This is a genomic window from Blastomonas sp. 34TW, assembly GCF_059803595.1.
The window spans coordinates 1-230,149 of record NZ_JAPFGW010000003.1 but is presented as its reverse complement, the minus strand read 5'-3'; the positions used below and the strand labels follow the sequence as shown (position 1 = coordinate 230,149).

The window sequence follows — 230,149 nt, the reverse complement described above, 5'->3', positions numbered from 1 at the left end:
CACGATTTCTCGCTCGGTCGGCTGACGCTGGCACAGGGCCGGGTCGCCAGCAAGACGGCGGCGGAACTGACGCAAATCCGCCTGCTCGGCCAGAATGGCGCGATCGCGGAGCTGGGCGCGGTGCTCGGCGTCGTCCGGGGTCGCGCGCCGATCCTGATCGAGATCAAGACCGAAAGCGGCCATGTCGCGCCGCTGTGCCTCGCGGTACGCCGCGCGCTGGAAGGCTATGGCGGCAAGGCGGCGGTGATGAGCTTCGATCCTGCCGTCAGCGCCTGGTTCCGGCGCCAGGCCAAGCACATCACTCGTGGCCTGGTCATCACCGAGGAGGAGGCGCGCGGCTGGAAGGGCAATCTTCGCCGCCATCGCGACCTTTGGGCCGCCAAGCCCGATTTCCTCGCCTATGACATTCGCGACCTGCCGAGCAGCTTCGCCGCGAGCCAGCGCGCGCGCGGCCTGCCGCTGCTGACCTGGACGGTGCGCACCGACGAGCAGCATGCCTTGGCCGCCGAACACGCTGACGCGCCGATCTACGAGCGCGGCCAGCCCCAGCCCCAAATCCAGCCATGAGCGAGCGCGCGATCACCGCCGAGGTCGGTCGCAGCATCGCCGCGCTGGATGCAGGCCAATGGGACGCGCTTGCGGGGCCCGACAACCCATTCGTGTCCCACGCGTTCCTCAGCCTGCTCGAGCAATCGGGCAGTGTCGGGCGCGGGACCGGCTGGAACCCTGCGCCGATCACGATCAAGGGCGAGGACGGCAGGCTGGTCGCCGCGCTGCCCGCCTATCTGAAAAGCCACAGCCAGGGCGAATATGTGTTCGACCATAGCTGGGCGCATGCCTGGGAAAATGCGGGCGGGCATTATTATCCCAAGCTGCAGATTTCGGTGCCGTTCACGCCCGCAACCGGTCCGCGCCTGCTGCTCGCGGACCCCGAATGGGCGCCTGCCATCCTGAGCGCGGCGGAAAATCTCGCCGACCAGAACGGCCTGTCGTCGGTCCACGCGACCTTTATCGAGCCTGCGCAGCTGCCGCTGTTCGAAAAGGCGGGCTGGCTGTTGCGTTCGGACACGCAATTCCACTGGCACGACCAGGACTATGGCGATTTCGAGGGCTTTTTGGAATCGCTCACCTCGCGCAAGCGGAAGGATCTGCGCAAGGAGCGCAGCAAGGCGCAGGACGGGGTGGAGATCGTCCACCTGACCGGCGATGCGATCACCGAGGCGCACTGGGATGCGTTCTGGATCTTTTACCAGGATACCGGCGCGCGCAAATGGGGCCATCCGTACCTCACCCGCGAGGCGTTCAGCCTGATGGGCCGGAATATGGCCGACCGCATCCTCTTGATCCTCGCCCAGGTCGAGGGCCACCCGATCGCGGGTGCGCTCAATTTCATCGGCAGCGACACGCTGTACGGCCGCTATTGGGGCTGCACCGTCGACAAGCCGTTCCTGCATTTCGAGCTCTGCTATTATCAGGCGATCGACGCGGCGCTGGCGCGGGGGCTGAAGCGGGTCGAGGCGGGCGCACAGGGAGGGCACAAGATGGCGCGCGGCTATGCGCCCGAACTCACCTGGTCGGCGCACTATATCCCCGATCCGGGCTTCCGCCGCGCGGTCGCCGATTTCTTGCAACGCGAGCGCGCGGCGGTCGCTGCCGACCGCGAAATGCTCACCGAGATGCTGCCCTTCCGCAAGGGCGAGCGACAGGCTTGACGCAGGCGGAAACCGGGCGCACCATCGGGCGCAACAGTCCGTTCAAATCCTTGTTCTTCCTGCAGAAAGCCTGACCTCATGCGCACGATCCGTCTTGCCGCCCTGTTGCTCGCTTGCGCCAGCCCCGCCCCGCTGCTGGCGCAGAATGCGCCCGATACGCGGCTAACCGGGCAGGACCTGTTCTCGCTCGAGGCTGCGGCCGATCCGCAGATTTCGCCCGATGGCAGCAGGACCGCCTTCGTTCGCCGCGCCAATGACGTGATGAGCGACAAGGCGGTCTCGTCGATCTGGCTGATCGACAATATGAGCGGCGAGATGACCCCGCTCGCCGCCGGACCCGGCAGCCACAGCCAGCCGCGCTGGTCGCCCGACGGCAAGCGCCTCGCCTATGTCTCGACGGCGGAAGGCGGCGCGCCGCAGCTCTATGTCCGCTGGGTCGGCACGGGTCAGTCGGTGAGGATCACCGGCCTTCCCGAGAGCCCCGGCAATATCGCCTGGTCGCCCGATGGCAGCCAGATCGCGTACACGATGTTCGTGCCCGCCGAGGGGCTGAAGCTTGGCAAGGCGCCCGAAAAGCCCGAGGGTGCGACCTGGGCCGCGCCGCTCGAGACCTATGACCTGCTGACCTATCGCGCCGATGGTGCGGGCTATCTCAAGCCCGGTTTCGACAAGATCTTCGTCGTGCCCGCGACCGGCGGCGCACCCCGCCAGCTGAGCTTTGGCGACTATCATGACGGCGGCGGCCTCACCTGGAGCAAGGACGGCCAGACGCTCTATTTCAGCGGCAACCGCTCCCCCAATTGGGAAAACGACCCCCAGGACGCCGAGATCTATGCGCTCGACATCGCCAGCGGCAGCATCAGCGCGCTGACCGACCGCGACGGGCCGGATGCCTCGCCCGTCGTCTCGCCCGATGGCAGCAGGATCGCCTATCTCGGTTTCGACGACAAGCTGCTCGGCTATCACAACACCCAGGCCTATGTGATGAACCGCGACGGCAGCGCCAAACGGGCGGTTGCCCCGTCGCTCGACCGGAGCATCGACAGCATCGTCTGGGCCCCCGACGGCCAGGCGCTGATCGCGCAGTATGACGATCATGGTGAGACGCTGGTCGCGCGCATCGGCCTCGACGGATCGGTACGCGAGATCGTGCGCGGCCTTACTGGCTCTTCGCTCGACCGGCCCTATTCGGGCGGATCGTTCAGCGTCGCGAAGAACGGCGCGATCGCCTATTCGGGGGGCAACGCGACCAGGCCTGCCGATGTCATGCTGGCGAACGGGGGCAGGACGCGGATGCTCACCCGGCTCAACCAGTCCCTGATGGCATCGAAGCGGCTGGGCGAGGTGCGCAAGATGACCGTCGCCTCGTCGTTCGATGGCCGCGAGATCGAAGGCTGGCTGACGCTGCCGCCGGGCTATGCAGCGGGGCAGCGCGTGCCGCTGGTGCTGGAAATCCATGGCGGGCCGTTTGCGGCCTATGGCCCCCATTTCTCGACCGACAACCAGCTGTATGCCGCTGCGGGTTATGCGGTACTCTCGGTCAATCCGCGCGGATCGACCAGCTATGGCGCAGAGTTCGCCAACCTCATCCACCATGCCTATCCGGGCAACGACTATGACGATCTGATCTCGATGGTCGACAAGGCGATAGCCGATGGCGTGGCCGATCCCGACCAGCTGTTCGTCACCGGCGGATCGGGCGGCGGCGTGCTGACCAGCTGGATCGTCGGCAAGACGACGCGGTTCAGGGCAGCGGCCACCCAGAAGCCGGTGATCAACTGGACCAGCCAGGCGCTGACCGCAGATGGCCCGGCCTTTTTTGCGAAATACTGGTTCGGCAAGCTGCCCTGGGAAGATCAGGCGAGCTATTGGGCGCGCTCGCCGCTGTCGCTGGTCGCCAATGTGAAGACGCCGACGCTGGTGGTCGTCGGCAGCGAGGATTATCGCACCCCGGTGAGCGAGTCAGAGCAATATTATACCGCGCTCAAGCTGGTCGGCGTGCCGACGGCGCTGGTCAAGGTGCCGGGTGCCAGCCATGGCGGAATCGCAGCGAGGCCGTCGCAAAGCGCGGCCAAGGCTTCGGCGATCATCGCCTGGTTCGAACGCTACCGCAAGGCAGCGCGCTAGACCCTGTTCGCTTTTGATCGAGTCAAAAGCTGGGTCTAACTTTCTGTTTTACCGTGATTTCCGAGCCGTGAAATGTTCCATTTCACTCGAAATCACTCTAGGCCTTCAGGCGGCGCGCGCTGCGATTTGCTGGAGCCAGGCGCGGGCTTCGCGCTGGGCTTCGGCGATCTGCCGTGCGGTCATTTCTTCCGATATCTCGGCGCGGCACAGCTGGCTTTCCTCATGCCCCTTCACGGCGGCGAGGTTGAACCATTTGTGCGCCTCGATCAGGTCGACATTGACGCCGTGCCCGCCGGTGGAGAACGCCACGCCCAGTTCAAAATAGGCGTTGATGTCGCCGCGCGCGGCCGCCGCGAGCTTACTCTCGATCAAAAAGGTCGCAGACTTCAGACTGTTTGCCATCTCACATGCCCCTCTATTGCATGGCCGGTTTTTCCGACGCGGCAAGATTGGGAAACCATGGTGAAGAAATGGTTAATTCGGCAGATACCATGCCAAAAGTTTTACAATCATCGCGGGGCTACCGGCATATTGTCGATCAAACGCGTGCGTCCGATGCGCGCTGCGACCAGCAGACGGCCGGGCCTGTTCGCCTCGTCCAAGGGCTCCAGCGTCACGGAATCGGCCAGTGTGACATAATCGACCGAGGCGAATCCGGCAGACAGCAGGGCCTGCTCGATGCCCTCGAGCGCGACCTTGACGGGCCCTCCCGCCTCGATCACCGCGATGCCCGCCTGCATTGCGCGCGGCAGCATCGCCGCGGCGGCGCGTTCCTCGCCGCTGAGATAGGCGTTGCGCGAGGACAGCGCGAGGCCATCGGCATCGCGCACCGTCGGCACGCCGATGATGTCGAGTCCGAAATTGAGGTCGCGCGCCATCGCGCGGATGACCGCAAGCTGCTGATAATCCTTCTCGCCGAACAGCGCCATGTCGGGTTGGACCTGGTTGAACAGCTTGGCAACCACGGTTGCGACACCATCGAAATGGCCGGGCCGGGCCGCGCCGCACAGGCCATCGCTGACCCCGGCCACGCTGATATTGGTTGCGAAGCCTGCGGGATAGACCTGCTCGACATCGGGCGCCCACAGGATCGCGACGCCCGCCTCGCTCAGCATGGCGGCATCGCTGTCCTCCTGGCGCGGATAGGCATCGAGATCCTCGTTGGCACCGAACTGCTTGGGATTGACGAAGATCGACACCACGACATGGTCGGCGCGCTGCTTGGCTTCCTTCACCAGCTGCATATGCCCGGCGTGCAGCGCCCCCATGGTGGGCACCAGCGCGACATGCCCGCCCTGCCCCCTGAGCAGCGATACCGCCGACCGCAGCCTGTCAACCCGACGTAAGATTTGCACCTTGGTAAAGCCTCCGATAGGGAACGCGGCAACATCGCCGGGCACATGGCCCAAGCGATTCACACTGCAGCACTGGCACAATCATGGGCCTGCTGGAAGGGGCTGGAAAGACCATGGACATGATGACGCGCAAGGCGTCTCCGCATCATATCGTGTTTGCCAATGAAAAGGGCGGCACCGGCAAATCGACCAGCGCGGTGCACGTCGCCGTCGCCTTGTCGTATCTGGGCTTTCGCGTCAGCGCGATCGACCTCGACCCTCGCCAGCGCACGCTGCACCGCTATCTGGAAAACCGCGTCCAGACCCAGCAGCGCCGCGGCATCGAGCTGCCCACGCCGAAGTTCGAGGTGTTCAAGGACGATAATCAGGCGCGGCTCGAACAGATGGTCGAAGCGCTGAGCGGCGATTGCGATTTCCTGGTCTATGACACGCCGGGCCGCGACGACAAGTTCGCGCGCTTCGTCGCCACCCGTGCCGACACTTTGGTCACCCCGCTCAACGACAGCTTCGTCGATTTCGACCTGATCGGCCAGGTCGATCCCGAGAATTTCAAGGTCCGGCGCCTCAGCTTCTATGCCGAACTGATCTGGGAGGCGCGCAAGGCGCGCGCCAAGACTGACGGGATCGAGATCGACTGGGTGGTCCTGCGCAACCGCACCCAGCAGACCGATGCGCGCAACAAGCGCAGGCTCGATGCCGCGCTCGCCGAGCTCTCCAAGCGCGTCGGCTTCCGCTATGTCCAGGGCCTGTCCGAGCGCGTGGTCTATCGCGAACTCTTCCCCTCGGGCCTCACCCTGCTCGACAAGGGCCATCTGGCGGATCTCGGGACCAGCCACATCATCGCGCGGCAGGAATTGCGCGAGATGGTTTCCGCGCTCAACCTGCCGGGCGTGGGCAGCCGCTCGCCCGAGCGCCAGCCACAACTGATCTGATCAGGGCTTTTTCATAAGCTTCAGCGTCATCGCGGTCATCGCCTCGGCGGCGGTCGCGATGACGGTATCGGCCTCGGGCGCCCAGAACGGGCTGTGCAGCGAGGGCATTTCGATGCCTTCCTTCTTCGCCTTGGTATATTCGGGCAAAGGCACGCCGCCGACCCAGAAGATCATGCTCTTGATATTGTCGGGATCGGCCCGGTAGAAGCGGCTGAAATCTTCGCCGCCCATTGATGGCGCGACCTGCGCGACGCGCTGCTCGCCGAACCGGCCTTTGAGGAACGTGCCGATCTCGGTGGTGAATTCGGGGCTGTTATAGACTGCGGGCGTGAACGTATCGGCAAGCTTGACCTCGGGCATGCGATCTTCCGGCACGCCCGCAGCGATCGCCTCTCCCTTCGCGATCCGCTTGATCCCGTCGAGGATCTTCGCGCGGGTCTCGTCCGAATAGCTGCGCACGGTGAGCAGCAGCGTCGCCTCGTCCGAGATGATATTGTGCTTGGCGCCTGCCTGGAAGCTGCCGACGGTGACCACGGCGGCATCCTGCGGATCGAGCTCGCGGCTGATCAGCGTCTGCAGCGTGGTGACGATGCGCGCGGCGAGCACGATCGGGTCCCTGGTCGATTGCGGATAGGCGCCGTGCCCGCCCAGACCCTTCACCTTGATATCGACGCTGTCGACATTCGCGAGCGCAAAGCCCGGGGTATAGCCGATGAACCCGGCCGGGGCCTGGGCGGCATCGTGAAAGCCCAGCACATATTGCGGCTTGGGAAAGCGCGTGAACAGCCCATCGTTCAGCATCGCCACCGCGCCCGAGCCGATTTCCTCCGCCGGCTGCAGGATCATCACCAGCGTGCCCGACCATTCGGCCTTGCGCTTGACCAGCTGCCGCGCGGTGGCGACCCAGCCGGTCATGTGCGTGTCGTGGCCGCAGGCGTGCATCACGCCGGTCTCGATCCCCGCCGGGCTCATCGCGCGCACCTTGCTGGCGAACGGAAGGCCGGTCTGTTCGACCACCGGCAGCCCGTCCATATCAGCGCGCAGCATCACCACCGGGCCGGGGCCGTTCTTCATCACCGCCACCACGCCGGTCTTGCCGACGCCCTCGGTCACCTCGAAGCCCAGCCTGCGCGCCTCGGCCGCGAGCTTCTTGGCGGTGCGCACTTCCTGGAAGCTCAGTTCCGGATTGGCGTGCAGGTCGCGGTACAGGTCCATCAGCCCCGGCATGTCGGCAGCGATATCGGCACGGATCGTGTCCTGCGCAGCGAGCGGCGTGGCTGCTGCCAGCGCTAAGGCGGATGCGGCAAAAGCGCGCGCGAGAAACTTGGCGACCGGCATGAGTGTCTCCCCAGACATGTGTTGGAGGTCAGGCTAACGCCTTGATGCGGTTACGCCAATCGGTTTCCGCCCGTCATTCCCGCGAACGCGGGAATCCTGCTTTTGCATAAACACGGAAATGGAAAGCGGGACCCCCGCCTGCGCGGGGGGTGACGATGGCGGCAGCCCTTATTTCATCGGTCGCAGGTCGATAATGTCCATCGTCGATTCGTAATAGGGCCGCGGAAAGACGATCCGCCAGCGGTCCTTGTCGATCCGCTCGACCGTGCCCGCCAGATCGCGCTCCTGGTCCCGGCCATAGGGCACAAGCCCGGCATCGTCGCCGAGCATCAGTGACCCCAGGAACACGCCGCTGCGCTTCGTGTCAGCATGGATATAGCCGACCGGGCGCTGCGATCCGGTGAGCTTGACGAACTGCCTCTTGTCGCCAGAGCCATAGATGGCGCAGACGAAATCGGGATAGGCGATGAACGCCAGATACTGCCCGCCCAGCTTGTGCGTCGCGCATCGGTATTTGCCCTCGGGCGGCAGCGGATCGACAAGGCGCTTGTCGGGATCGTAGAGCAGCGGGTTCTTCGCCAGTTCACCGGCATATTCGGACGCGCGCACCTCTTTCAGCGCGGCGGCAAAGGTCGCATCGCGCTGCTTCAGTCGCGCGGCGTCGGCGGGGGTGGCGACATCCTGCCAGCGCTCGGCGATCGCCGCGCCGCTTGCCGACAGCAGCGCCATTGCCGCCAGCGCCTTCGAACCAAATTGCATCGAGCCTCTCCCGCTTTGCTATTTGTGCGGCGCAAGGTCGAACGCGGCGGTCTTTCCGTCCAGAATGTTCTGCGCCAGGATGTCGCCCTTCTGCATCGTCGCGCGCACCGCGTCTATGCCCTGCTGCCAGTGCACTTCCATCGTCGCGCGCGAGAATTCGAAATCGCGCATCCCGCTCTCCCATTTCTGCACCTTGTAGATCAGGTGGACGATGTTGACCGCATTGTCGGTCACCAGAGCGCGCACGCGCTGCACATCGGGTTGCGAGCACATGTCCGACGGCAGCATCGCCAGCACGTTGCGCAGCGCGGCATGCTCCTTGCGCAGCTTGAGATAATAGTCGGTCACCTGGCGGGTGCGGCTTGAATAGCGGATGTCCTTCTCGCGGCTCATCACATCGGCGAACTTGGTCGGCACCTCGCCCTTGGCGGGGAAGAGATCGACTTGGAACGCAAGCATGTCGCTGGTCTGGTTCTCGAGCACATAGGCCAGCGGCGTGTTGCTGACCAAACCGCCGTCCCAGTAATATTTGCCGTTGATCTCGATCGGCGGAAAGCCGGGCGGCAGCGCGCCGGAGGCCAGGATATGCCGCGCATCGATGGTCTGCGGACCTTGCGGATCGCGCGTGTCGAAGTAATAGAAATTGCCCGATTCCACGTTCACCGCGCCGACCGAGAAGCGCACCGGGCCGTTGTTGAGCCGGTCCCAGTCGACGAAGCGATCGAGCGTCTTGGCCATCTCGCTGGTATCGTACATGCTGACCGCGGCCGGCGTGCCCGGCCAGGCCATTGGCGCAGGGATCAGGTGCGGGCGGAAGAAGCCCGGTACGCCGACCGTGGCGGCCGCAGCGGCGCCGGCAAAATGGTTGATCTCGCGCAGCGCGTCGCTGTCGCCCCAGACGAAATTCGGAGAGCCCGAGGTCACCAGTTCCCAGAATTCGCGCAGCCGCTCGCACGCGACATGCGGCTCGTTGCCCGCGATGATCGCCGAGTTGATCGCGCCGATCGAGATGCCCGCAACCCAGTCGATCCGCACATTCTGGCGGACCAGCTCGCTGAACACGCCCGCCTGATACGAGCCGAGCGCCCCGCCGCCCTGCAGCAGCAAGGCAACCGTCGGCGGCAACGGCACTGCGGCCGATTGCAGGTCCATCTGTTCGAGCGATGCGGGCATTCCAGTTTCTCCAGGGCATGGGGCAGCGCAATTATGCCGCACTGCACAATAGACCAGTTCGCGAAAAAATCGATGGTGCTAAATCGCACCTTCCGGTGTTACTGTTCGAAGCCAAGCCGCAAAAGGGAACAGCGCCGGACATGAAGCTCGACGATTATCGCACCAGCGACAATATTTCCGACCAGCGCGGCAGCGGTGGCGGAGGCGGCGGTTTCAACCTGCCGATCGGCGGCGGCAAGATGGGGATCGGCACGGTCATCATTCTGGGCATCGCGGCCCTGGTCTTTGGCATCAATCCGATGGACCTGATGCAGGGCGGGGGCATGACCGGTGGCGCGCCGGTGCAGACGCAAGCGGGCGGCCAGAATGCCGCGCAGAGCTGTGCGGTCGATGAAAAGAGCAAGTTCAGCTGCCAGGTGCTCGCCAGCACCGAGGACACCTGGGGCGCGATCTTCCGCGAACAGGGGCAGCAATATCAGCCCGCCACGCTGACCTTCTATGACCGCAACGGCCGCTCGGGCTGCGGCGCGGCGCAGAGTGCGATGGGGCCGTTCTACTGCCCGGCGGACAATGGCATCTATCTCGACACCAGCTTTTTCGACGAACTCGCCACGCGCTTCCAGGCGGCGGGCGATTTCGCCCAGGCCTATGTCATCGCGCACGAGGTTGGCCATCACATCCAGACGATCACCGGCCGCTCGAACGAGGTCCGTCGCGCGCAACAGGCTGCGAGCGAGGCCGAAGGTAACGAGCTGCAGGTGCGCATGGAGCTGGAGGCGGACTGCTATGCCGGGGTCTGGGCCGCGCGCAACCGCGAGCGGATCGAGCCCGGCGATATCGAGGAAGGGCTGACCGCCGCCAACGCGATCGGCGACGACACGCTGCAAAAGGCGGCAGGGCGCAGGCCGGTTCCGGAAAGCTTTACGCACGGCACCTCGGCGCAGCGCATGGCCTGGCTCAAGAAGGGGCTTTCCACCGGTGATCCGGCGCAGTGCGACACGTTCAGCGCGGCCCGCCTCTGACAAGGGGCGCAGCCTTTTGCCCGGATGGTGCGTATGCGCTTGCAACAGGTGCCCTGAACGGGTGCCGAACCACAGGGGAAGACATATGCGCCGTTCGATGATCGCTTTCGCCACTCTGGCCGTGATGGCCTCATCCCTGCCCGCCGCGGCCCAGAACCAGGCCGCCGAACGGCCCAAGACGACCGAAAAGATGGCCGAGGATGTCGTCACCCAGCCCGTGCAGGATGTCGGCATCGACAAGAAGGATATTCCGGAAAACCTGCTGCGCATCCAGGACAAGCCCTATTCGCTGGTCGGCATCAAGACCTGCGCGCAGATTCGCAGCGCCATCGGCGACATGGACGCGGTGCTGGGCGAGGATCTCGACGTGCCGTATGAGGCCAGCCGTGACGAAAAGCGAAAGGCGACTGCCGGACGCGTCGGCGGCACGATCATAAATTCGATCATCCCGTTTCGCGGCGTGATCCGCGAGATTTCGGGCGCGGCGGCGCAGGAGCGGCGGTATAACGCGGCGGTCTATGCGGGCGTCGTGCGCCGCAGCTTTTTGAAGGGCGTCGGTCTGCAGCGCGGCTGCAAATATCCATCCGCGCCGGAACCGAACGCAGTGAAGTGACTTGTTTCAAAATCCTCACCCTTTAGGGGAGGTGGCTCGCCGCAGGCGAGACGGAGGGGAAGCGTCCAGGCGGTCGCCCGGAGCCAGGTGCAATCCGGCTGCCCCTCCACCGCTTCGCGGTCCCCCTCCCCGTCCCGGGGAGGATTTTGAAGGGGCACGACATGCGACGTTTTCCGGTGCGGCGACTGAGCGATTGCCACACGGTCGATGATTTTCGCGAGCTGGCGCGCAAGAAGCTGCCTTATCCGGTATTCCATTATATCGACGGCGCGGCCGATGACGAGGTGACGCGGGGCCGCAACACCCAGGCCTATGAGGACTGCGATCTCGTCCCCAATGTGCTCGCGGGCGTCGCCGATATCGACATGTCGACGACGCTGATGGGCCGCAGGATCGACATGCCGCTGTTCCTCTCCCCCACCGCGCTCCAGCGCCTGTTCCACTGGCGCGGCGAGAAGGCGGTCGGCGCGGCGGCTGAGAAATTCGGCACGTTCTTCGGCATTTCCTCGCTCGCTACCGTCAGCCTCGCGGAGATCGGCGAGAGCATTTCCAGCCCCAAGCTGTTCCAGCTCTATGTCCACAAGGACAAGGGGCTCAACGCCGCGCTGATCCAGGCAGCGAAGGATGCGAAGTTCGACGCGCTGGCGCTGACGGTCGATACCATCGTCTCGGGCAAGCGCGAACGCTGCCTGCACACCGGCTTCACCTCGCCGCCGCGCCTGACTCCCTCCTCCGCGATCAGCTTCGCGACGCATCCGGGCTGGACGCTCAACTATCTGGGGCGCGAACGCTTTTCGCTGCCCAATCTCGAAAGCCATGTCGCCGCCGGCACCAATGCCGCGATTTCGGTCGCAGACTATTTCAACACCATGCTCGACCAGAACATGGACTGGGCAATGGCCGAGCAGATCCGCAGCCAATGGGGCGGACCCTTCTGCCTCAAGGGCGTGATGAGCGTCGAGGATGCCCGCCGCGCGGTCAATATCGGCGCTACCGCGATCATGGTCTCGAACCATGGCGGACGACAGCTCGACGGCAGCCGCGCGCCATTCGATCAATTGGCCGAGATCGTCGATGCGGTCGGCGACCGGATCGAGGTGATCTGCGATGGCGGCATCACGCGCGGCACGCATGTGCTGAAGGCGTTGAGCGTCGGGGCGAAGGCCTGTTCGGGCGGGCGGCTGTATCTCTATGCGCTCGCCGCCGGCGGCCAGCGCGGGGTGGAGCGGACGCTCGCCAATCTCAGCGCCGAGATCGAGCGCGGCATGAAGCTGATGGGCGTTACCCGGCTCGACCAGCTCGGTCGCGGCAACCTGCGCTGGCGGTGACTATTTGGGGCGGCCGACCTCGCCGGTCGCGCTGATCACGATCCGGTCGCTATTGGCCCCGCGCGCCAGCACCACCGTCACGGGCGTATTGGGCAGGCCGGTCGAATCGAACCAGAAGCGCGCGCGGCCCTGCTCTGCTTTGTCCTTCTCTCCCTCGACAGCCGCCTGCTCGATCCGCGCGATTGTCCCCGGCTTCCAGTCCTGATTGGGCAAGGTGCGCGCATTGAGCGGCACCCATGCGCGGTCCTGGCGCGCATCGAAGCCATAGCCAGAGGGCGCAATCCACACCGCGATCGGGCGCGCGCTCACCACCGCCTCGTCGCGCGCCGCCGCGACGCGTGCGGCAAAGCGGTCGGCGTCCTCGGACAGCGCCGCGCTGTCGCCGGGCAGCGCCAGCACGACGGCTCCCGCGACCAGGCCGATGATGAACAGCACCACCATGAGTTCGATCAGGGTGAAGCCCTGCTCACCCTCACCCTTCCCACGCCGCTCCGCGTCGCGGGCCCCTTCCCTCTCCCGGCGGGAGAGGGAGGGAGGCGCGAAGCGCCGGAAGGGTGAGGGTGACAACGCAATCAACCCCTCGCCGTCATTCCCGCGAAAGCGGGAATCCCGCTTTGCTAGGCCAGATAGCGATAAAAGCGGGACCCCCGCCTGCGCGGGGGTGACGAAGGAAAAAGGCGGCGAATCATCCACGGGTGAGTTTCTGGTTCCGAAGCGCCCTCAAGCCCCATCGGCCTTGATGTCCGCATTCTCCGCCTCGCCGCCCGGTGCGCCATCGGCGCCCAGCGAATAGAGGTCGAACGCACCGGTCGTGCCGGGGCTGACATATTGATACGGGCGGCCCCAGGGGTCCTGCGGCAGCTTCTTGATATAGCCGCCGCTGCGATAGCGGCCCGGCTGGGCGAGCGTCGGCGGCGCGGTGACCAGCGCGTTCAGCCCCTCGGCCGTGCCCGGATAGGCCAGATTGTCGAGCCGGTACATTTCGAGCGCCTGGGACAGCGTGGCAATGTCGCTGCGCGCCTTTTCCGTCATCGCCTTGTCCTGGCTGGGCAGCACGTTGATGACGACGATGGTAGCCAACAGGCCGATGATGAAGATCACCACCATCAGCTCGACCAGCGTGAAGCCGTTGGCGCGTCTGCGGCTCTTGTGGCTCAGACGCTTCAACAGCAGGGATCGGATATTCAACATGGGGTCTTCCTCTAGAGTCCGGTCAGGTTCTGAAGCTGCAATATCGGCAGCAGGATCGACAGGATGATCAGCGCGACCGCCCCGCCCATCACCACGATGATCGCGGGTTCCAGCAGCGCCATCGCGGTGGTCGTGAAATTGCGGAACTCGCGCTCCAGATAATCGGCGGCGCGTTCCAGCATGATGTCGAGCTGTCCCGCGCTCTCGCCGCTGGCGACAAGATACACGAGCAGCGGCGGAAATGTCCCGGCATTCCTGAGCGCGGCAGACAGCGATCCGCCCGAACGGATTGCCTCCACCGCCTCTTCCAGCGCCTCGCGCAATACGCTGTTGCGCACGGTGCGGGTGGTGAGCTTCATCCCCTCGAGCAGCGGCAACCGGCTCTGCACCATGGTTGCGAGCGTCCGTGCGAGCCTAGCCGCGTTCATGTCGCGGATCAGGCGGCCGATGAAAGGTAGTTTCAGCAGCAGCGTATCGACGCGATATTTGAACGCGGGCAGTTTCATCGCGCGCCAGAAGGCGAGGCCCGCCAGGAGCATCGCCGCCAGAATGGCCCACCACCAATCGGCGAGAAACGCGGAAATGCCGATGACGATGCGCGTGATCAGCGGCAGCTGGGTCTGCGCATTGTCGAACTGCTCGACCACGCGCGGCACCACCGAGATCATCAGGCCCGCGACCACGCCCAGCGCGACCAGCGTCAGGATGATCGGATAGGCGAGCGCGGAGATAAGCTTGCCGCGCACCTCGGCCTGCTGTTCGAGCAGCATCGCCAGCCGTTCGGTAATGACGGGCAGCGAGCCCGAGCTTTCGCCCGCGCTGATCATGGCGCGATAGAGCGGCGGAAAGCTGCGCGGCTCGCGCGCCATCGCCTCGGCGAGCGACTGGCCCTCCATCACCCCGCCATGCACGTTGGTGAGCACCGCGCGCGCGTTCGCTTTCTCGGTCTGGCGGCTGATCGTCCGCAGCGCCTCTTCGAGCGGGCTGACCGACATCAGCGAGGACATCTGCCGGGTGAACAGCGTCAGCTGCTTGGGACTGAGCCGCGCAGTCGCATCGCGCGACAGCAACGGCTTGCGCGGCGGTGCAGGGCTGACCGTGACGATATGGAAGGATTTGCGGATAAGCGCGGCGCGCGCCTGTGCGTCGGAGGCGGCGGAAATGCGCCCTTCCCGCTCGCGCCCGGCGGCATCGATCACCCGATAGGCAAAGTCAGCCATCGATCGTTTCAGGCGCGACCGCCGGTGGCTCGGCCTCGCGCCGCGAGATGCGGATCGCCTCTTCCGCCGTGGTCTGGCCGGTGCGCACCAGTTCGCGCGCGGCCGAGCCGAGGTTCGGCGCATTCAGGAACGCGTGCCGCGCGATGATCGCCTCGTCGCCATTGTCGTTGATCAGGCGGCGGATGGTCTCGTCCACCCGCACCGCCTCAAACACGCCGATGCGTCCGGCAAAGCCTGTATGGTTGCAGGCATCGCAGCCAACCGGCCGATAGACCACGGTGCCCTTGTCGAAGCCGAGCAGCGAGGCGAGCGAGCCATCGGCCTGGACCGGCTCGCGGCATTCGGGGCACAGCCGCCGCACCAGCCGCTGCGCCACCACCGCGCGAAGCGTCGAGGCGAGCAGGAACGGCTCGATCTTCATGTCGCGCATGCGGGTGATCGCGCCGATCGCGTCATTGGTGTGAACGGTCGAAAGCACCAGATGCCCGGTCAATGAGGCCTGGACCGCGATTTCCGCGGTCTCGTGATCGCGGATTTCGCCGATCATCACCACATCGGGGTCCTGGCGCAGGATCGCGCGCAGGCCCGCGGCGAAGGTCAGCCCGACCTTGGCATTGACCTGGGTCTGGCCAACGCCCTCGATCGCATATTCGACCGGGTCCTCGACCGTCAGCATGTTGCGCGAACCGTCATTGAGCTGCTTGAGGCAGGAATAGAGCGTGGTCGTCTTGCCCGATCCGGTCGGGCCCGTGACCAGGATGATGCCATTGGGTTCGGCCAGCGCCTCGGCCAGGATCTTGTGCGTGCGCGGGCTCATGCCCAGCAGCCCCAGATCCATGTTCGCATTTTCCTTGTCGAGCAGGCGCAGCACCACGCGCTCGCCCGCGCGGCTGGGCAGCGTCGAGACGCGCACGTCGAGCAGCTTGCCGCCGATGGTGAGGCCGATGCGCCCGTCCTGCGGCACGCGGCGCTCGGCAATGTCGAGCCGCGCCATCACCTTGATGCGGCTGACGATCACCGGCGCGACATTGGGCGGCATGCGCAGCTTTTCCTGCAACACGCCATCCATGCGCATGCGGATGACGAGGCCGGTCTCGTACGGCTCGATATGGATGTCCGACACGCCCTGGCGCGCGGCCTCGGCGATCACGCCGTTGATCAGGCGGATCGCGGGCGCATCGTCGGCGCTGTCGAGCAGGTCTTCGGCGCTGGGCAGATCGGCCGCCAGCAGTTCGAGATCTCCGCCATCGATGTTGAGCGAGCTCGCCATCGCTGCAGCATTGCCGTCGACCGCATAATGATCGGACAGATAGCGTTCGAACTGCGCTACCGGCGCCAGCTCGACATCGAACGGCATCGCGAGATAGCGCCGCACCTCAAGCAGCGCGACCGGGTCCGCACCCTCGCGTAGCGCGACTTTCAGCCGCCCATCGATCTCGCCCAGCATCACCACGCCATTGTCGCGCGCAAAGCCATAGGGAATGTCGAGCATCACCCGGGTCAGCGTACGTTCGACAGCGGCTGGCTGCTCGGCATCAACGGCGGTGTCGGCGGCTTCGTCCGGCGCATCGCCCTTGCGGATGATCATGGCTGGCCTCCGGTTGGCGGGAGTTCCTGCTGCTGCTGTTGCTGGGCTGGCTGGCTGGGCGGCAGCGTCGTGCTGTCGATCGGCGCGGTGCCGGGCATGGCGCGCGGCGCGATCACCTGATCGTTCGGCCCGGCGGGCGGCGCAACCGGCACGTTGGCACCCAGATATTCGAGCACGATCTTGTCGAGCGAGGACTCGGCCTTGGGGTCGAACTCGATCTGCGCGGCGCGGACATAATTGTAGCGGCGCGCGGCGATCGCCTGCGCGTCGGCAGCGGTGCGCAAGATGGTCGGGCGGATGAACACCATCAGGTTGGTCTTGGTCCGCTGCTTGCCGCGCGACTTGAACAGCTCGCCCAGGATGGGAATATCGCCGAGCAGCGGAATCTTCTGGAGCGTGCGCCGCTCGTTGTCGTCGAGCAGCCCGCCCAGCGCGATGATCTCGCGGTCCTTGACCGTGACCGTGGTCTTGACCTCGCGCTTGTTGATGATGAGCTCGTTGAAATCGTCGCTGACGGGGCCCACGATCGAGCTGACCTCCTGGCGGATGTCGAGCTTGACCTGGTTGCCCGCATTGATCTGCGGCTTCACCTCAAGTTCGATGCCGACATTCTGGCGCTGGATGGTGCGGAAGGCATTGTCGAAATTGTTCGACAGCGCCTCGCCGGTGCTGATCGGGATTTCCTGGCCGAACAGGATCGATCCCTTCACATTGTCGTTCACCGTCAGCGACGGCGTCGACAGGATGTTCGATTCGCTGTCTTCCTGCACTGCGTTGATGATCGCGCCCAGCACGCGGTTGCTGCCGATATCGGCGGCAAAGCCCGAATAGCCGCCGCGTGCGCCCAATATGCTCTGCGCCGCGTTCTGGCGCAGCAGGTTGCCCACAGCGCTGTTGTTGCTGGTGGTGACGGTGTTGCCGTTGATGACGGTGGTCGTCTCGTCGAGCTCGTCGGCGAGCAGGCCGCCCGCGATATCGAGAATATTGGGCGAGACGTTGCTGAACGGCGTGACGAGGAAAGGAATGTCCTTGCCGCCGATCAGGAACTGCACGCCGAGTTCGCGCGCCACCCGGTCCGAAATCTCGACGATGATCGCCTCGACCAGCACCTGTTCCTGGCGGATGTCGAGCTGGCGTACGAGTTCGGCGAGCGAGCGCTGGACATCGACCGGCGCGGAGATGATCACGGCGTTCGCGCCCTCATAGCGCGTGATGATCGCCTGTCCGCGCCCGTTGGATAGCGCGACAGCGCCGCCCACTGCGGCTGCGGGAGCAGGGGCTGCGCCGTTGGCGGACGGAGCCGCCGCCGGGGTCGCCGACATCGGCGTCACCGCGCCGCCGCCCTGCGCGCCGACCATCATCTGCAGCACGGGCACCAGCTGCTCGGCATCGGCATAATCGAGCCAGATCACGCGGATTTCGCTGCCGTTCGCCGCGCGCGCGTCGAGCTCCTTGGCGATCGCGGTCAGCCGCGCGACCGTCGGCGCATCGCCGCGCAGCGCGACCGAATTGCTCGAATCCACCGCAACGACCGACACCAGCGGCGCACCGCCGCCGCCTTCCGCGCCGCCGCCGGGTGCAGGTGCGAGCTGCTGCAGCGTCATCGCGATCTCGCGCGCGCCCGCATGACTCAAGGTGATGACCTGCGTGGTCGCATTGTCACGGTCGATCTGGCCGATCAGCGCGCGGATGCGTCGAATATTGTCGGCATAATCGGCCACGACCAGGCTGTTGCCGCTGCGATTGGCGGTAATCGATCCCTCGCGGCTTACCAGCGGGCGCAGCGTTTCGACCGCGGTGGTCGCGTCGATCGCGCGCAGGCGGAACACCTCGGTGACGAACTCGTTCTGCGCGCCGCGGCTGCCGACCCGGCCCGGCGCGGACGCCGCGCCATCGGTCGGCTGGATGCGATAGGCACCGTTCGCGGTCGGCACCGCGATCAGACCGTTGGCGCGCAGGGTGGAGAGGAACACCTCGAAATACTCGCTGCGGCTCAGCGGCCTATCGGTCACCACCGATACCTTGCCCTGCACCCTGCCATCGATGATGAAAGTGCGACCGGTGACCTGCGCTGCATCCTCGATGAACGCGCGGACATCGGCATCGCGCACGTTCAGGCTGTGCTGCGCCGCTGCGGGCTGGGCGAATACGAGGGCGACGCCCAGCGCGAAAAGGGAGATGTGTTTTTTCATTTTTCCGGGATGATGATCGCGATGGGAAGGGTTTCGGTGCCGCGCTCGACCTGCAGCGAAAGCCGAGCGCCGGGCTTTAGCTGAGCGGTCAGCGCGGCGGCATCGGCGGCGGAACTGACCTTGCGGCCGTTGATCTCGACGACGATGTCGCCGGCGCGAAAGCCCGCCTGGGCAAAGACCGCGCCATCGCCCTTGGGGGTCACAGCGAAGCCTGTGGGGCGGCCATTTTCCATGCGCGGGGCAAAGCCGATGCCGCCGGTGATCGCGTCTGCATTGAGCGGGCCGGGCGCCTGGACGGTCGGCGGCGGCGTGGCACCGGCGGCTGGGGCTGCGGTCATCGGCGCATCGCCCACAGTTTCGGCAGGCACCGACTGGTCGAGGAACAGGCTTTCGCGCGTCCCGCCGCGTTCGAGCACGACATGGTCGAACAGCACCTGCACCAGCTTGACCCCGGGCGAGACCTCCTCGCCCACCGCATAGCTGCGCTGCACCCCGTCCGAGCCCGCGATGATCGCAGAGCCACCGCCCGACGCCTCGTTCATCCTGAGGCCGTAGAGCGTGAGGTCGAGCGAGGTGACGGCGGCACTGGCCTCCCCGCCCCCGGCAGCGGCGCGATCGAAACCGTCGAAGCTGGCGAAAAGCGCGGCACGCGCGGCGGGTGACATGACATTGGCGGTGCGCGCCTGCCAGTCACCCAGCGGTGCGATGGGCGTGACAATGGTCCAGACGAGCCGGGCAACCTGGATGATGAGCGCCAGAACGAGCAGCGCGCGCAGCCAGCCATAAAGACCCTGCGGGAAAAACCTTGCCCAGCCGCTCTGCTGCCCCTGAAACCGTGCGAGACGGAAACGGGATAGCGAAGCACTGAGGCCGGTCTGCGCGCCATTCTGGGCCGCTGATGCCACGAATCACTCCCCGCTTCAGGCCGATCCCCATGGCCTCGCGATGCTGCTAGGCGCAGCCCGTGACGGTTGGATTACCAGTTTGTGACAGATATTTGAAGGTGATGCTGCGCAGCCCGATGGGCGCGAACGAAAAAGGGGAGCCGGTGCGGTGCCCGGCTCCCCCTTTCATGTTCTGATGGGCGGACGCCCGCGTGATCAGAATTCCAGCGAAGCGCTGATCTGGAAGCCGCGGCCGATCTCATAGGCGTTGTTGAGGATCAGCGAGCGGTTGAGCTGCTGGAACTCGACATAGTCGGTGCTCAGCAGGTTGCGCGCCTCGAACTTCAGCTCGCCCGTCCGGTTGAACAGCTTGAAGCCTTCGCGCCAGACGAAGTCCAGCCGCGGGCCGGTATATTCGACAAAGTCAGGCTGGCCGGCCGGACCGCGATTGGTCACGCGGTTGCTGTTCCACGACAGCAGAATGGTCTGCTGCGACAGCCGTTCGCCGGTGCTTTCCATGCCGAACTGGATGTTGGCGATATGGTCCGACTGGCCGGTCAACGCAAAGCCGCCGGTGCGGAAGATGGTCGAAGCCGCCACCATCGCGCCGCTCAGCGGGTCGGCGATCATGTCCTGCGCGGTCACCTTCACGTCCGAATTGGTATAGGTATAGTTGGCTGCGATCAGCATCCGGCGCTCTTCAAAGAACGTGCCGCCCAGATCGATCAGGTCGAAGAACTTCACCAGTTCGATTTCCGCACCATAAAGCGTCGCCTTGGGTGCATTGGCGAAGGTGGTGAAGAAGTTGTCGCCCTGACGGAAGCCCAGGTTTTCGATCGGGTCCTTGATGTCCTTGTAGAAGATCGCGGCGGTCAGGCGCTGGTCACGTTCGAAATACCATTCGAAGCGCGATTCCAGGTTGATCAGGCGGCTGTTCTTCAGGAACGGGTTGCCGAAGAACGTGCGGTCGAATTCGAGGTCGAGATATTGCTGCGGCGCGAGTTCGCGGAATTGCGGGCGGGCAATGGTCTTCGACGCCGCGAAACGCAGCTGCATGTTCTCGGCCAGGTTCCAGGTCAGCGTCGCGGCCGGCAGCCAGTCGTCCTTCTTGATGCTGGTGGGCACCAGATTGGCGCTGCCCAGACCGAACAGGTCGATCGGCTGAACGAACTGGTCGCCGTCCTCATAGCGGACACCCGCCTGCAGGCGCAGGCTGTCGGCCAGCTCTGCCTCGAACTGCAGATAGCCGGCATGGACTTCCAGCCCGGCGTCATAGGCCGCCGCACCGTTCGAACCCGAGGTTTCGAACAGGCGCACGTCGAAGGTGTAGACGTTGAAGTCCGACAGCAGGAAATCGGGACGCTGCTGCGACACGGCAAAGGGCAGCGGGCCCTGGCCGCTCAGGAAGCGGAAGTCGCGGCGGATCGACGTGCGATCGTTCTTGTAATAGGCATAGCCCGCCGTGAAGGTGATCGGCACGCCGATATCGGTCTCATAGGCCAGATCGACATTCGCGCCGTAGACATTGTCATCGAGATCGCTGAACGCGATGCGTGCGCCCTCGCCCGCCGACTGCAGGTCGTTGACGAAATCGTTCGCGGCGGCGCTGAACGTATAGTCGAAGGTCCGCTCGTACGGCGCTTCGCGCTGCGAATTGGCATAGCTGCCGCGGAAGTTCAGGCGGAAGTCGTCGAACTTCATCTCGCCGACAAACTGGGTGTTGATCAGCTGGCGTTCGAACCAGGTGGTACGGCTGCGATTGATCAGGCGCGTATCGGTGATGCGCGCATCGATGCCTTCGCGGATCGAGGCGTCCTTCACCGTGTCGCGGATGAACACGTTGGTCCATTTGAACTTGTGCTCGCCCACGTCTGCCGTGACACCGAACAGCCCGTTGACCACGATGCGGTTTTCGGTCGTCAGATAGTTGAAGTTGATGTCCGGCAGCAGCGCGTCGACACCATTTTGCGGCACGATGCCCTGCGAAATCTGCTGCACGCCGCCGCGCGTACGCCAGGTGTTGTTGATGCCGGCCGCACCGACAATGCCGATATTGACGTCACCGACCAGAAAGTTCGTCGCGCCGCTGAGCTGGCCCGAGAAATTGACTGGAATGTTGTTGTTGCGCTGAATGAGCGAGGTGTTGGCATTGGCCAGGCTGGCGGTCAGGTCCCGCACCTGGGCTGCCGTGAAATTGGCGCCGGCGGTGATCGGGTTGCCCGAGGCGAAGGCATCGCGCAGGTTGCGCGGCAGCGTGCGCGCGCCATTGTCGAAGCCGGTAAAATCGGTCGACGAACCGAAATAGGTATAGCCGACCTCGCCGGTGGTGATCGTGTCGCCGCCGGTGCTGAACTCGATCTTGAAAAACGGGTCGCGCGGCACCGACTTGGTGGTGAGGTTGATCGCGCCGCCACCGAACTCGCCGGGATAATCGACCGAATAGCTCTTCTGGATAGTGGTCGAGGCGATGACGCTGGTCGGGAAGATGTCGAGCGGCACCGTGCGGCGCAGCGGATCGGGCGAGGTCAGCGGCGATCCGTTCATCAGCGCGAGCGAATAGCGCTCGCCCAGGCCGCGGACGAACACGAAGCGGCCACCGACGACGCTGAGACCGGTCACGCGCTGCAGCGACCCGGCAATATCGCCATCGGCGGTGCGCGCGATATCGGCTTCGCTCAGCACCGACACCACTTCGGGCGTCGATTTGATCACATTGGGGATGAAGACACCGCGCACCACGATTTCGCTGTTGCCGCCGGCACCCGGACCCGAAATCTCGATATCGTCTTCGGCCGGCACGTCTTCGGCCGGGGCATCGGCAGCGGGGGCGGCGGGAGCATCGGCCTGGGGCGCGGGCGCCTCCTGGGCAAAGGCCGCCGGCGAAACCAGCGCCGAGCTGACCATCAGCAATGCAGCGAATGAAAGCGGCGTGAACTTCGCCATATGTCCCTCCAGAAATTCAAAAAAGGGGCGGCGGCGTGGTGTCGCCGCCGCCCCGTAACCGGTCAGCGGATCGCTATCAGGTGGTCGGAATGCTCGGCACAGCGGTGCAAGCCGGGGTCGAGCTGTAGAGGCCGCAGGTCCAGCCCTGGAAGCGCGTGTCAGCCGCATCGCGCACCGCACCGATATAGGTGACGGCGGTGTAGAAGCTGTTGATCGCGGTCACGTTGAACACCGGACGCGCGGTTTCGTTCGCGCCGTTGATGAAGATGCCCGACAGCGTCGAGGTGCCGTTGGTGGTGTTGTTGGTGCCACCGGTGAACAGCGCCTGGATCGCCGCGACGGTGACGTTGCCATCGTCGGTAAAGGCGTTGGGGCAGCTGAGGAACACCGATTCGAAGCGCGGCGGACCAGCTTCGTCGCCTGCGCCCGCGGTGCCGGTTGGCTGCACGGTCACGGCCGAGTCGACATCGAGACACCAGCCGGGACCGGTAATGACGCTGTTGAACGCGGCAAAGTCCATGCCGCCACGCAGCAGGATCGCGGCTTCGTCAGCCGTGGTCTGGGTCGATACGAAGGTCGCGTTCGACATCGACCAGGCGGTGCGCGGCTCGGCCTGCTCGTTGCCGTTCGAATCGCCTTCGATCACGTGGTTGGCGCTGGCGGTCTGGATGCCGAGCAGGAACTGGTTGAAGCCCTTGTAGCCGAGGTCCATGTCGAACGTGTCGTCGTCATTGCCCAGCCCGACCAGGTTGCGGCCGTTGACGCGTCCGCCGAACCATTCGATGCCGTCGTCCGAGCTGTTATAGACCTGCACGTTCTGGAAGAAGGTGCCCGAGCCGACGCCTGCCAGCGTGATGCCGTTGAGCTCGTTGCCCGGCTGGACCTCGAAGCCCGAATAGCGGACCTGGAAGAAGGCGATGCGGCCGCTATTGTCGGTCGGCACCGCGCCGCCATAGTTGGCGTTGGTACCTTCCACCACACCCGAGCAATCGGTGCGGGTGCCGCCGGGGTTGGTCGGCGAACCGGTGGCGCAGTCGGACAGCGGCGCACGGCCGAGGATCACGACACCGCCCCACAGGCCCTTGGAATTGGCCGTTGCGGTTCCGGTGATGTTGTCACGCGCGGTGAAGATGATCGGACGATCGGCGGTGCCTTCGGCGAACAGCTGCGAGCCGCGATTGACCAGCAGGAAGTCGGCGCCCGACGAACCGAAGAAGGTCACGCCCGGCTCGATGGTCAGAATGGCGGGGGTGCCGGTGCTGGCGGTGGGGCCAACATCGATGCCGACCTGGACGCGGCCCGATAGCGAATAGATGGTGCCGGCGCGACGCGGGATCACCAGGTTGGTGGTGATGGTGCCCGAAAGCTGGCAGTTGCGGACGACCGCGCCGCCGCCGGTGGTGATGGTGCCGACATTGGCGGTGCCATTGGGGCAGTCGGCAGCCGGGCCGGTGGGGGTCGGCGTCGGGGTCGGCGTCGGAGTCGGAGCCGGGGCAGGTGCCGGAGCGGGGGCGGGAACGACGATGGTGCCTTCGCCGGGCGAGGCGACATCATCAGCACCGCAGGCCGAAACCGCGAGCGCGGCCACCGAAACCATCAGGACCGAACGAACACGTGCATTAAGCATCTTGGAATCTCCGCAAATCAGGACAGCGATCGCTGTCAGCCTTTTGAGGAACGAGCGGAGATGAGCTGATTCCACCCCCTGGAACACCGTTCGGGGCGGCAGATAGGCAGCCATGATGACCCGGCGGGGCCATTTCCATGACAGAGCAGCGACAGGAATATGACTCTTTGGAGTCTTATGTGAAAATTGTGCGACAAACGCCGCGCCCGAGTGACAAAACTCTTGGTTTTCGGCGCGTTAGGCCAATGGCCTGAGCGGCGGACAGGGCATTGCAAACAATTGCCGCGCGCACGGGCGGCGTGCAGATGAAGCGATTATGCGTGCCTTGCGTGGCCAATGTGTCACATTGGCTCATCCACAAGACAAGACCCGACCGGATTGTCTCCGGCCGGGTCGGTTCTGTCAGCCCCTGATGGGCGGAGCGCGATCAGCGGCTGGCATAGCCCTGGTCGAGACGACGCAGCGCGTGCCGTGCAGCGACGCGGCTGTCCATCACCCGCCCATCGGACAGGATCACGTCGAACGAGCGCTCGGCATCGATCGCGGCCTGATAATGGCTGCGCGCCTGGGCGAGATCGCCCATCTTGGCATAGGCCAGACCCATGTTGATCAGCCGGGCGGGATCGCGCCGGGCGGAAGGAGAAACCTGTTGCTCGGCCGCCTGCATCTGTTCGAGCGCGACCGGATAATTGCCCTTGAGCAGCGCGGCATAGCCGAGCGAGCCGCTCTCATAGCCGATTTCGTTCGCCGCCGCCCGGTTCTGCACAGGCTGGGCAATCGCCGGAGCAGCCATACCGAGGGCGGCCAGCGCCGCGAATGTGATAACTTTGGTGTTCATGTCAGCATATCCTTTCCGTGTGTGACGAGTGAAATGCTACGCTTATGTGACACCCATGGCAATATGAATGTCACATAAATTACTCCTTAATGTCATATTTCTGTAATTTTCACGGACTGGACGATTGTCACACGCCCGCAATGTCCCTTGACCAAAAGGCGCCCGCGCTGTCCGATGGACGCAAACACAACACGAGAGGGGCCTGCCCATGACCATGACGATCGATCGCCGACTGCTGCTCAAGGCCGGAACCTTCGGGCTTGCGGCGCTTTCGCTGCCCGGCGCAGCGCTCGCCTTTGCATCGGCCCGCGGCTTCACCCATGGCGTGGCGAGCGGCGAGCCCTCCGCCGATTCGGTGCTGCTGTGGACGCGCTATGTCGCAGACAATGACGCGCGCCTCACCGCCGAGCTCTCCGCGACGTCTGATTTTGCGAAGGTTGTCGGCGGCGGATCGGTGACGGCCAGCGGCGCGCGCGATCATATCGCCAAGATCACGGTGCGCGGCCTCAAGCCCGGCAGCTGGTATTATTACCGCTTCGTGGCCGCAGACGGATCCAAGTCGCCCGTGGGCCGCACGCGCACCTTGCCGAAGGGCGAAACGCAGGCGTTCAATCTTGGCGTCTTTTCCTGCTCCAACCTGCCCTTCGGCTGGTTCAACGCCTATGGCCATGCGGCTGCGCGCAAGGATATCGACCTCGCGCTGCACCTGGGCGATTATATCTACGAATATGGCCCGGACGTGTACCCGACGCGCACGCAGGCGCTGGCCGGTCGTCTGGTCCAGCCCGATCACGAGATGATCACGCTCGCCGACTATCGCCTGCGCTATGCCAGCTACAGGCTCGATCCCGATCTGCAGGCGCTGCACCAGAGCGTGCCGATGATCGCAATGTGGGACGATCACGAGATTGCCAACGACGCCTGGAAGGGTGGCGCGCAGAACCATCAGGACGGGGTCGAGGGCGACTATGCCACCCGCCGCCGCATTGCCGAGCAGGTCTATCGCGAATGGATGCCGGTGGCCGACCTCAGCCCCGCCGATACGCTGTGGACCAGCTATCAGATCGGCAATCTCGCGACGATCATCCGCACCGAAAGCCGCCTGTCGGGCCGCGACAAGCCCGCCGAGCTGGCCGAGGCCTTTGCCGGTGGCGGCGATCTGGCCAAGGCGCTGGCGAAATTCCGCGACGAGACCTGGATGGACCCGAGCCGCCACATGCTGGGCGACGACCAGGCGCGCTGGCTGGGCGAGCAGTTCAAGGCATCGAAGGCATCGGGCACGCGCTGGCAGGTCTGGGCGCAGCAATGCGTGATGGGGTCGATGAAGCTGCCGATGGAAACCGCCGATTGGGTGCCAAAGGATGCGCCCGAGATCGTGCGCACCCGCTCGGCCGCCGGCCTCGCCGCGAGCAAGGCGGGGCTGCCGTTCAACATGGACGCCTGGGACGGCTATCCGGTCCAGCGCGAGGCGCTGCTCAAGTCGGCCCAGGCCGCGGATGCCGATCTGGTCGTGCTGTCGGGCGACAGCCACAACGCCTGGGGCTTCGATCTGGCCGCCGATGGCAAGCCGGCGGGCGTCGAATTCGCCGGCCATTCGGTCAGCTCGCCGGGCTTCGAGACCTATGCGCCGACGGTATCGCCCAAGGATGTCGCGGGCGCACTCATCCGCGGCAACCCGCAGCTCAAATGGGCCGATACCAGCAGCCGCGGCTACATGACCGTGAACCTGACCCAGGATCGTGCGACGTCGAACTGGCATGCGATGCGCACCATCCGCGAACATACGCTTGACCTTGCCGGAACCGAAAGCCGCAGCGTGCTGCCGGGCCGCAAGGTCCTGGCCGAGCCCGGCTGGTCGCGCTGGAGCCCTGCGGACGCCACGCTGTCGGTCTGATCGTCCAAGCCGTTTGTCGACGACAAACGACCGCCTGCCGAAAAGCTTTGCAGCCCCTGGGGGGTCAGATTACGTTTGAAACCATCATCGCCTCCCGCACGCTGCGGGTCGATGGCAAGCGCCCGTATGTCCGGGCCTTCAGACACCATCCGGGGAGCTAAAATGGTCAAGAATTTCCTGCTTGCGTCCGCTGCGCTGGTCGCACTCGCGGCGGCACCCGCCCAGGCGCATGAGCACGATGCCCAGCCGGGCGATATCGATACGCTGATCGAGGCCGAAGCCGCGGGCGATACCGCCAGCGGCGGCACCACCGATGCGGAAGGCATCACCACCACCGCGCGCGATTTCTGGGGCACCTGGGGCGTCGACACGACGCTGATGAACCCCGCGGTCAAGCCGGGCGACGATTTCTACGCCTATGTCAACGGCAAGTGGCTCGACACGTTCGAGATCCCGGCCGACCGCGCGCGCTATGGTGCCTTCACCCTGCTCGCCGAAAAGTCCGAGCAGCGCGTGCGCAAGATCATCGACGAGCTCGCGGCGACCAAGCCCGCGATCGACACCGGAGCCGGCAAGGTCGCCGCGTTCTACAACGCCTATCTCGATACCGCCGCGATCGATGCTGCCGGCCTTGCCCCTGCCCAGCCCTATCTCGACAAGATCAAGGCGGTGAAGACCCGCGAGGATCTGGCCAAGCTGTTCGGCACGCCCGGCTTCCGCAGCCCGGTGGCCGGTTTCGTCGACATCGATTCCAAGCAGACCGACAAGTATATCTTCCAGGTCACCCAGGCGGGCCTCGGCATGCCCGACCGCGACTATTATCTCGTCGACAGCGAGGCGAACCTCAAGGTCCGCGCCGCCTATATGCAGTATCTGACCTTCCTGCTCGGCAAGGCAGGCTATGCCGACCCGGCCAAGGCGGCGCAGATGGTCTATGACCTCGAAAAGGCGATCGCGACCGAGCATTGGGACCGCGCCATCGGCCGCAACCGCAACATCACCTATAACAAGCTGAGCAAGGCCGAAATGCTCGCGCTGGGCAACGGCTTCCCGGTCGAGACCTTCATCAAGACCGTGGGTGTCGATGGACAGCAGGAATATGTCGTGCGCCAGCTCAGCCCGACCGCCGAAGAAATCGCGACGGAGAAGCTGACCCCCGAACAGGTGGCGAAGCTGGGCAGCGGCATTCCCGGCCTGTTCAAGCTCGCCAACACCGCGCCGATCGAGGCCTGGCAGGCCTGGCTGGCAGCCGGCTTCCTTTCGAACGCTGCCAGCGTGCTGCCTTCGGACATCGATGCCGCCAATTTCGCGTTCTACGGCACCGTGCTCGGCGGCCAGAAGCAGCAGCGCGAGCGCTGGCAGCGCGGCGTCGCCGCGGTCGAGGGATCGATGGGCGAGATCGTCGGCAAGATCTATGCGGACCGCTATTTCCCGGCGGAAAACAAGGCCGCGATGGACGAGCTGGTCGGCAACCTCCGCAAGGCGATGGCCGCCAATCTCAACGACATCAAGTGGATGGGCGAGGCGACCAAGGTCGAGGCGCGGCAGAAGCTCGCCAAGTTCACCCCCAAGATCGGCTATACCGAAAAGTTCGAAACCTATGACACGCTGACGATCATGCCGGGCAAGGCGCTCGACAATGCGATCGCGGCGGGCACCTGGGCCTATCGAGACAATCTGTCCAAGCTCGGCAAGCCGATCGACAAGACCGAATGGTTCATGCTGCCGCAGACGGTGAACGCCTATTATTCGCCGCCGCGCAACGAGATCGTCTTCCCCGCGGCGATCCTGCAGCCGCCCTTCTTCAACCTGTCGGCGGACCCGGCGGTGAATTACGGCGCGATTGGCGGTGTCATTGGCCATGAAATGGGCCATGGCTTTGACGACCAGGGTTCCAAGTCTGATGGCGACGGCGTGCTGCGCGATTGGTGGACGCCCGAAGATCAGGCCAATTTCAAGAAGCTGACCAGCGCGCTCGTCGCCCAGTACAGCGCGCTTTGCCCGCTCGACGATGGCAAGACCTGCGTCAACGGCGCGCTGACGCTCGGCGAGAATATCGGCGATGTCGGCGGGCTCTCGATGGCCTATCGCGCATACAAGATCCACCTCAACGGCAAGGAAGACAAGGTGATCGACGGGCTGACCGGCGACCAGCGATTCTTCATGGCCTGGGCGCAAGTATGGCGGAACAAGTCGCGCGACGAATATCTGCGCCAGCAGCTCAACACCGATCCGCACTCGCCGCCCAACTATCGCGCCAACGGCACCGTTCGCAATTTCGACGAATGGTACAAGGCGTTCAACGTCAAGCCAGGTGACGCGCTCTACCTGCCGCCGGAACAGCGCATCCGCATCTGGTAAGCGCGTTGGTCTGACACAAGAAAGGCCCGCTGTCATTGCCGTGACAGCGGGCCTTTTTCGTTGGAATTTATGGCAATCAGTGCGTGCGCAACTTGCCGAAATGCGTATCGAGCAGCGCCTGCATCTTGTCCGAGGCGTCGCGGATCGCGCTCTCGACCTGCCCCGCATTGCCCTTGACCGTCACCGGTTTGCCGCCCTCTGGCCGCGCCTCGAGCGTGCAGACGATATCGTCGCTGCCGCCCTTGGGGCCGTTCACGTCGGCGAGATGGACCTCGACGCGCGACAGGCGACCCGAAAAGCGGTTCAGCCGCGACTGGATGATTTCTTCGGCCTGGGCCGCCAGCGCTTCATCGCCGGTAATGCGATTGTCGGTGTTGAACTGGATATGCATGGATCAGCGGACCTTTCTGGAACGTTCGAGAACCGGGCGATGGCCTTCGGCGTCGAGAGCGCCCATCGGCGGGTCGTGATCGCTTGGGCCGTCGATGCGGCCCTGATGTGCGGTATCGGTCTGGCGATCCAGATATTCCGGATCGTCGCGCTGCGCATCCTGCTCTTTCAGCTTGAGCGCCTTCTCCGCCAGGCGCACCTGATCGGGCGCGGGCGAGGTATTTTCGTTTGTATCGGTCATGCAGGATTTACGCGGGAGATGGGCGCACGTTCCTGCTTTTCACGCCCAATTCTCATGCTCGCTGCAGGAGCGAGAGGGAGTGTCAGAAATATCTCCTCCCCCTTGATGGGGGAGGCTGCGGAGACTTGGCTGCTTGCAGCCTATGTCGCAGCGGTGGGGGTGATGGTGCGTTTAAATGATTGGGTTCGATGGCTCATTGGCTGCCTGATCCGGCGCGATCACCCCCACCCCACCCTCCCCCATCAAGGAGGAGGGCTTTGGGAAGCGATCGCCAACGAAGCTCAGCGCATCGCGGTCTCGACCGGCCTTGCTTTGACCTGCGGGTTGCTTACCCGCCAGACGATGCCCGAGACGTCATCGGTGACCAGCAGCGCGCCCTTGCTGTCGATTGTGACATCGGTCGGGCGGCCCTTGGCATCGCCGCTCTTGGTCAGGAAGCCCGAGAGTATGTTGACCGGCAACCCGCTGATGACCTTGCCCTTGGCATCGCGCGTGACTGCGGGGCGACCGTTCTCTCCGAACGGAACGAACACCACCTTGTAGCCCGAGGCGGGCTTGCGGTTCCACGATCCGTGCAACGCAACGAACGCGCCATTGGCAAAGCCGGTACCCAGGGCCGCCTTGCTCGCAAAGGTCAGGCCCAGCGGCGCGACATGCGTGCCGAGCGCGTAATCGGGACGCCGGGTATATTCGCGCAGCTCGGGACGGCGCGGCTCGACGCGGAAATCCTCGTAACCACCCCAGTAATTCCACGGCCAGCCAAAATGCATGCCGGCTTCCACCTTGGTGAGGTAGTCAGGGACGAGGTCCGATCCCAGCATGTCGCGTTCGTTGACCACCGTCCAAAGCGCGTCCGAATTGGGCTCCCACGCCATGCCGACCGGGTTGCGCAGACCGACCGCAAAGTCGCGCTTCTTGCCGGTCGCGAGGTCGAGTTCGATGATCCGCGCGCGGCCCTTCTCGACCTCGAGCCCCTTTTCGGCGACGTTCGACGCTGAGCCGATCGCCACATAGAGCTTGGTGCCATCTTCATTGGCGATTAGGTTGCGCGTCCAGTGGTTGTTGGGCTTCTGCGCGGGCAGGCTCAGCACCTTGCGCCCCTTGGCGGTGATCTTCGTCTGCCCTTCGGAATAGGGAAAGGCCATGACTGCGTCGGTGTTCGCGACATAGAGCGTGTCGCCGATCAGCACCATGCCATAAGGCGAGTTCAGTCCTTCGAGAAACGGCGTCTTGGTCTCGGCCTTGCCGTCGCCATCGCTGTCGCGCAGCAGCGAGATGCGGTTGGCCGATTTGACGCCCGCGCCCGCCTTGTTCATCAGCAGGCGCATCACCATGCCTTCGATGCCGGGATTTTCGCGCGGCGGGCTGTTGGTTTCGGCGACCAGCACATCGCCATTGGGCAGCACCAGCATCGATCGCGGATGATCGAGCCCATCGGCAAAACGCGCCACCTGCAGCCCTTCGGCCGCCTTGGGGGCTTCGTTCGGGCCCCAGGGCTTCACATCGGCAACGTTGATCGTCGGGAAGATTTCCTTGCGCGGCGCGGTGATTTCCGGCGACGGGCCGCTGACCTCGGCGATATCGAGCTGCGCCTTGTCACCGCTCAGGAAATACCAGCCGGCACCCCCGACAACCGCTGTCGTGAGGCCCAGAAAAATGAGGATGTTGCGCGTCTTGGTTTTCATGGCCCCAAATTAGGGCGCAGCCCCAGCGGGCGCAAGCGGCATCACCCGGTATAATCGGGCAGTGAGTGGAACGCGCTCTTCAGGGCATCGCTCCACTGGTCGGCGATCAGGTTGTAATAGGGATCGCTCGCCTGAATGCGCCGGTTGCGCCCGGCAAAGCTGTTGGCGGCATAGATCTGCAGATCGAGCGGCAGCGCCACCGACAGGTTTGCCTTGATCGTCGAATCGAACGACACCATCAGCAGCTTGATCGCGTCATGAAACGACATGTCGCGATCATAAGCGCGCACCAGAATGGGGCGCCCGTATTTGGTCTCGCCGATCTGGAAGAAGGGCGTGTCGTCGCCCGCCTCGATGAAATTGCCCTCGGGGTAGATCATGAACAGCTTGGGCTCCATGCCGTTGATCTGGCCGCCCACGATGATCGAGGCACTGAACGTGGAAGACGCGCTTTCTCCCGCAATCGCGCGCGTCCGCGCAATCTCGTCGCGCAACGTCTCGCCGATGATCCGCGCGACCTGGAACATGGTCGGCGCTTCCATGATCGAAGGCTTGCGCTCGGCTGGAGCCTTGGTCCGTTCCTCGAGCACGCTGATCACACCCTGAGTGGTCGCAAGATTGCCCGCCGTCATCAGTGTTATGTAGCGATCGCCCGGCTTTTCCCAGGTGAACATCTTCTTGAACGTGCTGATATTGTCGACGCCCGAGTTCGTCCGGGTGTCCGACATGAACACCAGCCCCTTGTCCAGGCGCATCCCGACGCAATATGTCATAGGAGCGTCCTCCCCCTTCATTCGCATGACGCGCATAAGGCGTTAAGCGCAACAATCGGTCAAGCGGCAATGGGCTTTGTGGAAAAGTCGGGTTGCGCTGCCCGCTGCGCCATCAACACCGTCATTCCCGCGAACGCGGGAATCCCGCTTCTGTTGCCTTGCCGATGAAAATAGCAGGACCTCCGCCTTCGCGGGGGTGATGGGCCAAGCACAGTAGTGGTTCTACTGCTGGACCTGCTGCACCTGCAGCGTCACCGTCATCGCCTCGTTGCCGCGCCCGAAGGTAATGCCCGCGATCGGCGCGGCCTCGCGATAATCGAGCCCGGTCGCGACGCGGACATAACGCTCGTCGGGCGAATAGCCGTTGGAGACATCGAACCCGACCCAGCCGAGGCCATGCGCATGAACCTCTGCCCAGCCGTGCCCGGCATCCTGATCGACCCGGTCGTTCATCAGCAGATAGCCGCTGACATAGCGCGCCGGATAGCCCAGCATGCGCGCGAGCGTGATGAACAGATGCGCATGGTCCTGGCACACGCCGTGCCCGGCGTTCAGCGCCTCTTCCGCAGTCGTGGTAACGCCGGTCTGCCCGACCTGATAGGCCACCGCACCGCGCACCAGTGCCGACAGCGCGTGTAGCCGCGGCGCATCGCCGCTGCTGGTGCCGGGGTCCTCGAACTGGCGCAGCAGCTTGCGGATCGCGGGGCCCGGCCTGGTGAACGGGGTCTCCCGCTTGAAATACCAGAGCGGCGCCGAGCCGATATGCTGGCCGACCATCCCGGCATGATCGCTGGTCTCGACCTCGCCCTCGCACTGGATGATGATCTCATGCTGGTCGGGATCGAAGCTGAACAGCTCGACATGGTTGTTGTGGTGATCGTAGAATTCGACCTGCTTGGTGCCGCCATCGACATTGGTCGTCCAGCGGATCACCTTCTGCCCGTGCGAATCCTTGGGGATCATGCGCAGCCGCTGCAACGCATAGGGCATCGGCGTGTCGTAATGATAGCTTGTCCGATGGACGATGTGCAGCCGCATGAGTGACCCGTAACCCCTGTAAAATTCCGCCCCGCCTCAATGATAGAAGCGGAATTCCTGCTCGATCTGCGCCGAGATGCTGTTGTTGCGCTTGATGAAATCCTGGATGAACTGGTGCAGCCCATTATCGACGATCATGTCGATATTGGTGTTGGCCAGTTCCTGGCTGAGCCCTGCGGCCTGGTGGAAGCTGTCGCCTGCCCCGCCATATTCGCGCGCGATCGCTTCGAGCGCGCTCGCCATCCGGCTGGCACAGAAGGACAGCGAGCGCGGCATCACCTGGTCGAGGATCATGAACTGCGCGATGTTGCGCGGGTTCGTCTCGCCAGGGTTCAGCCAGCGGAACGCCCGATAGGCCGAGACCGAGCGCAGGATCGTCTCCCATTGCACATTGTCGAGGCTCGACCCGACATAGGACAGCGACGGCAGCAGCACGTAATATTTGACGTCGAGGATGCGTGCGGTGCTGTCCGCACGCTCGACGAACGTGCCCAATTGCGCGAAGAAATAGATGTCGTTGCGCATCATCGTGCCGCTCTGCGCACCGCGCACCTGCGCACTCTGCTGGCGGATGAGGCTGAGCACATCGGGCAGCTCGTTATCCGAAATCTGGGTGCGCAGCGCCTCTTTCAGCGTCATCCAGCATTCGTTGGTCGCCTCCCACACCTCACGGGTCAGCGCGGTGCGCACCAGCCGGGCGTTGTTGCGCGCCGCCTCGATCACCGACAGCACGCTCGACGGATTGGTCTTGTCGCGCAACAGGAAGTTGATGACGCTCGAGCCATCGACCTTGTCGTAACGCTGGGCATAGGCCTGACGCACGCCGGCCGTGGTCAGCACCGAGGCCCATTCGTCCTCGGCGGCTTCCGATCGCGTCAATGCGATGCGGAAACCGGCGTCGACCAGCCGCGCGATATTCTCGCTGCGCTCGAGATAGCGCTGCATCCAGAACAGGCCGCCTGCGGTCTTGCCCAGCATCAGCGCGCCTCCTTGATCTTGGCACCGGCGGTCATTCGTCGAGCACCCAGCTGTCCTTGGTGCCGCCGCCCTGGCTCGAATTGACCACCAGCGATCCTTTCTTGAGCGCGACGCGCGTCAGCCCGCCGGGCGTGATGTCGATGCCATTGGGCGAGACGAGCACGAAGGGCCTCAGGTCCACATGGCGCGGGGCGAGCCCCTGGCGCGTCATGATCGGCACGGTCGATAGCGAGAGCGTCGGCTGCGCGATATAATTACCAGGCCGCGCCTTGAGTTTTGCACGGAAGGCAGCGATTTCCTTGCGGCTCGCCGCCGGTCCGACCAGCATGCCGTAGCCGCCCGATCCGTGGACTTCTTTGACCACCAGTTCGTGCAGATGCTCCATCACATAGGCGAGCGAATCCGTTTCCGAGCAGCGCCAGGTCGGCACGTTCTCGAGGATCGCCTTTTCGCCGGTATAGAATTCGACGATTTCGGGCATGTAGCTGTAGATCGCCTTGTCGTCCGAAATCCCGGTGCCGGGCGCATTGGCGATGGTGATGCCGCCTGCACGGTACACGTCCATGATGCCCGGAACGCCGAGCGCGGAATCGGGGCGGAAGGTGAGCGGATCGAGAAAATCGTCATCGACGCGGCGATAGAGCACATCGATCGCGCGATAACCCTGCGTCGTGCGCATCGCCACCCGGCCATCGACCACGCGCAGGTCATGCCCCTCGACCAGTTCCGCCCCCATCTGGTCGGCGAGGAAGCTGTGCTCGAAATAGGCGCTGTTGTGGATGCCGGGCGTGAGCACCGCGATCTCGGGCGGGCCGTTGCATGCGCGTGGCGCGCTGGCGGCGAGCGAGCGGCGCAGCTTGCGCGGATAGTCCGACACCTCGCGCACCCGCACCTTGCGGAACAGCTCCGGGAACATGTGCAGCATCGTCTCGCGATTTTCGAGCATGTACGATACGCCCGACGGGGTGCGTGCATTGTCCTCGAGCACATAGAACTGGTCGGGCCCGGTGCGGACGATATCGACGCCAATGATATGCGTGTAGATGCCGCCGGGCGGGTCCATGCCGATCATCTGCGGCAGAAACGCCTCGTTCTTCGCGATCAGCTCGACCGGGATACGGCCCGCGCGCAGGATTTCCTGGCGGTGATAGATATCGTGCAGGAACGCGTTGATCGCGCGCACGCGCTGCTCGATGCCGCGGCTGAGGCGCGCCCATTCGCGGCCCGAGATGATGCGCGGCACGATGTCGAACGGGATCAGCCGTTCGCTCGCCTCTTCCTCGCCATAAACCGCGAAGGTGATGCCGGTGCGGCGGAAGAAATTCTCCGCATCGCGCGCCTTGGTGCGGAGGCGGGATGCATCCTGGGCGCCATACCATTCGCAAAATTCGCTATAGGGAGCGCGCACCGAACCATCGGGCAGCAGCATCTCGTCAAAGTGCGGTTTATCCCCTGTCATTGACATAAGATGTGACAGCTATTGTGCAGTGCCGCAAGACAGGAAATGCGCCGCCATCGCGGTCATCCTTTCAGTCGATTTCGTGGCTTGCGATCCTTGTCTTGGCCCCGCTTCTGGTGTGTATTCGCTCAAGGACGCTGGAAAGGGACACGGCATTGAGAAACTGGACGGGGCTGGCACTGGCCGGCGTTTTGCTGATCGCGGGTTGCGGATCGCCCGGAACGAGGAGCGAGGAAGAAGCCGTCGCGATCCCCGAGGCGCGGCCCGATGCGGTGAACGATCGCTTCGCCCGACTGGCGCTGACCTGCGTGCACAAGGAATACCCCAACAAGATTTCGCACGTGATGAACGACGACGGCGACGCGAAGCCGCCGCGCGAGCTGACGCCCGCCTTTTACGGCTGTTTCGACTGGCATTCGTCGGTGCACGGCCACTGGCTGCTGGTGCGCATCCTCAAGACCGATTCCAAGTCGCCGATGAAGCCCGCGATCCTCGCCGCGCTGGATCGCAGCTTCACCACGGAGAATATCGCGGCCGAGCTCAAATATATCGAGGGCGAGGGCCGCAAGGGCTTCGAGCGGCCCTATGGCACTGCCTGGTTCCTGCAGCTGGTCGCCGAGCTCGACGAGAGCGAGGACCCGAAGCTCAAGGCCTGGCGCGAGACGCTGCGCCCGCTCGAGCAGAAGATCGTCGGCGAGACCGAGGCTTGGCTGCCCAAGCTCGCCTATCCGATCCGGCTGGGCACGCATAACCAGAGCGCCTTTGCCTTCGGCCTGATGCTCGATTATGCGCGGCGGGTGAAGAACGATGCGTTCGAGAAGCAACTCGTCGCAAAGTCGCTCGAGTTCCACCGCAGCGACGTCAATTGCCCGCTCGCCTATGAACCTTCAGGCGAGGACTTCCTCTCCCCCTGTCTGATGGAGGCCGACCTGATGCGCCGCGTGATGCCGCAGGCCGAATATGCCGCGTGGCTGGCCAAGTTCCTGCCGCAGATCCCGACGGACGGCTCGACCGGCTGGCTCACGCCCGGCGAGGTGCGTGATCCCACCGACGGCAAGCTGGTCCATCTCGACGGCGTCAACCTCTCGCGCGCCTGGGCGATGGAGGGGATCGCTAGCGCGCTGCCGAAGGATGACCCGCGCGTGCCTGCGCTGCTCGCGACCGCGAAGCTGCATGCCGATAGCGGGCTCAAGGCCGTGAGCGACAAGAATTACGAAGGCAGCCACTGGCTGGGCAGCTTCGCGACGTATCTGACGACGAAGCGGGGGATCGCGGGGAGTTAGGTAAAGGCGCCACGCACCCAACCCCGCTCAGCCTGAGCCTTTCGAAGGCCCCGCGCGTCCCATTCCCGCAACACGGCCGTTCTCCGGCGAAAGCCGGAGTCCAAGGGCGGGCTAGCACTGCGCGCGTCCTGGATTCCGGCTTTCGCCGGAAAGCAATATGGCAATATCGCGAGCCTCCGCGCGAGGCCTTCGACAGGCTCAGGCTGAGCGGACGGGGTTTGGAAGGCTTATGACATAGCTCCCCCCCCCCCGTGCTGGCACCCCTCCCGCAAGCGGCAGGGAGAGGTTTGTCACCCCACCGTCAGCACCAGTTGCCCGTCGCCGTCGGTGACGTGCACGGTCGAGCCGTCGGGCACCTCGCCGCGCAGCAGCTTGTCGGCGAGCGCGTCCTGCAGATAGCGCTGGATCGCCCGCTTGAGCGGCCGCGCGCCATAGACCGGATCGTACCCCACCCGGCCGAGCCACTTGCGCGCGCTGTCGGTCAGGTCGATCGTGATCTTGCGGTCCTTGAGCAGCTTCGCCACCCGCGCAACCTGGATGTCGACGATCGGCGCCATATGCTCCTCGCCCAGACGATGGAACAGGATGATCTCGTCGAGCCGGTTGAGGAATTCGGGGCGGAAATGCCCGCGCACCACTTCCATCACCTGCGGCTCGACATCCTTGACCTTCTGGTCCTCGGTCATGCCCGCGAGATACTGGCTGCCCAAGTTCGAGGTGAGGATGATCAGCGTGTTCGAGAAATCGACCGTGCGGCCCTGGCCATCGGTCAGCCGGCCGTCGTCGAGCACCTGCAGCAGCACGTTGAACACATCGGGATGCGCCTTTTCGACCTCGTCGAACAGCACGACCTGATAGGGCCGCCGCCGCACCGCCTCGGTCAGCACGCCGCCTTCCTCATAGCCGACATAGCCCGGAGGCGCGCCGATCAGCCGTGCGACCGCGTGCTTCTCCATGAACTCGCTCATGTCGATGCGCACCATCGCATTGTCGTCGTCGAACAGGAAGCCCGCCAGCGCGCGCGTCAGTTCGGTCTTGCCGACACCCGTGGGGCCGAGGAACAGGAAGCTGCCGAGCGGACGGTTGGGGTCCTGCAACCCTGCGCGCGAGCGCCGAACCGCCTTGGACACCGCTTCGACCGCCGCCTGCTGGCCGATCACGCGCTTGCCGATATGCTCTTCCATGGCGAGCAGCTTCTCGCGCTCGCCCGCGAGCATCCGATCGACCGGAATGCCGGTCCATTTGCTCACCACGGCAGCGATATCGTCCTCGGTCACTTCCTCGCGCAGCATCGCACCCGCCGTCTGGCTCTGTGCCTCGGCCAGCTTGCGCTCGAGTTCGGGAATGCGGCCATAGGACAGCTCGCCTGCCCGCGCGAGATCGCCATTGCGCTGCGCCTGTTCGAGCTCGATGCGCAGAGCGTCGAGCTCTTCCTTGAGCTTCGCCTCGGCATGGATCTTGTCCTTCTCGCCCTGCCAGCGCGTGGTCAGCTCGGCCGATTGCTGTTCCAGCTCGGCCAGGTCCTTCTGCAGCGTGGCGAGGCGATCCTTCGACGCGGCATCGCTTTCCTTGCCCAGCGCCGAAGCCTCGATCTTGAGCTGGATGATCCGCCGGTCGAGCGCCTCGATTTCCTCGGGCTTGCTCTCCACTTCCATGCGGATGCGGCTCGCGGCCTCGTCCATCAGGTCGATCGCCTTGTCGGGCAGGAAGCGGTCCGAGATATAGCGGTTGGAGAGCGTGGCCGCCGCCACCAGCGCATTGTCGGTGATGCGCACGCCATGGTGCAGTTCGTATTTTTCCTTGAGGCCGCGCAGGATCGAGATCGTGTCCTCGACATTGGGCTCGCCGACGAACACCGGCTGGAATCGCCGCTGGAGCGCGGGGTCCTTTTCGACATGCTTCTGATATTCGTCGAGCGTCGTCGCGCCGATGCAGTGCAGTTCGCCGCGCGCCAATGCGGGCTTGAGCAAGTTCGAGGCGTCCATCGCGCCCTCGCCCTTGCCGGCACCGACCAGCGTGTGCATCTCGTCGATGAACAGGATGATCTCGCCCTCGGCGCCCTTGACCTCGTCGAGCACGGCCTTGAGCCGTTCCTCGAACTCGCCGCGATATTTTGCGCCCGCGATCAGCGCGCCCATGTCGAGCGCCATCAGGCGGCGGTCCTTGAGGCTGTCGGGCACGTCGCCATTGGCGATGCGCAGCGCGAGGCCTTCGGCGATCGCGGTCTTGCCGACGCCGGGTTCGCCGATCAGCACAGGATTGTTCTTGGTGCGGCGCGCGAGAATCTGCACGGTGCGGCGGATTTCCTCGTCGCGGCCGATCACCGGGTCGAGCTTGCCCTCGCGCGCGACTGCGGTCAGATCGCGAGCGTATTTCTTCATCGCCTCATAGCTTTCCTCGGCGCTCGCCGAGGTCGCGGTGCGGCCGCCGCGCAGATCATTGATCGCGGTGTTGAGCGCTTCGGGCGTCACGCCCGCCTTGGCCAGCACGTCACCCGCCTTGGTGCCCTTGGCGAGCGCAATGGCGAGCAGCAGCCGCTCGACGGTGACAAAGCTGTCGCCCGCCTTGCTGGCAACCTGTTCGGCGCTGTCGAGCAGGCGCACCGCGTCATTGTCCAGACCCGGCGTCTGTTGCGCGCCACCACCCGAGACGGCAGGCACCTTGGCGAGCAGGGCATCGACCTCCTGCACCGCAGCAGGGGCGTTGCCGCCCGCACGCGCAATCAGGCCCGCGGCCATGCCTTCGGAGTCTTCGAGCAGCGCCTTGAGGATATGCTCCGGGCTGATCCGCTGATGGCTCATCCGAATGGCAACAGTCTGCGCCGATTGCAGGAAGCCTTTGGCGCGGTCGGTAAATTTCTCGAGGTTCATGGGAGTTTCTCCACCCTATCTAGCCCTTGCCACAGACACATAGTGTTGCATCTTTGCAACGCAAGGGGAGCGGTTGCAGAATTTGCGAGAGGGTCGCGTTCAGCCCCGGCCCACGCGCGCCAGCAGCTGCAGCGCGCGCGACAGATGCGGGCGGTCGAGCATGCCGCCCTTGTAGCCGATCGTCCCAGCGCCGGGATGGGCCGCGAACAGGTCGACGATCGCCTGCGCTTCAGCCAGCTCCTCCTCGCTGGGGGTGAAGGCGGAATTGATGACATCGACCTGCGCCGGATGGATCGCGAGCATGCCCGCAAAGCCGTCGCGGCGCACCTTTTCGGCGCGTGCCTTCAGACCATCCAGATCGCGGAAATCGCCCTGGATCGTCTCGATCGCGGCAACCCCTGCAGCGGCTGCGCCGAGCAGGCAAAGGCTGCGCGCGAGCTCATAGGTAAAGCCATAGCTTCCATCGGCATTGCGATTGCTGGCCGCGCCGATCGAATCGGCCAGATCCTCCGCGCCCCAGCTCATCGCGACGAGCCGCGCGGCCCCCTTGTAGTCGCCGGTGGTGAACATCGCCTCGGCCGTTTCGGTGACCAGCGCGATCACCGGGGTCGATCCCTGTTCGATCCCGTTCGCCACCTCGAGCGCAGAGAGATAATGGTCGAGAAGCTCGACATCGTGCCGACCGCGCGCCTTGGGCAGCATGATGCCACCGGGCCGCGCGGGCATGATCGCGGCAAGATCCTGCAGCGTCCAGGGTCCGTCGAGTGGGTTGACCCGCACCCATAGCCGCTCGAGCCCATCGCTTCGGCTGGCCAGCTGGTCACGCACCAGGCTGCGCGCCATCGGCTTGTTTTCGGCCGAGACGGCATCTTCCAGATCGAACAGCGCGATATCGGCGGCACTCTCTGCCGCCTTGGCCATCTTCTTCTCGCTGTCGCCAGGGGCAAACAGCCATGACCGCATCGGAAGGTGGAGCATTTCGGTCATCGCCTCGGGTCCGTTGTAACTTGCGCTTTTTTGACACCTTTACCGCGGCGCTGACCAAGCGCAATCGCCCAGCGAACCCGGACAAGGCTCGCGAGGCGCGGGCAAAGGTTAAAGACCCGATTTCACGCGATAATTGCGCGCATAGCAGTGAATTCTTCGTCGATCGCTCGGCAGGTTTCGTAGCCCGACGCGCAATATTCGATCCGAAATGGAAGCAAAAAATACCCCTGTTACGGGTCCACCCCCTAAAAACCGGGGTGGTAAGCAATTGAAGATGCTGCAAGAACTCTCGTCACAGAGCCAACGCCGCCCATCGGTCAGAAGGATCGATCGGATGAGGCGATAACAAGGCCAACGGGCGCGCGCGCAACAACAGGGATATGCACGTGAAATCGTTAGCGAGAGAGACCAGCCCCCGCCCCGCCACCACGTGGCACCGTCCCATCCGCCCGGAAGGCGTGCAGAACGATGCTCCTCGCACGGCGCAGAACGATGGTGATCGCCGCACCCGGCTGGTGATGCGCGAACAGCAATCGGCACGCCTGCGGAGCAGCTGCTTTCCTGAGCTCAAGCTGCGCAACCCGCTCTGGGACATGCTGGTCGCGCTGCTGGCCGCCAAGCGCAACGGCAATCAGCTCTCGATGAGCGACCTGTGCCTGATGAGCGATGCTCCGGAAAGCACCGCGCTGCGGCTGATTCACCAGCTGCGCGAAAAGGGCTATGCCGATATGGTGCCCGACCGTTCGGATCGTCGGCGCACCCGCGTGACGCTGACCAGCCTGGGTGAAGCTCAATTCGATCAGTATCTTGACCGGTTCGAGCTGGCCTGATCGGCGCTTCTTGCGTTTTACCTCGATTTAAGGGTTTCTGTTTAGGGCTGAGGTGCAAAGGACGCACCCACCATGTCATTCGGCAAAAAAGGACTGACAGGACCTACCTTCGACGCAGCGCCGCAGGGTGATGCGAACCTACCGCAACGCGAGCCGCGTGTGCATCGGTTGATGAAGGTCACGCTGTTCCACGAACGGTTCGGCAGCGCCGATGGGGTGATCCGCGACATTTCGAGCGGTGGCCTGGGCGGCCGGTGCGCCGCGCCTCTGGAGCCCGGCGATGTGGTCGAGATCGACCGGCCGGGCCTGGGGCGGTTCGAAGCGGAGGTGCGCTGGGTACGCAACGGCCAGTTCGGCGCGCAGCTGACATCCGACCTCAGGATCGACACCAAGGAGGTGCAGAGCCTGTCCTTCAACAATTCCAATTGGGACACGAAGGTCAACAAGCCGCTGGAGAATCACGTGTTCACACGGTTCAAGCCGATGCAGAACACCTATCGCCCAACCATCTCACTGGCGCGCCGCGACAAATAGGCACCGCAGCCCCGGCGGCGATGGCCCTGCCCCGGCCTTTCGGCCTGCAGGCAGGGCAATATAAGGTCAATCGAACTTCAGGCTCTTGACGGTCTTCACTCCGGCAAGCTGGCACAGCTTCCACAGCACCGGCTCCTCGACCGCGCCGTCGAGCGACAGCAGCAGCACCGCCTCGCCACCCGCGCGCGCTTCGCGGCGACCGAGGTGGAAGGTCGCGATGTTGACATTGGCCTCACCCAGCGTCGATCCCAGACGACCGATGAAACCCGGCTCGTCGCGGTTGACGATGTAGAGCATATGCCCGGCGAGATCGGCTTCGATCTTGATGCCGTAGATCTCGACCAGACGCGGCGTCGCGTTGCCGAACAGCGTACCCGCGACCGAGCGCTCGCCATCCGCCGTCGCGACCGAAACGCGCACCAGCGTGTGATAATCGCCCTCGCGGTCATGCCGCACCTCGCGCACGTCAAGCCCACGATCCTTGGCGAGGAACGGCGCATTGACCATGTTCACCGCGTCGCTGAACGCGCTCATGAAGCCCGCCAGCACCGCAGCGGTGATCGGCTTCATGTCGAGCTCGGCCGCCGCACCCTCGACCTCGATCGCGATGCTCTTGACGCGGTCGCTCTCGAGCTGGCCGACCAGACGACCCAGATTGGTCGCCAGCGCCATATAGGGGCGCAGCTTCGGCGCCTGCTCGGCCGAGAGGCTGGGCATGTTGAGCGCGTTGGTCACGCCACCCTTGACCAGATAGTCGGCCATCTGTTCGGCGACCTGGATCGCGACATTGACCTGCGCCTCGCTGGTCGAAGCGCCCAGATGCGGCGTTGCGACGAAGTTCGGCGTGTTGAACAGCGGATGCTCGTGCGCCGGCTCGGTCGCGAACACGTCGAGCGCCGCGCCTGCGACATGCCCCGAATCGAGCGCGTCCTTGAGCGCCGCCTCATCGATCAGCCCGCCGCGCGCGCAGTTGATGATGCGCACGCCCTTCTTGGTCTTGGCCAGCGCTTCCTTGCTCAGGATGTTGCGCGTCTGGTCGGTCAGCGGGGTGTGCAGCGTGATGAAATCGGCCCGCGCCAGCAGGTCGTCGAGCGTCACCTTCTCGATGCCCAGTTCCACCGCGCGCTCGGGCGTAAGGAAGGGATCGAATGCGATGACCTTCATCTTCAGGCCCAGCGCCCGGTCGGCCACGATCGAGCCGATATTGCCCGCGCCGATCAGGCCCAGTGTCTTGGCGGTCAGTTCGACACCCATGAAGCGGTTCTTTTCCCACTTGCCGGCCTGGGTCGAGGCATCGGCCTCGGGCAGCTGGCGGGCAAGCGCGAACATCAGCGCGATGGCATGTTCGGCAGTGGTGATCGAGTTGCCGAACGGCGTGTTCATCACGACCACGCCCTTGGCCGAGGCAGCGGGGATGTCGACATTGTCGACGCCGATTCCGGCGCGGCCGACGACCTTGAGGTTGGTCGCGGCATCCAGGATTGCCTTGGTCACCTTGGTCGAGGAGCGGATGGCGAGACCATCATACTGGCCGATGATTGCGGCCAGCTCTTCGGGGGTCTGGCCGGTGATCACATCGACCTCGCAACCGCGCTCGCGGAAGATCTGCGCGGCCTTGGGGTCCATCTTGTCGGAAATAAGCACTTTGGGCATTTTATGTCTCCCTCTCCCCTTCAGGGGAGAGGGCCGGGGAGAGGGGAACGGCCTCTGGTCCCGGCCCTATTGTTGAGTGAAATGAAGCGGGTAAGCCCCTCTCCCTTCGCCGCTGCGCGGCTCTTCCCTCTCCCCTAAAGGAGAGAGGGCGGGTGGGTGTTACTTGGAAGTGAGTTCCGAATAGGCCCAGTCGAGCCAGGAGCCGAGCGCCTCGATATCGGCGGTCTCGACCGTCGCACCGCACCAGATGCGCAGGCCCGGAGGGGCATCGCGATAGCCCGCGATGTCGAAGGCCGCGCCTTCCTTTTCGAGCAGTCCGGCAAAGGCCTTGATAAAGGCCTCGTCCGCGCCCTCGACCGTGAGGCAGACGCTCGTGGTTGATCGTGTGGCGGGATCGGGCGCGAGATGGCCGAGCCACGGACGCGCCTCAACGATGGCGTCGAGCGCCGCTGCATTGGCGTTGGAACGCGCGATCATCGCATCGGCACCGCCCAGCGACTTGCCCCATTCGAGCGCGAAGATCGCATCTTCCACCGCCAGCATCGACGGGGTGTTGATCGTCTCGCCCTTGAACACGCCTTCGGCGAGCTTGCCCTTGCTCATCAGGCGGAACACCTTGGGCAGCGGCCATGCGGGGGTATAGGTCTCGAGCCGCTCGACCGCACGCGGGCCGAGGATCAGCACGCCATGCGCGCCTTCGCCGCCCAGCACCTTCTGCCAGGAGAAGGTGGCGACATCGATCTTGTCCCAGGGCAGGTCATAGGCAAACACCGCGCTGGTGGCGTCGGCAAAGCTCAGGCCTTCGCGGTCGGCCGCGATCCAGTCGCCATTGGGGACGCGCGCGCCCGAGGTGGTGCCGTTCCAGGTGAACAGCACGTCGTGCGACCAGTCGACCGCGTTCAGATCGGGGATCTGGCCGTAATCGGCGCGCAGGATGACGGGATCGAGCTTGAGCTGCTTGGCGGCATCGGTCACCCAGCCTTCGCCGAAGCTTTCCCAGGCAAGCGCGGTGACGGGGCGAGCGCCCAGCATCGTCCACATCGCCATTTCGAAGGCGCCGGTGTCCGATCCGGGCACGATGCCGATCCGGTGGGTGTCGGGGAGCTTCAGAAGCTCGCGCATCAGGTCGATGCAATATTGCAGCCGCGCCTTGCCGATCTTCGACCGGTGCGAACGTCCCAGCGATTCGGTGGAAAGTTGTGCTGCCGACCAGCCCGGCGGCTTTGCGCAGGGGCCCGAGGAAAAATACGGGCGGGCAGGCAGGGTGGCAGGTTTCTTGGCGAGCACAGCGCCCGCACCAACGGTATCAGTCATGTCAGTCTCTCCTTGCAGAGAGCACGCGCGGCGTTGGGACCGCGTGGCCCGTCGACGGCCCTAGGGGCGAATTGCACATAAAGCAATCACCAAATGCCGAACGGGTCCAGATTCGCGCCGCCCTGCGCAACAAATGCACAGGGCGGCGACGAATCACTTCTTGAAAATGACCTTGCCGCGCTGCGAGACGAGCAGCTTTTCCATGGTCACCGGGTGGAAATAGGCCTCGACATTCTGGCCCTCGGGGGTCACGCCATAGACCTCGTAGCAGCCGCCATCGACCTTCGACTTCTTGACCGTCCAGCCGTCCTTCTTGAGCTTGGCTTCCAGATCGGCGCGGCTCTTCCAGCCCGTCTGCGGGCCGGCGTCACACTTCATCTTGCCGGTGGCAAAGGCATCCGGAGCAGCGGAAAACTGCATCGCGGTGGCGGCGGCGACGGCCAGCATGGCCTGTGCGAATTTCATCAGACGTCCCTCTTCTCTCAAGCGTTCAAGCGGTTAAAGCCCCAATGCTCCTGCCTGTGTGCCACGGCGCGCTGAACGCCGCTTGAACATAAGCATGACCCGTGCGGTTTCCAGAATCAGCAGCGGAACAAAATGCACGACCATCCCCATATATTCGCCGTCAACGTACACCCAGTGCAGCGCGATCAGCAAGGCAGCAGGGTAGACCAGCCGCTGCAGCCGCTTCCAGTTCGCGCGCATCGCCCGTTGCGAGGCGTTGTTGCTGGTCACCCCCATGGCGACGAAGATGGCGAGCGCCGCATAGCCGGTCCAGATGCTGAAGATCAGTGCCTCTTCCGCGATCATGCCCCAGTCGCCCATGTCATAGAGATAGAAGGCCAGGTGCAGCACGCCATAAAGGCACGCCGCCACGCCCAGTGCGCGGCGCCGTGCGAGCAGCCAGTCGAGCCAGCGCCTGCGCCCGAAGATCGCGCGCAGCGGCGAGATCATCATCGCGATGATCATGAATCGGACCGAAAACTCGCCGCTCGGGTGGATCAGATCGAATGCGGTCACCGGATCGCGCAGGAAGCCGATGGACATGCCAATCGCGGGAATCGCCAGCAACACCCAGAAAAACCCATGCACGTTGATCAATCGCAACATCGTGTCCGCACCCATCCTCAAAGCGCACCGCTTCGTCCCGGCCAGCGCTAGTCCTGCCGCAAGGTCCGCGCAATGCCGCGCTTTCGTTCCCTATCGCAGCGTTAACCATTTTCGGAACAACAGGGTTAAATTTCATTGAGTAGGATCAACGCCATGGAACGAGGCGTTCATCAAGGTCCCTCCCTGGCCGCTGGTGGCCCGCTGCCCCTGGGCGGCGGCGACAGTGCGCAGATGAACGCTGGCGAAGGCGCGGGCCTGCACAGGAGTGCACGGTCCGCGCCGCGTCGCCTCGATCCCCGTTTCACCGCCATGATCGAATCGCCCGAGCTGCAGCGCATGGCGCTGGTCGCGGCGCTTTCGGTATTGATCGCGGGCTGCTCGATGCTGCCCGAAGGACGCGGCCTGTCGCGGGCGCCCGTTTCCGCTCCCGCACGAAGCCAGCAGGCGATGCGCCCTGCACTCCCCGCTCCGCCGCTGGCCGACACGCGCCAGTGCATCAGCCAGCTCAGCCAGGCCAAGGTCCGCTTCACACCGGTGCCCGACCAGACCTTCGGCGCGGGCTGCTCGCAGCTCGGCAGCGTTCGCCTTTCGGCGATCAGCCTGATGGAAGCCGGGCGCGGGCGCAGCGAGCTGGCGATCAGCAATATCGGCCCGGTGCGCTGCGAACTGGCGCAGCGCTTTGCCGGATGGGCGCAATATGGCATTGCCCGCGCCGCCGAGCAGATGCTGGGCAGCCCGCTCGTCAAGATCGAGACCATGGGCAGCTATTCCTGCCGCAACATCGCCGGCTCGCTCAAGCTCTCGCAGCACGCCCATGCCAATGCCATCGACATTGCCGGGTTCGTGCTGGCCGATGGCCGCCGCATCTCGGTCAAGGACGGGTGGAACGGCAGCAACCAGGAGCGCGCGTTCCTGCGCACCATCCATGCCAGCGCCTGCAAGCGCTTCGGAACGGTGCTCGGACCCGAATACAATGCCGCGCACCGCGATCACCTGCATGTCGACATGAGCGGCCAAGGCTATTGCCGATAAGGCGATCGCCCCTTAATTGCGGGCGATGACCAAGAAAGACCTGACCGAGCCGCGCTTTCGCCGCGCCGCCGAAGACGCCAAGACCGCCGAACGCGCGGTTCACGACACCCCCCAGACCCAGGACCCGGCCTACCGGCTGGCCTTTGGCGACACCGAATTCCTGTTGCGCCAGGAATTGCGCCCGGTGCGCTTCCAGCTGGAACTGCTCAAGCCCGAGATGCTGCTCGAAGAGGCCGGAATCGGCTCCACGCTGGTGATCTATGGCTCCGCGCGCATCCCCGCGCCCGACAAGACCGAAGGCATGGTCGAGGCCGCGCGCAGCCCCGAGGAAAAGAAGGTTGCCGAACGGCTGGTCGCCAAGGCGAAATATTATGACGAGGCGCGCAAGCTTGCGCAGCTGGCCAGCGAATGCGGCGTGGTCGAAGACGGCAAGCGCCAGTTCGTCGTCTGCTCGGGCGGCGGCCCCTCGATCATGGAAGCCGCGAACCGCGGCGCGGCCGACGTCGGCATGGATTCGGTCGGGCTCAACATCGTGCTGCCGCACGAACAGGCGCCCAACCGCTATGTCACCCCGCACCTGTCGTTCCAGTTCCATTATTTCGCGCTGCGCAAGATGCACTTCCTGCTCCGTGCCCGCGCGGTCGCCGTCTTCCCCGGCGGCTTCGGCACGTTCGACGAATTCTTCGAACTGCTGACGCTGATCCAGACCGGCAAGATGGCGCCGATCCCCATCATGCTGTTCGGCAAGGACTTCTGGAACCGCGTCGTCAATTTCGAGGCGCTGGCGGAGGAAGGCGTGATCTCGCCGGGCAATCTCGACCTGTTCAGCTTTGTCGAGACGGCAGACGAGGCCTGGACGAAGATCCGGACCTTCTACGACCTGCCCTGCAGCTGAGCGGTTACTGACCCAGTTCGACGCTGCGCTTGGCCGCCGCTGCCATGGCCTCGGCCACCAGCCGGTCGAGCGCGGCGTCGGCATCGAACACGTTGAGCGCAGCGCGCGTCGTGCCGCCGGGGCTGGCAACGCGTTCGGCGAGCTCGGCAGGGCTTTCGTCGGAACGGTGCGCCAGCTCGGCCGAGCCGCGTACCATCGCCATCGCGAAGCGCGCGGCCTGATCGGCGGGCATGCCGAGACCTTCCGCGGCCTTGCCCAGCGCGTCGATGAAGCGGAACAGATAGGCCGGGCCCGAACCACTCAATGCGGTGACAAGGTGCATCTGCGCCTCCTCGGCCAGCCATTCGGCGGAGCCCAGCATGCCAAACAAGGATTCAAGCCGGGCGCGGTCGTCATCGCCCAGCCCGTCGGCGTAGAGCGCGGTGACCGACTGGCCGATGCTGACCGCCATGTTCGGCATGATCCGCGCGATCGCGCGTGCATTCGGGATAGCAGAGCGCAGACCTGTGCATTCAACCCCCGCGAGCATCGAGACGACCAGCGCCCGTGACAGGTCGACCCTGGCGAGCAGCGGCGCGACATCGCCCAGCATCTGCGGCTTGATTCCCAGCAGCAGCCAGTCGGGCGCGGAAATGCTGGCATCGATCTCGGTCAGGTGGCGGACACCGGCGGGCAGGTCGCGTGGGCTAGGATCGACCACAGTAACGCTCGCGGGATCGAGCCCTTGTGCAAACCAGCCGCGCAGCATCGCGCCGGCCATGTTGCCCGAGCCGATCACGAGCAGCGATTGGGGGAATGGCCGAACCAAACCAACCTCCGTTTGTCCCGAGCGAAGTCGAGGGACGTTATCGTGAACGTTTGCGCGCACGTCCCTAGACTTCGCTCGGGAACGCGGAGGGGTTGTTCCTAGCGGAAGCGGATCAAGCCTCGCCCTGGGTATCGATCAGCGCCGCCGCCAGCGCTTCCTGCGGGCTCTTATCGCCCCAGAGGATGAACTGGAACACGGGATAGAAGCGGTCGCACTCGTCGATCGCTGCCTCCACCGCTAGCTGCGCCTGGTCGAGCCCCAGCATCGCATCGCTCCCCAGCATCATGCCGTTGCGATAGAGCACGACGCCGCTGTTCGACCAGATGTCGAAATGGCCGAGCCACAGCTGCTCGTTGATCAGCGCCAGCGCCTCGCAGATCACCGCGAACTTGTCGTCGGGAACGCGGATGTCGGGCATGGCGAGCAGTTGCAGCACATTGTCCTCGTGCCGCCAGATCGCGCGCAGCTGATAGCTGGTCCAGCTGCCCTTGACCTCGGTCAGCAACTCGTCCTCGCCCACCATCTCGCACGGCCAGCCGCGCGCTTCGAACAGCGCGGCCAGCATGTCGACCGGCGCGGCTTCCTCCCGATCCAGGTCAAGCTGCTGTTCGTTCATGAAATTCCTTTCGCGCCCCATGGCACATGTTCCAAGATGACCCGATGCCCGGTTGCACGCAATGGGCGGACGATCGACCACCGTCCGCCTTGTCTCGAAGTCTGTTCAAAAACTGTGGATAAGCAGGGGTAATGTCGCCTTACTCGGCCCCGCCTGCAGCCTTGGCCGAAAGGGCCGCTTCCAGCGCCGCAACGCGCGCCTTGAGGCTCTCCGACTCCTCGCGCGCCTTGGCGGCCATTTCCTTGACCGCCTCGAATTCCTCGCGGCTGACGAAATCGAGGCCCGCAATCCACTCGCGGGTGCGTTCGCGCGCGCTCTCGCCCGCCTCGCGGCTCATGCCCGCGACGGTGCCGGCCAGGCCGTTGATGAACTTGGCGAAATCGCCGCCGAATTCGGACTTGTTCTGCATGTCTCACTCCTTGGGGAAAGACGCGTCCCGCGTCCCAATATCAGTTTATCATGGGCTTCCCACGGTAATAGCATGTGGGGACCGTGCCCGCCAATCGCAACCACGCGTTACTGGCTCGGCGGGGCGAGCTGGATGCGCTGCGCATCGCGCGGCACCACCAGCTGTTCGGCATTCGGGTTAAGTTCGTCGATCTGCTTGTTGAGCACCGAGGCAAAGCATAGCCAGGCGAGATAGGGCACCATCAGCCATGCGGCGAGCGGACGGATGCGCCCGAACACGATCGTCGTGGCAAAGGCGGCGACGAACACCGCAACCAGCAGGTAGAAGGCGCCCGACACCTGGTGCATGCGGAAGAAATAGATCGGCCAGGCGAGGTTGAGCGCCAGCTGGACGAAGAACAGCAGCACGGCGAGGCCGCGCAGCCGCGCGCCGCGTGCGGTCACCACCACGGTCAGCGCAAGGCCCATCATGACGTACAGGATCGACCAGGCGATGCCGAACGCCGCGCCGGGCGGCTGCGCCTCGGGCTTTACCAGCGCCTGGAACCAGCGATTCTCCTCACCCGATCCGGAAAAATTGCTGACTCCGAAGCCGAGCAGAACGACCAGTGGCACGAACAGCAGCGCCCAGCGCACAAAGGCGAGGCGGAGCTGCATGGGAGAGGCAATTTCATTCATCGAGGCGGATTCTCCTGCCCGCAAAAAGGGCTTGACCCTTCGCATATCGGATTCGTTTGGCGCACGCCAGCGCGGTTTACCAAGGTTTTCCGTGCCGTTGCGGGTCAGCAGCTGCGCCCCTTCTGCGCCGCGACGAGGAATTCGATATTGCCGCTCGGGCCCGTAATCGGGCTTTGTGTCAGCCCGGTGACAGGCCAGTCGATGCTCTCCAGCCAGCGCATCACCCGGTCGCACACCGCCGCGTGCAGCGCTGGATCGCGCACCACCCCGCCTTTGCCGATTTGGTCCTTGCCAACCTCGAACTGCGGCTTGATCAGCGCCGCCAGCCACGCGCCCGGCTTTGCGAAGCCCATCGGCACCGGCAGCACCTTGTCGAGCGCGATGAAGCTCGCGTCGCACACCACGATATCGATCGGCCGGGTGATATGCGTATCGGTGAGGATGCGCGCGCTGGTCTGTTCGTGCACCGTGACCCGGTCGTCCTGGCGCAGCTTCCAGGCGAGCTGGTTGGTGCCGCTGTCCACCGCGAACACATGCGCCGCGCCGCGCGTCAGCAGCACATCGGTAAAGCCGCCGGTCGACGATCCGACATCGATCGCGGTCATGCCGGTGACATCGATGCCAAAATGGTCAAGCGCGTGCGCGAGCTTGATGCCGCCGCGCGACACCCAGGGATGATCACGCCCGCGCACCTCGATCGCGGCATCGCTCATCACCGTCTCGCCCGCCTTGGCGACCTTGCGCTCGCCTGCGAACACCAGCCCCGCCAGGATCAGCGCCTGCGCGCGCGAGCGGCTCTCGGCGAGCCCCCGATCGACCAGCAACTGGTCGATCCGCGTCTTGCGCGGCTTGTCGGACGATGGGCGGGGGGTCTGCTCTGCCATGGGGCCGGTTCTTAACCGCGCACACGGCGTTTTGCGAGCGCGAGATGATTACCCGGAAAAAATTGAATTACAAGACTTGCGATGGCTCCGGCGATGATTCACATAAGGGGTGCAAGGAATACAGATCGTCAGAAACCCCAGTAAAACCGGGTTTTTGCGAATGGCCCTTCACTTGGTTTCAACATAGCGAAAGGAGGTGATCCGATGTCTCATGGTTCAGCAAGAGGGTCGGTCAAGTCCATTCGGAGTGTTCGCGGCTGATAGCCATCTGCCCTTTGGTCAGGGCAGGCGCTTTCATCAAGCGCGACATACATTCCGAAGGCGGCACTTCCGGCCGCTGACCATGTGATGGGCCGCGCAGGGAGCCATGACTCCCGGCGGCCCCTCTCATATTTTCATGAAGCCCTGTGCGTTGAAGCGACATGCTCCGCCGGGGTTTTGTTTTTCCCCGAATCGATGGCCCAGAGCGGCACACACAATTGCTCTCTCCCCTTCAGGGGAGAGATGCGAAGGCTTATCGGCTGTGCCGATTAGCCGTAGCTGAGAGGGGCCTGCGTAGAGCACTCCCCCCTCCCAACCCTCCCCCTTGAAGGGGAGAGGGCTTAACCGCCGTTCGCTTCTCCGCGTGAACAGATGTTTCGCGAAGACATGGAGGGGAACGCTTCCCGCCCGCCACATCACCCGATCCCCTGCGAAGGCAGGGGCCCATCTCCTGAAGGTTGCGATCAAGTACGAGGGCAGGAGATGGATGCCTGCCTGCCTGCGCAGGCAAACGGAAAATCAACAGGTCCTCCCGCTCAGCCTGGACAGTGGGCACAACCCGCGACCGTTAATGGCCCCTTGCCCACGGTGGCCATATAGCGGGGCCTGTGACAGGCTCAGGCTGAGCGACGTTGGTGGCAATTTTGGGAGCGCTTTTAAAAAAAAAATCCGCCCCACTGGGAACGACGCCATTGCGGATGGGCACATCGCGTGTATGCCTACGCAAGAAATTGGAGCACCAAGGAAGTGCGGACCGTGAGCATTCTGAGATCAATTTCGCATTTGATTGAGAGAGAGATGAAGTTTTGGGGACGGCCGGTAATATCTATGCTTATCGGCTTAACCCCAATCATTCTCCTGGAACCTGTTTTTGAAGGACCGCCTTCGGCTGCGCCAGCCCCATATCTATATCTGGCACTGGGACTTACAGCCATTTTTGAGGCATTCGTCTTTTGGCTTTCAATAAAATTTGAAATTCAGAAATGGCGCGACCTACGAGCGCTCGATAAGGCTGAGCGGTCGGCAAAGAACAAGCGCTAAGCCTTCACGGCTTGCAAATTACCGCAACAACTCAATTCCCGAAAGCCTGCCAAATCTCTCCTGTTGCCACAGATCGAACTTACCTAAAGTCCTTTCTTACGGCAGACATGACCAACAGCCGCAGAAAACTGCGACCTCCGGCTATTATTCCAATTTGGCCAACGGTCCGGCGATCACCCACGGACTCTTGCACCCTCAGCCCAGCTTCTGCGCCACCAGCGCCTTCAAATCCGCCGAAGACCGTGCGCCGAAGTGGGAGATGATCTCGGCGGCGGCGATGGCGCCCATGCGCAGCGACGTCTCGACATCGCGGCCCTGCGCCTGTCCGGCGAGGAAACCGGCGGCGAACAGGTCGCCCGCGCCGGTGGTGTCGACGACCTTGTCGATCGGCTCGGCGGCGACGGCATAGCGCTGGCCCTCGTGGATCGCGATCGCGCCCTTTTCGCTGCGGGTGACGACCAGCGTCGGCAGCTTGGCCGAGACGGTGGCGACCGCCGCCTCGAAATCGTCGACCTCAGCGAGCGAGCAGATTTCGGCCTCGTTCGAGAACAGGATGTCGATCTGGCCGTTGCCCAGCAGATCGAGGAAATCGGCGCGGTGGCGGTCGATCACGAAGGCGTCGGACAGGGTGAAGGCGACCTTGCGGCCTGCCGAACGGGCGGCGTCGATCGCGGCGCGCATCGCGGCGCGGGGCTCTTCGGGGTCCCAGAGATAGCCTTCGAGATACAGCACCGCCGCTTCCTGGATCATCGCGGCGTCAAGCGCGCTCGCGGGCAGGAACTGCGAGGCACCGAGGAAGGTGTTCATCGTGCGCTGGCCGTCGGGCGTCACCAGGATCAGGCAGCGCGCGGTCGGCACGTCGCTTCCGGCGCGCACGGGCGTCGCGTAATCGATGCCGAGCGCGCGCACGTCATGCGCGAAGACTTCGCCGAGCTGATCGTCGGCGACCAGGCCGATGAACGCACACTTGCAACCCATCGCCGCCATGCCGGCCAGCGTGTTCGCCGCCGAACCGCCGCTGATTTCCTGAGCCGGGCCCATCGCCGCATAGAGCGAGGTCGCACGGTCGGCGTCGATCAGCATCATGCCACCCTTGGTCAGGCCTTCCTTTGCCAGCAGCGCATCATCGGCGGGGGCCATCACGTCGACTATGGCATTGCCGATGGCGAGGACGTCGAAACGGGGGCTGGTCATGAAGGCTGTGCTTTCGATCTGGCGGAAAAACGGTTGCCGCGCGCCTATCGACTTGAAGCCAGCGGTTCAAGCCCGAATGCGGCGCGATTGACCGGGGGCGGGAATTGTCCGACACCGGCCATGATGCTGAACGCGTTTTTCAAGAGCCTGGGCCAGCTAGGCGACCGCGCGATCCTGGGCGCGCTGTTCTGGACGATTCTGTGTGCGGTGCTGATCTTCGTCGCTACCGGATGGGCGCTATGGCAGGGCCTCGCCTGGGTGATGGCGGAATATGGCGGGCCATTGTCCGGCTATGCCGCATGGACCGGCGTACTGGCGGCGGTGGCGACGATCATCGCCTTCTGGTTCTGGTGGCGCGTCGTGGCGATCGCGGTGCTGCAACTGTTCGCCGACCGCATCGTCATCGCGGTGGAGCGCAGGCATTACCCGCAAGCCGCCGCCAGCGCGCGCGACCTGCCGATCGGCCCTTCGATCGCGATGGCCTTACGCAGCCTCGGCCGCGCTCTGCTGTACAATGCGATCGCGCTGCCTTTTGCGCTCATCCTGCTGTTCACCGGAGTCGGCGCGCCGATGCTGTTCCTGGGCGTGAACGCGGTGCTGGTGGGGCGCGATCTCGACGAGATGGTGGCCGCGCGGCACCCGCATCTGGCGCAAGAGCGCGCATCCCGGACCAGCCGTTTCGTGCTTGGGCTGATTGCCAACCTGCTGCTGCTCGTACCCTTGGTCAATCTGCTCGCGCCGATTATAGCCGCCGCGATGGCCACGCACCTCTTTCACCAGCGCGCGGCCGGGGGGAAGGTCTGATGCGTTATCCTGTCGTGCTGGCGCTCAGCGTCGGGCTGGCCGCCTGTGCCGCGCCACAAAAGGCGGTTGCACCGGTGCGTCCCACGCTCCCGGCGCGCAGCACGACCTTGCCGACCAAGGGGCTGGAGGCGGTGCTGGGCAAGGGGCAGCGCGATCTCGAGCGGATGTTCGGCACGCCCCGGCTCGACGTGCGCGAATTCGATGCGCGCAAGCTGCAATTCGTCGGCAATGCATGCGTGCTCGACGTGTTTCTCTATCCTGAAGGATCGGGCGGAACGCAGGTCGCGACCTATGTCGATGCGCGGCGCAAGGACGGCCAGTCGGTCGATCGCGCGGCGTGCGTGGACGCCTTGCGCAAATAGGCTATTCGGCGGGTTCCGACTGGGCAGCCGCTGGCGCTTCGGCTTCGGCGTCCTCGGCAGGCGCGTCCTTCACCGCCTTGCGATCGGTGAACCAGATCGCGAGGATGCTGAGCTCGTAGAGCAGGACCAGCGGGATCGCGAGCATCAGCTGCGAGACGACATCGGGTGGGGTCAGCACCGCCGCGACGATGAACGCGGCGACGATCATGTAGCGGCGCAGGCTGATCAGCTGTGCACGGCTGACGATGCCGGCGCGGTTGAGCAGCATCAGCAGCACCGGCAGCAGGAAGCTGATCCCGAAGGCGAGGATGAACTGCATGACCAGCGACAGATACGCATCGGTGCTGGGCAGCGCTTCGATCGAAAGTCCGCCCGCCTGTCCCTGGAATTTCAGGAAGAAATGGAAGGCCGTCGGCATCACGACATAATAGGCGAGCGCCGCGCCAGCGGTGAACAGCACTGGCGTCGCGAACAGGAAGGGCAGCAGCGCACGCTTTTCCTGCCGGTAGAGCCCGGGCGCGACGAACGCCCAGAGCTGGTTCATGATCACCGGGAACGACAGGCAGAACGCCGCGAAGATCGCCACTTTCACCTGCACGAAAAATGCCTCGTACAGTTTGGTATAGACGAGCTTGCCGCCGCCATCGCCAAAGGCTTCTTTCAGCGGCACGACGAGGAACGAGAAGATGTGCTCGGAAAAATAGAAGCAGATGCCAAACGAGACCAGCAGCGCGATGACGCAGCGGACCAGCCGCTGGCGCAGCTCGATCAGATGATCGAGCAAGGGCGCGCGCGAGGCGTCGATATCGTCATCGGTGGCGCTCACCTTTCGCCCTCGGTCACCGGTGTGGCAGGCGCAGGGATGGCCACAGGGGTTTCGGGCAGCGGTTCCATCGCCGGGGCCGGTTCGGATGCGGGCGCCGAAACCGGAGCCGCAGCGGGATTGGCGGCGGCATATTCGCGCATGATGCGCTCGTTGTCCGCCTTCCACTTCTTTTCCATTTCCTCGAGTTCGACCTCGCGCACCATCGCGTCGATGCCACTGCGGAAATGGCGCGCCATGCCCTTGGCCTTGCCGATCACCTGCCCCACCTTGTAGAGCGCGCGCGGCAAGTCCTTCGGGCCGATCACCACGATCGCCACGATGACAATCATCAGCAATTCGGTCGATCCGATGTCCATCATGACATGGTCACGCCTTCATGCGGGCCGGTGCGTCGGGTCGGCCCCAAAATCAACCAGGCTTGCGCTCTTCGGTCGTGGTCGTTGCCGTACCGTCGATGGTGCGCGCCGGAGTCGCCTCTATCTGCGCGACGGGGCGCTTGGGCTGAACCGGCTCGTCCTCGTCATCGGCCATGCCCTTCTTGAAGCTCTTGATGCCCTTGGCAACGTCACCCATGATCGAGGAAATGCGTCCGCCGCCAAACAGCAGGACGATGATGATCAGCACGATAACCCAGTGCATCAGGGAGAAGGATCCCATGGCAAATCTCCTGAAGGCCTCGGCGGCTATCTAGTCCCCCTCGCCCGGCTTTTCCAGCAATGAATCGGTTTCATCCGACGAATGGTCATCGCCTTCCTCGCCGTCGTCGGTGGCCAGCGCGCCTTCCAGCGCCAGATCGACCGGATCGAGCAGCCCGGCGGCCTTGAGGTCTTCCAGCCCCGGCAGATCGCGGCGGCTGGCGAGGCCGAAATGGGTGAGGAACGCAGGCGTCGTGGCGTAGATGAGCGGCCGTCCCGGCACCTCGCGGCGTCCGGCAGGGGCGACCCAGCCCTCTTCCATCAGCACGTCGAGCGTGCCCTTGCTGACCTGCACGCCGCGAATCGCCTCGATCTCGGCGCGGCTGACCGGCTCGTGATAGGCGATGATCGCCAGCGTCTCGGTCGCGGCGCGCGACAATTTGCGCGTCTGTTCGGTCTCGCGCCGCAGCAGCCAGGCGAGATCGGGCGCGGTCTGGAAATGCCAGCGCCCGCCGCGCTCCACCAGTTCGACCCCGCGGCCCGAATAGTCGCTGGCAAGCCGCTCGAGCGCGCCCGCAATATCGGCCTCCTCGCCGATCTGCGCGCGCAATTGCTCCGCCGTCTGCGGTTCGGTCGCCGCGAACAGCGCTGCTTCCACTGCCCGCACGATGGGATCGGGCGCGGTCATCCCGCCCGGCGCACCTGCAGCGGCGCGAAGGCCTCTTCCTGCGCCAGCTCGACCCGCCCCTGCCGCGCCAGTTCGAGCAATGCGAGAAAGGTCGAGGCCTTGGCCGAGCGCTTGAGCTGCGGATCGGCGGTCTCGGGCAGGAAGGCGCTGAGTTCGGTCCAGTCGAGCGCGGTGCCGAGCATGAAGGAGAGACGTGCCAGCGCATCTTCCAGCGTCATCACCTTGCGCGACTTGACCATGTGCACCACCGGCTCGCTGCGCTGCTTGACGCGGCCATAAGCGGCGAGCAGGTCGAATAGCGAGCAATCGTGGCGGGTGCGGGTAAGCAGCCGCAAGCCCTCGGCCTGGCCATGCACAACGACATCGCGCCCCAGCCTGTCGCGCCCCAGCAGCCGCGCCGCCGCCTCGCGCATCGCCGAGAGCCGCTGGAGCCTGAGTTGCAGCCGCAGCGCCAGCTCTTCGGGCGAAGGTTCCACCTCGGGATCGCCGGGCAGCAGCAGCGCGGATTTGAGATAGGCGAGCCAGGCCGCCATGACGAGATAATCGGCGGCCAGTTCCAGCTTCAGGCTGGTCGCGCTCTCGATAAAACCGAGATACTGGTTGGTGAGTTCGAGGATCGAGATCTGGCGCAGATCGACCTTCTGCCGCCGCGCGAGATCGAGCAGCAGGTCGAGTGGGCCTTCCCAGCCGTCGACATCGATCAGCAGCGCCTCGGCCGCCGCGGTGGCTGGGGGCACGGGTTCGCGAAAGAAGATATATTCGCCATCCGCCGGAGCGAGCGCCGATGGCGGCGCACCGGTGATGAGATCGGTCTCGTTCACGCCGTCGCCAGCAGCGCGTCGCGCTTGGCGATCAGCTCGGCCTGGTGCGACCAGTCGGTGACCGGGTTGATCGCCGCCCTGGCCCAGTCGAGCCGCGCGCGCGATGCCTCCGAAATGTCGGGCAGCGCGTTCACGATGCCGATCATCTCGTCCATCCGCGCCCAGCAGTTGAGCGCGATATCGCAGCCCGCGTCGATCGCGCGCGCCGCGCGGTCGGGCACCTCGCCCGCAAGCGCCTTCATGTCGAGATCGTCGCTCAGCAGCAGCCCGTCAAAGCCGATGCGCTTGCGGATGATGTTCTCGATGATCCACTCGGAATGCGTGGCGCACCGCTCCTTGTCCCAGGCCTCGAACAGGATATGGCCGGTCATGCCGATCTCGGCCTGGTTGAGCGCATGGAACGGGGCGATGTCCTGCTCGAGTTCGTCCTCGCTCGCGGTGACGCGCGGCAGTTCCATATGGCTGTCGACCATCGCGCGGCCGTGCCCCGGCATGTGCTTGATCGTGCCCAGCACGCCGCCGCGCTTCAGCCCGTCGAGCACCGCGCGGCCGAGTGCAGCCACGCGCAGCGGTTCCTGGCCCAGCGCGCGGTCGCCGATCGCGGGCGTGCCACCGGGAATCGCGACATCGAGCAGCGGCAGGCAGTCGACGGTGATGCCGACCTCGGCCAGATCGAGCGCCAGCGCCTCGGCATTGGCCCGCGCCGCCTCGATCGCGCTTGCCGGTGCAATGTCATAAAGCTTGTCGAAGGCACCGCCCGGCGGAAAGGCGAGCCATTCGGGCGGCTTCATGCGGGAGACGCGCCCGCCTTCCTGGTCGATCAGAATCGGCAGCCGGTCATCGCCGTGCAGATCGCGCAAACTATCGGTCAGCGCGCGGACCTGCGCGCGCGTGTCGATATTGCGCCCGAACAGGATATAGCCCGCAGGCTGGCTGTCCTTGAAAAAGGCGGCTTCGTCAGGCGACAGGCTGTGGCCGGCAAGGCCGAAGATAACGGGCTTCATGTGCCCCGGTTTACGACCGGACCGCTCGGGAAATCAACGCACGACGAGGCAGTTTTGCCCAGCTTTCTTCAGCTGGTCGCAAACCTGGTTCGCACTGGCGGGGGTGTCGAGCACCACGCTCAGCCGGAACACGGTGCCGCCATCGACCGTCGCCTGGACGATGCGCCGGTTGAGACCCGAGAGCACCTCGTGCCGCTGGGTCAGCTTGCCCCATCCGTCGAGCGCGCTCGCCTCGTCGGTATAGGCACCCAGTTGCACCAGCGCGCTGCCCGCAGGCGGCGGCGCGCCAGCCGCATCGGCCAGCTGGCCGGTCGGCTGCTCTCCCTGGCTGACCGCGAAACTCGAATCGCCCGTGCCTTCGACCTTCTGTTCCTGACTGTCCTTGGGGCGCACCTTGTAGTCGCCCTCGGGCGCGGCGATCAGGCTGCCATCGCCTTCGGGCGCGCTGCCCGATCCGCCCAGCCAGTAGACCGCCGCGAGCACGATCGACAGCCCGACCAGGCCCATCAGGACAAATCCGAGAATCCGGGCGCCATTGCCGTCGTTCGACGGCACGTCATCGACCGATTCCAGCCAGGGCAGCCGATCGTCGTCAGCATCCAGCCCCAATGGCTGGTCCCTCAGCTCGCCATCCATGCCATCATCCAGCCGGTTGCTCATCGATCCGCCCCATATTCGCACAAGTGCCTGGCCTCGGCGGGCGCGGCATCACATCTGCGTCGCCGCCTCCACCGCCATCAGACCCAGGCCGTTGGCGATGACTTGCCCGATATTCGCCGCCATGAAAAGCCTTGCGCCACTGGTCGCAGGATCATGCGCCAGAACGATACGCTTGTCGGTGCGATCATTGCCCAGATTGAAGAACGCATGGAAGGCCGCTGCCAGATCGCCGAGATAGAAGGCGATGCGGTGCGGCTCGCGGTTGAGCGCTGCAGCTTCGACGATGCGCGGGAATTGTGCGGCGAGCGCGACCAGCGCCTGCTCTTCGGTGCCCAGGCTTTCGAGATGATCGGCGGAGGGCGCAAGCCCCTCGCCTGCGGCCTTGCGCAGGATCGAATGGATGCGCGCATGTGCGTACTGCACATAGAAGACCGGATTGTCCTTCGAGGCCTCGACCACCTTTTCGAAGTCGAATTCCATCTGCGCATCGGCCTTGCGGGTCAGCATGGTGAAGCGCACGACATCCTTGCCGACCTCGTTTACGACATCGGCGAGGGTCACGAAATTGCCTGCGCGCTTGGACATCTTGAGCGGCTCGCCGCCGCGCATCAGCTTGACCATCTGGACGAGCTTCACATCGAAGCGCGCCGCATTGTCGGTCAGCGCCGCGACCGCCGCCTTGATCCGCTTGACCGTGCCGGCATGATCCGCGCCCCAGATGTCGATCAGCTCGTCGGCATCCTGCAGCTTCTGGAAATGATAAGCGAGGTCCGCGCCGAAATAGGTCCAGCTCCCGTTCGACTTGCGGATCGGGCGATCCTGATCGTCGCCGAACGCGGTCGAGCGGAACAGCGGCAGCTCGACCGGCTCCCAGTCCTCGGCCACCTTGCCCTTGGGCGCTTCGAGCACGCCGTCATAGACCAGGCCCTTGTCGCGCAGCACGGCTTCCGCGGCCTCGGGCTTGCCCGCCGCCTGCAGATCGGCTTCGGACGCGAACACGTCGTGATGGATGCCGAGCAGCGCGAGATCGGCGCGGATCATGTCCATCATCGCGGCGACCGCGCGCTTGCGGAAAGGCACGAGCCATTCGCTCTCGGGCGCATTGGCCTGCACATCACCGAGCTCGGCGGCGAGTTCCTTGGCCAGCGGCACCAGATAGTCGCCCGGATACAGGCCTTCGGGCATCTCGCCGCTTTCTAGCCCCAGCGCCTCGCGATAGCGCCAATGCACCGAGCGCGCGAGTACATCGACCTGGCCGCCGGCATCATTGATATAATATTCGCGGATCACCTTGTGGCCCGAATATTCGAGCAGGGTTGCGAGCGCGTCGCCGACCACCGCGCCGCGGCAATGCCCCATATGCATCGGACCCGTCGGGTTCGCCGAGACATATTCGACATTCACCGTCTTGCCCGCGCCGAGCTGCGAACGGCCATAATCCACACCCAGCGCCGCAATGGCATTGAGTTCGTCCGCCCAGACCGAGGGCGCAAGGCGCAGGTTGAGGAAGCCGGGCCCCGCGATCTCGACCCCGGTCACCGCCTCGATCTTGCGCAGCTCCGCCGCCAGCGCCTCGGCCAGCGCACGCGGATTGGTGCCCGCGGGTTTGGCGAGCACCATCGCGGCGTTGGTGGCAAGGTCGCCATGCGCCGCATCGCGCGGCGGCTCGACGGTCACGGCTGAGCGATTCAGCCCCGCGGGGAGCGTACCGGCGGCTTCCAGCGCGTCGAGCGCTTCATGCAGATGCTGGGTGAAACGGGTGTAGAGTGTCATGGTGTTGGCCTTGTCATCCAAACTCCTCGCCCCTTCAGGGGAGAGGACAACGAGACTTGGCCTGCTTGCAGGCCTAGTCACAGTCGGAGAGGGGCAAGAGCGAACCGCCAACGCGGCTCCCCTCTCCAACACGGCCTAGGTCAGCAAGCTGACAAGGCCATGTATCCTCTCCCCTGAAGGAGAGAGGACTGCGTGAACTTCATCGGGTCGCGTTATATTGCAGCTGTTCCTGGGTCAGCTGAAAGCCGATCAGCAGTTCGAAACTGGTGCGCTGCAACGCGGTGCGCACCTCGGGGATCGACAGCGGATCGATCGCCGCATCGGGGTCGCCCGACTTGCGGCGGCGGGTGATGCGTTCGCGAATATCCTCGGGCAGCGTCGCTGCCGCCTTGTTGATATAGCCCGCACCGCTCGCCTGGGCCTGCGCGCGATATTCGCCATCGGCGAAATTGAGCGTCACCGAACCCAGCCTTTTGGCGACCACGGTGTTGCCGCCGCGCATGATGGTCGAGAAATAGGGCAGCGTCACCGTCCGTGCGCCCCGGTTGTCGCTGCGCCGCGCCAGCACGTCGAACGTGGCGGTCGCATAGATTTCCGCGCCGGTCTCGTCACAGGCGGGGCGCACATTGGTGATGGTGGCCACGACATCGATCGCAGCGGCATCGCGGCTGCTCGGCGGATTGAACACGGTTACGTCGCCGGTATGTTCAGGGATCGCGGTATTGGGGCAGGCCGATAGCGAGGACGTCACGCCCACGCCCGTATCCACCACCAGCTGGTTCTTTTCGGCGCAGCCCGCAAGACCGAGCAGCGCAAGCCCCGCCCCCATGATGGCGGTCGACGGTTTGATGGGCAGATTGGGCATATGCAAACAGAAATCCTTCGAGGCCACAGTGCATCGCTCCTTATCTGCCGACGCCGCCCGGCGCAACGGCCAGATTTGGCGCATCTGCCCGGCGCAATATGGGCAGGCTTGCCGGGACAGGCTTCCCACCAGCCCCCGCTTCGCCTAAGAGTCCTGACGAACTACGAAAGCCTTTCTGAACATGAGCGAAACCGCCAAGCCTCCGCTTCTCGTCAAGATCGCATCGCCGCGCGGCTTTTGCGCAGGGGTTGATCGCGCCATCGAGATCGTGGAACTGTCGCTGCACAAATATGGCGCGCCGGTCTATGTCCGGCACGAGATCGTGCACAACAAGTTCGTCGTCGACAGCCTGAAGGCCAAGGGCGCAGTGTTTGTCGAGGAACTGGACGAGGTGCCCGATGGCGTGCCCGTCGTCTTTTCCGCGCACGGCGTGCCCAAGGCGGTGCCGCACAAGGCGGCCGAGCGCGGGCTCAACTATCTCGACGCGACCTGCCCGCTGGTCTCCAAGGTCCACCGTCAGGCCGAGCGCCAGGTCGAGGCAGGACGCCACATCATCTTTGTCGGCCACAAGGGCCATCCCGAGGTGGTCGGCACCTTCGGCCAGGTCGAGCCGGGCCACATGACCCTGGTCGAAACGGTCGAGGATGTCGCCAAGCTGGCATTCGAGGATGACACCAAATTGTCCTTCCTCACCCAGACCACGCTGTCGGTCGACGATACGGCCGAGATCATCGCCGCGCTGAAGGAGCGCTATCCGGCGATCAAGGGCCCCAAGGCAGAGGACATCTGCTACGCCACCAGCAACCGCCAGGCTGCGGTCAAGGTGATGGCCGATGATTGCGATCTGGTGCTGGTGATCGGCGCGCCGAACAGCTCCAACTCGCTGCGTCTGGTCGAGGTTGCCGAGCGCGAAGGCACCCGCGCCAAGCTGATCCAGCGCGCGGTCGAGATCGAACTGCGCTGGTTCGAGGGCGTCAAGACGCTGGGTCTCACCGCCGGGGCGAGCGCACCGGAAATCCTGGTGCGCGAGGTCGTGGACATGCTGGGCCGCCATTTCGACGTCTCCGAAGAGCGGGTCAAGACGGTGGACGAGCGCATCACCTTCAAGCTGCCGCGCGCGCTGGCCAGTGAGGCCGATGCTGCCTGATGGCTGTCTATACGCATGTCAGCGCCGAGATGATGGCGCGGTTTCTGGACGACTATGACACCGGCGAGCTGATCAGCTTCAAGGGCATTGCCGAGGGCGTCGAGAACAGCAATTTCCTGGTCGAGACGCGCGGTGGCAAGGATGGCCACCGCTTCATCCTGACGCTTTACGAAAAGCGCGTCGCGCCGGAGGACCTGCCGTTCTTCATGGCATTGCTCGACCATCTGGCCGCGCGCGGCTGCCGCGTGCCGCGCGCGATTGCCGATCGGAGCGGCGTGCAGATCCGCGAGCTTGCCGGACGGCCCGCCTGCCTGATCGAGTTTCTCGAAGGCATATCGCTGACCGCCCCCAGCCCGGCCCAGGCATATGCAGCGGGCGAGGCGCTGGCGAAGATGCACCATGCGGTCGCGGACTTCCGCGGCGCGCGGGCCAACAGCATGGGGCTTGCCAGTTGGCACGATCTGGCAGGCAGATGTGCAGGGCAGTGGCAGCAGATCGATCCGGCGCTGGAGGGCCTGGTGGAGAGCGAGCTGGCCTTTCTCTCCACACATTGGCCGCATGACCTGCCGCAATCGGTGATCCACGCCGATCTGTTCCCCGACAATGTGCTGATGCTGGGCGATCGTGTTTCCGGGCTGATCGATTTCTATTTCTCGTGCCGCGATGCGCGCGCCTATGACCTTGCAGTGACGCACAGCGCCTGGTGCTTCTCGCCCGATGGCCGCAGCTTCGATTCGGCCGTATCGGATGCGCTCTTGCAGGGATATCACGCCAATCTGACGCTGAATCCCGAGGAAATACAGGCGCTTCCCATATTGGCACGCGGATCGGCGCTCCGCTTCACGCTGAGCCGCGCTTATGACTGGATTAATACGCCGCCCGATGCTTTGGTGACGCGCAAGGATCCGATGGCCTTTGCCCGGCGGCTGACATTCTATGCGGACCCGGCGCATGCGGGGCTGTTCGGCTGACCGGTCCATCGGTCTGGGGCATGGATAGAGCAGAGATGAAGACGGTCGAGATTTACACTGATGGCGCGTGCAAGGGCAATCCCGGCCCCGGCGGCTGGGGCGCGATCATCCGCTATGGACGCCACGAAAAGGAACTGTCGGGCGGCGAGCGCGACACGACCAACAACCGCATGGAGATGATGGCGGCGATCCGCGCGCTCGATACGCTTATCGAGCCCTGCCATGTGCTGCTCTATACCGACAGCAGCTATGTGAAGGACGGCATCACCAAATGGGTCGATGGCTGGAAGCGCAACGGCTGGCAGACCGCCTCGAAAAAGCCGGTGCGCAACGCCGATCTGTGGCACGAACTGATCGGCGCAGTTGCCCGCCACACGGTCGAATGGCACTGGGTCAAGGGCCATGCCGGCCATCCCGAAAACGAGCGCGCCGACCGTCTGGCGAGCGACGCTGCCGAAGCGATCATGCGCGGCTGAAGCGCGCTCTCAGCGCCCGAATTCGGGCCTGCCGATCGCGCGACCGTAAAGCGCAGCATAGCGTTCCAGCATCAGGCGCTCGTCGAACTCGGCCTCGGCTTTCGCGCGATTGGCGTTGCCGAGCGCGGTGCGCAGCGCCGGGTCTTCGGCCAGGCGTCGCAGGTTGTCGATCAGCCCCGCTTCGCTACCCGGCTCGCCGAGCAGCATCGCATTGTCGGGCGCGACCATATGCGCGACATCGCCGACCATGGGCGCGGCCACCGGCAGCCCCGCCGCCATGGCCTCCATCACCGAGATCGGCTGTTGCTCGCTGTCTGACGATAGCGCGAAGATATCGAACAAGCCGACATAGCGCGCGGGGTTCTTGAGGAAACCCGGCATCAGCAGCCGGTCGGCTATACCCAGGCGCGCCGCCTCCGCCTCGATCGCGCCGCGCTCGGGTCCCTCGCCGACGATCACCAGCCGCACCGGCCGATCGAGCGCGGCGACCGCGCGAACCAGCCGCGGCAGGTTCTTGACCGCGCGCAGCCCCGCCAATGTGCCGATCACGATCTCGCCATCGCGGCGCTGGAAGCCGGGGATCGCGCCCTTTTGCGGGCGTTTGGCATAGGCTGAGACATCGATGCCGTTGGAGATGCGACGCACCCGGCTGTCGGGCTGCTTCCACACCTTGAGCGCAATCTGCTCCAGCGTGTGCGAAGGCACGACCAGCGCATCAGTGCGCGCCAAGGCCACCATGCGGAACCAGTTGCGCTTGAGCTTGAGCTTGACCGCCTCGTCCTGGTTGAACCCGTCCTCATGGTGGATGACCGGGGGCAGCGGCGTGATCGAGTTGAAGATGGTGCGCGCCATCACGCCGTCCATCGCGCCCCAGTTATAGCTCAGGATCAGGTCGAAATTGGCGAAATAGTCGGCGAACTTGCGGTAGCGCGCGAGGTTCGGCTTGCCCGCCAGCGACGGCGCGTTGTTCGGAAAATCGGCACGGATGCCGGGCGCGATCGCCGCGCGCGCGCCGAGCGCATCGGGCACGGCAGTGAGGATCGTGTGCTGCGCTGCCTGGCCGAAATGGTTCATCAGGCGCACCGCCCGCGCCTCCTTGCCGCCAAGGTCGAAGGTGCTGTGCAGGTGCAGGATGCGCGCGGGCCGCGTGTTCGACTTCATGGTTTCAGGGCTATAGCCGGTCAGGCCTGGGTCGCAAGCGCCGCCGCATCGACTTTTGCCAGCATCCGGTCGATCGCCTGCGCCACCTCGGGCTCTTCAAGCGAAGGCGCATGGCCCTTGTTGGCGATCGTGAGCAGTTCGCCATGCGGCAGCATGGTCAGCATCCGCTCGGCCGTGGCTTGCGCGAACACATCGGACAATGCGCCGCGCACGATCAGCACTTGCGCCGGAGCGAGCCCTGTCAACGCGGGCCACAGATCGACCCCCGCCTCGCCGCCGGGCACCGCGAAGGGTTCGGCGATCTTCATGTCATAATCGTAGACGATGCGCCCGCCGGGACCGATCTTCATCGTCTTCTTGGCCATGTCGAGCCATTCGCTGACGCCATAGCCGGGGAAGACCGAACCTTGACCTTCGGACAAGGCTCGTGCGGCATGCATCCAGGTAGGGAAGGATCGGCCCTGCCCGACATAGTCGCGGATGCGCGCCAGCCCCTCGGCCTCGAGCTGCGGCCCGACATCGTTCAAGAGCGCGCCGACCACCCGGCCCGGCCGGGTCGAGGCGAGCAGCATGGTGATGAGCCCGCCGAGCGACGTGCCAAAGGCGACGAAGCGCTCGATCGCCTGCTCGCGCAGCAGCGCCTCCATGTCCTGGACATAGGTGAGCGGCACATAGCTCATCGGATCCTTGGCATAGGCGCTGTCGCCGCGCCCGCGCAGATCGACGCAGATCACGCGCCACTGGCCCGCCAGCCGCTCGGCGACCTTCTCGAAATCGCGCGCATTGCGGGTCAGGCCTGGAATGCAGATGATCGGCGGGCGATGCGCATGCTCGGGCGCTGCCGGATAATTGCGGAAATGCAGCCGCAAACCGTCGTTCGACCACCAGAACCCGTCGCTATAGCCCTGACTGTCGCTGGCCATGGTTGCATGCGCTCCCTTCACCCCCCACTATCGCCCGATGACAGCCGATCCGCAAGCCACATCGCCCTATCCGCAAGCCTACCGCGCCGACCCCGCCATCCTGACGATCGCCGATGCGATCGCGCATCCGGTCAAGGCGGCGAACTTCCCTGAAGCCACGCTCCGCTTCCGCAATGATCGGCACGCCGCAACCGTGGGGCTGGACAAGCTCGACGACAAGCGCTGGTTGCATCATTTCGGGCGCTTCAACCCGATGCCGGGCAACCTGCCTCAGCCGCTGGCGCTGGCCTATCACGGGCACCAGTTCCGCGTGTACAATCCGCAGATCGGCGACGGGCGCGGCTTCCTGTTCGCGCAGATGCGCGACGGCAAGGACCGGCTACTCGACCTCGGCACCAAGGGTTCGGGCCAGACCCCCTTCAGCCGCGATGGCGATGGGCGGCTGACGCTGAAAGGCGCGGTACGCGAGATCCTGGCGACCGAGATGCTCGAAGCGCTCGGCGTTAACACCAGCAAGACCTTCTCGGTCATCGAGACCGGCGAGAGCCTGTGGCGCGGCGACGAGCCTTCGCCTACGCGCTCGGCGGTGCTGGTTCGGCTCAGCCACAGCCATATCCGCTTCGGCACCTTCCAGCGCATCGCCTATGAGGATGACGAGGCGAAGATGCGCCGCGTCGTGCGCTATGTCCTCGATACGCTCTATGGCGGCCAGACGGAGGAGAACGAGGCGGCGCTGCTGCTGAACCTCGCGGTCGAGCGGATGGCCGATCTGGCGGCGAGCTATATGGTCGCAGGGTTCGTGCACGGGGTGCTCAACACCGACAATATGAACATCACCGGCGAGAGCTTCGATTACGGCCCATGGCGGTTCGCGCCCAAATGGGACCCGGGCTTTACTGCCGCCTATTTCGACCATTCGGGCCTCTATGCCTTTGCCCGCCAGCCCGAGGCGATTCACTGGAATCTCGGCCAGCTGGCGGTCGCGCTGCGGCTGATCAGCGAGGCTCCGCCGCTGATCGCCGCGCTCGAACGGTTCGGACCGCTCTATCAGCAGGCGCTGGCGCGGCGCTTCTGCTGGCGGCTGGGCGTCGTGCCGCAAGGAGTGGAGCAGGACCGCGTGCTGATCGCCGCCGCCGAAGCGCTGATGCTGAAAGGCGGCGTCGGCATTGACGATTTCTTCTTTGCCTGGATGGGCGATGCGGCGCCCAAATGCCCGGCGGCGCTGAACGGCGAGCCGGGCGAGACCTTGTGGGCGGATTTCGGCGCGGTGAAGGCGGGCTATGCCCCGACGCGCGACCGGTCGCACCCTTATTGGCAGGGCGATGCGCCGCAATCGATGCTCATCGATGAAGTTGAGGGCATCTGGGCGGCCATTGCCGAACGCGATGATTGGGAACCGCTATACGCCAAGGTCGAGGCGGTGCGCGCAATGGGTGAGGCTTTGGGGGGCTGACACGGGGGTTCTTCAAACGTCATCCTGAACTTGTTTCAGGATCCATCGCGCCGCAAAAGCCGAAGCCGCGTGACGAAAGATGGACCCTGAAACGAGCCTGTCCTGAGCGAAGTCGAAGGGTTCAGAGTGACGGGATGAGGTTACAGCTGCGCCTTCACCCCAACCACACCGTCGCCGCGTGGATCGTCAAACCCACCAGCCCGCCGACCAGCGTCCCGTTGATGCGGATGAACTGCAGGTCCTTGCCGACCGCATTCTCGACCCGCCCGGTAATCGTCTGCGCGTCCCAGCGGCGCACCGTTTCCGACACCAGCCGCACGATCTGGTCGCCATAGCGGTTGGCGATGCCCACCAGCGTCCTGCGGGCGAAGCGGTTGATCTGCGTCTGCATGCGCGCATCGTTGATCAGCGATTCGCCGATCTGCTTCAGACCATCGCCGAACTGGCCCGAAAGCGCATTGTCGGGATCGCGTGCAGCGCGGAGCAGCGCGGCGCGGCTGCGCTCCCACAGCCCGTCGAGCCAGCGGGCCATCGCCGGGTTGGCGAGCATCTCGGCCTTGATGCCACGCACCTTGTCCTGCATCTCGGGGTCGTGGAGCAGGCGATAGGCGAGCGTCTCCAGCCCCTCCTCCACCTTGTGGCGCAGCGGATGGTCGACATCCTCCGCCATGTCGAACAGCAGGTTGTGCAGGCCATCGATGATGCCGGTGGCAAGCCGCTCGTCGAGCCCGGTCCAGCGCATGATCGAATTGGCGCGCGATCGCACCATGTCCTTGAGCAGCTCCTCGTTGGCGAAAAGCGTGCGCTGGGTCCATTTGACGATGCCGTCCATCAGCGGCAGGTGGCGGTTGTCGGCGATCGCGGCGCTGAGAATCTGACCGAGCAGCGGCGCGACGTCGAGCTTTTCGAGCTGGACCTTGAGCGCTTCCTTGGCGTTTCCGCCGAGCCGGTCCTGGTCGAGCGATTCGAGCACATCGGCGACCATGTTCGATGCGCCGAGCCGCAGCCGCCCCTCGCCCCCGGTGGGCTGCACCAGAAAGCGCCCCGCCGCTGCGGCGACATTCATGCCGCGCATCCGCCGCGCGACCACCAGAGGCGTCAGGAAGTTGCTGCGCAGGAACTGCGCCATCGTGTCGCCGATCCGGTCCTTGTTGCGCGGGATGATCGCGGTGTGCGGGATCGGCAGGCCCAGCGGATGGCGGAACAGCGCGGTGACCGCGAACCAGTCGGCCAGTCCGCCAACCATCGCCGCTTCGGCAAAGGCGCGCACATAGCCCCAGCGGTCATCGACATGCCCCTCGGCCCAGTGCGTCGCGAGGAACACGCCCGCCATCACCACCAGCATGCCGGTAGCAATGGCCCGCATGCGCCAGGCCGGATCGGTCTGGCGAAGCGCAGGCACTGGCTGCATTCTCAGATCCGGACCACTCACTCGGCCGGCTGGACCTCTGGCGTGTCGTGGCGGTTATCGCCCGGCTTGTAGGTGAGCAGCCGGTTGCGCAGCCACGGCCCGACGCGCTTTTCGACGCCATCGGCCAGGCTGAAGCCTGCCGGCACGATCACCAGCGTCAGCAGCGTCGAGACGATCAATCCGCCGATCACCACCGTACCCATCGGGGCACGCCATGCACCGTCGCCCGAGAGCGACAGCGCAGTCGGGATCATGCCGAACACCATCGCGACCGTGGTCATGATGATCGGCTGCGCGCGCTTGTGCCCGGCATCCATGATAGCCTCGTGCTTGGGCACGCCCCGATGCATTTCCTCGATCGCGAAGTCGATCAGCAGGATCGAATTCTTCGACACGATGCCGAGCAGCATCAGCACCCCGATGAGCACCGGCATCGACACCGGCTGCCCGACAACCCAGACCAGGAATATTCCACCCAGCGGCGCAAGCGCCAGAGAGCCCATGTTGACCAGCGGCGACATCAGCCGCTTGTAGAGCAGCACCAGCACCGCAAAAACGAGCAGCACGCCCGAGACCAGAGCGATGATGAAGTTGAGGATCAGTTCCGCCTGCCATTCCTGCTCGCCAAAGGGCTTGTTGCTTACCCCGGTCGGCAGGTTCTTCATGATCGGCAGGTTGTTGATCTTCTCCATTGCCTGGCTGGTCACGACGCCCTGGGCAAGATCTGCGCCGACGAACACGCGGCGCTCCTGATTGTAGCGCTGGATCGTGGTCGGGCCCGAACCGAACGAGATGTCGGCGACACGGCTGAGCGGCACGGACCCGCCAGCAGCGGTCTGCACCGGCAGGTTCTGTATGGTCTCGAAATCGTAGCGCGATTCCTTTGGCAGGACGACGCGGATCTGGATCTGACGATCAGACAGCGAGAATTTCGCTGCATTCTGCTCGATCTCGCCCAGCGTCGCAATCCGGATGGCCTGACTGAGTGCGGCCGTGGTGATGCCCAGCTGCGCCGCCAGGTCGGCGCGCGGCTTCACGATGATTTCAGGCCTGCGCATGTCGGCGTTGACACGCGGTCCGGTTACCTCTTTCAGCCCTTTCATCTGTTCGACAAGCGTAGCTGCCGCGCTATCCAGCTTGTCGGGGTCAGAGCCAGTAAGCATGATCGAGATATCACGATTGGTGCCGCCACCACCCGATTGCGATGCGAAGGTCACCCGCGCGTCGGGAATGGCCTGAAGCGTCGGGGCCAGATCTCGTTCGAACTCAAACGACTTCTTCTTGCGATCCTTCTTGAGCGTGACGAAGATGGTGCCATTGCCCTCGCGAATGCGGATCAGTGCGCGCTCGACTTCGGGCTGCTTGTACATGATCGCGGCGACCTTGTCGGCCACCACCTCGGTCTGCTCCAGCGTCGTGCCGGGCACCATCTCAATCTGGATACGGCTGTTATCCTCGTTGATCGTCGGCTGGAACTGAGCCGGCGTAATCATGAAGAGGACAACGGTGAGCACAAAGGCAAGCATGCCGATTCCCATCATCCAGACGCGATGATCAAGGAACAACGCGACCAGCTTGCGGCCTAGGCTGGGATTGGGTCCCCTAAAGGCCTTGGCCCGGCTCTGGTCGAGCGAGAAGCCCAGAACCTTCATGTACATGTCCATCAGGCGGCCCTCGCCGTGCGAGGCGTGGCCCTTCGCTTCCAGAAAATAGGCCGCGATCATCGGCGTGATCATGCGCGCGACAGCAAGGCTCATCAGCACCGAAACGACGATGGTGAAGCCGAAATTCTTGAAGAACTGGCCCGAAATACCAGGCATCAGGCCCACGGGCAGGAACACTGCGACGATACAGAACGATGTCGCGACCACCGCCAGGCCGATCTCGTCCGCCGCGTCGATCGATGCCTGATAGGCCGATTTGCCCATGCGCATGTGCCGGACGATATTCTCGATCTCCACGATCGCGTCGTCGACGAGCACGCCCGCGACCAGGCCGAGCGCGAGCAGCGACAGGAAATTCAGGTTGAAGCCGAGCAGATCCATGAACCAGAATGTTGGGATCGCCGATAGCGGAATGGCAATCGCCGAAATGATCGTCGCACGCCAGTCGCGCAGGAAGAAAAACACCACGACCACCGCCAGCACCGCGCCTTCGACCATCGCCGAGATCGAGCTTTCGTACTGACCCTCGGTGTATTCGACACTGGTGCCGAGCGGGATGAACTCGATTCCAGGATTCTCCTTCTTGAGCTCGTCCATCGCCTTGAGAGCTTCGTAATAGACGGTCACGTCCGAAGCTCCCTTGGACCGCGTCATGGCAAAGTTCACGACCTCCTTGTCGCGCACCTTGCTGATCGAGGTCGGCTCGCCATAGCCGTCAGTGACGGTCGCGATATCGGTGAGCTTTACGGTGCGCCCGTTGCCGAGCGGCACCTGGGTCTGCGACAAGTCGAAAGCAGTATCGGCATTGCCGAGCACGCGGAGCGACTGCTTGGTGCCACCAATATCTGCACGGCCACCGGCAGCATCGATATTGATCTGGCGCAGCGCGTTGTTGACCTGCGAGGCCGTAACACCCAGCGACTGCATCTTCTGCGGGTCCAGCACCACGCGGATTTCTCGGTTGACCCCGCCAAAGCGGTCGATTTCGGCCATCCCGTCGATCGCGAGCAATCGCTTGGTCACCGTATCATCGACGAACCAGCTCAGCTGCTCGATCGTCATGTCGTCGGCTTCGACCGCATAATAGGCGATTGGCTCGCCAGTAGCGTCGACCTTGGTCACCGATGGCTCCAGAATGCCCTCGGGCAAACTGCCGCGGATCTGGTCGACCGAATTTTTGACCTCGTTCACCGCTTCGATGACATCCGTGCCGATCTCGAATTCGACAAAGGTGCTCGACGAGCCTTCGCTGGCGGTCGAGCTGATATTCTTAACACCATTGATCGACCGAACGGCGGATTCGATACGCTGGGTGATCTGGTTCTCGATCTCGGTCGGGGCTGCGCCGGGCTGCGAGATGACGACCTGCACCGCCGGGAAGTCAATGTCCGGATTGTTCACCACATCCATGCGCATGAAGCTGAGGATGCCGGCGAACAGCAGGCCGGTGAAGAAGACGAGCGGGATGATCGGATTGCGGATCGACCAGGCCGACATGTTCCGGAAGTTCATCGCTTTTTCCTCGTCCCGCCGGGCGCTGCGCCCGGTCCAGCTACGTTATCCCAATACGGCCAGATGCAGGCCCCATGCAACCCGTGCGGCCCGGCAGGAACGCCACCGGGCAGCCCCTCTCGACCAACGCACGCACCCTTTCGACAACCGGCAGCGGCAAGGGCCGCGCGCCGTACCCGCCAGGTCAGCCGCGCTTGCCCTGCATCTGCGGGCGCACCGTCTCGCCGGGATTGAGGAAGCCGCCTGCATAGAGCACGACGCGTTCCTTGCCGCTGATGCCCGTCGCGATCGCGATGCCGCGCGGCGTCACGGTGCCGGTGGTCACGTTGCGCCGCTCGACCTTGTTGTCCTTGTTCACGACATAGACATAGCTGCCCTTGTCGTCGCTGAGCACGGCGGATTCAGGCAGCACGGGGGCCTGGCTCGATCCGCTGATCACCGCAGCGCTGGCAAAACCGCCCGGACGCAGCGCCTTGTCATAGCCGAGCGCGATGCGCGCAATGCCCTGACGTGAGGTCTCGTTGATGATCGGCGCGACTTGCCAAACCCGGCCGCTGAAGGTCCGGTCGGTGCCGACCGGGCGCACATCGGCGCGCACGCCGACGCTGAGCGCGGCAAGATCGGCCTCGCCCATCTGCGCGCGCAGCTCCATCTCGCCGCCAGCAGCCATGCGGAACAGAACGCCGCTGCCGCCGCCGACCACCTGACCGGGTTCGACATTGCGCTCGAGCACCAGGCCCGATTCGGGCGCGCGGATGCTCAGGCGGCCATTGCGCGCCTGCGCCTCGCGCAGCTGAGCCTTGGCCACCTCGACGCGCGCCACCGCAGCATCGCGCGTCGCGCGTCGGCGATCAACATCGGCCTTGGAGATGAATCCGCGACCCACCAGCTGCAGCGCACGGTCGAGCTCGTTCTGCGCGAGCACCGCATCGGCCTGGCTGACCTCGATCTGCGCCGCCAGCGAGCGGGCCTGCTGGGTCTGGACATCCTGATCGATGACCGCGAGCACTTGGCCCGTGCGCACCCAGTCGCCCGGCTGCACCAGCACGCGGATCACCTGGCCGCCTTCGCCTGCGATGCCGATCGGCATTTCACGCCGTGCAGCCAGCGTTCCTGTGGCGTTGATGACGCGCTCGACCGATCCCGATCCGGGAACGATCACGGTCACTGCCGGTGCCTGCGATTCGCTCTCGCCCGCGCCGGCCTTCGCGCCCTCGCCTGCAGCCGTCTCGGGCTTGCCGCCGAAGAAATACACCCCCGCCGCCACCAACAAGGCGAGGACAACTATGGCAACGATGATGTTGCGACGCCGCCCCGAACGGGCCTCGACGTCACCTTCCGATCCATAAAGATCTTCGCTGCGTGCGGTGATGGTGTCGCCGCCAAAGCTGCTTTCGTAATTCATTGCCCGATCCGTCCAAACCTCGTGGCTCTCCGCAACAGTCCGCATCGATCGACGCGCGACCGATCTTGCGATCTGCGGAGACCATGCCCCCCGGAAACGCCCATGCGCTCGGGAAACGTCATGGCACTGTGTTATCCAATTAAGTCACCACGCGCAAGCCATAATGCTGCGCTGCACGCGGCGCGCTTTAGAACCTGTCAGGCAAGATGGCAATTGTTGGAGGTTAATGCGCGCAGCAAAAAGGGCACCGGAGCCATGCACCGGTACCCTTTGTGGATGGATAAGCCCCGCTTTGCGGGCGGTGGGCTGTTAGCGTGCGCGACCGCGCTGCACCAGGTTGACGATCGCCAGCAGGACGACCGCACCCAGGAACGAGGTCAGCAGGGTCAGCGGATCAAATGCGTCCGCGCGCAGGCTGCCGCCGCCGATCAGTCCGCCGAACAGGAACCGGCCGAGCACCGAACCGATACAGCCGACCACGACGTTCCAGAAAATGCCCATCTGCGCGTCGCGGTTCATTACCTTGCTGGCGAGCCAGCCCATGATGCCGCCCATGATCAGCGCCAGAATCAAACCCATGTCTTCCTCCTGTTTTGTCCCGATGCCGCGGCCCGGGAAAAACGGGGTCGGTCATCCTGGCTGGGTTACGGCAGAGCGACGGAACGGTTCCCCGCCACGACGAACGAATGCCGGGAACAGCAAGGATTTTACAGGCTGAGCGGATGGGGCAGATCGAGTGCAATGCCGTTCACCCGGGCCACCTCGAGCGCCCAGACATGCACCTTGTCGATCTCGTCGCCATAGGCGCGGCGGGCAAAATCCTGCTCGGCCGCGCGATCTTCGGCGCTGAATGCCTGGCCGAACTTGGAATGGCTGGTGAGCGCTGAGTTGGCGAGCATCGCCTGTTCCAGCGCAGGGGAGAGTTCGAGGCCGAAATGGCGTGTCAGCGCCCTGAGATGCTCGGGCTTGGCAGCGGTCAGCGTTTCGCTGTCGAGCGTCGCCACCCGCGCGGGGCCCAGCGCGCGCGCAATCTGCCCGAACTGGCGATGCTGCACGAGCCAGCCGACCGCCGCGACCTGCAGATCGCTCTGACGGAAGAAATCCGCCGGGCCGAAGCCCAATTCGACCCCACCCTCGCGCAACTGGCCCTCGAGCAGCTCGCGCGCCCAGAGGCGGCACCAGAGCCCCTTGCGCGCGACCGAGGCGAGGAACACCGGGAGCGGCGCGTACAGCAGCAGCGCACGGCTTTCAGGGCGAAGCGCCATCGCCGCCTGGATCAGCGGGTTGAAGATGTTCGACGGCTTGACCACCACCGCTTCGCCGGGGCCGAACGGGCGCTGCAGCAGCGCAAGCGACGCATCGAGCACGGCGGCGACCTGGCGCCGGTCGGCCCCGCGCCAGCGCCAACCCATCATGTCGTTGCAGAGCATCGGCTCGGAGAGGCCCATGGCAAGGCCCGGCACGTCGAGCGCACGCACCAGCATGGTCGACGCGCAAAAGGCCGAGTGGAAGATGAAATGGAGCGGTGCACGATCGGCGCCGGCAGCAAGCACCTGCTGACGCGGCACAGGAATGATCCGGTCGGCCTCGCCAAGATACTCGTCGGTGAGGAAGGTGGCCTTGCGGTGCTGCTCGCGCGGGACATGGCGAAACTGGAACGCGTCCTGCGCCGCGTCATAGCGATGCGCATGCCAAAGGGAATCGCGCACCAGAGCGGCCTTGTCGCCGGAGAAATCGGGGCCGGTATCGGTCATCGCGGCGATCCTTGCCAATCCCCCGGCAGCGTGGCAAGCAGGACGTGGTCGGGGGACTAGCAACATATGGCAGTAACTGCACAAAATGATCCGGTAGCGTTGAACAGCGCCGGGATGGCGGCTTTGCGCGAGGGACGCTTTGCCGAGGCTGCGCGCGCCTTCGAGGCAGCGACGCGGGCCGATCCGGCCGCTACCGCCTTGTGGCGCAATCTGGCGACGGCCCGCCGATCGCTTGGCGACGACCAGGGGGAGCTTGCCGCACTCGACGCCGCGCTCGACATCGATCGGCGTGATTTCATGGCGTGGCTGCGCAAGGCCGAGGCGCATCAGCGAACCGGCGACGACGCCAATGCGCTGGCAGCCTGGCAGGCTGTGCTTCAGCTTGCCGCGCATCTGGACCCGTTGCCCGATGCGCTGGTGCCCGTGCTGCAGGCGGGCCGGGATTTCTGCGCTGCCTGCACGAGCCGCATCGAATATCAGGTCATGGATGCGCTCGGCGACTTTCAGGCGCGCATGCCGACAACCGCCGGACGCCGGGCGCGTGCCTTTGTCGACGCCGCGATGGGCAAGCGCAAGATCTACACCAACGAATGCAACGGCCTGTGCTATCCTTTCTTGCCTGCGGACGAGTTTTTCGAGGAAGCGCATTTCCCCTGGTTTGCACAGGTCGAGGCCAGGACAGACGCCATTCGTGCGGAAATGCTGGCGCTTCTCGCCGATCCCGGCGATGCGCTGCGCCCCTATGTGCGGATGGAAAAGGGCGCGCCGCAGAGCAAATGGTCACCGCTCGACCAGTCGCTTGCCTGGGGCGCCTGCTTCCTGTGGGAATATGGCAAGCCCAATGCCGCCGTGCTGGAGCGCTGTCCCGCCACCGCGCAGGCGCTTAGCGGAATCCCGCAGAGCATCATCCCCGGCCGCGCGCCGACCGCCTTTTTTTCGATCCTCAAACCGCGCACCCGCATTCCGCCGCATACCGGCGTCACCAACACCCGCGCGATCGTCCACCTGCCGCTGATCGTTCCCGATAGTTGCGGCTTTCGGGTGGGCGGCGAAACGCGCGAATGGAAGGTCGGCACGGCCTTCGCGTTTGACGATACCATCGAGCACGAAGCGTGGAACGACAGCGACGAGATGCGCGCCGTCCTGATCTTCGATGTGTGGAACCCGCATCTCACGCCCGAGGAGCAGGAAGTGATCGCAGGCTATTTCGCTGCAGCCGATGCAACCGGTTTCAATACCAATCTGGATTAACCTTGCTGCGCGCGCACAAATTTGCGGTTTTTTTCAATATCCGTTGATGATACGGTCTGGGCATGAAAGCATGCTGGCGGCCTTGCCCTCGGCTGCGTTGAACATCAACCTGCGCTCGCCCCCAGCGGCTTTTGCGCCAATCGACGGATGACACAGCATGAAGAAGACTGCGATGATTCTGGCTGCCGCCGCCTCGTGCCTCAGCATGCCGCTCACTGCGGTCAGCGTGTACGCCAAGCAGCCGACGAACAAGGAAGACCCGCAGTCGGATGACAACAAGATCCGTTGTCGCAAGATCGAGTCGACCGGTTCACTGATCAAGAAGAGCAAGGTCTGCAAGACCGTGGCGGAATGGCGCATGATCAGCACGAAGGGCAACCAGAACGTGCGCGACTTGGTCGAATCGGGCCAGATCTGCGCTGGCGGGCCTTGCGTTGGCGGCAACTGACACGCAAATTCTTGCCCCGCATTGCTGACCTCGGCGGGTCGGGCCTGACCCGATGATCCCGCGCGAACTCATCGCCACGGCTCAGGTGCCGGGAGGAGACGAGCCGCTGCGTCTGATCCGCAGGGGCAGCGAATATTCGATCATGCTCGGCGCGAACGAGTTGATGAACAGTCGGCTCAGCGGCTCCGAGGAGGCGATGAGCACGCTCGCCGCTGCACGAATCGCCGGGGTGGCCGCGCCGCGCGTGCTGATCGGCGGGCTTGGCATGGGATTTACTTTGCGCACCGCCCTGCGGGCGTTCGGCACCCGCGCATCGATCGAGGTGGCAGAGCTGGTCCCCGAGATCGTCGACTGGGCACGCGGGCCGATGGCGCATCTGCACGCAGGCACGCTCGACGAGCCGCGCGTCAGCATTCATATCGGTGATGTCGGCGCTCTGATCCGCAACAGCGCTGGGCGCCTCGATGCCATCCTGCTCGATGTCGACAACGGCCCGGACGGGCTGTCGCGCGAAGGCAACGATGCGCTCTATACCGCACAAGGGCTGCAACACGCTCGGGCTGCGCTGAGGCCCGGCGGCGTGCTGGCGGTGTGGTCGAGCGGCCCCGATCCGCGCTTCACCTCAAGCTTGCGCAAGGCCGGCTTTGCGGTGGAGGAGGAAATTGTCCGGGCACGGCGGACCGGCGGCGGCGCGCGGCACACGATCTGGCTGGCGCAGCGCCGCTGACCCGGCTCACAGGTCGGGCGTATGCCGCTCGTCGCTTCGCTCGCCGGGGCGCGGTTCCAGTCCGTAGCGCTTGACCAGGTCCCAGACATGATCGGGGATCATCGATTTCATCCGCGCCGGGGCCGATCGGCGCAAGTGCAGCACGGTCTCGATCGCCTTCATCTCGACCCTTGCACGCGCGAATTCCGCCCCGCGCGGCCCGATGCGCGGCATCAGCCAGCCAAAGATCCCGCGCAGCACCTTGGGCATGCGGCGCAGCGGCAGGCCGCCCGCGGCGCGCTCGGTATTCGCCAGAAAGCCCTTGACCGGCCCGGCGCGATTGCCCGCGCTGGTAATATCGCGGGTGCGCAGTTCCTGTCCCAGCAGCTCGACCAGTTCCTCGCCGCGCTCATTGCGCACCACCAGCCATTGCTTGCCGCCGCCTGCCATATAGCCGATCGTGATATCGGCCAGGACGTTGGTATAGTCGACACAGGTACGGCAGGTCAGCGGGAAGAAGTCCGAAGGCAGATCGGCAATCGGCAGCTGCAGGAAGGGCACTTCGCGCACGCTGCCATCGTCGAAGCGCAGTTCGACATGATAGTCGGAGCGGAACTCGAGATAGCAGATGCTCTCCGGCGCATCCGACAGCAGCTTCAGGAACAGGTGGAAATTCTCGGTCGTGGTGTTGTCGGCGCACGGTGTTCCGATCACGTAGATCCGCTCGAAACCCAGCTCGGCCTCGAGCGCACGCAGCGCGTGCACCTGGCAGGGAATGCCGATGAGCGCGATCCGCTTGTGTCCTGCCGCGCGCGCCGGTTCGAGCAGCGCCAGCAGCGGCGCATAGCCCATGCGCATCCCGCGCACCCCGGCCATGTCCTCTGCCCGGGTGATCAGGACCGGATTGGGCCGCCAGCGATCCTCGGGATGCGGCCCGATCGCCAGCACGGCATCGACCGCGCCGGTTTCCAGCAACCGCTCGCCCAGTCGGGACACGATTCCAGTCCATTGCGCCCCGGGCGACGGCGTGATCAGTTCGCCCGCGACCATGCGACGAAAGGGGCCGAAGAACAGCTCATCGGGCCGCCCGGGATCGCGCGTGCGACCATGCACCTGGCGCTCGAGCGCTTCGTAGTCCGGCTTGAGAAACTGGCAGACACGGCCGCAGGCCTTGGGATCGCTGCTGCGCGAAATGCCGCAATCGGTGCACAGACGGCGCGGGGCCGCAGGCGCGAATCCTTGCAGTTCGGCAAAGCGTATGTCGGTTTCCCCCTGGGCCATTACGTGGCTTCTTACCCCCCTTTTGCCCATCACGACACAATTTTCCCGTTATTGTACAGGCTGTAACGGCAACATTCGGGGCAACTTCCCACACGGTGAATTTGCCGCTAAGTTCAAGCCCATGCGAAAGGCGGAAAACATGCAGTGGTCCAGTAGCGAGCAGCAGGGATGCGTGGTTGCCAGCCCCGATGGCCGCGTGGATGAGGCAACGGCCGAGGCGTTTACCGAACATCTGGCCGCCAGCGTGACCATGGCCGCCGATTCGCCGGGCAAGAAGCTGATCGTCGATTTTGCTGGGCTCGATTACATGTCGTCGCGCGGTCTGCGCGCGCTGACGCTCGCCAAGCGCCAGGCCGACGCGGCCGGCGTCGCGATGGCGCTGGCGCGCCCTAACGCGGTGATGCGCGAAATTCTGGCGATCAGCCGGTACGACAAGCTGTTCGCGGTCTCGGACAGCATCGAGGCCGCAATCTAGCACGCCGGCGACACGGGGACGCCGCGCAACAAGCAGGGGGGATGCGATGCTGGTCCGTTTCTGGGGAACACGGGGCTCCTTGCCCGTCGCCGCCACCGCATCGATCGTGCAGGACAAGGTCGCCCACGCGCTGCTCGCCGCATCGGACCGCAGCTTTGCCGATATCGAGGAAGCGCGCCGCTTTGCCCAGGGCGAGCTGGATTTCGCCATCAGCGGGACATTCGGCGGGGCCACCACCTGTGTGGAGATCGAGGCGGGCGATCCTGCGAATGGCGACCCCTACATCATCTGCGACATGGGCAGCGGGCTGCGCGGCTTCGGTCTCGATGCGATGCGTCGCTGCGCTGCCGGTCATGCGCGGGTCTATCACTTCTTCATGTCGCACCTGCATTGGGACCATATCATGGGCTTCCCGTTCTTCGTGCCGGCGTTCGACCCCAATGCGCATATCGTCATCCATGCCGGGCACGAGGATGCCGAAGAGGCGCTGCGCCGCCAGCAGGAGGAAATCTCCTTCCCGGTCAAGTTCGACTGGCTGCGCGCTAAAATCGAGTTCCGCACGCTCAAGGTGGGCGAGACCTATCAGATCGGCGCGGTGCAGGTGGAGCTAATGGAGCAGCACCATTCGCACAGCAGCTTCGGTTATCGCTTCACCGATGCCGAGGGCAAGGTGGCGGTGTTCAGCACTGACAGCGAGCACAAGCTCGACCGGATGGAGGGCGAGGCCGATGTCGAACAGTTCTTCCGTGCGGCGGACCTGGTCATCTGCGACACGATGTATTCGCTCGCCGACAGCGTTTCGATGAAGGAAGACTGGGGCCATTCCAGCAACATCGTCGCGATCGACCTGTGCCATGGCGCGCGGGCGAAGCGGCTGGCGCTGTTCCACCACGAACCGGTCTATTCGGACGCCGATATCGCGCGCATGCACGCCGAGAGCGTGCGCTACGAGGAGCTGACCCGCGAGCACGATCCGCTGGAGGTGCTCTGCGCCTATGATGGCCTCGAAGTCCAGCTCTAGCGCGGTTCGGATCAGCAATCCTCCGCGCAGCCTGTGGCTCGCGGCGCTGGTCGGATTCGTACTGGCCGCCCTGCTCAGCCTCGCACTGGGCGCGCGCGAGCAGAATATCGTGTTCGATGGCTGGCAGCGCATGGCCCCGCGCGACCTTTCCGAAAGTCAGGTCCGCATTGTCGCGATCGGCGATGAAAGCCTGGAGGTGATCGGCAGCTGGCCCTGGCCGCGCCGCGTGCTGGCAACGATGACCCGGCGCATCGCGCAGGGTGGCGCAGCAGCGATCGGCTTCGACATCCTGTTCGTCGAGCCCGACGCGGTCAGCCCGACGCGCTTTTCGCGGCTCTATGCGCCCGACGACCCGGCGATCAAGGCGTGGATGGACGGCCTGGACAGCATGGACAGCGACTTTGCCGACGCGATCAGCGCCGCGCCGGTGGTTCTGGGCCGCGCAGGCGTGAGGCTCGGCGGGGTCGACCCGGCGGGCCTTACCCAATGGGCGACGATCAGCGGGTCCCCGCCACCTGCCCTGCCCCGCTATCCGCTGGTGCAGAGGAATCTCGAGGCGCTGGAGGCGCGCGCACCGGGCTTCGGCCTGCTCAACGGCGCGCCCGATGGCGATGGCGTGGTGCGCAGCGTGCCGCTGGTCATGAAGACCGGCGAAGCGCTGGCGCCCGGGCTGGCGCTGGAAATGATGCGTGTCGCCATCGAGCAGCGCACCGGCACCGATCCCGAGATCACGCTGACGCCCGGCAATGTGACGATCGGCCAGCGCCGCATACCGGTGGACGATTCCGGGCGGATGCGGCTGCATTTCGCCGAAATTCCCGAGGCGCATGTCTATTCCGCGATCGAGATCATGTCGGAGGAATTCGACCTGTCGCAGCTCGACGACAAGATCGTCGTCGTCTCGCTGACCGCAGAGGGCACGCAGGACATCGTCGCAACGCCCTTGGGATCGGAGATGTTCGGCGTGCTGGTCCAGGCCCAGGCGGCCGATACGATCAACCGCGGCGGCTGGCTGGTGCGACCGTCGGCCAGCAAGGCGGCCGAATGGGGTGTCGGCGTCGGGCTCGCCATCATCCTGCTGCTGCTCGCCACCGGCCAGGCCCCGGCGCGCAGCCGCTGGCTGGTGCTGCTGGGTGCGGCGGCAAGCCTGCCGCTGGCGAGCTGGCTGCTATTCCGCTTTGGCGACCTGCTGTTCGATCCGATCCGCCCCTTGCTGCTCGGCAGCGGCAGCGCGCTTGCGGTGTTCGCGGCGCTGTTCAACGAGGCACGGCGCGAGCGCGCGGCGCTGCGCGATGCGCAGAACCGCAGCGAGGGCGAGCTGGACGCGGCCCGCTCGATCCAGCTCGGCATGCTGCCCGATCGCGCCGCGCTGGCAAGGCTCGACCCGCGCATCGATATCGCCGCGCAGCTCGAGGCGGCCAAGTCGGTCGGCGGCGATTTCTACGACATCATCCGGCTCGATCACGACCGTATCGTCATCCTGATCGCCGATGTCACCGGCAAGGGCGTGCCCGCCGCGCTGTTCATGGCGCTGTCCAAGGCCTTGTCGCGCAGCGTGATGCTGCGCGCGCCCGGCGAGCTTGCCGATGCCGCCGCGCAGCTCAACGAGGAGCTGATGCGCGACAGCGGCGATGCGCTCGGCCTCACCATGCTGCTGGGGATCATCGACCTTTCGACCGGGCGCGCCGAGTTCGTCAATGCGGGCCATGACAATCCGCTGCGCATCACCACCGACGGGCAGGTGATCGAGGAGGCGATGGAGGGCGGCCCGCCCTTCTGCATCATGGACTATCCCTGGCCCGCCGAGGAAATCGTGCTGCAGCCCGGCGAGGCCCTGGTGCTGATCACCGATGGCGTGACCGAGGCGCAGAACCGGCAGGATGAGCTGTTCGGCAATGATCGCACCCGCGCTGCGCTGCTTGCCGACCAGAGCAGCGCCACCGCGATGGTCGCGAGCCTGCGCGGCGCGGTGCGCAGCTTCGAGGACGGCGCGGATGCGAGCGACGACCTGACCGTGGTTGCCTTCCGCTATCTGGGTGCTAATCCCGCCTGATCACCGGCAGGAGGCCCCGATGTCCGATACCGCACGTCCCCGGCGCAGCGCGCTCTACATGCCCGCATCGAACCAGCGGGCCCTCGCCAAGGCGCGCAGTCTTCCTGCCGATGTCATCATCCTCGACCTCGAGGATGCGGTCGCCCCCGAGGCCAAGGAGGACGCGCGGGCAGCGGCAATTGCCGCGGCAGCAGAGGGCGGGTTCGGCCATCGCGAGCTGATTATCCGCATCAACGCGCTCGATACGCCCTGGGGGCAGGATGACCTTGCCGCCATAGCAAAGGGGGATATCGACGGCGTGCTGGTGCCCAAGGTGATGCGCCCCGCCGACATCACTGCGTGCAATGCCGCGCTCGCCGAGGCACCCTCGCGCCTCAAGCTCTGGGCGATGATCGAGACCTGCGCGGTGGTGCCGCATCTCGATGCGCTGGCGGCGCTCGGAGGGTCGACCCGGCTGGCGGCCTTCGTGATGGGGGTGAACGATCTCGCCAAGGAGATGCGCGCGCGGTTGACGCCCGAACGCACGCCCTTCCTGCCGATCCTGACGCTCGCGGTGGCAGCGGCGCGCGCGCATGGCGTCGCGATCCTTGATGGCGTGTGCAACGAGTTTCGCGACCTCGCCGTGTTCGAGGCCGAGGCGCGCCAGGGGCTAATGTTCGGCTTCGACGGCAAGACGCTGATCCATCCCGATCAGGTTGCGCCGTGCAATGCGGTCTTCTCCCCCGGCGAGGAGGAACTGGCCTGGGCGCAGGCCGTCATCGCTGCGTTCGCCTTGCCCGAAAATGCCGGCAAGGGCGCGATCCGGGTCGAGGGGAAAATGGCCGAGCTGCTTCATCTGGAACAGGCGCGGCAGCTGGTGGCGATCGCGGAGCGGGTTGCCGCCTTGGGCTAATCAGCCCGCGCGGTTCTTGCGGCGCAAATCGCCCTTGCAGCGTTCGGAACAGGTCTTCACATTGTCCCAGTCGCGGGCCCATTTCTTGCGCCAGGCAAAGGGCCGCCCACAGGCTTCGCAGACCTTCTCGGGCAGGGTCGACTTGGTATAGCGCTTGTCCGGCATGGGCGGCGATATGGGCGTGGGCGGGGGCGTGCGCCAGAGGCAGCGCAAAAATCGCATGCCCCATCTTGCCGGGCCGCCGGTGCGCGCTATCGTGGCGCCCATGCGCACCTTTGCCCTGGCTCTTGCCGCCCTCACCCCCATCGCTGCCCATGCCCAGACGGAGCCCCCGCGCATCGCGCGCCTGGCGGTTCAGGTCGAGGAGAAATCGATCCCCGAGCTGGCCGCGATGCTGCGGACCGGCGCGGTCAGCAGCGAGATACTGGTCCGGGCCTATATGGATCGAATTGCAACGCTGGACCGCCAGGGACCGATGCTCAACAGCGTAATCGCTGTCATGCCCGGCGCGATCGAGGACGCCCGCACCCTCGACGCCGAGCGCAAGGCCGGAAAACTGCGCGGCCCGCTGCATGGCATTCCAGTGCTGATCAAGGACAATATCGAGGCGAAGGGCCCCATCCCCACCACCGCCGGATCGACCGCGCTGCTCGCCAATGTCACCGACCGCGATGCGCCGCTGGTCGAACGGCTGCGCGCCGCCGGGGCGATCATCCTGGGCAAGACCAACCTGTCGCAATGGGCCAATATCCGCTCGAACGATTCGGTCAGCGGCTGGTCGAGCGTCGGCGGGCTGGTGAAAAACCCCTATGCGCTCGACCGCAACGCCTGCGGCTCGTCCTCGGGCAGCGGCGCGGCTGCGGCGGCAAGCCTTGCGGCGGCGACGATCGGGACCGAGACCGACGGGTCGATCATCTGCCCCTCGTCCATCAATGGCCTGGTCGGGTTCAAGCCAACGCTCGGCCTGGTCTCGCGCACGCACGTGATCCCGATCAGCCATAGCCAGGATACGGCGGGTCCGATGGCGCGCTCGGTCACCGACGCGGCGCTGCTGCTGACGGCGCTGGCCGGGACCGACCCAGCCGATCCGGCGACTGCAGAGGCCGACAAGCGCAAGACCGATTATGCGGCGGGGCTGTCGCCCGATTATCTCAAGGGCGTGCGCATCGGCGTGCTGATGGACCGGCGCGGCGGCAACGCAAAGGTTCAGGCGGCCTTTGCCGGGGCGCTCGAGAGGCTGAAAGCCGCCGGTGCCGAACTGGTCGAGATCGCGGACCGCCGCACCGGGCTCGAAGGGTTGGGCGAGGCCGAGTTCAAGGTGCTGATGGTCGAATTGAAGGCCGACCTGAACGCCTATCTAGCGACCACACCGCCTGAGGTGACCGCGCGCACGCTCAAGCAGGTGATCGCCTTCAACACCGCGAATGCCGAAACCGAACTGGCCTGGTTCGACCAGTCGCTTTTCGACCTCGCCGAAAGCCAGAAGGGGCTGGATGACCCCGAATATAAGGAGGCACTGGCCAAGGCAAAACGGCTGGCAGGCGCAGAGGGCATCGACAAGCTGCTGAACACCCACAATGTCCGCTTCCTGATCGGTCCCAGCAATGCGCCCGCTTGGGTGAGTGACCTGGTCAATGGCGATCACAGCATCGGCCCCAGCCAGAGCCAGCTGCCTGCGGTCGCGGGTTATCCGCACATCACCGTGCCGATGGGGCTGGTCGCCGGGCTGCCGGTCGGCCTGTCGATCATCGGCGGACAATGGCAGGACCATGAGGTGATCAAGGCGGGGTACGCGTTCGAACAGGCAAGCAAGGCGCGGGTCGCGCCGAGCTATGCACGAAGCGCGGATGCGAAGGCGGATCCGATAGGGAAGTAACTGGTCACCCTCACCCTTCCCACCCCGCTTCGCGGTGCGGGCCCCTTCCCTCTCCCGGCGGGAGAGGGAGGGAGCGCCGAAGGCGCGGAAGGGTGAGGGCGACGCGCGATTGCGTGTCCGATCAAAGCCCCAGAATGTGCTTTGCGATGTGGTAGATCGTGTGCTGCTCGATCGTGCCGTGGAACAGTTGCGCCTGCGGCCCCGCCGCCTTGACCACGACATCCTCGCCGCCATGCGTCTCGCCCGAGGTCGGCACCAGCGACTGCTGCAGATAGTTGAGCGCCTCGGTATCCTCCTGCGCGGGGTCGGCGCGTTGTTCGCCTACCTTGGCACCGGGGCCGTTGGCATAGCCTAATGTCGTGTACGCCTTGCCGTCCTTGGCGGTGATCGGCTCGCCGTCCTCGGTCACGCTGGCCAGCCCGAAGATCGAATTGCCGCGCGGCGGATAGCCCGCAATCGTGAACACATGGCTGTGATCGGCGGTGACCAGCACCAGCGTCTCGTCCAGATTGACCATCTCCAGCGCCTTGGCGATCGCCGCATCGAACGCGACGGTGTCGTCGAGCGCACGGTGCGCGTTGCCGCCATGATGCGCATGGTCGATTCGCCCTCCTTCGACCATCAGCACATAGCCCTGCTCTGACGTGCCGAGCTTCTTCACCGCCAGCTCGACCATCTCGGCCAGCGCAGGCTCACCCGCCTTGTCGCCCGCGCGATCGGCTTCGAACTGCATGTGGCTGGGTTCGAACAGGCCGAAGACCGGCGCGCTGTCCGCCGGGTTCAGCGCCGCGAACTGCGCCGCGTTCCAGACATACTGGCCCCTGGGGTGCTTCTTCTTCCATTCGGCGATCAGGTCGCGGCCATCGGCGCGGCTGCCCTTCTTGCCGGCATATTCGGGATCGGTCTGGTCCTTGGGCATGAACGCGGCGCGGCCACCGCCGAGCACCAGCTTCAGCCCCTTGGCATGCGGCCATTCGACCAGCTGGCGCGCGATGTCGCTGCAGGTCGCACCGGCGGGCAGCTCGCTGTCCGCTTCCCAGTTGCGGTCGACGCTGTGCGCATAGGTCGAGGCGGGCGTCGCATGGGTGATGCGCGCGGTGGAAATGACGCCGAGCGCCTTGCCCGCGCTTTCTGCCTGTTCGAACAATGTCGGCACGTCCTTGCCCGCCGCCGTTTCGCATTTGCCGCGCAGCGCCGCCGGCGCGACCGACAGCATGCCTGATCGCGTCTTGGTGCCCGTCACCAGCGCGGTAGCGGTCGCGGCGGAATCGGCGACCTGGAAGTCATGGCTATAAGTCTTCACCATCGCCGAATAGGGCATGGCATCAATCGCGGTCTCATTCGATTCGCCGTCGCGCCCGGCCTTCTGGCCCTCCCAGATGCGCCCGGCGGTCAGCGTGCTGACGCCCATGCCGTCGCCGATGAAGATGATGAGGTTCTTTGCCTTGCCGGTGCGCGCTGGCATTGCCAGCCGCGCCTGTAGCTGCGCCTGGCCCTGTGCGGCATAATCGGCTGCGGTCTGCTCGCCCCGCTCCTTGTCCGGCGCGGCTTCCTTGGGTGCATTGTGCTGAGCCAGCACCGGCGCCGACCAAAGGGCGGCGAGGCACAACAGGGTGGCAAGCGGGCGGTTCATGGCGCAATCTCCTCCAAAGCTGCCGCCGCTCTGTCACGAAGCCATGACAAATTCGAGACTTTTCGGGACTGCATGCGCCCAATTGGTTACAATCGATTGCATCAGTCCTGCACACATACTTGACCCGATCCATTTTGCAGCGCAGCATGCGCGCATGGCCGACATTGACACCGCTCCCCCCGCCCCGATCAGTCAGAACCCCGATATCCGCTATCTCGGCCGTATATTGGGCGACGTCATCCGCGCCTATGGCGGCGAAAAGCTGTTCCGACAGACCGAATATATCCGCTCGGCCAGTGTCGACCGGCATCGCGGAATCGTTGGCGCGGACGAGATCGATACCGGGCTGGAGGCGCTCAATCTCGACGATACGCTGGCCTTCGTGCGCGGCTTCATGCTGTTCTCGATGCTCGCCAACCTCGCCGAGGACCGGCAGGGCGTGGCGCAAGAAAAGGGCGCGACCCTCGCCGAGGCGGTCGAGCGACTGCGCGAGCATGGTGTCAGCGACACCGCAATCGGCGACCTGCTGGGTCACAGCCTGATCGTTCCCGTGTTGACCGCGCACCCGACCGAGGTGCGGCGCAAGTCGATGATCGATCACAAGAACCGCGTCGCCGACCTCATGAAGCTGCGCGACGCGGGGCTGAACGAGACCCCCCATGGCGACCGGATCGACGAGGCGCTCCACCGGCAGATCGCGCTGCTCTGGCAGACCCGCCCGCTGCGCCGCGAACGGCTGTTCGTCGCCGACGAGGTCGAAAATGCGCGCGCCTATATGCAGGACGTGTTCCTGCCCGTGCTGCCGATGCTGTATGCACGATGGGAACGCGTGCTCGGCCATCGCCCGCCTGCCTTTCTGCGGCTGGGCAGCTGGATCGGCGGCGACCGCGACGGCAATCCTTTCGTCACCGCAGAGGCGCTGCGCCACGCGCTCGGACGGCAGGCGGAAACCGCGATCGTCCATTATCTGGATGGCGTCCACGCGCTGGGCCAGGATCTCAGCATCGCCACCGGCCTGTCGCAGACCCCCGACGCCGTGCAGGCGCTTGCCGAAAGGAGCGGCGACAATGCGCCGAGCCGCGCAGACGAGCCCTATCGTCGCGCATTGGCCGGCATTTACGCCCGGCTGTGCGCCACGCATGTGGCGCTGACCGGCAAGCAGCCGCCGCGACCCTCTGTTATCGAAGGCGAAGCCTATGCCACGCCCGGCGAGCTGCGCCACGATCTGGCGGTGCTGGCCAATGGCCTCGCCGATGATGGCGCGGGGCTGCTGGCGAGCGGCGGCGCGCTCGGGCGGCTGATCCGCGCGGTCGAAGTGTTCGGCTTCCACCTCGCGACGCTCGACCTTCGCCAGAACAGCGACGTGCACGAGCGCGTGGTCGGCGAGCTGCTCAAGGTCGCGGGCGTATGCGAAGACTATGCCGCGCTGGACGAAGCCGCGCGCATCGCGTTGCTGCGTGCCGAGCTCGGCCATGCGCGGCTGCTGATCAACCGCTGGCACGATTATGGCGAGGAAACGGTCAAGGAGCTCGCGATCGTCGAGGCGGCGGCGCAGGCGCACGCGCTCTACGGCCCGCAGGCGATCACCGCCTACAATATTAGCAAGGCCGAAAGCGTCTCGGACATGCTGGAGGTCAACCTGCTGCTCAAGGAAGCTGGACTGTTCCGCCCCGGTCCCGTGCCGCAGGCCGCGATCATGGCGGTGCCGCTGTTCGAAACGATCGGCGACCTCGAGAACGCGCCGCAGATCATGCGCGCCTATTTCGCGCTGCCCGAGATTGCCGCTCTGGTAAAGGCGCGCGGCTATCAGGAGGTGATGGTCGGCTATTCGGACAGCAACAAGGATGGCGGCTATCTCACCTCCACCTGGTCGCTCAACCATGCCAGCCGCGCGCTGGCCAAGGTGTTTGCCGAGACCGGTATCGCGATGCAGCTGTTCCACGGGCGTGGCGGCGCGGTCGGGCGCGGCGGCGGATCGAGCTTTGCCGCGATCCGCGCGCAACCCAAGGGCACGGTGCAGGGCCGCATCCGCATCACCGAACAGGGCGAGGTCATCGCGGCCAAATACGGCACGGTGGAAAGCGCCGAGCTGAATCTCGAGGCGATCACCTCGGCCGCGCTGATCGCGACGCTCGACCATGATGGCCTCAGCGAGGCCGACGAGACGCGCTTTGCCGCAGCGATGGACATGATCTCGCGCGATGCCTTCCGCGCCTATCGCGGGCTGGTCTATGGCACCGAGGGTTTCAACCAGTTCTTCCGCGCTGCCACGCCGATCAGCGAGATTGCCGATCTGAAGATCGGATCGCGCCCCGCCAGCCGATCGAAAAGCCAGCGGATCGAGGATCTCCGCGCCATTCCCTGGGTGTTCAGCTGGGCACAGGCGCGCATCATGCTGCCCGGCTGGTACGGCGTGGGCCAGGCGCTGGGCGGCTTTGCTGACAAGGCGCTGCTCTCCGACATGGCGCAGGGCTGGCCCTTCTTCCAGGCGCTGCTCGGCAATATGGAGATGGTGCTGGCCAAGTCGGACATGACCATCGCGCGCCATTATGCCGGGCTGGTGCCCGACGAGGGCTTGCGCGAGCTTGTCTTCGGGGAAATCCGCACCGGCTGGCAGGCCGCGCATGACAATCTGCTGAGCGTGACGGGCCAGTCGCGGCTGCTGGCGAACAACCCCGCGCTCGACACCTCGATCCGGCTGCGCCTGCCCTATATCGAGCCCTTGAACCTGCTGCAGATCGAACTGATCAAGCGCCACCGCGCAGGCGAGGCGGACGAGCGGATATCCGAGGGCATCCAGCTGTCGATCAACGCGATCGCGACGGCGCTGCGGAACAGCGGGTGATGGGTTTAGGAAGCGCTATCTGATTTCGGTGCTGCCGCGACCGTGCGGGAAGACGATCCTTTTCGCGCCGAACGCAGCCTGAGCCGTGCCGCGCCATCGGTCGAGCTCGGGAATGTCGGTCTCGATGTCTTCGGGATAGAGATAGGTGATCTGCACATCGCCACCGCGGACAAGATAGTGCATCTCGTCCCAGCGGCTGCTGAGCGGCTCCAGGACCCAGAGCTCTAGCAGCGTATCGCGATATTTTTCATAATCGGGCTGCGCGAAGGCGATATAACTGCCACGATCGAGGAAACGCGCGAGGCTGATGTACCGACTTTCAACTAACGCGATAAACAGCGTGCCCAGCGGACTGAAACTGGTCTCTGCGCGCAGGGTCGAGGCGAGATCGGCGATAAGTTCGCCTTTCCATCGCCTGGGCCCCACGTTCCACATTGTTTCCCCCTGTCAAACACTAGGCACGGCTCTGCCCGTCGCTCAGCGCATCTTCGTGCGCCAACCCGAACGAGGAAGTTTCTGCGCGTCGCTGGGCATTGGCGGATATCTGATGGGATAATCCCCAAAATAGGAAATGACGAATGACTCCCGGTCATCATAGGGCAGCTGATCTTCGGGTACATCCTGCGGATACACTATTTTTGAGGACGCCCCGCCATCTTTGATAAAAATTTCGATTCCTAGCGGCACCTTGTCAGGCGGCGGAACGAACCTGAGATCATTGAGAAGATCGACATTCTTGAACTCGTCTTCGGTGACGAATATATACTCCACGAAGCGCTCCCGGCCTACATAGACCGAATAGCCAACGCCTCCATAAAGGTCAGCCAAAACAAGGATTCCTCGATTGTCGTCCCCATGCTTGCGGGCCAGGTTGCAGGCGACGTCATAAATGATGTCAGCCATTTCAGTTTTCCAGTCCTTCATTTTTTTCTCCGTGTTTTGGGACTCACTGGAGAATGAGTCGGACGATTGTCTATCTTTTCATAGATAGTCGGCCCGCCAGTGCTATACCAGATATGGACAAAGTCAGGCCGTCTTGATCCTTTTGGATAATCGATCCTCATTTTGAACGACACATCCTTGCCTTCCGCTTGGGCGTCAGCCCATCTCTGTTCAACCACGCGGTAACGGCCACGGTTCGACGACCTGTCCTGTGCAAAATGGTTGAAGGCATCATTCGGACCATTAAAACGATGCGCGATGGAATGGCCTCCATCATCGGTGGGGAGCCGGTCAGGCTTGCCCGCATTCCGCTGCGCCGATCGTGAGCGTGGCGTCTGCGCTTCGGTGCCCAGCTTTGGTACCTCGATTTCATGCGGGTCGCCATTTTCATCGAGGTGATATGTATATCCGTTGCGCTTGACGGGTCGCAGCGGAGGGGTTCTGTCCGGACGGACTGGCGCAGGCCTGACAGGAGGCCTTGGCCACGGCGCGGGTTTGGCAGGAAGACTGCCTGGCAGATGCCGGCGCTTCTGTGGCGCTGGCCTTGGCTTTGGCTTGACCGGTGCCGGCTTTCCAAACGAGCCGCTTGCACCCGCACCGCCAAACGGTCCGCTGCCCGGATTGCCGCGTTTGCGCGGCTTCGCGCCGCTGGAAGGTGCGGCGCCGCCAGGACCATAGCGCCTGCCCTGGCCCGCGAAGGTGAAGCGCCCGTCGTCCGGGTCGTGCCACGGGTTGAACCTGCGCTCGATCGCGGCGCCTGCACCAGGATCGGGCCAGCGCCCCGTCCGCATCCAGAGTGCAAAGCCGCTTTGCTGCCCACGCGCCGAATCCCGCATCTTGCCGCGCCTGTCAGGAAAAACGGCAAGAACATATCAGCAACATTTTCCAACAGGTCAATCGCGAGCTGGCATTCTGGGCCTGTTCACAGCACCTGACTGGTCCGTTTCAGATGCAGATCCATGACTCTTGTGATGACAAACAAAAAACGGCGGCGAACCCATAGGGTCCGCCGCCGCCTGTTACCTTCGAAGGGGAAGGTTTACTTGTTCTCGGTGGTCGTGCCGGGAACCTCGCTCGGAGCGATTTCGCCGTTGTCGTCCATCGCGTTGGCCTTTTCTTCGCCAGCTTCTTCGACCGCGTCAGCCTGGGCTTCCATGGCGTCTTCCTGCATTTCGGTCGGGGCCTGGTCGGCGGCATCTTCCATAGCGTCAGCCTGGGCTTCCGCCTGGTCTTCGACCTGGTCGGCCTGTTCGCTCTGGCAAGCGCCGAGGCTGATAAGGCCGATGCTGGCAACGCTGGTGAGAATCAGTTTACGCATATTTCGCTCCACTACCCTGTTTCATGCACGATGCATGAACGCCACTACGGGTGGGTCCACAGGTGGTTGCAAAGCCCTGTAAAAAATTTTCCCGCACGGTGCGTCAGCAGTGCCCGCCACGCGCCGCCTAGCCAAAGCGTGCCAAAGCTGCTTAAGAGCGTGCCGGGATTGGGCCTGGAAAGCACGTTTTGACATCATCGCCACCGCAGAATGACCCTGGCTCGCCGGATATGGTATCCGGGTCGGGCAAGGCTGTGCCGGAGGGCGGAGCCGAAGCGCAGAGCGGCGACATTCAGGCACTCGCCAAGGGCGGGCGGACCAATTTCCTCGGCTTTCTGCTGCGGCTGGCCGCGCGCCTTCCCTTCCTGTTCATTGCCGGGCGGCTCTACGGGGCCGAGGCGCTGGGCCGCTTCGCCTATGCGGTGCTGGTGGTCGAGTTCGCCGCGCAGATCGCGACCCTGGGGCTGAAACGCGGTCTTGCCGCCCAGCTCGCGCGCACATCGCGCCCGCACGCCCAGGTCGTGGCCGACGGGCTGCTGGTAAGCTTCATCGCCTCGGCCTTGGCTGCAACCTTTCTGCTGCTGCTGCCCGAGATCATGTTCCCCAACAGCACCGCAGGCGAGATCGACCGATTGCTGCCGCTGGTGATCTTTGCGGTAGCGGGATCGGACGTCGCGCTGGCCGCGCTCGCCTATCGGTTCGACATTGCCGCCACAGTCCGCGCGCGCTCGATCATCGAACCGTGGACGATCAGCATCACCGCCTGGATCTTCTATTACCTCACCCCCGATGACGGTCTGATCCTGTCCTATATCGCCTCGATGGTCGCCGCGTTCATTGCCTCGATCATCCCGATGCTGCGCAATTACGGGCTGCCGATCGGCTGGCAGCCGCGTCCGCTCAAGCTCGCCAACATGGCGCGGCGCAACGCCCCGCTGGCCGCGGCCGACGCGATCGAATGGGGCAGCCGCCGGCTCGATCTGGCGGTGCTCGGCCTGTTCGCCTCGCCGGCCGTTGTCGGCATCTATTATATCGCGCAGCAGGTCGCGAGCCTGCCGCAGAAGCTCAAGACCAGCTTCGACCCGATCCTGGGCCCGGTGATCGCGCGCAACCTGCAGAGCGGCAAGATGACCGAGATCGCGCGCCAGGTCAGCCAGGTCGGCTTCTGGATCATCGCCGCACAGCTCGGCGTCGCTCTGGCGCTCGGCATTCCGGGCGAGGGCGTGATGGGGCTGGTGGGCCCGAATTTTGTCGGAGGGACGGGTGCGCTGGCATTCCTGCTGGCCGCAGAGGTGGTCGCGGCCACCGCCGCCGTGAGCGAGGCCGCGCTCGTCTATATCGCGCGCCACCGCAACCTGATGATCTCGCTCGCCATGCTGGCGCTGCAGGGCGGTTTGAGCGTCGCGCTGATCCTCACCGCACAGGCGATGGGCCTTCCCCCGCTGTTCCAGGCGGCGAGCGTCGCGCTGGCGCTCGCGCTCGCGCTCGGCTTTGCCTCGATCGTCAAGGCGCGGCTGCTCTCGAAGCTGCTGGATGCGCCGGTCAATGGCTGGCGATGGGCTTTGGTCTGGGCGGCAGCGGCGGCGACGGCAGTGGGCTGGGGCTTTACCAAGCTGCCCGAATGGGCCGAGCTCGCCTTTGGCATCCCCGCAATTCTGGGCGTCTATGGCTGGGTGATCTGGCGGCGCGGGTTCGGCCCTGAAGACCGCGAGCTGTTCCGCACCCGAAAGGGCAGCGCCGGATAGCGCTGCCCCTGTAGAGAAACCTTACTGGCCGACGCCCATTTCGGTCAGCAGGCGCTGCGCGCCATCGACCTTGTCCATCGTCCACAGCATGAAGCGGCTGTCGACATGGATGGTGCGGTTGATTGCGGCATCATAGGACCAATCCGACACCACTCCGTCGAGCGTGCCATCGAACGCCAGTCCGACGAATTCGCCGCGCGCGTTGAGCGTGGCCGATCCCGAATTGCCGTTGGTGATGTCGACGGTAGAGAGGAAATCGACCGGCAGCGTGCCCAGCTTCTCGTCGGCATAGCGCCCGAAATCGCGCGCCTTGAGCTTGTCGATCGCGGCCTTGGGCGCATCGAATTCGCCGCGTCCGGTCTGCTTGGCGACCAGGCCTTCGGCGGTGGTGAACGGCGTCCAGATCAGGCCATCGCGCTGCTTGCCCGTCACCTTGCCATAGGTGAAGCGCAGCGATCCGTTGGCATCGGGATAGAGCGTGCGGCCCTGCTCCCTGGCGAAGGCGAGCTGCCCCGCCATCACTGCCGAGCGTGCCGCCTGCAGGCGACCTGCACGCTCCTTCGCCTTGTCCTCGTCGGCCTTTTGCCCCGGATAGGCCGCGACGGCGAGCTGGATGAAGGGATCGCTCGAAGCCTCGAATTCAGCGGCGGGCTTGTCCATCCAGCCGAGCCGGTCGGCGGTGACGCCGAGGCGCGTATCGGCATAGAGCCGGTCCATGCCCAGTTCGGCGATCTTTGCTTCGAGCGGCGCGTTGCGCTTGTCGGCTGCGACCTTGGCATATTCGCCCAGCGCCTGCTGGAACAGCACCCGGTCGACGCCTGCATCATAGCGGCGCTCGACCTGAGTCAGCCGCTCGCGCATCGAAAGGCGATCACGATCCTGGAAACCCGGCTCGCGCTGGGCATCGGGCTTTTCACGCTCCTTGGCCCAGCGATAGAGCAGCTGCGCGGCGGACAGCAGCTGCGCGCGGTTGATCGTGGCGAGACGCAGATTGTCCACCCGCCCCTGGTTCGACTCGGCGACCAGCGCGTCGAGATCGGTCAGCGCCTGACCGTACATCTTCGTGCGTGCAGGGTCCGCTGCCACCCAGGCACGGAAATCGGCATCGGCCTTGTCCTTGCGACCCAGCAGGTCGATGGCATCGGCACCGGCAATCTCGCCGAGCAGCTTCTTCTTGTAATTGTCCGACCCCTTCAGGATCGAGGCGTACTTGATTTCGGCATCCTTGTTGCCCTTCACCGCCTTTTCGATCGCGGCCGAGTAATCGGCGCGCAACTGCTGGTCGATCGCATAGACCTGCTCGAAATTATGGCGCACCTCGGCAGCAGTCCAGTGGCGCTGGGTCACGCCTGGAAAGCCTGCGACCATCACGAAATCGCCTTCGCGCAGCGGCTTGTCGGCAATCTTGAGCCAGGACTTGGGCTTGTACGGCACGTTTTCCTTGGCATAGGGCACGGACGAACCATCAGGCGCGACATAGGCGCGGTAGAAGCCGAAATCGCCGGTATGGCGCGGCCATTGCCAGTTGTCGGTCTCGCCGCCGAAATTGCCGATGCCACCCGCCGGCGCATAGACCAGGCGCACGTCCTTGATCTCGAGCTGCTGCTGCAGAAAATAGGTCTGCCCGCCGAAATACGGGCGCACGTCGCAGCGACGATTGGCCTGCTTCTCGCATTCGGCGATCAGCGCCTTGCGGTTCGCTTCCAGCCGGTTGTAACGATCGAGCCCCGAAAGCTTGGTGGTGATGCCCTTGTTCATCGCCGCCGTCACGTCGCGCAGATCCTCGATCACATAGATGCGCGATCCGGGTGCGGCGGGCAGTTCGTCGCCATAGGTCTTTGCGAGAAAACCATCGGTCAGATAGTCCTGGCCGGGCTTCGAATTATACTGGATCGACCCATAGACGCAGTGATGATTGGTCGCGACCAGCCCTTCAGGGCTGACGAACGACGCCGAGCATCCGCCCAGCGATACAATCGCATTCAGCGGCACCGCCTTGAGGTTGCCGAGATCGGCAGGCGAAAGCTCCAATCCTGCCGCTTTCAGCTTGTCGCCCAGCGCGGGCGTCTGGCCCGGCAGCCACATGCCCTCTTCGGCAAGGGCAGGTACAGACATCAGCAGGGCGGTAGAGGCAAGCAACAGGGAATGGCGCATCAGAAACTCCGCAACGGGGGCCGGGAAATGGCAGGCCGTCCAGATAGACCGCTGCCCGAAACGGGGCAAGCATCCACGTCTGGGGTCCCGGCTGTCGGCCAGGGCGGATCGTGACGAATCGCTACCATTCGTCAGCCAAGTTGATCACCAATATAGAACTTGTAGAAATTCGGTTTTATCTTCATTTCTGCGCTATACCGGAAATTAACTGCCCTGTACCGCAGCTTTGTGCGGCTCCTTGATGCCTTGTCACACTGGTAACCCGACCTTCATCATGGGTTTTTACTGCCAATTAAAACCGCGATTTTAGAGCAGAATTCCAGGATTGGCCGAACACGTGGCCCCTCTGACCCGTTCGCCTTCCCAGGCCCACCCGTCATCAGGGTTATGGTTGCTCCGGCGTTAACCATTATTTGACGAAGTCAGACATAAAAGTCTGTCAAGTTCCGGGGGGACGATATCATGCACAAGACCTTTAATGTTGGCAGCTCTGCCAATATCCAGAATTCCGCCGCGTTAAAAGGTCAGCTCCTGACGGCGCCGGGCGAATGTGACAAAGTCACAATCGATGCATCGCAACTGCAGGAAGTCGACCTTTCGTTTTTCCAGACGGTCTATTCCGCGCATGTGTATGCGGTAAAGCATGGAAAAACCGTCGCATTTACCGACGACGCCAATGACAAGCTCGCCGCGACCCTGGCCCGTGCCGGCCTCGCCGATTTGCTACCAACTGCTAACCTCAATTCCTGGCTCCATGGAGGACTCCCGCAGTGACTGCCTCGATCCTGACTGTTGACGATTCATCCAGCCTTCGCATGGCCATCCGCATCGCGCTCAATGGCGCGGGCTATGATGTCAGCGAGGCCGTGGATGGCCTGGACGGCCTGAACAAGGCCAAGGCTGCCAAGTTCGACATGATCATCGCCGATCTCAACATGCCCAACATGAACGGGCTGGAGATGATCCGCGAAATCCGCAAGCTGCCGATCCAGCTCGGAACACCGATCATCTTCCTCACCACCGAATCCGATGAGGCGATGAAGCAGGAAGCGCGCGCTGCCGGGGCCACCGGCTGGCTGGTCAAGCCGTTCGTGCCCGAGCAGCTCCTCCGCATCGCTGCCAAGGTGCTCGGCCGGTGACCGCGCAGGATCCCATCGCCGCATTCCGCGTCGAAGCCGGCGAGCTTCTCGGCGACATCGAACAGGCGCTGCTCGACCTCTCGCACGATCTGACCAGCCGCGATCTGGTCGACAGCGTGTTTCGCGGTCTCCACACGCTCAAGGGGTCGGGGGCGATGTTCGGCTTCGATGCTCTGGCCGGCTTCACCCATCATTGCGAAACCGCCTTCGACCGCGTTCGCAAGGGCCAGGTGCCCGCCACCGAGGAACTGGTCGCCGTGATCCTGTCCGCGATGGATCACATGCAGGCGCTGGTCGATGGCGATGGAGCAGGACTCGAGGCGGTCGGCGACGAAATCCTCGGCCGCCTGCACCAGGCGATCGGTGCCGCAGACGCGTCCGTGGCTGCCGAGCCCGCCGCCGCATCCGCTGCTGCCCCCGTTTCCGCGCCCGCCGCTGCTGGCTGGCGCATCACCTTCCGCCTGCCGACCGATTGCATGACCAATGGCACCAACCCTCTGATGCTGTTGGACGAGCTGCGGTCGCTGGGCGACGCGAAAGTCACCGCGCAGACCGACCAGATCCCGTCGCTTGACGAACTGGATGCCAGCCAATGCCATCTCGGCTGGCAGATCGAACTGCGCGGTGATGCCTCGCGCGCGGATATCGAGGATGTGTTCATCTTCGTGATGGACGACATGACGCTCGACATCGTGCCGATCGAGGCGGACGACGCCGACGAAACGCAAGCCGAAATCGCGCCGGCCACCGAATTTGTCGCGGACACCGGGGCGGCCGCAAGCACACCGGCGACGCCAGCCGCTATGGAGCCAGGGACCGGCGACGCCGCGCGCAACGCCAAGGCCGCCCCGGCAAAGGCGCAGGAAAGCGTGCGTGTTCCGGCCGAACGGCTCGACGTGCTGATGGACCGCGTGGGCGAGCTGGTGATCGTGCAGAGCCGATTGGCGCAGCTTTCCAACCAGGGCGTTCGCGGCCCGGCGGGCGAACTGGCCCTGCGCTCGGTCGCCGAGGATATCGAGCGGCTCGCCAGCGAACTGCGCGACACGATGATGGTGCTGCGCATGGTTCCCGTCGCCAGCCTGTTCGGCCGATTCCGCCGCCTGGTGCACGATCTGGCGCGCGAGACCGGCAAGACCATCGAGCTTTCGACTTATGGCGAGACCACCGAGGTCGACAAGACGGTGATCGAGCGTCTGGCCGATCCGATGGTGCACCTCATCCGCAATGCCTGCGATCACGGGCTTGAAACGCCGGAAGAGCGCGTGGCAGCGGGCAAGCCCGAGGCCGGGCATGTCACGCTCAGCGCGCATCAGGCGGGCGGCGAGGTGCTGATCACCATTCGCGACGATGGCCGCGGCATCAACCGCGAACGCGTGCGCGCCAAGGCCGAAGCGCAAGGCCTGATCGAGCCCGGCGCGCAGATCAGCGATTCCGAACTGCTGCACATGATCTTCCATCCCGGTTTCTCGACCGCAGCGCAGGTGACCAACCTGTCCGGGCGCGGCGTCGGCATGGACGTGGTCAAGCGCACGATCGAGAGCCTGCGCGGCACGATCGACATCACCTCCAACCCGGGTGACGGATCGACCGTGGTGCTGCGCATTCCGCTCACCCTGGCGATCATCGAAGGCCTGCTCGTGCGTGTCGGCGAGGGTTGCTATGTCATCCCGCTGGCGGTGGTCGAGGAGTGCATCGAGCTCAGCCTGGAAGAGGACATGCGCTCACGCGGACGCAGCTTCATCACGCTGCGCGACCGGCTGGTGCCCTTCATCCGGCTGCGCGAGATGTTCGCCACCGGCACCAAGCCCGATCCGCACCAGAAGATCGTGGTCATCACCACCGGCGGCGAACGCGTCGGTCTGGTGGTCGATCAGATCATCGGCAGCCACCAGACCGTCATCAAGTCCATGTCGCCACTGCACCGCGATGTCGCGACCTTCGCCGGCGCGACCATTCTGGGCGACGGCAGCGTCGCGCTGATCCTCGATGCGGTCCAGCTCGTCGCCTTTGGCCAGGAACAGGAGGAGCGGCTGCGCGCCGCCGGATAAGCCCATGCAGGACACACTCACCCCGATATCCGCAGCGAACTGGGATGCCGATGGCCAGCTGGAAGTGCTGACCTTCGACCTGGCGGGCGAAACCTTTGCGGTCGAAGCGATGCTGGTCCGCGAGATCCTCGATCTGCTGCCCGAGACGATCGTGCCCGGCGCCTCGCCGCTGGTGCGCAGCGTGGTCAATTTCCGCGGCAAGATCATCCCGATCGCCGACCTGCGGCTGGCCTTCGACATGCCGGCAGCCGAGAACACCATCGACAGCCGCATCATCGTGATCGAGATCGCCATCGACGGCGAGCCGACCCAGATCGGCATCCGCACCGACAAGGTGCACGAGGTCGCGACGCTGAACCACGCGGATAGCGAAAAGCCGCCCGTGGTCGGAATGCGCTGGCGCCGCGAGTTCGTGCACGAACTCGTCCGCCAAGCCGGCGGCATCGTCGTGCTGCCCGATCTGTCCGCCATCTTCAATACCAAGTCGCCGGAGAGCGGCACCGCCTATCCCGCCGTGGCACATTAGAGAGAGGATCAAGCCATGCGTCCGTATGTTTCCCTGAAGTCGAGTTCGCATTTCGACCATGCCACCGAAGAGGTCCAACGCGTCACGCGCGCCTTGGCCGGGGGAGACAGCGCGGCGCGGGCCGATGCGATGAGCGCCACCGGCGGCGCGCGCGCGATGCTGCTGGCGGTCAACGAACTGCTCGACACCGCACACAGGCCTGTCCAGGCACTGCGCACCGGGGTGGACCATGTGCTGGCCGAACATGCGCGCGGCGATATCGACGTCGCGCTGCGCCCGGCAGATTATCCGGGCGAATATGCGGTGATCGCGCAGAAGGTGAACGAACTGGTCGAGGCGCATATCACGGTCAAGAAGAGCGCGATGGCCTGCATCAAGGAATTCGCCGGCGGCAATTTCGATGTCCCGTTCGAAAAACTTCCGGGCAAGAAGGCGTTCATCAACGACACTATCGAGCAGCTGCGCGGCAATCTGCGCGGGCTGATCCGCGAGATGAACACCATGTCCGCCGAGCATGATCGGGGCGATATCGACGTGTTCGTGCCCGTCGGCAAGTTCGAGGGCGATTTCGCCAAGATGGCCGAAGGCATCAACCTGATGGTCGCCAACCATATTGCCGCCAAGAAAAAGGCGATGGCCTGCATCCAGCAATTCGGCGAGGGCAATTTCAACGCGCCGATGGAGCAGCTGCCCGGCAAGAAGGCGTTCATCAACGACACGATCGAGCTGCTGCGCGCCAATTTCCAGGCAATCATCGGTGAAATCCAGCGCCTGATCGACGCGTCCGCCGCTGGGCGGCTGGAAGAGCGCGGCAATGCCGGCGACTTCCCGGGCGATTTCGGCCGCGTCGTCGGTTCGATCAACGGCATGCTCGATGCCATCCTGCTGCCGATCGCCGAGGGCAACCGGGTGCTCGATCTGGTGAGCACCGGGGTGCTGACCGAGCGGGTCGAGATCGAATGCGAAGGCGACCATCGCCGGATGAAGGATTCGATCAACAACCTGATCGAGAGCCTGACCGGTTTTGCCTCGAACGTGACCGATGCCGCAGCGCAGGTCGCCGCTGGCAGCCAGGAACTCTCGTCGAGCTCCGAACAGGTATCGCAAGGCGCGACCGAGCAGGCCGCCGCTGCCGAACAGGCCTCTGCGGCGATGGAAGAGATGGCTGCGAACGTCAAACAGAATGCGGACAATGCCGCGCAGACCGAAAAGATCGCGCGCCAGTCGGCCAGGGATGCCGAGGTCAGCGGCGAGGCGGTGAACAAGGCGGTGGGCGCGATGCAGACGATCGCCGACAAGATCGGCATCGTCCAGGAAATCGCGCGCCAGACCGATCTGCTCGCGCTCAACGCTGCGGTCGAGGCCGCGCGTGCCGGCGAACATGGTCGCGGTTTCGCGGTGGTGGCCTCCGAAGTGCGCAAGCTCGCCGAGCGCAGCCAGGGTGCCGCGGCCGAAATCAGCCAGGTCTCGTCGGAGACCGTCAAGGCCGCCGCAGAAGCCGGCGAGATGCTGAACAAGCTGGTGCCGGACATCCGCCGGACCGCGGAACTGGTGTCCGAGATCAGCGCCGCGTGCCGCGAACAGGATATCGGCACCGAACAGATCAACGAGGCGATCCAGCAGCTCGACAAGGTGACGCAGCAGAATGCCAGCGCTTCCGAGCAGATCAGCTCCACCTCCGAGGAACTGGCCAGCCAGGCCGAGGAGATGCAGCAGACCGTGTCCTTCTTCCAGCTTGACGAGCGGCAAGCCCCCCGCTCCCGGCCCAAGACGCCCAGGCCTGTCGCTGCCAGAACCGCCAGGCCCGTCGGCAAGACCGCCAAGCCCGTCAGGCCCGCCGCTGCCAGGCCGAAAGCCGATAGCGTGGCGCATCAGCAGGAGCGGGTGAAGGGCTTTGCGCTGGATCTTGAACGCGGCGTGGCCGACGATGATGATGCCGATTTTGGAGAGGCAGCATGATCCGGCCTGTCTGACGCAAGACCCCATCCGAATTTTTGACACCCATTGACCACCCCAGGTGGCGAGCGTCCCCGCGCGCCCACCCCATTCGACCGAAGTGAGACTGAACCCATGCGTGCAACCATCAAGGCAAAACTGGCGGGCGCCTTCGCCTTCCTGCTGCTGATCACCGGCATTCTCGGTGTTTTCGGCATCACCAACATGTCGACCATCAACGACAAGTCGACCGATCTGGCGAAAAACTGGATGCCCAGCATCGATGCCATCCACCGGCTCAACACCGCAACCTCTGACCTGCGGATCAAGCAGTATCGCCACGTCGTCTCGACCGACCCAGAGGAAATGCGCAAGGTCGAGGGCGATATCGACGCTATCGCCAAGCAAATCGAAACGCAGAGCAGCCGCTACGAAAAGCTGATCTCGTCCGATAGCGAGCGCGAGATCTACGAGAGCTTCGAAGAGAAGTTCGCGAAATATCAGCGGGCTAGCGAACGTTTCCTTGCGCTGTCGCGCAACAATCAGAATGCCGAAGCCACCGCAATGCTGATCAGCAGCGTCACGCTGTTCGACGACTTCTCCAACGATCTGCTCAAGCTCGTCAAGCTGAACGTGGAGGGCGGCGAAAAGGCCAGCGCCGAGGGTGATGCAGCCTATGCGGACGCGCGCAACCTGTTCATCGGGCTGCTGGTTGTCGCCATGATCGCGAGCATTGCCGCCGCCATCTGGATCTCGCTGACCATCTCGCGCGGCCTGAAGAATGTCAGCACGGCCATCGATGCCGTTGCCATCGGCGATCTCGACAAGGATGTCGTGGTTACCACCAACGACGAGATCAAGGACCTGGTCGATACCGTCAACCGCATGACCGCCAATCTGCGCCAGACCGCGGCGCTCGCCGAAACCATCGCGCATGGCGACCTGACCGTGCAGCACACCGCGCTGTCCGATGAGGACAAGCTGGGCCATGCGCTGATCGCGATGGTCGAGCGGCTGCGCATCGTCGTCGCCGACACCACCGCCGCGATCGGCAACGTGGCCGCCGGCAGCCAGGAACTGTCCTCGAGCTCCGAACAGGTCTCGCAGGGCGCGACCGAGCAGGCCGCTGCCGCCGAACAGGCCTCTGCCTCGATGGAAGAGATGGCTGCGAACATCAAGCAGAACGCCGACAATGCCGCGCAGACCGAGAAGATCGCGCGCCAGTCGTCCAGGGATGCCGAGAGCAGCGGCGAGGCCGTCAACAAGGCGGTGGGCGCGATGCAGATGATCGCCGAGAAGATCGGCATCGTCCAGGAGATCGCCCGTCAGACCGACCTGCTGGCACTCAACGCTGCAGTCGAGGCGGCACGTGCCGGCGAGCATGGCCGCGGCTTTGCCGTCGTCGCATCCGAAGTGCGCAAGCTTGCCGAGCGCAGCCAGGGTGCCGCGGCCGAGATCAGCCAGGTCTCGTCGGACACGGTAAAGGCTGCCGCCGAGGCGGGCGAAATGCTGGGCCGACTGGTCCCGGATATCCGCCGCACCGCCGAGCTGGTCTCGGAGATCAGCGCCGCCTGCCGCGAGCAGGACATCGGCACCGCGCAGATCAACGAGGCGATCCAGCAGCTCGACAAGGTGACGCAGCAGAATGCCAGCGCGTCCGAGCAGATCAGCTCCACGTCCGAGGAACTGGCAAGCCAGGCCGAAGAACTGCAGCAGACGATCGCATTCTTCCGGGTGGATGCCGGCAATGGCCGCGCCGTGCAGAGCGTCCGCCGTCCGGCCACCGCTCAGCCCAAGCGTACCGCGAAACCCGCCAAGCCCGCCGCACCCAAGCCGAAGCCCCATAGCGTGGCGCACCAGCAGGAGCGGGTCCAGGGCTTTGCACTCGATTTGACACGAGGCGTCGCAGACGAAGACGACGCCCATTTTGGAGAGGCCGCCTGATGCAATGCCGGTTCCGGACACTGCCGGGACCGGCAAGCCATCACCCATCCTCAACAACCTCTGGCGGCGAGTTACTGCTCACTTCCACTGCGACTGAAGCGAGACTGAACCCATGCGTGCAACCATAAAACTCAAACTGGCATCCGCCTTTGCGGTGCTCCTGCTGATCCTTGTCGGCGTGATAGCCATCGGGGTGATGCGGCTCGGCGACCTCAACACCACGTTCAACACGGTGATCGAGGGGCCGACTGCCCAGCTCGGCCGCGCACGCGCCATCGACGGCGGCATTTCCATGGTGATCCGCATGGAAAAGAACCTCGTGATGCAGGATAACGAAACCAAGCGCCGCGACCTCAAGGCCGGCCATGCCGCCAACAAGAAGAAGGTCGAGGAAACGCTGAACCTCGCACTCGACAAGGCCTCCGAAAAGGCCAGGCCAATGTGGACCCAGCTCGCAGAACAGTGGGAAGACCTCGCTGCCACTTCCGACCGTGTCGTCGCACTCAGCGACAGTGATCGCACCGCCGCTGCCGCGCTGACCATGGGTCTGGGCCGCGAACAGGCAAGCAAGATGAGCAAGACCGCCGAGAAGCTGATCGATTTCAACGAAAAGCAGCTGGCCGCCGCCGTAGCCTCGTCCGACCAGTTCTACGCGGATGCCCGCAACCTGATGCTGACGCTTGGCGTCATCGCCGTTCTCATCACCCTGGGCGCAGCCACCTGGCTGTCGCTCAACATCTCGCGCGGGCTGGCTCGTGCCGATGTCGCAATGCGCCAGGTTGCCGAGGGCGATCTGACGAAATTTGCCGAAATCACTACCAATGACGAAATTGCCGACCTTCTGACCAGCGTCAATCTGATGATCGAGCGCCTGCGTGGCGTCGTGGGCGACACGGTTTCGGCCGTGGGCAACGTGGCCGCCGGCAGTCAGGAACTGTCGTCGAGCTCCGAGCAGGTGTCGCAGGGCGCGACCGAACAGGCCGCCGCTGCCGAACAGGCTTCGGCCTCGATGGAAGAGATGGCTGCGAACATCAAGCAGAACGCCGATAATGCCGCGCAGACCGAAAAGATCGCGCGCCAGTCGGCCCAGGATGCCGATGTCAGCGGTCAGGCGGTGAACAGGGCCGTGGGCGCGATGCAGATGATCGCCGACAAGATCGGCATCGTCCAGGAAATCGCGCGTCAGACCGACCTGCTCGCGCTGAACGCTGCGGTGGAAGCCGCGCGTGCCGGCGAGCATGGCCGCGGTTTTGCGGTCGTCGCCTCCGAAGTGCGCAAGCTCGCCGAACGCAGCCAGGGCGCTGCCGCAGAGATCAGCCAGGTCTCGTCGGAGACCGTCAAGGCGGCCGCAGAAGCCGGCGAAATGCTTGGAAAGTTGGTCCCGGATATCCGCCGCACCGCCGAGCTGGTGTCCGAGATCAGCGCCGCCTGCCGCGAACAGGACATCGGCACCGCACAGATCAACGAGGCGATCCAGCAGCTCGACAAGGTGACGCAGCAGAATGCCAGCGCCTCCGAGCAGATCAGCTCCACGTCCGAGGAGCTGGCAAGCCAGGCCGAGGAACTGCAGCAAACCATCGCGTTCTTCCGGGTGGATGCCGGCAATGGCCGCAGCGCCGTGGCGCATCGCCCAGCCGCTCGCCCGGTCACGCGCGTTGCCAAGCCCGCAAGATCTTCCAAGCCCGCGCACAAGCCGAATTCGGTCGCGCATCAGCAGGAGCGCGTGCAGGGCTTCGCGCTCGATCTGGAGCGCGGCGGGGTCGATTCCGACGACGCGCATTTTGGAGAAGCCGCATGAACAATCAGCACGAAATCCAGGTGGTCGAATTCGGGATCGGCGAAGAGGTCTTCGCCGTCCCGGTGGGCCTGGTCCGGGAGATCCTGGACCACAAGCCGCCCTTCCAGGTGCCCAACGGACCCGACTATTTTCTGGGTCTGACCGATGTGCGCGGTCAGGGCGTGCCCACGGTGGACCTGCGCGTCCGCCTGGGCCTGCCCGCAGCCGAGCCGACACTGTCGACCCGCATCCTGATTCTCGATATCCCGCTGGCAGACCGCATGCTGTCGCTGGGCGTGGTCATCGACAAGGTCTTGTCGGTGGCCACGATCGAGACCGCGCGGATCGAGAATGCGCCCGATATCGGCGTCCGCTGGAATTCGGATTACATCACGGGCGTGGTCCGCAACGAGGGCGGGTTCATCGTGATCATCGATGTCGCCAGCATCTTCACCGCGCAGGATGTGCAGCAGCTGCATCCGATGGCGAAGGTTGCCTGATGCTGGATCGCCCGCTCGCCCCCGAACCGCAGGCCCGCTATGGGCCGGAACGCCGGCCTGGCGGTTGCCGTGCTATGGTTAGGGCAAACTCGATGCTGCGCCGCCTGGCTCTCCTTGCCCTGGCCCCGGCGCTCATGGGCCCGGCCGCCGCCCTGGCGGCCGAGGACACCAATGCCTGGGCAGGACAGTTCGCCACGATCAACCTCGACAAGAAGGTCTATGTCCGGCTCGAGGCCCAGGAGCGGTTCACCAATGATGCCCAGCGTCTGGGCCAGCTGCTGCTGCGATCACTGGCCGGCTACCGGATCAGCAAGAATGTCAATGTCGGGCTCGGCTATGCCTATGTCCGCACCGATCCGGTCGGCCCGGCGCTGCTCGACGAGCATCGCTATTATCAGGAGTTGAATGTCCGGCTGCTGACGACCGAAAACGGTCTCACGCTCGATTCCCGGTCCAGGCTGGAACAGCGCACGTTCGAGGACCGCGACGGCACGAGCTGGCGGATGCGCCAATTTGTCCAGCTGCGCGCGCCGATTTCGGCGAACAACAAGCTGGTTGCCTACACGGAGCCCTTTGTCGACCTCAACCGGACCAGTGTCCAGCGCGGCGGCTTGTCGCTGTGGCGCAATTTCGTCGGCGTCTCGATCCCGCTCGCCAGGAATGCCGAGATCGTGCCCGGCTATCTCAACCAGCATGTGTTCCGCGATGGCGACGATCGCACCGATCACACCGCCAATATCAACATCTACGTCACGCTATGACCCAGGAAACGGCTCCGCAAATGTTCCATCGCGATCTGCCTGCCAAAGGAGGAAACTGATCATGGCTGCAGCCACCGCCAGACTTGCCATGCCGGTCACGGACGGCATCAGCCCGCAGCATTTTCGGGCGCTGTCCGCGCTTATCTACAGCGCCACCGGTATCCGCATGCCGCCGTCCAAGACGACGATGCTCGAGGGTCGCCTGCGGCGGCGCGTGCGCGACAACGGCTTTGCCAGCATCGCCGATTATTGTGCCTATATCCTGAGCGGCGACGTCTCGCAGGCGGACATGGACGATTTCCTCAACGCGGTGACGACCAACAAGACCGACTTCTTCCGCGAGCGCAACCATTTCGACTTTCTGGTCTCGGACATCCTGCCCGACTACCAGAAGCGCGGCCAGCGCATGCTGCGCTGCTGGAGCGCGGCGAGCTCCAACGGGGCGGAAGCCTATACGCTGGCGATGGTGCTCGACGACTATGCGCGCACCAAGGATGGCCCCGATTACGAAATCCTGGCCACCGACCTCGACACCGAGATGCTGCAGACCGGCATCAGGGGCATCTATCCCGCAGAAATGGTGACACCAGTGCCGCCCGCACTGCGCCGCCGTTATGTCATGGAGCCGAAAGACCCCTCCCGTCGGGACGTTCGCATTGCTGCTGCGCTGCGCAAGAAGGTCAGCTTCGGCCGTCTCAACCTGATGAACGACCACTATCCGATCGGCGCGCCGGTCGACATCATCCTTTGCCGTAACGTACTGATCTATTTCGACAAACCCACTCAGCACAAAGTGGTAACCCGTTTGTGCGAACAACTTCGTCCGGGTGGCTATCTGCTCCTCGGGCATTCCGAATCGATCGCCGGGTTCAGCGGACAGCTCAAGTCCGTCTGCAACACGGTCTTCCAGAAGGTGTAAGCGATCATGGTCCGTCCCAAGATCCGCGTGCTCATCATCGACGACAGCGCCAGCGTGCGCCAGACGCTGACCTCTGTGCTGCAGGAGGATCCCGATATCGAGGTGATCGCCGCAGCGTCCGATCCGTTTGCCGCCGCGCGCTACATCAAGGACGAGGTTCCCGACGTCATCACGCTCGATGTCGAGATGCCGCGGATGGACGGCATCACCTTCCTGCGCAAGATCATGGAGCAATGCCCCGTCCCCGTCGTCATGTGCTCGTCGCTGACCGAACAGGGGTCCGAAACGCTGATGCAGGCGCTGGAGGCGGGAGCCGTCGACGTGATCCTGAAACCGCGCATGGGTGTGGCCGACCATCTGGCGGAATCGCGGATGATGATCCGCGAGACGGTCAAGGGCGCGGCCAGGGCCCGGGTGACGGGACGCAAGCCGGCCCCTTCGCCGCGCAAAGTCGAGGCGAAGCTGACCGCCGATGCCATGCTGATGCCGCCTTCGGGCCGCGCGATGAGCAAGACCACCGAAATGGTCGTCTGCATCGGCGCGTCGACCGGCGGTACCGAAGCGCTGCGCGAGGTGCTGATGGCCCTGCCCGCCAACTCGCCGGGCATCGTTATCGTCCAGCACATGCCCGAGAATTTCACCCGCGCCTTCGCCAAGCGGCTCGACGGGCTGTGCAATGTCAGCGTCAAGGAAGCGCAGGACGGCGACACCGTGATGCGCGGCCATGTGCTGATCGCGCCAGGCGGCAAGCACATGCTGCTCGAACGCCAGGGCGCGCGCTACCTCGTCAGCGTGCGCGAAGGGCCGCTGGTTTCGCGCCACCGCCCCTCGGTCGACGTGCTGTTCCGCTCTGCTGCGCGCAATGCAGGATCGAACGCGGTCGGCATCATCATGACCGGCATGGGCGATGACGGCGCGCGCGGCCTTCTCGAGATGAAGCAGTGCGGTGCGCGCACCTTCGCCCAGGACGAGGCAAGCTGCATCGTCTTCGGCATGCCCAAGGAAGCGATCGCGCGGGGCGCAGCCGACAAGGTCATACCCCTGGGCGCGATCGCCCGCGAACTGCTTCACGCCACCGCCCGCTGAACAAGGACCAGACCCGTAATGCTCCATGCCAGGATCAGCGCAAGCGACGCCAGCCCCGCCGGGAAGGCGACAATCAGCGTGCTGCTCAGCCAGATCACGCAAGGTATCGACGCGCGCTTCGTGACCGTGGGCAAGACGCTGGCCCAGGCGGTGGAATCGATCGACGGCATCGTCAGCGCCCTGCGCGAGGCCACCTCGACCTTCCAGTCGGGCGACGGCGCGGCTGCGGTCAGCAATCTCACCACCGCGGCGCGGCGCCTGTCGAGTGTGGGCGACCAGATGCAGGGCCGCGCGCAGGACATGGGCGAGATCCAGCAGGCCTCGCGGCGGTTGTCCGCGCACATTGCCGATGTGCAGAAGTCGCTGCACGTGCTCCATATTTTCGGTCTCAACGTGAAGATCGCCGCATCGGGCGCCGAAACCTTCGTCGATTTTGCCAACACGATGTCGGGCCAGCTGTCGGCGGGCGAGAAAGAGGTCGGCGCGCTTCAGACCAAGCTCGATGGGCTTGCTGCCAGCCTGCGCAGCATGGAGCATAACGACCGGCTGCTCGCAAGCGAATGCCAGCGCGTCGTGCCGCACGTGCCTGATCGGCTGGAGGCCGATGCTGCGGCCCTGCGCAAGCACCAGGCGATGCTGGCGGAGCTTGCCGACAAGAATGCCGTGCTCGCCCGCTCGATCCAGGGCAGCGTCGCCAACGTGCTGGGCGCGATTCAGGTCGGCGACATTGCCCGCCAGCGGCTCGAGCATGTGCTCGAAGGCTATGCCGACATGCAGGCGACGCTCGCGACGGCGGGGCTTTCCGCCGAGGACGAGGCGGCGACCCGCGATCATCTGCTGCGGCTGCTGCTCGCGCAGCTCACCTCCTCTGCGCAGGAGTTCCGCACCGAAACCCAGGCCCTGGTCCGCTCCCTGCGCAGCATGGTGCCCGAGGCCGACCGGCTGATCGCGCTGAGCAAGGGTGGCGGCAGCGAGGACGGCCAGGTGTTCCTGCGCAGCCTGGAAGCCGGCATTGCAGAAGCCAGCGCGATGATCGCGCAGCTGCAGCTTGCCGATGCCCAGGCCGCCGAGACGCTGCGCATCATCGTCGATACCGTCGACGACCTGTCGGGCCGCGCCGCCGCGATGCGCATCCTGCGGATCGAGGTGCAGCAGATGGCGATCAATATCGGCCTGAAATGCCGCCGGGTGGAGGCGATCGGTCGCCCGGTCGCGGTGATCGCCAACGAGATTCGCGCGAGTTCCGATGCGCTCGACCAGACGATCAAGCAGATCACGGCCGAGTCCACCGGGCTGGGCGCAATCTCGTTGCGCATGCGCCAGCATGCGGATGCACAAGTCGGGCAGGACGGCGACGGGCTGGCGAGCTCGCTCAACGCCATTCGCGAGGGCGCCCAGCGCACCGAGCAGGCGATGGCGGTGTCCGAAACAATGGCCAGTGGGCTGCTCGGGGCGCTGCGTTCGACCACCGACGAGCTCGAGGAGAGCCTCGATCTGGGTGATGCGCTCGAGAGGATCGAGGCGCTGCTGACGATCGAGCTGGGTCGCGATGATCCGCTATCGCTCGAGGGACGCGACGATCAGGTCGTTCGGATGGTGATGGACCGCATGGCGCGCAGCTATACCATGGCGAGCGAGCGGGTGGTGCACGATGCCTTTTTGCTGCCCGGCATGCCGCGGCTGATTGCGGACAAGCCGCACTCAGCCGCCAGCCATGGCGGCCCTGCAGATGACGACGACGCGTGGTTCGACGACGCGTTGTTCTGAAGTCGTCCAGTTTGATCCCGGTCGCCTGGGGGACAGCTTCGGGGGAGGCTGCAGGTGGCGGGATGCTTCGGTCGGGGGCCGAAGCGAACCGGCCTCAGGGGGGTCGGCACAGTCCGGGGCCGGCGGCATGCTTCCAGCGCATGCCCCCGGCCCCGGCCAAACCCGAAAGCTGCGGCGGCGTGAACCGCCGCTTGTGTGTCAGCCAGACCTACCGCTCGCCCAGTAGATTCTGCAAGGCGGCATGTTGCGCCATATGCGCGCGGTGCGGACCTCGGCAAAGCGCGCGGCCAGCAAGGGCGCGACCGCATCGCGCATCTGATAGGCGATGATCTGGCCCTGCTCACCTAACGCGTCCGCGCTCGAATCGACGATGCGCGCACCGAGTTCTGGTGCCATTGTGGAAAAGGGAATGCCGGTGACGATGCGATCGACCGGGCCAAGGCCCAGCCGCCGCAGGATCGCGCCCAGCGACGCTGCCGATCCGGTGACAGCATGCAAGCGCGGATCGGGCAGGCTTTCCTGCAGATAGCGGGTGAACCGGTGACTGGTATCGATCGTCAGCAGCGTGCTGCCAGCCGGCATGCGGCGCAAGAGCTCGCGCGTGAAGGGCCCTTCGCCCGGGCCGAACTCGACCACCAGATGCGCAGCCGAAAAGTCTACGGGATCGAGCGCGGCCCTGACCAGCGCCGCCGATGCGGGAAACGCCGAACCCACGCCCGACGGCGAGCGCAGAAACTCGCGCATGGTCATGCCCTGGCCCAGGCCCAGTCGTGCTGCACCCGCCGATAACCAGTGTCCGCGCGATGACCGAACCGAAAAAGCCTCGCCCGCCATAATCCCTCCTGCGCCACCACGGCACAGCAAAGCTTACGCATTGAGATGCATCGGGTTTCCTTGCCCAAGGTCATGACTGCACGGGATTGACGGCCATACGGCCAAAAGATCGAGGACGACGCTGGCGGAGAGGGTGGGATTCGAACCCACGGTGAGCTTGCACCCACGCCGCATTTCGAGTGCGGTACATTCGACCACTCTGCCACCTCTCCGTCCGGGCGGGCCGAAACGGGCGTTCCGGCGATCCAATCGGTTCTCGCGGGGCATGAAAATGCGTGGTCGATCCGCGAGAAGGCGGGCCATTAGCGCAAGGCAAGCGGCTTGCCAAGGGGGAATCCGGCCTGTGCGCGCCGGAAAGCTTGTATGCTGCGCCGCAACACCTTAGATTAAGCCTATGAGCAACCATCCTTTCCGTTTCGGCCAAGACGATGCACCCGATGGCAGCGCCGGTTCCGGTGCGGTGGTGATGCCGCGCGTGGCGAAAGCGCGCTATGCGATCGGCGATGTCGTGCGGCACCGCATTTTCGATTTTCGCGGCGTGGTCTTCGATATCGATCCGGTGTTCGCGAACAGCGAGGACTGGTATGAATCGATTCCCGAGGAACTGCGTCCCGCCAAGGACCAGCCCTTCTATCACCTGTTCGCGGAAAATGCCGAGAACAGCTATATCGCCTATGTCAGCCAGCAGAATCTGGTGAAGGACGACAGCAACGGCCCTGTAGACCATCCTGCGGTGCCGCAGCTTTTCGGTCCGTTCAGCGGCGGGCGCTATCGCCTGCGCACGATGCACTGATCCTGCGTGGGCTGGCCTCGGCCTGCCCGCCGGTCAGGAGCGCAGCTTCCATCCCGACCTGAGCAGCGCATAGCAGCCGATGCCGAGCGCGGCGTTGATGGCGAGCAGCAGCAGCGATCCTGCCAGCAGCGGCGAATCGGTGCTGCTGATGAAGCCGTAGCGGAAACCCGAGATCACGTAGAAGAACGGGTTGGCATGGCTCAGTGCGCGGAACGTGGGGGCCATCGCGTCGACCGAATAGAAGGTTCCCGAAAGCAGCGCGAGCGGGGCAACCACGAAATTGGTGATCGCGGCGGCATGGTCGAACTTCTCGGCCCAGATCGAGGTGAGCACGCCCATGAATGCCAGCATCACCGCGCCCATCAGCCCGAACCACAGGATCGCCCAGAGATGCTGCGGCATCACGTGGATGTCCGGCCAGAGCAGCATCGCCAGCCAGACCGCGCCTCCGACCAGGAACGCCCGGGTGACCGCAGCGATCACCAGCGACACCAGCACCTCGAGCTCGGACAGCGGGGGCATGAGATAGTCGATGATCGTGCCCTGGATCTTGCCGACGAGCAGCGAGAAGCTCGAATTGGCGAAGCTGTTCTGCATCATCGCCATCACGATGAGGCCGGGGGCGAGGAAATCGCCGAACGGCACGTCGAGCACCATGCGCCCGCTACGCCCCAATGCGACGGTGAAGATCACCAGATAGAGCATCGTGGTGATCGCCGGCGCCCAGATGGTCTGCAACTGCACCTTGAAGAACCGACGCACCTCTTTCATATAGAGAGCTTTCAGTCCTCCCCAGTTTATCGCGCTGATCCTCACGGTACCGGGTTCCGCAAAGGGGCTCGGCGATCGAACTTCCGGTCTTGTGCCGGTCTGGGCCACGCCAGCGGGGGGATTTGGTGCTTGATCGTTCATGGTGGATGCGCCTATCGGCGGTCACCAGACCGGGCAAGCCCCAATAGGTCAAGAAGGAATTGCTTTTCATGTCATGGACCGACGAGCGCATCGATCAGCTCAAAACCATGTGGGAGAAAGGCCTCACCGCCAGCCAGATCGCAGAAGAGCTGGGCGGGGTCAGCCGCAACGCCGTCATCGGCAAGGCACACCGCCTGGGCCTGAAGTCGCGCCCCTCGCCGGTCAAGCCGGGCGAAGCCAAGCCCAAGCCCGCGCCGAAGAAGGAGGCCGCGCCCAAGCCTGCGAAAAAGGTCGAGGCCGAAGCCCCGGCAGATGAGCCGCCGTTCAAGACCGATGCGCCCGCCGCAGCCACCGCCAAGCCGGTGCGCGCCGCGCCTGCTCCTGCTCCCGCGCCGACCCCTGCCCCGCGTCCGGTGGAAGCCGCGCCGGTGGTCGATGAGGACGAGGATGATATCGACGATGCCGGCGAAGTTACCGCCGCGCCCGAAGCCAAGCCGCAGCCGCGCATCGTTTCGGTCGGCCCCGGAGGCTTTCTGCGCCAGGGTCCCGGCGACCAGCAGGCGCCGATCCCGCCCGCGCCGCCGCGCCGCCTGGTGCCTGCGCGCCCCAGCCCGGAAATCGCCGACAAGACCAGCCTGCTCGACCTGACCGACCGCATCTGCCGCTGGCCGATGGGGCATCCAGGCGAGCCCGATTTCCATTTCTGCGGCGAACCGGTCAATCCCGGTTTCCCCTATTGCGTCGAGCATTGCGGCCGCGCCTATCAGGCGCAGCTGCCGCGCGGCACGCGCCGTCCGCCTCCGCCGATGCCGTTCGGCGGCCCGCGGGTGCGTTGAGGCGATCAAAGCCTGAACATTCTGGCGGATAAACCCGGCGGGCCGCTTGCCCGTCGGGGCATTTCCGCCGTATAGCTGGCGCATGTCCGACGATCTTTTCGCCAAGTCCGCTGCCGCTGCCGAAAGCTATGATGCCTCGGCGATCGAGGTGCTCGAGGGGCTCGAGCCCGTGCGCCGCCGGCCCGGCATGTATATCGGCGGCACCGACGAGCGCGCGCTGCATCATCTGGCCGCCGAAGTGCTCGACAACAGCATGGACGAGGCGGTCGCTGGCCATGCCTCGCGGATCGAAGTGACGCTGCGCGCGGGCAATCACCTGACGATCAGCGACAATGGCCGCGGCATTCCGGTCGATCCGCATCCCAAATATCCCGGAAAGTCCGCGCTCGAGGTGATCCTCACCACGCTGCATTCGGGCGGCAAGTTTTCGAACAAGGCCTATGCGACCAGCGGCGGCCTGCACGGTGTCGGCGTCTCGGTCGTCAATGCGCTGTCGACCGAATTGCTGGTCGAGGTCGCGCGCAACAAGGAGCTTTATGCGCAGCGCTTCTCGCGCGGTGCACCGCTGGGTCCGCTCGAAAAAGTCGGCGCGGCGCCCAACCGGCGCGGCACGACGATCAGCTTCGTGCCCGATGAGGAGATTTTTGGCGCCGGTGCGAAGTTCAAGCCCGCGCGGCTGTTCGCGCTCGCCCGGTCGAAGGCGTATCTCTACGCCGGGGTCGAGATCCGCTGGAAATGCGATCCCGAGCTTGCCGACGACAAGGTGCCGCAAGAGGCGGTGTTCCAGTTCCCGGGCGGCCTGGCCGATCACCTGCGTGAGCAGCTGGGCAATCGCGAATGCGCCACATCCGATTTCTTCGCGGGTCGCCAGGACTTTCCCGAAGGCAAGGGCCGGGTCGAATGGGCGGTCGCCTGGCCGCTCTGGTCCGACGGCAGCTATAGCTATTATTGCAACACCATCCCCACGCCCGATGGCGGCACGCACGAGGCGGGCTTGCGCGCCGCGATCCTGAAAGGGCTGCGCGGTTTCGGCGAACTGATCGGCAACAAGAAGGCGGCTGGGCTCACGGCCGAGGACGTGATGACCGGCAGCGAGCTGATGCTCTCGGTGTTTATCCGCGATCCGCAGTTCCAGAGCCAGACCAAGGACCGGCTGACCTCGCCCGAGGCGGCGCGACTGGTCGAGGCGGCGATCCGCGACCATGTCGATCATTTCCTCACCGATAATATGGAGCGCGGCAAGGCGCTGCTCGGGCTGGTGCTCGAGCGGATGGACGAACGGCTGAAGCGCAAGGCCGAGCGCGAGGTCAAGCGCAAGACCGCGACCAGCGCGCGCAAGCTGCGCCTGCCGGGCAAGCTCACCGATTGCAGCAATGACGGCACCGGGGTCGAGGGCGCTGAGACCGAGATCTTCATCGTCGAGGGCGACAGCGCGGGCGGATCGGCCAAGCAGGCCCGCGACCGCAAGACCCAGGCGATCCTGCCGATCCGCGGCAAGATATTGAACGTCGCCTCGGCCAACAGCGCCAAGATCGGCGCCAATCAGGAAATTGCCGATCTCGCGCTGGCGCTGGGCTGCGGCACCGGCAAGCATTGCGACCCGGCCCAGTTGCGCTACGACCGCATCATCATCATGACCGATGCCGATGTCGACGGCGCGCATATCGCGACGCTGCTGATGACCTTCTTCTTCCAGGAAATGCCGGACATCGTGAAGGCAGGGCACCTGTACCTCGCGCAGCCGCCGCTCTACCGGCTCGTGGTGGGGGCCAAGAGCTGGTACGCGCGCGACGATGCCCACCGCGCCGAGCTCGAGGCGACGGTGCTCAAGGGCAAGAAGGTCGAGGTCAGCCGCTTCAAGGGGCTGGGCGAAATGAACCCGGGCCAGCTGCGCGAGACGACGATGAACCGCGCGACCCGCTCGCTGCTGCGAGTCACGCTGCCGCCGGCCTACGAGCAATATGCGGCGGTCAAGGAACTGGTTGGCGAACTGATGGGCAAGAACCCCGAGCACCGGTTCAATTTCATCCAGAACCACGCCGCGCAGGTCGATCGTGAAGCGATCGACGCGTAAGGGTTTGGGCCTGAGGGGGCGGGTCGTAAGTCGTCCCTCGACTTCGCTCGGGACAAACGGAGGGGAGAGCAACCTCGCAAGACATGGCGAATGGCGAATGAGCTTTCCGTTTGTCCCGAGCGAAGTCGAGGGACCTGCGCGCAGGCCTCATCAATTGCTGGCGACAATCGCAGCGCTGGGCCTCGCGATCACTAGCCCCATCGCCCACGCCCAGACACCCCCCGTACCCGCCGTAACCCCCTCTCCCGCCTTCGACCAGGGCGCCGCCAGCGTGCTCGCGCTGCTGCGGGGCCAGGCCAGCGCGTCGGACATCTTCAACCCCGCCTTTGTCGCTGCCGTGCCCGAAGCGCAGCTCGCGCAAGTGGTCGCCGGGCTCAAGGCACAGCATGGAGAGGCGCAGGCGGTGGTCGCAGTGCGCCCGATGGACGCGCGCTCGGCCAGCGTCGATATCCGCTTCGACAGGGCGATCGTCACCTTCACCATCGGCATGCTGGACGGCAAGCTCTCGGGCCTGTTCATCACCGGCACGCGGACCGAGGGTGACAGCCTCGACAAGATCGCTGCCGATATCGCCGCGCTGTCAGGTCGCACCGGACTGGTCGTGCAGAAGCTAACCGACAAGGGCGCGGAAACCGTGATCGCCCGCAACGCCGATGAACGCTTCGCCATTGCGTCTGTCTTCAAGCTCTATGTGCTCGCCGAGATCGACCGGGCCGTGCGCGCGGGCGAGCGCAAGTGGAGCGACGTGCTTCCGCTGACGCAGAAATCGCACCCCTCGGGCATCAGCCAGGACTGGCCCGACAATGCGCCGATGACGCTGCAGACGCTCGCGACGTTGATGATCTCGGTCAGCGACAACAGTGCCACCGACACGCTGATCGCCGCCATCGGGCAGAAAAGGCTCGCCGCGATCGTCAGGGCGAGCGGCCATGCCCAGCCTTCGGACATGATTCCGCTGCTTTCCACGCAGCAAGTCACCGGGCTTAAAATGCCTGCCAATACTGGCTTGCGCGACCGCTTCCTCGCTGCCGACGATGCCGCGCAAACCAGGCTGCTGGCCGAGGCAGGCGATACGCTGCGCCTCAAGAATCTCGACCTGTCGGTCTATACCGGCGGGCCCAACCAGATCGACACGATCGAATGGTTTGCCAGCCCCGCCGATATCGCGCGGCTGCTGGCGATGCTCGAACGCGAGGGCGATCCGGTCACCCGCGCGATCCTGAAGATCAACCCCGGCATCCCCCCGGTCAATGCAGGGCGCTGGGGTTATCTTGGCTACAAGGGCGGGTCGGAGCCGGGAATCATGGCGATGAGCTTCCTGCTCCGCTCAAAAACCGGCGAGCGCTATGTCGTCAGCGCGCTGGTCAACAATCCGGCGGCTGACATCGACCAGCCGGGCTTCGTCACGCTGATGGCGCGGCTGCTTGATCAGCTTGCTGGACCGCCAGCCACTCGTCCCTGAGCAGCCCGAACAGCAGCGTATCGCGCACGCCGATATGCGTTTCCCATTCGGCGCGCAGATGGCCCTCCAGCTGGAAACCCAGTTTCTGCAACAGGCCGATGGAAAAGCGGTTGTCGGGATCGGTGTCGGCGAAGACGCGGCGCTGGCCTTCGGCGACGAGCAGCTGGTCGAGCACCCGCCCGACCGCCTCGCGCGCAATGCCCTGGCCCCAGGCCGAGCGCGCCAGGATATAGCCGATCTCGCTGACATTCTCGCGCCGCTGGTGCGCATTGACCCAGCCGAGCGCGATATCCTCGCCAGTGCGGGTGATCGCCCAGCTGCGCCAGCTGGCATCCTCGGCCGCCACCGGCTCCAGCATCGCGCGCGTTTCTTCGACCGAACGGTGCGGCCCGAACGCCCACCAGGTCATCAGCTCGTCGTCGGACAGGATCTCGAACAGCGCCTCGGCGTCGCTCACGCGCACCTGGCGCAGCGTCAGCCGGTCACTCCTCAGGACGGGAAGTCTACTCATGCTGCAGTGAGCGCGGCGACCAGCGCCTTGACCTTTTTCTGCCGCCATTGCGGCGTGGGTGCGACCACCCAGAAGGCGCGGCGCGATTCGCGTGCCTCGCCGATCGCCACCAGCCGCCCTTCGGTCAGATCGCGCTCGGCAAGCAGCCACGGCACGGTGACAATGCCGAATCCGGCAATCGCCGCATCGAGGCCGAGGCCGGCATCGGCGACCTGCATCACGGTCGAATCATCGGCTTCGTCCTCGCCCGCGCCGCGCTGGCAGCCGGGCCATTCGATCCGCCGGTCTCCGTCATAGCCGGGCGCGGAAACGGTAACGAACTGCGCCGGACCGATCTGCGCGCCTTCGAGCTCCGCCGGACCATCGGCGAGGCGGATCGCGCAATCGAGATTGGCTTCGGTAAAGTCGATATCGCTGTCGCCCGAGACGAGCGTGTAGCGGATTTCGGGATTGGCGGCGGCATAGCCGATCAGCCGGTGATGCAGCCATTTGGCGGCAAAGTCGCGCGGCACCGCGATGGTCAGGCGAAAGCTCGACTGGCCCTGCTGCATCGCCCGCACCGCCTCTTCGAACTGCAGGAAGCCGCTGCGCAGCGCATCGAGCCCGGCACCCGCCTCATCGGTCAGCTCGAGCCCCTTGGGCGTACGGCGAAAGAGGACGACGCCCAGCATTTCCTCAAGCGCACGGATCTGCTGGCCCACGGCGGCGGGCGTCACCGCCAGCTCATCGGCCGCACGGGTAAAGCTCAGATGCCGGGCGGCGGCGTCGAGCACGCGCAGGCCGTTGAGCGGAAGATGGGTACGCTTCATGGGAAACGGTGATTAGTCGGCAACCGCCGGTGCGACCAGAGGAAAACGCGGGATTTCCACCGCGATCATCTGCCCGTCGTCGCGCAGCATCCGATACACGCCCTCCATCCGCCCGGTCGGGGTGTTGAGCGGGCAGCCCGAGACATAATCATGCGCCTTGCCCGGCTGGATCACCGGCTGTTCGCCGACCACGCCCTCGCCATCGACCTGATGCACCCCGCCGCGGCCATCGGTGATCACCCAATGGCGGGTGAGCAGTTGCACCGCCTGGTCCGAATGGTTCTCAATGCGGATATGATAGGACCAGAACCAGCGCGCATTGTCCGCGCGCGAACGATCGGGCAGGAAGCTCACCGCCACCCGCACCGTGATGCCCTGGGTGGTCGCCGAATGGCCGAAGAACCTGTCCATGCTGTCCGAGATGCCGTCCATGCCCGCAATATGCCTCTTTCGGCCCCGCTGCGAAAGAGGCGCTGGGGAATATTTCGCCCGTGGGGCTGCTGACGGTTACTTGCCGCTCTCCTTCCTGAGATAGGCAATCACATCGGCGCGCTGCTGCGCATTCATCAGGCGGAAGGGCATCTTGGCCCCGGGGACAAAGCCTTGCGGATTGGCAAGCCACTTGTCGAGCTTCGCCGCGTCCCAGGCAAAGCCTGCTTTCTTGAGGGCGGGCGAATAGTCGAAACCGGGCGCGCTGCCAGCCTTGCGCCCGAACACGCCGCGATGCGCCGGGCCGACGCTATTGGCATCGAGCGCATGGCAGCCGGTGCAGTTGGTCTGATAGACCTGGGCACCGCGCGCCGCATCGCCGGGCTTGGCTGCCGTCTGCGCGCCTGCCGAGACCATCGCCAGGACGAGCGAGGCCGTGCCCAGCGCCGCCATGCGCAAAACCCGAATATCGATCAATGCCATCTCCACCTGCTGCTGCAACGGAGGCGCGATATGGGGGCGATGGCGGGCATTACCAGCCGCAAAGAACGCAATTGCAGGCTTATTCGGCGGGTGCGACCACGGCATCGACCTTCGCGCGTCTGCCCGTCAGCCAGCCGATCGCGCGCGGCACGGGACCGTGGCGTTCCATCCAGGCGGCATAGGCGGCGTAATCGGGATCGGCCATCAGATGCCGCTCTTCGGTCCGCGCGCGCCAGTAATAGACGCCCGATACGGCGGCGAGCAGCACGGTGTTGCGCAGCCCATCCTGCCAGGAACCGCTGGTGACCAGGAATGGCATGGTGGAAAACCACCAGAAGGCGTTCTTGGACAGATAGGCCGGGTGCTTGGTCCAGCGGTATGGCCCGTGCGTCAAGATCCCGCGATGGGTGAGGTTGGAAAAGCGGATGCCGAACGCGACCGTCGCCCAGGCATAGACTCCGGTGAGAAATACCAGCCAGACGCCCCAGACCGCCAGCAGCGCCGTGTGCCCTTCGAACCAGTACGCCCAGTCGGCGGTGGCGACGTGATAGTTGAGCGGACCGTTATCGCCCATCAGGATGAACGGCGGATAGCAGATCAGCGCCGCGGCCCAGCCCGCCATGAAGGGATTGGCGGTGCGGATGTGCGAATCGAGCGGCTTGAAGGTCAGCACATAGCCGACGGTCGCGAACTGCACATCGACCAGGAACATCGCGATGATCAGCCAGTTGGCGATCCAGACCGGGTTGGTCGCGATCTCGGCGACATTGGCGTTGACGATATCGGCATAGCCGCCCGGCACGATCGACAGCATGAAGGCAAGGAAAAAACCCTTCACCGCCCAGGCACGCAGATGGTGCCAGATCTGCTCCCGATCCCAGCCGGACTGGCCGGAGATCATCGCGCCGAAATGCCAGGCGCCGTCGCGCGGCTGCTTCAGATAGCGGTCGATCCAGATGACATAGGGGATGGAAAGGAAGAACAGGAAGGGCGAGGCATAGATGAACACCGCCATCGAGAACTGGTAATTGCCGGTCCAGTACCAGCGCGCGGTCGCATAGATCGCGGCGATCAGCGACCAGGTCAGCCACAGGCCGGTGAGCTTGATGGTGCTGATGTCCAGCACGTCCTTCACGGCGCGCGGATGGCTCCAGTCGATGCCGGTGCTCGGGCGCAGATGCACCTTGTCGACAAAGATCGACCAGAGCACCATCGGCAGCCCGGTGGCGACACAGCAGACCAGCGCGGCGCTCGGCCCGTCCCAGCCGAAATGCCGCGCGAGCGCGATCCAGGCAAGAAGTCCGACCAGTCCGATCAGCCCCGCGCCATGGCTCACCGCGCTGGGCGGACATGGATCGGGTTGGGCGGACGCAGCTTGGGTCATGTCGCGCGCCTTTTAACCGATATTGGTAAGGATTCGATGAAGGAAATGCTGCGGGTCCGAGCCGGAATTCGCCGAACCGAGGCAAATGCCGCTCGACTTGGAACCGCGATCATGGCCTAATCGTCATCCTTGCGCGGGGCTGTTGCCACCAAGGGACGCGCCGGGAAAACAGGGTTGCAAAGGGTCGTATGATGCATCTGGGGCGTTTGCGGGCGCGCGGTCTCGCTTGGGGAGCAATGGGTTTCATCGCGACGGGGCTGAGCGCACAGGCGGCCATGGCCGAGACCATCCACGGCACCTGGGAAAACCCGACCGGCGATGTCCGCGTCGTCACCCAGCCGTGCGGCGAGAACCTGTGCGGCAAGGTCAGCTGGGCAAGCGACATCGCCAAGAAGGACGCCGCCGCTGGGGGCACGCCGAACCTGATCGGCACCAGCCTGTTGCGCGATTATCGCCTGACCAAGCCGGGCCACTGGAAGGGCCGCGTCTTCGTGCCGGACTTGGGCGATACCTATTATTCGCGGATCGTGCAGCTCGACGCCAAGCGGATCAAGATCAGCGGCTGCATCCTGGGCGGCCTGCTTTGCAAGTCGCAGATCTGGAAGAAGATCTGACCGGTCAACCCTCGGGCTGATCGGCCTCGCGCGCTGCCGGGTCGAAGCCGTGCATCCGCCAATGATATTGCAGCGCGATTACCGCGCCTTTCGCCGGTTGCAGCATGACGATCGTCAGCAGCAGCGCACCCACCACCGCAATCAGCGCGAGCCAGCCCATGGGCAGCAATTCGCGCGACCCTGCCGCGATCAGCACCGGCGCGAGCAGATGGCCGCTGATGAAGATCGCGATATAGGCGGGAAAATCATCGGCCTGGTGCAGCGTCCAGTCCTGCCCGCAGCACGCACAGCGCTCCACGGGCTTGAGGTAGCGCGCGAACAGCGGCTTGTGGTCGCAGCGCGGACAATGGTTCCGCGCGCCCCGGAACGCGGCAACGAGCGCGCTCGGCTCCTCGATGGCACGCGGGGCGGAATGGGGCATGGCAGCGGTCCTCAGCCAGCCTCAGCGCTGACATCGCCTCGTAACCCGTGCGCCGCCGCGATCAAAGCTCTTTGCGACCATTGATTGCAGCCCGCGCGACCCCATCATGACAGGCTCGTCGAACAGGGGCCTTTCATGACCATCCTCATCCCGATCCTGGGCGATCAGCTCAGCCTTTCCCTCTCGGCGCTGCGCGGCGTCGAGCAGAAACGGGCGGTGCTGCTGATGATGGAGGTGGATGAGGAGACGAGCTATGTCCGCCATCACAAGGCCAAGATCGCCTTCATCCTCTCCGCGATGCGCCACCATGCCGAGGCGCTGCGCGAGGTGGGCTGGACGGTCGATTATGTGAATCTCGACGACCCCGACAATGCGGGCTCGTTCACCGGCGAACTGGCGCGCGCGATCGAGCGCCACGCCCCTGACCGCATCATCGCAACCCTGCCCGGCGAATGGCGGGTGCGAGCGGCGATGGAGGAATGGGCGGATCGGTTCGACGTGCCTGTCGAGCTGCGCGAGGACGACCGGTTCGTCTGCACGCACGAGGAATTCGACGCCTGGGCGCAAGGGCGCAAGCAGCTGCGCATGGAGTTCTTCTATCGCGAGATGCGCCGCAAGACCGGGCTGCTACTTGACGACGAAGGCAAGCCCGAGGGCGGCGAGTGGAATTACGACAGCGAGAACCGCAAGCCGCCGCCGAACGAGCCGCTGCTGATTCCGCAGCCGCTCAAGTTCAAGCCCGACGAAATCACCCGCGAGGTCCTCGATCTGGTGGCGAAGCGTTTCGGTAACCATCCGGGCAGCCTCGACCATTTCGCCTTCGCCACCACGGCCGAGGACGCGGCGAGGCAGCAGGCGCATTTCATCCGCCATGCGCTGGCAAAGTTCGGTGATTATCAGGACGCGATGCTGACCGACCAGCCGTTCCTGTGGCACTCGATCCTCTCGCCCTATCTCAATTGCGGTCTGCTCGATCCGCTCGATCTGTGCCGCGCGGTCGAGCAGGCCTATCGCGACGGCAAGGCCCCGCTCAATGCCACCGAGGGGTTCATCCGCCAGATCATCGGCTGGCGCGAATATGTGCGCGGCATCTACTGGCGCGAGGGGCCGGATTACGCGCAGCGCAACGCGCTGAATGCGACGCGCCCCCTGCCCGGCTTCTATTATGACGGCCAGACCGACATGCATTGCCTGAAACAGGCGATCGGCCAGACCCTGGACCATGCCTATGCGCACCATATCCAGCGGCTGATGATCACCGGCAATTTCGCACTGATCGCCGGGATCGATCCGCACGCGGTCCATCTATGGTATCTGGAAGTGTACGCGGACGCCTATGAATGGGTCGAGCTGCCCAACGCGCTGGGCATGAGCCAGTTCGCCGATGGCGGGCTGCTCGCCAGCAAGCCCTATGCCTCGAGCGGCAATTACATCCATTCGATGTCCGATTACTGCCAGCACTGCCGCTATGACGTGAAGGCCAAGACCGGGGCCAGGGCCTGCCCGTTCAACCTGCTCTACTGGGATTTTCTCGACCGCAACGAGGAGGTCCTGGGCAAGAACCAACGGCTCGCCATGCCCTATCGCAACTGGGCGAAGCGGGCGGACAAGGACAAGCAGGCGATCCGCGCCGATGCGAAGCGGTTTCTCGATCAGCTCACCAGATGAACGAGCTGATCGCAACAAAGAATGCGGTAAAGCTCAGGAAGAAAAGGCGGATTTCCTCGTTGCGCTGCGCGCGCTTGCGCTTGGCCAGCACCTCGGGCTCGTCCACCGGGGTCGCTGCGAGGACGCGCGGCGACAGCGCCGAGCGGAAGCTGTGGGGCTGAGCTGGGGTGCGAAGGAATTGAAGCCGCTGCATGGTCCATGAGTTAACGCATTTTTAACCATTGCCCATGGTAATTGATGGTTAACAGGTTCATTGTGCCGAAAGCGGACACCGGTTCACCGCAACGGCTTTACGCTTACGTCAACTTATTTGCGCAAAATCCGGTTGGAGCGCGGCCAAAGCTGCGCTAGACCTTCGGCCCATGAAGCACGACACCATCCGCAAGGCCGAAACCATCCCGTTCACCTGGGAAGACCCCTTTCTGCTCGACGAGCAGCTGACCGAAGAGGAGCGGCTGATCCAGCAAAGCGCGCGCGGTTTCGCGCAGGACGTGCTGCAACCACGCGTGATCGACGCCTTTCGCGAGGAGATCGACGCGCCCGAACTGTTCCCGATGATGGGCGAGGCCGGGCTGCTCGGCGCGACCATATCGGAAGAATTCGGCGGCGCGGAAGCAAGCTATGTCGCCTATGGCCTGATCGCGCGCGAGGTCGAGCGCGTCGATAGCGGTTACCGTTCGATGATGTCGGTGCAGAGCTCGCTCGTCATCCACCCGATCAATACCTATGGCAGCGACGAACAGCGCCGCAAGTACCTGCCTGGCCTCACCTCGGGCACGCTGATCGGCTGTTTCGGCCTGACCGAGCCCGATGCGGGATCGGACCCTGCAGGCATGAAGACGCGGGCGAAAAAGGTCGATGGCGGCTATGTCATCTCCGGCGCGAAAACCTGGATCTCGAACAGCCCGTTTGCCGATGTCTTCGTGATCTGGGCCAAGTCCGACGCGCATGGCGGCGCGATCCGCGGCTTCATCCTGGAAAAGGGGATGAAGGGCCTGAATGCCCCCAAGATCAAGGGCAAGCTCAGCCTGCGCGCCTCGACCACCGGCATGATCCAGATGGACGAGGTCGAGGTCGGTGAAGACGCGCTGCTGCCCAATGTCGAAGGCCTGAAGGGTCCGTTCGGCTGCCTCAACCGCGCACGCTACGGCATCAGCTGGGGCGCGATGGGCGCGGCCGAATTCTGCTGGCACGCCGCGCGGCAATACGGCCTCGACCGTGTCCAGTTCGGCAAGCCGCTCGCCGCGACACAGCTGTTCCAGAAGAAGCTGGCCGACATGCAGACCGAGATTGCGCTGGGCCTGCAGGCCAGCTTGCGCGTCGGGCGGCTGATGGACGAGGGCCGGTTCGCGCCCGAGATGATCTCGATCGTCAAGCGCAACAATTGCGGCAAGGCGCTCGATATCGCCCGCATGGCGCGCGACATGCACGGTGGCAACGGCATCAGCGAAGAATATCAGGTGATGCGCCACATGGTGAATCTAGAAACGGTTAATACCTATGAGGGCGCGCATGATGTTCACGCGCTGATCCTGGGCCGTGCACAGACCGGAATTCAGGCGTTTTTCTGACCGTCCGAAGGTTTAGGGATTTGGTAACCCGGCCTTAACTCGCAACCGCTAGTCTGCCTTCTGCAATCCAGGGAGCGATGCATTAGCGGTGATGGACGGTTACTTTCATGATTTCGGTACGTCCGCGCATGCCGCCCCGGATGACACCGCTGCCATCGAGCCCGCACAGCCTGTGCCGGGCCAGCCCGACATCGCCAGAGTTCTGCGCAGTCTGGACCATGCCGGGATCGGCCTGTTCGAATGCGATCTGCGAACCGATGGCCTGAACTGGACGCGCAAGGTCTATGACATGTTCGGTCTGCGCAGCGACAAAGGCCTGAATCGTGGTGACGTGGTCGAACTGTACGACCCGGAATCGCGCGAGGTGCTGCATCGCTTGCGCAGCCACGCGATCGAGCGTGCGGGCGGTTTCACGCTCGATGCCCGGATCACGCGCACCGACGGCGAAGATCGCTGGATCCAGATTGTCGCCAATATCGAATGCGAGGCAGGGCGCCCCGTCCGGCTCAACGGCACCAAGCGCGACATCACCGAGCAACGGCGCGAGCAGGAAAATCTGCGCCTCGCCGCCGAAACCGACGGACTGACCGGCCTTTCCAATCGCTCGGCGTTTCAGACCCGCTTTCTGGATGCGAGCATGGCCGCCCTCCTTTTCCGTCCGCTGGGCGCGCTGATCCTGTTTGATGTCGATGGTTTCAAGGCGATCAATGACCGCTACGGCCATATGGCGGGAGACGCCTGTCTGGCGCAGTTCGGCAAGCGCCTTTCCCAGGCCTTTTTCGATGCCCTGATGGTGGCGCGGGTGGGCGGCGACGAATTTGCCGTGCTGCTGCCCAGCAATCGTCACCTGCCCAGGATCGCCCGGCGCGCGAAAGAGGCGATCAACCTGCTCAGGACGCCGATCGTCTGGAACGGGCACCTGCTCGAGGTGGGAGCAAGCTATGGCATCGCGATCGCCGAAAACGCGATGGCCTATGATGCCGAAGCGATGTTCCTGCGCGCTGACCGTGCGCTTTATGCCGCCAAGCGGACGGTCTTGCGCACCTGAACCAGACCCGGCCTCAGGCGCGCAAACCGGCCAGTTCGTCGAGTCCGGCCATGATATTCAGATTCTGCACCGCAGCCCCGCTCGCGCCCTTGCCCAGATTGTCGAGCATCGCGACCAGCCGCACCTGCGAGCCATCCGCGCTGGGCAACACGTAAAGCGACAGCCTGTCGGTCGCCGCATCGCCCTCGCTCACCAGCAGTTCGCCAGGCACGGCATCGATGGATGCGACGCTGACCAGCGGTTCGCCTGCATAATGGTCCGCGAGCGCGGCGTGCAAGGTCCGTGCATCGGCAAAGCCAAGCTCGGGATCGAGGAACAACGGCACATCGACGAGCATGCCGCGAAAGGCGCGGACGACCGCGGGCGCAAAGATCGGCGCGCGGCTGAGCCCGGCATGCACCTGCATCTCGGGCAGGTGCTTGTGCTCGAGCCCCAGAGCATAGGCACGAAACCCGATTTCGGGCGCATCGACCTGCATCCGCTGGATCAGATCCTTGCCACCGCCCGAATAGCCGCTCACTGCATTGACGATGAAGCCGTGATCGGCGGGCAGCAGGTCTTCGGCGACCAGCGGCGCGACCAGCGCCAGGAAACCGGTCGGGTAGCAGCCGGGATTGCTCACCAGCCGAGCGCTGGCAATCGCCTCGCGCTGGCCCTTGCGCAGCTCTGCAAAGCCATAGGTCCAGCCATCGGCGACGCGGTGCGCGCTCGAGGCATCGATGAAGCGCGTGTCCGCGCCCTCGCCCAGCGCAACCGCCTCGCGCGCAGCAGCATCGGGCAGGCACAGGATCACGAAATCGGCGTCCTGGATGGCAGCGGCGCGCGCGGACACGCTCTTGCGATCGGCATCGCTGAGCGTGATCAGGCGAAACTCGCCCCGCCCTGCCATGCGCTCAGCGATTTCCAGGCCCGTGGTCCCAGCGGCGCCATCGATGAACAGTTTGAGCATCAGCCGATCCTCTTGCGCGCCAGAACCGGCTGCGGCGTGGTTTCGGGGAAGCGGGCGATCACATCGGCCAGCGGCTCTGCCACCACCTGCATCCAGAAGGCATTGGCGTGCACCAGCGTTTGGGTATCCGCCATGATCCCGACATGGCCGGGGAAGAAGACCAGGTCGCCGCGTTCCAGCGGCTCGTCATCGCCCAGGGCGCGGCCCAGCGCCGCCATCTGCTGGTCGCTGTCGCGCGGGGCGGCATGGCCTGCGAGCATCAGCACCAGCTGCACCAGCCCCGAACAGTCGAGCGCATCGCCGCCGCGTCCGCCCCAGAGATAGGGCGCGCCGATCAGCTGCTGCGCGCGATCGACCGGATCGCAGGTCAGCGCATCGAGGCCGATCGCATGGCGCACCGACATCCAGCCGGCTTCGACCTGCAGGAACTTGCCGCATTCGCTGGCGCCCTGAACCGCGACGCGCGCACCCATCGGCAGGCTCGCCACCATTGGCGTCTTGATCGCCGGTTCGGCAAAGACGAGCGCGCGGCGGACATGCACGACATGGGTCGGCGCGGCGGCGTCGCGGGTCAACGCGTCAAGCCGGACATAGCCGCAATAGCCGTCGTGAACGCCATAGCCCCACCCCCAGTCGCCCGCGCTGTCGAGCAGGGCAAAGCCTTCGCCCGGCTGCAGCTGGCTGACCGCCTCGGCATCGGCGCTGCCCGCCTTGCGCAGCATCGCCGCTTCATCGGCTACGCGATGGAGCTGCGGCGCGACATAATGCGGCGCGAAGAACTTTCCAGCGAGCGCGATATCCGCCAGATCGCCGCGGATGGCCGTGACGCGCGGGTCGTAATCGGCGACCGGACCGCTCAGCACGAAGCGCTGCTGCCCCGCTGCGGGGGCGTCAGAGCTGTCCTGCAGCGCCGATCCGGCATCCACCGGCGATGCTTCCGCCGCAGAACGTATCGAATGTGTCAATTACCCCAGTCCCTCAAGCCATGCCGCGTCATGATGATCTGTCCCTGCCGGTGCCGGGCACCGCGCAGCCGGGGCTGATAGCCCAGTTGCCGCGATTTGTCCAAGCCCCGTCATTGCGGGGTCGTTTTCGCGTCATAACGGCTGCGCAGATAGTGCCAGCTGGCGCGCAACCCCATGGCTTCGCCGCCCTTGGGTTGGCCGGGGCGCGGGGTCGGGCGCCAGGCATAGGTGTCGAAATGCGCCCAGGGCACGCCTTCGGCCACGAAGCGCTGCAGAAACAACGCGGCGGTGATCGATCCCGCAAACGAGCCGCCGGTATTGCCGATATCGGCAATGTCGCTCGCGTACATTTCTTCATATCCCGGCCAGAGCGGCAGCCGCCAGCACGGGTCACCCGCCGTCGTTCCGCTGGCAAGCAGCCCCTCGGCGAGCGGATCGCTGTTCGAGAAAAGCGCGGGCAGATCCGGCCCCACCGCAACGCGGGCGGCACCGGTCAGCGTCGCGAAATCGAGGATGAGGTCAGGCGTTGCCTCGCTCGCCTTGGCCAGACAATCGCCCAGCACCAGCCGACCTTCGGCATCGGTGTTGCCGATCTCGACGGTGATGCCCTTGCGGCTCTTGAGCACATCGCCCGGGCGAAAGGCATTGCCCGCAATCGCGTTCTCGACCGCGCCGACCAGCATGTGCAGCCGCACCGGCAGCTTCATCCGCATGATCAACTGCGCCAGCGCCAGCGCGTGCGCCGCGCCGCCCATGTCCTTCTTCATCAGCAGCATGCCCGACGCCGGCTTGATGTCCAAACCACCGCTGTCGAAGCACACGCCCTTGCCGACGACCGCCACCCTGGGATGATCGTCGCGGCCCCAGTGCAATTCGATCAGCCGCGGGGCATGGCTGCGCGCCGCCGCACGCCCGACCGCATGGATCATCGGATAATGGGTTTCGAGCGCATCGCCGCGGGTCACGTCGAGCAGCGCGCCATAGGTGCGCGCGAGCGTCGCCGCGGCTTCTTCCAGCGCCGCAGGCCCCATGTCCTCGGCGGGGGTATTGACCAGATCGCGCACCCAGGCCGTCGCCTCGGCCTCCGCCAGCGCGGCTTCCCGGCGCGCCGGATCGTTGGTCAGCAGCACGCGCGGGCCCTGCGGGTTGTCTTCCGGCTTCTTGTAGGCGGTGAACCGGTGCTGCGCGAGCGCCCAGCCGATCAGCGCATCGCCGGGGCGCGCATCGCCTGCGAGCCGATAATGCCCCGCGGCAAGCGCTTCTGCGACCTTGGCGAGACACCAGGGGCGCAGATTTGCCGCATCGGCTACGCCCAGCACCACCGCCCAGTCATCGGCGGAATCGCCCGGCACCACCACCAGCTCGTGCGGGCGCGCGGCAAAGCGCATGGCGGACAGGTGGTTGCGGATGCGCGGCGGCGCGGCGTTCAGCCAATCGGCCAATCCCGCCTTGTCGACAAGGTGGATGCTGCGCGCGCTCTGGCCAAGGTCCGGCTGGACGAGGGAGGACAAATCAATCATTGTCAGGTCTTACAGCAATTTGACGCGCAACTGCGAGAGAGAATCATGATCGTTCGAAAACCTGGCTCTCTGGCGCTTGCGGCGCTGGCCGCATTGATGCTGCCCGCGATGGCCGCGTGCGGCCAGGACGCGCCGGTGGCAGAAAAGGCCAAGCCCGCTGCCACCATGGACAGCCAAGCGGCGGCCAAGCCGGTAGCGTTCGAGCGCGAAACCGAGAAGTTCACGTACAGCTATTCCTATCCCGCCGAAGCCGCCGCGATCCCGGCGCTGGTCAAGCTGCTCGAGGAAGACCGCGCACAGGGCCTGGCCGAGCTGGAAAGCCAGGCGGACGAGGCGGAGAAGGACGCCAAGGCGAACGACTATCCCTATAACCCGCACATGCTGGGGACGAGCTGGTCGACCACCGGCAACACGCCGCCGCTGCTCGCGATGCTGGGCGAAATCAGCAGCTATTCGGGCGGGGCGCACGGCAATACCGGCTATGAGGTGCTGCTGTGGGACAAGGCTGCAGGCAAGAAGCTCAAGCCCGAAGCGTTGTTCACCGACATGAAGACGGCGCTGGAACCGATGCGCACGCTCTATTGCGACGGGCTGAAGGCGGAGCGCCAGGTGCGGCGGGGCGAATATATGTCGTCCGATCCCGAGGACATGTTCAACGTCTGCCCGCCCTTCAGCGACCTCGTGATCATTCCGTCCGCCGTCGGGCAGGACAGGTTCGACCGCATCCTGTTCGTTGCCGCGCCCTATGTGGCGGGTCCCTATGCCGAAGGCGTTTACGAGATCAGCGTCCCCGTGACCAAGCAGACGATCGCCAGCATCAGGCCCGAATATCAGGCGGCGTTCAACGCGGCGGAATGAGCCTTACTCCGCCGCGATCGCGGTGGGTTCTTCAACATGCGCAGCCGCCTTGCGGAAGGCGAGCACGCCATCGTCCACCGCTTCCTCGCGCAGCACCTTGCGGTCGAACAGATAATCCTGGTTGAGCCGCCACGGCATGCGGTCGCCCTGCTTGGGCAGGATGTCGAGCGCGCGCTGGACATAGCCCGAGGAGAAATCGAAAATCTGTTCCTCGTTGACCGGGCCGTCGCTGCCCAGCACCGGCACTGCGATGTCGCTGCCGGTGGCGGCCATGTGGTTGAGCTGACGGCAGACGAAATCGGCGACGATATCGACCTTGAGCGTCCAAGAAGCGTTCAGATAGCCGAACACGATCGCCATGTTCGGCACATCGCTGAACATGCAGCCCTTGTAATAGAAATGCTGCGTGAAATCGAGCGGCTGGTCGTCGACCGAGAAATCGACCTTGCCGGCCATGGCGAGCTTGAGGCCGGTGGCGGTGACGATGACATCGGCATCGAGATGCCTGCCTGACTTGAGCTGGATGCCGGTGGGGGAGAAGCGGTCGATATGATCGGTAACGATATCCGCCTTGCCGTCACGGATCGCCTTGAACATGTCGCCATCGGGGACAAGGCACAGGCGCTGTTCCCAGGGGCCATAAGGCGGCTGGAAATCGGGCTCGTGCATCTTGCTGCCCATGATCTTGCGGATGCGCTTGAGCAGATAGTCGCCGACCTTCTTGGGGTCCTTGCGCGCGCGGTTGAACGAGATCTGCTGCATCCGCACGTTCTTGAAGCGGATGATGCGATAGGCCCATTCGTCGGGCATGATGGCGCGCAGGCTGTTCGCCAGCCAATCCTTGGCCGGGCGGCTCCAGTACCAGGTCGGCGTGCGCTGGAGCATGGTCACATGGGCAGCCTTGTCGGTCATCGACGGCACGATGGTGACCGCGGTTGCGCCCGATCCGATCACGACGACGCGCTTGCCCGAATAGTCGAAGCCCCTGGGCCAGAATTGCGGATGGATGATCTGTCCGCCAAAGCTCTCACGCCCGGCAAATTCGGGGTCATAGCCCTGGTCGTAATCATAATAGCCGGTGCCCATGAAAAGGTAGCTGCAGGTGAGATGCTGCACGCCCTGGCCTTCGACCTCCGCCGCAATCGTCCAGCGCGCCTCGCTGCTCGACCAGCTCGCCGAGAGCACCTTGTGCCCGAGCCGGATATGATCGTTGAGCCCGCGCTCGTCCTTGATGCGCTTCAGGTAGCTCAGGATCGAGGGGCCATCGGCAATCGCCTTCTGCTCGCGCCAGGGTTCAAACTCGAAACCCAAAGTGTGCATGTCGCTGTCCGAACGGATGCCGGGATATTGGAACAGGTTCCAGGTGCCGCCGATATCGCTGCGCCGCTCGAGGATCGCGAAGGTCCGGCCGGGGCATTTTTCCTTGAGATGCACCGCCATGCCGATGCCGGAAATTCCGGCACCGATGATCAGCACATCGACATGCGACGCGGCTTTGAGGTCGGACGGCTTTTCATGCTTCATGGCGAGACTCTCCAGTCGCAAGGCCGCTTTTGCGGCTCTCGGGAGAGAAAGGTTGCTTACATCGTTGTGAATTGCAACCCATATCGGACCGCCCCGGCCATATTTTGCGCTCAGGCGAGACGCCAGGCCCCGTCGATCCGCGCGATCACACCGCCCTGCCCGCCCTCGCGCAGCGCCTCGGGCAGCAAGGCCTCAGGCAGGTCCTGGTAAGCGACGGGGCGCAGGAATCGGTCGATCGCCAGCGTGCCGACCGAGGTCGTCCGCCCGTCCGAGGTCGCGGGGTAAGGTCCGCCATGGTTGATCGCATGCCCCACCTCGACACCCGTCGGCCAGCCATTGGCGAGGATGCGCCCGACCTTGCGCTCGAGCACCGGCAGCAGCGCGCGGGCATCGTCCGTATCGGCCTCATCCATGTGCAGCGTCGCGGTGAGTTGGCCCTCGAGCCCGCGCAGCACCGCGAGAAGTTCGTCGCGGTCCTGGCAGCGCACGACGATCGACGAGGTGCCGAACACCTCATGCTGAAGCTCGGCCTTCGCCAGCCAGTCCTTTGCCGCGACGCTGAACAATGCGGTGCGGCCTTCGTGCGGCCCGGTCGGGTGGACGCCGCGCGCGATCGTCTGCACCTCGGGCGTGGCGGCGAGCGCGGCACTGCCCTTTTCATAAGCCGAGTGGATTCCGGCGGTGAGCATGGTCTGCGGCAGCTGCGTCTCGACCAGTGCGCCCGCTTCGGTGAGGAACGCGTCGAGCTCTGCGCCTTCCAGCGCCAGCACAAGGCCCGGATTGGTGCAGAACTGGCCAGAGCCCATGGTCAGCGACGCGACATAGCCCGCGGCCAGCGCCTTGCCCCGGCCCGCCAGCGCGTGCGGCAACAGGATGACCGGGTTGATCGCCGACATTTCGGCATAGACCGGGATCGGCTGCGGACGCGCGGCCGCGATCTTCATCAGCGCCTCGCCGCCGCTGCGCGATCCGGTAAAGCCCACGGCCTGGATGCGCGGATCGGCGACCAATGCCGCGCCGATGGCGTTGCCGGTGCCGGTGACCAGGCTGAACACGCCGGCGGGCATGCCGGTCGCCGCAGCCGCGCGGGTGATCGCGCCCGCGACCAGCTCCGCCGTGCCGGGATGCGCGGGGTGCCCCTTGACCACCACAGGGCAACCTGCGGCCAGCGCCGAGGCGGTGTCGCCGCCGGCTGTCGAGAAAGCGAGCGGGAAATTGGAGGCGCCGAACACCGCGACCGGCCCCAGCGGGATCATGCGCAGGCGCAGATCGGGCTTGGGCGGGGTACGCGCCGGGTCGGCATGGTCGATGCGCAGCTTGAGCCATTGGGCATCGCGAACCTCGGCGGCGAACAGCCGCAGCTGGCCGCAGGTTCGCCCGCGCTCACCAGTGATACGCGCCAGCGGCAGGCCCGATTCGGCGCAGGCACGCTCCAGCAACGCATCGCCCAAGCCTTCGATCTCATTGGCGATCGCTTCCAGAAACGCCCCGCGCCGTTCGAGCGGCAGATCGGCATAGGGAACCGCAGCCTCGTCCGCTGCGGCGCAGGCATCGGCAATGTCCCGCTCGGTGCTGCTGAAAAAGCCGATATCGGTAATGCTCGCGCCCTTGGCGGGATCATAGGCATGGAACACCTCGCCGTGCCCGCGCCGTTCGCCCGCGATGAAATACTGGCCTGTCAGTGTCACTGTGTAAGGTCTTCCTGTTCGATGGTCATGTAGCCGGGCGGCAGTCCGCGCTCGGCCTTGGAGCGCGCCACCATCGCGCGAATGTCCGCGCGCAGTGCCTTGCCCTCGTAGAAAATGCCGTCCTTCACCGTCCAGGCGATGCCGCCGACGCGCTGCGCCTTGCCGGTCGCATCGTCGAGCTTGAGCGTGCCGGTGGCGAACAGCAGCTTGAGATTGGCGATGGGATTGCCCTTGACGATGACCAGGTCCGCCTTCTTGCCCGGCTCGATCGTTCCGATATCGGCATCATGGCCGAGCAGCCGCGCGCCCTGCTGCGTCGCGGCGTTGATCACCTCGAGCGGGCTGAACCCGGCCTCGCGCAACAGCTCCATCTCCTGGATATAGCCGAAGCCATAAGTGTTGTAGATATAGCCCGCGTCCGACCCGACCGTGACGCGCCCGCCCCGATTCTTGTATTCGTTGACGAACGCCATCCACAGCCGGAAATTCTCCTTCCAGTCCATCTCGCGCTCGGTGGTCCAGTCGAACCAGTAGCTGCCATGATTGATCCGGCTGGGGCGGTACCAGTCCCACAAGGCGGGCATGGTATAATCGTTGTGCCAGACCGCGCGGTTCATCCGCATCAGGTCGCGGCTGGCAAGATAGGCGGTGAAGGTGGGGTCGATGGTGAAGCCGCGCTTGAGCAGCGTTTCCATCACCTCGTTCCAGCGCTCCGAGCCGGGCTTTGCCGCCTGCTTCCACAGTCTGCCAGCCTCGCCGAAGCGCATCTGCTCGTCGGTGTTGACGAAATCGCCGGGCCAGTCCTGCAGCTTGCGGTCGGTAAACAGCGCCTCGGGCAGCCCGTACCAATGCTCCATCGATTCCAGGCCAGCTTCGCTGGTGCGCAGCACATTGGCATAGGCGACCACGCCCTGGGCATGGTGCATCGTCGAATGCATCCCCAGCTTCTTCGTCTCGTCGATCGCGGCGAGCAGAGCCGCCTCGCTGCCGCCGATGAACTTGATGCCGTCCGCGCCGCGCCTTTTCGCATCGCGGACCGCCGCGCGGCCCTGCTCCGCAGTACGGATCGGCAGGCCGATCTGCTGGAACATCGGATAGACATCGAGCCGGGGTCCGGTGATCTCGTTGCGCGCCAGCCGGTTCTTGATCGCGACCTGCTGCTCGATCGACATTTCGGACGAGCCGACATTGCGCGCGGTGGTGATCCCATGCGCGAGCCAGAGCTTGAGCACATAGTCGGACGGCACGCCCTGCCCGTCGCTCAGCGTGTGCAGATGGACGTGCGCGTCGACGAACCCGGGCAATACATAATGACCGGTCAGGTCATATTCCTTGTCGCCACGCGGGGGCCTGCGCGCTTCCTCGATCGCGCCGGGTGCGCCGATGCTGGCGATCTGCACGATCCGGTCGTTCTCGATGACGATGTCGACCGGCCCCTGTGCGGGCGCGCCGGTGCCATCGACATAGATCGCGTTGCGCAGCACGGTGCGCGGCCACGGCCCCTCGCCCAGCGTACGCGCCGGGATGGGATCGGCGACCTCGCGCGGGGCCGCCTGGCCCAGCGACTGCGCCGAAACGCTGCCCGCCAGCGCGAGCGCCGACAGGCTCGCCAGCAATATCCGACCGATCTTCATGCCCCGTTCCCCTGTTGCGAGCCTCGCTGGGCCCGTTTTGATTATACCCCGGCCTGTTGTTCCTGCAGCGCCAGGCTGCGCGAGCGGCTGTAGAGGAAATAGAAGGCAAGGCCCGCCACGTTCCACAGCGCAAAGCGCACCAGCGTCTGTGTGGGCAGGCTCGCGAGCAGATAGAGGCAGCCGAGAATCGCGAGCGTACCAACCAGATAGGGCTGCGGGCACTTGAACACGCGCTTGAGTTCCGGCGCGCGCTTGCGCAGCACCATCAGGCAGCCGCCCACCGCGATGAACGCGAGCAAGGTGCCTGCATTAGCGAGCTCGGCAATCTCGTCGAGCCGGAAGAACCCGGCAACGGCGGCGACGAACACACCGGTAATTCCGGTGACCAGCACCGGCGCGCCGGTCTTGGGCGAGACACGCGAGAGCACCGGCGGGAGCAGGCCATCGCGTGCCATCACGAAGAAGATGCGGCTCTGGCCGTACATCATCACCAGGATCACCGAAGGCAGCGCGATCAGCGCCGCCAGCGCGACCAGATAGGAGGCGGTCGGGTGGCCGAGTGTGCGCAGAACCAGCGCCAGCGGCTCGGGCGAATTGCCCAGTGTCAGATACGACATCGCCCCGACGGCGGACAACGCCACCGCCATGTAGATCAGCGTGCACACCGCCATCGACCCGACAATGCCGATGGTGAGGTCGCGCCCCGGATTGCGCGCCTCCTCGGCCGAGGTCGCCACCGCATCGAAGCCGTAAAAGGCGAAGAACACGATCGCGGCAGCCGCCATCACCCCGCGGGTCGAGCCGTCCTGCACCGTGCTGCCGAAACCATAGGGCATGAACGGCGTGAAGTTCGCGCTGTCGAACGCGGGGAGCGCCAGCGCAACGAACGCGGTCAATGCGGTCAACTTGATGATGACGAGGATGATGTTGAGCGTCGCGCTCTCGCGCGTGCCCGCCATCAGCATGCCCGCGATCGCCAGCGACACGATCACCGCCGGCAGGTTGATGATACCGCCTGCATGCGGGCCGCTGAGCAGCATGGCGGGCAGTTCAACGCCGGCGGATTGCAGCCAGCCGACCAGATAGCCCGACCAGCCGACCGCAACGGTCGAACAGGCCAGCGAATATTCGAGGATCAGGCTCCACCCGACCACCCAGGCCAAGGTCTCGCCCACCACCGAATAGGTATAGGTATAGGCCGATCCCGCAGTCGGGATCATCGTCGCGAGCTCTGCATAGGCAAGCGCGGCGCAGGCGCAGACCGCGCCCGCAATCGCGAAGGCCAGAATGACCGCAGGCCCGGCGCGCTCTGCCCCCACGCCGGTCAGCGTGTAGATGCCGGTGCCGACGATGGCCCCGACGCCGAGCGCAATCAGGTGCGGCCAGGAAAGCGTAGGCTTCAGCCGGCTGCCCTCAGGGGCGTCGGCCGCCTGCACTATCGGTTTGATCGGCCCTAAAATCCCCATCCGTCGCGTCCCTTTATGATTATGCGCACGGGCGATCAGCCCGGCGGTCCCTTGGATTCGGTTTGCAGCTGCAGCCTGAGGTCATCGAGCGTCTTGCCGATATGCACCAGCGTCAGCGCTGCGATCTTGCGCTCGTCGCGCGCCAGCCAGGCCTGCAGCATATCGCGATGCTCCTCGTTGGCGCGCTCGTTACGGCCGAGCGGCTCGAGATGCTTGCGCACATAGCGTTCCGACAGCACGTGCAGCCGTTCGAGAATGGTGAAGGTCACCGGGCGCCCGGCGGGGCGGAGCAGCGCAAGGTGAAATGCCCGGTTGAACGCGCCGACGCCCTCGCCTCCCGAATCGGTCAGGCTGTCGAGCTGATCGAGCAGATCGGAGGCGGCCTGCTGCTCGGCCGTTCCGGCGAGCTTGGCGGCGATGGCGATGGTCTCGGGCTCGAGCTTGAGCCGCAGCGCATAGACCTCTTCGGCCTCGACATCGGTGAGGGGGCGCACGGTGAAGCCGCGATTGGCCTGCGAGGCGAGCAGCCCTTCCTGCTCCAGCCGCGCCAGCGCCTCGCGCAGCGGGATCTTGCTCACCCCCATTTCGGCCGCGAGCGCGTCCTGGCGGATCGGGCGATCGGGCGCGACGGTTCCGTTGAGAATGCGGGCGCGAACCTGGTCGACCAGCTGTTCGGAAAGGTTGCGCGCGGCGATGCTCATAAGCCTCTCATATCACAGAGAAGCCATCCCAAAAGGGGTCTTTGTCGTCGATCCAGATGGTATTGAAACCCGTCGCGATCGCCGAACCCTGGATCGAGGGAATGATCGCGCGCCGCCCGCCAAGCTCGATTGAATCTTCCACCCGGCCGATAAAGCGGCTGCCGATATAGCTTTCGTGCACGAAACGCTCACCGGCCTTCAGCACGCCCTTGTGCGCGAGATGCGCCAGCCGCGCCGATGTTCCCGTGCCGCAGGGCGAACGGTCGATCGCGCGCTCGCCATAGAAGACCGCGTTGCGCCCGTCCGCACCCTCGCCTTTGGGCGCATCGGCCCAGAGCACATGGCTCACCCCCCGGATCCGGTCGTCGAGCGGGTGCACCGGCTCGATCCTTTCGCGCAGCATCGCGCGGATCGTGCGCGCGTGCTCGATCAGCCGCGTTGCACCCAGATCGTCCAGGCCCGTATAATGGCCCTGCGGCTCGACGATCGCGTAGAAATTTCCGCCATAGGCGATGTCGACCGAAAGCGCCCCCAGGCCCGGCACGTCGATCTCGACGCCTTCTGCCGCCACGAACGAGGGGACGTTGCGGATGCGCACCCAGGCCACCCTGTCGCCATCGCGTTCATATTCGATTGCGATGTCACCGGCGGGCACCTCGACCTTGAGCAGGCCGGGCTCGCGCGGCTGGATCAGCCCGTGTTCGAGCCCGAAGGTGATCATCCCGATCGTGCCGTGCCCGCACATCGGCAGGCAGCCCGAGGTTTCGATGAACAATATGCCGACATCGTTCTCGGGCCGGGTGGGCGGGTAGAGAAACCCACCCGACATCATGTCATGCCCGCGCGGTTCGAAGCACAGGCCGGTGCGGATCCAGTCGAACCGCTCAATGAAATCCATCCGCCGCTCGGCCATCGAGGACCCGCGCACCAGCGGCGCGCCACCGACCACCAGACGAACCGGATTGCCCGCCGTATGGCCGTCTATGCAGAAGAACGTGTGCCGCATGCGCGATCAGGCAGCCGCCGCGACATCGGGCACGGGCCGGGTCGCCGCGCATTGCTCGACCCAGGCGATCACGTCGGCGCGGCGCTGACCGGTCAGCGGCATGCGCGGCATGCGCACGCGTTCCGACCCGCGCCCCATGATCTGTTCGGCGAGCTTGATAGACTGGACCAGGTCGTGTTCGGCATCGAGATGCAGCAGCGGCATGAACCAGCGATAGATGCGCAGCGCTTCGGCATAATCGCCGCGCCGCTGCGCCGCGACCAGCGCCACCGATTCGCGCGGGAAGGCGCTGGTCAGGCCGGAGACCCAGCCCGATGCGCCCAGCATCAGCCCTTCGAGCGCGACATCGTCGAGCCCCGCCATCACCGTGTAGCGATCGCCGAAGCGGTTGATCAGGTCGGTGAAGCGGCGCGGATCGGGCGCGCTTTCCTTGATCGCCACGATATTGGGCACGTTCTCGAGCCGGGCAAGCGTGTCGAAATCGACATTGACGCGATAGGCGGGCGGGTTGTTGTAGAGCATGATCGGTAGGCTGGTCGCCTCGGCCACAGCGCGGAAATGCGCCTCCAGCTCTTCAACCTTGGGCACATAGACCATGCACGGCAGCAGCATCAGCGCATCCATGCCGATCGCTTCTGCGGCCCTGGCATATTCGATCGCGCGGCTGGTGGTGAATTCGGACACGCCCGCGACCAGCGGAACGCGTCCGCCGACCGCCTCGACCGCGCCCTTGAGCACGGCGAGCTTCTCGTCGGCTTCGAGCGAATTGTTCTCGCCGCAGGTGCCCAGGATGATGAGGCCATCAACGCCATCATCGACCAGCGCCGATTGCACCTTTTGCGTCGCATCATGATCGATCGCGAGGCTTTCGGTGAACTGGGTGGTGGCGGCGGGATACACTCCCTGCCAAAGCGTCTTGTGAGCCGTCATTGTCGCGGAAATCCCCTGTTGCGATAAAATCGTATACGATTATAGGATGGGACCTGCAAGATGAAAAACAGCAGCCATCCTTCGCGCGCGACCGCTCTCGTCATTGGCGGAGGCCTTGTCGGCCTCTGTGCGGCGCTGCAGCTGCAGCGCGCGGGCGGCATCGTGACAGTGTTGGAGCCGCAAGAAAAGCCGCAAGGTGCCTCCTGGGGCAATGCCGGGCATATCGCGGTCGAGCAGGTCCAGCCGCTCGCCTCACTGGCGACGATCCGCAGCGCCTGGGGCAGAATGCATCCGCGCGGGGCCTTGGGGCTTCCCGCTGCACAGATCGGCACCTGGGGTCCCTTTGCGCTGCGCCTGATGCGTGCCAGCACGCCCGCACGTTTTGCCAGCGGCACGGCGGCGCTCTCGGCGCTTCTCGCCCAGGCGATGCCCGCATGGAAGCGCACGAGCTGGCTCACCGGTACCGCGCACCTGCTGCGCGAGGATGGCCATTTCGTCGCCTGGGAAAGCGAAGCGAGCGCGGCAAAGGGCCGCGCCTTCTGGACCGGTACCGATATCGGCACCGCCAGCGTCCGCGATGCGCGCGCGGACGAACTGGCAGCGATTCGCGACCTGGCGCGCGGAACACAGATAGCCGGCGCGGTGCGCTTTGCTGGGTCGGGTCAGATCGCCGATCTCGCTGCGCTCGCCGATGCCCTGCGCTCTGCGCTGGTCGAGGGCGGGGGCGCGATCCGGCAGGGCCAGGCTGATGGCATTGCGCTCGAGGGCGACCAGGCGGTCGTCCGGCTGAGCGCCGAGACACTGCGCGCCGACCATATCGTGCTCTGCGCAGGGGCAGCCTCTGCCGAGCTTCTGCGACCGATGGGTGCGCGCATTCCGCTGATCGCCGAGCGCGGCTATCATATCCAGTCACCGACGAGCCGCTGGCCGCAGGACATGCCCCCGGTCGCGTTCGAGGACCGCTCGATGATCGTCACCCGCTTTGCCGGCGGCTTGCGCGCCGCCAGCTTTGTCGAATTTGCCGCGCGTGCCGCGCCGCCCGATCCGAGCAAATGGGCGAGGCTGCGCGCCCATGTCGCCGAGCTCGGCCTGCCCTTCGACCTGCCAGGGGAGCCCTGGATGGGCGCACGCCCGACCCTGCCCGATTATCTGCCGGCTATCGGCCGCAGCGCGCGCGCGCGCAATCTGCTATACGCCTTCGGTCATCAGCATCTGGGGCTGACGCTGGCGGCGATCACCGGAGAGCTGGTTGGCGCGCTGGCGGCAGGACAACCGACCGCAATTGATCTGACGCCGTTCGACCCGGCGCGCTTTGGAGGAACGACATGAAAGGCATTGGCGGATCGACCGCGACCGAGCAGCTGGCCGAACTTGGCCCCTGGCAGGACGCCGCCCCGGCTATTTCGCGCGAGGAAAGGCTGGCGCGGATCGAAAGGGCGCGCAAGCTGACCCGCGAGTCCGGGGCCGATGCGCTGATCGTCGGCGCAGGCACGAGCCTGCGCTATTTCGCGGGCGTCCCCTGGGGTGGCACCGAACGGCTGGTGGCGTTGCTGATTCCGGTCACCGGCGATCCCGTCATGATCGCCCCCTATTTCGAGCTGGGGTCGCTGCAGGCGGAACTGGCAAGCGAGCTGGAAATCCGGCTTTGGCAGGAGGATGAATCGCCCACGGCTCTGGTCGCCGATGCCTGCCGCGCCTGGAATGCCACCACGCTGGCGATCGATCCCGCGCTGCCCTTCCTGTTCGTCGATCGCATCGCGAAGAGCGCGCCCGGCCTCGCGCTGACCAGCGGCGCGCCGGCGATCGACGGCTGCCGGATGCACAAGTCCGCTGCAGAGATCGCGCTGATGCAGCAGGCCAAGTCGATGACACTCGAGGCGCACCGCCGCGCTGCGCTGATCCTGCGCGAAGGCATCAAGGCGAGCGAAGTCATCCGCTTTATCGGTGACGCGCACCGCGCGATGGGCGGTCCCGGCAACACCTTCTGCATGGTCCAGTTCGGACGCGGATCGGCGTTTCCGCATGGGCTTCCCGGCGATCCCGAACTGCATGAGGGCGACATGGTGCTGATCGATACCGGCACCACGGTGCACGGCTATCATTCGGACATCACGCGCAGCTATGTCTTCGGCAGCCCGGATGACGAACAGCGCCGCATCTGGGAGCTGGAATATGCGGCGCAGGCCGCTGCCTTCGACGCCGCCCAGCCAGGTGCGCCCTGCGAGAGCGTCGATGCCGCCGCGCGCCGCGTGCTCGAAGCTGCAGGACTCGGCCCCGACTACGCGCTGCCCGGCCTGCCCCACCGCACCGGCCACGGCATCGGCCTGTCGATCCACGAACCCGCCTATCTGGTCCGCGGCGACACCACCCCGCTGGCAACCGGCATGTGCTTTTCCAACGAACCGATGATCGTCATCCCCGACCGGTTCGGCATCCGGCTGGAGGACCATTTCTACATGACCGACAACGGCCCGCGCTGGTTCACCGAGCCGCAACCCGCGATCGACGCGCCGTTCGGGTGATCGCACGACCATAATCGTTGGACGCGCGGCCGGGTGATGTTAGGCCGCGCAGATGGTTTCGTTGTCGCCGCCCTCGCCGCTCCCCACCCGCACCCCGCGCCGCTGGTATGCGCAGCTTTATGTGCAGGTGCTGGTGGCGATCGTCGCGGGCGTCGCGCTCGGGCATTTCGCGCCGGAGACCGGGGCTGCGATGAAGCCGCTGGGCGATGTGTTCATCAAGCTGGTCAAGATGGTGATCGCGCCGGTCATCTTCCTCACCATCGTCACCGGCATCGCGGGAATGCGCGATCTGGCGAGCGTGGGGCGAGTCGCGGGCAAGGCCTTTGCCTATTTCCTGACCTTCTCCACGCTCGCCCTGATCGTCGGGATGATCGTCGCCAATGTCGTACAGCCGGGCGCGGGGCTCAACATCGACCCGGCGACGCTCGATACCGGCAAGGTCAGCGAATATACCGCCAAGGCGCAGGAATCGAGCATCACCGGTTTCCTGAGCAGCATCGTGCCCGACACGTTTCTCGCCTCGCTGAGCAGCGGCAACCTGCTCCAGGTGCTGTTCGTGTCGATCCTGTTCGGCATCTCGCTCGCGATGATCGGGAACAAGGGCGCGCGGCTGCTCGATCTGCTCGAGGATGCCTCGGCCGCGTTCTTCAAGCTGGTCGGCATCGTGATGAAGGCGGCCCCCATCGGCGCGTTCGGCGCGATGGCCTTCACCATCGGCGAATATGGCATCGGCACCCTCGCCAATCTCGCCGCGCTGGTCGCGACCTTCTACCTTACCTCGCTGCTGTTCGTGCTGGTCGTGCTGGGTGCAGTGGCGCGGTTGTGCGGCTTTTCGATCCTGAAGCTCGTCGCCTATCTGCGCGCCGAACTGCTGCTGGTACTGGGCACCTCGTCCTCCGAAAGCGCCCTGCCCTCGCTGATCGAGAAGATGGAGCGCGCGGGCTGTCCGAAGACGGTCGTGGGCCTGGTCGTGCCGACCGGCTACAGCTTCAACCTCGACGGCACCAATATCTATATGACGCTGGCCGCGCTGTTCATCGCGCAGGCGTGCAATGTCGAGCTGTCGATCGGCGAGCAACTGCTGCTGCTGGGCGTCGCGATGATCTCGTCCAAGGGCGCGGCAGGCGTTACCGGAGCAGGCTTCATCACGCTGGCGGCAACGCTGTCGATCGTGCCCTCGGTGCCGGTCGCGGGCATGGCGCTGATCCTGGGGATCGACCGGTTCATGTCCGAATGCCGCAGCCTCACCAACTTCATCGGCAATGCGGTCGCGACCGTGGTGGTGTCGAAATGGGAAGGAAGGCTGGACAAGGAACAGTTCGACCTGGCGCTGGCCGACCGGTTGCCGCGTGTCGAGGATCTGCCCGAGGATGCGGTAGACCCCTGAGGGTCCTCAACCCCTGAGGCTCAGGCTTTCTCTTCGTCGAGCAACGCGGCAGGCGACAGGCCGATGCGCCGCATCTGGCGCAGTACCGGCGGCCAGACATGCTGGAGAAAATCCTCGCGCTCCATCGCGCGCAGCTTGTCGACGGCCCCTGCGGCGACATACATGCCCACCCCGCGCTGGACCTCGACCAGTCCCTGGTCCTGGAACATCTGGTACGCCTTGGCGACCGTGAGCGGATTGGCCTGTTGCTCGGCAGCGAACGCCCGAACCGAAGGCAGCATATCGCCTTCCGCGTATACACCGTCGAGAATCGAGGCGGCGATGATGTCGCGGAGCTTCAGGTAAACGGGTTTGGAGTTGTCTGCCATCACTGCTTCACTGCCATAATACAGCGTGGCAGGTCAAGTGGATTCAATGCGGGGCTTTTTGCGCAGCAATCGTAGGGGTTATCCCTGGTCGGGTGGCAGTCCGCCATAGGCAGTGATCGCCTCGAAGATCGCGGTCAGCGCTTTGCGCTCATCACGCGAAATCTCGGGCCGCCAGATTTCGAACAGCAGGATGATCCGCGTCGCCTGACCCCGGTTCCACGCCTCGTGCTCGATGCTGTCGTCGAAGATCAGCAGCCTGCCCTGCTGCCAGGTCCGCGTCTCGTTGCCGACGCGGATCGCGCAATCGGCATTGGTGATCAGCGGCAGGTGACAGATCAGCCGGGTGTTGAGCATGCCATTGTGCGGACGGATATGCGTGCCCGGGCGCAGCAGCGAATAGAGCGCCATGGGCGAGCGCGCGGCAATCACCGGCATCGGCGCCGTCGCGAGCGCAGCCATGGTCACCGGCGCCTGGGCGGCATGGTCGGGGACGGGCACGCCATTTTCCCACAGATAATGCGCGCCCCAACTGGGGTCGTCGCGCAAGGGATTGGCTGCGGCGGGCCGGTCGGGACGGGTCTGGACATAGGGGCTGAAATCGCCCGGCTGCCGTTCGAGCAGCGCTTCGAGCTCCGCGCGCATGGAGTCCGCCTGGGCTTCGAAGCCAGCCGCCCAGTCGAATTCGGCCGCCTCGTAGAATTGCCGCTGCGGCAGGCCGGGAAAATAGAAGCTGGTCGGCTCCTGCACATAGACCTGCCTGCGCCCCAGCAGCAGATCGAGCGCCATGTCGACACGCGGTGATACGGAACCCGGGGCAATGCCCTTGCCTGCCAGCTGGTCGGCCAGGAACGCGGCATATTCGCCTTGCGCCTGTTGCAGATATTGCTGGCCCTGTTGCAGCAGCGGGATCATCGCCTGTGGCACCTGATCGGGCGCGTGATCGGCCACCGCCAGCGCCGTGGTGTAGAAGGACGAAGCCGCCCGCGAATCGCCAAGCGCCGCTTTGTGTCCCGCCATCAGCAGCAGACCGCCCAGATGGCGCGGCTCTTCTGCCAGAAGCCGGACCAGCGCATCGCCCTGGCCGGCGGCGTCACCCGCCATCTGGCAGGCCTGGGCCAGCAGGAACCAGGGCGGCACCTCGCCCGGGGGCGGATCGTTGACGACATTGGTCAGCAGATCGCGCGCGCGTGTCGCATCGCCGCTGCGCAGCGCGGTTATGGCCTGCTGGATGATAATGCTGGCGTGCTGGCGATCCATCATCCGTGTCTAGCCAGCGACGAACCGAATGACCAGCGGATGCTTCGCGTCAGACTCCGGCGACAGCGTCACCGACATTGATGCGCTGGCCGTTGGTGATGATGACAACATCGCCCAGCTTCACCTGTTCGAACAGCAGTTTGGCAAAGGCGGTCGGCACGCCGATGCAGCCGCGTGTGCCATAGCCCCATTCGACATCGCTGCCATGGATCGCGACACCATCGTTGGTCAGCCGCATCATGTATGGCATCGGCGCATCATACAGGTTGGAAACGTGATCGGCATCCTTCTGGGTGATCGGGAAGGCCCCGAGCGGTGTCGGCTTTTCCGGGGTACCGTAAAGGATCACCGCGACGCCGATCTCGTGCCCGTCGCGGAACACCGAAAGCGTCTGCGCGGCGAGGTCCACGGTGATCAGCAGCGGGCCGGTCGCAGGAGCGTTGCTTTCGTCCCAGTAATAATTGCCGTGCCCCAGCGGGCCATCGATCGTCATCACGCTCTTGATCGCATAGCCCGCCTGCTCGGGCGTCGTGATGGCGGGATCGGCCTTGGCCAGCACGGGCGTGGCCGCCTCAGCCGCCTGTGCCTGCGTACCGGGCAGCGCCGCCCTGGCGACCGGCTGCATTGCGGCATCGCCGGGCGCGCTGGTGATCATGGCTCCCACGAGCGCACCGATACCGACCAGCATGCCGCCGCCTGCCACCTGCCGTGCCTTGGGCCATTTCATGGTTCGCTGCTCCCGTCGTGCAATGCGTTAACGCCACCTCAATGCGGCCTTTACGAGATGCTAACCAAATGGCTGCCGAATCGCCAGCGCCGCGATGGCCCCGTCCCCCGGCGGGACGGTGACAGCTCGCCGGGTTAAGCGATAAGGTTACCGGCACCGCGGCGCGCGCGGGCGGCACTTATGGGTTGCCAATCGAGGGCCATGCGCCTATATGGCAACCCATCCCGACATGGTTGCTGAAACTTGACGGGCCGGCGCCTCGCGGGGCCGGCACGAACGAGCCGTTGCTGCCCTGCCGACAGACCATTTTATCAGAAAGCCTATCTTGACCGATCTTGCCGCCGTCGCTGCCCTTGTCGAACCCGAAGCCCAGGCGCTCGGTTTCGATCTGGTGCGCGTCCATCTGTTCGGCGCGGGCGATGACCGTACGCTGCAGATCATGGCCGAACGGCCCGAGACCGGCCAGCTCAACATCGACGATTGCGCCAGCCTGTCGCGCCGGATTTCGGACGTGTTCGATGCGCTGGAAGAAGCCGGCAAGGACCCGGTGCCAGGTGCCTATCGACTGGAAGTCAGCTCGCCCGGCATCGATCGTCCGCTCACCCGGCTCAAGGATTACGGCAACTGGCTGGGCCATGAAGCACGGCTGGTGCTCGCCGAAGCCGCACAGGGCCGCAAGCAGCTGACCGGCGAGCTGCTTTCGCTCGAGGGCGAGATGATCTCGGTCAACGACAAGAAGGTCGGCCATGTCACCGTGCCCTTCGGCCAGGTGCTCAGCGCGAAGCTGATGCTGACCAACAAGCTGATTGCCGCCACCCGCCCGCTCGACACCAGCGGTGTGGACGATATCGAAGAAATCGACGAAAACGCAGATCTCGAAGAACAGGAAGACTGATCATGGCCAGCGCCATTTCTGCCAACAAGGCTGAACTTCTCGCCATCGCCAACTCGGTGGCGACCGAAAAGATGATCGACAAGGCCATCGTGCTCGAAGCGATGGAAGAGGCGATCCAGCGCGCGGCGCGGGCCCGCTATGGCGCGGAAAACGACATCCGTGCCAAGCTCGATCCGGTCAGCGGCGACCTGCGCCTGTGGCGCGTCGTCGAGGTGGTCGAGACGGTCGAGGACTATTTCAAGCAGGTCGATGTCAAGCAGGCACAGAAGCTGCAAAAGGGCGCGGTCGTCGGCGACTTCATCGTCGACCCTCTCCCCGCTGTGGACCTGGGCCGCATCGACGCGCAGGCCGCCAAGCAGGTGATCTTCCAGAAGGTCCGCGATGCCGAGCGCGAGCGTCAGTTTGACGAGTTCAAGGATCGCGTCGGCGAGATCATCACCGGCGTCGTCAAGTCGGTCGAATTCGGCCATGTCATCGTCAATCTGGGCCGCGCCGAAGGCGTGATCCGCCGCGAACAGCAGATTCCGCGCGAAGTCGCCCGCGTCGGCGACCGCATCCGCGCGATCATCCTCAACGTCCGCCGCGAGAACCGTGGCCCGCAGATCTTCCTCAGCCGCGCGCATCCCGATTTCATGCGCAAGCTGTTCGAGCTGGAAGTGCCGGAAATCTACGACGGCATCATCCAGATCAAGGCCGCTGCGCGCGATCCGGGCAGCCGCGCCAAGATCGGCGTGATCAGCTATGACAGCTCGATCGATCCGGTCGGCGCATGCGTCGGCATGAAGGGCAGCCGCGTGCAGGCCGTCGTCCAGGAAATGCAGGGCGAGAAGATCGACATCATCCCCTGGTCGGAAGACACCGCGACCTTCGTCGTCAACGCGCTGCAGCCGGCCACGGTCAGCCGCGTGGTGATCGATGAGGAAGAGAGCCGCATCGAGGTCGTCGTTCCCGACGATCAGCTGTCGCTCGCCATCGGCCGTCGCGGCCAGAACGTGCGTCTGGCCAGCCAGCTCACCGGTTCTGCCATCGACATCATGACCGAGGCGGAATCGAGCGAGAAGCGCCAGAAGGAATTTACCGAGCGTTCGGAAATGTTCCAGAACGAACTCGATGTCGACGAAACGCTGTCGCAGCTGCTGGTCGCCGAAGGCTTCAGCGAGCTCGAGGAAGTCGCCTATGTCTCGCCCGACGAGCTTTCGAGCATCGAGGGCTTTGACGAGGAACTGGCCGAAGAGCTGCAGAGCCGCGCGCAGGAAGCGCTCGAGCGCCGCGAAGAGGCCTCGCGCGAGGAACGCCGCGCTCTGGGCGTCGAGGATGCGCTGGCCGAGCTGCCGCACCTCACCGAAGCCATGCTGGTGACCCTGGGCAAGGCGGGCATCAAGACGCTCGACGATCTGGCCGATCTCGCCACCGACGAGCTGATCGCCAAAAAGCGCACCGAGCAGCGTCGCCGCGACAACTCGGCGCCCGCCAACAAGCGGCCCGAGGACAAGGGCGGCGTGCTTGCCACCTATGGCCTGACCGAAGAGCAGGGCAACGAGATCATCATGGCCGCACGCGCGCACTGGTTCGAGGACGAGGATGCGAGTGCAGACGGGGAGGACGCGCATGCGGAAACTTCCCAATGACACGGCCGGTGATCTTCTAACCGACGACGCCACCGACATTTCCGCCGACAAGGCGGATGGCCCGATCCGCCGCTGTATCCTCAGCGGCGAACGGGCGGAGCGTGGCGCGCTGATCCGGCTGGCAATCAGCCCCGAGGGCCAGGTCGCTCCCGATGTGCGTGCGCGTGCCCCCGGGCGCGGCGCGTGGATCGGCGTGACCCGGCCCGAGCTGGAAGAGGCCATCGCCAAGGGCCGGATGAAGGCGGCGCTCGCGCGTGCTTTCAAGACCGGGCCCATCGCCGTGCCCGACGATCTTCCTGCCATGATCGAGGAAGCGCTCACCCGCGCCCTGCTCGACCGGCTGGGGCTGGAATCGCGCTCGGGCACGCTGCTGACCGGATCGGATCGCATCGCCGAGGCGGCGCGGCGCGGCAAGGTGTGGCTGCTGCTGCATTCGAGCGACAGCTCGCCCGACGGCAATGCCAAGCTCGACCAGGCCTGGCGCGTGGGCAGCGATGCCGAAGGCAGCGGCCAGCGCGGAACCGTATTGCCTGTAGACCGCACCCGCCTGTCTGTGGCATTGGGGCGCGACAACGCGGTCCATGTGGCGCTGACCGATCAGCGCGCCGCCGCCCGCATTGACCAGTTTCTTGGCCGATTGCTGCATTTCAAAGGGGAGGGGGCCGTGCCCGGCCCCGGCGAGCCAGTCTAGCCCGCTCTGGCGTGCGCGGACATGCCCCGTGCGGACCGGCGATGCCTGATGCATCGCCCGATATGAGAATTTATTGAGGATTGAGTCTGTTCGATGAGTGAAGATACCGAAAACAAGCCGACACTGGGTCGCAAGCCGCTGGGGCTGAAGCGTTCTGTCGAGGCTGGCGAAGTCAAGCAGACGTTCAGCCATGGTCGCACCAACAAGGTCGTGGTCGAGGTCAAGCGCCGCAAGCTGGTCGGCAAGCCGGGCGAGGCGCCTGCTGCCGCGCCTGCCCCCGCGCCCGCTCCGGCGCCCACCCCTGCCCCGGCCGCAGCTCCGCCGCCGCCGCCGCGCCCGCAGCAGCCGGTTTCGGCGCTGAGCCGCCGCGAGTTGCAGGAAAAGCTGCTGCGCGAGGCCGAGGAAGCACGTCTGGCATCGCTCGAGGAAGCGCGTCGGCGCGAGACCGAGGAGCGTCAGCGTGCCGCCGAGGAAGCGCGCCGCAAGGCCGAGGAAGCGCGCAAGGCTGCGGCTGAACCCGCGCCCGCGCCTGCCGAAACACCCGCGCCTGCGGCCGAGACGCAGCAGGTGCCTGCGGCCGAGCCGGTCGAAGCCAAGACCGAGGCCGCGCCTGCCGCCAAGGACGCGGCCAAGCCTGCCAACGAAGAAACGCGTGCGGCCCCGCCGCCGCGCCGGTTCACGCCGGTGGCCCCTGCCCCGCGCCCCGAAATCAAGCCCAAAAAGCCGGCCAGCACCAAGGTGGTCGACAACCGTCGCCAGGCGGGCAAGCTCACCGTCAGCAAGGCATTGAACGAAGGCGATGGCGGTGCACGGGCCCGCAGCCTCGCCGCGCTCAAGCGTGCGCGTGAAAAGGAGCGCCGTCTGCACATGGGCGGCCAGAGCCGCGATGCGCAGCCCAAGCAGGTGCGCGACGTCGTCGTGCCCGAAGCAATCACCGTCCAGGAACTCGCCAACCGCATGGCGGAAAAGGGCGCGGACCTGGTCAAGTCGCTGTTCAAGATGGGCATGATGGTCACCGTCAACCAGACGATCGACCAGGATACCGCCGAACTGCTGGTCGAGGAATTCGGTCACAAGATCACCCGCGTGTCCGATTCCGATGTGGAAATCGATCACGAGGCGGATGTCGATGCGGCCGAAACGCTGAAACCCCGTGCGCCGGTGGTCACCATCATGGGCCATGTCGACCATGGCAAGACCAGCCTGCTCGATGCGCTGCGCGGCACCGATGTGGTGGCGGGCGAAGCCGGCGGCATCACCCAGCATATCGGCGCCTATCAGGTGCAGGTGAAGTCGGGCGACAAGATCACCTTCCTCGACACGCCGGGCCACGCCGCCTTTACCGAAATGCGCGCGCGCGGGGCCAACGTCACCGATATCGTCATCCTGGTGGTGGCGGCCGATGACGGCCTGATGCCGCAGACGATCGAGGCAATCAACCACACCAAGGCCGCGGGCGTGCCGATGATCGTGGCGATCAACAAGGTCGACAAGGACAGCGCCAACCCGCAGAAGATCCGCGAGCGCCTGCTCGAGCACGAGGTCATCGTGGAAGCCATGTCCGGCGACGTGCAGGACGTGGAAGTTTCCGCGCTCAAGAAGATCAACCTCGACGAACTGGTCGACAAGATCCTGCTCCAGGCTGAACTGCTCGAGCTCAAGGCCAATCCCGATCGTGCCGCCGAGGCCGTGGTGGTCGAAGCCAAGCTCGACAAGGGTCGCGGCCCTGTCGCCACCGTGCTGGTGCAGCGCGGCACGCTCAAGCGCGGCGACGTGTTCGTCGTCGGCGAACAGTCGGGCAAGGTGCGCGCGCTGATCAACGACAAGGGCAAGCAGGTCAACGAGGCCGGCCCGTCGATCCCGGTCGAGGTGCTGGGCCTGACCGGCGTGCCGTCGGCAGGCGACAAGCTGACCGTGGTCGAGAACGAGCAGCGTGCCCGCGAAGTCGCAGACTATCGCCGCCAGAAGGCCTTGGAAAAGCGCACGACCATGGCGCCTGCGAGCATCGACACGATGTTCTCGGCACTCTCGGCCAACCGCGCCAAGGAATATCCGGTGCTGGTCAAGGGCGACGTGCAGGGTTCGGTGGAAGCCATTGTCGGATCGCTCAACAAGATCTCGACCGACGACATCAAGGCCCGCGTGCTGCACTCGGGCGTGGGTGCGATCACCGAATCCGACGTGACCTTGGCCAAGGCCTCGAACGCGCCGATCATCGGCTTCAACGTCCGCGCCAATGCCCAGGCGCGCGCGCTGGCCGAACGCGACGGCGTGCGCTTCAAATATTTCGACATCATCTATGACCTGCTCGACGACATCAAGGGCGAGATGGCGGGCGTGCTGGGTCCGGAGCGGATCGAGACCGTGGTCGGCCGTGCGGAGATCAAGGAGATCTTCCCGGCAGGCAAGAAGGACAAGGCAGCGGGTCTGCTGGTCACCGACGGCTTTATCCGCAAGGGCCTGTATGCGCGCATCACCCGCGACGACGTTATCGTCAGCAAGACGAGCATCGCCTCGCTGCGCCGCTTCAAGGACGACGTGGCCGAAGTCCGTGCGGGTCTGGAATGCGGCGTCGTGCTGCAGGATACGAACGACATCAAGCCGGGCGATATCCTGGAGACGTTCGACGTCGAGATGCGCGATCGCACGCTGTAAGGCATGATCCCCGCCGCCCGGCAACGGTCGGCGGGGTATCGTGAAGGAAACGATCATGGCCAGGCATAACGATACGAGCCCGGAAGGGCGTTCGGTGCGCGTGCTGCGCGTCGGCGAGCAGGTACGCCATGTGCTGTCCGAACTGCTGACGCGCGGCGAGGTGCATGACGATGTGCTGAGCAGCACCACCGTATCGGTCACCGAAGTGCGCATGTCGCCCGACCTGCGCCACGCAACCGTGTTCGTGAAGCCGCTGCTGGGCAGGCAAGAGGACGTGGTGCTCAAGGCGCTGCGCACCAACACCGCCTATTTCCAGCGCGAGGTCGCGCAGCGCGTGCGGATGAAATATGCCGCCAAGCTTAAATGGCTCGCCGATGACAGCTTCGACACCGGCAGCCATATCGACCGGCTGCTGAGCGACCCCAAAGTGGCGCAGGACCTGGGCGGAGAAGACGAGGCGGACCGCAGCGACGATTGACGTCTTACCGGGTAAGACGTATGTTGGCGCAATGAACGACGTCACACGCCTTTCCGCCAAGGGACAGATCGTCATCCCCAAGGATGTTCGCGATCGCCTGGGCTGGGCACAGGGTCGGGACCTCGAGGTGATCCCGATGGGCGACGGTGTCATGCTCCGCCCCGTGGCGCGCACCAAGCGGCTCTCCATTGAGGAAGCCACACACGAACTTCGGCAGCTGTACCGGCATGAGGGGCCCCCGATACCGATCGAAAGATTGAGCTGGTCACCGGATGTCGACGATCCGGACATGGACGCCGTTGCTGGCCGATAATCGCGTGCGGGCCGTCGATACAAACATTCTGGCGCGATGGCTGCTTGGTGATGATCCTGCGCAATCCTCGCTTGCGATCCAAATTCTTCGTGAACCGGCTTACGTCTCGCTGACAGTGCTCACCGAACTCGGCTGGGTCCTGGAAAAGGCTCTGAAAATCCCGAGGCCCATCGTCGCCAGTATGCTGCACAAAGTCGTTGAAGTCGAACATGTGCAGGTGGAACAGGGCAACTCGGTCTTATGGGCGATAGACCGATTTCTTCAAGGCGCGGATTGGGCCGACATGATGCACATCGTTGCCGCAACCGGCGCAGCCCCGGTTTTCGCGACCTTTGACAAAGCCATTGCTCGCAAGGCTGGAGGCGAAAGCCCGGTTCCGGTTGAAACTCTTGGAAGCCTCCCCTGATGGCCAAGCTCTATTTCTACTACGCCTCGATGAACGCGGGCACATCCTCCACGCTGCTCCAGGCGGCGTTCAACTATGCCGAGCGGGGGATGCGCGCGATGCTGTGGACCGCGGCGTTCGACGATCGCTATGGCGCGGGGCAGATCACCTCGCGCATCGGCCTCAAGGCGCCCGCGCATCTGTTCGAGCCGGAGACCGACATCTTCGCGGCGGTGGCGCTGGACCTTGCCTCGGCCCCGCTCGATTGCGTGCTGATCGACGAGGCGCAATTCCTCACCAAGGCGCAGGTCTTCCAGTGCGCACGCATCTGCGACGAGCTCAGGATTCCGGTGCTCTGCTATGGCCTGCGCACCGATTTCCAGGCCGAGCTCTTTCCCGGCAGCGCCCAGTTGCTCGCCATCGCCGATCATCTGGTTGAGCTGAAAGCCGTGTGCGAATGCGGCGCCAAGGCGACGATGAACCTGCGGGTTGATGCAGCCGGCAACGCGGTGAAACAGGGCGCGCAGACCGAGATTGGCGGCAATGATCGCTATATTGCGCTGTGCCGCAAGCATTTCATGGCGCGGCTGGCATGAGCGGCCTTCGCACTATGCTGAGCGATGGCGACCTTCGGCTCGAGCCCCTGGCAGACCATCATGTCGAACCGCTGCGCGCCGCGTGCGCGCGCGATACCGAGATCTGGGATATCTACCCCATCTCGATGCTGGGCGAGCATTTCGATAAGGCGATGGAGGAGTTCCACGCCACCACCAGCTGGGTGCGCTTTGCCGTGCTATGGCACGATCAGGTGATCGGCATGTCGAGCTATATCGCGCCGGACGAACGCAACCACGTCGTGGAGATCGGCGGAACCTATATCGAGCCGTCGGCGCGGGGTGCTGCGGGCGTCAACACGCGGATGAAGCGGCTGATGATCAACCATGCCTTTGCGCAGGGTTTCACCCGCATCGAGTTCCGCGTCGATACCCGCAATCTGCGCAGCCAGTCGGCAGTGCGCAAGCTCGGCGCGGTGCTTGAAGGGACGCTGCGGCGCAACCGCATCACCTGGACCGGCTTTGTCCGCGACACCTGTGTCTTCGGATTGCTGCGCGAGGATTGGGAACGCAGCCAGGTCTGACGTCCCTGCCCTTCGCATTTGGCCATGGGGCGCAACGCTGCTAACGAGCAGCGGATGCACGGATGGATCATTCTCGACAAACCCTATGCCATGGGCTCGACCGACGCGGTGACCGCGGTCAAGCGCGCGTTCCGCCAGGGCGGGTTCGGCAAGGTCAAGGTCGGCCATGGCGGTACGCTCGACCCGCTCGCCACCGGCGTGCTGCCGATCGCGCTCGGCGAGGCGACCAAGCTGACCGGCCAGATGCTCAACGGCGACAAGACCTATGATTTCACGATCCGGTTCGGGGTGGAAACCGACACGCTGGATGTCGAGGGCAAGCCGGTGGCGGAAAGCGACGCGCGTCCGACGCTCGCCGAGATCGAGGCGGTGCTGCCGCGCTTCACCGGCCCGATCGAACAGGTGCCGCCGGCTTTCTCGGCGCTCAAGATCGATGGGAAACGGGCCTATGATCTGGCACGGTCGGGCGAGGATATAGAGCTGGCAAGCCGCAGCGTGACGGTGCATGCGTTGCTTGTCCGTCATCCTGAACTTGTTTCAGGATCCATCGCGCCCCAGCAGCCGAAGCCCCAAGACTATGGATGGACCCTGAAACAAGTTCAGGGTGACGAAATGGGGGCCGGTCGACAGCCGCTTGAAAGCATCACCCTCTCCGCCCATGTCTCCAAGGGCACCTATATCCGCAGCCTCGCCCGCGACATCGCGCAGGCGCTGGGCTCTGTCGGCCATGTGACGATGCTGCGCCGGACCCAGGCCGGACCGTTCGGGCTCGACCAGGCGATTTCGCTGGACAAACTGGATGAAATCCGCCAAGGCGCGGCCCCAGAAGACGTAATCTTGCCATTCGAGGCAGGGCTGGCCGACATCCCGGCTCTTGACCTCACTCCCGATCAGGCAAGGCGGCTCCGCATGGGGCAGGTCGTGACCGGGATTGCCGCACACGATGGGCGTTATTGGGCGCGGGGGAGCGATGATGCTCCGCTCGCACTGGTATCGCTTTCGGACCAGGAGGTCCGCGTGGTGCGGGGTTTCAACTTTGGATGATGTTCGAGGAATGAAGACATGACGATTACCGCAGAACGCAAGGAAGAAGTGATCAAGGAATATGCGCGCGAAGCCAACGACACCGGCTCGCCCGAGGTACAGGTTGCCATCCTGACCGAGCGCATCAACAACCTGACCGAGCACTTCAAGTCGCACCACAAGGATAACCACTCGCGTCGCGGTCTTCTGATGATGGTCAACAAGCGTCGCTCGCTGCTGGACTATCTCAAGAAGAAGGACGAAGCCCGCTATACCGACCTGATCGGCAAGCTGGGTCTCCGCAAGTAAGCATTCTCGAACGGCCCCCCAGCGGGGCCGTTCGTTTATCCGCGCCATGAAATTAAAGTGCGCGGTATCCAACGGCCCTTTCGCAATGAGGCGGATATGGGCCAGCCGGGGCAAGATATGGCCCCGAACCGCGCCAGGCCGGTCAGCCTGGCAATTGAAGAGGCCCCGGTCCGCAATAGGGCGCACCGGGTTCGACAAGGAAAATCCATGTTTGACGTAAAGACTGTAGAAATCGAGTGGGGCGGAAAGACCCTCAAGCTCGAAACGGGCCGTATTGCCCGTCAGGCGGACGGCGCTGTGCTGGCCACCTATGGCGAAACCGTGGTGCTGTGCGCCGTGACCGCCGCCAAGTCGGTGAAGGAAGGCCAGGACTTCTTCCCGCTGACCGTCCACTACCAGGAAAAATTCTCCGCAGCAGGCCGCATCCCCGGCGGCTTCTTCAAGCGTGAACGCGGCGCGACCGAAAAGGAAACGCTGACCAGCCGCCTGATCGACCGTCCCGTCCGCCCGCTGTTCCCCGAAGGTTTCTACAACGAAATCAACGTGATCGCGCAGGTGCTGTCGTTCGACGGCGAATCCGAGCCCGATATTGTCGCGATGGTTGCTGCCTCGGCTGCGCTCACCCTGTCGGGCGTGCCCTTTATGGGCCCGATCGGCGCGGCGCGCATCGGCTACAAGGACGGCGAATATCAGCTCAACCCGTCGATGGACGAGGTCAAGGAAGGCGAGCTCGATCTGGTCGTCGCCGCCACGCATGACGCGGTGATGATGGTCGAATCGGAAGCCAAGGAGCTGTCCGAAGAAGTGATGCTCGGCGCCGTCGAGTTCGCGCATGAGGCCTGCCGTCAGGTCACCGACGCGATCATCAAGCTCGCCGAACAGGCTGCCAAGGATCCGTGGGAAATGGCTCCGCAGGCCGATCTCTCGGCTGCCAAGCAGAAGCTGCGCGACCTCATTGGTGCGGACATTGCCGCGGCCTACAAGCTGACCGACAAGTCGGCCCGCTCGAACGCGCTCAACGAAGCGCGCGCCAAGGCGAAGGAAGCCTTTGCCGATGCGACGCCGCAGGACCAGATGGCTGCGCAGAAGCTGATGAAGAAGCTGGAAGCGGAAATCGTGCGCGGTGCCATCCTCAAGGACGGCAGCCGCATCGACGGCCGCACCACCACGCAGATCCGTCCGATCGAGGCGATGGTCGGCTTCCTGCCGCGCACGCACGGTTCGGCGCTGTTCACGCGCGGTGAAACCCAGTCGATCTGCACCACCACCTTGGGCACCAAGGACAGCGAGCAGATGATCGACGGCCTGACCGGCCTGTCGTACGAAAGCTTCATGCTGCACTATAACTTCCCGCCCTATTCGGTCGGTGAGGTGGGCCGCTTCGGCGCGCCGGGTCGCCGCGAAGTCGGCCATGGCAAGCTGGCATGGCGTGCGCTGCACCCCGTGCTGCCCAGCAAGGACGAGTTCCCCTATACCATCCGTGTGCTCTCCGACATTACCGAGTCCAACGGCTCGTCGTCGATGGCCACGGTGTGCGGCGGCTCGCTCTCGATGATGGACGCGGGCGTTCCGCTCAAGCGTCCGGTGTCGGGCATCGCCATGGGCCTGATCCTGGAAGGCAGCGAGTTCGCGGTTCTCTCCGACATCCTGGGTGACGAGGATCATCTGGGCGACATGGACTTCAAGGTCGCCGGCACGTCCGAAGGCATCACCACGATGCAGATGGACATCAAGATCGCCGGTATCACCCGCGAGATCATGGCGCAGGCGCTGGCGCAGGCCAAGGAAGGCCGCGCGCACATCCTGGGTGAAATGGCCAAGGCGCTGGGCGAAGTCCGCACCGAACTGTCGGCGCATGCGCCGCGCATCGAGACGATCCAGATCGACAAGTCGAAGATCCGCGAAGTCATCGGCACCGGCGGCAAGGTGATCCGCGAGATCGTCGCCGAAACCGGCGCGAAGGTGGACATCGACGACGAAGGCCTGATCAAGATCAGCTCGTCCGACCTCAGCCAGATCGAGGCTGCCAAGAAATGGATTCTGGGCATCGTCGAGGAAGCCGAAGTCGGCAAGATCTACAACGGCAAGGTCGTCAACCTGGTCGATTTCGGCGCGTTCGTGAACTTCATGGGCGGCAAGGACGGTCTGGTCCACGTTTCGGAAATCCGCAACGAGCGGGTCGAGAAGGTGGCCGATGTCCTGTCCGAAGGCCAGGAAGTGAAGGTCAAGGTGCTCGAGATCGACCCGCGCGGCAAGGTGCGCCTGTCGATGCGCGTTGTCGATCAGGAAACCGGTGAAGAGCTGGAAGACACCCGCCCTGCCCGCGAACCGCGCGAGCGCGGCGAGCGTGGCGATCGCGGCGACCGTCGCCCCCGTCGTGACGGCGATGGCGGACGTGGTCGCGGTGGTGACCGTGGCGGCGATCGCGGCGAACGTTCGGGCGGAGGCGGCCGCGGCCGTGGTCGTCCCGAGCGCTCGGAAGGCGGCGAAACCGGCGGCGACGCTGGTCTGCCCGACTTCATCACCGGCGAAAACTGAGACTAGCAGTTTGCTGCTGGCGTTGCGGGTTCATCCCGTGACGTGACAAAGACCGGCTGGAAGCTCCGCGCTTCCGGCCGGTTTTTTTTGGCTGAAGGGCGATTTGATAGGTTACCAAATTCTGGTATCTTAGTCGGATGTCGAAGAACACCTCCATCGCGCTCGGCGCGCCGTTTCAGGAATTTGCCCGCCGCAAGGTGGAATCGGGCGAATATGGCTCGACCAGCGAGGTCGTGCGCGAAGCGATGCGGCGGTTGATGGCCGATGAGTTGAGGCTCGAGGCCCTGCGCGCGGCGATTCAGGAGGGCATCGACAGTGGACCTGCCGAACCCTTCTCGTTCGACGAGTTCATCGCGGAGATGAAAGCACCCACAAAGGATGCCGACGCAGCATGAAGCGATGGCGGCTGACGCGAAAGGCGCGTACTGACCTCGCTGACATCTGGAACTATACCGCTGACCTCTGGGGCATCGCGCAAGCCGAACGCTATATCCGGCAGATCGAGATGGAACTGACCGCTGCCAGCCAGGGAAAAGCCTTGGCGCGACCGATCGATGCCTATTGGCGGGTGAAGTCCGGCCACCATTTCTGCATTTTCCGCAAGCTTCCCGACGGTGAAATCGAAGTCATCCGCATCCTGCACGAGCGGATGGATATCGACCGGCACCTTTGACACGACCCAGAAATGCTTCGGGGCAGGAACCGCTTACGGTGCCTGCCCCGAACAATGTCATCGCCAGATGGCCATCCAGCCGATCAATACACCCGCTTCTTGGGCTTGATATACTCGACCTCGTCGCTGAGCGTGTATTCGTGGACCGGGCGGTAATCGAGCGTCACCTTGCCGCCCTTGCCGCCCCAGCCTTCGAACCAGCTGACGGTGTGCTTCATGAAGTTCGCATCGTCGCGCTCGGGATAATCCTCGTGCATGTGCGCGCCGCGGCTTTCCTTGCGGTTGGCAGCGCTTTCGATGGTGCACACGGCCTGGCTGAGCAGGTTGTCGAGCTCGAGCGTCTCGATCAGGTCGGTGTTCCAGATCAGCGAGCGGTCGGTGACGTGGACGTCCTCCATCCGCTTGTTGACGGTCTGCATCAGCGCCGTGCCTTCGGACAGCAGCTGGGTATCGCGGAACACGGCCGCATGCTTCTGCATCGTCTTCTGCATCTCCATGCGAATCTGCGCAGTGGGGGATCCGCCCTTGGCGTTGCGGAAATGGTCGAGACGCGACAGCGCCAGGTCCGCCGCATCCTTGGGCAGCGCCTTGTGCGGGCTGCCGGGCTTGATCGTGTCGCGCAGGTGATGTCCGGTCGCGCGGCCGAACACCACGAGGTCGATCAGCGAGTTCGAGCCCAGACGGTTGGCGCCATGCACCGAGACGCAGGCAGCCTCGCCCACGGCGTAAAGGCCGGGGACCACGGTGTCCGGGTTGCCGTCCTTGATGGTGACGACCTGGCCGTGATAATTGCAGGGAATGCCGCCCATATTGTAGTGCACGGTCGGCACCACCGGCAGCGGCTGGCGCGTCAGATCGACGCCCGCGAAGATCTTGCCCGTCTCGGTAATGCCCGGTAGGCGTTCGGCCAGCACCTTCTCGTCGATATGGTCGAGATGCAGGTAGATATGGTCGTTTTCCTTGCCGACGCCGCGGCCTTCGCGGATTTCGGCGGCCATCGAGCGGCTGACGACGTCGCGGCTCGCCAGGTCCTTGGCGGACGGCGCATAGCGCTCCATGAAGCGCTCGCCTTCGGAATTGGTCAGGTAACCGCCCTCGCCGCGCGCGCCTTCGGTGATCAGCACGCCCGCGCCATAGATGCCGGTCGGGTGGAACTGCACGAATTCCATGTCCTGCAGCGGAAGCCCTGCGCGCAGCACCATCGCGCCGCCGTCACCCGTGCAGGTGTGCGCCGAGGTCGCCGAGAAATAGCAGCGGCCCGATCCGCCCGTCGCCAGCACCACGGCATGGCTGCGGAAGCGGTGGATGGAGCCATCCTCCATGCACAGCGCGATCACGCCCCGGCATACGCCGTCTTCCATGATCAGGTCGATGGCGAAATATTCGATGAAGAAATCCGAATCGTACTTCAGCGACTGCTGGTACAGCGCGTGCAGCATGGCATGACCGGTGCGGTCGGCGGCGGCGCAGGTGCGCTGCACCGGCGGGCCTTCGCCCATGTTCTGCATGTGCCCGCCGAACGGACGCTGATAGATGGTACCATTGTCGTTGCGGCTGAACGGCACACCGGCATGCTCGAGCTCGTAGACGGCAGCGGGTGCCTCGCGCACCATATATTCGATCGCATCCTGGTCGCCGAGCCAGTCCGATCCCTTGACGGTATCGTACATGTGCCACGACCAGTGGTCGGGCGAATTGTTGCCCAGGCTTGCCGCAATGCCGCCCTGCGCCGCCACGGTATGGCTGCGGGTCGGGAACACCTTGGTGATGCACGCGGTCTTCAGCCCCGCTTCGGCGCTGCCCATGGTGGCGCGCAGGCCCGATCCGCCCGCGCCGACGACAACCGTGTCGTACACATGGTCGATGATCTTATAGGCTTCGGTCATCAGCTGGCAGCTCCGGCAAATGCAATGCGCGCAACGGCGAAAATGCCGAGGGCGGCCCCGGCAACGGCGTAGAAGTTGAGCAGCAGGATCACGCCGAACTTGGTGCCATGGTCATGCACATAGTCCTCGACGATGACCTGCAGGCCCAGGCGCAGGTGATAGAAAACGGTGACGATCAGCAGGATCATCGCGGTCGCGGGCAGCGGCGCAGAGAGCCAGGCGGTGACCGTCGCATGATCGAGCGCAGGCAGGCTGACCAGCGAGGCGATGAACCACAGCATCAGGATGAGATTGCTGACCGCGGTGACCCGCGCCATCACCCAGTGATGCGTTCCCGTTTTGGCGGACCCCAGCCCGCGAACCTTGCCAATTCTGGTGCCACTTCCCATGGTCGACTCCTTGCGCGCAGGCCCCATAGCCCGCCACGCCGCACAGATAATTCAAAAGATCAGGCGAAAAAGATGATCGCCCACAAAAACGCCGTCAGCACGATCGACAGCACCGGCAGCAGCGCCGACCAGCGGTTGTTGTTGTCAACCTCATAGCCCGCGCCGATATCGAGCACAAAATGGCGGAGGCCCGAGAGCATGTGCTGGAAGAAGGCCCAGGACAGGCCGACCATCAGCAGATAGCCGATGGGGCTGGTGGCCCAGCCGACATACCAGGCATAGGCCTCGGGTCCGCTGGCAAGCGCCATCAGCCAGCCGATGAGCAGAATCCCGCCGATCACGGCCATGCCGTCGCCCGTTGCGCGATGGAGGATCGAGACCAGCATGGCCGGGCCCCAACGCCAGATGGAAAGGTGCGGCGACAGCGGCCTGCCCGATGGTTTTGCCATGGTCTCCCCCGTTTAAACGTTCGTGTTCATAAGCGAATTTGCGTCCCGCGCCTGTTTAGCCGATTGCCCACATGATGCAATTGCTGATTGTGCGCGCTCCATTGCAGGCCCGGCATCGGCCTGCGCAGCAATGCAGCTCGAGCGGGCGCAGCAATAACCCGGCGTTAACCATGTGCGCATATGCCGATTGCTCAATCATCCAGCTTGGCAAGAGGACGGCATGGCAGACCACAGCAAGGACACGAAGGGTAGTGCCAGTATCAAGGCACTTTACCAGTCCGTGGCTCACGAGCTTTCGATCAGTCGCAGGCTGGCGGCCTTTGACGCTGCCGGCGACCTGCCTCGCCTCGCGCGCCAGGCGCTGGAACTGCTGAAGCAGGACCAGGACGCCATTGCCCAGTGCTTCTGGGATCATTTCAGTTCTATTGCCGAGCTCGCCAGCAAGACCGATGACATCGAGAAGCTGAAGCATCAGAATATCGAGGCCAGCCGACGCTACACCCACGAGAAAATGGCCAATCTCGATGGTCAACTCTGGGTGGAAATGGCCTTCAGCCACGCCCTGTTCGCCCAGAAACTGGGAGTCCCGATGTGGCAGCTGCTGGCTGCCAATGCGCACACGCACGACTTTGCCGTGAGCAAGATGCGCGAGAAGCTTCCCAATGACGTGGATCGGTATCAGCAGTTGGCGCGCGCCACGGCCCAGGTCATGGTGATCGAGGCCGAGATCATGGCGTTTGCCATCAACACCATGACCCAGCAGGACGCCCAGAAGGTGCGGATCGCGCAGACCGCCAGCTTCAAGCAGACGGTTGATGGCGAGTTGCAACAGGCATCGCATCTGGGCAGCGGCCTGAAGAATCAGGTCGTCAACGCATCCGAAGCCGCACGCCAGATGCTGGGCCGCTCGTCCGAGGTCGCCGCCGCCGCCGAACAATCCGCCATCGCCATGCGCGAGGCGGCGCAGACGGCTGCCGGCCTGATCCGTGCGATCGAGGAAGCCCGCAGCGAGGTCGAGGTCGCGGCCGATGTCGCCGAACGCGCCTCGCGCGAAGCGGGTCACGCCGTGGCCAGCACGCAGACGCTCTCGACCCATGCCGAATCGATCGAATCGATCCTCAGCCTGATCCGCGACATTGCGGGACAGACGAACCTGCTCGCACTGAACGCCACGATCGAGGCGGCGCGCGCGGGCGATGCCGGACGCGGCTTTGCCGTGGTCGCGCAGGAGGTGAAAAGCCTCGCCAATCAGACCGCGCGCGCGACCGACGATATTGCGCACAAGATCACCGCGATCCAGCAGGCCACGCGCGACACGGTCGCCTCGAACGATTCGGTGCGCGCCACGGTCAGCGAGGTGCAGTCGAGCGCCGACCGCATCCGCGAGGCGATGGAAATCCAGGCGCAGACCGTGACGATCATCACCGCTGCGGTCGACGAGACTGCGCTTGCGGCCGATTCGATGTCGAACACCATCGGCACGATCCGCATCGACACCGAAAGCCTGGCGAGCGAGATGGACAAGGTCGGTGCCGGGTTCAGCCATCTGCAGAACCAGCTGGTCGAACTGCGCAACCGATCGGATCGCTTCGCGGTCGAGATCGGCTTGGCCAAGAGCGCCTGACGCCGCCAAATCGCGTTGCAGCGATGGACCGCACCGCAGCGCGGCGATATGCTGACGCGCATGATCAGCGTCGAACAGAATATTCTCGTCACCGGCTCCAGCCGCGGCATCGGCCGCGCGATTGCCGACCTGCTCCACGAAGCCGGCCATCGGGTGGTCGGCCATGCGAGCCGTCCTTTCCCCGATGACAGCCCCGATGCGCCAGAATGGGACGTGGTCGCGGCCGATTTCGGCGATTTTCGCGGGCCCGACCTGCTCTGGCAGGAAGCGATCGATCTTCTCGACGGCCGCATCGACGTGCTGATCAACAATGCCGGCATCTTTGTCGCCAATCCGATCGAACGGGGCGATGCCGAATGGCTCGCCGCCTGGGACGAGACGATGACGATCAACCTCACCGCGAGCGCGCAACTGTGCCGCTTTGCCGTGCAGCATTTTCTCGACCACGCCAATGAGGGGCGCATCGTCAACATCGCCAGCCGCGCCGCCTATCGCGGCGACAGCCCGGCGCACTGGCATTATGCCGCGTCCAAGGGCGGCATGGTGGCGATGACCAAATCGATCGCGCGCGCCTATGCGGGCCATGGCATCTATGCCTTTGCCATCTGCCCCGGTTTCACCATGACCGGCATGGCGGAAGATTATCTGGCGAGCCGCGGCGGCGACAAGCTGCTCGCCGACATCCCGCTGGGCCGCGTCGCCATGCCCGACGAGGTCGCCACCATGGCCAGCTTCTGCGCCATCGACGCGCCGCCCTCAATGACCGGCGCCGTGCTCGACGTGAACGGAGCGAGCTACGTGCGCTAGGGGGTGGTCGAGAGGTTCGTCATCCTGAACTTGTTTCAGGATCCATCGTGCCCCGCACACCAAGGCCCAATCCGGCGAAATGGACCCTGAAACAAGTTCAGGGTGACGGATGGGATAAGTGGGGCAAGCACTGGCCAACATCCCGGCATCGCTTTATGGCCCCAGCAAACCCGAGGCACGAGGACCCCCGCATTGGACAACTGGAAAGTCACCATCCCCTGCACGCTCGCCGAGGCGCAGGCCGTGACCGAGGACATGACGCTCGACGACAGTACCTTCGGCAGCCCAAGCCTGGTGGCGAGCGAGGTCGATGCCTATGCCGATCCGCAGCTGCCCGGCAGCTGGGCGCTGCATGCCTATTTCACCGATGAACCCCAGGCTGAGTGGATCGAGACGCTGCGCGGCCTCGTCCCCAGCGCGGCGGGCGTGGCACTGAGCGCGGAATTGCTGCCCGACGAGGACTGGGTGACGCTGAGCCAGACCGGGCTCGCGCCGATCCGCGCCGGGCGCTTTCATGTCCATACGCCCGAAATGCCTGCGTCCGACGAACCGGGCGTGCGCAGTTTCGAGATTCCCGCGAGCCTCGCCTTCGGCACCGGGCACCACAACACCACGCGCGGCTGCCTGATGATGCTCGATTCGATGCAGGCCGCCGGGCTGCGTGTCACCAACCATATCGATATAGGCACGGGCACGGGGTTGCTCGCTTTTGCCGCGATGCACCTGTGGCCCGAGGCGCGCGCGATCGCGAGCGATATCGACCCGGTCTGCGGGCCTGCGGTCGAACATAATGCAGCGACCAACGGCCTTGCGATCGGCGACCAGCCCGGCGCACTGGCCATGGTGATTGCCGAGGGGCTGGAGGATACGCAGCTTCAGGCCCGCGCGCCTTATGATCTGGTGATCGCCAATATCCTTGCCGGACCGCTGATCGATCTCGCTCCCGATGTCGCGACGGTCACCGCGCCCGGGGGCCATGCGGTGCTGTCCGGCCTGCTCTGCACTCAGGCGGAAGCGGTGGCGGACGCCTATCGCGAACAGGGCTTTGCACTGGAAGGGCGACTGGACCTCGGCGACTGGACGGTATTGCGGCTGTGCAAGTCCGGCGGAGCCTGACTTACAGCCCCCTGGAGCCAAGGCCGTTCTCCGGCGAAAGCCGGAAGGCGGGGCTCGCATCCTCTTTCTTTTGCCCCACTCCGTCACCCCCGCGCAAGCGGGGGTCCCGCTTCTTCTCCAGGGTTGAGCGCAAGCGGGATTCCCGCGTTCGCGGGAATGACGGGGTGCAATGAAACTCGCCCGCACCCTGTTCGCCTGGCTGGCCCTGCTCCTGGGCCTCGTCTTTGCCGCGGGCGAGATCGGCGGCCTGTGGGGCACCAACACCGACTGGCGCGCGCCCGACAACGGCGTGACCATCTATGTCGAGACCAACGGCTTCCACACCGGCTTCATCCTGCCCGCCCGCGCCGAGGGGATCGACTGGCACCGCATCTTCCCGCCGACCGACCTTGGCGACAGCCGCTATCACGCCACCGGCGCGACCGATCACGTCGCGATCGGCTGGGGCGAGCGCGATTTCTATCTGAACACACCGGACTGGCGACAACTCGACCCCATGACGATGGCGCGTGCAGCGATCGGCAGCGACGCTACGCTGATCCACGTCTATCACATGAACCGCCCGCAAGAGGGCCGCTATGCCCGCAGGCTGGTGATCAGCCATGCCGCCTATCGCAGACTTGCCGACCGATTGATGCAGGACATCGCCTTTCCCGAGCGCGGCCCGCTCAAACCCATCCCCGGCTATGGCGGCGACGATGTGTTCTACGCAGCAACCGGGCGATATTCGCTCATTCATAGCTGCAACGCCTGGACCGGCGACCATCTTCGCGCCATCGGCGTGCGGATCGGCGCCTGGACCCCGGCGGAACACCATGTCATGCGCTGGTTTCCCGAAGTTTCGCCTCCAGAAACAATCGCTCCGCCCGCGCCGGATTGAGCGCGAGCGCCCTGCGATAGGCCGCTGCTGCGCCTTCGGGGTCGCCCCTCCGCGCAAGCAGATGCGCGCGCGCCGCGTGCCAGGGGCGATAACCCGCGAGCTTGTCGCCGCCCAGCATCTCGAGTGCAATGAGCCCTGCCTCGGCCCCCTCGACTTTCGACAGCGCGACGGCGCGGTTGATCGCGGTCACCGGTCCGGGTCGCAGCAGGCTGAGCAGATCGTAAAGCTTGAGGATCGCCGCCCAGTCGGTCCGAGCCTCGGCCTTGCGCCGCGCATGGGTGAGGTGGATCGCGGCCATCAGCTGGTACGGCCCGCTGCGCCCGATCGCCGCAGCGCTTCGCATCAGCCTCGCCGCCGAGCCGATCAACCGGTCGTCCCAGAGAGTGCAATCCTGTTCGCTCAGCGGGATCATCCGGCCATCACCATCCACCCGCGCCGCGCGCCGCGCCTCGGCGAATTGCACCAAAGCGGCCAACCCCAGCACCTCGGGGTCATCGGGCAGCAGTTCGGCGAGCATGTCGGTGAGCCGCAGCACCTCGGGCCCCAGATCGGCGGTCGGCTCGCTGCCCGCAGCGTCCTGAAATGCCAGCGCATAGCCAATCTCGAGCGTCGCCAGCACCGATTGCAGCCGCGCGTCCCAGAGATGCGGCGGCGGGGTTTCGAACGGCACGCCCGCCTCGCGGATCTTCGCCTTGGCGCGCGTGAGCCGCTGGGCCATGGCGGGCACAGCCATCAGGAACGCTGCCGCGATCCGCTCGGTCGGCACGCCGCAGACCACGCGCAGCGTCAGCGCCGCGCGCGCCTCGGGCGCGATCGCGGGGTGGCAGCAGATGAAGATCAGCCGCAGCCGCTCGTCAGGAATCTGCTCGTCGAAAAGCTGGACGACAGCCATGTCCTCGCCCTCCGCTTGCTCGGGCTGCTCCGCGATGAGCTCGGCCAGCCGCGCCTCGCGCCGCAGCCGGTCGATGATCCGGCGCTTGCCCGCGACATGCAGCCAGCCGCCGAGATTGCAGGGCGGCGGCGCATCGGCGAAATGGCGCATGGCAAGCTCGGCCGCATCGGCAAAGCCATCCTCGGCCAGGTCGAGATCGCGGAATCGCGCCGCGAGCGCCGCCACGACAGCGGGCCGGGCCGCGATGATCGCCGCGCCCAGCCCGCCCTGGCTCATGCGTCGGGGCCGCTCATCGGCCAGATCGGGCGGATTTCGAGCGCGCCCCTGGGGATCGGGATGCGCTTGGCCCAAGCCAGCGCCTCGTCGAGATTGGCGACATCGATGATGTAGAAGCCGCCGAGCTCCTCATGGCTTTCCGAAAAGGCCCCGTCGTGAATCTGGTGCTCGCCCATGTTCCAGCGGATGGTCGTGGCGGTCGAGGCAGGCTTGAGCCGTTCGCCCGAATAGCTGACCCCGGCAGCGACCAGCGCCTCGCCCAGCGCCATATGCGCGGCGAGCGTCTCGGCCAGCAGCTTCTCGCCCTCAGGACCTTCATAGACGCTCTCGTCCTCGTGGATCATCAGCATATACTGCATCATCATGTCTCCTTGTCCGAACGGCCCGATGCGCGTTCTGCCCCATGACGAACGGCGATGGGCGGATTCGACAGCGGCCGAACTTTTTTAGCGCGACGACGCTGGAAGGACCTGGAACTTCACACCGAAGCCATGATCGCCGCCCATTCGGCCTCGTCGACCACGCGCACGCCGAGTTCCGCCGCCTTCTTCAGCTTCGAGCCCGCGCCCGGTCCGGCGACGACCAGATCGGTCTTGGCCGAGACCGATCCCGCCGCCTTGGCCCCCAGCCGTTCGGCCTGCGCCTTGGCCTCGTCGCGGCTCATCGTTTCCAGCTTGCCGGTGAAGACGATGGTCTTGCCGCTCCACTCGGTCTCGCGCGCGGTGGAGACGAACGCGGCGGGGCGGACCTCGGCGATCAGATCGTCGAAGACTTGCGCATTGTGCGGTTCGTGGAAGAAATCGCCCAGCGCCTCGGCGACGGCGGGTCCGATGCCATCGATCGCGGTGACCTCGGCGGTCGCCTCGATGCTGCCCTCTGCCAGCCTGCGGCCGATCGCGCCCACCCCCTCGGCGCTGCCGAACGCCTTGACCAGATCCTTCGCGGTCACCGCCCCGACATGCCGGATGCCCAGCGCGAACAGGAAGCGGCCAGGGTCCGCGCCGCGCCGCGCCTCGATGCTGGCGAGCAGATTATCAACCGACTTTTCCTGCCAGCCCTCACGCGCCAGAATCGCGCTGCGCTGCGCCTTTAGCCGGAAGATATCGCCGGGCAGCTTGATGAAGCCCGCGTCGAGAAACTCGGCAATCGTCTTTTCGCCCAGTCCGTCGATGTCGAGCGCGGCGCGGCTGACGAAGTGCTTCAACCGCTCGCGCTGCTGCGCGGGGCAGATCAGCCCGCCGGTGCAGCGGACATCGACCTCGCCCTCTTCAGCCACCGCCTCGCTGCCGCATTCGGGACAGTGATCGGGGAACTGATAGGGCTCGCGCACCTCGTTGCGGGTCAGGTTCTCGACCACCTGCGGGATGACATCGCCCGCGCGCTGCACCTTCACCCGGTCGCCGGGGCGCACGCCCAGCCGGGCGATCTCGTCGCGATTGTGCAGCGTCACATTCGATACGACGACGCCGCCGACGGTGACCGGCACCAGCCTGCCCACCGGGGTCAGCTTGCCGGTCCGTCCGACCTGGATATCGATCGCCTGCAAGGTCGTCTCGGCGCGTTCCGCCGGGAATTTGTGCGCCAGCGCCCAGCGCGGGGCCTTGGCGACGAAACCCAGCCGCGCCTGCCAGTCGAGCCGGTCGACCTTGTAGACGACGCCATCGATATCACAGGGCAGGTCGGCACGCCGCCGCTCGATCTCGCGATAATGGGCGAGCAGGTCTTCCAATGTCTCGACCCGCACCAGCAGTGGCGAGACCGGCACGCCCATCGCGGCAATCGCCTGCATCCCCTCATGCTGCGTCGCGCCGGGCACCGCGCTCGCCACGCCCCAGCCATGCGCCAGAAAGCGCAAGGGGCGGGCAGCGGTGACCTTCGCGTCCTTCTGCCTGAGCGATCCGGCGGCGGCGTTGCGCGGATTGGCAAACAGCTTCTCGCCCCGTGCCTCCTGCGCGGCATTGAGCGCGGCAAAGTCCGCCTTGGACATGTAAACTTCGCCGCGGATTTCGAGGATGTCGGGGACCGCATCGCCAGCAAGTCGTTCGGGAATATCCGCAATTGTCCGCACATTGGCGGTGACATCCTCGCCCACCTCGCCATCGCCGCGTGTCGCCGCGCGCACGAGCTCACCATTCTCGTAACGCAGCGAGAGCGACAGCCCGTCGATCTTGTCCTCGGCGGTAAAGGCCAGCACCTCGCCTTCGGGCAGCGCGAGATAGCGCCGCACCCGGCCCACGAACTCGGCAATGTCCTCGTCCGAAAAGCCGTTATCCAGGCTCATCATCCGCTGCTCGTGCCGCACCTTGGCAAGCGGCGAGGATTCGACAGCCGCCCCCACCTGCCGGTTGGGACTGTCGGCGCGAATCAGGTGCGGAAAGGCCGCTTCCAGCTCATTGTTTCGCCGCACCAGCGCGTCATAGTCCGCGTCCGAAATCTCGGGCGAATCCTCGGCATGATAGAGCCGGTTGTGATGCGCGATTCTTTTGGCGAGCCGCTGCAGTTCGATCGCGACTTCGGCTTCGGTGAGGCTCTCGGTAGGTTTGGGGTCGGTCACGGCTGAGCCTCTCGTCGGTAATAGCTGGCCTGGCAATAGGGATCGGTGCGCCATCGTGCATGCCATTGCGGGTGGAGCCGCGCCAGCAGCGCGTCCTGCGCTTCAAGCACGCGAGGGCCCATCTGGCTGGCATACGTCATCCCTTCGCGTGCCGTTTCGCAAGCCATATCGAACGTGACATGGTCGAACACCCAGTAGAGCATCTCGTCCAGATCACGGGTCATGCGGCTGTCAAACATCTGCCCGCGCTCGAAATAGCCCAGTTGCAGACCGCGATGATCGACATAGGCAAAAGGCGCGCCATTGTCGGGATAGCCGATCAGCGGCAGCAGCCGATCCCCAAGCCCAAGTTCGCCCGCCTTGGCGCGGATATGGTCATGCAACTGCTCGGTGGTCATCCCGGTATAAGGCGGCATATGGCTTGGTGCCTTGGCGGCGTCCACGTTTGTCTCCGCCATCGGGCCCGGGGATTCAACAGGCTCCGTGCGCGGTTCCGCTTCTGCTATTTGGGGGTCGCCCCTTCGAAAAATCCGCCGCGCCAGCAGGCCAAGTCCCAGCCCGACCGAGGCAACCAGCGCCCAGGGGATGATCGTGAAGATGCCGATATAGCCGACCGCAAGCAGCGCATTGCCCGGCGTCGCCGAGGGGTCGCCTGCGCCGACGGCCAGCAGCAGAACGAAACCTGCGGCCATGGCGATGATGGGCAGCAGCAGCCAGCCCAGCCCTGCGCGCCACAGCCAGCGGCGCGGCACCAGCAGCATCAGCGCCAGCGGCGCGATCAACAGCAGACTGACGAGCAGCCAGAAGCCGGGGGTGATCTCTTGCGGGTCGGCGATCAAGCCCATTGCCGACACTGCCCGTCACCGCGCATCACACCCCCTCCAGCAACCGATCGGCCTGCGCGCGCGCTTCGGGGGTGATTTCCGCGCCCGAGAGCATCCGCGCGATCTCCTCCTTGCGGCCGGCATCGTCGAGCGTGCGCACGCCGGTGCGCGCGACGGTGCCGTCGCTGGTCTTGGCGATCAGCAGGTGCTGGCTGCCGCGCGCGGCGACCTGGGGCGAGTGGGTGACGACCAGCAGCTGCGTACCCCTGGCCAGCCGCGCCAGCCGCTCGCCGATCGCCGAGGCGACCGCGCCGCCGACGCCGCGGTCGATCTCGTCGAAGATCATCGTCGCCGCCCCGCCCTGTTCGGCCAGTGCGACCTTCAATGCCAGGATGAAGCGCGAGAGCTCGCCTCCGGACGCAATCTTCATCAGCGGCGCGAAATCGCTGCCTGGATTGGTCGAGATGAGGAATTCGACATGGTCCATGCCGCTCGCCCCCCAGCGCGCCTCGTCGAGCGGCTGGACCAGGGTGCGGAAGCGCGCGGCGTCGAGCTTCAGGGGTTTCAATTCCGCCATCACCGCCGCATCGAGCGCGGTGCCCGCCTTGGCGCGCGCGGCGGAGAGCGCTTCGGCCGCAGCGACATAAGCTTCGCGTGCCTTGTGCCGAGCCCGGTCCAATTCGGCGACATTCGCCCCGCCCGATTCGAGCGCGGCCCAATCGGCCTGCATCCGTTTCAGCAGATCGGGCAGCAGATCGCCGGCGACATTGTGCTTCCGGGCGAGCGCGCGCAGATCGAACAGCCGTCGTTCGAGCTCGTCGAGCCGGACCGCGTCATAGGTCAGCGCCTCGGATGCCGCGCGCAGCTTGGCTTCGGCATCGTCGGCCTCGATCATCGCGCGGTCGAGCGCCTCCATCGCCTGATCGAGCAGCGGGTGCTCCTCGGCGATCCGGCCGAGCTTGCGCGCCGCGCCGCGCAGCTGCGCCAGCGCGCCCTTCGATCCTTCGAAGGTCTCGAACAGCTCGGCGAGATCGCCCGAGAGCCGCTCGCCCTTCTGCATCGCGGCGCGCTCGCCCGCCAGTTCCTCCTCCTCGCCCGACTGCGGACCGAACGCGGCGAGTTCCTCCAGATTATGCTCGAGCAGTTCGCGGTCGCGCATCGCGCTCTCGATCGCCTCGCTCGCCGCAACGAACGCGCGCTCCGCCGCCTGCCATTCGCGCCATGCCGCGGCGACGCCCGCGACATCGCAGCGCCCGAAGCTGTCGAGCAGGTCGCGATGGCCCTTGGGGTTGATCAGCCCGCGATCGTCATGCTGGCCATGGATCTCGACCAGCATCGCGCCCAGATCGCGCAGCAGCGCGGCGGACACCGGCTGGTCGTTGACGAAGGCGCGGCTGCCGCCATCGGCGCGCACCTGCCGCCGGATCAGCAGCGGCTCGCCGGGTTCCTGCGCGATGTCGTTGTCGGCAAGCAGCGCGGCCACGCCAGCATGATCGCCCACGTCGAAACCCGCGATCACCAGCGCGCGCTCCGCCCCCTGGCGCACAAGGCCGCTATCGGCGCGCGCGCCCATGGCAAGGCCGAGCGCATCGAGCAGGATCGACTTGCCCGCCCCGGTTTCCCCGGTGAGCACGCCAAGGCCCGCATGGAAGTCCAGATCGAGCGCCTCGATCAGCACCAGGTCACGAATGGCGAGCGACAGCAGCATGTCCGTGCTTTAGACCATAGCAGGAACATCTGGAAACAGGCTTTTTGGTCGGGCGGGCGCAACGGCAGGGCGCGGGCAGCCGTATATCGGCACGCGGGACATTGACTTGTCCCGACACTGGCCATAGCCCGAGCAACTGGGGCAATACTGCGCAAGGATGACGACGCCGGGATGACCCTTTTGCTACAAATTTCCGCATCGAGCATCGCGCGATGAGTCTGGCCGCGCTGCCCTTTGCGCTGGCACTTGCATCGCTTCAGGCGGGAGGTGCGGAACCGGCACCCATCGCAGCGCCGATCGAGGCACCGGTCAAACCGGTCACACCGGCGGCCGCGCTGCCGCCTTGCCCGGCGACCGACCAGCTCGCCGCCGCTTCCACCGAAACGCCAGCCTCCCCTGCTGCTCCGGCGCAGGACGGCGCCATCGTCGTCACGGCGCGGCCCGATTCGCAGCCCGGCGATCCGATGCTGCAACTGAACGCCCAGTCGTTCGAGGTGGTGCAGGACGTCGACGAAGCGCTCGTCGGCCCAGTGGCGATGGCCTATAAGGATGCGGTGCCCAAGCCGGTGCGGCACGGCCTGCGCAATTTCCTGCGCAACCTCACTGAACCGATCGTGGCATTGAACTTCCTGCTGCAGTTGAAGCCCGGCAAGGCGGCAGAAACCGTGGGGCGGTTCGCGATCAACAGCACCATCGGCATCGGCGGGCTGTTCGACATCGCCAAGCGCGATCCGTTCAAGCTGCCCTATCGCCGCAACGGCTTTGCCAACACGCTCGGCTATTACGGTGTGGAGCCGGGCGCGTATCTGTTCCTGCCGCTGATCGGGCCGACCACGGTGCGCGATCTGATCGGCGGCACGATCGACGGGCTGCTGCTGCCGACGGTCGCGGGCGCGCCGTTTAACGACCCGTATTTCACCCTGCCCGCCGCCGGGCTGAGCGCGCTGCAGGGGCGCATCCAGATCGACGAGCAGCTGAATGCGCTGCGCAACCAGAGCGGCGACCCCTATATGGCCGCGCGCGATTTCTACCTGAAGCGCCGCCAGGCGGAGATCGATGCGTTGAAGGGCCGGGTACAATATCCCGATGCGGACCTGCCCTTCGTCAATCCGGGCACGGGTCGGACGATGGTGGTGCCGGTGGTGCCTGCGGCGCCGGGGTTGAACTGCGCGCCGGTGGGTTAAGGGCAAGGTGTTTGTCGCCTAAACACCTCCGCTCAGCCTGAGCCTGTCGAAGGCCCCAAACAGACCGACCGAAAAATCAATTCGTCACCCCCGCGCACGCGGGGGCCCCGCTTTCTTCCATGCTCCGCGCAAAAGCGGGATTCCCGCTGCTGCGGGAATGACGAGAGTTAAGACGCAAGCTTCGGCGCGGGGCCTTCGACAGGCTCAGGCTGAGCGGACATTGGGCGGTTCAACGCCTGCACATCCGCCGGGCTCACGCCCCCTGCAACAGCCCTTCCCTGGCGATCTTCTCGCGCCACACTAGCGGCGCGAGCTGGTGGACGTTGTTGCCTTCGCTGTCCACCGCGACGGTGACCGGGAAATCGCTGACCTCGAATTCGTAGATCGCTTCCATCCCCAGATCGTGGAAGCCCACCACCGTGCTGCCCTTGATCGCGCGCGCGACGAGATAGGCCGCGCCGCCCACTGCCATCAGATAGGCGCTCTTGTGGTCGCGGATCGCATCGACCGCCGCCGGGCCACGCTCGGCCTTGCCGACCATCGCGAGCAGGCCCTGTTCCAGCATCATGCGGGTGAACTTGTCCATGCGGGTCGCGGTGGTGGGGCCGGCGGGGCCGACAATCTCTTCGCCCACCGGATCGACCGGGCCGACATAATAGATCACGCGGCCGCGGAATTCGACCGGCAGCTGCTCCCCACGGCTGAGCATGTCCTGGATGCGCTTGTGCGCCGCATCGCGGCCGGTGAGCATCTTGCCGTTGAGCAGCAGCCGGTCGCCCTGCTTCCAGCTCTGCACGACTTGCGGAGTCAGATTATCCAGATCGACACGGATCGCCGCCTTGTCGGGCGTCCAGTTGACATCGGGCCACTCGTCGAGCTTCGGCGCCTCCAGATAGGCCGGGCCCGACCCGTCGAGGCTGAAATGCGCGTGGCGCGTCGCGGCGCAATTGGGGATCATCGCGACCGGCTTGCCCGCGGCATGGCAGGGCGCATCCATGATCTTGACGTCGAGAATGGTCGACAAGCCCCCCAGCCCCTGCGCGCCGATGCCGAGCGCGTTGACCTTGTCGAAAATCTCGATCCGCATCGCTTCCAGATCGTTCTGCGCCCCGCGCTCCTTCAGCGGCCCCATGTCGAACGGCTCCATCAGCGCCTTCTTGGCGAGCAGCACCGCGTGCTCCGCCGTGCCGCCGATGCCGATGCCGAGCATGCCCGGCGGACACCAGCCCGCACCCATTTGCGGGATCATCTCGAGCACCCAGTCGACGATATTGTCGCTGGGGTTCATCATCTTGAACTTGGACTTGTTCTCGCTGCCGCCGCCCTTGGCCGCGACATCGACATGCACGTGATGGCCCGGCACCATCTCGACATGCAGCACGCAGGGCGTGTTGTCCTTGGTGTTGCGGCGGGTGAAGGCGGGGTCGGCGAGCACCGAGGCACGCAGCTTGTTGTCCGGGTGGAGGTACGCGCGGCGCACGCCCTCGTCGACAATCTCCTGCAGCGAGCGCGACGTGTCGTCGAGGCGGCAGTCCATGCCCCATTTGACGAACACGTTGACGATTCCGGTATCCTGGCAGATCGGGCGATGCCCTTCGGCGCACATGCGGCTGTTGGTGAGGATCTGCGCGATCGCGTCCTTGGCCGCGGGCGACTGCTCCGCCTCATACGCCTTACCGAGCGCGCGGATATAATCCATCGGGTGGTAATAGCTGATGAACTGCAGCGCGTCGGCGACGCTCTCGATCAGGTCGGCGGCTTTGATGGTCACGGTCATGGCATTCCCCCAAGCTGGACGCGCTCTTGCAAGGCGCTGGCGGATGAATTGCGACCGTCTCTATTGTGGGCGTGACGCTATCGCAAGCCGGGGCACAAGGGAATCTGTCATGTTCCCAGCCCATTTGCCAGAATGCCCTGACCGGCTTATTATCTGCACCCGGATGCGTGAAACACGGTGATCTCCCTGCCGTAGCACTGGCCTTGCCAGGAGCGCGTGCGAGGAACTCGGGAGGCCTCGCCACGCATCCACCCCTTGCCACCAGATGTGCTCCGCAGTCTTTTGCACAGCCCCAAATTTGCCGTGCACAAGCCTGTGGAGAGGAAATTGTGGGCAAGCCGCATTTGCCCTCTTGCGATTTTTCGGACCGGCTTTTTTCCGCGCGTCGCGCCGCCTCGGTCCGGTTGCATCAGCGACGAGTGGAATCCCACGCGCGACGAACGGTTGGCCTAATTAACCATTTACCCTCTTGCGCCGGAATCAGGAAACGGCACTATAGGTAGTGGGGCATGCGGACGGGGCATACCAATACCAGTGGTTCAATCGAAGCGCGGGGGCAGACATCGGCTTCCACGTCAAGGGCGTTTTACCCCTTTTCGACGCATCACTGGGGATAAGTTTTCCCCCGTCGCGGGCCACAAGATGCTATACGGGACGCTTGCGCCCCGAGTCGAACAATTGCGGAACAAAGTTTCCCATCAACGGTCTTACGGGGGCGCCATGGATTTCAGAGATACGGGCAAGGGTAGCGCAGACGATATGGGTGAAGCAGATGTACTCGACGCAGCCGCAAAGACGGATTCGGCCGCAAGCGCAGGCGCAAAAATCGCGTCCGGCGAAACCAATTCTGCGGAAATGGCGCTGATCGCCATGGCCGCCACCGAAGCCGCTGCCGCCGCCAAGCCCGCAGAGGCTCTGGACAGCAAGGCCGTCGCCGCGCGCCGGTTCCATGTCGTGACCGACAAGAGCCGCGATGCGCTGCTCACCGATTTCGGCAAGGAGACGCTGGAAGACCGCTATCTGCTACCCGGCGAATCCTATCAGGACCTGTTTGCGCGCGTCGCCGATGCCTATGCCGACGATCAGGAGCACGCCCAGCGGCTCTATGATTATATTTCGAAGCTGTGGTTCATGCCCGCAACGCCGGTGCTGTCGAACGGCGGCACGGGCCGGGGCCTGCCGATCAGCTGCTATCTCAACAGCGTCGATGACAGCCTTGAGGGCATCGTCAACACCTGGAACGAGAATGTCTGGCTCGCCTCGCGCGGCGGCGGCATCGGCACCTATTGGGGCAATGTGCGCGGCATCGGCGAGCCGGTCGGCCTCAATGGCAAGACCAGCGGCATCATTCCGTTCGTGCGCGTGATGGATTCGCTGACCCTCGCGATTTCGCAAGGTTCGCTGCGCCGTGGCTCGGCCGCCTGTTATCTCGATGTCTCGCATCCGGAGATCGAGGAGTTCCTCGAAATCCGCAAGCCCTCGGGCGATTTCAACCGCAAGGCGCTGAACCTGCACCATGGCGTGCTTTTGACCGACGAGTTCATGGAAGCGGTGCGCGACGGTGCCGAGTTCAACCTGAAGAGCCCCAAGGACGGCAGCGTTCGCGGCACGGTGAATGCGCGCGCGCTGTTCCAGAAGCTCGTCGAAACGCGCCTCGCCACCGGCGAGCCCTATATCGTGTTCAACGATACCGTGAACCGCATGATGCCCGCGCATCACCGCGAACTCGGCCTCAAGGTCTCGACCTCGAACCTGTGCAGCGAGATCACCCTGCCCACGGGCCGCGATCACCTGGGCAACGACCGCACCGCCGTGTGCTGCCTGTCCTCGCTCAACATCGAGACCTGGGACCAGTGGCACGACGACAAGCGCTTCATCGAGGACGTGATGCGCTTCCTCGACAATGTGCTGCAGGACTATATCGACCGCGCCCCGCCCGAAATGGCGCGCGCCCGCTACAGCGCGATGCGCGAGCGTTCGGTCGGCATGGGCGTGATGGGCTTCCACTCGTTCCTCCAGGCACGCGGCCTCGGCTTCGAATCGGCGCTCGCCAAGTCGTGGAACATGAAGATCTTCAAGCATATCGCGGCCAAGGCGTCCGAGGCCTCGATGCTGCTTGCCAAGGAACGCGGCCCCTGCCCCGACGCCGCCGATCAGGGCGTGATGGAGCGCTTCAGCTGCAAGATGGCGATCGCGCCGACCGCGTCGATCAGCATCATCTGCGGCGGCACCAGCGCGTGCATCGAGCCGATCCCCGCGAACATCTACACCCACAAGACGCTGTCGGGCAGCTTCGTGGTCAAGAACCCGTATCTGGAAAAGCTGCTGCGCGAAAAGTCGAAGGATTCGACCAATGTGTGGAACTCGATCCTCGAACGCGGCGGCTCGGTCCAGCATCTCGACTTCCTGAGCGCGGAGGAAAAGGACGCGTTCAAGACCAGCTTCGAGATCGACCAGCGCTGGCTGCTCGAACTGGCAGCCGACCGCACGCCGTACATTGACCAGGCCCAGTCGCTGAACCTGTTCATCCCGGCGGACGTCGACAAATGGGACCTGCTGATGCTGCACTTCCGCGCATGGGAGCTGGGCATCAAGTCGCTCTATTATCTGCGCTCCAAGTCGGTCCAGCGCGCGGGCTTTGCCGGCGGCGTCGAGGCGGACAACACCATCGACGCGCCCAAGTTCGAGCTCGGCGAAACGACGGATTACGACGAGTGCCTGGCCTGCCAGTGAGCAATTCCCTCTCCCACCGGGAGAGGGAGGGAGCCGCGCAGCGGCGGAAGGGTGAGGGTGAAAGGCGGGCAGCCATGCGCACCTATCGCAATCAGCCTTCCGGCACTGTCCCCCGCGCCCGCCAGTTGCGCCACGATGCCACCGATGCAGAGCGCGCTCTTTGGCTGGCGTTACGCGAGAATTTCCCGGCTGCGCGGTTTCGCAGACAGGTGCCGATCGGGCCGTATTTCGCGGATTTCCTCAGCTTCCGGGAGAAGCTGGTGATCGAAGTGGACGGCGGCCAGCACGATCAGCGGGCAAAATATGACGCGGCCCGGACGCGCTTCATCGAAGCGCAGGGCTACCGGGTCATCCGGTTCTGGAACAGCGATGTGCTGCCCGACCCGGAATATGTTGTGAACGCCATATCCCTCTCCCTCAAGGGAGAGGGAAGGAGCGACGAAGTCGCGGAAGGGTGAGGGCGACAGCCTGATCCCCACCGCATCACCCTCACCCTCCCAGGCTGCGCCTGGGCCCCTCCCTCTCCCACTGGGAGAGGGGAATTCGGAGTAACTCGATGTCGTTGTTAGAAGCCCGCACGCAGTACAAGCCGTTCGAATACCCTTGGGCCTATGATTTCTGGAAGCGCCAGCAGCAGATCCACTGGATGCCCGAAGAGGTGCCGCTCGGCGAGGATTGCCGCGACTGGGCGCAGAAGCTGTCCGACCATGAGCGCAACCTGCTGACGCAGATCTTCCGCTTCTTCACTCAGGCCGATGTCGAGGTGCAGAATTGCTATCACGAAAATTATGGCCGCGTGTTCAAGCCGACCGAGGTCAAGATGATGCTGACCGCGTTCAGCAACATGGAAACCGTGCACATCGCCGCCTACAGCCATCTGCTCGACACCATCGGCATGCCGGAAAGCGAATATGGCATGTTCCTCGAATATGAGGAGATGAAGGCCAAGCACGATTATCTCGCGACCTTCGGCGTCGACAACGATCAGGACATCGCGCGCACGCTCGCCATGTTCGGCGGCTTTACCGAAGGGCTGCAGCTGTTCGCCAGCTTCGCGATGCTGATGAACTTCCCGCGCTTCAACAAGATGAAGGGCATGGGCCAGATCGTCAGCTGGTCGGTGCGCGACGAGAGCCTGCACTGCGAAGGCATCATCCGCCTGTTCCACGCCTTCTGCGCCGAGCGCGGCTGCCTGACCAAGGCAGTGAAAGAGGACATTATCGACTGCTGCCAGAAGACCGTGCGGCTGGAAGATGCGTTCATCGACCTGGCATTCGAACAGGGCCCGGTCAGCGGCATGACGGCCAAGGAGATCAAGCGCTATATCCGCTATATCGCCGACTGGCGTCTCAGCCAGCTGGGCCTCCCTGCGATCTACATGATCGAGGACCACCCCCTGCCCTGGCTCGCCCCGCTGCTCAACGGCGTCGAGCACGCCAATTTCTTCGAAACCCGCGCGACCGAATATTCCAAGGGCGCAACCCGCGGCAACTGGAACGACGTATGGAGCGCCTTCGACAAGCGCCAGAAGAAGAGCGCCGCCAACGAGGTCGCGGTGGTCGACGACAGCGAGGACATGTTCAAGCAGGCGGGGATCGCGGCGGAGTAATCACACCGGTGATCGAGTTCGATCCGGTGAAGAACAATATCAATATCCATGAGCGTGGCCTGCCCTTCCAGCTCGCGGCACTGCTTTTCGATGGCCCTTTCATCGAGGAGCAGGACAGCCGGCAGGATTATGGCGAGCCACGCTTCATTGCGACAGGCCCTATCGCGGCTTTGGGCGACCGCGTCTTTGTGGTAGTCTATACATGGCGCGGCACCAACCGCCGCATCGTCAGTTTCCGGAAAGCCAATGACCGCGAAGTCAAAAGATACCGAGCAAGTCTCCCGCGATGAGGCCTTGGCCTTTGCCAGGAAATGGGCGACGCCGGAAAATATGGCGCGGCTCGACGCGGTGACAGACGACGACATCGCGCGGCAAATTGCTGCAGATGCTGACACGGCTCCGGAGCTCACTGACGACTGGTTCGAGAACGCACGGCTGGTCATCCCGCTCAAGAAGCCGCGCGCAGCTTAGCACCGAATCGGACCCATTTTGCGGTGATCCGGAGCATTTCGGACCAACCCCGCCTGCAGGTTCCTTCGCCGCCTCGCTAGATTAATGCGAGGAAAGGAGCCTCGATCATGCCCAGCTATATCGTCAACAAGCAAGCCCAGTCCAATGGCGACCATGAGGTGCATAATGCCTCAGACGATTGCCCCTATATGCCAAACGTCTCCAATCGGCTCGATCTGGGATATCACGATAACTGCCATGGCGCTGTGAAAAAGGCCAAGGAGACCTATGCGCAATCCAATGGCTGCTATTACTGCTGCCCCGCCTGCCACACGAGCTAACCTTATCCCCGCTCTCCCATGGTGATCAGCCTGATCCCCGCGCGCTGGGTCGCGTAGCTCCATAGCCAGTTGACGATCACCGCGGCGCGGTTGCGGAAGCCTGCCAGGAAGCCGATGTGCACCGCGCCCCATAGCCACCACGCCGGGGCGCCGTGCAGGCGGAGCCAGCCGAAATCGGCGATCGCGCTTTTGCGGCCGATTGTGGCGAGGCTGCCCTGATGGCGATAGATAAAGGGCGCGTCCGCCGGTTTGCCGCGCAGCTCCTGCCCGATCAGCCGGGCGACATGCTGGCCCGCCTGTTTGGCGGCGGGCGCGAGGCCGGGGACGGGCTTGCCCTGCCAGCCGAGGCTCGCCGCGGCATCGCCGATCACAAACACATTGCCCTGGCCCGCGACGCGCAGGCACGGATCGACCGTCACCCGGCCCGAGGGATCGGTGGCAGCATTCAGCCAGCGTCCGGCGGGCGAGGCGGCGACGCCGGCGGCCCAGAGCACGGTCTCGCTCTCGATCGCCTCCTCGCCGATCAGCACGCGCTCGGCCTCGATGCCGGTCACGCGCGCGTCGAGCCGGATCTCAACGCCCAGCCGTTCGAGCGAATGGGCAGCCTCAGCGGACAATTCGGGCGGAAAGGCGGGCAGGATGCGGTCGGCGGCCTGGACCAGGATCACCCGGGCATCGGCGGGATCTATGCTGCGATATTCATGCTCCAGCCCGTGCCGCGCCAGTTCGGCGATAGCGCCAGCCAGCTCGACCCCGGTCGGCCCCGCACCGATGATGACGAAAGTGAGCAGCCGCCGCGCGCGCGCAGGATCGCCGCAGCTTTCGGCCTTTTCGAACGCGCCGAGCAGCGCGGCGCGCACCGCGATGGCGTCTTCCACGCGCTTGAGGCCGGGGGCGAAGGGTGCCCAGTCGTCGCGACCGAAATAGCTGTGCGTCGCGCCGGTGGCGAGCACGAGATAGTCGTAAGCGAGCGCGTTGCCGCCAAAGCCGATGGTGCGCTGGGCCGCGTCGACCCGGTCGACCTCGCCGAGCAGCACGCGCACATTGCCGTCGGCGCGGAACAGCTGGCGGATGGGGATAGCGACATCGGCAGGCGAGAGCGCGGCGGTCGCGATCTGGTAAAGCAAGGGCTGGAACAGGTGATAATTCTGCCGGTCGATCAGCGTGATCCGCACCGGCAGGCGGCGCAAAGCCAGCGCGCAGGCGAGCCCGCCAAAGCCGCCGCCGACGATCACGACATGCGGCCAGTCATCAGGCACCATGCCGGGCTTTGCATCGCGCAGCACGTTCGCCTGCAGCCAGGCCGCGATGACTGCATCGATCGAGGCGCGCCCGCTGCCATGGGCGATGAAAAGGCCGAGCGTCGCCATCGCCAGCAGTGGCAGGCCCGCGCCATAGCCCATCAGCATCGCCCCCTGCAGCCCCAGGATCGCGAGCAGCGACACCAGCGGCATGGCGAACCCGGCGAGCATCAGCAGCGCGTAGAGCGCGGCGCTGGCAAACGGCAGCGCCGCGAAGCTGGCGAGCGGCAGCAGCACCTGCGGCTCGGGCAAGGCGAGCCATCCCGCGTGCACCGCTAGCGCCAGCGCGAGCCAGAGCCGCAGACCGGCGAGATACCATGGCGCGGCTTGGCGGGTCAGCCAATCGCCTGCCCCTATCAGCAGAGGCGCGAGCGGCACCGCGCTGCCTTTCAGCCCGCGCGCCAGCAGCCGGTCGAGCGACAGCGCCCCTGCGCCGCGCATCGCGTACCAGCCCATCAGCGCGATGGTAAACAGTTGCGTGTCGGTCGGCAGATAGCCGAGCTGCGCGACCAGCATCAGTGCGCCCACCGCCAGCGCCGCGCCGCGCGTCATCAGCCCCAAAGCGAGCAGCACCGCACCGCCGAGTTCTATGCTGAGGCCCAGAGCGGCGGCATAAGGCGGCGACAGGAAGCTCACAGGATATTCCTGGCTCGCCAGGGTGAGCGCGCGCTCCCAGTCCATCAGCTTGACCAGGCCCGAGGCGAGCAGTCCTTGCGCGATGATCAGCCGCACGGCCAGATCGAACAGCGGGCGCGCCGAGGCGATCAGCGCGGCATAGAGCTTGAGCCAGACGCGGAAGGTTATGCGCAGCGCCGGCGGAAGCGGGCGCGGCTGCACCCCCGTCGCCTTGCCCTTTACTGTGGCAGCCTCCATCCCCGCGCATCCCGATTGCGTGCACCCGCTAACGGGTTCGCTTGGGCGGGACGATCGTTACACGGATGGAGCGTCCGGCTCGGGCACGCGCAGCGTCGCGAGCGCGGCGAGCGCTAGCACGGCCGCCGCGAAGGCCATGGTCCAGACCGGCTCGGTCGGGAAGAACGCCTTGAGCAGGCTGCCCATCACCGTCGCCACCAATAGCTGTGGCAGCACGACGAAGACGTTGAACAGCCCCATGAAGATGCCGAGCTTCGATTGCGGCAGGCTGGAGGCGAGGATGGCATAGGGCATGGCGAGGATCGACGCCCAGGCAATGCCGATGCCGATCTCGCTGACGATCAGAAGGTTGGCATCACGGATGAACAGGAAGCTTGCGAACCCGGCCGCCCCGCAGAGCAGGCACAGGGCATGCGTGCGCACCTTGCCGATGCGCGCGGCGAGCCAGGGCAGCAGAGTCAGCGCCGCGATTGCCGCGATGCCGTTATAGATGGCGAACAGCACGCCCACCCAGTTGCCCGCCTCGTTATAGGCCGGGCTCGCCGCATCGGTTGCGCCGAACACGGTCTGCGCGACCACCGGGGTGGTGTAGATCCACATGATGAACAGCGACGACCAGCTGAAGAACTGCACCAGCGACAGCCGCTTCATCATCGGCGGCATGCCCGAAAAATCGCCGACGATAGTGCCGAGCAGACTGTTGTCGCGCCCTGCGCGCGCCATGCGGATCGCGATCAGGCTGGCCAGGCCATAGCCGGCGAGCAGCCCGCCGAGCAGGTACAGCTCCTTCTCGAGATCGAAGCTTCCCACCAGAACGATGACGACCGCCCCGGCGGCGATCCAGGCGATGGCGCTGGTGAGCGTCCGCGTGGCGAGCGCACGAATCGGCTGGGCATCGGGCGCATCGGGCGCGCCTTTCGCAAAGGCGCGCATTTCCTCAGGGCTGTATTCGCGCGTCGTGATGATGGTCCACAAAACCGCGAGGAACAGCGCGACCGCACCGAACCAGAAGCTGATCCGCACCGTATCGGGCACCTGGCCCGCAGGCGCGGTGTTGGCGATACCGAGATCGGTCAGCAGATAGGGGAAGAGCGATCCCGCCACCGCGCCCGCACCGATGAACGCGGTCTGGATCGCATAGCCCATGGTATGCTGGTCCTTGCGCAGATTGTCGCCGACAAAGGCGCGGAACGGCTCCATCGAGATGTTGAGCGACGCATCGAGAATCCACAGCATCATTGCGGCGAGCAGCAGCGATTGCGACAGCGGCATGATCACGAGCGACAGCGCCGCGAGCACGGCTCCGGCGAGAAAATAGGGGCGGCGGCGGCCGAGCCGGGTCCAGGTGCGGTCCGAATAATGGCCGACGATCGGCTGGACGAGCAGGCCGGTGAGCGGGGCAGCGATCCACAAGGCGGGCAGGTTGTCGAGGCTTTCGCCCAGCGACTGGAAGATGCGGCTCATGTTCGCATTCTGCAGCGCGAACCCGATCTGGATGCCGAAGAATCCGAAGCTCAGGTTGAACAGCTGCCAAAAGCTCTTGCGCGGTTTTTCCGCGATCATGCGCCTCTCCCTGGATGTCCGCCTTATGCTGTTCGCGGGGTTCCTGGCCCGAACCGTGGCAGAGCGCCCGTCAGCGCACAACCGCAGCGCATACGTATACTTGGCAGCGCGCGTTCAGCCGCTGGAGCCGCGCACGATCAGCTGGGTTGGCAGCATATAGGGCTCGACCGCCTGCCCGCGGATCTTGCGCAGCAGCGTATCGACCAGCGCCTCGCCCGCCGCCTTCACATCCTGGCTGACCGTGGTGAGCGGGGGGTTGGTGAAGCTCGCTGCGGGAATATCGTCGAACCCGACCAGAGCGACATCGCCGGGGACGGACAGGCCCGCCTCGGCGAGCGCGCGCATCGCGCCGATCGCGATCAGGTCGGACGCGGCGAAGATCGCATCAAATGCCGTCCCAGAGCTGAGCAGCGCCTGCACCGCCTCGTGCCCCGCCTCTTCGGAGGTGACGGAATCGCGCTGCAGCGCCGGATCGGCCTCCAGCCCTGCCTCGGCCAGCGCATCGCGATAGCCGCGCCAGCGGTCCTCGAACTCGGGCGCATGGCTCGATGCGATACCGATGAACGCGATCCGCCGTCGCCCGCGCGCGATCAGGTGGCGGGTCGCGGCATAGCCTCCGCTGCGGTTCTCCGACCCCAGGGTGATGCCCGGCTCGTTCGCCATCGGCGATCCCCAGCGCACGAAATGCGTGCCCTGCTGCACCAGATGCGTCAGTCGCGCGCGATAGTCCTCGTAATCGCCATAGCCCAAGAGGATGATGCCATCGGCCTTGTGGCTGTCCTGATAATCGACATGCCAGTCGCTGGAGAGCTGCTGGAACGAGATTAAAAGGTCGAACCCGGCGCGCGAGGCGGTGCGCGTGATCGATCCGAGCATCGCCAGGAAGAACGGGTTGATCATCGAATCGTCGGGCGTCGGGTCCTCGAAGAACAGCAACGCGAGCGTGTTCGCCTGTTGCCGGCGCAGCGACGAGGCGTTCTTGTCGACCGAATAATTGAGCTGCGCGGCGATCGCCTGGATGCGCCGACGCGTCTGTTCACTGACCGCCGGATTGCCGCTGAGCGCGCGCGAAACCGTGGGTTGCGAGACGCCCGCCAGCTGTGCGATGTCGAATGAGGTTGGCCTGCGTCCCATCCTGCCCCTTAGCGTCCAGTGGCCTGCAAAACCCCGATTTTTTAAGGCTCTTTGCGACCTTTCAGCCTGAATACGTATGCGTATGCCTTTTGCAATCGTGGTGCAAAGGTTATTCAAACTGCCGACCGGTTCACCTGAAAACCGGCGGCCCTGGACTTTTTCCAGACGCCAGAAATCATCCCCGCCACTGCCGCGCGGGGCCCCTGGGGAGAGTGATCATGAAAGCGATTTTTCGCGCCCGTCGACTGCGCCTTGCGTCCGGCCGCACCAGCCTTGCCGCCCTGTCCACCGCGCTGATGATCGGTGCTGCCAGCCCCGCGCTCGCGCAGAGCGCCGATGCCGACCAGCCGCAGGGCACCGCCGAGATCGACGAGGAAGGCGGCGTCATCGTCGTCACCGGTTTCCGCGCCAGCGTCGAAAACTCGATCGCCGCCAAGCGCGAGAGCAACTTCATCGTCGACATCGTCACCGCCGATGACATTGCCGGTCTTCCCGACGTATCGATCGCGGAATCGCTGGCACGCCTGCCCGGCGTGACCTCGCAGCGCACCGGCGGCCAGGCGAGCGCGATCAACATTCGCGGGCTTTCGCAGGACCTCGTCTCGGCGACGCTCAACGGCCGCGAACAGGTCGCCACCAGCGGCAACCGCGTCATCGAATTCGACCAGTATCCCTCGGAACTGATCAACCAGGCCGCGGTCTACAAGACGCCGCTCGCCAGCCATATCGAAGGCGGCATCGCGGGCAAGGTCGAACTCAAGACCGTGCGCCCGCTCGACAATGCCGACGCCTTCAAGGCGACCGTCAACCTGCGCGGCCTGTACAATGACCGCGCCAGCGAAAGCCCGGACGTCTCGTCCTATGGCTATCGCGTGTCCGGATCGGTCCAGGCCAAGCTGCTCGACGATACGCTGGGCATCGCGCTCGGCTATGCGCGGCTCTACCAGCCGAACGTCGCGACGCGCTTCGTGCAGTTCGACTTCCCGATCCCCGGCACCAACGGATCGCCCACTCGCGACCTCAATGGCGATGGCGTTGCGGACTCGCTCAATTTCGGCTTCGAGGGCATCCAGTTCGGCGGACGCGAGACCCGCGATGCGGCAATCGGCGTGATCCAGTGGGAGCCGAGCGATCGCCTCCGCGTGCTGATCGACGGCTATTATTCGCGCTTCAAATCTGACGTGCAGCGTCGCGGCCTGCGCGTCGTGTCGCCGCAATCGGGCGATAACCAGTTCATCAACCCGGTGATCGCCAACAATGCGCTGATTGGCGGGCGCATCGTCAACCAGGTGGGCTCGAACGGCTTCGGCTTTGGTCTCGGCACCGAGCTGGTCAATCAGGACGAAAGCCGCCGCGACGAGCTGTACACCATCGGCGGCAACCTGGCCTATGACTTCAGCGACCGCGTCACGCTCGCCGTCGATGTCGGCTATTCGAAGGGCACCAGCTTCTTCAACAACGCCGGCATCAACCTGCGCCCCTATGTGAACACGCCCACCGGCCTTCGCCGCGCGGATTCGATCCCGGGGCTGATCTCGGTCGACTATCAGCTCAACGGCACGCGTCTTCCGACCATCCGCTCGATCAGCTCGAACTTCACCGATGTCGATCCGGCGGGCGGCGGCTTCTTCCTCGACGGCCAGTTCCTGGTGCCGCAGGCGGATAGCGACGAGCTGTTCGCGACCGCAGCCGACCTGGTCATCCGCTTCGACGAGGCCAATTTCCTCGACGCACTGCGCTTCGGCTTCCGCTATGCCGACCGCCGCGGCGACCGCCGGGTGACTTCGTTCAACACCTTCGGCATTCCCGGCAGCCCGCTGGCAGTGCCCGGAAATCTGGTCAAGCAGGCCGGCTTCTCGGGCGGCTATGCGGCAGCGGGCCTGCCCGGCTTTGCGGTGGTCGATATCGATGGCGCGTTCAATCTCGCCTTCGGCAACACGCTGGGCGTGCGCCAGCCCACCGACCAGATCGCGTTCGATTTCACCATCGACCAGAGCTTCCGGATCGATGAAGAGACCTATGCGGGCTATGCCCAGCTCGATTTCGATACCGAGCTCGGCGGCCTGCGCTTCCACGGCAATATCGGCGCGCGCTATGTTCGCACCGACCAGAGCTCGACCGTCAATTTTGCCGACCCGAACCTGGTCGACAACCCCGCCACCCCGCCGCCGGCACGCGAGAACCGTCGTCCGGTAACGCGCGGACGCACGTTCAACGACTTCCTGCCGGCCGTGAACCTGATCCTCGACCTGTCGGACCGCGACATTCTGCGCATGAGCTACAGCCGCCAGATCTCTCGCCCGCGCTTCTTCGAGCTGCGCGGTTCGATCAGCGTCAATACCGGATCGGACGGCAACACCAGCGGCGGCGGCGGCAACCCCGAGCTTTCGCCCTATCGCGCCAACCAGTTCGACCTCGCTTATGAGCACTATTTCGGCAATTCGGGCGTGTTCGCGGTCAGCGCCTATTACAAGGACCTCGAATCGTACATCATCAACGGCACGATTCCGCAGTTCAACTATGTCGAAAACGGCATCATCCCGCCGCCGATCCCGGGCACCAACATTCCCGGCAACGCGGTGGGCAGCTTCTCCTCGCCGATCAATGGCGACGGCGGCTATGTCTATGGCTTCGAATTCCAGTTCTCCAAGACCTTCGTCGAACTGCCCGCTCCGTTCGATGGTCTTGGGGTTCAGTTGAACTATGCCTATAGCAAGAGCGATCTGGAATTCCCCAGCGCGACCAGCGGCGCCTCGATCAACCTGCCGCTGCCGGGCCTGTCAGAGCATGTGTTCAACCCGACCGTGTTCTATGAAAAGTCAGGCTTCGGTGCGCGCCTCAGCACCCGCCGCCGGTCGAGCTTCGTCAGCCCGCAGATCGGTATCAGCGAGCTGATCCTCACCAGCGCCAAGGAAACGGTGATGGATGCGCAGCTTTCCTACCAGTTCCAGGAGGGCAGCGTGCTGCGCGGGCTCAAGCTGCTTGCACAGGTCAATAACCTGACCGATGAACCGACCCGGACCTATTGGGGCAATGTCGCCCAGACGGGTACGATCCAGAATTTCGGCCGCACCTTCTTCCTGGGTGCCACGTACGAGTTCTGAATTGGCGAATTCTGAACTGGCGAATCCCGAATTGGCGAGTTCTGAACCGGTTACCAGTCGGGGGGCGGGTTTCCCCACCCGCTCCCCGTTATTTTACGAGGTTTGCCGCATGGTGCGACACTGGATGACGCTGGCCGGACTGGTCGCCCTGGCCGCATCGGCCCCGGCCGCAGCGCAGGCCCCCGATTACAGCGCCGCCACCGTGCGCAGCCGTCCGCCGCAGGACGAGATCATCTATTTCGTGCTGCCCGACCGCTTCGCCAATGGCGATCCCGCCAACGATCGCGGCGGACTGAAGGGCGACCGGCTGAAGACCGGGTTCGACCCCGCGCACAAGGGCTTCTTCCATGGGGGCGATCTTAAGGGCCTCACGCAGAAGCTCGATTACATCCAGCGCCTTGGCGTCACCGCGATCTGGTTCGCACCGATCTTCCAGAACAAGCCCGTGCAGGGCGAACCGGGCCAGGAAAGCGCGGGCTATCATGGCTATTGGGTGACCGATTTCACCAGGGTCGACAGCCATTTCGGCACCAATGACGAGTTCCGGGCCTTTGTCGATGCGGCGCACGCGCGCGGCATCAAGGTCTATATGGACATCATCACCAACCACACCGCCGATGTCATCTATTTCAAGGAATGCGTCGGAAAACCCGTTTGCGCCTATCGGTCCAAGGCGGATTATCCCTATTGGACCAAGGGCGGCCTCGAGGGCGCGCGGATCAATGCAGGGTTCGAGGGCGATAGCGTTCGCACGCAGGAGAATTTCGCGCGGCTGACCGACCCGACCTATGCCTATACGCCGCAACTGCCCAAAGGCGAGGAGCAGATCAAGGTCCCCGCCTGGCTCAACGATCCGATCCATTACCACAATCGCGGCAATACCAGCTTCTATGGCGAGGATTCGCGCTATGGCGATTTCGTCGGACTAGACGATCTGATGACCGAAAGCCCGCGCGTGGTCGACGGGTTCATCGACATTTATGCCAGCTGGATCGACCGTTTCAGCATCGACGGCTTCCGCATCGATACCGCGCGGCACGTGAACCCCGAATTCTGGGCACGCTTTGCCCCCGCGATGCTCGAACGCGCCAGGGCCAAGGGCATCCCGAACTTCCACATCTTCGGCGAGGTCGCCAACGACGCGATGGACCCCGGTTTCCTGGCGCAGCACACGCGGCGCGACAAGCTGCCCGCCGTGCTCGATTTCGCCTTCCAGGCCGCGGTGCGCGACATGCTCACCGGCAAGGCGGGGACCGACCTGTTCGCCGGGCTGATCGCAGGCGATGTATTGTACGAAGGCGGCGAAGCGACCGCACTGACACTGCCCACGTTCCTCGGCAATCACGACATGGGCCGGCTGGGGCACATGCTCGACAAGGCCTATCCCGACGCCAGCGAGAAAGAGCGGCTGGCGCGGATGAAGCTGGCGCATGTGCTGCTGATGACCGCGCGCGGCGTGCCGACCGTCTATTATGGCGACGAGCAGGGCTTTACCGGTGACGGCAACGACCAGGACGCGCGCGAGGACATGTTCGCGAGCCGCGTTGCCAGCTATAACGATAACCGGCTGGTCGGCTCGGCAGCCACCACCGCGACCGAAAATTTCGACCCCGCGCACCCGCTCTATACGCTGATCGCCGAGCTGTCGGCTATCCGCAAGGCGCACCCCCGGCTGCGCGAAGGGCGCACCGTGCTGCGCCATTATGGGCCGAAGCCCGGCCTGCTCGCCTTCACGCGCGGCGAAGACGATGGCGAGGAAATCCTCGTCGCGGTCAACACCTCGGACCAGCCGGTCAGCATGAACGTCGAGGTCGGCTATCGCTCGCGCGCGTTCATCGGCCTTGCCGGCGCCTGCCCGACCACCGCCAGCGCGCCGGGATCGGTCGCGATCAGCCTGCCTGCGTTCGGCTACGCCGTCTGCCGCGCCACCCCGATCGACTGAGAGCCGAAAAATGACCAAGCCGATCTGCGACGCCCGGCCCGCCATGGACAGTGATACCGGTGCCAGCCGCCCCTGGTGGAAGGGCGCGGTGATCTATCAGATCTATCCGCGTAGCTTTGCCGATGCGAATGGCGACGGCATCGGCGATCTGGCGGGCATCACCGCGAAGCTCGACCATATTGCCGAGCTTGGCGTCGATGCGATCTGGCTCTCCCCCTTCTTCCCATCGCCGATGAAAGATTTCGGCTATGACGTGGCCGATTATTGCGGGGTCGATCCGATCTTCGGCACGCTCAAGGATTTCGACGCCCTGGTCGCGCGCGCGCACGCTCTCGGCCTCAAGGTGCTGATCGACCAGGTCTTCTCGCACAGCTCGGACCAGCATCCCTGGTTCGTCGACAGCCGAGCGAGCGCGCACGCCGACAAGGCCGACTGGTATGTCTGGGCCGATGCAAAGCCCGATGGCAGCCCGCCGAGCAACTGGCAGTCGGTCTTCGGCGGCCCGGCCTGGACCTGGGATGCGCGGCGCGGCCAGTACTATATGCACAACTTCCTGAAGGAGCAGCCGCAGCTCAACGTGCACAATCCGGCGGTGCAGGCCGCTCTGCTCGACGTATTGCGCTTCTGGCTCGATCGCGGCGTCGACGGCTTCCGCATGGATGCAGTCAATTTCGCGATGCACGATCCGCAATTGCGCGACAATCCGCCCGCGCCCGACACCGGCAAGCCGCGCACCCGCCCGTTCGATTTCCAGCTGAAGGTCTACAACCAGTCGCATGCCGACATTCCCGGCTTTGTCGAGCGGATGCGCGCGCTGATCGACACCTATGGCGACAAGTTCACCGTCGCCGAAGTGGGCGGAGACGATGCCGAGCGCGAGATGAAGCTGTTCACTGCTGGCGGCACCCGCTTCGACAGCGCCTATGGTTTCGATTTCCTCTATGCCGAGCGCCTGACGCCGCAGATCGTCGCGCAGGCGCTCACCGGCTGGCCCGATGCGCCCGGCACCGGCTGGCCGAGCTGGGCGTTCGAGAACCACGACGCGCCGCGCGCGCTCTCGCGCTGGGCCGCGCCCGAGCATCGCGAAGCCTTCGCGCGGCTCAAGATCCTGCTGCTCGTCGCACTGCGCGGCAATATCTTCCTCTACCAGGGCGAGGAGCTGGGCCTGCCGCAGGTCGAAATCCCGTTCGATCGGCTGCAGGACCCCGAGGCGATCGCCAACTGGCCGCTGACGCTGAGCCGCGACGGCGCGCGCACGCCGATGCCGTGGCGCAGGAACGCCAACGACATGGGTTTCGGCAGCGGTGATCCCTGGCTGCCCTTCGGCGACGAGCATGGCCCGCTCGCGGTCGATGCGCAGAGCGCCGATCCGGCCTCGCTGCTCAACCTCACCCGCGCCGCGCTCGCTCTGCGCAAGACGCACCCGGCGCTGGCGGTGGGCAGCATCGCGATCCTGCATTGCGACAAGCAGGTGCTGGCCTTCGAACGCATCGAGGGCGACGAGCGCATCGTCGCCGCGTTCAACCTGTCCGCCGAGCCCGCCGCCTGGCCCGCCGCGTTGCCCGCCAAGGGCGCGGTGGTGATGGCGGTCAACCACGCCACGCCAGGCTGCCTGCCCGGCCATGGCGCGCTGCTCTACACCCCCGACTGATCCCTTCCCCAGGAGATTCCCGATGCGATCGCTGCTGTTAGCCCTTCTCACCTGGCTCGCGGCGCTCGCCGCGCCCGCGCTTGCGCAATCCGCCCCGGTGGCCAGTATCGCCTCGCCCGATGGCCGGGTGCGCATCGACGTGACGATCGATGGCGAGGGCTGGGCGCAATATGCCGTCAGCCGCGATGGCAAGCCGCTGATCGCGCCCTCGCGCCTGGGGTTCCAGTTCACCGATCAGGACGGCTTCGGCCGCAACAGCCGCTTCGTCGCCAGCGAGACCGCCAGCGCAGATACACGCTGGGACCAGCCCTGGGGCGAGCGCAGGACCGTCACCGACCGGCATAACGAGCTGCTGGTCCGGCTCGTCTCGCCCGGCGCCAGCGATGCGCTGAACGACGCGCCCGCCGACCGCCCGATCGCGATCCGTTTCCGCGCCTTCGACAATGGCATCGGCTTTCGCTACGAGTTCGCCGCGCGCGCCGATGGCAAGCCCTGGCGCATCGCCGACGAGCTGACCGAATTCGTCATCGCCGCGCCCGGCCAGGCCTGGTGGATCCCGGCAGGCGACTGGAACCGCTACGAATATTTGTATCACGCAACAGCCATCGATCAGGTCTCCGCCGCGCACACGCCGATGACGGTGAAGCTGGTGGGCGGCACGCATCTGGCGTTCCATGAGGCCGCCCTGGTCGATTATGCCGGAATGTGGCTCAAGCGCATGGACGGGCAGCGTTTCCGCGCCACGCTCTCGCCCTCGAGCCGCGGCGCGAGGGTCGAGCGTTCAGGTGCCTTCACCACCCCCTGGCGCACGATCCGCATCGCCGACAGCGCGGGCGGGCTGTACGACAATGATCTCGAGCTCAACCTCAACGAGCCCAACCGGCTCGGCGATACGAGCTGGTTCACCCCGCACAAATATGTCGGCGTGTGGTGGGAAATGCACCTCGAGACGAAAAGCTGGGCGAGCGGGCCGAAGCACGGCGCGACCAACGACAATGTCCGCCGCCATATCGATTTCGCCGCTCGCCATGGCTTTCGCGGCGTGCTGGTCGAAGGCTGGAACAAGGGCTGGGACGGCAACTGGTTCGGCAATGGCCGCGATTTCGATTTCATTGAGAGCACCCCCGATTTCGACCTGCCCGATCTGGCCGCCTATGCGCGCCAGCATGCCGTGCGGCTGATCGGCCATCACGAGACCGGCGGCAATATCGCGAAATACGAAAGCCAGCTCGGCGCGGCGCTCGATCTTTATGCCCGGCACGGCGTCGATGCGGTCAAGACCGGCTATGTCGCCGATGCGGGCGGCATCATCGCGCCGGGCGACAAACCCGGCGAGCAGCGGATGGAATGGCATGACGGCCAGCGCATGGCGCAGCATCATCTGAAGGTCGTGCAGGAGGCCGCCGCGCGCCGCATCGCGGTCAACCCGCACGAGCCGATCAAGGACACGGGGCTGAGGCGCACCTATCCCAACTGGGTGAGCCGCGAAGGCGCGCGCGGGGGCGAATATCAGGCCTGGGGCACGCCCGGCAACGGACCCAGCCACGCCCCCACCCTGGTGTTCACGCGCATGCTCGCAGGGCCGATGGACTATACGCCGGGCATCCTCTCGCTCAAGGGACGCGGCGGGCGCGATCTCGAATCGACGCTGGCGCGCGAGCTGGCGCTGTACGTGGTGCTCTACTCGCCGATCCAGATGGTCGCCGACCTGATCGAGAATCTGGAGGCGCATCCGCGCGAGCTGGCCTTTATCGAGAAAGTGCCGACCGACTGGGAGGAAAGCCGCACGCTGCTCGGCGAGGTCGGCCAGATCGCGGTGATCGCGCGCAAGGACCGCAACGGGCCCGACTGGTATATCGGCGGCGTCACCGACGAGACCGCGCGCGAGGCGGCGATCGACCTGTCCTTCCTGCCCAGGGGCTCGCGCTGGCGCGCTTATGTGTGGCGCGATGGCGACAGCGCCGATTATCGCACCGAGGCACGGCACCAGATCGTGATCGAGCAAAAGGCCGTCGCCGCCGGGGACGCGCTCAATATCCGCATGGCGCCAGGCGGCGGCTTTGCGATCCGGCTCGAGCGGCTGGACCGGTGAGCCTGATCCGGCTCGCGCTGGTGCTCCTGGCGCTCGCGCTCGCGCCTGCGTTGCGGGCCGAGGATGCGCTTCGGGTCGAGGATAAGGGGCGGCTGCTGCAGTACGAGCGGCTCGCGGCTGCCGGCCTGCCCGACCAGCGGCTGACCATCTGGCTGCCGCCGGGCTATGATGCCGGGGCGCGGCGCTATCCGGTGCTGTACATGCACGACGGGCACAATCTGTTCGACCGGCGCTTGTCCAATTTCGACAAGATCTGGGCGGCGGACAAGGCGATGCTGCAGGCAGCGGCCAGCGGCGCGGTCGAGCCGCATATCATCATCGGCATCTGGGCCCCCGGCGCGGACCGCTTCCGCCAGTATCTGCCGCGCGACATTCACGACGCCGCCTCGCCCGGCTTGCGCGCACGGATGGACGCGGCCGCCGGTGGCCCGATCCTGTCCGACGCCTATCTCGCCTGGATCGCAGGACCGCTCAAGACCTGGGTGGATGCGAGCTTCCGCACCCGCCCCGGGCGGGACGATACCGCGATCATGGGATCGAGCATGGGCGGGCTGATGAGCTGCTACGCCTTCCTCAATCGCCCCGACATTTTCGGCCGCGCCGCGTGCATCAGCTCGCACTGGCCCGCCATCGATCCGCGCGCGGTGCAAGGCGGCGACCCCGAGCTGATCCGCCTCTGGGACCGCTGGTTCGCCGAAAAACTGGGTTCGCCCAACGGCCGCCGCCTCTGGCTCGACCACGGCACCGCAACGCTCGACGCCTTTTACGCGCCCTATCAGCAGGCCGTGGACGCCCGCATCGCCGCCTCGGGCTGGCATAAGGGCAAGGACTGGGAAAGCCGGGTATACGAAGGCGCCGAACACGAGGAAAACGCCTGGGCCGCGCGTTTGCCGGAGATCTTGGGGTGGTTGTTAAGGGGGGATTGAGGGGCGTGGGGTGGATCGGTGGGGTGTCACCGCAAATGAGTCTAGCCGGACGGCCTATTTCCTGCCCCGTAACGCACAACTGCTGATATTATTGTTGTGAAATTGGTCGCGACTCTCCATGCTGCGAAGCACTCACCATGCAGAGCGTCTAGGTCCGCGACCATTATTCGACGGCCATCCTCGGTCTCAATCTTGAAATTGTGCCTCTCGAAGAAACCGTGCATCAGTCGGTTCCTGGCTTCGAGAGCAGACGAGAAGCTCTCTTCCAAGTCCCCCTCAATCTTGATGTGCTGCTTAAGGCGGTGCAGCAACCGACCAAGGGTGCTGCGGTCAATCTGATCCAGTACTTCTCGAGCGGCTTCGCCATTCGGCATAATATGCCAGCCTTCGTCCAAGGCGCGCAGGCACAGCAGCAACGTGCCAAGTTCGGTTTCCAAGAGCTGAGCTGCTTCTGCCGCGATGCCGTACTTTGCATAAAGCTCGTGCCGATCCGCCATGCTCTCATATTCGACGTCAAGCTGCGAACCGCTCATTGCACCTACCCCTTTACCGGAGAAGGTGCGGCCGGGCCGAGCTCGCCAATAAAGCGGCTCGGCAGCAGGTTCGCCAGCGGCCCCGATTGCGTCTTGAAGGCCACGTTGGCCCCATATGCATCTGCGGCCGGCATCTGTTGGGCGTAGGTGATGAAGAGGCTCCCCGGTCGGCCATTATCCGGGTCTGCCTTCACGCGCGTGATGCCCACGTAGAAAAGCCGGCGAGCCTCCTCGAGCGCAGCATCCTTTGCTGCCTTCGAGGGGGCGTCATCGAATGAGGGTGGGAGGATACCTTCCACGCACCCGGCAATGAACACGTAGGGGGAACTCAGGCCCTTGCTCTTGTGTAGACTCATGAGCCGGACCTCCTCGACCGTTGGCGGTATGTCGGGCTGGGTTATCTCCTTCATCATGCCAGAGAGTAGGTCCGTTGGCGTCTGGGCCGCCTCACTCTGCGCCAATGCTAGCTCACGTAGTTCCGATACGTCCGGATTTGTGGCCGGAAGCAGAACATCAATAAAGGCGGATAGATGGTCCTTCACACCGTCCAGCTCCGCGAGGGCTCCCTTGATGATGGCGAATTGACCGATCAGCGGCTTGGTGTGGGCGATTGTGAGCACGCCGTCCGACAGCTTGTTCATCGCCACCCAAGGGCTGTCGCCGGTCGACTCGCAATGCTGGCGTACCCGCGCGTATGAGTTGCAGCGAAAATCGTCCCGGTCGCATCCAAGGAGGTAGCGGAGCGCAACCCGGTCCTCGTTGTCGAGGAACAGTTTAAAGACCGAGAACTGAATTTGCGCGGCCTCTGAATCGAGCTGGCTCTCCTCGTAGTACGACTTGCCGGGGACGCCTTCGCTCTTGAGGGCGTTTAGGATTGGTTTTCCGGCAACGGCACGCTGGACGAGAATGATTATCTCACTGGGGTGAACGCCCTTGTCGAGGAGTTCCTTGATCTTCGCCGCAATCCATGTCGCCTCGCTATGGAGATACGGCAGTTGCACGATGGCGACCTCGCCCGCGCCCTTCGAAGGGAGGGGGGTCAATGCGCGCGGCGCGCGATTGGTGTTCACGTTGATAAGCGCGTTCGCCATCTCGACTACGGAAGTTGGGCAACGGTGGCAGTCGGCCATCTCGAGATCAGCACAAGCCGCATGAAGGTCCTTCCACTCACGGATGCCCTCGGGATGGGCGCACTTGAAGCTATAGATGGACTGGTCATCGTCGCCCACGATGCAGATTTCGGCGGCTTCCCCTAAGTAGGCAATGGCAGTCTGCTCAGCCTTGTTGAGGTCCTGATACTCGTCAACGAGTAGGTGTTTGAATTCCGAGCGCTCGGCCGCGGCTGGGTTATCTTTAAGGTAACGGACGAGGTACGGAATCAGCTCGCCAATTAGCATGCCTTGATGAAACTCGAGCCAAGCGAGGAGGGCTGCCGAAAATGCCTTTTCCTCATCGTTATTGGGGAAGCCGGGCTCGTCCCCTTGGCTCTGAGCCCAGGCGGCCGTGTACCCTTGGATCATCTTCTTCGCAGCGCGCTTCCCGCCGCTTGCTCCGGCAATGTCGCAGATCAGTGCCTTCATCTCGAAGGTATTTAGCGACCGGGGGGTGCGCCCTACGGCCTCGAGGACATGCTTCCGGGACAAGATGCGCATGGCAAGGCTATGGAGGGTCTGCCCCTCAAGCTCCTCGCATCCCGGCACTCCGAGCTTTTGCAGTTCCCGATGAAGATCCTCGGCCGCTACCCGCGTGAAGGTTACAGCTAGGAGCTCTTTGGGAGAAACGCCTGTCTCGAGCAGACGCGCGACCCGGCGCTTCATGGCAAAGGACTTGCCGGTTCCGGGCCCGGCAATTACTCGAACTCGTGGTTCAGGCGCCGATGCGATTTTGTATGTTACGCTTTCTGTGTCTAACCCACTGTCCCAAGCCATTCGAATCCTCCGATTTGACTACTGCCCCCTTAACATAAAATGAGTATCCTAGCATCAATCATCACAGAATATACCGAACCGTTCATATAACACCGGGGATACCCATTGCAACGAAGCCAATAAAACTCGTTTAATAATGTAAAAATGAACTTCACAGCAGGCTCGAACCGCGCGTCACGCCCGTCACCACCCCCCCATCCTAAGTTAAAGCCCCCCGCCCCATCCCGGCGCATCCTCCCTCGTCCATCGAGGAGCAACGAACCATGCCCGCAAAATCCAAGGCACAGCAGAAGGCAGCGGGGGCGGCGCTTGCGGCCAAGCGCGGGGATGCGCCCAAGAAGAGCCTCAAGGGCGCGTCGAAGCAGATGGAAGAGTCCATGTCCGAAAAGGAGCTGGAGGACATGGCCTCGACCAAGCGCAAGACACTGCCCGAGCGCAAGTCCTGAGCGGATCGGCATGCAGGCCGACAGCACCCGTCAGCACCACGATCCCGCGTCCGCCGCGACACGGGACATGCCGCGCTGGAGCATCTGGCGCAAATATGCCTATGGCTGGCTGACCTTGCTGTTCTTTGCGGTGTCGCTGGCGCTGCACTGGTATTTCGGGTGGCGCGCGTTTTCGAACGAGGCGCTGCAGCACGGCCAGGTGCCCGACCTGCCCGGCTATCTCGACGAGATGGCGCGCGACACGTTCGAGAACTGGCAGTCCGAATTCCTCCAGCTGATCTGGCAGGTCGTGGGCCTCGCCTATTTCCTCTATGTCAGCTCGCCCAGCTCCAAGGAGAATGACGACCGGCTGGAGGCCAAGATCGATGCGCTGCTGCGGCTGCAGGGGGGCGAGCAGGCCGAAACGATCATCCGCAGCATCGATGCGCGCTATCTGCGCGATGCGGGCCATGCCGAGCCGCATGGCTGACCTGGCCCTGCCGATGCCAGCAGCCAGTTCGGCGCGGGGCTAAACTATGTGGTTTCGCCCCTCGCTCGCTGCCGCAGAAATGCGCGCACCGCCTCGCCGTCCCCGGCAGAGGCGCATTTCCCCCAATGGAGGCTTAACATGGCCAGCTATGACAATGACATCTCGCTCCTCAACTCGCTGATCGCGACGACGCTCGACAGCGTCGAGGGCTATCGCGAATCGGCCAAGGATGCCGAGGACCCGCAGCTCAAGTCGAACTTCGCCGAGCGCGCGACCGAGCGCACCCAGGTCGTCGCGATGCTGCGCGACCAGGTGCGCACATTGGGCGGCACGCCCGAGGATGACGGCACCGTGCTCGGCGGCGCGCACCGCATGTTCGTGAACCTCAAATCGATGATCGTGGCGCGCGACGACAAGGCGGTGCTGGAGGAGGTCCAGCGCGGCGAGACCTATCTCATGGAAAAGTTCGAGACCGCGCTCAATGACCGCAATGCCTCGCCCGAGACGCTTCGCGTGATCGAGCAGGCGCACAGCCAGATCGCCTCGGGCAGCAGCGCGATGCAGGGCCTGGGATCGACCACCGGCAGCTACTGACGCTGCTTCGCACCGCGCGACCGACCTCGCGCCTGGGGAAAGAGGGGCCGCACGCGCCCCTCTTTTTTTGCGCGCACGCGCAGAAGCGATCAGGCCGAAGCCTGATGCGATGTCGCTGCGAAATATCGAGAAAACTGGAGCGGGCGAAGGGATTCGAACCCTCGACCCCAACCTTGGCAACTCGCCCGATGGCATTTCGCTAGTGTTTCCGTTGACACCCCACACCTCTCTAAACTACCGATTTTAATAGAATTTATTGCCTTAGCAGATCGAAGCCACTAACCTGCCTTACGCCAGATTTTGATCTGAAAAGCTTATGAAGTAAGCAAAATCGGTACATTGGGCGATGAAAGTAAGCAGACTTTCCGCCCCAGCGGTAAGGTGTTGAAGCCATGGCAAAATTGACGAAGACACTCGTCGAAGCGCTAAAACCCTCGAAAGATGGGGTCAAAGGTTCGAACCAATTCATATGGGATTCCGAGCTCCGCGGCTTCGGCGTCACGGTCGGCCAGCAAGGCACGAAAAGCTTCGTTGTCCAATATCGGAACCCCGCAGGTCAGAGCCGGCGGAAAGTGATCGGGCGGTTTGGTCTGATGACGGTAGAAGAAGCGAGGCGCACAGCACGCGTCATGCTGGGCGAGGTCGCCAAGGGCGCGGATCCCGTTGAAGAGACCAAGCAGGCGCGAGGCCGTACCGTCAGCGAGATCTGCAACTGGTATCTTGAACGCGCCGAAGCCGGGAAAATAATCGGACGCAGTCGAAGGCCTATAAGGGCCTCGACGCTGGCAATGGATCGCAGCCGGATTGAAGCGCACATTAGACCGCTCCTCGGTCACCGTATCATTGACACACTCAAGCTCGGAGACATCGAAGCAGCACAGGCGGATATTGCCGCCGGTATCACCTCTAAACCGCGTGTTGGGAGCCGAGGCGGCGCGACCAAGGGCGGAGAGGGAGTCGCGTCCCGGACAATGTCCACGCTTCATTCAATCCTGGAACATGCCGCCCGGCTTGGCGAAATTGAGAAAAACCCTGCACGTGGGGTGAGACGCTTGGCCAGCACACCCAAGATGCGCTGGCTGTCTCAGGCTGAAATACGCAAGCTCGGCGCTGCACTTCAGGAAGCGGAGGCAGACCTGGAGCATCCCAAGGGAATAGCGGCAATCAAGCTCCTGCTGCTGACAGGCTTCCGCCGGCTCGAAGCCCTCAGTCTTGAACGTACTTGGCTTCTTGAGGAAGAGAACGCTATCCACTTTCCGTCAACCAAGACCGGTGCACAGCGCCGGGTCATCGGCAATGCAGCCGTCAACCTGCTCGCTGCCCAGCCATGCAATGGCTCAAAATACTTCTTCCCAGCCGACTGGGGTGACGGCCACTTCATTGGCGTCGTCCGCGTACTTGATCGCGTATGTCTGAAAGCGGGCATCGAGAATGTCACCCCACATGTCCTTCGCCACACTTTTGCGAGCGTAGCGGGCGGACTTGGCTACTCTGAACTGACAATCGCGGCGCTGTTGGGGCACGCGTCGCGGGGCATTACACAACGGTATATTCACATCGATGAACCACTGCGGGCCGCTGCTACGTCTGTGTCCGACCACATATTGAATCTGTTGAACGCGACGTAGGGAGACGCCCCCTTTGTGGCCCTGGCCGCCACATAAACGCGGTGCGCCGCCGCATAAAAATTCGGGATTGGAGCACGGATCCCCTGTCGGTTGGTTCTTCGCCACTGCAAGGCCCAAAGCGAGTGAAACCTGAACTTCGAAAGTTGCCACGCCGGCCTGGCAAGCACCGCACTATCGAGAACGGTCCGTCACAAAACTAGCTTCATTTTGCCGACAATAATTGTGAAAGCCAATGAACGGAACCGCCATATTGAAGCTGCACAGGAGATCACGCGTATTAGCTTAACGAAACCTTTATAAAAACGTTTCGTCTCAATTACGGTATCAAACGGTTTCGCAGTGCGCGTGTTTGCCATAAGGCTGCCCAGAGAAATTCTGGGCAGAGTAGATTCACCAAGTGCAAGAAGCTTCCTCAGATAGTGTGGCTGGCTCGGGCGATCAAGCGCTCGCCAGCTTTGTTCTGCTGGCGAAGTTTTTGGGCGTCCCCGCCGATGTACGGCAGATCCATCATGATCGAGGCCAAGGCGATCGACCGTATCACTTTGATGACCTGATTCGCATCGCGAAGAAGCTTGGACTGTTAGCGAAGCGCAAACAGGCGACGCTCGCCGACCTCGCCAAACTCCCCCTGCCTGCACTTGTGCGCCTGTGCGAAGGTGGAACTGCGATCCTGCTGAAGATCGACGACAGCGGTGACAGCGGGCGGCGTCATATGGTGCTCCGCAGTGATGGGCAGCGTCCCGAAATATGGAGTGAAGGCGATGTTGCGGAACGCCTGGATCTGAAGAGTGGCAAAGCAGAGCTGCTGCTAATGACAAGCCGCGAGCACATCGCTGGCCAGAAACGCACCTTCGACATTTCGTGGTTCATCCCGGCACTGGTGAAATACCGAAGGCCGCTGCGCGATGTGCTGATTGGGAGCTTCTTCCTCCAGCTGATTGGGCTTGCTTCTCCGATCTTCTTCCAGCTGGTGATCGACAAGGTATTGGTCAATCAGGCGACGAACACGCTTGAGGTACTCGCGATAGGCCTCACCACGATCCTGGTGTTTGAGACGCTCTTGTCAGCTCTGCGCAACTGGCTGTTCGCGCATACCTCAAACCGTGTCGATGCGGAGCTGTCGGCGGCATTGTTCCGGCATTTGGTGGCCTTACCCCTTTCCTATTTCGAGGCGCGGCGTGTGGGCGACAGCGTGGCCCGGGTGCGAGAACTCGAGAACATTCGAAACTTCCTTACCTCGAACGCGGTGACCGTGGTGATCGACCTGTTCTTCACCATCGTTTTCTTTGCGGTGATGTATCTCTACTCGCCGCTGCTCACGCTAATCGTGGCGCTGACGATCCCGATCTATGTCGCGATCTCGGTGCTCATCACGCCATCACTGCGCGCCCGGCTCGACGAAAAGTTCAGGCGCGGGGCTGAGAATCAGTCCTTCCTGGTCGAAACCGTAACGGGCATCGGGACGCTCAAAGCGATGGCAGTTGAACCGCGGATGCGCGACCGCTGGGAAAAGCAGTTCGCGGGCTATATCCAGACCGGGTGGGCCGTGACCGTGCTGTCCAACTGGGGCAGCCACCTGATCCAGCTGGTCTCCAAGCTGACCACAGTGGCAATCCTGTTCTTCGGTGCGCAGGCAGTGATTGCGGGCGATCTCAGCGTCGGCAGCCTTGTAGCTTTCAATATGCTCTCGGGCCGGGTGGCGCAGCCGATCCTGCGCCTTTCACAGCTTTGGCAGGATTTCCAGCAGGTGCGGATTTCGGTCGACCGCTTGGGCGATATTCTCAACTCGCCTGCCGAGCCGGAACACAATCCCAACCGCGCAACTTTGCCACCTATCAAGGGCAGGGTTGAGTTCGACAAAGTGCGGTTCCGCTACCGACCCGATGCGCCCGAGGCGCTGCGCGGCGTGAGCCTCAATATCGCGCCAGGCGAGATGATCGGCATTGTCGGCCCCTCAGGCTCGGGCAAGTCGACGCTTACCAAGCTGGTGCAACGGCTATACGTGCCTGAGCAGGGCCGCGTGCTCGTTGATGGAACGGATCTCGCGCTAGTCGATCCAGCCTGGTTGCGCCGTCAGGTGGGCGTAGTGTTGCAGGAGAACATCCTGTTCAACCGCACCGTGCGCGAAAACATCGCGCTCGCCAATCCGACGCTGCCGATGGACCGAGTGATTGCGGCTGCGGAACTTGCCGGCGCCCACGAGTTCATCCTCGGCCTTGCGCAGGGTTATGACACCACCATCGAAGAGCGCGGCGCGAACCTGTCGGGCGGACAACGTCAGCGCCTTGCCATCGCCCGCGCGCTGATCACCGATCCGCGTATCCTAATCCTCGATGAAGCAACCAGCGCCCTGGATGCGGAGAGCGAGGAGATTATCCAGAACAACCTCGCTCGCATCGCGCGAGGGCGGACCGTGATCATCATCGCCCATCGTCTGTCGGCGGTGCGGCCTTGCCACCGAATCATTACCGTCGAGGCAGGCGAGATCACGGAAATCGGCTCGCATACTGAACTGCTGCGCGCCGGCGGTCGCTATGCCCATCTCCACGCCAAACAGACCGGCTATCGCCCCGATGCAGACGCGGTTCCGGCATGAGTTTCTTGGCTAACACATTCCCGACACTGGCGCGGCACTGGCAGGTGTTCCGCGAAAGCTGGCGGAACCAGAACGAGGCAGATCTGGCCTTCAAACCCAAGGCTGAACATGAATTCCTGCCTGCTGCGCTTGAAATCATGGAAAAGCCGCCGAGCCCCGGTCTCCGGTGGTTGCTGTTGATGACCTGCGCCCTGTTCGTGCTCGCGCTGTTCTGGGCGATATTCGGGCGCATCGATGTCGTTGCCATCGCAGCGGGAAAAACTGTGCCGGGCGAGAACGTCAAGATTGTCCAGCCGATCGAGATCGGCGCGGTGCGCACGATCCATGTCCGCAACGGCCAATTCGTCCGCAAGGGCGATTTGCTGATCGAGCTCGACCCGACGCTCGCCACCGCGGACGAGGCACAGAGTACGCAGTCGCTGCGCTCTGCACAGATCATCAAGGCGCGCAATGACGCCCTGCTCGCTCATCTGCGCGGCGCCCCTGCCCGCTTCGTTCCGCCCGTAGGCACGTCACCCGAAGTTATAGCCACAGAGCAAGCCTTCGTCCGCAATGCAGTGGCGCAGTACGAAGCCCAGAAAAGCGCGCTCATGCAGCAGCGTGCGGAGAGCGAGGCCGATCTGGCAGCCACAAAGGCGGAAATCGCCAAGCTGGAAGAGGTGCTGCCCTATATCGACAAGCAAATGAACGCGCGTGCCGAACTGACCGAGAAAGGCTTCTTTTCGCGCCTCAAGCTGCTCGAATACGAGCAGCTGCGCGCCGAGCACATTCGCAACATCGAAGTCCAGCGCGCCAACTTCGCCCGGTCCCAGGCCTCGATCCGTAGGCTGGAAGCCGAGTTGCAGGCCTTGCGCGCGGGGTTCGGTCGCACCGCCGTTACCGACCTAGCAGAAGCTGAACGAGAGGTGGGCCTCGCCGGCGAACAACTGCGCAAGGCGGCACGGATGCGGCAGTATCAGGAACTGCGCGCTCCCGTTGATGGCGTAGTGCAGCAGCTTGCGGTGACAACCGTGGGCGGAATCGTGCAGCCTGCACAGCCGCTCATGGTCATCGTGCCCTGTTCCGGCGGCGGGGCGGCCGCGGCAAGCTGCAATGGCGGCGTGACGATCGAAGCTTTTGTTCAGAACAAGGACATCGGCTTTGTAAAGGTCGGCCAGCGAGTGGCCGTGAAGCTAGAGGCGTTCAACTTCACCGACTATGGGTTGATCGAAGGCAGGGTCACGAACATCAGCCGCGATGCGATCGACCAGAGCCAACAGCCCGTCGGAAGCGTCAAGGACGGAAATGGTCGCCCGGTCCAGCCTGGGCTGGTCTATGCCGCGCGGATCGAACTCGTCTGCGAGGCGAAAGGCCGCACACACAATCCGCTATGCGACCGCGTACAGCCGGGCATGTCGCTGCAGGCGGAGATCAAGACGGGACGGCGGCGGATCATCCAGTACCTGCTTTCGCCGATTAGCCAGGCGCTGAGCGAGGCGGGACGAGAAAAGTGAGCGATGGCAGCGGTCACTGTCGATGAGCCTGGCTCAAGCAAAATACCACCAAATTTAAGATTTATGCATCCGTAAAAACACCAATTTGATGCTATCTACGGTGCCATAAAGGGTAAATTTCTCATTATCCTTCTTGTTGCGCCACGCTATAGAGTCGTTCTCTAGTCAAGCAAACTTTGCAGTTGCTTGAAAAAAATTGTACGGCATTATCGTGATACGGACACGAAGCCCTAATTGAGATTTGGCCGACGTTGGCCAGCTTCAGGACTGGTGGCTAACGGTCCTCGCCGCCAGCAATCTGGAGACCGTGCAATGGCATTCCCAAACTTCACACGCTCTCCGTGTCTTCGCCGTCGCCTCGCACCGCGCCTGCCGCAAAATCAGAATGGATTCCAAGCGGCACACATCGCTTGCTGGAAAACGCTGGGGAGCAATTGATGGTATATCTTATCGGCAGCGAACCTGAGATGGGTCAGTATCCGAGTGAAAAATTTCTCGACGGCGACCCTCATCGGATCAAGGTTGAAGGTCCGGAAACCGAAGAGATGCTTCGAGCAATTGCTCGCAATCATAAACACCAATACAATTTGGGTTTTCGCATTACGCACGAGAACGTTCCAACCATCTGGCAATGGAAATCTTCTCGCGCAGTGCCCGATTATTATACGCCCAATGCCTTCCCATGCGTCTCCTCGCGCTTCAAGGAAGTGGTCGAGAGGTTCGAGCCTGATGTGCATCAGTTCTTCCCGGTAGCCGTGGTCGACAAAGCGGGCGAGGAGATCGCTCAGCGTTGGTTATGGGTCGTGTGCAACCGGATAGACGGAGTTGATCGCGAACATACGACCTTCGTGCTCAAGAAGGGCGCACTATGGATGTCAAGTTGGATGGAGAACGGCAAAAGAGTGCGTGTCCCGGATGCCAAGCTCTACCACAGTAAAACCTTGACGGCGGGCTATCATTTCTGGCGAGACAAGCATTTAAGGGGTGGAGGGATTTACGCCTCCAACGAGGCTGCGGAAGCCTTGCTTGCGCTTGATCTAGTGGCCTTTGCTGCCAGCAAACTGGAGACCATGTGATGGCTTTTCCCGATTTTCCTCGCCCGCAAGGTCTCCGTCGCCTTCTCGCACCGCGCCTGCCGCAAAATCAGAATGGATTTCAGGCAGCACACATCATTGGCAGCAGCTTCTGGCGTAACAACGCGGACTGGCTGGACGGAATCGGCTTTGACGAGAATCAAGACGTGCTGAATAATGCAGTACTTCTCCCGGAAAGCGCTCGCGGCAACCTCGTGCTTGGCGCCGCCAACCATATTGGCAATCACTTCGGGGCATTCGATCGATTATTTTACCTGCCGCACCAACCGGGAGTGAATGATCAGGAGTTTGACGAAGCCGACCTTTACCTAAATATCATTGAACAAAATCGAGACCTAGCACTGGAAGGTCTCATCGTCGGCTCGCCCGAATGGGAAGCAGTCAATCTCGACTACCGCATTCAGGTCCGCAACTTCCTTGACTTCGCCAAATTGCTTTTCCTGCATGACGACGTGGTCGACGCTCTCGGCTTTGGCGATCAAGAAAGCCTGGTGCTCAACACGGCGGATGCACGCTATGCAAATCAGTCTGCCGTCCTGGCCCGTTTTGATGAGTTGGCATCCACAACATTCGGCGGAGGAACATCGCCTGGCATCTTCGACTACGATGCCGTCATCAGCAATCCGTTGTTTCTGTTCATTCGCGACGAAATTCGGGGCAAGATTCCTGGCGGACCGCAATATCAAGACGTTGAAGTCGATCATCTGATCGTTGACAAGATTCCAGATGCCGCTCGCATTATCTATCCGGGCGGTAGTGTTGCGTGGCTGCCCGAGGTCCGCGCCGATATTCTTATGCGCGACCAGCTGATGCAATTTGCGCTCGATAATGCGGGCGCGGTGATCGATTGGCCAAATTTTGAGGCGCTGATCTCCAGCGTCGATGTTGATAATCTCGGGGCATTGCTCGCTCCCATCATCGCATCGGCAGAGGTCGATGATCCTGCGGCGAGTCTGCTGTCCGTCGTCGAGGTCGTGGCCGCGAAAGCCGTCACAGACGATGCGGCACTGGAGATGCTCAACCAATATTTCGGTGCGCTGGCTTCATTCGGTATGTCCAAGGTCGATGACGTACCAGAAGCGTTAAAGCGAGACCTGCTTACCGCATATAATCAGGTTGATCGTGCGTTGAACGGGGATATCGTCGGGGTTCCTGAAGATGTCGAAAAAAGACTTGCTGCCACATCTGGTGGCCGTGCTCTCTTCTTGCTCGATCAATGGCGTGATGCTGTTGCAAATGGCAACGACCTGAGTGAATTGCCGCTTTCAGGCGGAGGAATTTATTCCCAAAGCGACACGGGTCTTGGCGAGGCCATGTATCTCAACCTGGGGGCCGCCAGCGGATTTGCAGCATTGCGAGACATGGTCGAAGGAGCTCTGACCGATGCGCTGGATGGATCGGTCGAAGGCGTGTTCGACGCGGTTCCGGATGAAGCTGTTGCGGAGATTGAGGCGCTTCTGGCCAACATTGGCCTGATCGAGAACCCAGGTAAACTCGCTGCGATTGCTGAAAAAGGCGTGACCGAATATATCTTCGATTTGGCAGGAAAGTTCTTCAGGGACGTTACATTTGCTTCTCTGACCTATGCGAGTGGCCGAACGGCTGTAGAGGCGTTCGACTCAACATTGCCCGGCGGCAATTTCTTCCAATTGATGGTCGGAGCTGATGAAGCCGCTCTGGTAGGCAATGCAAACAACAACCTTCTTCTGCATGTCGGCCACGGATCTGCTTATGGCCTTGACGGCGACGATGTGCTTGTGGGTTTCCGTGCTGCCTCGGGTGCTACTCCTGAAGATGCGCTCCGTCTCGACGGTGGAGCCGGCGATGACTTTGTAGCGCTAACGTTCGGAGCTGGGGGCTTCGCATACGGTGGTGCAGGTGATGATATTCTCGTGGGCGGAGGGGCAGAAGCCCATTTGTATGGCGGCGATGGTAAGGATTTGTTCCACATCGGTGCGAACACGACGATCCATGACGCCGAAACTTCCGGCGACTCCGTCTGGATGGGTCTGCCGATTCTGGGTGGCACCAAGCAGTGGTGGATGGAGGGGAATACGGCCTATTGGTCGCCTTTTTCGACATTGTTGACCGCGTTTCCGGTCATCGGTTCGGAGATACTGGCGACAGCTGCGATATTTGTCGATGCAGTGACGATGAAGTTCGCCAGCTTCCAGACCTATGAGGACGGCGGACTGGGGATCAACATCGGATATGGTCTTGGCGGGGTGGCCAAGATTGAGGATTACCAACTCGATCTTGATACGGGTCGCGCGAGCGGCGGCGTGGTGGTCTTCGAAGCAAGCCGAGCGGGCGATGCCAGTTCGGGCTTGCAGGAGCCGAGCCGTGAAAAGTTCATGCAGTTCATCAATCTCGCCCTCAAGGCGGGCTTTGGCGTAGGGTTCACCGGCTGGGACCCGGTCGTTCTTGATCTGGATGGCGACGGTTACGAGCTCACCACCCAGCGCAACAGCGGCGTGCATTTCGAGTTCGATGATGACGGGTTTGCCGAGAAGACTGGCTGGGTGCGGCCGGATGACGGCTTTCTGGTGCTCGATGCCAACGGCAATGGTATCGTCGATGACGCATCCGAATTCTTCGGCGACGAGACGCAGGGCGGATTTGTCGAGCTTGCCACGCACGACCTCAACCTGGATGTCGTGATCGACAGCCTCGATACCGTATTCAACAATCTGCGCGTCTGGCGCGATCTGGACAGCGATGGCGCAACTGACGCGGGCGAGCTCGCCACCCTGAATGATCTGGGCATCACATCGATCAGCCTTGCGGCTATAGCTCCTGCACAACAAACCGATATTGGCGGCAATGTCGTTGCCTTTGAGTCCACCTTCACCCTGGCGAACGGCACGGTGCGCAAGGCGGGCGATGTGGTGCTCGACATCAGCCATATCGACACCCGCTATCTTGGCGATACCGCGGTGAGCGCGCAGGCAGCTGCGCTGCCGCAATTGCGTGGCTTCGGCAATGTGGCTGATCTTCATGTTGCGATCAGCGAGGATGCAGCTCTGCTCGCCCAGGTGCAGGCATTTGATGCGCTGGCGACCGGCGACCTGTCGGTCCTCAAACAGGCGGCAGAGGCCATCCTTTACGCATGGGCAAATGTCGATGGCGTGACGGCAGACCCTATCGGAGCGAACGGCTTCGATGCGCGCAAGCTGGCGTTCCTGGAAGCATTTAGCGGCCAGCAGATAGCCCCGCGCGACCCGGTCACCGGCGTGGTATCGACCGCTGGCCTTGCCGAACTCGAAGCGAGTTGGGCGGACACGCTTGAAAGCCTGACCCTTCGTCTTGTTGTTCAGAGCTCGAGCCTGCCTGCCTTTGCTGACATGACCTATCGCGAAGATCTTGATCTCATCGTGATGGGCAGTGCCGACACGCTCAAGCAGGCCTATAGCGCGATCCTCGCCGGCCTTTCAAATGATCCTGTGACGGCGCTTGGCGAATGGGAGGCCTGGGGCGAGCTGTTGCGCGCTGTTCAGGATGGTTCGCGGCGCTTCGACAACAACATAGTTCGCGACGACTTCGCTGCGGCGCAGCTCCTTGCTGCTATTGCCGAGAGTGGCACCAGTTTCGACCTTTCAGCGCTCGCCCCCGCGCTTGGCATCACCAATTTGCGCATTGGTACTGCTGGCAGCGAAACCCTCACAAATGTCAGTGGCGGAACGATCTTTGCTGGACTTGATGATGGCGATACCGCTCGCGGGCGGGGCGGGCAGGATGTGTATCTGCTGGAAAGCGGGTTTGGCGATATCATCATTGATGATGAGGAGGGCGCGCAGTCCGGCGATCGCATTCGCTTTGTCGATCTCAACCGTGCGGATGTCTCTGCCGCTCGTGTGGGGGACGATCTGGTTCTGACTGTCACGGCAAACGGGGATAAAGTTACAGTCCTTGGCCAGTTTGCAGACGTCGTGCCTATCTCGTCCGACGTGTTTGCCAGTAATAATCGCGGCATTGAGGAAATCCAGTTCGCCGACGGCACCGTCATGGAGTTGCCGGACATTGCCATCGCCGTGGGCGAAGGAACCACCGGCGATGATGTGCTCGAAGGCACGATGCACACAGACGTGTTCCAGGGTCGCGCAGGCAACGATCTTCTCATGGGCGGCGATGATGCCGACCTCTACGTCTTCGACGCTGGCGATGGCGCGGATATCATTCGCGATCAGCAGACCAATCCGCTGTTGCGTGCCGCAGACATGCTGATCTTCGGCGACGACATTGCACCGGAGGATCTCGTCTGGTCGCGCGGGATCGAACCGAACGACCTCGTCATAACGATCGGGACCGGAAGTGACAGCATCACGATCGACGAGCAGTTCGGCTATTCCTCACTCGGCTATAACGGGCAGTTTGCACTGAATTCGCGCATCGAACTTTTCTCGTTCCGTCACTATGGCGATGTCTATACCCACAAGGATATCCAGCAGCAGCTGATCGCCGCCGAAACCACGAGCGGTGATGACGTCACGCGCGGGTTCGGCGACGATGACACCTTTGGTGCGAGCGCAGGGAACGACACTCTCGTCGGCCTCGATGGCAATGACACGTATTTCTTCGGTCGCGGCGTTGGCAACGACGTCATTGATGAGCAGGCCCTCTATATCGACGTGAATGTCGGGCTTGGCGGGCTTTCGCTTGAGATGGGCGCCGATACCGTAACCTTCGCAGCGGGCATCGATCCGGAAGACGTGATCTTCTCGCGGCTGAGCGAAGCACCCGATCTGGTTGTGACGCTCGATACCGGCGAAACTCTGACGGTACTGAACCAGTTTGCTGGCTTCCAGACCGGACCGCTGGGCGCGCAATGGTTTGATCGCATCGAATGGTTCGAGTTCGCCAATGGCATGCGCATAAGCTGGCAAGACGTGCTGCTCGATATAACCACCGGGTCGGCGGGAGATGACAGCCTCTGGGGAGACCTCTACCAGGACACGCTGACCGGTGGCGGTGGCAATGACTATCTTTCCGGTGGAGGCTATGCAGACACCTACATCTTCAATCCCGGCGACGGCCACGACATCGTCGATGACAATAACCAGTTCATTCTTGGCGACGGATTTGTCACAATCGACTCCACGCCCGATATTCTTCGCTTCGGAGCTGGGATCACTTCGGCCGATATTTCCCTGGAGCGGATTGAAAAGTCGCTCAAGCTGATAATCGGTAACGGTGCAGGTAGCGTCACCCTGCAGGGTCAGAACGACTACTATCACACAGGTGTATTTGGAGCGATTTCAAACAACCGGATCGAGCGGGTCGAGTTTGCAGATGGCGAAGTCTGGACGTGGCAGGGCCTCAATGCGCGCGCGATCAATGATCAAACCACCGCCGGCGATGACATCATTGATGGCTTCGCACTCGAAGATCGCTTTGAGGCAAGCGCTGGTAATGACGTCATGCGCGGCGGCGATAGCGGAGATACATATGTCTTCGGCTTCGGCTCGGGCAATGATACCATTCGCGAGTCCGTCGAAAATGCCAATTTTGACGATGACGACGTTATCGAGTTCGGTGCAGGCATTACCGAACAAGATGTAGCGCTATCGCGTTCCGGCAACGATCTGGTCGTTTCGCTGATCGGGTCCAGTGACACTCTCACGATCAAGGACCAGTTCCTCTATTCGGCATGGTTCACTTGGAACGATATCGAGACCTTTCAGTTTGCAAACGGCACCCTTTGGAGTGACCTCGATGTGAGGCAGAAACTGCTGGAACCGACGGTCGGAGGTGATCACTTGATCGGCTTCAGTGACAATGATGTTCTCAATGGTGGCACTGGAAACGACATATTGGAAGGACGCGATGGCTCCGACACCTACGTCTATGGCGCGGGCTACGGTAATGACATCGTTCGTGAAAACGTAACCAATTCCAATCTCAGTGATAACGACCGGGTCATCCTAAGCGGTCTTAGCCGCGGCGATGTTTCCTTTACGCGCGCCGACAACAATCTGGTGATGACGATTGGCGCGACCGGCGAGACACTCACGATCGAAGGCCAGTTCAACTTCTCGAACTGGCTTGCCTGGCAGGATATCGAGACCTTTGAATTTGCCGACGGCTCGACGCTATCAGCGCAGGCTATATCGGCCGAGATTCTTGGCGGTACACCGGGGGATGACAATCTCGTCGGGACGTTTCGTACAGACGTTCTGGACGGTGGCCCTGGAAATGACATCCTTAGTGGCGGCGATGGCTCTGATATCTATGTGTTTGGGATTGGTTACGGGACCGACACCATTTACGAAAATGTTAGCAACGCCAATCTCGCCGACGACGATGAGCTTCGCTTCGGCGCCGGTGTTGCTGCATCCGATCTGTCGTACACCAGAAATGGCAACAATCTTACAATATCGATCAATGGAACAAGCGATAGCATCACTTTGATTGATCAGTTCTCTTTCGCTGCATGGTATACTTGGAAGGATGTCGAAAGCTTCCGGTTTGTTGATGGTACCAGTCTGACGAAGGCAGATATTCAGGCCGAATTGCTTACAGGTACCGAGGGCAGTGACTATCTTTACGGCTTCAAATCCGGCGACCGTCTTGATGGGGGAGCGGGCGATGATGTTCTGGAAGGGCTTGATGGCTCAGATACCTATGTGTTCGGGTTCGGGTACGGTCACGATCAGATTATCGAGACGGTCACCGACGCGAATTTACCCGACGATGATACGATAGAATTTGGTCCCGGGGTCACCTGGGATTCGCTAACGTTCTCTCGGTCGGGCACCGATCTGACGATAGCGCTACCCGGCGCACAAGATACTTTATTTATTGCAGGAGCGCTCGGAACCGCTAGCCCAACGAGTTATTATACGTGGACAGATATCGAACAGTTGAAATTCGATGACGGTACAGTTAAGATAAAATCTGATCTTTTTTTGAGGCTTCTGGATATCGCTGCTACTGATGGCGACGATATAATTTATGATTTTTATGGGCATGACACAATTTCAGGTGGCCAAGGTAATGATTTACTTAAAGGAAGCCGAGGGAGTGACACTTATATTTATAACATAGGTGATGGCCACGACACTGTTGAAGATTATGTCATCACGTTCGGCAGCAGCGGAGACCGTATCCTGTTTGGACCAGGAATTACTGCCGCTGACATCCAGGTCATAAGGTCGCCAGGATCTATCAACGATATTGTGCTGGGCTTGTCAGACGGCACCGGCTCGGTCACCTTGAAAAACCAAGCGCTGAATAACAATGATTGGCTGATAGATTCGGTGCAGTTTGATAACGGCCTGCAATGGTCACCGGCGCAAATTGCTAACTTGTTTGTTGAAGGACAAACTTCAGCGAACAACGACGATGTCTACGGAACGGCATGGAATGATCAACTTGCTGGGCTGGGCGGTGATGATGTGCTTCGCGGCCTTTCCGGCAACGATGTTTTAAATGGTGGCGCAGGCAATGACACACTGATTGGCGCGGATGGCGCAGATATATATCTTTACGATGCAGAAACTGGAAATGACCTGGTCCAAGACTATTCTGTGTCTAGCGCTGGAGACAACGTTCTTCGCTTCGGAGCAGGAATAACTTCGACCGATTTGATATTCGGCACCAATGCTGCTGACGTTTCTGACATGATTATTCGATTCGCGAGTACAAGCGGTTCAGTAACTCTTGATAATCAGATACTCGGCGGCTCTGCATGGGGCGTGGATCAAGTCGAATTCGCAGATGGTACCCTATGGGATTCAGCTGCGCTATTGATAAATTACCTCGAGCGGCAAGGCAGCGCGGACGATGATGTGATCGGTGGCAATAATAATGCCAACGTCTTGACTGGGTTCGCTGGTAACGATGTCATAATCGCTCTTGGCGGCAACGATAGCATCACAGGCGGCATCGGCGACGACACTCTTGAAGGTGGTGCCGGATCAGATGCGTATTTTTACGATGCGGGCGACGGGTCTGATGTGCTGCTTGACGTTGGTACAGACTCTGCTGACCGTTTGGTTTTCGGTTCTGGCATCAATTCAGCGAATGTCTTGATCGACCCTGATCTTTCCAATGCGGATAAAATGATCATCAGGTTTGCAAATATGCTGGGGCAGATAGCTGTTCAACAGCAGTGGACGAATGGCGCCGGGCTGGAATTTATCGAGTTTGCAGATGGAACGGTATGGGACTACGCAGCGATCCAGCAGCAATTTGCACTAGGACAGGAACGCGCGGGTAGCCAGACGTTGAACGGCACCAGCGGCGCAGATACGATTTATGGATACGGCGGAAATGACACAATCTATGGCTATGGTGGCAACGACACGCTGATCGGTGGGACTGACAATGACTATGTGGTCGGCTCAGCGGGCAACGACACCTATGTCTTCAACCTTGGCGATGGCAACGACAGATTCTTCGAAAACGAGGACGCCTTCGGTTACGGTGGCAACGACACGCTGCGGTTTGGTGTTGGTATCACGCTCGGTGATCTCATTCTGAGCAAGGTGACATCGGACTGGGATGATCTCACAATCGGCTTCGTCGGGACCAGCGATACAATCTTGATGGACGAACAGGACTACAGCTACCAAGGGCGCTTTTATAATCGTATCGAGAACTTCGTTTTTCAGACTTTGCAGCAGAACGGCTCGATCACCCAATCGTCCCTCAGCTGGTCTCAAATCGAAGCGCATCGGATTTCCAATGCGGCCACTGGCGGGGCAGACACGATCATCGGAAGCATTGGTTCGGATACTATCACCGGCGGTGGCGGCAACGACACGCTCTACGGCTGGACCGGCTCCGACATACTCATCGGTGGAGCTGAAAATGATTATGTGGTCGGCTCAGCGGGCAATGACACCTATGTCTTCAACCTCGGCGATGGCAACGACAAATTCTTCGAGAACGAGGACGCCTTCGGTTACGGTGGCAACGACACGCTGCGTTTTGGTGTTGGTATCACGCTCGGCGATCTCATTCTGAGCAAGGGGACATCGGACTGGGATGATCTCACAATCGGCTTTGTAGGGACCACCGATACAATCTTGCTGGACGAACAAGACTACAGCTACCAAGGGCGCTATTACAATCGGATTGAGAACTTCGTTTTTCAGACTTTGGAGCAGGACGGCTCGATCACCCAGTCATCCATCAGCTGGTCGCAAATCGAAGCGCGTCGGATCACCAATGCGGCTACTGGCGGGGCAGATACGATCATCGGGAGCACTGGCTCGGATACAATTACCGGCGGTGGCGGCAACGACATGCTCTACGGCTGGACCGGCTCCGATATACTCATAGGCAATAGCGGAAATGATTATGTGGTCGGGTCGGTTGGCAACGACACCTATGTCTTTAATCTCGGCGATGGCAACGACACATTCTTCGAGAGCGAAGACGCCTTCGGTTACGGTGGCAACGACACACTAGCATTCGGACCAGGCATTGCCGTTTCAGATATCATTATTACCCGATCGCCCAACAACTCGGCAGACATCATCATTACCTTCAAGAACTCGACAGACACAATTTTGGTAGATGGCCAGAACGATGTTTATCAGTCGCGCTACTACAACAGGATTGAAAGCTTCTCTTTCACAGATGGATCCACGCTAACACATAGCGATATCGCTGCTCGCACCATCATTGTGAGCGGAACAACCATTACAGGTGGAATAGCAGATGATGCCCTGACAGGAACATCTAGCAATAACGTAATTCTCGGCAAGGCGGGCCACGACACACTGGATGGTGCAGGCGGTAATGACTCGCTGACGGGAGGCAGCGGAAACGACATTCTTACCGGTGGGACTGGTTTCGACACCGCCGTTTTTGCGGGCCTCAGCCAGAATTATGTGATCACTACGGGCTCCGGCTTTATCAGCATCGCTGACAGCGATGCGATATTGAACGGTGACGACGGAACCGACGCGCTCATTGGAAGCGAGCAACTCCTGTTTGGAGATGGAGAGATTGTCGGGATCACGTCGCCGATCATTCTTGATCTCGGCGGGGATGGCATTGAGACCTTGTCGGCAGCCGAGAGCAATGCTCGTTTCGACTTGGATGGAGACGGGCTTGCCGACGATCCGAGCTGGATCGGGGCCGCTGATGCCTTTCTCTATCTCGACCGTGACGGCAACGGCACCATGTCAGGCGCCGAAGAGATCAGTTTCATTGACGATATGCCTAACGCCGCCACCGACCTCGCTGGCCTTGCCGCCTTCGATACCAACAAAGATGGCATTCTGGACGACCGGGATGCCCGCTTTGCCGACTTCGGCGTGTGGCGAGATTCTGATGGAGATGGCGCAGTGGGCGCGAACGAGACTGCCACTCTTGCAACCATGGGCATCCGCTCGATCAACCTCGTCGGAACGCCAGTCAATGCCGAAACTGAGTTTGGCGAAGTGGCGATCGCCAATATCGGAACTTTCACACTCACCAGCGGTGCGACCCGCAGCTTTGCCGATGCAGCACTGACGTACTTCTCGGCGGCGTCGGCCAGTTTCGCCCCGGCCCTCGATTTACTCGGGCCGGATGTCTTCCTCGCGCCGCGGCGGGACAGCGCTTTCCGACACGTCGCGTTTCTTCCAGCGGATGAGGAAATCCTGGAGGAACTCGGCGCTGCAAGCTCGCAAAGTATAGCGGAACTGTTCAGCCGTATTGCAGCGGAGAGCGAGACAGCACCCTTATTTTCCGAACCTGCCCTAACCGTTATTGCGGATACCGAGCGAGAGCCGTTGCTGCACCAACGGGTGATCGATTCGGCGTCGATCTATAGCATGACATTCCAACCGTTCGGGCATCAGCTAGTGCAGGAGCGTCTGGTCGATCTGCTCGATGCTGATCCAGCCAGGGTCGCTCCCGCGACTTTGGAAATGAAGCAGAATGCCGATCGAGACTCCGATGCGCCTGCTTTCAGGGTCACCGACATCTTTTCTCCTGTTGAAACTCCCGGGATTGAAATCTTCGCAACAATCGCAACTCCAGAGCACGCCGCGACAGAGCCGGTTGCTCAACCCAGCGCTGATCGTCCAAGGCTCGATCCGGCGCAGCACGAGATGTGGGGTGGACCAGCATGGATTGCTGCCTTGCCTTCCCATCCTGGCGATTTTGCGGAGATAACCATGCCGCTTGCGCATGATCTGAGTTCAACGCTTGATCTTACAGCATTTTTATCAAAGCACGTTGCCGTCGATACGGCGCCGGATGCCGACATTGCACGCAAGCTCGCAATGATCCGCCAGGATATGGGCAGTTTCGGTGCAGTCGGGACCGGTGAAAGTGATCGACTCCGCCAGCAGGAACCAGAAAGCTACTATCTTTATGCCTAATGCCAACGGGCATTAACATGACCATCACTCGCCTGTTTGCGGCAAGTGATGGTCATGATAGGTATTATCTGATCGATGAGCTTGTTCCAGTCCTCGTCGCTGTGATTGACGAGGTTGCCATAAGGCGAACAGACGACGTTAGAGCGCCGGTTGTCGCGCCTGGACCGCGGGATGTTCTCTACTGGGCTCAGTTTCAGGCATTTGGCCAGCAACGCGGCGATTTTTGTATTGCTAAGCACGATGAGCTTTCAGGCTACGGGCCTTCCTACCCGATCCTTAAGGACAACTGTATGGGCGGCAACGGTGCTTGTGAGCGAGATCGCGGCCAGACAATTTAGTGCAGCGCCACGTCCTCGCTGTAATCCCGGCTCAGCAACTCCTGCAGCCGCTCAGCAAAGCCATCGACCGCAGCAGTGACACCTGCCAGCCGCCGCGCAACCGCGTCCAGCGCCTGCTCCAGCAGGATTTCGTCAGTTGTGGGCGCAGGCTCAGCATCATCCATGCCGCCAAGCTACATCCCCATGCCGAGCCCACGCGAGAGGCCGAGCGATTTCTGGAGGTCCTGAGACAGCGGTTTTGTGCTCATAGCGTCCAGCCCCAGCTGCGGACGCCTGTTGGCCAGCACCGACTCAAGCTGAGGATCGCGCTCCAAGCCCTTCGCCATGCCGACCAGAGAGGCACGCACCTTATCCGAAGCCGCCGCGCTGCCGTTCTTGCGAAGCGCCCGGTACTGCTGCGACTGCCGCTGCCACTGATCGACAAAGACATCGGCCCGCCGCTCATTGGCAGCGGCAACACGCTGCGCCTCGATGCGCAGCTTGGCCTGCTGCTCCATCGCCTGGATGGCGCGATCAGTCTTGCCCTTCACCGCTTCTGGAATGAGGCTCAGATTCTTGTTCACCGCTTTACGCAAATCGCCGAAGCTGTCCGGCCTCAAGGCATTGAGCTCCGCCCCCGCCTTGTCCAGCGCGGTCCGCTGCGATGCCAGCGGCTGAAGGCCCTTGTCGCGCATGGCGACAATGTCCTGCGCGACACGCGCAAAGCGCTGCACGGCCTTGTCGAACACCTGCTTGTCGTTCGCCTGTTCCGGCAAGGCGACTTTGACACGCACCTGGGCAGCTGGTGGACGTTCCGTCGGTCGGTTCGCACCCTTGAGCAGATCGGCGAGATGACCGCTGCGACTAACCTTGACCCCGGCGCGCGCCTCGCGCTGCGGCTGCGGCTGCTGGTCTGCGACCTTCTCCGGCTGCCGGGCATAGTCGCTGGCCATATCCTTACCCCGCTCGCGGCTGAGGGTGCGGGTGAGCGCCCTGCGATCGGCAAAGTCGTCTTTGCCGTAATGCAGATCGACCTGCGTCCGGTGCCGCGACAACGCAACGTAAGCCCCATGACTGTCCATGCCCGGTGTCGCCAGCAGCTTGACCTGATCAACGGTCATGCCCTGCGCCTTGTGGATCGTAGCCGCATAGCCATGATCGATATGGGCATAGTCCTTCAGATCGAACGCCACGGCCTTGCCGTCGTCGAGCTTCACCGACATGCGCATGGCGCTGACGTTTTCGACGGTGCCAAGCGATCCGTTCTTTACGCCCAGCGATCGTTCGTTCTTCAGGAACATGATCCGGTCACCATCGGCGAACATCCGCGTGCCGCGCTCGACCCTGAGTACAACGTCATCGCCCAGATCCCCGCTGGCGCGCACCTTCTCGCGCACGGCTTCGTTGAGCGCGCGGACCTGGTCATTGGTGTGCGTCAGGATGATGCGGCTGGCATCGGGTTTGGCCTGCCGATCGCGATCCCACGCATCGACAAGCTCAGCGCGCGCAGCCTCGCGCGTCTCGGCAACATGGACGTGTCCGGCCCGCTCATATCGCCCAAGCGCCTCACCCGTTCTGCCAGTGGCCAGCTCACGCGTCGCTTCGCGCTGCCAGTCGATCTGCTGCCGCCGGATCGATGCGATCTCAACCGCGCCATGTCGCTCGGCGGCTGCGCGGAACGCAGCGCCTGCCTCGATCGCCTGTAGCTGCTGCGGATCGCCCACCATCACAACCTTGGCACCAGCACGCTCGGCTTCGGATATCGCGCGCTCCATCTGACGCGTGCCAAGCATACCGGCCTCATCGATGACCAGCACATGCCTGCTGGTGAGCTTCTCTCTTCCCTGCGCCCATTGGTGCTCCAGGCTGGCAAGTGTGCGCGAAGGGATGCGCGAGCCATGCTCCAGCCCTTCGGCTGCAATGCCGGACAGGGCTGCACCCTGTACCGTATAGCCAGCACGCGCCCATGCCTCGCGCGCAACACCCAGCATCGCGCTTTTGCCCGTTCCGGCATATCCGATGACATTGCTGACGCCCTTTGCCGATGTGACATGCTCAAGCGCACCGCGCTGCTCAGCCGACAAGTCCAGACCGCGCGCCTTCGCATTGGCCAATGCAACTTCCCGATAGCGGTCCGCAACGGCATGACTCCGCCGTGCTTCGAGCCGGATCGTCGCGCGCTCGAGCCGCTGTTCGGTCTCGATCATCTCGCGCGAGGTGAACCGGTCATTGCCCTTGCCGTCCTTGCCCAATGCGATGAGCTCAGGCGCATTCTTCACCGCTGACATCACCGCATCGAACTGCTCCTTGTCGGCGCTGTGCCGGTGAGCGAACATTGCCAGGTCGCGCGTCGTGAACGTCGCCTGCTGGTGTGTGATGGCATTGAGCGCGATGTTCGGATCGGCGATGATCTTCTCACCGTTCGATCGCGCGATATCCGCATGCTCGGCAAGACGCTCGGGCGAAAGGCCCTCGCCCGTCATGCGCGAGGCCGCAGCGCCGATCTTCGACTGCGGCTCCAGGTCGATGCCCTGTGCTGCCAGCGAGCGGTGATCGATCCGCGCATCGATATCGAGCTCGGCCATGCGCTGGTTGGCATGGATGGCCCATGCTTCGCGCCAGTGGGTGAGCAGCTCGGTCCGGTTCCAGTCGCGAACCTTGGGGCCGAACGTGGCAACACCATCCTCTGCAACCACGATCTCGCGCATGGTCAGCATGACATGCGCATGCGGCTTGGCCTCGCCATCTGCACCGATGTCCCAGTGGACATTGAGATCGGCGATCATGCCCCGATCGACGAACTCGGACCGAACAAAGTCGCGCGCCAGTTCGATCGCTTGTTGCTGTGTCATCTCCCTCGGCAGAGCAAACTCGATCTCGCGGGCCAGCTGCGCATCCTTGCGCACCTCGGCCGCTTCCACATCGTTCCAGAGCTTTTCGCGATCGGACCAGGCTTCGTTGGCCCCGTCCGGCAGCATGACTTCGATGTGCACGACGCCTGCCTTGTTGGTGAAGTCGTGCGTGCGCCCGAGCCGGTCATCGTGCAGCCGCTCGGCTGCACGATACGCGGCAGCGGCGAGCGCAGACGATCCGGCTGCGCGGGAGATGGTCTTGGCCGAGAAGTGGTAGATCGCCATGGCGATGTACCATTTACGGCATTTTGCGCACGTCGGCACGACGTATAAGCGCGCCCTCCACCGATCTGGTCGCCTCAGATTTGACGGGGTCTCACGATGACCCAGCCTGTTGTCTGCGAGATGGGAGAGGGATAGCTGGTTGGTCCTTCGATGACAAAGAAGGATCGAACCCTATGCGAAAACCCCGCGATTACGACGCAGAGCTGCAAGCCCTCAACGACAAGGCAAGGCAGCTCCGATCACGCAAACAGACACAGCTTGGCGAGCTTGTCATCGCCACAGGCGCTGACGCTCTCGGCACCGAAGTTCTCGCAGGCGTCTTGCTCGCCGCCATCGGCAACGATGATGCTTCACGAAAGGAGGCCTGGCGCAAGCGCGGCGCTGCGTTCTTTCAGGGCAGCACCAGCACTCGCCGATCAGCTGGTAAGGACACTGGCGGCGCACAAGCGGTCGATCCAGGCACGCAACCGGCTGCTGGCACACCGGGCACGGCATGACATGCGTGATTGGCGGGTCAAACGACGTGAACGCACGCGGCAGCTGATCGAGCTGGGCGGTCTGATCGCGAAGGCGGAACTGATCGAGCTGACCGATGACGACCGCGCCGTGATCCTCGGGCTGCTGATCGAAGCAGCCACCAAGTTGCGCGGCGACAATCGCGAACAGCAGCTGCTGCTCTGGCGACGCAGAGGCGCGCGAGCCTTCGCGCAGAATCAGTTGGCGCAGCAGACGTGATCGCGCATAGGCTCGGCGAATGACGGGGGATATGCACGAGCTAGTATAAACTACCTGGCTGGCGTTATGCTGATTTGCCAGAATGTATCACCTCGGCGTACCAGCGAATCCCAATGCTTGCTTTGTGCTTATAAAGCACGGAATCCACCTGAGGTAAGCAGACGCCTCCGGCCTAAGCCGATGTAAGTTGTTGAGAAACATCGGAAAACTGGAGCGGGCGAAGGGATTCGAACCCTCGACCCCAACCTTGGCAAGGTTGTGCTCTACCCCTGAGCTACGCCCGCTCGGCGGCTGGTCCGGTGTGTCGGTCCAGCGGGTGAGGCGCGCAATTAGCAGCGGCTTTCTGGTCCGGCAAGCCCCTATTTGCGATTCGTGACGATTCCTTTTGCAGCCCTTGGCATATGCGGCTTGCGCACCATCTTGGGGTTTCGGATAAGGGCGCGCGAGACAGGGGAGGATGCACCTCCCGATGGCCCTATCGCGATGCAAGCGGGCGCGCCGGACAGCAGGAGCATGGAACTTGGCAAGCATGGGTTTGACCACCGAAGAGCACAAGGCGGTCGAGGCATTCCGCAAGAATGTCGTCGAGCCTTCGATGACCAAGCTCGTCATCCTCGATTTCTGGGCGGAATGGTGCGGGCCGTGCAAGGCGCTGACCCCGGTGCTGGAAAAGGTCGCCGCGCAATATGCCGATCGCGGCGTTGTACTGGTCAAGGTCAATGTCGATGAAGAGCGCTTCATCGCCTCGCAATTCCAGATCCAGTCGATCCCCACCGTCTATGCGATGTTCCAGGGCCAGCCGGTCGCCAATCTGACCAACGCGCGCACCGAATCGCAGCTTGCGGGCATACTCGACCAGCTGCTCGACAAGCTGCCGATCCAGGCGGGCGATGGCGAGCCGCAGGGACCCGATATCGCGCCGCTGCTCGACATGGGGGAAGAGGTGCTGGCCAGCGGCGATGGCGAGCGTGCTGCGGGCATCTTCGCGCAGATACTGGACATGGCGCCCGATAGCGTCGCGGCGCTCGCGGGCCTCGTGCGCGCGCTCACCCTGGCCGGCAAGACTGAAGAGGCGCAGGCGCTGCTCGACGACCTGCCGCCCGAAATCGCCTCCGACCCGCTGCTCGAGCGCGCGAAATCGGCGCTGGCGCTGGTCGCCGACAAGGCCGATGACAGCGAGATTGCAGGGCTGCGCGCGGCGGTCGAGGCGAATGCCGACGATCATGCCGCGCGCTATGACCTGGCGGTCGCCTTGTTCGCCGCCGGGTCGCGCGACGAGGCGGCCGATCATCTGCTCGCCATCGTGCGCGCCGACAAGGACTGGAACGAGGGCGCGGCGCGCGCGCGGCTGTTGCAGATCTTCGAAGCGGTCGGGCTCGAAGATCCCTGGGTCTCGGCGACGCGGCGCAAGCTTTCCGCCGCATTGTTCGGCTGAGGGCGATATCCGCAATGGTCGCACAGCGCATCTCTCTCTTTCCCTTGACCGGCGTCATCCTGTTCCCCGGGCTGCAGGTGCCGCTGCATATTTTCGAGCCGCGCTATCGCGCGCTGGTCAGCGACGCGATGGCGCGCGACCGGCAGATCGGGATGATCCAGCCGCGCGCGGCGGGCGAACCGCCGCCGCTGTTCGACATGGGCTGTGTCGGGCGGATCATCGATGTCGAGGCGCTCGAGGATGGCCGCTACAATCTGGTGCTGGAAGGCTTTGCCCGGTTCCGCGTGCTGCGCGAGCTCGAGGTGACCACGCCGTTCCGCCAGATCGAGGCCGAGCTGATCGAGGAGAACGAGAACGATCAGGCGCTCTCCAGCATCGAGCGCGCGAGCCTGGAGCGCGAATCGCAGCGCTTCGCCAACGCGCAGGGCTATAGCGTCGACTGGGATTCGGTGGCGCGGCTCGACGATCGTTCGCTGGTCAACGGCATCGCGCAGATCGCGCCGTTCGATGCAGCGGCCAAACAGGCGCTGCTCGAGGCCGAGGGTCTCAAGGTCCGCGCCGACCTGCTGGTGCAGCTGATGCAGTTCTTCGGGCGGCGCGACAGCGATGATCCCAGGGTGACGCTGCAATAATCGTTCTAGCTCTTCCCTTGATGGGGGAGGGTTGGGTGGGGGTGAGTGGGCCGGATTGCGCAGTCGGTTCCGGGACGAAACGCAGCGGCCAGCCGCACCATCACCCTCACCGCTGCGACAAGGCTCCTTCGTCGCCAAGTCTCGCTGCCTCTCCCATCGAGGGAGAGGCGATTTCTGTGACCAACCCTAGATAACGGGGCTCACCGCGCGCCCTGCAGCTTCTTCTGGCGGCGGCGCTGGACCGAGGAGCCCAGACCCAAGGCCTCGCGATATTTGGCCACCGTGCGCCGCGCGATGTCGAAGCCGCGTTCCTTGAGCATGTCGACCAGCTGGTCATCGGACAGGATGTTCTTCGCATCCTCCTCGTCGATCAACGCCTTGATATGGCTCTTCACCGCAGAGGCGGAGACCGCGTCGCCGCCATCGGTCGACTGGATCGCACTGGTGAAGAAATATTTGAGCTCGAACAGCCCTCGCGCGCAGCTGAGATATTTGTGGCTGGTGACGCGGCTGACGGTCGATTCGTGCATCTCGATCGCATCGGCAACGCTGCGCAGCGTGAGCGGGCGCAGATGCGTAACGCCGTTGCGGAAGAAGCCTTCCTGCTGCTTCACGATCTCGCTCGCCACCTTGATGATCGTGCGCTGGCGCTGGTCGAGCGCCTTGACCAGCCAGTTGGCCTCGGCCAGGCATTCGCCGAGCCAGGCTTTCGATTTGGCATCGTGCCGCCCGCCGGTGAGCGACACCGCATAGGAACGGTTGACCAGCAGGCGCGGCAGGGTGGCACTGTTGATCTCGATCACCCATTTGCCCTCGCGCTCGACCACGAACAGGTCGGGCACCACCGCCTCGATGCTCGATCCGCCGAAGCGGCTGCCGGGCTTGGGATCGTATTGGCGCAGCTCGGCGATCATGTCGGCCAGATCCTCGTCATCGACCCGGCAGATGCGCTTGAGTTGCGGCAGCGCGCCCCGCGCGAGCAGTTCCAGATTGTCGATCAGCCGCGCCATGCACGGGTCGTAGCGGTCTGCATCCTTCGCCTGGAGCGCCAGACATTCGGCAAGGTCGCGCGCGCCGACCCCGGTCGGCTCGAGCGTTTGCACCGCCGCCAGCGCGGCCTCGACCTCGACCAGCGGCACGCCGAGCTGGTGCGAGACCTGGAGCAGGTCGCCGCGCAGATAGCCGTTCTCGTCGATCAGCTCGATCAGGTGCCGGCCGATGAACAGCTGCACGCCCGATAGCACGATGCCCGCCTGGGCATGCAGATGCTCGCGCAAGGACAGGTCATATTCGAGCGAATCCTCCCAGCCGTCGCTGTCCGCACCGCCGCCGGTGGCGATGTCGTTCATTGACAGTGCACCGTCGAGCCCGCCCGATGCTTCGCCAGCCATGCGTTCGGGGCAGTCGCTGACGCTGTCGTGGTGGAAGACCTCGCCGTTCAAGTCCATGTCGAGCGGGCGGTCGATCTCGCCCATGCCGGCCCCGATCAGCTCGTCGCTGCCGATGGGCTCGCCATCCGAGGGCGGCGCGGCGGGTGCATCGAACACCGCATCGACCCCGCCCAGCTGGATATCGCCGCCGCCATCGTCGCCGCCCAGCTCGAGCAGCGGATTGCGCTCCAGCTCCTCGCCGATGAACGCCTCGATCTCGATATTCGACAGCGCGAGCAGCCGGATCGCCTGCTGCAACTGCGGCGTCATCACCAGCGACTGGCTCTGCCTCAGGTCAAGGCGTGGCCCCAAAGCCATCGGATCAGCCTCTTGCCCCCCGGCGTGCCATTACAAGGCGAAGCCTTCGCCCAGATACAGGCGGCGCACATTCTCGTCCGCCACCAGCGCCTCGGGCGTGCCGGCGAACAGCACCTTGCCGTCATAGATGATGCAGGCGCGGTCGACGATGTCGAGCGTCTCGCGGACATTGTGATCGGTGATCAGCACGCCGATGCCGCGCGACTTGAGCTGCTTGATCAGGTCGCGGATGTCGGCGATCGACAGCGGATCGATGCCGGCGAACGGTTCGTCGAGCAGGATGATCGAGGGGCTGGCCGCGAGCGCACGCGCGATCTCGCAGCGGCGGCGCTCGCCACCCGACAGCGCCATCGCGGGCGAGGACCGCAGCCGGGTCAGGCCGAATTCGTCGAGCAGCGTCTCGAGCCGTTCGGCGCGCGCGTCGACGACCGGCTCGACCAGTTCGAGCACCGCGCTGATATTCTGTTCGACCGTCATGCCGCGAAAGATCGAGGTTTCCTGCGGCAGATAGCCCAGGCCCAGGATCGCGCGGCGGTACATGGGCAGCTGGGTGATATCGACGCCATCGAGCATGATGCGGCCCGAATTGGGCTTTACCAGCCCCATGATCGAATAGAAGCAGGTGGTCTTGCCCGCGCCATTGGGTCCGAGCAGGCCGAGCACCTCGCCCTTGGCAACCTGCAGCGACACGTCCGAGAGCACGACCTTCTTGTCATAGCTCTTGGCGATCGAGACGACGTTCAGGCCATCGCGCGACGTCGCCGGATCGGCCGCGGTACCGCTGAGCAGGCCCTGGGGGGCGACATCGTTCATTCTGACTTCCTGCAAATCTTGCCCGCAACGCTCGGCGCCGCTGGTGTCTTGCCTATCCCATAGCACGGAACAAGGCGATGAAAACCGGCGATAATCGGATGTTGGCAGGATTTATGCATGGCAGGGATGGAACACCGCTTCCTTGTCCGTCACCCTGAACTTGTTTCAGGGTCCATTTCTCCCCACGCGGCTGTGGCTGGTGGGGTGCGATGGATCCTGAAACAAGTTCAGGATGACGGAAGCGTGGATCGGCTGGAGCTCAATCCCGCTTGGGCACCGAGAACGTGCCCGACACGCGTCCGCCCGCGCTGCCGGTCTGGCCGGGCGCGCCGCCGGCCGAGCGGCCATCGACGGTCGAACGGCCCGTGGTCAGGTCGATCACCATGCGCCCGCCGTTCAGCGTATTGCCGCCCTGGCGCAGCGCGACATTGCCGATCAGCGTGATGATGCGGCGGTTGAAATCATAGATGCCGACATTGCCGCTGGCGCGCTCGTCGCCCTTGGTGACGACGACGCCGCCATTGGCGTCGATCCGCTCGATCTCGATGCTGCCCGCGTTGCGATAGGCGACCGTCATCCGCGCCGCCTGGAGCCTCAGGCCTGCCTGGGTGATGTCGACATTGCCCGACAGCAGCACGCGATTGGCGCGATCCTGCAGCTCGATCCGGTCGGCGGCATAATCGACGGGCGCATTGCTGTTATGGTTCATCAGCGACTGCGCGGTCACGCCTGCAGGCGCAAGCATCAATCCGGCAAGCGCGATGCCGCCCGCCGACACCGCCAGCAGCTCGCGCCGTGCGTGCCCCAAAATCCTGCCCGAAAACCGCATCTTCTGTCCTGTCTTCCTGCGACCCGTCATGGCAGTTCGCCCTGGGTCATGCGCAACCGCGCGCGCCCTTCCAGCGTGACCGTACGCTCGGCAAGATTGGCCTTTAGCCGGTCGGCGCGGAAAGTGCCAGTCGGCAAGCGTCCGGTCACCTCTCCCCGGCTGACCATGCTGCGCTTGGGCAGATCGATATCGACGTCGCGCGTCACCATGCGATAGCCATTGGCGCTGCTGAACTGGACCGGGCCGACCACTTCGACCTGCTCGGTGTTCATATTGTAATTGCCGCGCCCCGCCTCGAGCACGCCCGGCCCGTCCTTCAGCAGGATACGCGCGGCCAGATCGTTCATTTCGACCACCGGATTGCGCGAGCTTTTCTGCACCGCCGATCCCGCCTCGAGCGAGAAGGGCCGGCCTTCGCTGTCCTGGCCGCGATACATGGCCTGGGTCACGCGCATGCGTTCGCGCGCGATATCGACCTGGTTCTTGTCGAGCAGGAAGCTGACCTCGGTATTGCGCAGCAGCGGCGCGAGCGCGAGAAACGCGACCAGCACGCCGATCGCCGCAGGCAGGAACATGCCGAGAAAGCGCACCATCTTGTCATGGCTGCTGCCGGGCGCGGCGAACAGCTGGCGGCGGTTACGCATCTGGTCGGCACGCTGGGTCATGAAATGCTGTTCAGGCCTTTGGACTGCGAACGCACGCTGATCGCACGTCCTTCGAACGGCGCGATATATTAGGCGTGGGCGAAAATATCAATTTCCGGCCAGCCGGCGAGGTCGAGCTCGGCGCGCGCGGGGAGAAAATCGAAACAGGCCTGCGCGATCTCGCGCCGACCTTCGCGCACCAGCCGCGCGTCCATCGCCACGTGCAGCGCGTGCAGGAAGCGCACATCGCTGGCGGCATAGTCGCGCTGGGCATCGTTGATCTCGGGCGCGCCCCAGTCGCTCGACTGCTGCACCTTGCTCAGTTCCTTGCCCAGCACCTCGCGCACCAGTTCCTTCAGGCCATGCCGGTCGGTATAGGTGCGAATGAGGCGCGAGGCGATCTTGGTGCAGAATACGGGCGCGGCCATCACGCCGAGATAATGCTTGATCGCCGCAAGATCGAACCGCGCGAAATGGTAGAGCTTCAATCGCTCGGGGTCGGCCAGCACCGCGCGCAGATTGGGCGCAGCATATTCGCTGCCGGGCATGAAGCGCACCAGATGCTCGTCACCGCGCCCATCCGAGATCTGCACCAGGCACAGGCGATCGCGCGGGGTGATGAGGCCCATGGTCTCGGTATCCACGGCCACCGGGCCGGGCGCCAGCACGTCCGCTGGCAGGTCTTCCTCGTGAAAATAAACGCTCATGCTGTCTCGCCGTCATTGCTGGTCGGCGATGCAAGGCGCCGCTTTTCGCGCCCGTTACGGGCCCAGATGTTCAGGGTTTCCACCATCGCAGAAAAGGCCATGGCGGCATAGATATAACCCTTGGGCACGTGCACGCCGAAGCCATCGGCGATCAGCACCGCGCCGATCATCAGCAGGAAGCCCAAAGCCAGCATCACCACCGTGGGGTTGCGGTTGATGAAATTGGCGAGCGGATCGGCGGCGACCAGCATCACGCCCACGGTGATGATCACCGCAGCCATCATGATCGGCACCTCGTCGGTCATCCCGACCGCGGTCAGGATCGAATCGATCGAGAACACCATGTCGAGCGCGATGATCTGCACGATCGCCGAGCCGAAGCCGATCGCCGCCCTGCCCTTCTTGTCGAGCGCCTCGCCCGAGGGCTCGTCATCGACGCTGTGATGGATTTCCTTGGTCGCCTTCCACACAAGGAACAGCCCGCCCGCGATCAGGATGAGGTCGCGCCACGAGAACTGCGTCTCGAACGTCGGCTCGCCATTCTGACCGGGCGTGCCGATGATGCCCAGATCGAACACCGGCGTGGTCAGCGAGACGATGAAGGCGATCATCGACAGCAGCGCCAGCCGCATCACCAGCGCCAGGCCGATACCGACGCGGCGCGCGGTCTGCTGCTGGTGCACGGGCAGCTTGTTCGACAGGATCGAGATGAAGATCAGGTTGTCGATGCCAAGCACGACTTCGAGCACGACGAGCGTGACGAGCGCGGCCCAGGCTGCGGGGTCGCTCAAGAGCGGGATGATGCTGTCCATCGGCCCCAATTGCCGCAGCCATCGGGGTCTGGCAAGGCCTGCTGGATGCCCCCGGCATCGATTTTGCGGCAGGCAGAGCGGCGCGTCACTCACCGGTGGCGATCATCGCTGTGGCTCAGCCGCTTCGGACGTGCGGCAAAGCCACGATCACGGCCATTTATCGTTCGCCAAGCATCCGAATTTGGTTTAAGAGAATCACTTGGAAGTGCGTGCCTTTTTGCGGGCTTGTCCTGTTGCGCAAGGCAGGAAATGCGATCTTCCACAGGTTTTTGGTCGGGGAAGGCCGGTGACACTGTCGAAAAGTCGCCTGCTTCCATTGACTTGGGTTGGGGTGTTTTAAAGAATTGCGCGGTATTCGCGGCGGCTGGCAGGGAGTCAGACAGGTTCGCCGGGATGCTGGCCTGAATTTGAGTGATGGGGTTTACGTCCGCCCTGTTCTTGAGCGAGTGATCCAGGACGACATTGAAAGTGAATAGTTCGGCATGAGTTTTGACAGGGGTCGGCGCGGCGGCAGAGGCCGGGATAAACGCGACAGATTTGGCGAGGATGATTTCGACGCTTTTTCGCCTCCGCCTTCCTATGGTGACCGTGGCGGCTTCGGCGGCGGCGGTGGTGGCTTTGGCGGCGGGGACCGCGGCGGCTTCGGCGGCGGTGGTGGCG

At 64.2% G+C, this 230,149-nt stretch carries 198 protein-coding genes, 2 tRNA genes and 1 pseudogene (1 of these 201 cut by a window edge); 98 read left to right on the top strand and 103 right to left on the bottom strand.

Features of this window, described 5'->3' with window-relative positions; translation table 11 throughout:
- From OPU69_RS06230 to OPU69_RS06220, 3 genes are all read left to right on the top strand, one after another.
- Positions 1-567 carry the 3' portion of a glycerophosphodiester phosphodiesterase family protein gene (locus OPU69_RS06230; RefSeq protein ID WP_498509817.1) on the top strand. Its footprint begins 231 nt before the window's first position, so 567 of the gene's 798 nt are visible here — the last part of the coding sequence; its start codon lies off the left edge, out of view; the stop codon is at positions 565-567.
- A complete protein-coding gene (locus OPU69_RS06225) occupies positions 564-1,712 on the top strand; it encodes a GNAT family N-acetyltransferase (RefSeq protein ID WP_498509815.1) in 1,149 nt (382 codons plus the stop codon). Before OPU69_RS06230 ends, OPU69_RS06225 begins: the two co-directional genes overlap by 4 nt.
- A 78-nt stretch (positions 1,713-1,790) precedes the next feature.
- Entirely contained in the window at positions 1,791-3,839 is a 2,049-nt protein-coding gene (locus tag OPU69_RS06220) for a S9 family peptidase (RefSeq protein ID WP_498509813.1), read from the top strand.
- A 105-nt stretch (positions 3,840-3,944) separates the two neighbouring features.
- On the opposite strand, the gene OPU69_RS06215 is transcribed toward OPU69_RS06220, so the two are convergent.
- Positions 3,945-4,241, bottom strand: a complete 297-nt coding sequence (locus tag OPU69_RS06215; RefSeq protein WP_023839049.1) for an SEL1-like repeat protein — start codon at positions 4,239-4,241, stop codon at positions 3,945-3,947.
- 107 nt (positions 4,242-4,348) lie between these two features.
- Positions 4,349-5,194 (bottom strand): pantoate--beta-alanine ligase, encoded by an 846-nt coding sequence (gene panC, locus OPU69_RS06210; protein WP_060978756.1) that lies wholly within the window; start codon positions 5,192-5,194, stop codon positions 4,349-4,351.
- Positions 5,195-5,307: 113 nt separating this feature from the next.
- Here panC and OPU69_RS06205 point away from each other — a divergent pair, with 113 nt between their 5' ends.
- Positions 5,308-6,126 carry a division plane positioning ATPase MipZ gene (locus OPU69_RS06205; protein WP_171007814.1) on the top strand — a complete coding sequence of 273 codons (819 nt, stop codon included), beginning with the start codon at positions 5,308-5,310 and terminating at the stop codon, positions 6,124-6,126.
- Here the strand turns inward: OPU69_RS06205 and OPU69_RS06200 are convergent, their stop codons facing one another.
- From OPU69_RS06200 to OPU69_RS06190, 3 genes are all read right to left on the bottom strand, one after another.
- The gene (locus OPU69_RS06200; protein ID WP_498509811.1) at positions 6,127-7,464 is read right to left on the bottom strand and encodes an amidohydrolase; all 1,338 of its coding nucleotides are present in this window, start codon (positions 7,462-7,464) and stop codon (positions 6,127-6,129) included. It abuts the gene before it with no gap.
- Positions 7,465-7,632: 168 nt separating this feature from the next.
- Positions 7,633-8,223, bottom strand: coding sequence for a DUF4893 domain-containing protein (locus OPU69_RS06195; protein WP_498509809.1), 591 nt, complete (start codon positions 8,221-8,223; stop codon positions 7,633-7,635).
- A gap of 18 nt (positions 8,224-8,241) precedes the next feature.
- Positions 8,242-9,396 carry a patatin-like phospholipase family protein gene (locus OPU69_RS06190; protein ID WP_060978725.1) on the bottom strand — a complete coding sequence of 385 codons (1,155 nt, stop codon included), beginning with the start codon at positions 9,394-9,396 and terminating at the stop codon, positions 8,242-8,244.
- Between the two features lie 140 nt (positions 9,397-9,536).
- Here OPU69_RS06190 and ypfJ point away from each other — a divergent pair, with 140 nt between their 5' ends.
- The 3 genes from ypfJ to OPU69_RS06175 all read left to right on the top strand — a co-directional run bounded on the left by ypfJ (position 9,537) and on the right by OPU69_RS06175 (position 12,359).
- Positions 9,537-10,418, top strand: a complete 882-nt coding sequence (gene ypfJ, locus OPU69_RS06185) for a KPN_02809 family neutral zinc metallopeptidase (RefSeq protein ID WP_498509916.1) — start codon at positions 9,537-9,539, stop codon at positions 10,416-10,418.
- Positions 10,419-10,503: 85 nt separating this feature from the next.
- On the top strand, positions 10,504-11,031 hold the full coding sequence (locus OPU69_RS06180; protein ID WP_498509807.1) for a hypothetical protein: 528 nt from the start codon (positions 10,504-10,506) through the stop codon (positions 11,029-11,031).
- 161 nt (positions 11,032-11,192) lie between these two features.
- A complete protein-coding gene (locus tag OPU69_RS06175) occupies positions 11,193-12,359 on the top strand; it encodes an alpha-hydroxy acid oxidase (protein WP_498509805.1) in 1,167 nt (388 codons plus the stop codon).
- Here the strand turns inward: OPU69_RS06175 and gspH are convergent, their stop codons facing one another.
- From gspH to OPU69_RS06130, 9 genes are all read right to left on the bottom strand, one after another.
- Positions 12,360-13,052, bottom strand: coding sequence for a type II secretion system minor pseudopilin GspH (gspH, locus tag OPU69_RS06170; RefSeq protein ID WP_498509803.1), 693 nt, complete (start codon positions 13,050-13,052; stop codon positions 12,360-12,362).
- 27 nt (positions 13,053-13,079) lie between these two features.
- Complete coding sequence (gene gspG, locus OPU69_RS06165) at positions 13,080-13,550, bottom strand: type II secretion system major pseudopilin GspG (protein WP_498509801.1); 471 nt, start codon at positions 13,548-13,550, stop codon at positions 13,080-13,082.
- A gap of 11 nt (positions 13,551-13,561) precedes the next feature.
- Positions 13,562-14,770, bottom strand: a complete 1,209-nt coding sequence (gspF, locus tag OPU69_RS06160; RefSeq protein ID WP_498509800.1) for a type II secretion system inner membrane protein GspF — start codon at positions 14,768-14,770, stop codon at positions 13,562-13,564.
- Entirely contained in the window at positions 14,763-16,262 is a 1,500-nt protein-coding gene (gene gspE / locus OPU69_RS06155; protein WP_060978759.1) for a type II secretion system ATPase GspE, read from the bottom strand. The genes gspF and gspE overlap by 8 nt, the downstream gene beginning before the upstream one ends.
- 92 nt (positions 16,263-16,354) lie before the next feature.
- Positions 16,355-18,550 carry a type II secretion system secretin GspD gene (gene gspD, locus OPU69_RS06150; RefSeq protein WP_498509798.1) on the bottom strand — a complete coding sequence of 732 codons (2,196 nt, stop codon included), beginning with the start codon at positions 18,548-18,550 and terminating at the stop codon, positions 16,355-16,357.
- Entirely contained in the window at positions 18,547-19,455 is a 909-nt protein-coding gene (locus OPU69_RS06145; RefSeq protein ID WP_081097042.1) for a type II secretion system protein N, read from the bottom strand. The genes gspD and OPU69_RS06145 overlap by 4 nt, the downstream gene beginning before the upstream one ends.
- Before the next feature lie 195 nt (positions 19,456-19,650).
- Positions 19,651-22,377 (bottom strand): TonB-dependent receptor domain-containing protein, encoded by a 2,727-nt coding sequence (locus OPU69_RS06140; protein ID WP_498509796.1) that lies wholly within the window; start codon positions 22,375-22,377, stop codon positions 19,651-19,653.
- Positions 22,378-22,453: 76 nt separating this feature from the next.
- Complete coding sequence (locus OPU69_RS06135) at positions 22,454-24,004, bottom strand: beta-helix domain-containing protein (RefSeq protein WP_498509794.1); 1,551 nt, start codon at positions 24,002-24,004, stop codon at positions 22,454-22,456.
- 427 nt (positions 24,005-24,431) lie between these two features.
- On the bottom strand, positions 24,432-24,842 hold the full coding sequence (locus OPU69_RS06130; RefSeq protein WP_060978733.1) for a tetratricopeptide repeat protein: 411 nt from the start codon (positions 24,840-24,842) through the stop codon (positions 24,432-24,434).
- A gap of 208 nt (positions 24,843-25,050) precedes the next feature.
- On the opposite strand from OPU69_RS06130, the gene OPU69_RS06125 reads away from it, so the two are divergent.
- Both OPU69_RS06125 and OPU69_RS06120 read left to right on the top strand, forming a co-directional pair.
- Positions 25,051-26,736 carry an alkaline phosphatase D family protein gene (locus tag OPU69_RS06125; RefSeq protein ID WP_498509791.1) on the top strand — a complete coding sequence of 562 codons (1,686 nt, stop codon included), beginning with the start codon at positions 25,051-25,053 and terminating at the stop codon, positions 26,734-26,736.
- A gap of 162 nt (positions 26,737-26,898) precedes the next feature.
- Positions 26,899-29,097: a M13 family metallopeptidase gene (locus OPU69_RS06120; RefSeq protein ID WP_060978735.1), complete on the top strand. Its 2,199-nt coding sequence runs from the start codon at positions 26,899-26,901 to the stop codon at positions 29,095-29,097.
- A gap of 76 nt (positions 29,098-29,173) precedes the next feature.
- On the opposite strand, the gene OPU69_RS06115 is transcribed toward OPU69_RS06120, so the two are convergent.
- From OPU69_RS06115 to OPU69_RS06085, 7 genes are all read right to left on the bottom strand, one after another.
- Positions 29,174-29,488, bottom strand: coding sequence for an HPF/RaiA family ribosome-associated protein (locus tag OPU69_RS06115; RefSeq protein ID WP_060978736.1), 315 nt, complete (start codon positions 29,486-29,488; stop codon positions 29,174-29,176).
- Positions 29,489-29,491: 3 nt separating this feature from the next.
- On the bottom strand, positions 29,492-29,728 hold the full coding sequence (locus OPU69_RS06110; RefSeq protein ID WP_060978737.1) for a hypothetical protein: 237 nt from the start codon (positions 29,726-29,728) through the stop codon (positions 29,492-29,494).
- Between the two features lie 281 nt (positions 29,729-30,009).
- The gene (locus OPU69_RS06105) at positions 30,010-31,413 is read right to left on the bottom strand and encodes a PQQ-dependent sugar dehydrogenase (RefSeq protein ID WP_060978738.1); all 1,404 of its coding nucleotides are present in this window, start codon (positions 31,411-31,413) and stop codon (positions 30,010-30,012) included.
- Between the two features lie 41 nt (positions 31,414-31,454).
- Positions 31,455-32,186 carry a proteasome-type protease gene (locus OPU69_RS06100; RefSeq protein ID WP_060978739.1) on the bottom strand — a complete coding sequence of 244 codons (732 nt, stop codon included), beginning with the start codon at positions 32,184-32,186 and terminating at the stop codon, positions 31,455-31,457.
- A gap of 222 nt (positions 32,187-32,408) precedes the next feature.
- Positions 32,409-33,224 carry a transglutaminase family protein gene (locus OPU69_RS06095; RefSeq protein WP_498509788.1) on the bottom strand — a complete coding sequence of 272 codons (816 nt, stop codon included), beginning with the start codon at positions 33,222-33,224 and terminating at the stop codon, positions 32,409-32,411.
- A gap of 36 nt (positions 33,225-33,260) precedes the next feature.
- Positions 33,261-34,202: an alpha-E domain-containing protein gene (locus OPU69_RS06090; RefSeq protein WP_498509786.1), complete on the bottom strand. Its 942-nt coding sequence runs from the start codon at positions 34,200-34,202 to the stop codon at positions 33,261-33,263.
- Between the two features lie 31 nt (positions 34,203-34,233).
- Complete coding sequence (locus OPU69_RS06085; RefSeq protein ID WP_498509784.1) at positions 34,234-35,661, bottom strand: circularly permuted type 2 ATP-grasp protein; 1,428 nt, start codon at positions 35,659-35,661, stop codon at positions 34,234-34,236.
- A gap of 155 nt (positions 35,662-35,816) precedes the next feature.
- On the opposite strand from OPU69_RS06085, the gene OPU69_RS06080 reads away from it, so the two are divergent.
- Entirely contained in the window at positions 35,817-36,944 is a 1,128-nt protein-coding gene (locus OPU69_RS06080; protein ID WP_498509782.1) for a DUF2891 domain-containing protein, read from the top strand.
- A 290-nt stretch (positions 36,945-37,234) separates the two neighbouring features.
- Here OPU69_RS06080 and clpB read toward each other — a convergent pair whose 3' ends face one another.
- Both clpB and OPU69_RS06070 read right to left on the bottom strand, forming a co-directional pair.
- Positions 37,235-39,814 carry an ATP-dependent chaperone ClpB gene (gene clpB / locus OPU69_RS06075; RefSeq protein WP_498509780.1) on the bottom strand — a complete coding sequence of 860 codons (2,580 nt, stop codon included), beginning with the start codon at positions 39,812-39,814 and terminating at the stop codon, positions 37,235-37,237.
- Positions 39,815-39,913: 99 nt separating this feature from the next.
- Positions 39,914-40,801, bottom strand: a complete 888-nt coding sequence (locus tag OPU69_RS06070; protein WP_060978745.1) for an HpcH/HpaI aldolase/citrate lyase family protein — start codon at positions 40,799-40,801, stop codon at positions 39,914-39,916.
- A gap of 386 nt (positions 40,802-41,187) precedes the next feature.
- Between OPU69_RS06070 and OPU69_RS06065 the strand changes: the two genes are divergently transcribed.
- Both OPU69_RS06065 and OPU69_RS06060 read left to right on the top strand, forming a co-directional pair.
- A complete protein-coding gene (locus OPU69_RS06065; protein ID WP_157759171.1) occupies positions 41,188-41,631 on the top strand; it encodes a winged helix DNA-binding protein in 444 nt (147 codons plus the stop codon).
- A 72-nt stretch (positions 41,632-41,703) separates the two neighbouring features.
- Complete coding sequence (locus OPU69_RS06060) at positions 41,704-42,165, top strand: PilZ domain-containing protein (protein ID WP_060978747.1); 462 nt, start codon at positions 41,704-41,706, stop codon at positions 42,163-42,165.
- A 66-nt stretch (positions 42,166-42,231) separates the two neighbouring features.
- Here the strand turns inward: OPU69_RS06060 and serA are convergent, their stop codons facing one another.
- From serA to OPU69_RS06040, 4 genes are all read right to left on the bottom strand, one after another.
- A complete protein-coding gene (gene serA, locus OPU69_RS06055) occupies positions 42,232-43,818 on the bottom strand; it encodes a phosphoglycerate dehydrogenase (RefSeq protein WP_060978748.1) in 1,587 nt (528 codons plus the stop codon).
- 159 nt (positions 43,819-43,977) lie between these two features.
- A complete protein-coding gene (locus OPU69_RS06050; RefSeq protein ID WP_498509777.1) occupies positions 43,978-45,132 on the bottom strand; it encodes a phosphoserine transaminase in 1,155 nt (384 codons plus the stop codon).
- A 153-nt stretch (positions 45,133-45,285) separates the two neighbouring features.
- The gene (locus OPU69_RS06045) at positions 45,286-45,597 is read right to left on the bottom strand and encodes a PepSY domain-containing protein (protein ID WP_231750190.1); all 312 of its coding nucleotides are present in this window, start codon (positions 45,595-45,597) and stop codon (positions 45,286-45,288) included.
- Between the two features lie 33 nt (positions 45,598-45,630).
- Positions 45,631-46,179 (bottom strand): protein-methionine-sulfoxide reductase heme-binding subunit MsrQ, encoded by a 549-nt coding sequence (locus tag OPU69_RS06040; RefSeq protein ID WP_202183714.1) that lies wholly within the window; start codon positions 46,177-46,179, stop codon positions 45,631-45,633.
- A 216-nt stretch (positions 46,180-46,395) separates the two neighbouring features.
- Here OPU69_RS06040 and OPU69_RS06035 point away from each other — a divergent pair, with 216 nt between their 5' ends.
- Both OPU69_RS06035 and OPU69_RS06030 read left to right on the top strand, forming a co-directional pair.
- Positions 46,396-47,274, top strand: a complete 879-nt coding sequence (locus OPU69_RS06035) for an extensin-like domain-containing protein (protein WP_208597960.1) — start codon at positions 46,396-46,398, stop codon at positions 47,272-47,274.
- Between the two features lie 25 nt (positions 47,275-47,299).
- Positions 47,300-48,169, top strand: a complete 870-nt coding sequence (locus OPU69_RS06030) for an LOG family protein (RefSeq protein ID WP_060978750.1) — start codon at positions 47,300-47,302, stop codon at positions 48,167-48,169.
- A gap of 4 nt (positions 48,170-48,173) precedes the next feature.
- Here the strand turns inward: OPU69_RS06030 and proC are convergent, their stop codons facing one another.
- From proC to OPU69_RS06000, 6 genes are all read right to left on the bottom strand, one after another.
- Positions 48,174-48,977 carry a pyrroline-5-carboxylate reductase gene (gene proC, locus OPU69_RS06025; RefSeq protein ID WP_498509774.1) on the bottom strand — a complete coding sequence of 268 codons (804 nt, stop codon included), beginning with the start codon at positions 48,975-48,977 and terminating at the stop codon, positions 48,174-48,176.
- 112 nt (positions 48,978-49,089) lie between these two features.
- Positions 49,090-49,593, bottom strand: coding sequence for a type III secretion system chaperone family protein (locus OPU69_RS06020; RefSeq protein WP_023839217.1), 504 nt, complete (start codon positions 49,591-49,593; stop codon positions 49,090-49,092).
- 139 nt (positions 49,594-49,732) lie between these two features.
- Positions 49,733-50,002, bottom strand: a complete 270-nt coding sequence (locus OPU69_RS06015) for an accessory factor UbiK family protein (RefSeq protein WP_060978752.1) — start codon at positions 50,000-50,002, stop codon at positions 49,733-49,735.
- Between the two features lie 107 nt (positions 50,003-50,109).
- On the bottom strand, positions 50,110-50,679 hold the full coding sequence (locus OPU69_RS06010) for a TspO/MBR family protein (protein ID WP_498509771.1): 570 nt from the start codon (positions 50,677-50,679) through the stop codon (positions 50,110-50,112).
- Positions 50,680-50,783: 104 nt separating this feature from the next.
- A complete protein-coding gene (locus OPU69_RS06005) occupies positions 50,784-51,563 on the bottom strand; it encodes a TlyA family RNA methyltransferase (protein WP_498509769.1) in 780 nt (259 codons plus the stop codon).
- Between the two features lie 1,497 nt (positions 51,564-53,060).
- Positions 53,061-54,059, bottom strand: coding sequence for an adenosine kinase (locus OPU69_RS06000; protein WP_498509767.1), 999 nt, complete (start codon positions 54,057-54,059; stop codon positions 53,061-53,063).
- A 123-nt stretch (positions 54,060-54,182) separates the two neighbouring features.
- On the opposite strand from OPU69_RS06000, the gene OPU69_RS05995 reads away from it, so the two are divergent.
- Complete coding sequence (locus OPU69_RS05995) at positions 54,183-54,863, top strand: EI24 domain-containing protein (RefSeq protein WP_060978076.1); 681 nt, start codon at positions 54,183-54,185, stop codon at positions 54,861-54,863.
- Positions 54,863-55,225, top strand: a complete 363-nt coding sequence (locus OPU69_RS05990) for a hypothetical protein (protein WP_060978049.1) — start codon at positions 54,863-54,865, stop codon at positions 55,223-55,225. The genes OPU69_RS05995 and OPU69_RS05990 overlap by 1 nt, the downstream gene beginning before the upstream one ends.
- A 1-nt stretch (position 55,226) precedes the next feature.
- Here the strand turns inward: OPU69_RS05990 and tatC are convergent, their stop codons facing one another.
- From tatC to OPU69_RS05945, 9 genes are all read right to left on the bottom strand, one after another.
- Positions 55,227-56,051 carry a twin-arginine translocase subunit TatC gene (gene tatC, locus OPU69_RS05985; protein WP_060978050.1) on the bottom strand — a complete coding sequence of 275 codons (825 nt, stop codon included), beginning with the start codon at positions 56,049-56,051 and terminating at the stop codon, positions 55,227-55,229.
- Positions 56,048-56,410: a Sec-independent protein translocase protein TatB gene (gene tatB / locus OPU69_RS05980; RefSeq protein ID WP_060978051.1), complete on the bottom strand. Its 363-nt coding sequence runs from the start codon at positions 56,408-56,410 to the stop codon at positions 56,048-56,050. The genes tatC and tatB overlap by 4 nt, the downstream gene beginning before the upstream one ends.
- Positions 56,411-56,459: 49 nt before the next feature.
- The gene (locus tag OPU69_RS05975) at positions 56,460-56,708 is read right to left on the bottom strand and encodes a twin-arginine translocase TatA/TatE family subunit (protein WP_060978052.1); all 249 of its coding nucleotides are present in this window, start codon (positions 56,706-56,708) and stop codon (positions 56,460-56,462) included.
- Positions 56,709-56,738: 30 nt separating this feature from the next.
- Positions 56,739-57,374: an SMC-Scp complex subunit ScpB gene (gene scpB, locus OPU69_RS05970; protein WP_060978053.1), complete on the bottom strand. Its 636-nt coding sequence runs from the start codon at positions 57,372-57,374 to the stop codon at positions 56,739-56,741.
- Positions 57,371-58,195 carry a segregation and condensation protein A gene (locus OPU69_RS05965; protein ID WP_498509763.1) on the bottom strand — a complete coding sequence of 275 codons (825 nt, stop codon included), beginning with the start codon at positions 58,193-58,195 and terminating at the stop codon, positions 57,371-57,373. The genes scpB and OPU69_RS05965 overlap by 4 nt, the downstream gene beginning before the upstream one ends.
- Positions 58,192-59,199, bottom strand: coding sequence for a beta-N-acetylhexosaminidase (nagZ, locus tag OPU69_RS05960; protein WP_498509761.1), 1,008 nt, complete (start codon positions 59,197-59,199; stop codon positions 58,192-58,194). The genes OPU69_RS05965 and nagZ overlap by 4 nt, the downstream gene beginning before the upstream one ends.
- A 33-nt stretch (positions 59,200-59,232) precedes the next feature.
- Complete coding sequence (locus OPU69_RS05955; protein ID WP_060978055.1) at positions 59,233-59,859, bottom strand: SPOR domain-containing protein; 627 nt, start codon at positions 59,857-59,859, stop codon at positions 59,233-59,235.
- Between the two features lie 48 nt (positions 59,860-59,907).
- The gene (gene argS, locus OPU69_RS05950; RefSeq protein ID WP_498509759.1) at positions 59,908-61,632 is read right to left on the bottom strand and encodes an arginine--tRNA ligase; all 1,725 of its coding nucleotides are present in this window, start codon (positions 61,630-61,632) and stop codon (positions 59,908-59,910) included.
- 199 nt (positions 61,633-61,831) lie between these two features.
- Positions 61,832-62,497, bottom strand: a complete 666-nt coding sequence (locus OPU69_RS05945; protein ID WP_498509757.1) for a hypothetical protein — start codon at positions 62,495-62,497, stop codon at positions 61,832-61,834.
- Positions 62,498-62,678: 181 nt separating this feature from the next.
- On the opposite strand from OPU69_RS05945, the gene ispH reads away from it, so the two are divergent.
- The 3 genes from ispH to rnhA are packed head-to-tail and all read left to right on the top strand — an operon-like array spanning position 62,679 to position 65,091.
- Positions 62,679-63,644 carry a 4-hydroxy-3-methylbut-2-enyl diphosphate reductase gene (gene ispH / locus OPU69_RS05940; protein WP_066114379.1) on the top strand — a complete coding sequence of 322 codons (966 nt, stop codon included), beginning with the start codon at positions 62,679-62,681 and terminating at the stop codon, positions 63,642-63,644.
- On the top strand, positions 63,644-64,615 hold the full coding sequence (gene thrB / locus OPU69_RS05935; RefSeq protein WP_498509755.1) for a homoserine kinase: 972 nt from the start codon (positions 63,644-63,646) through the stop codon (positions 64,613-64,615). The genes ispH and thrB overlap by 1 nt, the downstream gene beginning before the upstream one ends.
- Positions 64,616-64,650: 35 nt before the next feature.
- Positions 64,651-65,091 (top strand): ribonuclease HI, encoded by a 441-nt coding sequence (gene rnhA / locus OPU69_RS05930; RefSeq protein WP_498509753.1) that lies wholly within the window; start codon positions 64,651-64,653, stop codon positions 65,089-65,091.
- Between the two features lie 9 nt (positions 65,092-65,100).
- Here rnhA and OPU69_RS05925 read toward each other — a convergent pair whose 3' ends face one another.
- Together OPU69_RS05925 and OPU69_RS05920 are read right to left on the bottom strand one after the other, a co-directional pair.
- A complete protein-coding gene (locus OPU69_RS05925) occupies positions 65,101-66,252 on the bottom strand; it encodes a glycosyltransferase family 4 protein (protein ID WP_498509751.1) in 1,152 nt (383 codons plus the stop codon).
- Positions 66,253-66,272: 20 nt separating this feature from the next.
- Positions 66,273-67,175, bottom strand: a complete 903-nt coding sequence (locus tag OPU69_RS05920; protein WP_498509749.1) for an alpha/beta fold hydrolase — start codon at positions 67,173-67,175, stop codon at positions 66,273-66,275.
- 37 nt (positions 67,176-67,212) lie between these two features.
- On the opposite strand from OPU69_RS05920, the gene OPU69_RS05915 reads away from it, so the two are divergent.
- Positions 67,213-68,628, top strand: coding sequence for a protein adenylyltransferase SelO family protein (locus OPU69_RS05915; protein ID WP_498509747.1), 1,416 nt, complete (start codon positions 67,213-67,215; stop codon positions 68,626-68,628).
- A gap of 154 nt (positions 68,629-68,782) precedes the next feature.
- Here the strand turns inward: OPU69_RS05915 and OPU69_RS05910 are convergent, their stop codons facing one another.
- The 5 genes from OPU69_RS05910 to OPU69_RS05890 form a co-directional block, all read right to left on the bottom strand.
- A complete protein-coding gene (locus tag OPU69_RS05910) occupies positions 68,783-70,039 on the bottom strand; it encodes a DUF445 domain-containing protein (protein WP_208597901.1) in 1,257 nt (418 codons plus the stop codon).
- Positions 70,040-70,056: 17 nt separating this feature from the next.
- A complete protein-coding gene (locus OPU69_RS05905) occupies positions 70,057-73,215 on the bottom strand; it encodes an efflux RND transporter permease subunit (protein WP_060978062.1) in 3,159 nt (1,052 codons plus the stop codon).
- 184 nt (positions 73,216-73,399) lie between these two features.
- Positions 73,400-74,620, bottom strand: a complete 1,221-nt coding sequence (locus OPU69_RS05900; protein ID WP_081097143.1) for an efflux RND transporter periplasmic adaptor subunit — start codon at positions 74,618-74,620, stop codon at positions 73,400-73,402.
- A 309-nt stretch (positions 74,621-74,929) separates the two neighbouring features.
- Positions 74,930-75,199, bottom strand: a complete 270-nt coding sequence (locus tag OPU69_RS05895) for a GlsB/YeaQ/YmgE family stress response membrane protein (protein ID WP_060978063.1) — start codon at positions 75,197-75,199, stop codon at positions 74,930-74,932.
- A gap of 128 nt (positions 75,200-75,327) precedes the next feature.
- A complete protein-coding gene (locus OPU69_RS05890; protein ID WP_498509744.1) occupies positions 75,328-76,374 on the bottom strand; it encodes a hypothetical protein in 1,047 nt (348 codons plus the stop codon).
- Between the two features lie 66 nt (positions 76,375-76,440).
- On the opposite strand from OPU69_RS05890, the gene OPU69_RS05885 reads away from it, so the two are divergent.
- The 3 genes from OPU69_RS05885 (at position 76,441) to OPU69_RS05875 (ending at position 78,800) form a co-directional block, all read left to right on the top strand.
- Positions 76,441-77,625: an aspartyl/asparaginyl beta-hydroxylase domain-containing protein gene (locus OPU69_RS05885; protein WP_060978065.1), complete on the top strand. Its 1,185-nt coding sequence runs from the start codon at positions 76,441-76,443 to the stop codon at positions 77,623-77,625.
- A 157-nt stretch (positions 77,626-77,782) separates the two neighbouring features.
- Positions 77,783-78,073 (top strand): hypothetical protein, encoded by a 291-nt coding sequence (locus tag OPU69_RS05880; RefSeq protein WP_498509742.1) that lies wholly within the window; start codon positions 77,783-77,785, stop codon positions 78,071-78,073.
- A 52-nt stretch (positions 78,074-78,125) separates the two neighbouring features.
- A complete protein-coding gene (locus OPU69_RS05875; protein WP_498509740.1) occupies positions 78,126-78,800 on the top strand; it encodes a spermidine synthase in 675 nt (224 codons plus the stop codon).
- Positions 78,801-78,806: 6 nt separating this feature from the next.
- On the opposite strand, the gene OPU69_RS05870 is transcribed toward OPU69_RS05875, so the two are convergent.
- Entirely contained in the window at positions 78,807-80,060 is a 1,254-nt protein-coding gene (locus OPU69_RS05870; protein ID WP_060978068.1) for a Coenzyme F420 hydrogenase/dehydrogenase, beta subunit C-terminal domain, read from the bottom strand.
- Between the two features lie 139 nt (positions 80,061-80,199).
- Between OPU69_RS05870 and OPU69_RS05865 the strand changes: the two genes are divergently transcribed.
- From OPU69_RS05865 to OPU69_RS05850, 4 genes are read left to right on the top strand one after another with little or no spacing between them, the layout of a single operon-like run.
- Complete coding sequence (locus OPU69_RS05865; protein WP_060978082.1) at positions 80,200-80,535, top strand: STAS domain-containing protein; 336 nt, start codon at positions 80,200-80,202, stop codon at positions 80,533-80,535.
- A 46-nt stretch (positions 80,536-80,581) separates the two neighbouring features.
- Positions 80,582-81,556, top strand: a complete 975-nt coding sequence (locus OPU69_RS05860) for an MBL fold metallo-hydrolase (RefSeq protein ID WP_498509737.1) — start codon at positions 80,582-80,584, stop codon at positions 81,554-81,556.
- Entirely contained in the window at positions 81,531-83,609 is a 2,079-nt protein-coding gene (locus OPU69_RS05855; protein WP_498509735.1) for a CHASE2 domain-containing protein, read from the top strand. The genes OPU69_RS05860 and OPU69_RS05855 overlap by 26 nt, the downstream gene beginning before the upstream one ends.
- 19 nt (positions 83,610-83,628) lie before the next feature.
- A complete protein-coding gene (locus OPU69_RS05850) occupies positions 83,629-84,501 on the top strand; it encodes an HpcH/HpaI aldolase/citrate lyase family protein (RefSeq protein WP_498509733.1) in 873 nt (290 codons plus the stop codon).
- On the opposite strand, the gene OPU69_RS05845 is transcribed toward OPU69_RS05850, so the two are convergent.
- Positions 84,502-84,666 carry a DUF2256 domain-containing protein gene (locus OPU69_RS05845; RefSeq protein ID WP_023839412.1) on the bottom strand — a complete coding sequence of 55 codons (165 nt, stop codon included), beginning with the start codon at positions 84,664-84,666 and terminating at the stop codon, positions 84,502-84,504.
- A 100-nt stretch (positions 84,667-84,766) separates the two neighbouring features.
- Between OPU69_RS05845 and OPU69_RS05840 the strand changes: the two genes are divergently transcribed.
- Entirely contained in the window at positions 84,767-86,377 is a 1,611-nt protein-coding gene (locus OPU69_RS05840) for an amidase (RefSeq protein ID WP_498509731.1), read from the top strand.
- A 121-nt stretch (positions 86,378-86,498) separates the two neighbouring features.
- Here OPU69_RS05840 and OPU69_RS05835 read toward each other — a convergent pair whose 3' ends face one another.
- Positions 86,499-88,010: an alkaline phosphatase family protein gene (locus OPU69_RS05835; protein WP_498509729.1), complete on the bottom strand. Its 1,512-nt coding sequence runs from the start codon at positions 88,008-88,010 to the stop codon at positions 86,499-86,501.
- Positions 88,011-88,164: 154 nt separating this feature from the next.
- Here OPU69_RS05835 and ppc point away from each other — a divergent pair, with 154 nt between their 5' ends.
- Positions 88,165-90,855 carry a phosphoenolpyruvate carboxylase gene (gene ppc, locus OPU69_RS05830; protein WP_498509727.1) on the top strand — a complete coding sequence of 897 codons (2,691 nt, stop codon included), beginning with the start codon at positions 88,165-88,167 and terminating at the stop codon, positions 90,853-90,855.
- A gap of 15 nt (positions 90,856-90,870) precedes the next feature.
- Here ppc and OPU69_RS05825 read toward each other — a convergent pair whose 3' ends face one another.
- From OPU69_RS05825 to OPU69_RS05810, 4 genes are all read right to left on the bottom strand, one after another.
- Positions 90,871-91,290 (bottom strand): hypothetical protein, encoded by a 420-nt coding sequence (locus OPU69_RS05825; RefSeq protein ID WP_498509725.1) that lies wholly within the window; start codon positions 91,288-91,290, stop codon positions 90,871-90,873.
- 42 nt (positions 91,291-91,332) lie between these two features.
- Positions 91,333-91,779 carry a hypothetical protein gene (locus tag OPU69_RS05820; protein WP_498509723.1) on the bottom strand — a complete coding sequence of 149 codons (447 nt, stop codon included), beginning with the start codon at positions 91,777-91,779 and terminating at the stop codon, positions 91,333-91,335.
- A complete protein-coding gene (locus OPU69_RS05815) occupies positions 91,776-92,633 on the bottom strand; it encodes a DNA/RNA non-specific endonuclease (protein WP_498509721.1) in 858 nt (285 codons plus the stop codon). Before OPU69_RS05815 ends, OPU69_RS05820 begins: the two co-directional genes overlap by 4 nt.
- A gap of 203 nt (positions 92,634-92,836) precedes the next feature.
- Entirely contained in the window at positions 92,837-93,115 is a 279-nt protein-coding gene (locus tag OPU69_RS05810; RefSeq protein ID WP_060979347.1) for a hypothetical protein, read from the bottom strand.
- A 230-nt stretch (positions 93,116-93,345) separates the two neighbouring features.
- Between OPU69_RS05810 and OPU69_RS05805 the strand changes: the two genes are divergently transcribed.
- Positions 93,346-94,860, top strand: a complete 1,515-nt coding sequence (locus OPU69_RS05805) for a lipopolysaccharide biosynthesis protein (RefSeq protein WP_498509720.1) — start codon at positions 93,346-93,348, stop codon at positions 94,858-94,860.
- Positions 94,861-94,881: 21 nt separating this feature from the next.
- On the opposite strand, the gene OPU69_RS05800 is transcribed toward OPU69_RS05805, so the two are convergent.
- A complete protein-coding gene (locus tag OPU69_RS05800; protein ID WP_498509718.1) occupies positions 94,882-96,975 on the bottom strand; it encodes a S46 family peptidase in 2,094 nt (697 codons plus the stop codon).
- Positions 96,976-97,476: 501 nt separating this feature from the next.
- Here OPU69_RS05800 and OPU69_RS05795 point away from each other — a divergent pair.
- From OPU69_RS05795 to OPU69_RS05740, 12 genes are all read left to right on the top strand, one after another.
- Entirely contained in the window at positions 97,477-97,788 is a 312-nt protein-coding gene (locus tag OPU69_RS05795) for an STAS domain-containing protein (protein ID WP_498509716.1), read from the top strand.
- The gene (locus tag OPU69_RS05790) at positions 97,785-98,153 is read left to right on the top strand and encodes a response regulator (protein WP_081097116.1); all 369 of its coding nucleotides are present in this window, start codon (positions 97,785-97,787) and stop codon (positions 98,151-98,153) included. Before OPU69_RS05795 ends, OPU69_RS05790 begins: the two co-directional genes overlap by 4 nt.
- Entirely contained in the window at positions 98,150-100,201 is a 2,052-nt protein-coding gene (locus tag OPU69_RS05785; RefSeq protein ID WP_498509714.1) for a chemotaxis protein CheA, read from the top strand. Before OPU69_RS05790 ends, OPU69_RS05785 begins: the two co-directional genes overlap by 4 nt.
- Before the next feature lie 4 nt (positions 100,202-100,205).
- Positions 100,206-100,727, top strand: a complete 522-nt coding sequence (locus OPU69_RS05780; RefSeq protein WP_498509712.1) for a chemotaxis protein CheW — start codon at positions 100,206-100,208, stop codon at positions 100,725-100,727.
- A gap of 15 nt (positions 100,728-100,742) precedes the next feature.
- On the top strand, positions 100,743-102,686 hold the full coding sequence (locus OPU69_RS05775) for a methyl-accepting chemotaxis protein (protein ID WP_066110724.1): 1,944 nt from the start codon (positions 100,743-100,745) through the stop codon (positions 102,684-102,686).
- A 111-nt stretch (positions 102,687-102,797) separates the two neighbouring features.
- Positions 102,798-104,606 carry a methyl-accepting chemotaxis protein gene (locus tag OPU69_RS05770; protein ID WP_066045502.1) on the top strand — a complete coding sequence of 603 codons (1,809 nt, stop codon included), beginning with the start codon at positions 102,798-102,800 and terminating at the stop codon, positions 104,604-104,606.
- A gap of 112 nt (positions 104,607-104,718) precedes the next feature.
- On the top strand, positions 104,719-106,404 hold the full coding sequence (locus tag OPU69_RS05765) for a methyl-accepting chemotaxis protein (protein WP_060979374.1): 1,686 nt from the start codon (positions 104,719-104,721) through the stop codon (positions 106,402-106,404).
- The gene (locus OPU69_RS05760) at positions 106,401-106,883 is read left to right on the top strand and encodes a chemotaxis protein CheW (RefSeq protein ID WP_060979375.1); all 483 of its coding nucleotides are present in this window, start codon (positions 106,401-106,403) and stop codon (positions 106,881-106,883) included. Before OPU69_RS05765 ends, OPU69_RS05760 begins: the two co-directional genes overlap by 4 nt.
- A 92-nt stretch (positions 106,884-106,975) precedes the next feature.
- The gene (locus tag OPU69_RS05755; protein ID WP_498509709.1) at positions 106,976-107,644 is read left to right on the top strand and encodes a DUF2490 domain-containing protein; all 669 of its coding nucleotides are present in this window, start codon (positions 106,976-106,978) and stop codon (positions 107,642-107,644) included.
- Positions 107,645-107,705: 61 nt separating this feature from the next.
- Positions 107,706-108,563: a CheR family methyltransferase gene (locus OPU69_RS05750; protein ID WP_060979377.1), complete on the top strand. Its 858-nt coding sequence runs from the start codon at positions 107,706-107,708 to the stop codon at positions 108,561-108,563.
- 6 nt (positions 108,564-108,569) lie between these two features.
- Positions 108,570-109,649 (top strand): protein-glutamate methylesterase/protein-glutamine glutaminase, encoded by a 1,080-nt coding sequence (locus OPU69_RS05745; RefSeq protein ID WP_060979378.1) that lies wholly within the window; start codon positions 108,570-108,572, stop codon positions 109,647-109,649.
- Between the two features lie 18 nt (positions 109,650-109,667).
- Complete coding sequence (locus OPU69_RS05740) at positions 109,668-111,416, top strand: coiled-coil domain-containing protein (protein ID WP_498509707.1); 1,749 nt, start codon at positions 109,668-109,670, stop codon at positions 111,414-111,416.
- A 198-nt stretch (positions 111,417-111,614) separates the two neighbouring features.
- Here OPU69_RS05740 and OPU69_RS05735 read toward each other — a convergent pair whose 3' ends face one another.
- Complete coding sequence (locus OPU69_RS05735) at positions 111,615-112,160, bottom strand: class I SAM-dependent methyltransferase (protein WP_498509705.1); 546 nt, start codon at positions 112,158-112,160, stop codon at positions 111,615-111,617.
- 212 nt (positions 112,161-112,372) lie between these two features.
- Positions 112,373-112,462: transfer RNA gene (locus tag OPU69_RS05730), tRNA-Ser, on the bottom strand.
- Positions 112,463-112,716: 254 nt separating this feature from the next.
- Between OPU69_RS05730 and hspQ the strand changes: the two genes are divergently transcribed.
- Positions 112,717-113,043: a heat shock protein HspQ gene (gene hspQ / locus OPU69_RS05725; RefSeq protein WP_060979383.1), complete on the top strand. Its 327-nt coding sequence runs from the start codon at positions 112,717-112,719 to the stop codon at positions 113,041-113,043.
- Positions 113,044-113,076: 33 nt separating this feature from the next.
- On the opposite strand, the gene OPU69_RS05720 is transcribed toward hspQ, so the two are convergent.
- Positions 113,077-113,955, bottom strand: coding sequence for an ABC transporter permease (locus OPU69_RS05720; protein ID WP_498509703.1), 879 nt, complete (start codon positions 113,953-113,955; stop codon positions 113,077-113,079).
- 68 nt (positions 113,956-114,023) lie between these two features.
- On the opposite strand from OPU69_RS05720, the gene OPU69_RS05715 reads away from it, so the two are divergent.
- The 3 genes from OPU69_RS05715 (at position 114,024) to OPU69_RS05705 (ending at position 118,327) form a co-directional block, all read left to right on the top strand.
- A complete protein-coding gene (locus OPU69_RS05715; protein WP_498509701.1) occupies positions 114,024-114,791 on the top strand; it encodes a GcrA family cell cycle regulator in 768 nt (255 codons plus the stop codon).
- Positions 114,792-114,873: 82 nt separating this feature from the next.
- Positions 114,874-116,865, top strand: coding sequence for a DNA topoisomerase IV subunit B (parE, locus tag OPU69_RS05710; protein ID WP_498509699.1), 1,992 nt, complete (start codon positions 114,874-114,876; stop codon positions 116,863-116,865).
- Between the two features lie 97 nt (positions 116,866-116,962).
- Positions 116,963-118,327, top strand: coding sequence for a serine hydrolase (locus OPU69_RS05705; RefSeq protein WP_498509697.1), 1,365 nt, complete (start codon positions 116,963-116,965; stop codon positions 118,325-118,327).
- On the opposite strand, the gene OPU69_RS05700 is transcribed toward OPU69_RS05705, so the two are convergent.
- From OPU69_RS05700 to OPU69_RS05680, 5 genes are all read right to left on the bottom strand, one after another.
- Complete coding sequence (locus OPU69_RS05700) at positions 118,269-118,838, bottom strand: GNAT family N-acetyltransferase (RefSeq protein ID WP_060979957.1); 570 nt, start codon at positions 118,836-118,838, stop codon at positions 118,269-118,271. The two genes, OPU69_RS05705 and OPU69_RS05700, sit on opposite strands and share 59 nt — an antisense overlap.
- Positions 118,835-119,647, bottom strand: a complete 813-nt coding sequence (locus tag OPU69_RS05695; protein WP_060979958.1) for a LysR family transcriptional regulator — start codon at positions 119,645-119,647, stop codon at positions 118,835-118,837. The genes OPU69_RS05700 and OPU69_RS05695 overlap by 4 nt, the downstream gene beginning before the upstream one ends.
- Positions 119,648-119,659: 12 nt before the next feature.
- The gene (apaG, locus tag OPU69_RS05690; protein ID WP_060979975.1) at positions 119,660-120,058 is read right to left on the bottom strand and encodes a Co2+/Mg2+ efflux facilitator ApaG/CorD; all 399 of its coding nucleotides are present in this window, start codon (positions 120,056-120,058) and stop codon (positions 119,660-119,662) included.
- A 96-nt stretch (positions 120,059-120,154) separates the two neighbouring features.
- Complete coding sequence (locus OPU69_RS05685; protein ID WP_498509694.1) at positions 120,155-120,559, bottom strand: c-type cytochrome; 405 nt, start codon at positions 120,557-120,559, stop codon at positions 120,155-120,157.
- 79 nt (positions 120,560-120,638) lie between these two features.
- On the bottom strand, positions 120,639-121,943 hold the full coding sequence (locus OPU69_RS05680) for an isoprenylcysteine carboxylmethyltransferase family protein (RefSeq protein ID WP_060979959.1): 1,305 nt from the start codon (positions 121,941-121,943) through the stop codon (positions 120,639-120,641).
- Positions 121,944-122,179: 236 nt separating this feature from the next.
- On the opposite strand from OPU69_RS05680, the gene OPU69_RS05675 reads away from it, so the two are divergent.
- The gene (locus OPU69_RS05675) at positions 122,180-122,557 is read left to right on the top strand and encodes a DUF2147 domain-containing protein (protein ID WP_060979960.1); all 378 of its coding nucleotides are present in this window, start codon (positions 122,180-122,182) and stop codon (positions 122,555-122,557) included.
- Positions 122,558-122,561: 4 nt separating this feature from the next.
- On the opposite strand, the gene OPU69_RS05670 is transcribed toward OPU69_RS05675, so the two are convergent.
- Positions 122,562-122,978 (bottom strand): DUF983 domain-containing protein, encoded by a 417-nt coding sequence (locus OPU69_RS05670; RefSeq protein WP_060979961.1) that lies wholly within the window; start codon positions 122,976-122,978, stop codon positions 122,562-122,564.
- A gap of 135 nt (positions 122,979-123,113) precedes the next feature.
- Here OPU69_RS05670 and OPU69_RS05665 point away from each other — a divergent pair, with 135 nt between their 5' ends.
- Positions 123,114-124,646, top strand: coding sequence for a cryptochrome/photolyase family protein (locus tag OPU69_RS05665; RefSeq protein WP_498509691.1), 1,533 nt, complete (start codon positions 123,114-123,116; stop codon positions 124,644-124,646).
- Here the strand turns inward: OPU69_RS05665 and OPU69_RS05660 are convergent.
- Positions 124,636-124,839: a hypothetical protein gene (locus tag OPU69_RS05660; protein WP_060979963.1), complete on the bottom strand. Its 204-nt coding sequence runs from the start codon at positions 124,837-124,839 to the stop codon at positions 124,636-124,638. The genes OPU69_RS05665 and OPU69_RS05660 overlap by 11 nt on opposite strands.
- 169 nt (positions 124,840-125,008) lie before the next feature.
- On the opposite strand from OPU69_RS05660, the gene OPU69_RS05655 reads away from it, so the two are divergent.
- Both OPU69_RS05655 and OPU69_RS05650 read left to right on the top strand, forming a co-directional pair.
- Complete coding sequence (locus OPU69_RS05655; RefSeq protein WP_498509689.1) at positions 125,009-126,217, top strand: acyl-CoA dehydrogenase; 1,209 nt, start codon at positions 125,009-125,011, stop codon at positions 126,215-126,217.
- Between the two features lie 91 nt (positions 126,218-126,308).
- Positions 126,309-127,265 (top strand): GGDEF domain-containing protein, encoded by a 957-nt coding sequence (locus tag OPU69_RS05650; protein WP_498509687.1) that lies wholly within the window; start codon positions 126,309-126,311, stop codon positions 127,263-127,265.
- Between the two features lie 13 nt (positions 127,266-127,278).
- Here the strand turns inward: OPU69_RS05650 and argC are convergent, their stop codons facing one another.
- The 3 genes from argC to OPU69_RS05635 form a co-directional block, all read right to left on the bottom strand.
- Positions 127,279-128,217 carry an N-acetyl-gamma-glutamyl-phosphate reductase gene (argC, locus tag OPU69_RS05645; RefSeq protein ID WP_498509913.1) on the bottom strand — a complete coding sequence of 313 codons (939 nt, stop codon included), beginning with the start codon at positions 128,215-128,217 and terminating at the stop codon, positions 127,279-127,281.
- Positions 128,214-129,179, bottom strand: a complete 966-nt coding sequence (locus OPU69_RS05640; protein WP_498509685.1) for a C40 family peptidase — start codon at positions 129,177-129,179, stop codon at positions 128,214-128,216. Before OPU69_RS05640 ends, argC begins: the two co-directional genes overlap by 4 nt.
- 110 nt (positions 129,180-129,289) lie before the next feature.
- Complete coding sequence (locus tag OPU69_RS05635) at positions 129,290-130,699, bottom strand: leucyl aminopeptidase family protein (RefSeq protein WP_498509683.1); 1,410 nt, start codon at positions 130,697-130,699, stop codon at positions 129,290-129,292.
- A 45-nt stretch (positions 130,700-130,744) separates the two neighbouring features.
- Between OPU69_RS05635 and OPU69_RS05630 the strand changes: the two genes are divergently transcribed.
- Positions 130,745-131,557: a DUF4163 domain-containing protein gene (locus OPU69_RS05630; protein WP_498509681.1), complete on the top strand. Its 813-nt coding sequence runs from the start codon at positions 130,745-130,747 to the stop codon at positions 131,555-131,557.
- A gap of 3 nt (positions 131,558-131,560) precedes the next feature.
- On the opposite strand, the gene OPU69_RS05625 is transcribed toward OPU69_RS05630, so the two are convergent.
- The 7 genes from OPU69_RS05625 to OPU69_RS05595 form a co-directional block, all read right to left on the bottom strand.
- Entirely contained in the window at positions 131,561-133,081 is a 1,521-nt protein-coding gene (locus OPU69_RS05625; RefSeq protein WP_498509679.1) for a flavin-containing monooxygenase, read from the bottom strand.
- 110 nt (positions 133,082-133,191) lie between these two features.
- Complete coding sequence (locus OPU69_RS05620) at positions 133,192-134,769, bottom strand: aldehyde dehydrogenase (NADP(+)) (protein ID WP_498509677.1); 1,578 nt, start codon at positions 134,767-134,769, stop codon at positions 133,192-133,194.
- Positions 134,766-136,403 (bottom strand): amidohydrolase family protein, encoded by a 1,638-nt coding sequence (locus OPU69_RS05615; RefSeq protein WP_060979972.1) that lies wholly within the window; start codon positions 136,401-136,403, stop codon positions 134,766-134,768. Before OPU69_RS05615 ends, OPU69_RS05620 begins: the two co-directional genes overlap by 4 nt.
- A gap of 41 nt (positions 136,404-136,444) precedes the next feature.
- Positions 136,445-137,869 carry an amino acid permease gene (locus tag OPU69_RS05610; protein WP_060979973.1) on the bottom strand — a complete coding sequence of 475 codons (1,425 nt, stop codon included), beginning with the start codon at positions 137,867-137,869 and terminating at the stop codon, positions 136,445-136,447.
- Positions 137,870-137,904: 35 nt separating this feature from the next.
- Positions 137,905-138,570, bottom strand: a complete 666-nt coding sequence (locus OPU69_RS05605; protein ID WP_060979974.1) for a GntR family transcriptional regulator — start codon at positions 138,568-138,570, stop codon at positions 137,905-137,907.
- A 7-nt stretch (positions 138,571-138,577) separates the two neighbouring features.
- A complete protein-coding gene (locus tag OPU69_RS05600; RefSeq protein WP_498509674.1) occupies positions 138,578-139,576 on the bottom strand; it encodes a 4-hydroxyproline epimerase in 999 nt (332 codons plus the stop codon).
- A 6-nt stretch (positions 139,577-139,582) separates the two neighbouring features.
- Positions 139,583-140,506 (bottom strand): dihydrodipicolinate synthase family protein, encoded by a 924-nt coding sequence (locus tag OPU69_RS05595; protein WP_060978512.1) that lies wholly within the window; start codon positions 140,504-140,506, stop codon positions 139,583-139,585.
- A gap of 60 nt (positions 140,507-140,566) precedes the next feature.
- Between OPU69_RS05595 and OPU69_RS05590 the strand changes: the two genes are divergently transcribed.
- From OPU69_RS05590 to OPU69_RS05580, 3 genes are read left to right on the top strand one after another with little or no spacing between them, the layout of a single operon-like run.
- Positions 140,567-141,835, top strand: a complete 1,269-nt coding sequence (locus OPU69_RS05590) for an NAD(P)/FAD-dependent oxidoreductase (protein ID WP_498509672.1) — start codon at positions 140,567-140,569, stop codon at positions 141,833-141,835.
- Positions 141,832-143,028: a M24 family metallopeptidase gene (locus OPU69_RS05585; RefSeq protein WP_498509670.1), complete on the top strand. Its 1,197-nt coding sequence runs from the start codon at positions 141,832-141,834 to the stop codon at positions 143,026-143,028. The genes OPU69_RS05590 and OPU69_RS05585 overlap by 4 nt, the downstream gene beginning before the upstream one ends.
- Before the next feature lie 52 nt (positions 143,029-143,080).
- The gene (locus OPU69_RS05580) at positions 143,081-144,415 is read left to right on the top strand and encodes a dicarboxylate/amino acid:cation symporter (protein ID WP_498509668.1); all 1,335 of its coding nucleotides are present in this window, start codon (positions 143,081-143,083) and stop codon (positions 144,413-144,415) included.
- A 20-nt stretch (positions 144,416-144,435) separates the two neighbouring features.
- Here OPU69_RS05580 and OPU69_RS05575 read toward each other — a convergent pair whose 3' ends face one another.
- The 3 genes from OPU69_RS05575 to OPU69_RS05565 form a co-directional block, all read right to left on the bottom strand.
- Positions 144,436-144,783: a GntR family transcriptional regulator gene (locus OPU69_RS05575; protein WP_060978508.1), complete on the bottom strand. Its 348-nt coding sequence runs from the start codon at positions 144,781-144,783 to the stop codon at positions 144,436-144,438.
- Between the two features lie 78 nt (positions 144,784-144,861).
- Positions 144,862-146,043, bottom strand: coding sequence for an aspartyl/asparaginyl beta-hydroxylase domain-containing protein (locus OPU69_RS05570; RefSeq protein WP_498509666.1), 1,182 nt, complete (start codon positions 146,041-146,043; stop codon positions 144,862-144,864).
- Between the two features lie 46 nt (positions 146,044-146,089).
- A complete protein-coding gene (locus OPU69_RS05565) occupies positions 146,090-146,767 on the bottom strand; it encodes a L,D-transpeptidase family protein (protein WP_498509664.1) in 678 nt (225 codons plus the stop codon).
- 325 nt (positions 146,768-147,092) lie between these two features.
- Between OPU69_RS05565 and rimP the strand changes: the two genes are divergently transcribed.
- The 14 genes from rimP to OPU69_RS05495 all read left to right on the top strand — a co-directional run bounded on the left by rimP (position 147,093) and on the right by OPU69_RS05495 (position 159,493).
- Positions 147,093-147,662 (top strand): ribosome maturation protein RimP, encoded by a 570-nt coding sequence (gene rimP / locus OPU69_RS05560; protein WP_196490369.1) that lies wholly within the window; start codon positions 147,093-147,095, stop codon positions 147,660-147,662.
- A 2-nt stretch (positions 147,663-147,664) separates the two neighbouring features.
- A complete protein-coding gene (nusA, locus tag OPU69_RS05555) occupies positions 147,665-149,290 on the top strand; it encodes a transcription termination factor NusA (protein WP_060978504.1) in 1,626 nt (541 codons plus the stop codon).
- The gene (locus OPU69_RS05550) at positions 149,271-149,981 is read left to right on the top strand and encodes a DUF448 domain-containing protein (RefSeq protein WP_498509661.1); all 711 of its coding nucleotides are present in this window, start codon (positions 149,271-149,273) and stop codon (positions 149,979-149,981) included. The genes nusA and OPU69_RS05550 overlap by 20 nt, the downstream gene beginning before the upstream one ends.
- A 93-nt stretch (positions 149,982-150,074) precedes the next feature.
- The gene (gene infB, locus OPU69_RS05545; RefSeq protein WP_066111093.1) at positions 150,075-152,636 is read left to right on the top strand and encodes a translation initiation factor IF-2; all 2,562 of its coding nucleotides are present in this window, start codon (positions 150,075-150,077) and stop codon (positions 152,634-152,636) included.
- Positions 152,637-152,691: 55 nt separating this feature from the next.
- The gene (gene rbfA / locus OPU69_RS05540) at positions 152,692-153,114 is read left to right on the top strand and encodes a 30S ribosome-binding factor RbfA (RefSeq protein WP_060978158.1); all 423 of its coding nucleotides are present in this window, start codon (positions 152,692-152,694) and stop codon (positions 153,112-153,114) included.
- A 31-nt stretch (positions 153,115-153,145) separates the two neighbouring features.
- Positions 153,146-153,427: an AbrB/MazE/SpoVT family DNA-binding domain-containing protein gene (locus OPU69_RS05535; RefSeq protein ID WP_060978148.1), complete on the top strand. Its 282-nt coding sequence runs from the start codon at positions 153,146-153,148 to the stop codon at positions 153,425-153,427.
- Complete coding sequence (locus tag OPU69_RS05530; RefSeq protein WP_081096985.1) at positions 153,387-153,833, top strand: type II toxin-antitoxin system VapC family toxin; 447 nt, start codon at positions 153,387-153,389, stop codon at positions 153,831-153,833. The genes OPU69_RS05535 and OPU69_RS05530 overlap by 41 nt, the downstream gene beginning before the upstream one ends.
- On the top strand, positions 153,833-154,408 hold the full coding sequence (locus OPU69_RS05525; RefSeq protein ID WP_498509658.1) for a thymidine kinase: 576 nt from the start codon (positions 153,833-153,835) through the stop codon (positions 154,406-154,408). Before OPU69_RS05530 ends, OPU69_RS05525 begins: the two co-directional genes overlap by 1 nt.
- Positions 154,405-154,950 carry a GNAT family N-acetyltransferase gene (locus OPU69_RS05520; protein WP_498509656.1) on the top strand — a complete coding sequence of 182 codons (546 nt, stop codon included), beginning with the start codon at positions 154,405-154,407 and terminating at the stop codon, positions 154,948-154,950. The genes OPU69_RS05525 and OPU69_RS05520 overlap by 4 nt, the downstream gene beginning before the upstream one ends.
- 54 nt (positions 154,951-155,004) lie before the next feature.
- Positions 155,005-155,994: a tRNA pseudouridine(55) synthase TruB gene (gene truB, locus OPU69_RS05515; protein ID WP_498509654.1), complete on the top strand. Its 990-nt coding sequence runs from the start codon at positions 155,005-155,007 to the stop codon at positions 155,992-155,994.
- A gap of 18 nt (positions 155,995-156,012) precedes the next feature.
- Complete coding sequence (gene rpsO / locus OPU69_RS05510) at positions 156,013-156,282, top strand: 30S ribosomal protein S15 (protein WP_023838184.1); 270 nt, start codon at positions 156,013-156,015, stop codon at positions 156,280-156,282.
- Between the two features lie 207 nt (positions 156,283-156,489).
- Entirely contained in the window at positions 156,490-158,820 is a 2,331-nt protein-coding gene (gene pnp / locus OPU69_RS05505) for a polyribonucleotide nucleotidyltransferase (RefSeq protein WP_498509652.1), read from the top strand.
- A gap of 137 nt (positions 158,821-158,957) precedes the next feature.
- Positions 158,958-159,215 carry a type II toxin-antitoxin system ParD family antitoxin gene (locus tag OPU69_RS05500; RefSeq protein ID WP_498509650.1) on the top strand — a complete coding sequence of 86 codons (258 nt, stop codon included), beginning with the start codon at positions 158,958-158,960 and terminating at the stop codon, positions 159,213-159,215.
- Positions 159,212-159,493, top strand: coding sequence for a type II toxin-antitoxin system RelE/ParE family toxin (locus tag OPU69_RS05495; RefSeq protein WP_498509648.1), 282 nt, complete (start codon positions 159,212-159,214; stop codon positions 159,491-159,493). The genes OPU69_RS05500 and OPU69_RS05495 overlap by 4 nt, the downstream gene beginning before the upstream one ends.
- An 83-nt stretch (positions 159,494-159,576) precedes the next feature.
- On the opposite strand, the gene sdhA is transcribed toward OPU69_RS05495, so the two are convergent.
- The 3 genes from sdhA to sdhC are packed head-to-tail and all read right to left on the bottom strand — an operon-like array spanning position 159,577 to position 162,217.
- Positions 159,577-161,379 (bottom strand): succinate dehydrogenase flavoprotein subunit, encoded by a 1,803-nt coding sequence (gene sdhA, locus OPU69_RS05490; RefSeq protein ID WP_060978140.1) that lies wholly within the window; start codon positions 161,377-161,379, stop codon positions 159,577-159,579.
- Positions 161,379-161,768, bottom strand: coding sequence for a succinate dehydrogenase, hydrophobic membrane anchor protein (gene sdhD / locus OPU69_RS05485; protein WP_060978157.1), 390 nt, complete (start codon positions 161,766-161,768; stop codon positions 161,379-161,381). Before sdhD ends, sdhA begins: the two co-directional genes overlap by 1 nt.
- 59 nt (positions 161,769-161,827) lie before the next feature.
- Positions 161,828-162,217: a succinate dehydrogenase, cytochrome b556 subunit gene (gene sdhC / locus OPU69_RS05480; RefSeq protein WP_060978139.1), complete on the bottom strand. Its 390-nt coding sequence runs from the start codon at positions 162,215-162,217 to the stop codon at positions 161,828-161,830.
- Between the two features lie 220 nt (positions 162,218-162,437).
- On the opposite strand from sdhC, the gene OPU69_RS05475 reads away from it, so the two are divergent.
- From OPU69_RS05475 to OPU69_RS05460, 4 genes are all read left to right on the top strand, one after another.
- Positions 162,438-163,841 carry a methyl-accepting chemotaxis protein gene (locus OPU69_RS05475; protein WP_060978138.1) on the top strand — a complete coding sequence of 468 codons (1,404 nt, stop codon included), beginning with the start codon at positions 162,438-162,440 and terminating at the stop codon, positions 163,839-163,841.
- Between the two features lie 60 nt (positions 163,842-163,901).
- A complete protein-coding gene (locus OPU69_RS05470) occupies positions 163,902-164,648 on the top strand; it encodes an SDR family NAD(P)-dependent oxidoreductase (RefSeq protein ID WP_060978156.1) in 747 nt (248 codons plus the stop codon).
- 192 nt (positions 164,649-164,840) lie between these two features.
- The gene (locus OPU69_RS05465) at positions 164,841-165,764 is read left to right on the top strand and encodes a 50S ribosomal protein L11 methyltransferase (RefSeq protein ID WP_060978137.1); all 924 of its coding nucleotides are present in this window, start codon (positions 164,841-164,843) and stop codon (positions 165,762-165,764) included.
- 169 nt (positions 165,765-165,933) lie between these two features.
- Positions 165,934-166,644 carry a TIGR02117 family protein gene (locus OPU69_RS05460; RefSeq protein ID WP_082730661.1) on the top strand — a complete coding sequence of 237 codons (711 nt, stop codon included), beginning with the start codon at positions 165,934-165,936 and terminating at the stop codon, positions 166,642-166,644.
- On the opposite strand, the gene OPU69_RS05455 is transcribed toward OPU69_RS05460, so the two are convergent.
- The 5 genes from OPU69_RS05455 to recN all read right to left on the bottom strand — a co-directional run bounded on the left by OPU69_RS05455 (position 166,583) and on the right by recN (position 172,898).
- Positions 166,583-167,812, bottom strand: a complete 1,230-nt coding sequence (locus OPU69_RS05455) for an RNA polymerase sigma factor (protein WP_498509644.1) — start codon at positions 167,810-167,812, stop codon at positions 166,583-166,585. The two genes, OPU69_RS05460 and OPU69_RS05455, sit on opposite strands and share 62 nt — an antisense overlap.
- Entirely contained in the window at positions 167,809-168,177 is a 369-nt protein-coding gene (locus OPU69_RS05450; protein ID WP_498509642.1) for a YciI family protein, read from the bottom strand. Before OPU69_RS05450 ends, OPU69_RS05455 begins: the two co-directional genes overlap by 4 nt.
- Positions 168,178-168,290: 113 nt before the next feature.
- Positions 168,291-170,420, bottom strand: coding sequence for an NAD-dependent DNA ligase LigA (gene ligA / locus OPU69_RS05445; RefSeq protein WP_498509640.1), 2,130 nt, complete (start codon positions 170,418-170,420; stop codon positions 168,291-168,293).
- Positions 170,363-171,211 (bottom strand): Imm63 family immunity protein, encoded by an 849-nt coding sequence (locus tag OPU69_RS05440; RefSeq protein ID WP_498509638.1) that lies wholly within the window; start codon positions 171,209-171,211, stop codon positions 170,363-170,365. The genes ligA and OPU69_RS05440 overlap by 58 nt, the downstream gene beginning before the upstream one ends.
- A gap of 25 nt (positions 171,212-171,236) precedes the next feature.
- The gene (gene recN / locus OPU69_RS05435; RefSeq protein ID WP_498509636.1) at positions 171,237-172,898 is read right to left on the bottom strand and encodes a DNA repair protein RecN; all 1,662 of its coding nucleotides are present in this window, start codon (positions 172,896-172,898) and stop codon (positions 171,237-171,239) included.
- Positions 172,899-173,110: 212 nt separating this feature from the next.
- On the opposite strand from recN, the gene OPU69_RS05430 reads away from it, so the two are divergent.
- Positions 173,111-174,082: an MlaA family lipoprotein gene (locus tag OPU69_RS05430; RefSeq protein WP_498509634.1), complete on the top strand. Its 972-nt coding sequence runs from the start codon at positions 173,111-173,113 to the stop codon at positions 174,080-174,082.
- Positions 174,083-174,335: 253 nt separating this feature from the next.
- Here OPU69_RS05430 and OPU69_RS05425 read toward each other — a convergent pair whose 3' ends face one another.
- Complete coding sequence (locus tag OPU69_RS05425) at positions 174,336-175,859, bottom strand: fumarate hydratase (RefSeq protein WP_498509632.1); 1,524 nt, start codon at positions 175,857-175,859, stop codon at positions 174,336-174,338.
- Between the two features lie 720 nt (positions 175,860-176,579).
- Here OPU69_RS05425 and OPU69_RS05420 point away from each other — a divergent pair.
- The 6 genes from OPU69_RS05420 (at position 176,580) to OPU69_RS05395 (ending at position 180,992) form a co-directional block, all read left to right on the top strand.
- Positions 176,580-178,592 (top strand): ribonucleoside-diphosphate reductase subunit alpha, encoded by a 2,013-nt coding sequence (locus OPU69_RS05420; RefSeq protein WP_498509630.1) that lies wholly within the window; start codon positions 176,580-176,582, stop codon positions 178,590-178,592.
- Between the two features lie 74 nt (positions 178,593-178,666).
- Positions 178,667-179,050 (top strand): endonuclease domain-containing protein, encoded by a 384-nt coding sequence (locus OPU69_RS05415; RefSeq protein ID WP_498509628.1) that lies wholly within the window; start codon positions 178,667-178,669, stop codon positions 179,048-179,050.
- A gap of 98 nt (positions 179,051-179,148) precedes the next feature.
- Complete coding sequence (locus tag OPU69_RS05410; RefSeq protein ID WP_110299961.1) at positions 179,149-180,201, top strand: ribonucleotide-diphosphate reductase subunit beta; 1,053 nt, start codon at positions 179,149-179,151, stop codon at positions 180,199-180,201.
- Positions 180,202-180,209: 8 nt separating this feature from the next.
- Positions 180,210-180,491 (top strand): BrnT family toxin, encoded by a 282-nt coding sequence (locus OPU69_RS05405; protein WP_081097004.1) that lies wholly within the window; start codon positions 180,210-180,212, stop codon positions 180,489-180,491.
- A 40-nt stretch (positions 180,492-180,531) separates the two neighbouring features.
- Positions 180,532-180,672, top strand: a complete 141-nt coding sequence (locus tag OPU69_RS05400; RefSeq protein WP_498509625.1) for a hypothetical protein — start codon at positions 180,532-180,534, stop codon at positions 180,670-180,672.
- 107 nt (positions 180,673-180,779) lie between these two features.
- Positions 180,780-180,992, top strand: a complete 213-nt coding sequence (locus OPU69_RS05395; protein ID WP_060978128.1) for a hypothetical protein — start codon at positions 180,780-180,782, stop codon at positions 180,990-180,992.
- Between the two features lie 2 nt (positions 180,993-180,994).
- Here the strand turns inward: OPU69_RS05395 and OPU69_RS05390 are convergent, their stop codons facing one another.
- From OPU69_RS05390 to OPU69_RS05380, 3 genes are all read right to left on the bottom strand, one after another.
- A complete protein-coding gene (locus OPU69_RS05390; RefSeq protein WP_498509623.1) occupies positions 180,995-183,166 on the bottom strand; it encodes an FAD-dependent oxidoreductase in 2,172 nt (723 codons plus the stop codon).
- 57 nt (positions 183,167-183,223) lie between these two features.
- Positions 183,224-184,729 carry an MFS transporter gene (locus OPU69_RS05385; protein ID WP_498509621.1) on the bottom strand — a complete coding sequence of 502 codons (1,506 nt, stop codon included), beginning with the start codon at positions 184,727-184,729 and terminating at the stop codon, positions 183,224-183,226.
- 114 nt (positions 184,730-184,843) lie between these two features.
- Positions 184,844-185,863: a LacI family DNA-binding transcriptional regulator gene (locus OPU69_RS05380; RefSeq protein ID WP_060978126.1), complete on the bottom strand. Its 1,020-nt coding sequence runs from the start codon at positions 185,861-185,863 to the stop codon at positions 184,844-184,846.
- Between the two features lie 218 nt (positions 185,864-186,081).
- Here OPU69_RS05380 and OPU69_RS05375 point away from each other — a divergent pair, with 218 nt between their 5' ends.
- The 5 genes from OPU69_RS05375 to OPU69_RS05355 all read left to right on the top strand — a co-directional run bounded on the left by OPU69_RS05375 (position 186,082) and on the right by OPU69_RS05355 (position 195,578).
- Complete coding sequence (locus OPU69_RS05375) at positions 186,082-188,967, top strand: TonB-dependent receptor (protein WP_498509619.1); 2,886 nt, start codon at positions 186,082-186,084, stop codon at positions 188,965-188,967.
- A gap of 109 nt (positions 188,968-189,076) precedes the next feature.
- Positions 189,077-190,909 (top strand): alpha-amylase family glycosyl hydrolase, encoded by a 1,833-nt coding sequence (locus OPU69_RS05370; RefSeq protein ID WP_498509617.1) that lies wholly within the window; start codon positions 189,077-189,079, stop codon positions 190,907-190,909.
- A gap of 10 nt (positions 190,910-190,919) precedes the next feature.
- Positions 190,920-192,560, top strand: coding sequence for an alpha-glucosidase (locus OPU69_RS05365; protein WP_498509615.1), 1,641 nt, complete (start codon positions 190,920-190,922; stop codon positions 192,558-192,560).
- 22 nt (positions 192,561-192,582) lie between these two features.
- Positions 192,583-194,652, top strand: coding sequence for a glycoside hydrolase family 97 protein (locus OPU69_RS05360; protein WP_498509614.1), 2,070 nt, complete (start codon positions 192,583-192,585; stop codon positions 194,650-194,652).
- Entirely contained in the window at positions 194,649-195,578 is a 930-nt protein-coding gene (locus OPU69_RS05355; protein ID WP_498509613.1) for an alpha/beta hydrolase, read from the top strand. Before OPU69_RS05360 ends, OPU69_RS05355 begins: the two co-directional genes overlap by 4 nt.
- Before the next feature lie 41 nt (positions 195,579-195,619).
- Here the strand turns inward: OPU69_RS05355 and OPU69_RS05350 are convergent, their stop codons facing one another.
- Positions 195,620-196,111, bottom strand: coding sequence for a hypothetical protein (locus tag OPU69_RS05350; RefSeq protein WP_498509612.1), 492 nt, complete (start codon positions 196,109-196,111; stop codon positions 195,620-195,622).
- Between the two features lie 5 nt (positions 196,112-196,116).
- Positions 196,117-198,039 carry an ATP-dependent helicase gene (locus OPU69_RS05345; protein ID WP_498509611.1) on the bottom strand — a complete coding sequence of 641 codons (1,923 nt, stop codon included), beginning with the start codon at positions 198,037-198,039 and terminating at the stop codon, positions 196,117-196,119.
- Positions 198,040-198,302: 263 nt separating this feature from the next.
- Here OPU69_RS05345 and OPU69_RS05340 point away from each other — a divergent pair, with 263 nt between their 5' ends.
- From OPU69_RS05340 to OPU69_RS05300, 9 genes are all read left to right on the top strand, one after another.
- Positions 198,303-198,485, top strand: coding sequence for a DUF3008 family protein (locus OPU69_RS05340; protein WP_498509610.1), 183 nt, complete (start codon positions 198,303-198,305; stop codon positions 198,483-198,485).
- Positions 198,486-198,495: 10 nt separating this feature from the next.
- Entirely contained in the window at positions 198,496-198,954 is a 459-nt protein-coding gene (locus OPU69_RS05335; RefSeq protein WP_498509609.1) for a DUF6766 family protein, read from the top strand.
- 138 nt (positions 198,955-199,092) lie between these two features.
- Positions 199,093-199,548, top strand: coding sequence for a ferritin-like domain-containing protein (locus OPU69_RS05330; RefSeq protein ID WP_060978120.1), 456 nt, complete (start codon positions 199,093-199,095; stop codon positions 199,546-199,548).
- A 392-nt stretch (positions 199,549-199,940) separates the two neighbouring features.
- Positions 199,941-201,176 carry a site-specific integrase gene (locus OPU69_RS05325; protein ID WP_498509608.1) on the top strand — a complete coding sequence of 412 codons (1,236 nt, stop codon included), beginning with the start codon at positions 199,941-199,943 and terminating at the stop codon, positions 201,174-201,176.
- Between the two features lie 421 nt (positions 201,177-201,597).
- Positions 201,598-203,772 (top strand): type I secretion system permease/ATPase, encoded by a 2,175-nt coding sequence (locus tag OPU69_RS05320; RefSeq protein ID WP_498509607.1) that lies wholly within the window; start codon positions 201,598-201,600, stop codon positions 203,770-203,772.
- A 5-nt stretch (positions 203,773-203,777) separates the two neighbouring features.
- The gene (locus OPU69_RS05315; RefSeq protein WP_498509606.1) at positions 203,778-205,265 is read left to right on the top strand and encodes an HlyD family type I secretion periplasmic adaptor subunit; all 1,488 of its coding nucleotides are present in this window, start codon (positions 203,778-203,780) and stop codon (positions 205,263-205,265) included.
- Between the two features lie 437 nt (positions 205,266-205,702).
- Entirely contained in the window at positions 205,703-206,341 is a 639-nt protein-coding gene (locus OPU69_RS05310) for an imm11 family protein (protein WP_498509605.1), read from the top strand.
- Complete coding sequence (locus OPU69_RS05305; protein WP_498509604.1) at positions 206,341-217,680, top strand: SPM autocatalytic domain-containing protein; 11,340 nt, start codon at positions 206,341-206,343, stop codon at positions 217,678-217,680. The genes OPU69_RS05310 and OPU69_RS05305 overlap by 1 nt, the downstream gene beginning before the upstream one ends.
- 17 nt (positions 217,681-217,697) lie before the next feature.
- A complete protein-coding gene (locus OPU69_RS05300) occupies positions 217,698-218,018 on the top strand; it encodes a hypothetical protein (protein ID WP_498509603.1) in 321 nt (106 codons plus the stop codon).
- Here the strand turns inward: OPU69_RS05300 and OPU69_RS05295 are convergent.
- Positions 218,015-218,182: a hypothetical protein gene (locus OPU69_RS05295; protein ID WP_498509602.1), complete on the bottom strand. Its 168-nt coding sequence runs from the start codon at positions 218,180-218,182 to the stop codon at positions 218,015-218,017. The genes OPU69_RS05300 and OPU69_RS05295 overlap by 4 nt on opposite strands.
- Positions 218,183-218,191: 9 nt before the next feature.
- Positions 218,192-221,134 carry a Ti-type conjugative transfer relaxase TraA gene (traA, locus tag OPU69_RS05290; protein WP_498509601.1) on the bottom strand — a complete coding sequence of 981 codons (2,943 nt, stop codon included), beginning with the start codon at positions 221,132-221,134 and terminating at the stop codon, positions 218,192-218,194.
- A 173-nt stretch (positions 221,135-221,307) separates the two neighbouring features.
- On the opposite strand from traA, the gene OPU69_RS05285 reads away from it, so the two are divergent.
- On the top strand, positions 221,308-221,631 hold the full coding sequence (locus tag OPU69_RS05285; RefSeq protein WP_498509600.1) for a conjugal transfer protein TraD: 324 nt from the start codon (positions 221,308-221,310) through the stop codon (positions 221,629-221,631).
- 1 nt (position 221,632) lies between these two features.
- Entirely contained in the window at positions 221,633-221,869 is a 237-nt protein-coding gene (locus tag OPU69_RS05280; protein ID WP_498509599.1) for a conjugal transfer protein TraD, read from the top strand.
- A gap of 209 nt (positions 221,870-222,078) precedes the next feature.
- On the opposite strand, the gene OPU69_RS05275 is transcribed toward OPU69_RS05280, so the two are convergent.
- Positions 222,079-222,153, bottom strand: a tRNA-Gly gene (locus OPU69_RS05275).
- Between the two features lie 245 nt (positions 222,154-222,398).
- Here OPU69_RS05275 and OPU69_RS05270 point away from each other — a divergent pair.
- Together OPU69_RS05270 and OPU69_RS05265 are read left to right on the top strand one after the other, a co-directional pair.
- Positions 222,399-223,304, top strand: coding sequence for a tetratricopeptide repeat protein (locus tag OPU69_RS05270; RefSeq protein WP_060978096.1), 906 nt, complete (start codon positions 222,399-222,401; stop codon positions 223,302-223,304).
- 14 nt (positions 223,305-223,318) lie between these two features.
- Positions 223,319-223,936, top strand: a complete 618-nt coding sequence (locus tag OPU69_RS05265; protein WP_060978097.1) for an LON peptidase substrate-binding domain-containing protein — start codon at positions 223,319-223,321, stop codon at positions 223,934-223,936.
- A 200-nt stretch (positions 223,937-224,136) separates the two neighbouring features.
- Here OPU69_RS05265 and rpoN read toward each other — a convergent pair whose 3' ends face one another.
- The 6 genes from rpoN to OPU69_RS05235 all read right to left on the bottom strand — a co-directional run bounded on the left by rpoN (position 224,137) and on the right by OPU69_RS05235 (position 229,489).
- Positions 224,137-225,684 carry an RNA polymerase factor sigma-54 gene (gene rpoN, locus OPU69_RS05260; RefSeq protein ID WP_060977980.1) on the bottom strand — a complete coding sequence of 516 codons (1,548 nt, stop codon included), beginning with the start codon at positions 225,682-225,684 and terminating at the stop codon, positions 224,137-224,139.
- A gap of 30 nt (positions 225,685-225,714) precedes the next feature.
- Positions 225,715-226,497, bottom strand: coding sequence for an LPS export ABC transporter ATP-binding protein (lptB, locus tag OPU69_RS05255; RefSeq protein WP_498509598.1), 783 nt, complete (start codon positions 226,495-226,497; stop codon positions 225,715-225,717).
- Between the two features lie 259 nt (positions 226,498-226,756).
- Positions 226,757-227,326, bottom strand: a complete 570-nt coding sequence (locus tag OPU69_RS05250; protein WP_498509911.1) for an LptA/OstA family protein — start codon at positions 227,324-227,326, stop codon at positions 226,757-226,759.
- Positions 227,327-227,352: 26 nt separating this feature from the next.
- On the bottom strand, positions 227,353-227,991 hold the full coding sequence (lptC, locus tag OPU69_RS05245; RefSeq protein WP_498509597.1) for an LPS export ABC transporter periplasmic protein LptC: 639 nt from the start codon (positions 227,989-227,991) through the stop codon (positions 227,353-227,355).
- Between the two features lie 68 nt (positions 227,992-228,059).
- A complete protein-coding gene (locus OPU69_RS05240; protein WP_060977976.1) occupies positions 228,060-228,677 on the bottom strand; it encodes a ribonuclease D in 618 nt (205 codons plus the stop codon).
- Positions 228,674-229,489, bottom strand: coding sequence for a TerC family protein (locus OPU69_RS05235; RefSeq protein WP_498509596.1), 816 nt, complete (start codon positions 229,487-229,489; stop codon positions 228,674-228,676). Before OPU69_RS05235 ends, OPU69_RS05240 begins: the two co-directional genes overlap by 4 nt.
- A gap of 482 nt (positions 229,490-229,971) precedes the next feature.
- On the opposite strand from OPU69_RS05235, the pseudogene OPU69_RS05230 reads away from it, so the two are divergent.
- Positions 229,972-230,149: pseudogene (locus OPU69_RS05230) on the top strand (cold-shock protein); the annotation flags it as partial.

What these genes read in the sequence shown, in the direction of transcription:
- traA (WP_498509601.1), bottom strand. Translation starts at nt 221,134, where the DNA reads ATGGCGATCTACCACTTCTCGGCCAAGACCATCTCCCGCGCAGCCGGA.
- OPU69_RS06095 (WP_498509788.1), bottom strand. Translation starts at nt 33,224, where the DNA reads ATGCGGCTGCACATCGTCCATCGGACAAGCTATCATTACGACACGCCG.
- OPU69_RS05895 (WP_060978063.1), bottom strand. Translation starts at nt 75,199, where the DNA reads ATGGGTTTGATTCTGGCGCTGATCATGGGCGGCATCATGGGCTGGCTC.
- OPU69_RS05310 (WP_498509605.1), top strand. Translation starts at nt 205,703, where the DNA reads ATGGTATATCTTATCGGCAGCGAACCTGAGATGGGTCAGTATCCGAGT.
- OPU69_RS05905 (WP_060978062.1), bottom strand. Translation starts at nt 73,215, where the DNA reads ATGAACTTCCGGAACATGTCGGCCTGGTCGATCCGCAATCCGATCATC.
- OPU69_RS05635 (WP_498509683.1), bottom strand. Translation starts at nt 130,699, where the DNA reads ATGATTGATTTGTCCTCCCTCGTCCAGCCGGACCTTGGCCAGAGCGCG.
- OPU69_RS05575 (WP_060978508.1), bottom strand. Translation starts at nt 144,783, where the DNA reads ATGGCAGACAACTCCAAACCCGTTTACCTGAAGCTCCGCGACATCATC.
- OPU69_RS05475 (WP_060978138.1), top strand. Translation starts at nt 162,438, where the DNA reads ATGGCAGACCACAGCAAGGACACGAAGGGTAGTGCCAGTATCAAGGCA.
- OPU69_RS05870 (WP_060978068.1), bottom strand. Translation starts at nt 80,060, where the DNA reads ATGGCCCAGGGGGAAACCGACATACGCTTTGCCGAACTGCAAGGATTC.
- OPU69_RS05820 (WP_498509723.1), bottom strand. Translation starts at nt 91,779, where the DNA reads ATGAAGGACTGGAAAACTGAAATGGCTGACATCATTTATGACGTCGCC.
- OPU69_RS05685 (WP_498509694.1), bottom strand. Translation starts at nt 120,559, where the DNA reads ATGGCATTGATCGATATTCGGGTTTTGCGCATGGCGGCGCTGGGCACG.
- OPU69_RS05920 (WP_498509749.1), bottom strand. Translation starts at nt 67,175, where the DNA reads ATGGCCAGCGACAGTCAGGGCTATAGCGACGGGTTCTGGTGGTCGAAC.
- OPU69_RS06120 (WP_060978735.1), top strand. Translation starts at nt 26,899, where the DNA reads ATGGTCAAGAATTTCCTGCTTGCGTCCGCTGCGCTGGTCGCACTCGCG.
- OPU69_RS06105 (WP_060978738.1), bottom strand. Translation starts at nt 31,413, where the DNA reads ATGAAAACCAAGACGCGCAACATCCTCATTTTTCTGGGCCTCACGACA.
- OPU69_RS05680 (WP_060979959.1), bottom strand. Translation starts at nt 121,943, where the DNA reads ATGACCCAAGCTGCGTCCGCCCAACCCGATCCATGTCCGCCCAGCGCG.
- OPU69_RS05705 (WP_498509697.1), top strand. Translation starts at nt 116,963, where the DNA reads ATGAGCTTTCCGTTTGTCCCGAGCGAAGTCGAGGGACCTGCGCGCAGG.
- OPU69_RS06195 (WP_498509809.1), bottom strand. Translation starts at nt 8,223, where the DNA reads ATGCAATTTGGTTCGAAGGCGCTGGCGGCAATGGCGCTGCTGTCGGCA.
- OPU69_RS06135 (WP_498509794.1), bottom strand. Translation starts at nt 24,004, where the DNA reads ATGCTTAATGCACGTGTTCGTTCGGTCCTGATGGTTTCGGTGGCCGCG.
- OPU69_RS05415 (WP_498509628.1), top strand. Translation starts at nt 178,667, where the DNA reads ATGCGCACCTATCGCAATCAGCCTTCCGGCACTGTCCCCCGCGCCCGC.
- OPU69_RS06100 (WP_060978739.1), bottom strand. Translation starts at nt 32,186, where the DNA reads ATGACATATTGCGTCGGGATGCGCCTGGACAAGGGGCTGGTGTTCATG.
- OPU69_RS05810 (WP_060979347.1), bottom strand. Translation starts at nt 93,115, where the DNA reads ATGCGTAAACTGATTCTCACCAGCGTTGCCAGCATCGGCCTTATCAGC.
- OPU69_RS05400 (WP_498509625.1), top strand. Translation starts at nt 180,532, where the DNA reads ATGGCGCGGCTCGACGCGGTGACAGACGACGACATCGCGCGGCAAATT.
- OPU69_RS06020 (WP_023839217.1), bottom strand. Translation starts at nt 49,593, where the DNA reads ATGAACGAACAGCAGCTTGACCTGGATCGGGAGGAAGCCGCGCCGGTC.
- OPU69_RS05955 (WP_060978055.1), bottom strand. Translation starts at nt 59,859, where the DNA reads ATGAGCAACCGGCTGGATGATGGCATGGATGGCGAGCTGAGGGACCAG.
- truB (WP_498509654.1), top strand. Translation starts at nt 155,005, where the DNA reads ATGCACGGATGGATCATTCTCGACAAACCCTATGCCATGGGCTCGACC.
- OPU69_RS06200 (WP_498509811.1), bottom strand. Translation starts at nt 7,464, where the DNA reads ATGCCGGTCGCCAAGTTTCTCGCGCGCGCTTTTGCCGCATCCGCCTTA.
- OPU69_RS05815 (WP_498509721.1), bottom strand. Translation starts at nt 92,633, where the DNA reads ATGCGGGATTCGGCGCGTGGGCAGCAAAGCGGCTTTGCACTCTGGATG.
- OPU69_RS05915 (WP_498509747.1), top strand. Translation starts at nt 67,213, where the DNA reads ATGACAGCCGATCCGCAAGCCACATCGCCCTATCCGCAAGCCTACCGC.
- OPU69_RS05995 (WP_060978076.1), top strand. Translation starts at nt 54,183, where the DNA reads ATGCTGAACGCGTTTTTCAAGAGCCTGGGCCAGCTAGGCGACCGCGCG.
- OPU69_RS05295 (WP_498509602.1), bottom strand. Translation starts at nt 218,182, where the DNA reads ATGGATGATGCTGAGCCTGCGCCCACAACTGACGAAATCCTGCTGGAG.
- OPU69_RS05240 (WP_060977976.1), bottom strand. Translation starts at nt 228,677, where the DNA reads ATGAGCGTTTATTTTCACGAGGAAGACCTGCCAGCGGACGTGCTGGCG.
- thrB (WP_498509755.1), top strand. Translation starts at nt 63,644, where the DNA reads ATGGCTGTCTATACGCATGTCAGCGCCGAGATGATGGCGCGGTTTCTG.
- OPU69_RS05835 (WP_498509729.1), bottom strand. Translation starts at nt 88,010, where the DNA reads ATGAACCGCCCGCTTGCCACCCTGTTGTGCCTCGCCGCCCTTTGGTCG.
- OPU69_RS05695 (WP_060979958.1), bottom strand. Translation starts at nt 119,647, where the DNA reads ATGAAGCGTACCCATCTTCCGCTCAACGGCCTGCGCGTGCTCGACGCC.
- OPU69_RS05900 (WP_081097143.1), bottom strand. Translation starts at nt 74,620, where the DNA reads ATGAATTACGAAAGCAGCTTTGGCGGCGACACCATCACCGCACGCAGC.
- OPU69_RS05420 (WP_498509630.1), top strand. Translation starts at nt 176,580, where the DNA reads ATGGATTTCAGAGATACGGGCAAGGGTAGCGCAGACGATATGGGTGAA.
- gspD (WP_498509798.1), bottom strand. Translation starts at nt 18,550, where the DNA reads ATGAAAAAACACATCTCCCTTTTCGCGCTGGGCGTCGCCCTCGTATTC.
- OPU69_RS05675 (WP_060979960.1), top strand. Translation starts at nt 122,180, where the DNA reads ATGGGTTTCATCGCGACGGGGCTGAGCGCACAGGCGGCCATGGCCGAG.
- apaG (WP_060979975.1), bottom strand. Translation starts at nt 120,058, where the DNA reads ATGGACAGGTTCTTCGGCCATTCGGCGACCACCCAGGGCATCACGGTG.
- OPU69_RS05845 (WP_023839412.1), bottom strand. Translation starts at nt 84,666, where the DNA reads ATGCCGGACAAGCGCTATACCAAGTCGACCCTGCCCGAGAAGGTCTGC.
- OPU69_RS06030 (WP_060978750.1), top strand. Translation starts at nt 47,300, where the DNA reads ATGACCAAGAAAGACCTGACCGAGCCGCGCTTTCGCCGCGCCGCCGAA.
- parE (WP_498509699.1), top strand. Translation starts at nt 114,874, where the DNA reads ATGTCCGACGATCTTTTCGCCAAGTCCGCTGCCGCTGCCGAAAGCTAT.
- OPU69_RS05865 (WP_060978082.1), top strand. Translation starts at nt 80,200, where the DNA reads ATGCAGTGGTCCAGTAGCGAGCAGCAGGGATGCGTGGTTGCCAGCCCC.
- OPU69_RS05750 (WP_060979377.1), top strand. Translation starts at nt 107,706, where the DNA reads ATGGCTGCAGCCACCGCCAGACTTGCCATGCCGGTCACGGACGGCATC.
- OPU69_RS05600 (WP_498509674.1), bottom strand. Translation starts at nt 139,576, where the DNA reads ATGCGGCACACGTTCTTCTGCATAGACGGCCATACGGCGGGCAATCCG.
- OPU69_RS06010 (WP_498509771.1), bottom strand. Translation starts at nt 50,679, where the DNA reads ATGAATGAAATTGCCTCTCCCATGCAGCTCCGCCTCGCCTTTGTGCGC.
- OPU69_RS05520 (WP_498509656.1), top strand. Translation starts at nt 154,405, where the DNA reads ATGAGCGGCCTTCGCACTATGCTGAGCGATGGCGACCTTCGGCTCGAG.
- OPU69_RS05365 (WP_498509615.1), top strand. Translation starts at nt 190,920, where the DNA reads ATGACCAAGCCGATCTGCGACGCCCGGCCCGCCATGGACAGTGATACC.
- OPU69_RS06060 (WP_060978747.1), top strand. Translation starts at nt 41,704, where the DNA reads ATGTCATTCGGCAAAAAAGGACTGACAGGACCTACCTTCGACGCAGCG.
- OPU69_RS06070 (WP_060978745.1), bottom strand. Translation starts at nt 40,801, where the DNA reads ATGACCGAAATGCTCCACCTTCCGATGCGGTCATGGCTGTTTGCCCCT.
- OPU69_RS05850 (WP_498509733.1), top strand. Translation starts at nt 83,629, where the DNA reads ATGTCCGATACCGCACGTCCCCGGCGCAGCGCGCTCTACATGCCCGCA.
- OPU69_RS05665 (WP_498509691.1), top strand. Translation starts at nt 123,114, where the DNA reads ATGACCATCCTCATCCCGATCCTGGGCGATCAGCTCAGCCTTTCCCTC.
- OPU69_RS05595 (WP_060978512.1), bottom strand. Translation starts at nt 140,506, where the DNA reads ATGACGGCTCACAAGACGCTTTGGCAGGGAGTGTATCCCGCCGCCACC.
- OPU69_RS06110 (WP_060978737.1), bottom strand. Translation starts at nt 29,728, where the DNA reads ATGACCGATACAAACGAAAATACCTCGCCCGCGCCCGATCAGGTGCGC.
- OPU69_RS05770 (WP_066045502.1), top strand. Translation starts at nt 102,798, where the DNA reads ATGCGTGCAACCATCAAGGCAAAACTGGCGGGCGCCTTCGCCTTCCTG.
- OPU69_RS05825 (WP_498509725.1), bottom strand. Translation starts at nt 91,290, where the DNA reads ATGTGGAACGTGGGGCCCAGGCGATGGAAAGGCGAACTTATCGCCGAT.
- OPU69_RS05455 (WP_498509644.1), bottom strand. Translation starts at nt 167,812, where the DNA reads ATGAGCCAGGGCGGGCTGGGCGCGGCGATCATCGCGGCCCGGCCCGCT.
- OPU69_RS05235 (WP_498509596.1), bottom strand. Translation starts at nt 229,489, where the DNA reads ATGGACAGCATCATCCCGCTCTTGAGCGACCCCGCAGCCTGGGCCGCG.
- OPU69_RS06125 (WP_498509791.1), top strand. Translation starts at nt 25,051, where the DNA reads ATGACCATGACGATCGATCGCCGACTGCTGCTCAAGGCCGGAACCTTC.
- ligA (WP_498509640.1), bottom strand. Translation starts at nt 170,420, where the DNA reads ATGGCGCACCGATCCCTATTGCCAGGCCAGCTATTACCGACGAGAGGC.
- OPU69_RS05350 (WP_498509612.1), bottom strand. Translation starts at nt 196,111, where the DNA reads ATGAGCGGTTCGCAGCTTGACGTCGAATATGAGAGCATGGCGGATCGG.
- rpsO (WP_023838184.1), top strand. Translation starts at nt 156,013, where the DNA reads ATGACGATTACCGCAGAACGCAAGGAAGAAGTGATCAAGGAATATGCG.
- OPU69_RS05375 (WP_498509619.1), top strand. Translation starts at nt 186,082, where the DNA reads ATGAAAGCGATTTTTCGCGCCCGTCGACTGCGCCTTGCGTCCGGCCGC.
- OPU69_RS05625 (WP_498509679.1), bottom strand. Translation starts at nt 133,081, where the DNA reads ATGAAGCATGAAAAGCCGTCCGACCTCAAAGCCGCGTCGCATGTCGAT.
- OPU69_RS05650 (WP_498509687.1), top strand. Translation starts at nt 126,309, where the DNA reads ATGGACGGTTACTTTCATGATTTCGGTACGTCCGCGCATGCCGCCCCG.
- hspQ (WP_060979383.1), top strand. Translation starts at nt 112,717, where the DNA reads ATGCCGCGCGTGGCGAAAGCGCGCTATGCGATCGGCGATGTCGTGCGG.
- OPU69_RS05325 (WP_498509608.1), top strand. Translation starts at nt 199,941, where the DNA reads ATGGCAAAATTGACGAAGACACTCGTCGAAGCGCTAAAACCCTCGAAA.
- OPU69_RS05535 (WP_060978148.1), top strand. Translation starts at nt 153,146, where the DNA reads ATGAACGACGTCACACGCCTTTCCGCCAAGGGACAGATCGTCATCCCC.
- OPU69_RS05655 (WP_498509689.1), top strand. Translation starts at nt 125,009, where the DNA reads ATGAAGCACGACACCATCCGCAAGGCCGAAACCATCCCGTTCACCTGG.
- ispH (WP_066114379.1), top strand. Translation starts at nt 62,679, where the DNA reads ATGAGCGAAACCGCCAAGCCTCCGCTTCTCGTCAAGATCGCATCGCCG.
- OPU69_RS05945 (WP_498509757.1), bottom strand. Translation starts at nt 62,497, where the DNA reads ATGCCCAATCTGCCCATCAAACCGTCGACCGCCATCATGGGGGCGGGG.
- sdhC (WP_060978139.1), bottom strand. Translation starts at nt 162,217, where the DNA reads ATGGCAAAACCATCGGGCAGGCCGCTGTCGCCGCACCTTTCCATCTGG.
- OPU69_RS05805 (WP_498509720.1), top strand. Translation starts at nt 93,346, where the DNA reads ATGGTATCCGGGTCGGGCAAGGCTGTGCCGGAGGGCGGAGCCGAAGCG.
- OPU69_RS06085 (WP_498509784.1), bottom strand. Translation starts at nt 35,661, where the DNA reads ATGACAGGGGATAAACCGCACTTTGACGAGATGCTGCTGCCCGATGGT.
- OPU69_RS05660 (WP_060979963.1), bottom strand. Translation starts at nt 124,839, where the DNA reads ATGCAGCGGCTTCAATTCCTTCGCACCCCAGCTCAGCCCCACAGCTTC.
- lptC (WP_498509597.1), bottom strand. Translation starts at nt 227,991, where the DNA reads ATGACCCAGCGTGCCGACCAGATGCGTAACCGCCGCCAGCTGTTCGCC.
- OPU69_RS05590 (WP_498509672.1), top strand. Translation starts at nt 140,567, where the DNA reads ATGAAAAACAGCAGCCATCCTTCGCGCGCGACCGCTCTCGTCATTGGC.
- OPU69_RS06035 (WP_208597960.1), top strand. Translation starts at nt 46,396, where the DNA reads ATGGAACGAGGCGTTCATCAAGGTCCCTCCCTGGCCGCTGGTGGCCCG.
- gspG (WP_498509801.1), bottom strand. Translation starts at nt 13,550, where the DNA reads ATGTTGAATATCCGATCCCTGCTGTTGAAGCGTCTGAGCCACAAGAGC.
- OPU69_RS05345 (WP_498509611.1), bottom strand. Translation starts at nt 198,039, where the DNA reads ATGGCTTGGGACAGTGGGTTAGACACAGAAAGCGTAACATACAAAATC.
- OPU69_RS05305 (WP_498509604.1), top strand. Translation starts at nt 206,341, where the DNA reads ATGGCTTTTCCCGATTTTCCTCGCCCGCAAGGTCTCCGTCGCCTTCTC.
- OPU69_RS06005 (WP_498509769.1), bottom strand. Translation starts at nt 51,563, where the DNA reads ATGGCAGAGCAGACCCCCCGCCCATCGTCCGACAAGCCGCGCAAGACG.
- OPU69_RS05250 (WP_498509911.1), bottom strand. Translation starts at nt 227,326, where the DNA reads ATGCGGTTTTCGGGCAGGATTTTGGGGCACGCACGGCGCGAGCTGCTG.
- OPU69_RS05890 (WP_498509744.1), bottom strand. Translation starts at nt 76,374, where the DNA reads ATGACCGATACCGGCCCCGATTTCTCCGGCGACAAGGCCGCTCTGGTG.
- OPU69_RS05495 (WP_498509648.1), top strand. Translation starts at nt 159,212, where the DNA reads ATGAAGCGATGGCGGCTGACGCGAAAGGCGCGTACTGACCTCGCTGAC.
- OPU69_RS05875 (WP_498509740.1), top strand. Translation starts at nt 78,126, where the DNA reads ATGATCCCGCGCGAACTCATCGCCACGGCTCAGGTGCCGGGAGGAGAC.
- OPU69_RS05740 (WP_498509707.1), top strand. Translation starts at nt 109,668, where the DNA reads ATGCTCCATGCCAGGATCAGCGCAAGCGACGCCAGCCCCGCCGGGAAG.
- OPU69_RS06090 (WP_498509786.1), bottom strand. Translation starts at nt 34,202, where the DNA reads ATGCTGGGCAAGACCGCAGGCGGCCTGTTCTGGATGCAGCGCTATCTC.
- OPU69_RS05425 (WP_498509632.1), bottom strand. Translation starts at nt 175,859, where the DNA reads ATGACCGTGACCATCAAAGCCGCCGACCTGATCGAGAGCGTCGCCGAC.
- OPU69_RS05410 (WP_110299961.1), top strand. Translation starts at nt 179,149, where the DNA reads ATGTCGTTGTTAGAAGCCCGCACGCAGTACAAGCCGTTCGAATACCCT.
- OPU69_RS05565 (WP_498509664.1), bottom strand. Translation starts at nt 146,767, where the DNA reads ATGAAATGGCCCAAGGCACGGCAGGTGGCAGGCGGCGGCATGCTGGTC.
- OPU69_RS05605 (WP_060979974.1), bottom strand. Translation starts at nt 138,570, where the DNA reads ATGAGCATCGCCGCGCGCAACCTTTCCGAACAGCTGGTCGACCAGGTT.
- OPU69_RS05580 (WP_498509668.1), top strand. Translation starts at nt 143,081, where the DNA reads ATGGTTTCGTTGTCGCCGCCCTCGCCGCTCCCCACCCGCACCCCGCGC.
- OPU69_RS05715 (WP_498509701.1), top strand. Translation starts at nt 114,024, where the DNA reads ATGTCATGGACCGACGAGCGCATCGATCAGCTCAAAACCATGTGGGAG.
- OPU69_RS06220 (WP_498509813.1), top strand. Translation starts at nt 1,791, where the DNA reads ATGCGCACGATCCGTCTTGCCGCCCTGTTGCTCGCTTGCGCCAGCCCC.
- OPU69_RS05370 (WP_498509617.1), top strand. Translation starts at nt 189,077, where the DNA reads ATGGTGCGACACTGGATGACGCTGGCCGGACTGGTCGCCCTGGCCGCA.
- OPU69_RS06050 (WP_498509777.1), bottom strand. Translation starts at nt 45,132, where the DNA reads ATGACTGATACCGTTGGTGCGGGCGCTGTGCTCGCCAAGAAACCTGCC.
- recN (WP_498509636.1), bottom strand. Translation starts at nt 172,898, where the DNA reads ATGCTGCTGTCGCTCGCCATTCGTGACCTGGTGCTGATCGAGGCGCTC.
- sdhA (WP_060978140.1), bottom strand. Translation starts at nt 161,379, where the DNA reads ATGACCGAAGCCTATAAGATCATCGACCATGTGTACGACACGGTTGTC.
- OPU69_RS05360 (WP_498509614.1), top strand. Translation starts at nt 192,583, where the DNA reads ATGCGATCGCTGCTGTTAGCCCTTCTCACCTGGCTCGCGGCGCTCGCC.
- OPU69_RS06140 (WP_498509796.1), bottom strand. Translation starts at nt 22,377, where the DNA reads ATGGCGAAGTTCACGCCGCTTTCATTCGCTGCATTGCTGATGGTCAGC.
- OPU69_RS06130 (WP_060978733.1), bottom strand. Translation starts at nt 24,842, where the DNA reads ATGAACACCAAAGTTATCACATTCGCGGCGCTGGCCGCCCTCGGTATG.
- OPU69_RS05840 (WP_498509731.1), top strand. Translation starts at nt 84,767, where the DNA reads ATGCGCACCTTTGCCCTGGCTCTTGCCGCCCTCACCCCCATCGCTGCC.
- gspF (WP_498509800.1), bottom strand. Translation starts at nt 14,770, where the DNA reads ATGGCTGACTTTGCCTATCGGGTGATCGATGCCGCCGGGCGCGAGCGG.
- OPU69_RS05390 (WP_498509623.1), bottom strand. Translation starts at nt 183,166, where the DNA reads ATGGAGGCTGCCACAGTAAAGGGCAAGGCGACGGGGGTGCAGCCGCGC.
- OPU69_RS06190 (WP_060978725.1), bottom strand. Translation starts at nt 9,396, where the DNA reads ATGCCCGCATCGCTCGAACAGATGGACCTGCAATCGGCCGCAGTGCCG.
- OPU69_RS05530 (WP_081096985.1), top strand. Translation starts at nt 153,387, where the DNA reads ATGTCGACGATCCGGACATGGACGCCGTTGCTGGCCGATAATCGCGTG.
- OPU69_RS05925 (WP_498509751.1), bottom strand. Translation starts at nt 66,252, where the DNA reads ATGAAGTCGAACACGCGGCCCGCGCGCATCCTGCACCTGCACAGCACC.
- OPU69_RS05450 (WP_498509642.1), bottom strand. Translation starts at nt 168,177, where the DNA reads ATGATGATGCAGTATATGCTGATGATCCACGAGGACGAGAGCGTCTAT.
- OPU69_RS05860 (WP_498509737.1), top strand. Translation starts at nt 80,582, where the DNA reads ATGCTGGTCCGTTTCTGGGGAACACGGGGCTCCTTGCCCGTCGCCGCC.
- OPU69_RS05335 (WP_498509609.1), top strand. Translation starts at nt 198,496, where the DNA reads ATGCAGGCCGACAGCACCCGTCAGCACCACGATCCCGCGTCCGCCGCG.
- OPU69_RS05735 (WP_498509705.1), bottom strand. Translation starts at nt 112,160, where the DNA reads ATGCGCGAGTTTCTGCGCTCGCCGTCGGGCGTGGGTTCGGCGTTTCCC.
- argS (WP_498509759.1), bottom strand. Translation starts at nt 61,632, where the DNA reads ATGACACTCTACACCCGTTTCACCCAGCATCTGCATGAAGCGCTCGAC.
- OPU69_RS05775 (WP_066110724.1), top strand. Translation starts at nt 100,743, where the DNA reads ATGCGTCCGTATGTTTCCCTGAAGTCGAGTTCGCATTTCGACCATGCC.
- serA (WP_060978748.1), bottom strand. Translation starts at nt 43,818, where the DNA reads ATGCCCAAAGTGCTTATTTCCGACAAGATGGACCCCAAGGCCGCGCAG.
- clpB (WP_498509780.1), bottom strand. Translation starts at nt 39,814, where the DNA reads ATGAACCTCGAGAAATTTACCGACCGCGCCAAAGGCTTCCTGCAATCG.
- OPU69_RS06000 (WP_498509767.1), bottom strand. Translation starts at nt 54,059, where the DNA reads ATGACCAGCCCCCGTTTCGACGTCCTCGCCATCGGCAATGCCATAGTC.
- pnp (WP_498509652.1), top strand. Translation starts at nt 156,490, where the DNA reads ATGTTTGACGTAAAGACTGTAGAAATCGAGTGGGGCGGAAAGACCCTC.
- OPU69_RS06045 (WP_231750190.1), bottom strand. Translation starts at nt 45,597, where the DNA reads ATGAAATTCGCACAGGCCATGCTGGCCGTCGCCGCCGCCACCGCGATG.
- gspE (WP_060978759.1), bottom strand. Translation starts at nt 16,262, where the DNA reads ATGCTCGACATTCCCTATGGCTTTGCGCGCGACAATGGCGTGGTGATG.
- OPU69_RS05285 (WP_498509600.1), top strand. Translation starts at nt 221,308, where the DNA reads ATGCGAAAACCCCGCGATTACGACGCAGAGCTGCAAGCCCTCAACGAC.
- OPU69_RS05780 (WP_498509712.1), top strand. Translation starts at nt 100,206, where the DNA reads ATGCAGGACACACTCACCCCGATATCCGCAGCGAACTGGGATGCCGAT.
- OPU69_RS06205 (WP_171007814.1), top strand. Translation starts at nt 5,308, where the DNA reads ATGGACATGATGACGCGCAAGGCGTCTCCGCATCATATCGTGTTTGCC.
- OPU69_RS05380 (WP_060978126.1), bottom strand. Translation starts at nt 185,863, where the DNA reads ATGGGACGCAGGCCAACCTCATTCGACATCGCACAGCTGGCGGGCGTC.
- OPU69_RS05610 (WP_060979973.1), bottom strand. Translation starts at nt 137,869, where the DNA reads ATGGGGATTTTAGGGCCGATCAAACCGATAGTGCAGGCGGCCGACGCC.
- OPU69_RS05570 (WP_498509666.1), bottom strand. Translation starts at nt 146,043, where the DNA reads ATGATGGATCGCCAGCACGCCAGCATTATCATCCAGCAGGCCATAACC.
- OPU69_RS05755 (WP_498509709.1), top strand. Translation starts at nt 106,976, where the DNA reads ATGCTGCGCCGCCTGGCTCTCCTTGCCCTGGCCCCGGCGCTCATGGGC.
- OPU69_RS06225 (WP_498509815.1), top strand. Translation starts at nt 564, where the DNA reads ATGAGCGAGCGCGCGATCACCGCCGAGGTCGGTCGCAGCATCGCCGCG.
- OPU69_RS05460 (WP_082730661.1), top strand. Translation starts at nt 165,934, where the DNA reads ATGAAACTCGCCCGCACCCTGTTCGCCTGGCTGGCCCTGCTCCTGGGC.
- OPU69_RS06180 (WP_498509807.1), top strand. Translation starts at nt 10,504, where the DNA reads ATGCGCCGTTCGATGATCGCTTTCGCCACTCTGGCCGTGATGGCCTCA.
- OPU69_RS05550 (WP_498509661.1), top strand. Translation starts at nt 149,271, where the DNA reads ATGCGGAAACTTCCCAATGACACGGCCGGTGATCTTCTAACCGACGAC.
- infB (WP_066111093.1), top strand. Translation starts at nt 150,075, where the DNA reads ATGAGTGAAGATACCGAAAACAAGCCGACACTGGGTCGCAAGCCGCTG.
- OPU69_RS05500 (WP_498509650.1), top strand. Translation starts at nt 158,958, where the DNA reads ATGTCGAAGAACACCTCCATCGCGCTCGGCGCGCCGTTTCAGGAATTT.
- OPU69_RS05910 (WP_208597901.1), bottom strand. Translation starts at nt 70,039, where the DNA reads ATGCAGCCAGTGCCTGCGCTTCGCCAGACCGATCCGGCCTGGCGCATG.
- OPU69_RS05880 (WP_498509742.1), top strand. Translation starts at nt 77,783, where the DNA reads ATGAAGAAGACTGCGATGATTCTGGCTGCCGCCGCCTCGTGCCTCAGC.
- OPU69_RS05270 (WP_060978096.1), top strand. Translation starts at nt 222,399, where the DNA reads ATGGGTTTGACCACCGAAGAGCACAAGGCGGTCGAGGCATTCCGCAAG.
- OPU69_RS05615 (WP_060979972.1), bottom strand. Translation starts at nt 136,403, where the DNA reads ATGAAGATCGGTCGGATATTGCTGGCGAGCCTGTCGGCGCTCGCGCTG.
- OPU69_RS05385 (WP_498509621.1), bottom strand. Translation starts at nt 184,729, where the DNA reads ATGATCGCGGAAAAACCGCGCAAGAGCTTTTGGCAGCTGTTCAACCTG.
- nagZ (WP_498509761.1), bottom strand. Translation starts at nt 59,199, where the DNA reads ATGAAGCCCGTTATCTTCGGCCTTGCCGGCCACAGCCTGTCGCCTGAC.
- OPU69_RS06175 (WP_498509805.1), top strand. Translation starts at nt 11,193, where the DNA reads ATGCGACGTTTTCCGGTGCGGCGACTGAGCGATTGCCACACGGTCGAT.
- OPU69_RS06015 (WP_060978752.1), bottom strand. Translation starts at nt 50,002, where the DNA reads ATGCAGAACAAGTCCGAATTCGGCGGCGATTTCGCCAAGTTCATCAAC.
- OPU69_RS05720 (WP_498509703.1), bottom strand. Translation starts at nt 113,955, where the DNA reads ATGAACGATCAAGCACCAAATCCCCCCGCTGGCGTGGCCCAGACCGGC.
- lptB (WP_498509598.1), bottom strand. Translation starts at nt 226,497, where the DNA reads ATGAACGATGTCGCCCCCCAGGGCCTGCTCAGCGGTACCGCGGCCGAT.
- OPU69_RS05670 (WP_060979961.1), bottom strand. Translation starts at nt 122,978, where the DNA reads ATGCCCCATTCCGCCCCGCGTGCCATCGAGGAGCCGAGCGCGCTCGTT.
- rnhA (WP_498509753.1), top strand. Translation starts at nt 64,651, where the DNA reads ATGAAGACGGTCGAGATTTACACTGATGGCGCGTGCAAGGGCAATCCC.
- OPU69_RS05765 (WP_060979374.1), top strand. Translation starts at nt 104,719, where the DNA reads ATGCGTGCAACCATAAAACTCAAACTGGCATCCGCCTTTGCGGTGCTC.
- OPU69_RS05975 (WP_060978052.1), bottom strand. Translation starts at nt 56,708, where the DNA reads ATGGGATCCTTCTCCCTGATGCACTGGGTTATCGTGCTGATCATCATC.
- OPU69_RS05760 (WP_060979375.1), top strand. Translation starts at nt 106,401, where the DNA reads ATGAACAATCAGCACGAAATCCAGGTGGTCGAATTCGGGATCGGCGAA.
- OPU69_RS05885 (WP_060978065.1), top strand. Translation starts at nt 76,441, where the DNA reads ATGGCAGTAACTGCACAAAATGATCCGGTAGCGTTGAACAGCGCCGGG.
- tatB (WP_060978051.1), bottom strand. Translation starts at nt 56,410, where the DNA reads ATGATGGACATCGGATCGACCGAATTGCTGATGATTGTCATCGTGGCG.
- OPU69_RS05795 (WP_498509716.1), top strand. Translation starts at nt 97,477, where the DNA reads ATGCACAAGACCTTTAATGTTGGCAGCTCTGCCAATATCCAGAATTCC.
- OPU69_RS05630 (WP_498509681.1), top strand. Translation starts at nt 130,745, where the DNA reads ATGATCGTTCGAAAACCTGGCTCTCTGGCGCTTGCGGCGCTGGCCGCA.
- OPU69_RS05470 (WP_060978156.1), top strand. Translation starts at nt 163,902, where the DNA reads ATGATCAGCGTCGAACAGAATATTCTCGTCACCGGCTCCAGCCGCGGC.
- rpoN (WP_060977980.1), bottom strand. Translation starts at nt 225,684, where the DNA reads ATGGCTTTGGGGCCACGCCTTGACCTGAGGCAGAGCCAGTCGCTGGTG.
- OPU69_RS05265 (WP_060978097.1), top strand. Translation starts at nt 223,319, where the DNA reads ATGGTCGCACAGCGCATCTCTCTCTTTCCCTTGACCGGCGTCATCCTG.
- OPU69_RS05855 (WP_498509735.1), top strand. Translation starts at nt 81,531, where the DNA reads ATGATGGCCTCGAAGTCCAGCTCTAGCGCGGTTCGGATCAGCAATCCT.
- OPU69_RS05300 (WP_498509603.1), top strand. Translation starts at nt 217,698, where the DNA reads ATGACCATCACTCGCCTGTTTGCGGCAAGTGATGGTCATGATAGGTAT.
- OPU69_RS05800 (WP_498509718.1), bottom strand. Translation starts at nt 96,975, where the DNA reads ATGTCTGTACCTGCCCTTGCCGAAGAGGGCATGTGGCTGCCGGGCCAG.
- ypfJ (WP_498509916.1), top strand. Translation starts at nt 9,537, where the DNA reads ATGAAGCTCGACGATTATCGCACCAGCGACAATATTTCCGACCAGCGC.
- OPU69_RS06115 (WP_060978736.1), bottom strand. Translation starts at nt 29,488, where the DNA reads ATGCATATCCAGTTCAACACCGACAATCGCATTACCGGCGATGAAGCG.
- OPU69_RS05340 (WP_498509610.1), top strand. Translation starts at nt 198,303, where the DNA reads ATGCCCGCAAAATCCAAGGCACAGCAGAAGGCAGCGGGGGCGGCGCTT.
- OPU69_RS05280 (WP_498509599.1), top strand. Translation starts at nt 221,633, where the DNA reads ATGCGTGATTGGCGGGTCAAACGACGTGAACGCACGCGGCAGCTGATC.
- OPU69_RS05395 (WP_060978128.1), top strand. Translation starts at nt 180,780, where the DNA reads ATGCCCAGCTATATCGTCAACAAGCAAGCCCAGTCCAATGGCGACCAT.
- OPU69_RS05525 (WP_498509658.1), top strand. Translation starts at nt 153,833, where the DNA reads ATGGCCAAGCTCTATTTCTACTACGCCTCGATGAACGCGGGCACATCC.
- OPU69_RS05745 (WP_060979378.1), top strand. Translation starts at nt 108,570, where the DNA reads ATGGTCCGTCCCAAGATCCGCGTGCTCATCATCGACGACAGCGCCAGC.
- rbfA (WP_060978158.1), top strand. Translation starts at nt 152,692, where the DNA reads ATGGCCAGGCATAACGATACGAGCCCGGAAGGGCGTTCGGTGCGCGTG.
- OPU69_RS06215 (WP_023839049.1), bottom strand. Translation starts at nt 4,241, where the DNA reads ATGGCAAACAGTCTGAAGTCTGCGACCTTTTTGATCGAGAGTAAGCTC.
- OPU69_RS05430 (WP_498509634.1), top strand. Translation starts at nt 173,111, where the DNA reads ATGAGTCTGGCCGCGCTGCCCTTTGCGCTGGCACTTGCATCGCTTCAG.
- OPU69_RS05990 (WP_060978049.1), top strand. Translation starts at nt 54,863, where the DNA reads ATGCGTTATCCTGTCGTGCTGGCGCTCAGCGTCGGGCTGGCCGCCTGT.
- OPU69_RS05440 (WP_498509638.1), bottom strand. Translation starts at nt 171,211, where the DNA reads ATGGGCTTGATCGCCGACCCGCAAGAGATCACCCCCGGCTTCTGGCTG.
- OPU69_RS05700 (WP_060979957.1), bottom strand. Translation starts at nt 118,838, where the DNA reads ATGAGTAGACTTCCCGTCCTGAGGAGTGACCGGCTGACGCTGCGCCAG.
- scpB (WP_060978053.1), bottom strand. Translation starts at nt 57,374, where the DNA reads ATGACCGCGCCCGATCCCATCGTGCGGGCAGTGGAAGCAGCGCTGTTC.
- sdhD (WP_060978157.1), bottom strand. Translation starts at nt 161,768, where the DNA reads ATGGGAAGTGGCACCAGAATTGGCAAGGTTCGCGGGCTGGGGTCCGCC.
- OPU69_RS06040 (WP_202183714.1), bottom strand. Translation starts at nt 46,179, where the DNA reads ATGTCCATCGGCTTCCTGCGCGATCCGGTGACCGCATTCGATCTGATC.
- nusA (WP_060978504.1), top strand. Translation starts at nt 147,665, where the DNA reads ATGGCCAGCGCCATTTCTGCCAACAAGGCTGAACTTCTCGCCATCGCC.
- OPU69_RS05330 (WP_060978120.1), top strand. Translation starts at nt 199,093, where the DNA reads ATGGCCAGCTATGACAATGACATCTCGCTCCTCAACTCGCTGATCGCG.
- ppc (WP_498509727.1), top strand. Translation starts at nt 88,165, where the DNA reads ATGGCCGACATTGACACCGCTCCCCCCGCCCCGATCAGTCAGAACCCC.
- OPU69_RS05585 (WP_498509670.1), top strand. Translation starts at nt 141,832, where the DNA reads ATGAAAGGCATTGGCGGATCGACCGCGACCGAGCAGCTGGCCGAACTT.